The organism is Luteibacter sp. 3190, from assembly GCF_031456385.1.
Taxonomy (GTDB): Bacteria; Pseudomonadota; Gammaproteobacteria; order Xanthomonadales; family Rhodanobacteraceae; genus Luteibacter.
On the sequence record NZ_JAVDUO010000003.1, the window covers coordinates 461374 to 643758 of the forward strand.

Annotated in this window: 156 protein-coding genes, 4 tRNA genes, 3 pseudogenes and 1 riboswitch; of the genes and pseudogenes, 69 read left to right on the forward strand and 94 right to left on the reverse strand. The window is 67.8% G+C overall.

Annotated elements, in window-relative coordinates; all coding sequences use genetic code 11:
* Positions 1–15 precede the first annotated feature (15 nt).
* The 6 genes from cyoA to J2X58_RS14885 all read left to right on the forward strand — a co-directional run bounded on the left by cyoA (position 16) and on the right by J2X58_RS14885 (position 5989).
* On the forward strand, positions 16–1077 hold the full coding sequence (cyoA, locus tag J2X58_RS14860) for a ubiquinol oxidase subunit II (protein WP_217642677.1): 1062 nt from the start codon (positions 16–18) through the stop codon (positions 1075–1077).
* Between the two features lie 73 nt (positions 1078–1150).
* Positions 1151–3124, forward strand: coding sequence for a cytochrome o ubiquinol oxidase subunit I (cyoB, locus tag J2X58_RS14865; RefSeq protein ID WP_217642680.1), 1974 nt, complete (start codon positions 1151–1153; stop codon positions 3122–3124).
* Between the two features lie 52 nt (positions 3125–3176).
* The gene (cyoC, locus tag J2X58_RS14870) at positions 3177–3752 is read left to right on the forward strand and encodes a cytochrome o ubiquinol oxidase subunit III (protein WP_254779459.1); all 576 of its coding nucleotides are present in this window, start codon (positions 3177–3179) and stop codon (positions 3750–3752) included.
* Positions 3749–4159 (forward strand): cytochrome o ubiquinol oxidase subunit IV, encoded by a 411-nt coding sequence (gene cyoD, locus J2X58_RS14875; protein WP_090058831.1) that lies wholly within the window; start codon positions 3749–3751, stop codon positions 4157–4159. The genes cyoC and cyoD overlap by 4 nt, the downstream gene beginning before the upstream one ends.
* Positions 4156–4932 (forward strand): SURF1 family protein, encoded by a 777-nt coding sequence (locus J2X58_RS14880; protein WP_310049082.1) that lies wholly within the window; start codon positions 4156–4158, stop codon positions 4930–4932. Before cyoD ends, J2X58_RS14880 begins: the two co-directional genes overlap by 4 nt.
* Positions 4933–5047: 115 nt before the next feature.
* On the forward strand, positions 5048–5989 hold the full coding sequence (locus J2X58_RS14885) for a DUF535 family protein (protein ID WP_310049083.1): 942 nt from the start codon (positions 5048–5050) through the stop codon (positions 5987–5989).
* A gap of 109 nt (positions 5990–6098) precedes the next feature.
* Here the strand turns inward: J2X58_RS14885 and J2X58_RS14890 are convergent, their stop codons facing one another.
* The 3 genes from J2X58_RS14890 to J2X58_RS14900 are packed head-to-tail and all read right to left on the reverse strand — an operon-like array spanning position 6099 to position 10153.
* Complete coding sequence (locus tag J2X58_RS14890) at positions 6099–8558, reverse strand: TonB-dependent receptor (protein WP_310049085.1); 2460 nt, start codon at positions 8556–8558, stop codon at positions 6099–6101.
* 30 nt (positions 8559–8588) lie between these two features.
* Positions 8589–9614, reverse strand: a complete 1026-nt coding sequence (locus tag J2X58_RS14895) for a FecR domain-containing protein (protein ID WP_310049086.1) — start codon at positions 9612–9614, stop codon at positions 8589–8591.
* Positions 9611–10153, reverse strand: a complete 543-nt coding sequence (locus tag J2X58_RS14900; protein WP_310049088.1) for a sigma-70 family RNA polymerase sigma factor — start codon at positions 10151–10153, stop codon at positions 9611–9613. Before J2X58_RS14900 ends, J2X58_RS14895 begins: the two co-directional genes overlap by 4 nt.
* Positions 10154–10397: 244 nt before the next feature.
* Between J2X58_RS14900 and J2X58_RS14905 the strand changes: the two genes are divergently transcribed.
* The gene (locus tag J2X58_RS14905; protein ID WP_310049089.1) at positions 10398–12089 is read left to right on the forward strand and encodes a glycosyltransferase family 39 protein; all 1692 of its coding nucleotides are present in this window, start codon (positions 10398–10400) and stop codon (positions 12087–12089) included.
* On the opposite strand, the gene J2X58_RS14910 is transcribed toward J2X58_RS14905, so the two are convergent.
* A complete protein-coding gene (locus J2X58_RS14910) occupies positions 12086–12706 on the reverse strand; it encodes a YrbL family protein (protein WP_310049090.1) in 621 nt (206 codons plus the stop codon). The genes J2X58_RS14905 and J2X58_RS14910 overlap by 4 nt on opposite strands.
* A 133-nt stretch (positions 12707–12839) precedes the next feature.
* Here J2X58_RS14910 and J2X58_RS14915 point away from each other — a divergent pair, with 133 nt between their 5' ends.
* Positions 12840–14744, forward strand: coding sequence for an LTA synthase family protein (locus tag J2X58_RS14915; protein ID WP_310049092.1), 1905 nt, complete (start codon positions 12840–12842; stop codon positions 14742–14744).
* Between the two features lie 7 nt (positions 14745–14751).
* Here the strand turns inward: J2X58_RS14915 and J2X58_RS14920 are convergent, their stop codons facing one another.
* The 6 genes from J2X58_RS14920 to J2X58_RS14945 form a co-directional block, all read right to left on the reverse strand.
* Positions 14752–16365, reverse strand: a complete 1614-nt coding sequence (locus tag J2X58_RS14920; RefSeq protein ID WP_310049093.1) for an ABC-F family ATP-binding cassette domain-containing protein — start codon at positions 16363–16365, stop codon at positions 14752–14754.
* Positions 16366–16528: 163 nt separating this feature from the next.
* On the reverse strand, positions 16529–19141 hold the full coding sequence (locus tag J2X58_RS14925; RefSeq protein ID WP_310049094.1) for a response regulator: 2613 nt from the start codon (positions 19139–19141) through the stop codon (positions 16529–16531).
* Positions 19142–19223: 82 nt separating this feature from the next.
* Positions 19224–20093, reverse strand: coding sequence for a cobalamin-binding protein (locus J2X58_RS14930; RefSeq protein WP_310049096.1), 870 nt, complete (start codon positions 20091–20093; stop codon positions 19224–19226).
* Positions 20090–20878 (reverse strand): ABC transporter ATP-binding protein, encoded by a 789-nt coding sequence (locus tag J2X58_RS14935; protein ID WP_310049097.1) that lies wholly within the window; start codon positions 20876–20878, stop codon positions 20090–20092. Before J2X58_RS14935 ends, J2X58_RS14930 begins: the two co-directional genes overlap by 4 nt.
* Positions 20875–21900, reverse strand: coding sequence for an iron ABC transporter permease (locus tag J2X58_RS14940; protein WP_310049098.1), 1026 nt, complete (start codon positions 21898–21900; stop codon positions 20875–20877). Before J2X58_RS14940 ends, J2X58_RS14935 begins: the two co-directional genes overlap by 4 nt.
* A complete protein-coding gene (locus J2X58_RS14945; RefSeq protein WP_310049099.1) occupies positions 21893–23041 on the reverse strand; it encodes a Fic family protein in 1149 nt (382 codons plus the stop codon). The genes J2X58_RS14940 and J2X58_RS14945 overlap by 8 nt, the downstream gene beginning before the upstream one ends.
* Positions 23042–23241: 200 nt before the next feature.
* Between J2X58_RS14945 and mgrA the strand changes: the two genes are divergently transcribed.
* Positions 23242–24273, forward strand: coding sequence for an L-glyceraldehyde 3-phosphate reductase (gene mgrA, locus J2X58_RS14950; protein WP_090175168.1), 1032 nt, complete (start codon positions 23242–23244; stop codon positions 24271–24273).
* Positions 24274–24339: 66 nt separating this feature from the next.
* On the opposite strand, the gene J2X58_RS14955 is transcribed toward mgrA, so the two are convergent.
* The 3 genes from J2X58_RS14955 to J2X58_RS14965 form a co-directional block, all read right to left on the reverse strand.
* Entirely contained in the window at positions 24340–24573 is a 234-nt protein-coding gene (locus J2X58_RS14955) for a 4-oxalocrotonate tautomerase family protein (RefSeq protein WP_310049100.1), read from the reverse strand.
* A 12-nt stretch (positions 24574–24585) separates the two neighbouring features.
* Positions 24586–25299 carry an SDR family oxidoreductase gene (locus J2X58_RS14960; protein ID WP_310049101.1) on the reverse strand — a complete coding sequence of 238 codons (714 nt, stop codon included), beginning with the start codon at positions 25297–25299 and terminating at the stop codon, positions 24586–24588.
* A gap of 78 nt (positions 25300–25377) precedes the next feature.
* Entirely contained in the window at positions 25378–25755 is a 378-nt protein-coding gene (locus tag J2X58_RS14965) for an MliC family protein (RefSeq protein ID WP_310049102.1), read from the reverse strand.
* 123 nt (positions 25756–25878) lie between these two features.
* Here J2X58_RS14965 and J2X58_RS14970 point away from each other — a divergent pair, with 123 nt between their 5' ends.
* The 5 genes from J2X58_RS14970 to J2X58_RS14990 all read left to right on the forward strand — a co-directional run bounded on the left by J2X58_RS14970 (position 25879) and on the right by J2X58_RS14990 (position 32853).
* Complete coding sequence (locus J2X58_RS14970; RefSeq protein ID WP_310049219.1) at positions 25879–26610, forward strand: DUF3348 domain-containing protein; 732 nt, start codon at positions 25879–25881, stop codon at positions 26608–26610.
* A gap of 10 nt (positions 26611–26620) precedes the next feature.
* Complete coding sequence (locus J2X58_RS14975) at positions 26621–28750, forward strand: DUF802 domain-containing protein (protein ID WP_310049103.1); 2130 nt, start codon at positions 26621–26623, stop codon at positions 28748–28750.
* Positions 28747–29397, forward strand: a complete 651-nt coding sequence (locus J2X58_RS14980; protein WP_310049104.1) for an OmpA family protein — start codon at positions 28747–28749, stop codon at positions 29395–29397. The genes J2X58_RS14975 and J2X58_RS14980 overlap by 4 nt, the downstream gene beginning before the upstream one ends.
* A complete protein-coding gene (locus J2X58_RS14985; RefSeq protein ID WP_310049105.1) occupies positions 29387–29830 on the forward strand; it encodes a DUF2894 domain-containing protein in 444 nt (147 codons plus the stop codon). The genes J2X58_RS14980 and J2X58_RS14985 overlap by 11 nt, the downstream gene beginning before the upstream one ends.
* A 131-nt stretch (positions 29831–29961) precedes the next feature.
* Complete coding sequence (locus tag J2X58_RS14990; protein WP_310049106.1) at positions 29962–32853, forward strand: winged helix-turn-helix domain-containing protein; 2892 nt, start codon at positions 29962–29964, stop codon at positions 32851–32853.
* Here the strand turns inward: J2X58_RS14990 and J2X58_RS14995 are convergent.
* The gene (locus J2X58_RS14995; protein ID WP_310049108.1) at positions 32749–33789 is read right to left on the reverse strand and encodes a HAMP domain-containing sensor histidine kinase; all 1041 of its coding nucleotides are present in this window, start codon (positions 33787–33789) and stop codon (positions 32749–32751) included. The genes J2X58_RS14990 and J2X58_RS14995 overlap by 105 nt on opposite strands.
* A 215-nt stretch (positions 33790–34004) precedes the next feature.
* Between J2X58_RS14995 and J2X58_RS15000 the strand changes: the two genes are divergently transcribed.
* Entirely contained in the window at positions 34005–35573 is a 1569-nt protein-coding gene (locus tag J2X58_RS15000; protein WP_310049109.1) for a glycoside hydrolase family 30 beta sandwich domain-containing protein, read from the forward strand.
* Between the two features lie 6 nt (positions 35574–35579).
* Here J2X58_RS15000 and J2X58_RS15005 read toward each other — a convergent pair whose 3' ends face one another.
* From J2X58_RS15005 to J2X58_RS15025, 5 genes are read right to left on the reverse strand one after another with little or no spacing between them, the layout of a single operon-like run.
* Positions 35580–36356, reverse strand: a complete 777-nt coding sequence (locus J2X58_RS15005) for a DUF1080 domain-containing protein (RefSeq protein ID WP_310049110.1) — start codon at positions 36354–36356, stop codon at positions 35580–35582.
* 22 nt (positions 36357–36378) lie between these two features.
* Positions 36379–37290 carry a TIM barrel protein gene (locus tag J2X58_RS15010; RefSeq protein ID WP_310049111.1) on the reverse strand — a complete coding sequence of 304 codons (912 nt, stop codon included), beginning with the start codon at positions 37288–37290 and terminating at the stop codon, positions 36379–36381.
* An 18-nt stretch (positions 37291–37308) separates the two neighbouring features.
* Complete coding sequence (locus J2X58_RS15015; protein WP_310049112.1) at positions 37309–37899, reverse strand: gluconate 2-dehydrogenase subunit 3 family protein; 591 nt, start codon at positions 37897–37899, stop codon at positions 37309–37311.
* 10 nt (positions 37900–37909) lie between these two features.
* The gene (locus J2X58_RS15020; RefSeq protein WP_310049114.1) at positions 37910–39601 is read right to left on the reverse strand and encodes a GMC family oxidoreductase; all 1692 of its coding nucleotides are present in this window, start codon (positions 39599–39601) and stop codon (positions 37910–37912) included.
* A 9-nt stretch (positions 39602–39610) separates the two neighbouring features.
* Entirely contained in the window at positions 39611–40486 is an 876-nt protein-coding gene (locus J2X58_RS15025) for a sugar phosphate isomerase/epimerase (RefSeq protein ID WP_310049115.1), read from the reverse strand.
* Between the two features lie 452 nt (positions 40487–40938).
* Here J2X58_RS15025 and J2X58_RS15030 point away from each other — a divergent pair, with 452 nt between their 5' ends.
* Positions 40939–41946, forward strand: coding sequence for a LacI family DNA-binding transcriptional regulator (locus J2X58_RS15030; RefSeq protein ID WP_310049116.1), 1008 nt, complete (start codon positions 40939–40941; stop codon positions 41944–41946).
* Here the strand turns inward: J2X58_RS15030 and J2X58_RS15035 are convergent.
* The 8 genes from J2X58_RS15035 to J2X58_RS15070 form a co-directional block, all read right to left on the reverse strand.
* Complete coding sequence (locus tag J2X58_RS15035; RefSeq protein ID WP_310049117.1) at positions 41932–43740, reverse strand: sodium:proton antiporter; 1809 nt, start codon at positions 43738–43740, stop codon at positions 41932–41934. The genes J2X58_RS15030 and J2X58_RS15035 overlap by 15 nt on opposite strands.
* A 113-nt stretch (positions 43741–43853) precedes the next feature.
* A complete protein-coding gene (locus J2X58_RS15040; protein WP_310049118.1) occupies positions 43854–45434 on the reverse strand; it encodes a Gfo/Idh/MocA family oxidoreductase in 1581 nt (526 codons plus the stop codon).
* A gap of 273 nt (positions 45435–45707) precedes the next feature.
* On the reverse strand, positions 45708–46892 hold the full coding sequence (locus tag J2X58_RS15045; RefSeq protein ID WP_310049119.1) for a Fic family protein: 1185 nt from the start codon (positions 46890–46892) through the stop codon (positions 45708–45710).
* Positions 46893–46994: 102 nt separating this feature from the next.
* Positions 46995–48902, reverse strand: coding sequence for a CocE/NonD family hydrolase (locus J2X58_RS15050; protein ID WP_310049220.1), 1908 nt, complete (start codon positions 48900–48902; stop codon positions 46995–46997).
* A 55-nt stretch (positions 48903–48957) separates the two neighbouring features.
* Positions 48958–49488 (reverse strand): VOC family protein, encoded by a 531-nt coding sequence (locus tag J2X58_RS15055; protein WP_090175184.1) that lies wholly within the window; start codon positions 49486–49488, stop codon positions 48958–48960.
* 56 nt (positions 49489–49544) lie between these two features.
* A complete protein-coding gene (locus tag J2X58_RS15060; RefSeq protein WP_310049120.1) occupies positions 49545–50393 on the reverse strand; it encodes an alpha/beta hydrolase in 849 nt (282 codons plus the stop codon).
* 32 nt (positions 50394–50425) lie between these two features.
* Positions 50426–51250: an oxidoreductase gene (locus tag J2X58_RS15065; protein WP_310049121.1), complete on the reverse strand. Its 825-nt coding sequence runs from the start codon at positions 51248–51250 to the stop codon at positions 50426–50428.
* Positions 51247–52206, reverse strand: coding sequence for an NAD(P)-dependent oxidoreductase (locus J2X58_RS15070; RefSeq protein ID WP_310049122.1), 960 nt, complete (start codon positions 52204–52206; stop codon positions 51247–51249). Before J2X58_RS15070 ends, J2X58_RS15065 begins: the two co-directional genes overlap by 4 nt.
* Positions 52207–52538: 332 nt before the next feature.
* On the opposite strand from J2X58_RS15070, the gene J2X58_RS15075 reads away from it, so the two are divergent.
* Together J2X58_RS15075 and J2X58_RS15080 are read left to right on the forward strand one after the other, a co-directional pair.
* Complete coding sequence (locus J2X58_RS15075) at positions 52539–53015, forward strand: hypothetical protein (RefSeq protein WP_310049123.1); 477 nt, start codon at positions 52539–52541, stop codon at positions 53013–53015.
* 11 nt (positions 53016–53026) lie between these two features.
* Positions 53027–54457, forward strand: coding sequence for an XVIPCD domain-containing protein (locus J2X58_RS15080; protein ID WP_310049124.1), 1431 nt, complete (start codon positions 53027–53029; stop codon positions 54455–54457).
* 182 nt (positions 54458–54639) lie between these two features.
* On the opposite strand, the gene J2X58_RS15085 is transcribed toward J2X58_RS15080, so the two are convergent.
* The 7 genes and pseudogenes from J2X58_RS15085 to dtd form a co-directional block, all read right to left on the reverse strand.
* Positions 54640–54715: transfer RNA gene (locus J2X58_RS15085), tRNA-Ile, on the reverse strand.
* A gap of 310 nt (positions 54716–55025) precedes the next feature.
* Positions 55026–55553, reverse strand: coding sequence for a hypothetical protein (locus tag J2X58_RS15090; RefSeq protein ID WP_310049125.1), 528 nt, complete (start codon positions 55551–55553; stop codon positions 55026–55028).
* Between the two features lie 32 nt (positions 55554–55585).
* Positions 55586–56176, reverse strand: a pseudogene (locus J2X58_RS15095) (RHS repeat-associated core domain-containing protein); the annotation flags it as partial.
* Positions 56177–56249: 73 nt separating this feature from the next.
* Positions 56250–56325 (reverse strand) — tRNA-Ile (locus tag J2X58_RS15100).
* A gap of 375 nt (positions 56326–56700) precedes the next feature.
* Positions 56701–57087, reverse strand: a complete 387-nt coding sequence (locus tag J2X58_RS15105; RefSeq protein ID WP_310049126.1) for a hypothetical protein — start codon at positions 57085–57087, stop codon at positions 56701–56703.
* Positions 57088–57325: 238 nt separating this feature from the next.
* Positions 57326–59185, reverse strand: a complete 1860-nt coding sequence (rpoD, locus tag J2X58_RS15110) for an RNA polymerase sigma factor RpoD (RefSeq protein WP_090058727.1) — start codon at positions 59183–59185, stop codon at positions 57326–57328.
* 183 nt (positions 59186–59368) lie between these two features.
* Positions 59369–59809 carry a D-aminoacyl-tRNA deacylase gene (dtd, locus tag J2X58_RS15115; protein ID WP_090058723.1) on the reverse strand — a complete coding sequence of 147 codons (441 nt, stop codon included), beginning with the start codon at positions 59807–59809 and terminating at the stop codon, positions 59369–59371.
* A gap of 65 nt (positions 59810–59874) precedes the next feature.
* Between dtd and J2X58_RS15120 the strand changes: the two genes are divergently transcribed.
* Entirely contained in the window at positions 59875–60780 is a 906-nt protein-coding gene (locus J2X58_RS15120) for a lipid A biosynthesis acyltransferase (RefSeq protein WP_310049222.1), read from the forward strand.
* Here J2X58_RS15120 and J2X58_RS15125 read toward each other — a convergent pair.
* From J2X58_RS15125 to J2X58_RS15140, 4 genes are all read right to left on the reverse strand, one after another.
* A complete protein-coding gene (locus J2X58_RS15125; RefSeq protein ID WP_310049127.1) occupies positions 60755–61078 on the reverse strand; it encodes a tetratricopeptide repeat protein in 324 nt (107 codons plus the stop codon). The genes J2X58_RS15120 and J2X58_RS15125 overlap by 26 nt on opposite strands.
* Entirely contained in the window at positions 61075–63015 is a 1941-nt protein-coding gene (locus J2X58_RS15130) for a glycosyltransferase family 39 protein (protein WP_310049129.1), read from the reverse strand. Before J2X58_RS15130 ends, J2X58_RS15125 begins: the two co-directional genes overlap by 4 nt.
* 94 nt (positions 63016–63109) lie before the next feature.
* The gene (locus tag J2X58_RS15135) at positions 63110–64117 is read right to left on the reverse strand and encodes a glycosyltransferase (protein ID WP_310049130.1); all 1008 of its coding nucleotides are present in this window, start codon (positions 64115–64117) and stop codon (positions 63110–63112) included.
* A 4-nt stretch (positions 64118–64121) separates the two neighbouring features.
* Positions 64122–65372 (reverse strand): O-antigen ligase family protein, encoded by a 1251-nt coding sequence (locus J2X58_RS15140; RefSeq protein WP_310049131.1) that lies wholly within the window; start codon positions 65370–65372, stop codon positions 64122–64124.
* 174 nt (positions 65373–65546) lie between these two features.
* Between J2X58_RS15140 and J2X58_RS15145 the strand changes: the two genes are divergently transcribed.
* Positions 65547–66683, forward strand: a complete 1137-nt coding sequence (locus J2X58_RS15145) for a glycosyltransferase (protein ID WP_310049132.1) — start codon at positions 65547–65549, stop codon at positions 66681–66683.
* Here the strand turns inward: J2X58_RS15145 and rsmB are convergent.
* From rsmB to def, 3 genes are read right to left on the reverse strand one after another with little or no spacing between them, the layout of a single operon-like run.
* Positions 66644–67963 (reverse strand): 16S rRNA (cytosine(967)-C(5))-methyltransferase RsmB, encoded by a 1320-nt coding sequence (rsmB, locus tag J2X58_RS15150; RefSeq protein WP_310049133.1) that lies wholly within the window; start codon positions 67961–67963, stop codon positions 66644–66646. The two genes, J2X58_RS15145 and rsmB, sit on opposite strands and share 40 nt — an antisense overlap.
* Positions 67960–68904, reverse strand: a complete 945-nt coding sequence (fmt, locus tag J2X58_RS15155) for a methionyl-tRNA formyltransferase (protein WP_310049134.1) — start codon at positions 68902–68904, stop codon at positions 67960–67962. Before fmt ends, rsmB begins: the two co-directional genes overlap by 4 nt.
* 3 nt (positions 68905–68907) lie before the next feature.
* Positions 68908–69411 carry a peptide deformylase gene (gene def, locus J2X58_RS15160; RefSeq protein WP_090058706.1) on the reverse strand — a complete coding sequence of 168 codons (504 nt, stop codon included), beginning with the start codon at positions 69409–69411 and terminating at the stop codon, positions 68908–68910.
* A 207-nt stretch (positions 69412–69618) separates the two neighbouring features.
* Here def and J2X58_RS15165 point away from each other — a divergent pair, with 207 nt between their 5' ends.
* The 5 genes from J2X58_RS15165 (at position 69619) to J2X58_RS15185 (ending at position 76673) form a co-directional block, all read left to right on the forward strand.
* Positions 69619–70773: a LysM domain-containing protein gene (locus J2X58_RS15165; RefSeq protein ID WP_310049135.1), complete on the forward strand. Its 1155-nt coding sequence runs from the start codon at positions 69619–69621 to the stop codon at positions 70771–70773.
* Between the two features lie 174 nt (positions 70774–70947).
* Positions 70948–72084, forward strand: a complete 1137-nt coding sequence (gene dprA / locus J2X58_RS15170) for a DNA-processing protein DprA (RefSeq protein WP_310049136.1) — start codon at positions 70948–70950, stop codon at positions 72082–72084.
* 98 nt (positions 72085–72182) lie between these two features.
* The gene (locus J2X58_RS15175) at positions 72183–74705 is read left to right on the forward strand and encodes a DNA topoisomerase I (RefSeq protein WP_090175198.1); all 2523 of its coding nucleotides are present in this window, start codon (positions 72183–72185) and stop codon (positions 74703–74705) included.
* Position 74706: 1 nt separating this feature from the next.
* Positions 74707–75276, forward strand: coding sequence for a Sua5/YciO/YrdC/YwlC family protein (locus tag J2X58_RS15180; protein WP_310049137.1), 570 nt, complete (start codon positions 74707–74709; stop codon positions 75274–75276).
* A gap of 38 nt (positions 75277–75314) precedes the next feature.
* The gene (locus tag J2X58_RS15185; RefSeq protein ID WP_310049138.1) at positions 75315–76673 is read left to right on the forward strand and encodes an AMP-binding protein; all 1359 of its coding nucleotides are present in this window, start codon (positions 75315–75317) and stop codon (positions 76671–76673) included.
* Positions 76674–76688: 15 nt separating this feature from the next.
* Here J2X58_RS15185 and blaOXA read toward each other — a convergent pair whose 3' ends face one another.
* On the reverse strand, positions 76689–77534 hold the full coding sequence (gene blaOXA / locus J2X58_RS15190) for a class D beta-lactamase (protein ID WP_310049139.1): 846 nt from the start codon (positions 77532–77534) through the stop codon (positions 76689–76691).
* Positions 77535–77669: 135 nt separating this feature from the next.
* Between blaOXA and purD the strand changes: the two genes are divergently transcribed.
* Together purD and J2X58_RS15200 are read left to right on the forward strand one after the other, a co-directional pair.
* Positions 77670–78953, forward strand: coding sequence for a phosphoribosylamine--glycine ligase (purD, locus tag J2X58_RS15195; RefSeq protein WP_310049140.1), 1284 nt, complete (start codon positions 77670–77672; stop codon positions 78951–78953).
* 81 nt (positions 78954–79034) lie between these two features.
* Entirely contained in the window at positions 79035–80909 is a 1875-nt protein-coding gene (locus J2X58_RS15200; RefSeq protein WP_310049141.1) for an MFS transporter, read from the forward strand.
* A 132-nt stretch (positions 80910–81041) separates the two neighbouring features.
* Here the strand turns inward: J2X58_RS15200 and J2X58_RS15205 are convergent, their stop codons facing one another.
* The 8 genes from J2X58_RS15205 to J2X58_RS15240 all read right to left on the reverse strand — a co-directional run bounded on the left by J2X58_RS15205 (position 81042) and on the right by J2X58_RS15240 (position 86097).
* Positions 81042–81908 (reverse strand): beta-lactamase induction protein, encoded by an 867-nt coding sequence (locus J2X58_RS15205; RefSeq protein WP_310049142.1) that lies wholly within the window; start codon positions 81906–81908, stop codon positions 81042–81044.
* A gap of 118 nt (positions 81909–82026) precedes the next feature.
* Entirely contained in the window at positions 82027–82995 is a 969-nt protein-coding gene (nudC, locus tag J2X58_RS15210) for an NAD(+) diphosphatase (protein ID WP_310049144.1), read from the reverse strand.
* A gap of 13 nt (positions 82996–83008) precedes the next feature.
* A complete protein-coding gene (gene erpA / locus J2X58_RS15215) occupies positions 83009–83392 on the reverse strand; it encodes an iron-sulfur cluster insertion protein ErpA (protein WP_310049145.1) in 384 nt (127 codons plus the stop codon).
* A 31-nt stretch (positions 83393–83423) separates the two neighbouring features.
* The gene (locus J2X58_RS15220; RefSeq protein ID WP_090058681.1) at positions 83424–83858 is read right to left on the reverse strand and encodes a polymer-forming cytoskeletal protein; all 435 of its coding nucleotides are present in this window, start codon (positions 83856–83858) and stop codon (positions 83424–83426) included.
* Complete coding sequence (locus J2X58_RS15225) at positions 83845–84588, reverse strand: DUF6776 family protein (RefSeq protein WP_310049146.1); 744 nt, start codon at positions 84586–84588, stop codon at positions 83845–83847. Before J2X58_RS15225 ends, J2X58_RS15220 begins: the two co-directional genes overlap by 14 nt.
* 116 nt (positions 84589–84704) lie before the next feature.
* Positions 84705–85187 carry a bacterioferritin gene (gene bfr, locus J2X58_RS15230; RefSeq protein ID WP_090058674.1) on the reverse strand — a complete coding sequence of 161 codons (483 nt, stop codon included), beginning with the start codon at positions 85185–85187 and terminating at the stop codon, positions 84705–84707.
* A 103-nt stretch (positions 85188–85290) separates the two neighbouring features.
* A complete protein-coding gene (locus J2X58_RS15235) occupies positions 85291–85494 on the reverse strand; it encodes a (2Fe-2S)-binding protein (RefSeq protein WP_089975646.1) in 204 nt (67 codons plus the stop codon).
* Positions 85495–85551: 57 nt separating this feature from the next.
* Complete coding sequence (locus tag J2X58_RS15240) at positions 85552–86097, reverse strand: RNA pyrophosphohydrolase (protein WP_090058672.1); 546 nt, start codon at positions 86095–86097, stop codon at positions 85552–85554.
* A gap of 170 nt (positions 86098–86267) precedes the next feature.
* Here J2X58_RS15240 and J2X58_RS15245 point away from each other — a divergent pair.
* Positions 86268–86344, forward strand: a tRNA-Met gene (locus tag J2X58_RS15245).
* 55 nt (positions 86345–86399) lie between these two features.
* Here J2X58_RS15245 and J2X58_RS15250 read toward each other — a convergent pair.
* Positions 86400–86999 (reverse strand): LuxR family transcriptional regulator, encoded by a 600-nt coding sequence (locus J2X58_RS15250; RefSeq protein WP_310049147.1) that lies wholly within the window; start codon positions 86997–86999, stop codon positions 86400–86402.
* 208 nt (positions 87000–87207) lie between these two features.
* On the opposite strand from J2X58_RS15250, the gene queD reads away from it, so the two are divergent.
* The 11 genes from queD to J2X58_RS15305 all read left to right on the forward strand — a co-directional run bounded on the left by queD (position 87208) and on the right by J2X58_RS15305 (position 95366).
* Positions 87208–87561 carry a 6-carboxytetrahydropterin synthase QueD gene (gene queD / locus J2X58_RS15255; protein WP_090058666.1) on the forward strand — a complete coding sequence of 118 codons (354 nt, stop codon included), beginning with the start codon at positions 87208–87210 and terminating at the stop codon, positions 87559–87561.
* Between the two features lie 111 nt (positions 87562–87672).
* Complete coding sequence (locus J2X58_RS15260; protein ID WP_139206138.1) at positions 87673–87999, forward strand: phasin family protein; 327 nt, start codon at positions 87673–87675, stop codon at positions 87997–87999.
* 205 nt (positions 88000–88204) lie between these two features.
* Positions 88205–88534 (forward strand): ATP synthase subunit I, encoded by a 330-nt coding sequence (locus tag J2X58_RS15265; RefSeq protein ID WP_310049148.1) that lies wholly within the window; start codon positions 88205–88207, stop codon positions 88532–88534.
* Positions 88535–88536: 2 nt separating this feature from the next.
* Positions 88537–89376, forward strand: a complete 840-nt coding sequence (gene atpB, locus J2X58_RS15270; RefSeq protein WP_090058661.1) for a F0F1 ATP synthase subunit A — start codon at positions 88537–88539, stop codon at positions 89374–89376.
* 79 nt (positions 89377–89455) lie between these two features.
* Positions 89456–89743 carry a F0F1 ATP synthase subunit C gene (gene atpE, locus J2X58_RS15275; protein WP_089975626.1) on the forward strand — a complete coding sequence of 96 codons (288 nt, stop codon included), beginning with the start codon at positions 89456–89458 and terminating at the stop codon, positions 89741–89743.
* 82 nt (positions 89744–89825) lie between these two features.
* Complete coding sequence (locus J2X58_RS15280) at positions 89826–90296, forward strand: F0F1 ATP synthase subunit B (protein WP_089975624.1); 471 nt, start codon at positions 89826–89828, stop codon at positions 90294–90296.
* 2 nt (positions 90297–90298) lie between these two features.
* On the forward strand, positions 90299–90832 hold the full coding sequence (locus J2X58_RS15285) for a F0F1 ATP synthase subunit delta (RefSeq protein ID WP_090058660.1): 534 nt from the start codon (positions 90299–90301) through the stop codon (positions 90830–90832).
* 58 nt (positions 90833–90890) lie between these two features.
* Complete coding sequence (atpA, locus tag J2X58_RS15290; protein ID WP_090058657.1) at positions 90891–92441, forward strand: F0F1 ATP synthase subunit alpha; 1551 nt, start codon at positions 90891–90893, stop codon at positions 92439–92441.
* Positions 92442–92503: 62 nt separating this feature from the next.
* On the forward strand, positions 92504–93412 hold the full coding sequence (gene atpG / locus J2X58_RS15295; protein ID WP_090058655.1) for a F0F1 ATP synthase subunit gamma: 909 nt from the start codon (positions 92504–92506) through the stop codon (positions 93410–93412).
* Between the two features lie 73 nt (positions 93413–93485).
* Entirely contained in the window at positions 93486–94898 is a 1413-nt protein-coding gene (gene atpD, locus J2X58_RS15300; RefSeq protein WP_090058652.1) for a F0F1 ATP synthase subunit beta, read from the forward strand.
* A gap of 42 nt (positions 94899–94940) precedes the next feature.
* The gene (locus J2X58_RS15305; protein ID WP_090058650.1) at positions 94941–95366 is read left to right on the forward strand and encodes a F0F1 ATP synthase subunit epsilon; all 426 of its coding nucleotides are present in this window, start codon (positions 94941–94943) and stop codon (positions 95364–95366) included.
* Positions 95367–95531: 165 nt separating this feature from the next.
* On the opposite strand, the gene J2X58_RS15310 is transcribed toward J2X58_RS15305, so the two are convergent.
* Positions 95532–95690, reverse strand: coding sequence for a hypothetical protein (locus tag J2X58_RS15310; protein ID WP_175472915.1), 159 nt, complete (start codon positions 95688–95690; stop codon positions 95532–95534).
* Positions 95691–95852: 162 nt separating this feature from the next.
* On the opposite strand from J2X58_RS15310, the gene J2X58_RS15315 reads away from it, so the two are divergent.
* The gene (locus tag J2X58_RS15315; RefSeq protein ID WP_310049150.1) at positions 95853–96452 is read left to right on the forward strand and encodes a short chain dehydrogenase; all 600 of its coding nucleotides are present in this window, start codon (positions 95853–95855) and stop codon (positions 96450–96452) included.
* 28 nt (positions 96453–96480) lie between these two features.
* Here J2X58_RS15315 and ilvN read toward each other — a convergent pair whose 3' ends face one another.
* The 13 genes and pseudogenes from ilvN to J2X58_RS15380 form a co-directional block, all read right to left on the reverse strand.
* Complete coding sequence (ilvN, locus tag J2X58_RS15320) at positions 96481–96960, reverse strand: acetolactate synthase small subunit (protein WP_090058646.1); 480 nt, start codon at positions 96958–96960, stop codon at positions 96481–96483.
* 2 nt (positions 96961–96962) lie between these two features.
* The gene (gene ilvB / locus J2X58_RS15325) at positions 96963–98828 is read right to left on the reverse strand and encodes a biosynthetic-type acetolactate synthase large subunit (RefSeq protein WP_310049151.1); all 1866 of its coding nucleotides are present in this window, start codon (positions 98826–98828) and stop codon (positions 96963–96965) included.
* 125 nt (positions 98829–98953) lie between these two features.
* Positions 98954–99970, reverse strand: coding sequence for a ketol-acid reductoisomerase (gene ilvC / locus J2X58_RS15330; protein ID WP_090058643.1), 1017 nt, complete (start codon positions 99968–99970; stop codon positions 98954–98956).
* Positions 99971–100042: 72 nt separating this feature from the next.
* The gene (gene ilvD / locus J2X58_RS15335) at positions 100043–101773 is read right to left on the reverse strand and encodes a dihydroxy-acid dehydratase (protein ID WP_310049223.1); all 1731 of its coding nucleotides are present in this window, start codon (positions 101771–101773) and stop codon (positions 100043–100045) included.
* A 26-nt stretch (positions 101774–101799) separates the two neighbouring features.
* Positions 101800–102864, reverse strand: a complete 1065-nt coding sequence (gene leuB, locus J2X58_RS15340) for a 3-isopropylmalate dehydrogenase (RefSeq protein ID WP_310049153.1) — start codon at positions 102862–102864, stop codon at positions 101800–101802.
* Positions 102861–103457 (reverse strand): 3-isopropylmalate dehydratase small subunit, encoded by a 597-nt coding sequence (gene leuD / locus J2X58_RS15345; RefSeq protein ID WP_090058638.1) that lies wholly within the window; start codon positions 103455–103457, stop codon positions 102861–102863. The genes leuB and leuD overlap by 4 nt, the downstream gene beginning before the upstream one ends.
* The gene (gene leuC / locus J2X58_RS15350; RefSeq protein WP_090058635.1) at positions 103454–104869 is read right to left on the reverse strand and encodes a 3-isopropylmalate dehydratase large subunit; all 1416 of its coding nucleotides are present in this window, start codon (positions 104867–104869) and stop codon (positions 103454–103456) included. Before leuC ends, leuD begins: the two co-directional genes overlap by 4 nt.
* Positions 104866–105813, reverse strand: coding sequence for a branched-chain amino acid transaminase (locus J2X58_RS15355; protein ID WP_310049154.1), 948 nt, complete (start codon positions 105811–105813; stop codon positions 104866–104868). The genes leuC and J2X58_RS15355 overlap by 4 nt, the downstream gene beginning before the upstream one ends.
* A 55-nt stretch (positions 105814–105868) precedes the next feature.
* Positions 105869–107053: pseudogene (locus J2X58_RS15360) on the reverse strand (2-isopropylmalate synthase); the annotation flags it as partial.
* A 360-nt stretch (positions 107054–107413) separates the two neighbouring features.
* Positions 107414–108691 (reverse strand): threonine synthase, encoded by a 1278-nt coding sequence (gene thrC / locus J2X58_RS15365; RefSeq protein WP_310049155.1) that lies wholly within the window; start codon positions 108689–108691, stop codon positions 107414–107416.
* Between the two features lie 2 nt (positions 108692–108693).
* Positions 108694–109644, reverse strand: a complete 951-nt coding sequence (locus tag J2X58_RS15370; RefSeq protein WP_310049157.1) for a homoserine kinase — start codon at positions 109642–109644, stop codon at positions 108694–108696.
* Positions 109638–110726 (reverse strand): homoserine dehydrogenase, encoded by a 1089-nt coding sequence (locus J2X58_RS15375; RefSeq protein ID WP_254779458.1) that lies wholly within the window; start codon positions 110724–110726, stop codon positions 109638–109640. Before J2X58_RS15375 ends, J2X58_RS15370 begins: the two co-directional genes overlap by 7 nt.
* Positions 110727–111172: 446 nt before the next feature.
* Entirely contained in the window at positions 111173–113164 is a 1992-nt protein-coding gene (locus J2X58_RS15380) for a bifunctional 2',3'-cyclic-nucleotide 2'-phosphodiesterase/3'-nucleotidase (protein WP_310049158.1), read from the reverse strand.
* Positions 113165–113407: 243 nt separating this feature from the next.
* Here J2X58_RS15380 and J2X58_RS15385 point away from each other — a divergent pair.
* From J2X58_RS15385 to J2X58_RS15395, 3 genes and pseudogenes are all read left to right on the forward strand, one after another.
* A pseudogene (locus J2X58_RS15385) lies at positions 113408–115609 on the forward strand (TonB-dependent receptor); the annotation flags it as partial.
* 56 nt (positions 115610–115665) lie between these two features.
* On the forward strand, positions 115666–116706 hold the full coding sequence (locus tag J2X58_RS15390) for a glycerophosphodiester phosphodiesterase (protein WP_310049160.1): 1041 nt from the start codon (positions 115666–115668) through the stop codon (positions 116704–116706).
* A gap of 181 nt (positions 116707–116887) precedes the next feature.
* Positions 116888–118399, forward strand: coding sequence for an amino acid permease (locus J2X58_RS15395; RefSeq protein ID WP_090058618.1), 1512 nt, complete (start codon positions 116888–116890; stop codon positions 118397–118399).
* On the opposite strand, the gene J2X58_RS15400 is transcribed toward J2X58_RS15395, so the two are convergent.
* Both J2X58_RS15400 and J2X58_RS15405 read right to left on the reverse strand, forming a co-directional pair.
* Positions 118393–119454 (reverse strand): hypothetical protein, encoded by a 1062-nt coding sequence (locus tag J2X58_RS15400; RefSeq protein ID WP_310049161.1) that lies wholly within the window; start codon positions 119452–119454, stop codon positions 118393–118395. The genes J2X58_RS15395 and J2X58_RS15400 overlap by 7 nt on opposite strands.
* 25 nt (positions 119455–119479) lie before the next feature.
* Entirely contained in the window at positions 119480–120580 is a 1101-nt protein-coding gene (locus tag J2X58_RS15405) for a reprolysin-like metallopeptidase (protein WP_310049162.1), read from the reverse strand.
* A gap of 214 nt (positions 120581–120794) precedes the next feature.
* Here J2X58_RS15405 and J2X58_RS15410 point away from each other — a divergent pair, with 214 nt between their 5' ends.
* On the forward strand, positions 120795–121499 hold the full coding sequence (locus J2X58_RS15410) for a glutathione S-transferase N-terminal domain-containing protein (RefSeq protein WP_310049163.1): 705 nt from the start codon (positions 120795–120797) through the stop codon (positions 121497–121499).
* A gap of 95 nt (positions 121500–121594) precedes the next feature.
* Here J2X58_RS15410 and J2X58_RS15415 read toward each other — a convergent pair whose 3' ends face one another.
* Positions 121595–122278, reverse strand: coding sequence for an outer membrane beta-barrel protein (locus J2X58_RS15415; protein ID WP_175472913.1), 684 nt, complete (start codon positions 122276–122278; stop codon positions 121595–121597).
* A 227-nt stretch (positions 122279–122505) separates the two neighbouring features.
* Here J2X58_RS15415 and J2X58_RS15420 point away from each other — a divergent pair, with 227 nt between their 5' ends.
* The 3 genes from J2X58_RS15420 to J2X58_RS15430 all read left to right on the forward strand — a co-directional run bounded on the left by J2X58_RS15420 (position 122506) and on the right by J2X58_RS15430 (position 125590).
* The gene (locus J2X58_RS15420; protein WP_310049164.1) at positions 122506–124410 is read left to right on the forward strand and encodes a M61 family peptidase; all 1905 of its coding nucleotides are present in this window, start codon (positions 122506–122508) and stop codon (positions 124408–124410) included.
* A gap of 209 nt (positions 124411–124619) precedes the next feature.
* Complete coding sequence (locus J2X58_RS15425) at positions 124620–125471, forward strand: LytTR family DNA-binding domain-containing protein (protein WP_310049165.1); 852 nt, start codon at positions 124620–124622, stop codon at positions 125469–125471.
* Positions 125472–125513: 42 nt separating this feature from the next.
* A tRNA-Arg gene (locus tag J2X58_RS15430) sits at positions 125514–125590 on the forward strand.
* 26 nt (positions 125591–125616) lie between these two features.
* Here J2X58_RS15430 and J2X58_RS15435 read toward each other — a convergent pair.
* Together J2X58_RS15435 and J2X58_RS15440 are read right to left on the reverse strand one after the other, a co-directional pair.
* On the reverse strand, positions 125617–126162 hold the full coding sequence (locus J2X58_RS15435; RefSeq protein WP_310049166.1) for a cytochrome P460 family protein: 546 nt from the start codon (positions 126160–126162) through the stop codon (positions 125617–125619).
* A 242-nt stretch (positions 126163–126404) separates the two neighbouring features.
* On the reverse strand, positions 126405–126836 hold the full coding sequence (locus tag J2X58_RS15440; RefSeq protein WP_090175226.1) for an organic hydroperoxide resistance protein: 432 nt from the start codon (positions 126834–126836) through the stop codon (positions 126405–126407).
* A 295-nt stretch (positions 126837–127131) separates the two neighbouring features.
* Between J2X58_RS15440 and J2X58_RS15445 the strand changes: the two genes are divergently transcribed.
* The 3 genes from J2X58_RS15445 to J2X58_RS15455 are packed head-to-tail and all read left to right on the forward strand — an operon-like array spanning position 127132 to position 129790.
* Entirely contained in the window at positions 127132–127677 is a 546-nt protein-coding gene (locus J2X58_RS15445) for a thioredoxin family protein (protein WP_310049168.1), read from the forward strand.
* 53 nt (positions 127678–127730) lie between these two features.
* The gene (locus tag J2X58_RS15450) at positions 127731–128471 is read left to right on the forward strand and encodes a response regulator (protein WP_310049226.1); all 741 of its coding nucleotides are present in this window, start codon (positions 127731–127733) and stop codon (positions 128469–128471) included.
* Between the two features lie 47 nt (positions 128472–128518).
* The gene (locus J2X58_RS15455; RefSeq protein ID WP_310049171.1) at positions 128519–129790 is read left to right on the forward strand and encodes a HAMP domain-containing sensor histidine kinase; all 1272 of its coding nucleotides are present in this window, start codon (positions 128519–128521) and stop codon (positions 129788–129790) included.
* A gap of 40 nt (positions 129791–129830) precedes the next feature.
* Here J2X58_RS15455 and J2X58_RS15460 read toward each other — a convergent pair whose 3' ends face one another.
* The 10 genes from J2X58_RS15460 to J2X58_RS15505 form a co-directional block, all read right to left on the reverse strand.
* Entirely contained in the window at positions 129831–130856 is a 1026-nt protein-coding gene (locus J2X58_RS15460; RefSeq protein ID WP_310049173.1) for a D-cysteine desulfhydrase family protein, read from the reverse strand.
* 115 nt (positions 130857–130971) lie between these two features.
* Positions 130972–131145, reverse strand: a complete 174-nt coding sequence (locus tag J2X58_RS15465) for a DUF1328 family protein (RefSeq protein ID WP_029213207.1) — start codon at positions 131143–131145, stop codon at positions 130972–130974.
* Positions 131146–131180: 35 nt separating this feature from the next.
* Complete coding sequence (locus J2X58_RS15470; protein WP_090058589.1) at positions 131181–131390, reverse strand: CsbD family protein; 210 nt, start codon at positions 131388–131390, stop codon at positions 131181–131183.
* Between the two features lie 204 nt (positions 131391–131594).
* Complete coding sequence (locus J2X58_RS15475) at positions 131595–132185, reverse strand: hypothetical protein (RefSeq protein ID WP_310049175.1); 591 nt, start codon at positions 132183–132185, stop codon at positions 131595–131597.
* Positions 132186–132320: 135 nt separating this feature from the next.
* The gene (gene queF, locus J2X58_RS15480) at positions 132321–133148 is read right to left on the reverse strand and encodes an NADPH-dependent 7-cyano-7-deazaguanine reductase QueF (protein WP_310049176.1); all 828 of its coding nucleotides are present in this window, start codon (positions 133146–133148) and stop codon (positions 132321–132323) included.
* Positions 133149–133218: 70 nt separating this feature from the next.
* On the reverse strand, positions 133219–134211 hold the full coding sequence (locus J2X58_RS15485) for an aldo/keto reductase (protein WP_310049177.1): 993 nt from the start codon (positions 134209–134211) through the stop codon (positions 133219–133221).
* Positions 134208–134657, reverse strand: coding sequence for a MerR family transcriptional regulator (locus J2X58_RS15490; protein ID WP_310049178.1), 450 nt, complete (start codon positions 134655–134657; stop codon positions 134208–134210). Before J2X58_RS15490 ends, J2X58_RS15485 begins: the two co-directional genes overlap by 4 nt.
* A 63-nt stretch (positions 134658–134720) precedes the next feature.
* Entirely contained in the window at positions 134721–135116 is a 396-nt protein-coding gene (locus J2X58_RS15495; RefSeq protein ID WP_090058578.1) for an acyl-CoA thioesterase, read from the reverse strand.
* 150 nt (positions 135117–135266) lie between these two features.
* A complete protein-coding gene (locus J2X58_RS15500) occupies positions 135267–136295 on the reverse strand; it encodes a ribonucleotide-diphosphate reductase subunit beta (RefSeq protein ID WP_090058575.1) in 1029 nt (342 codons plus the stop codon).
* 167 nt (positions 136296–136462) lie between these two features.
* A complete protein-coding gene (locus J2X58_RS15505; RefSeq protein WP_310049180.1) occupies positions 136463–138970 on the reverse strand; it encodes a ribonucleoside-diphosphate reductase subunit alpha in 2508 nt (835 codons plus the stop codon).
* Positions 138971–139137: 167 nt separating this feature from the next.
* A riboswitch (cobalamin riboswitch) is annotated at positions 139138–139350 on the reverse strand.
* 162 nt (positions 139351–139512) lie between these two features.
* Between J2X58_RS15505 and J2X58_RS15510 the strand changes: the two genes are divergently transcribed.
* Entirely contained in the window at positions 139513–141447 is a 1935-nt protein-coding gene (locus J2X58_RS15510; protein ID WP_310049181.1) for a response regulator, read from the forward strand.
* Between the two features lie 53 nt (positions 141448–141500).
* Here the strand turns inward: J2X58_RS15510 and J2X58_RS15515 are convergent, their stop codons facing one another.
* Together J2X58_RS15515 and J2X58_RS15520 are read right to left on the reverse strand one after the other, a co-directional pair.
* The gene (locus tag J2X58_RS15515; RefSeq protein WP_090058566.1) at positions 141501–142409 is read right to left on the reverse strand and encodes an SDR family oxidoreductase; all 909 of its coding nucleotides are present in this window, start codon (positions 142407–142409) and stop codon (positions 141501–141503) included.
* Between the two features lie 81 nt (positions 142410–142490).
* Positions 142491–143003 carry a DUF2501 domain-containing protein gene (locus tag J2X58_RS15520; protein WP_218143110.1) on the reverse strand — a complete coding sequence of 171 codons (513 nt, stop codon included), beginning with the start codon at positions 143001–143003 and terminating at the stop codon, positions 142491–142493.
* A 120-nt stretch (positions 143004–143123) separates the two neighbouring features.
* On the opposite strand from J2X58_RS15520, the gene J2X58_RS15525 reads away from it, so the two are divergent.
* The 3 genes from J2X58_RS15525 (at position 143124) to J2X58_RS15535 (ending at position 149943) form a co-directional block, all read left to right on the forward strand.
* Complete coding sequence (locus J2X58_RS15525; RefSeq protein WP_310049182.1) at positions 143124–145676, forward strand: family 78 glycoside hydrolase catalytic domain; 2553 nt, start codon at positions 143124–143126, stop codon at positions 145674–145676.
* Between the two features lie 55 nt (positions 145677–145731).
* Entirely contained in the window at positions 145732–147411 is a 1680-nt protein-coding gene (locus J2X58_RS15530) for an AMP-binding protein (RefSeq protein ID WP_310049183.1), read from the forward strand.
* A gap of 108 nt (positions 147412–147519) precedes the next feature.
* Complete coding sequence (locus tag J2X58_RS15535) at positions 147520–149943, forward strand: glucose/quinate/shikimate family membrane-bound PQQ-dependent dehydrogenase (protein WP_310049184.1); 2424 nt, start codon at positions 147520–147522, stop codon at positions 149941–149943.
* Here J2X58_RS15535 and J2X58_RS15540 read toward each other — a convergent pair.
* Complete coding sequence (locus tag J2X58_RS15540) at positions 149909–151114, reverse strand: MFS transporter (RefSeq protein WP_310049185.1); 1206 nt, start codon at positions 151112–151114, stop codon at positions 149909–149911. The two genes, J2X58_RS15535 and J2X58_RS15540, sit on opposite strands and share 35 nt — an antisense overlap.
* Before the next feature lie 167 nt (positions 151115–151281).
* Positions 151282–151794 carry a gluconokinase gene (locus J2X58_RS15545; protein WP_310049186.1) on the reverse strand — a complete coding sequence of 171 codons (513 nt, stop codon included), beginning with the start codon at positions 151792–151794 and terminating at the stop codon, positions 151282–151284.
* Between the two features lie 74 nt (positions 151795–151868).
* On the opposite strand from J2X58_RS15545, the gene ltaE reads away from it, so the two are divergent.
* A complete protein-coding gene (gene ltaE / locus J2X58_RS15550; RefSeq protein ID WP_310049187.1) occupies positions 151869–152882 on the forward strand; it encodes a low-specificity L-threonine aldolase in 1014 nt (337 codons plus the stop codon).
* Here the strand turns inward: ltaE and J2X58_RS15555 are convergent.
* From J2X58_RS15555 to J2X58_RS15570, 4 genes are all read right to left on the reverse strand, one after another.
* Positions 152876–153658, reverse strand: a complete 783-nt coding sequence (locus J2X58_RS15555) for an N-acetylmuramoyl-L-alanine amidase (RefSeq protein WP_310049188.1) — start codon at positions 153656–153658, stop codon at positions 152876–152878. The two genes, ltaE and J2X58_RS15555, sit on opposite strands and share 7 nt — an antisense overlap.
* Entirely contained in the window at positions 153655–154095 is a 441-nt protein-coding gene (locus J2X58_RS15560; protein ID WP_090058544.1) for a hypothetical protein, read from the reverse strand. The genes J2X58_RS15555 and J2X58_RS15560 overlap by 4 nt, the downstream gene beginning before the upstream one ends.
* A gap of 89 nt (positions 154096–154184) precedes the next feature.
* Positions 154185–155297 carry a cell division protein ZapE gene (gene zapE, locus J2X58_RS15565; RefSeq protein WP_310049191.1) on the reverse strand — a complete coding sequence of 371 codons (1113 nt, stop codon included), beginning with the start codon at positions 155295–155297 and terminating at the stop codon, positions 154185–154187.
* Positions 155294–155992 carry an alpha/beta hydrolase gene (locus tag J2X58_RS15570; protein ID WP_310049192.1) on the reverse strand — a complete coding sequence of 233 codons (699 nt, stop codon included), beginning with the start codon at positions 155990–155992 and terminating at the stop codon, positions 155294–155296. Before J2X58_RS15570 ends, zapE begins: the two co-directional genes overlap by 4 nt.
* Positions 155993–156040: 48 nt before the next feature.
* Here J2X58_RS15570 and J2X58_RS15575 point away from each other — a divergent pair, with 48 nt between their 5' ends.
* A complete protein-coding gene (locus J2X58_RS15575; protein WP_310049193.1) occupies positions 156041–156658 on the forward strand; it encodes an ACP phosphodiesterase in 618 nt (205 codons plus the stop codon).
* Here J2X58_RS15575 and J2X58_RS15580 read toward each other — a convergent pair.
* Positions 156630–157127 carry a c-type cytochrome gene (locus tag J2X58_RS15580; protein ID WP_310049228.1) on the reverse strand — a complete coding sequence of 166 codons (498 nt, stop codon included), beginning with the start codon at positions 157125–157127 and terminating at the stop codon, positions 156630–156632. The two genes, J2X58_RS15575 and J2X58_RS15580, sit on opposite strands and share 29 nt — an antisense overlap.
* A 355-nt stretch (positions 157128–157482) precedes the next feature.
* Between J2X58_RS15580 and J2X58_RS15585 the strand changes: the two genes are divergently transcribed.
* From J2X58_RS15585 to J2X58_RS15600, 4 genes are all read left to right on the forward strand, one after another.
* Positions 157483–158730 (forward strand): efflux RND transporter periplasmic adaptor subunit, encoded by a 1248-nt coding sequence (locus tag J2X58_RS15585; protein ID WP_090058536.1) that lies wholly within the window; start codon positions 157483–157485, stop codon positions 158728–158730.
* 70 nt (positions 158731–158800) lie between these two features.
* A complete protein-coding gene (locus J2X58_RS15590; protein ID WP_310049195.1) occupies positions 158801–162043 on the forward strand; it encodes an efflux RND transporter permease subunit in 3243 nt (1080 codons plus the stop codon).
* A gap of 135 nt (positions 162044–162178) precedes the next feature.
* Positions 162179–165301 carry an efflux RND transporter permease subunit gene (locus J2X58_RS15595; protein ID WP_310049196.1) on the forward strand — a complete coding sequence of 1041 codons (3123 nt, stop codon included), beginning with the start codon at positions 162179–162181 and terminating at the stop codon, positions 165299–165301.
* A gap of 269 nt (positions 165302–165570) precedes the next feature.
* Positions 165571–167808 carry an NADP-dependent isocitrate dehydrogenase gene (locus J2X58_RS15600; protein WP_310049197.1) on the forward strand — a complete coding sequence of 746 codons (2238 nt, stop codon included), beginning with the start codon at positions 165571–165573 and terminating at the stop codon, positions 167806–167808.
* A 93-nt stretch (positions 167809–167901) separates the two neighbouring features.
* Here the strand turns inward: J2X58_RS15600 and J2X58_RS15605 are convergent, their stop codons facing one another.
* Complete coding sequence (locus tag J2X58_RS15605) at positions 167902–168849, reverse strand: aldo/keto reductase (RefSeq protein WP_310049198.1); 948 nt, start codon at positions 168847–168849, stop codon at positions 167902–167904.
* A gap of 65 nt (positions 168850–168914) precedes the next feature.
* A complete protein-coding gene (locus tag J2X58_RS15610) occupies positions 168915–169097 on the reverse strand; it encodes a hypothetical protein (RefSeq protein ID WP_310049199.1) in 183 nt (60 codons plus the stop codon).
* 120 nt (positions 169098–169217) lie between these two features.
* On the opposite strand from J2X58_RS15610, the gene J2X58_RS15615 reads away from it, so the two are divergent.
* The 9 genes from J2X58_RS15615 (at position 169218) to J2X58_RS15655 (ending at position 178715) form a co-directional block, all read left to right on the forward strand.
* The gene (locus tag J2X58_RS15615; protein WP_090175246.1) at positions 169218–170135 is read left to right on the forward strand and encodes a LysR substrate-binding domain-containing protein; all 918 of its coding nucleotides are present in this window, start codon (positions 169218–169220) and stop codon (positions 170133–170135) included.
* A gap of 217 nt (positions 170136–170352) precedes the next feature.
* On the forward strand, positions 170353–170826 hold the full coding sequence (locus J2X58_RS15620) for a hypothetical protein (protein WP_310049201.1): 474 nt from the start codon (positions 170353–170355) through the stop codon (positions 170824–170826).
* 48 nt (positions 170827–170874) lie between these two features.
* On the forward strand, positions 170875–171357 hold the full coding sequence (locus tag J2X58_RS15625; protein WP_310049202.1) for a hypothetical protein: 483 nt from the start codon (positions 170875–170877) through the stop codon (positions 171355–171357).
* A gap of 237 nt (positions 171358–171594) precedes the next feature.
* Positions 171595–172077 carry a hypothetical protein gene (locus J2X58_RS15630; RefSeq protein ID WP_310049203.1) on the forward strand — a complete coding sequence of 161 codons (483 nt, stop codon included), beginning with the start codon at positions 171595–171597 and terminating at the stop codon, positions 172075–172077.
* 421 nt (positions 172078–172498) lie between these two features.
* Positions 172499–174283: a hypothetical protein gene (locus J2X58_RS15635; protein ID WP_310049205.1), complete on the forward strand. Its 1785-nt coding sequence runs from the start codon at positions 172499–172501 to the stop codon at positions 174281–174283.
* A gap of 19 nt (positions 174284–174302) precedes the next feature.
* The gene (locus J2X58_RS15640) at positions 174303–174872 is read left to right on the forward strand and encodes a relaxation protein (RefSeq protein ID WP_139206093.1); all 570 of its coding nucleotides are present in this window, start codon (positions 174303–174305) and stop codon (positions 174870–174872) included.
* A 272-nt stretch (positions 174873–175144) separates the two neighbouring features.
* The gene (locus J2X58_RS15645; protein WP_090055963.1) at positions 175145–175324 is read left to right on the forward strand and encodes a hypothetical protein; all 180 of its coding nucleotides are present in this window, start codon (positions 175145–175147) and stop codon (positions 175322–175324) included.
* Positions 175325–175479: 155 nt separating this feature from the next.
* Positions 175480–178107: a magnesium-translocating P-type ATPase gene (mgtA, locus tag J2X58_RS15650; protein WP_310049206.1), complete on the forward strand. Its 2628-nt coding sequence runs from the start codon at positions 175480–175482 to the stop codon at positions 178105–178107.
* A 128-nt stretch (positions 178108–178235) separates the two neighbouring features.
* Positions 178236–178715: a hypothetical protein gene (locus J2X58_RS15655; protein ID WP_090175254.1), complete on the forward strand. Its 480-nt coding sequence runs from the start codon at positions 178236–178238 to the stop codon at positions 178713–178715.
* A 78-nt stretch (positions 178716–178793) separates the two neighbouring features.
* Here J2X58_RS15655 and J2X58_RS15660 read toward each other — a convergent pair whose 3' ends face one another.
* The 3 genes from J2X58_RS15660 to J2X58_RS15670 all read right to left on the reverse strand — a co-directional run bounded on the left by J2X58_RS15660 (position 178794) and on the right by J2X58_RS15670 (position 181786).
* Positions 178794–180623, reverse strand: a complete 1830-nt coding sequence (locus tag J2X58_RS15660) for a GGDEF domain-containing protein (protein WP_310049208.1) — start codon at positions 180621–180623, stop codon at positions 178794–178796.
* A 9-nt stretch (positions 180624–180632) separates the two neighbouring features.
* On the reverse strand, positions 180633–180902 hold the full coding sequence (locus J2X58_RS15665; RefSeq protein ID WP_310049209.1) for a hypothetical protein: 270 nt from the start codon (positions 180900–180902) through the stop codon (positions 180633–180635).
* An 89-nt stretch (positions 180903–180991) separates the two neighbouring features.
* On the reverse strand, positions 180992–181786 hold the full coding sequence (locus tag J2X58_RS15670) for an SAM-dependent methyltransferase (protein ID WP_310049211.1): 795 nt from the start codon (positions 181784–181786) through the stop codon (positions 180992–180994).
* Between the last annotated feature and the right edge of the window lie 599 nt (positions 181787–182385).

A 182385-nucleotide genomic window follows, 5' to 3' on the forward strand; every position in this document is an offset into this window, starting at 1 on the left:
ATCATGCGAATGTCCATGAAGATGTTGCGCGGATTGCTGATCCCCGCCCTCGCCCTGCTCCTTTCGGGCTGCGATGCCGTGCTTTTCTCGCCGTCCGGCGACATCGCCCGGCAGCAGCGCGACCTGATCATCATTTCCGTGGTCCTGATGCTGCTCATCGTGGTCCCCGTGATCGTGATGATCCTGCACTTCGCCTGGAAGTACCGTGAGTCGAACAAGGCCGCCAGCGCCGAGTACGCCCCGGACTGGAACCACTCCACGGTGCTGGAACTGCTGATCTGGGCCGCCCCGCTGCTCATCATCATCGCCCTGGGCGCCATCACCTGGACCAGCACCCACAAGCTCGACCCGTACCGCCCGCTCGACCAGGTGTCGCAGGGCCGTCCGCTGGTCGCCGGCGTGAAGCCGCTGCGCGTCGACGTCGTGGCGCTGGACTGGAAGTGGCTGTTCCTCTACCCGGAGCAGGGCATCGCCACCGTCAACGAGATGGCCGCCCCGGTCGACCGCCCGATCGAATTCCACATCACCGCCTCCACGGTGATGAACGCGTTCTTCGTGCCGTCCCTGGCCGGCATGATCTACGCCATGCCGGGCATGGAGACGCAGCTCAACGCCGTGATGAACAAAACCGGCGATTTCGAAGGCATTTCGGCCAATTACAGCGGTGCCGGCTTCTCGGACATGCGCTTCCGCTTCCACAGCCTGTCCGAAGGCGACTTCGACGCCTGGGTGGCCAAGGCCAAGGCCAGCGCCGATGAGCTCGGCCGCGAGGACTACCTGAAGCTCGAACAGCCGAGCGAGAAGGAGCCGGTCCATTACTACGGCACCGTCGCCCCGGGCCTGTACAACGCCATCCTCAACCGCTGCGTCGAATCCAACCGCATGTGCGCCAACGACATGATGGCGCTGGATGCCCGCGGCGGGCAGGGCGTGGTGGGCGCGTACAACGTCACCTCGCTCGATGCCGCGACCCGCGCGCGCGTCGGCCTGGCGGACGACGACCGTCGCTACGTGGGCGCCCTGTGCGTCGCGAGCAACGGCGGCCAGCCGATGACCCCTGCCGGACGTCCGCTCTAAAGAGCGCGGCGCCTTCCAAGTATTCAAGCCTTTGCCGAGTCCGGTAATGAACATGCCCGATCTAGCCAAACTGATCTTCGGACGCCTCACCATCGAGGCGATTCCGTACCACGAGCCGATCCTCATCGGCACCTTCATCGCGGTGGCGCTCGGCGGTATCGCCCTCCTCACCCTGATCACCCGGGCGAAGCTCTGGGGCTATCTGTGGAGCGAGTGGTTCACCAGCATCGACCACAAGAAGATCGGCATCATGTACATGGTGCTCGGCATCGTGATGCTGCTGCGCGGCTTCTCCGACGCCATCATGATGCGCGCCCAGCAGGCGATCGCCTTCAACGGCAATCCCGGCTTCCTGCCGCCGCATCACTACGACCAGATCTTCACCGCCCACGGCGTGATCATGATCTTCTTCGTGGCGATGCCGCTGGTCACCGGCCTCATGAACTACGTGGTGCCGCTGCAGATCGGCGCGCGCGACGTCGCGTTCCCGTTCCTCAACAACTTCAGCTTCTGGATGACGGTCGCCGGCGCCATGCTGGTGATGGCGTCGCTGTTCGTCGGTGAGTTCGCTCGCACGGGCTGGCTGGCCTATCCGCCGCTCTCGGGCCTGGCGCAGAGTCCGGATGTCGGTGTCGACTACTACATATGGTCGCTACAGGTGGCCGGCGTAGGAACCACGCTTTCCGGCATCAACCTGCTCGCCACCATCGTGAAGATGCGCGCGCCGGGCATGACCATGATGAAGATGCCCGTCTTCACCTGGACCTCGCTGCTGACCAATGTGCTTATCGTCGCGGCCTTCCCGGTGCTGACGGCGGTGCTGGCGCTGCTGGCGCTCGATCGCTACGCGGGCACCAACTTCTTCACGAACGACTTCGGCGGCAACGCCATGATGTACGTGAACCTGATCTGGATCTGGGGCCACCCCGAGGTCTACATCCTTGTGCTGCCGGTGTTCGGCGTGTTCTCCGAGGTCGTGGCGACGTTCAGCCGCAAGCGCCTGTTCGGTTACGCGTCGATGGTCTACGCCACGGTCGTGATCGCGGTGCTGTCGTACCTCGTGTGGCTGCACCACTTCTTCACCATGGGATCCGGCGCGAGCGTCAACTCGTTCTTCGGCATCACCACGATGATCATCTCGATCCCCACGGGCGCGAAGATCTTCAACTGGCTGTTCACGATGTACCGCGGCCGCATCAAGTTCGACGTGCCCATGCTGTGGACCGTCGGCTTCATGGTCACGTTCGTCATCGGCGGCATGACCGGCGTCATGCTCGCGGTGCCGCCGGCCGACTTCCTGCTGCACAACAGCCTGTTCCTGATCGCGCACTTCCATAACGTCATCATCGGCGGCGTGATCTTCGGCCTGTTCGCGGGCATCAACTACTGGTTCCCGAAGGCCTTCGGCTATCGCCTCGACGAGTTCTGGGGCAAGTGCTCCTTCTGGTTCTGGCTGGTCGGTTTCTGGGTGGCCTTCACGCCGCTGTACGTCCTCGGCTTCATGGGCGTCACCCGCCGCATGAACCACTTCGAGGATCCGTCGCTGCAGATCTGGTTCCAGATCGCCGCGTTCGGCGCGTTCCTCGTCGCCCTCGGCATCGGCTCGTTCCTGATCCAGCTGTGGGTCAGCTACAAGCGTCGCGACCAGCTGCGCGACGTCACCGGCGATCCGTGGCACGGCCGCACGCTCGAGTGGTCGACCTCGTCGCCGCCGCCCGCCTACAACTTCGCGTTCACGCCGGTCATCCACGACAACGATGCCTGGTGGGACATGAAGGAACGCAACGCGCGCCGTCGCCTGGAAGGCTACCTGCCGATCCACATGCCGAAGAACACGGGCGCGGGCGTGATCCTCGCCGGTATCTCGTTCGTGTTCGGTTTCGCAATGATCTGGCACATGTTCCTCGTCGCCGGTATCGCCTTCGTGGCGCTCGTCGCCACCGCGATCGGCCACACGTTCAACTACAAGCGCGATTACTACATCCCCGCCGACGTCGTGGCCCGGACCGAGGCCGCCCGCACGGAAGAGCTTGCCGCCCATGTCTGATATGCACGCCACGCCCTCCGCGGCCATTGCGGAACAGGACGTCGAGTTCTGGATGAAGGAAGACCACCACCCGGCCAACGGCACGTTGCTCGGGTTCTGGATCTACCTGATGAGCGACTGCCTCATCTTCGCCTGCCTGTTCGCCACCTACGGCGTGCTCGGCCGAAGCTATGCGGGCGGTCCGTCCGGCGCCGACCTCTTCGACCTGCCCCTGGTGGCGGTCAACACGACCATGCTGCTCCTGTCCTCGATCACGTACGGCTTCGCCGTGCTCGAGATGCAGAAGGACCGCAAGGGCACGATGATGGCCTGGCTCATCATCACCGGCCTCTTCGGCGCCGCGTTCCTCGGCATCGAGCTGTGGGAGTTCTCGCACCTCATCCATGAGGGCGCGGGCCCGCAGCGCAGCGCCTTCCTGTCGTCGTTCTTCACGCTCGTCGGCACGCACGGCCTGCACGTCACCTTCGGCATCATCTGGCTGATCACCCTGCTGTTCCAGGTGGGCCGCCTCGGCCTCACGCCGGCCAACAAGCGTCGCATCATGTGCCTGTCGATGTTCTGGCACTTCCTCGACGTGGTCTGGATCGGTGTCTTCACCTTCGTTTACCTGATGGGATCCCTGCCATGAGCGCGCAGATCGATTCGCACGGCGCCCACGGCGCGCACGACGACCACCACGACGATGGCGTCGGTCACAGCACCCTGAAGGGCTACATGATGGGGTTCTTCCTCGCGGTGGTCCTGACGGCGATCCCGTTCTGGCTCGTGATGGAAAAGGTCATCCCGAACACGCAGACGCTGGCGGTGGTGCTCCTGACCTTCGCCGCGATTCAGATCGTGGTCCACATGATCTACTTCCTGCACATGAACCCGCGGTCGGAAGGCGGCTGGAACATGCTGGCGCTGATCTTCACCCTCGTGATCGTGGTGATCACCCTGGCGGGATCCATCTGGGTCATGTTCCATCTCAACTCGAACATGATGCCCGGCATGTCGCACCAGATGACCGAGCAGCAGGTGAAGAACCTGCCTTGAGCGCGGACGTCGCCACGGAGAAGAAAACGCCGCGTCCTCGCGGCGTTTTCGTTCTGGGAGCGCTGTCGCTGCTTGGCGTGGCGCTGTTCGCGGGCTTCGTCGCGCTCGGTACGTGGCAGGTGCATCGCCGCGCCTGGAAGCACGACCTCGTGGCGCGCGTCGACGCGCGCGTCCATGCCGCGCCGGTCGATGCCCCGGGGCGAGGGCAGTGGCCGCAGATCACGGCGGCGAACGACGCATACCGCCGCGTGAAGCTGACCGGCGAGTTCCTGCAGGACCGCAGCGTGCGCGTTCGGGCCAGTACCGAACTCGGCATGGGCTCGTGGCTGCTGACGCCGATGCGCTTGCGCGACGGCGACGTGGTCATCGTCAACCGCGGCTTCGTGTCGCCCGCCTGGTGTGGCGGCAAGGCCACATGCGCGACGGGGCCCTCGGGTGAGACGACCGTGTCGGGCCTGCTGCGCATCAGCGAGCCGAAGGGCGCCTTCCTCCAGCCGAACGATCCCGCGGCCGACCGCTGGTATTCCCGCGACGTCCCGGCGATCGCGGCGGCCAGGGGGCTGTCCGACGTGGCGCCTTACTTCGTCGATGCGGACGCGGCGTCCTCGCCGGGTCGCGGCGACGGCAACGAGGGTCCCGTCGGCGGCCTCACCGTGATCGCCTTCCCGGACAACCACCTCAGCTACGCCCTGACCTGGTACGGCCTGGCCCTGCTCACCCTGCTGGGCGCCTGGGTCGTCTGGCGCGACGAGCGGCGCAAGCGGAGCGGCTGATCCTCCGGCGTTACGGCGTCCCCGGCCCTGCGCCCGCTTCGCGGGATCGCCGATGCGATCGGCTCCCACCTGCCTTGCTCATTTCAATTTTCCGCACCCTGCACGTCTTAAGGACATGCAGTCCCGTTACCCACACAGTGCGCCGTTCGACGACCTGCCCCACGGCTGGGCGTCGCCCCGCCAGCCGAAGGAGCGCGGCCCGCTGGCCCTCGTGATCGGCCATGCGAGGCGTCGCGCGGCATTGCGCCGGTCGCGTCCCATGCCCGAGCGCCGCCTCGCCTACCTCCTGCGCACGCTCGCGGCGTTCAAACGCCAGGCCGAGTGGCTGCGGCTCGTGGGCACGTCGCGTGTCATGCGGGCCGCGGCCGAGACGAACCCCCGGGTCTACGAACGCTGGCAGTCGCACTACATCTCGCGCTCCTTCGATCTCGACGTCCGCGCGCGCATGATCGAATCGCATTACCGCTTCGTCGCCCGGCAGTTCCCCGAGCGGCTGAGCAACCGCATGCTCCGGGGCCACGACGTGCGGCTCGCGACGCTGCCGCTGGGCAACGGTGAAATCGCCTACCTGCATGCCCGCGCGCCGGAGCACGAGTGCACCGGTGAGCTGGGGCTGTTCCTGCTCAACGGCGACAAGGAAGTGGTGTCGTCGTGCACGGTGACGTTCGCGGGCGATCAGGGTCTGCTGATCGGCGCGATGCGCGGGTCGTGGGCCTACCTCGGCCGCAACGCGATCGCCCGTTTCACGCGCGCGACCGGCGGCCTGCGGCCGCGCGACCTGCTGCTCTCGGTGGTCCGTGCGCTCGCGACGCATTACGGCATCGAGCGGGTCCGGGGCGTCTCACGCGCCGCCCATCCGCTGGACCGCCGTACCGGCGTCACCGCCGCGGCCTATGACCGTTTCTGGAAACGCCACGGCGGCATCATGGGGCCGGACGGCTGCTACGAGATTCCCCGTATCGACACGGCGAGCGGCCGCGCCGAGCGCGACGCGTTCCGCCGCGAAGCGTGCGACGTGGCGCTCAGGGCATTCGCAAGACAACACGCGGTGTTGTAGGAGCGCCGTGGGAGCGGCCCTGGCCGCGACGCCTTTGGGGCCGTGAGCCACAGGACCTAGAGTTGTTCGCGAAAGTCGCCGTCCCCGAAACGCACGAACGCGCCATCGATCAAAAGTCGTAACACCCCGTCAGCAGCACCACGCGCCCCTGCCGTACCGGCACGAACGTCTCGTCGAAGTTCACCGCGTAGAGCGTGCGGTCGAAAAGGTTCTTCACGCCGAGCGTGACGCGCCAGCGCTCGCCGTAGCGGGAGACGTTCGCCTCGACGCTGGCCTGGCCGGGGATGCCGAAATACCGGCCGTCGGCGCTGGTACGGCCGAGGCTTCGGCTCCGCGCGAGCACGCCGGCGGCCACGCCCCACGGCTTCACCTCGCCGCTGCCGAAGCGGTAGCTGCCCCATACGGCGGCCTGGTGCTTCGGCGCGCCTGTCGGACGCGTGTCGTCGTTGTTGTGGATGCGCGCCTCGGTGAGGCTGGCCAGCACGTCGAACCCTGGTGCCACCTCGCCCGCGAACTCCACTTCCAGTCCGCGGTTGGTCTGTCCGGGGCCGGGCGTGGCGAAGAACGGCGGTTCGGGCGAGACGAGGTCGACGCTGTGATCGACGCGGATGCGGTAGACCGCCGCCGTGAGGCGTGCCCGCTGGTCGAAGAGGTCGAACTTTCCGCCGACCTCCACCTGCCGCGACGTCGCCACGGGCAGCGGCTGGCCATCCTTGCCGAGCAGTGGATCGGGCTGGAAGCCGGTGGAGGTGTCCGCGTACAGCGCGACATCGGGCGACAGCTTGTACACGACGCCGAGCTTCGGAATCCAGCGCGACTGGTGCACGCGCCGCGGCGAGCCGTCTTCCCATCGCGTCTCAAGCCGATAGCTGGTGCGGCGAAGCGCGGCGAGCACGTTCCAGTCCTCGCCGATCGCGATCTGGTCCTGCAGGTAGATGCCCGCGTTGGTCTGCCACGAACCGCCGAGATTCTGCACCGTCGTGCTCACGGGCGTGACCATCGCGTTGTACTTCTTCGAGAAGTCGCTCGTCGTGCGCAGGTCGTACGCGATGGGCCGCGTCACGATGACGGACCCGCGATCCGACGTGCCCGCCATGTCGTCGGTCACTTCCACATTGCCGTTGCCGTCGTCGCCGGCGTGCGTGCGTGCGAGATCGACGCCCAGCAGCAGCGTGTGCGCGACGTCGCCGTGCTCGAAGCGCGTGGTGAGGTCGTTCTGCCACGTCCAGTACGTGCCCGAATAACGGAAGCGGCGATCCACCGCGTCGAGCGAACCGGCGAAGCCACCGATCAGGTACGACTGGCTGCGGCCGTCGCTGTGCTGACGCACGTACTGGCCCTGGCTGTGGAACGTCCAGTCGTCGGCGACGTCGTGATCCACCTCGAAGACGGCGCGGCTGGTGCGGAACGTGGAGACGTCCGTCGGATCGTCCGACGAGACATCCGAAAGCGTCGCGGTCGAAAGCGTCGGTCCCAGCAACACCGAGTGGTCGGGCCCCGGCACGCGGTTGTCGACGAATTCCAGCCCCGCCATCACGCGCGTGCGGTCGCCCTGCCACGCGAGCGACGGGGCGAGGTAGGCGCCACGCCCGCCGCCGTAACCCTGCGGCGTCTTCTCGCCGCGTTGTCCCGCGGCGACGAGGCGGTAGGTGAACGCACCGTCCTTCGACGCGGTGCCGGCGAGATCGAGACCCACGCGTGCGCCGTCGTACTCGCCGAGCGAATAGGTCAGCGTGCGCACGGTGCTCGCCTGCGGCCGCTTCATGACGACGTTGATCGAGCCGCCGAAATTGTTGTTCTGCGAGGCGTCGCCGAGGATCGCTTCCGGGCCGCGCAGCACTTCGACGCGTTCGATGCCGATGAGCGGCGGCAGGTCTTCGGTGCGGGCGATGCCGTTCGGCATGCCGTCCGTCATGCCATGCCCGGCATCGAAGCCGCGGATGAGGAAAAGTGGCGATCCGCCGTAACCATCCACGTACTGGACGCCGGCGACGTAACGCGCCACGTCGCCGATGTCGACCGCCTGCTGCGATTCGATGGCCTGCTTGTTGACCACCGTGACCGATTGCGGCACGTCGCTCAGGCGGGTTTCGTTGCGCGTGACCGTGCGGGTCGAATCGGCCCTGAAGCCGGTGTCGGAGACGAGGCCGCGCACGTCGACCGTCGCCAGCGGCACCACGCTGGTCGGATCGAACGTCACGTCGGCATCGACCGGCGCGGGTGTCGCGTTTCCGGCCTTCTGGCGCTGGCGGACGACGACGGTGCGCGTGTCGTAGGACTCGCGTTCGAGATCGGTGCCTTCGAGTAGTTCGTCGAGCGCCTGGTTCGGCGTCAGCACGCCTTTCGCACCGCCGGTGCGCCAGTTCGCGATCGATCCGGAGGCGGTGAGCACCTGCACGTTGGCCTGCTGGCCCCAGGCGAGCAGGGCGGTCGCCAGCGGTTGCGGATCGATGGAGAACGCCTTGGGAGGCAGGTTGCCGTCGGCCGCGGCGTCGGCCGCGCTGGCGCAGCGCATCGCGACGACCAGCGCGAACGCGCCGGTGAGTGCGCGCCGGCGCCCGCGAAGCATGTACGGCAAGACCTGCGGCCCCTTGGGTTTTCAGCGCGGCTGGGCACTCCGCGCCATCGTCGTCTGACGGGCGAGCTCCAGTCGATCGGGGTAGGTGGCGACGCGCACCGGGAAGACCCGCGGCAGGGCCGCCACCCAGCTGTCGATGGTATCGACCTCGACCGTACCGGTAAACGTCAGCTTGCCCAGCGTGGGGTCCGCCAGGCGAATCGGGCGCTTGCTGTAGCGGTTCACGTTCTCCACCACCGACGCCAGCGGCTCGTTGACGAACTCCAGCCGGTGGCCTCGCCAGGCGACGGCGTTGGCCGGATCGACGTCGAGGATGCGCATCGCCTGGGTCTCAGGATCGAACGAGACTTCCCGGCCCGCGCCCAGTTCGACCGTGCCGGCGTCGCTCTGGGCTGCCATCGGCGACACGCGAACGCGGCCTTCCGTCACCGTGACCGTCACCCGCTCGCCCGTGCGGCGGACGTTGAACGCGGTGCCGAGGTCGCGGATCCGCAGAGGCCCGGCGTTGACGATGAAGGGACGCTCCGCGTGCGCGACGCGGAAGAACGCCTCGCCCGCGTCGAGATCGACCATGCGCTCGTCGCGGCCGTAGCGCGCGGTCACCGAACTGGCGCCGCCCAGCTCGATGCTCGAGCCGTCGGGAAGCGCGATGTCGCGATGACCGGCGCGTTCGCTGGCGTAGCTTGCGCTCACGTCCGACGTGCGGGGCTTCAGGGCAAGGAACGCGCCCGCGCCGACGACCGCCAGCGCGACACCGGCGGCGAGCGCCAGGGCGAAGCGCGGACGACGGGCGCGCGCGGGGTGCGGCGCCGTCGCGGGGGCGTACCGGTCCACGAACGCACGGCGCTCGGCGCCCCCCATGGCGGCGATGGACTCGGCGAGGGCGGACGCCTGGTCGAAGGCATCGGCGTGACGCGGATCGGCCTCCAGCCACTCGCTCCAGGCGAGGAGCTCGGCGTCGGGCAGGGAAGGATCGCGCAGCCGCGTCCACCAGTCGGCGGCGGTGTGCTCGAGTGGCCGGTCGAACGGGGAGGTGGTCGTCGTCATCGGGGGTTCTCCGCGCTGTCGCGGCGTTCTCGGCAATGCGCCAGGGCATTGCCGACGTGGTAGCGCACCATGCGCTCGCTCAGATTCATCTCACGCGCGATGGCCGCGAAGTCGCGTCCGTCGATCATGTGCATCACGAAGGCGCGACTCGTTTTCGGCGGCAGCTCGTCCAGCGCGACGCGCAGGTCCCGCCACTGTTCGTGGGCCGACGCGTGCTGCTCGGGAACGGGCGTGACATGCCAGTCGTCGGCATCCGGATCCACCGGCGCCGTCGCCCGCACGTTGCGCATGCGGATCCGGTCCACGGCGAGGTTGGACGCCGCGCGGAAGAGGAACGCGCGCGGCGAGTCGATCACCGTGTCGTCGCTCAGCGAGAGCAGCTTGAGGTAGACCTCCTGCGCCACTTCCTGGGCGTCGGCCAGCGAATTCAGGCGCGTGCGGAGGAAGGCGACGAGCGCCGCGTTGTGCTCACGGAACAGGTCGACGACCTGCCGGGCCCGGTTGCCGCCCGACGAGGCGGCCGCCTCGGATGGATCCATGGTTTGCCTGACCGCGTTCATGGGCTGGAGGGGAATGCTTATGGTCGCACGGTGGGAAATCGGCGCCCGTACGGGCAGGGACGAACGCCGATTTCCGCACCGGCGAACCCTTAAGACGTGCCAGCTCCACGAAATTGAAACGGCTTCGGCGAGAAAATGCGGTCACGTCCACTAAGCCCTTGATAGGGTAGAAAGACTTTTCTTCGGCTAGGATCGCCCCAGCCCGCCAGGACCGCCGGTCGAGATGCCACAGAACGACGAACGCCTCCCCTTACGTGAATTCGCCTGGTTCATGCTGATCGCGCTGGTCGTGCTCGCGGCCGGCATCGGCATGCGGGACCCCTGGCCACCGGACGAACCCCGCTTCGCCCTCGTGGCCCGCCAGATGCTCGAAACCGGCCAATGGCTGTTCCCCCAGCGGGGCGCGGAGCTGTATTCCGACAAGCCGCCCATGCTCATGTGGACGGAAGCCTTCTGGATGTGGATCACCGGCGGCTGGCGCGGCGCGTTCCTGCTGACCTCGCTGCTGTCCGGCATCGGCACCCTGGCGCTGGTCTGGCACCTCGGCCGTCGGTTGTGGAGCCCGCGCGTCGGGCTGGTCGCCGCCGGGCTGGTGCTGGCGACCATGCAGTTCGTGGACGTGATCCGTCACGCCCAGATCGATCCCCTCAATCTCTTCTGGATCACTCTGGGCAACACCGGGATCCTGCTGCACTGCCTGCGCGGCCCGAACTGGCGCATGTACTGGCTGGGCTGCTTCGCGGCCGGCCTGGGCGTCATCACGAAGGGCGTGGGCGTCATCGTCCTGCTGATGCTGCTGCCGTACGTGCTGCTGCGCGTGCGCGCGTGGCCTGGCGTCACGACGACGCGCGGCGATGGCTGGCGATGGGCCGGCGGCGCGGCGGCGTTCCTCGTCGCGGTGTCCCTCTGGCTGGCGCCGATGCTGCTCACGGCGTACGGCCAGCCGACGCCGGAGCACATGGCGTACGTGCGCGACATCCTGTTCCGCCAGACGGCGGAGCGTTACGCGAACTCCTGGCAGCACGAGGAAGCCCCCTGGTACTTCCTGCTGGTCATCCTGACGCACTGGGTGCCCACCTGGCTGCTGATCCCGTTCGTGGCGAAGCCATGGCGCGAGGCGCTGCGCCAGCGGGACGGGCGCGTGTGGATGCCGCTGCTGTGGGTAGTGCTGGTGCTCGTGTTCTTCTCGATCCCGAGCGGCAAGCGCGAGATCTACATCCTCCCGGCCCTGCCGATGCTGGCGCTCGCGATGGCGCCGTACGTGCTGGAGCTGCTCAGGACGCGCTGGCTGCAGCGCGCGGCGTTCGCGATCGGGATCGCCTGCGGCGCGATTTTCGGCGCGGCCGGCCTTTGGGCGCTGATCAAGGCGCCGAAGGCGGCGCGCCGCATCGCCGAGGGCTACGAGTTGAGCGGTCACGGCGAGGCGCTGTGGATCTGCGTCATCCTCGTCGGCGCGGGCTTCTTCCTCGCCGCGGCGATCGCGCGGCCGCGCCGTGGCGTGGCCGCGCTCGCCGGCGGCATGGCGCTCGCATGGATCATCTGGCCCCTCGGCACCTTCCCGCTGCTCGATGCGAACCAGTCGACCCGCCAGCTCATGGAAGAGGCCGATACGACGATCGGCCCCGATGGCCAGCTCGGGCTCGTCCTCTGGCGCGAGGAACTGATGTATCAGGCGCGGCGGCCGGTCGCCGAGTTCGGATTCGCGCGCGACGCGGCCAGCCAGTTGCGCGATGCGCGCGCCTGGCAGGCGGCCGATCCGGCGCATCGGTGGATCCTCATCAACGACCAGGCGCTCGACGCATGCGTCGTGGCGGGCAAGGCGGTGCCGCTCGGGAAGGCGAACCGGGTCAGCTTCTCGCTGCTGCCCGCGGAAGCGACGCGGGCCGGTTGCGAACCCGGCCCAACGCGGCCTTAGACCGCGGGTGCCTCGGCGCGGGTGCGCCGGAGCATCCGCTCGTACTTCTTCTTCGTGCGCGACGCGTTGTGCGCGCGATTCATCGAGCAGTGCGGCACGATGTTCTTCTCGCCGAAGCCGTCGATCATCACGAGCCGCGGGCCGCCGCGGGAATCCTCGCCGTAGACCACGTTCCAGGCGTGGAGGTCGGCGGCGATGGTGTTGTGCGAAAGCAGCCGGGCGTAGAAGCTTTCGAGTTCCTGCTCCGTCCTGCGCGTGAAGCCTTCCGCCTTCACCCAGTCGTGCAGCGTCGGGGCGAGGCGGCCGTCGGGGGTCCGCACCTTTTCCACGATCTGGCCGAGGCCGATGTCGGTCATCTCCAGCCCCACGACGCGTGCGATCGGCGAGCTCTCGTAGCCGCCCACGTAGATGCTCGTGACGTACTCCCGGAACTCGCGCACGAAGTCCTTGTACGGGCCGCTGCGCGCCAGGCGCCGGTACCACGGCGTGTCGTTCCAGCGCTGCTCGATGGACGCGGCGGAGATCACCTTGATCAGGAGGTTCTCGTCGTCGGGATGCTGGTACACCTCGCGGACGTGGCCCGTGGCGATCGGCGTGGCATCGGCCAGTCTGAACATCGTGGATCCTCGCTGGGGCCGTCGGCGAAAGGCGGCCGTAAGTTGCTGACAAGGCGCACAGTGTAAAGTCACGGGCCAGTAACATGCGTTTTCCATGCGCGGCCGTCCGCCGCGCTCGATCCGGGACCTACTCGTGCGCAAGCTTTCCTGGCGTTTCATCGTCGTCGCCCTCGTCTTCCTGACGCTCTCCCGCATCGGCCTGTCGGTCTGGCAGTGGGGCCGCGTGCACGATGCCGGCGGCATCTGGCCCATCCTGCTCGGCGGCTGGCGCATCGACATCTCGCTGGTGGCGATGATCGTCGCCTGGCCGGCGCTGCTGTCGCCATGGCTGGGCCATCGCGCATGGCCGACCCGGCTGGCCGCCTGGTGGCTGCGCTTCTGGTGGCTGGCCTTCGTGCTGCTGGAAGTCTCCACGCCGCAGTTCATCATCGAGTACGACACCCGGCCGAACCGCCTCTGGTTCGAGTACCTGACCAGCCCCAACGAAGTGGCGTCCATGCTCTGGCAGGGCTACAAGCTCTCCGTCGGCGCCGGGCTCGTCGTCTTCGTCCTGCTCGGCTGGCTCGGCTTCCGCCTGCTGCCGACGCGCCGCCCGGATGCGCGACCGATGCGCGGCTGGTTGCGCCCGGTGGCGACGGCGCTGATCTTCGTCGTCCTCTTCCTTGGCGGCCGCGGCACGTTGCAGCATCGCCCGCTCAACGCGTCGCAGGTGGCGTTCACCAGCGACGCGATGGTCAACACGCTGCCGCTCGACTCCCTCTACAACGTGCTCAACGCCGCCATCGCGCTCGGCAACGAGCGTTCCGCGTCGGCCGTGTACGGCAAGATGCCGGAAGACGAGATGCAGTCGATCGTGCGCGCCGCCGCCGGTTTCGACGGCGCGCCGCTCGATCCGACGTACCCGAGCCTGCATCGCCAGCAGGCGACGCGGCAGGGCGACAAGCCGCTGAACCTCGTGATCATCCTCGAGGAAAGCCTCGGTGCGCAGTTCGTCGGCAGCCTCGGCGGCGCCGGCTACACGCCGGAACTCGACAAGCTCTCGAACGACGGCTGGTGGCTGACGCGTGCCTACGCCACCGGCACGCGCAGCGCGCGCGGCCTCGAGGCGGTGACGACGGGCTTCCTGCCCACACCGGCCGAAGCGGTGCTGAAGCTTCCGCGTAGCCAGCGCGACTTCTTCACGCTCGGCGCGCTGCTCGACACGTTCGGCTACCACACGCGCTTCCTTTACGGCGGCGAGGCGCACTTCGACAACATGCGCTCGTTCTTCTTCGGCAACGGCTTCAACGAAGTCGTCGACCGCGCGACGTTCGAAACGAAGCCGTCGTTCGTCGGTTCCTGGGGTGCCTCCGACGAGGACATGTTCAACGAGCTGCATCACCGCCTGATGGACGACGGCGAGAAGCCCACCCTGACCGTCGCGTTCTCCGTCTCGAACCACACGCCGTGGGAATACCCGGCCGGCCGCATCCAGGCCGAGGGCGATCCCGCGAGCAACGCGAACGCCGTGCGCTACGCGGACTGGTCGATCGGCCGGTTCTTCGAGAAGGCGAAGCAGTCGCCGTACTGGAACCACACCGTGTTCCTCGTCGTCGCCGACCACGATGCGCGCGTCTTCGGCGCGAGCCTCGTGCCCGTTCGCCACTTCCACATTCCCGCGCTGATCATCGGTGCCGGCGTGCCGGTGAAGAAGGACGATCACATCGTCAGCCAGGTCGACCTCGCACCGACGTTGCTCTCGCTCATCGGCATCAGCAGCGAGCATCCCATGCTTGGCGCGGACCTGACGCAGCGCTATCCCGATCGCGCGATCATGCAGTACGGCGACAACTACGGTTACCTCAAGGGCGACACGCTGGTCGTGCTGCGCCCGAACCAGGAGGCGACCCAATACCACTATCTCGTGCAGGGCGAGAAGCTCGACCCCGAGGCCGTCGATCCGCAGCTGGAGAAGACGGCCCTCGCGCATGCCCTCTGGCCCAGCTGGGCGTACGGCAACCAGCGATACCGCCTGCCTCCGAAAGGCGAGTCGAAGTAACGGATGCTCAGAGCGGCTGCATCACCCAGCCGCTCGCCGTTACCTCCAGGCGGTGCGTCAGCCCTAGCCGGTCGAGGAAGGCCTCGTCGTGCGATACGACGACGAGCGCGCCGTCGTACTGCGACAGCATGGCCTCCAGCGCCTCGAGCGACGCGAGGTCGAGGTGGTTGCCCGGCTCGTCGAGCAGCAGCAGGCCCGGTGGCGGCTCCGCCACCAGCGCGTGCGCCAGCGCGGCCTTCAGCCGCTCGCCGCCACTGAGGCTGCCGACCTTCGCCGAGATGCCGCCCGCGTCGATGCCGAGCAAGGCGAGCCGCAATCGCAGCGCATCCTCGCCGGCGGCGGGATTCGCCTCGCGCATCTGATCGATCAGCGAACGCGGGGCGTCCAGCGTCGCCAGGCGCTGATCCAGGAAGGCCACGCGCACCGGCACGTCGCGGCGGCCGTCGATCGGGTCGCGGTTCCCCGCGAGCACGTGCAGCAACGTCGACTTGCCACTGCCGTTCGGCCCGACGACGCCAATGCGCTGGCCCGCGCCCACGATCAGATCGACGCGTGCCGCCGCACCGCGCACGAAGGGAAGGGTGACGCCATCGAGCAAGGCCACGCGGCGCGGGCCGCCGGCCGTTCCAGCGGGTACGAGCAGTGCCACCGACGCGTCGTCGTCGACGCGCTTCGACGCATCGGCCACGCGCGCGGACAGCGCATCGCGCGCGTCCTCCTGCCGCCGCCGGAGCCGGCCGGCGCTCGCTTCGCTACGTCCTTTCTGCCCGCCGAGCAGGATCGGTGCCTGGTTCGCGTCGGCGGCATCCTTCCTGCCACGCGACTGCCGTCGCTCCTGACGCTCCCGCTGATCGCGCAGCGCCGCCTCACCGCGCTTCCTTTCCGCCTTGCGCGCGTCCAGTTCGCGCAGGGCGTTCTCACGCTCCCGCTGACGCGCCTCGGCGTAAGCGTCGTAACCGCCGCCGTAACTGCGCAGCCCGGATGGTGTGAGTTCCACGATGCGCTCCATCGCGCGCAGCAGGGTCCGGTCATGGCTGACGACGAGCAGCCCGCCCGGCCACGCGCGGATCCAGTCGAGCAACGCCACGCGCGCCGCGCCATCCAGATGGTTGCTCGGCTCATCGAGGATCAGGTAATCCGCGCCACGCAGGCGCGCGCCGAGCAGGGCGACGCGCATCGCTTCGCCGCCGCTCAGCCGCCGTGCCGGATCGCCCACGCCCACATGCGCGAGGCCGTCGGCGTCCAGCGCATCGCGCAGTCGCTCGCGCGCGTCCCAGCGATCGTCCACCGCGTCGAAGTCGGCCGGATCGCTGCTGCCCGCCTCGATGCGGCCGAGTGCGTCGATCGTCGCGCCGACGCCTGCGAGCGAGGCGACCGTCTCGTCCACGTCGTCGGCGACGCGCTGCGCGAGGTAGTACACCGTTCCATGGCGCACGACGCGCCCGCTCGTCGCTTCGGCCTGCCCGGCGAGCACGCGGGCGAGCACGCTCTTGCCGACACCGTTGCGGCCGACGAGCCCGGTGCGCCGTTCGTCGAAGGTGTCGTGGAGGTCCGAAAAGAGTGTCCTGCCATCCGGCAGGATGAAAGAAGCGCCATCGAGCGCCAGGTACGTCGTCGTCATCTGCGATTCCAATGCATGCCGTCGGCTTCCCCGAAGTCGGGAAGGTCGAGTTCGCCCGGGACGGGCAAAGGGCATCACTGGCGCATCGGACGAATACCTCTATGGGAGAAATCGGACGGTCATCATACCTGCATGGTGCGGCACAGGCATCCCATCCGACGATTCACCCTGCCGCCTGCTCCCTGGCAACCACGGTACGCGCCACGATGTCCGCGAGCGTGGCTTGCGAGTACGGCTTCGCGAGGCGGGGAAGGTCGAGCGTCTGCCCCGGCGGCAGGTCCGCGTAGCCGGTGGCCATGACGATGGGCAGGTCCGGGAGGCGTTCCCTGATCGCCGCGGCGAGCTGGGCTCCGGTCATCTGCGGCATCGCGTGGTCGGTGATCACCAGGTCCACGCATGCTCCTTCCAGCAGGCGCAGGGCCTCCGCGCCGGAGCGCGCCGCGACGACCGAGTACCCGAGGTCCTCGAGCATCTCGACGGTCGTCGCGCGGACGAGATCGTCGTCGTCGACGGTGAGGATCGTGATCGAACCGGCCGATGCGCAGCGGCCGGGTACCGCCTCCGCGCCGACGGCCACCGCGGGATGGACGGCCGGGTCGACAGCCGCCGCGGCGGGCAGCCAGATCTCCGCGGTGGTGCCGATGTCGCGCCGGCTGCTGAGCAGCAGGGCGCCGCCAAGCTGTTCGGCGAGGCCGTGCACCATCGACAGTCCCAGGCCCGTGCCCTTGCCGACGCCCTTGGTCGTGAAGAACGGCTCGGTGGCGCGCTTCAGCGTCGCATCGTCCATGCCCGCACCCGAATCGGAGAGCGACAGGCGAACGTACCGGCCGGGCGCCACCGGGCCATCCGTGTCGTGCACCCAGGCCTCGCTCGTCGCGATGACGATGGTGCCGACGCCGTCCATCGCGTCGCGTGCGTTCACCGCGAGGTTGAGCAACGCCGATTCGAGCTGGTTGGCGTCGGCTTCCACCGGCGACAGATCGGCGGCGAAATGCGTTTCCACCACGATGGTTCCGCCGAGCGAGCGCTGCATCAGCTCGCGCATGCCGTCGACCAGCGCGTGCACGTCGATGCGCTCGGTCTTCAGCTCCTGACGTCGCGCGAAGGCGAGCATGCGGCGTGTCAGCGTGCTCCCGCGATCGGCACCGGCCATCGCGTTGTCGACGAGGCGCAGAAGCAGCGGCTCGTCCGAAAGACGCTCGCGCAGGAGTTCGAGGCTGCCGCGCACGGCCATGAGGAGATTGTTGAAGTCGTGCGCGATGCCACCGGTGAGATTGCCGAGCGCCTCCATCTTCTGCATCTGAAGAAGCGCCTGCTCGGCCTTCACGCGCGCCGTCTTTTCCACTGCTTCGTACACCATGGCCACGACCTTGCCGTCGTCGTTCGTGACGGGGCGCAGCGACAGGTCGAAGGCGCGCGTGCCGGTGGGTAGATCCAGCACCACGCCCAGGTTTTCGGTCGCACCCGCCGCGACACGGCGCGCGGCGGCCTCGATCGTCCGGGGCATGCCGGGTGTCTCGCTGAACCATGGAGTCAGCCACAGCGGCAGGCCGACGACCTCCGCGAGCGTGCGGCCGATGCCGGCCAGCGACGTCGCGTTGGCGAAGCGGACGGTGCCGTCGAGGTCGATCAGGCCCTGGAACAGGTGCGAGGTCTCGAGGATCGTCCGGCTGTTCGCCTCGCTGCGTTCGAGCGCGGCCGTGCGATCCCGTACCTGCGCTTCGAGTTCCTCGCGGAAGCGTCGTTCGCTCTCGCGCGCATCGGCCTCGGCGCGCACGCGCTGGATGTGCGACCAAGAACGCTCCGTGACCTCACGCATCAGCGCGAGCTCGCGAGGCTGCCAGCGCCGCGGCGCCTTGTCGTGGATCGCCATCAGGGCGGTGAGGCGGCCCTCCTTCAGCAGCGGCATGCAGACCGTCGCCGCGAGCCCGATGTCGAGGAACGTCTTCGCTTCCTCGGGAGCCAGTTCGGCCCGGATGTCGTCGATGACCAGCGGCGCGCCCGCGTGCAGGTTCCGTACGGCCCGCGTGCCGAAGGCGGTGAGGCTGTAGTGACCCACGATGCTGGGCGATCCCGGCCGCGACCAGTCGCCACGGATGGTGAAGCCGTCCTCGTCGGGTTCCATGTCGGCATAGGCGCAGACGGCGACGCCGAGGTGCTCGCCCAGCAGCCGCATCGTGGTGGCGAGGATCGCGTCCGCGTCGGTGTGGCGCGCGGTGGCTTCGCGCAGCTCGTCGAGGAACTGCAGGCGCGCCTGGTTCTCCCGCTCGCGCTGATCCGCCAGCACGCGCTCGGTCGTCTCCACGACGATGGCGATCACGCCCGCCGGCTTGCCGTCCTCGCCCAGCACCGGCGAGTAGTCGAGATCCATCCACACCGGCTCGGGCTTGCCATGCCGGACCAGGCTCAGCTGCTGATCCTTGTACGCGAGCGTGCCGCCGGCGAGGCCGACGCGCATCACGTTGTCGTTGAAGTCGGCGATCTCGTCCCAACCCTTGCGCACTTCGGAGCCGAGCAGGGCGGGGTGCCGGTTTCCCGCGAAAACCGAATAGGCATCGTTGTAGATCATGATGCCCTTCTCGCCCCACAGCAGCACGATGGGCACGGGCGAAAGCAGGAGCATGCCCGTGACCGTGCGCAGGCTCTGCGGCCACGATTCGGGCGGACCGAGGCCGGTGGGCGTCCAGTCCATGGAGCGAATGAGCTCACCGACCTCGCCGGCGCCGTCGAGCCAGCTGAGATCGCGGGAGCCTGGCGTCGTCGCGGTCGGGGTCATGCGTTCTCGGTCCGGGCGTTCTCGCCGCAAGTGTAAGCGGGCCATATGTGACGACGACCGCAAGAAGATGCCGTGAAAGCCTTCAGGGCGCGGCGCGACTCCTTGCCGCGTCCAGCGAGACGCAGAGCGTGCGGACACCCGGAAGGATCGATGGCGAGGGCAGGGCGAGCGTCGGCGCGTCGATCGCGAAGACGTTCTGGTGTTTCACGGCGGTCAGGAATCCGGACCGCTTCCAGTCGTCGAGCGACTCGCCCTCGGCGCCGCCGCTGACGATGACGTCGGGGTCGCGTGCCAGCACGGCTTCGCGGCTCACCGTCGGGGCGGCCACCGTGAGGTCGGCGAAGACGTTGTCGCCGCCGCACAGCGTCAACGCGTCGTCGATGATCTGCGCGCGCCCGATGGTCATGAGCGGGCGGTCCCATATCTGATAGAAGACCTTCAGCCGCTTCTTTCCCGCATAGGTCGCGCGCAGCCCGGCGAGCGCCTCCTCGAACGCGGTCGCCTGCCGATCGGCCACGCGGCTGGTGCCGGCCAGCACGCCGAAGCGGCGTGTCGCGGCGGCCACGTCGGCCAGTCGCGTGGTTTCCGCGTAGAACACGGGAATGCCGAGGCGCACGATCTTCTCGACCTGCGCCGCCGCGTTGCCGCTCTTCCACACGACCACGATGTCGGGCTTCAGGGCGACGATCCGCTCCAGGTCGATCATCGTCGCGTCGCCGACCACGGGGACCTTCCTCGCCGCTTCCGGGTAGTCGCTGAACCGCGATGTCCCCACCACGTAGGCGCCGGCGCCGGCGGCGAACAGGGCGTCGGTGATGTTGGGCGCGAGGCTCACGATGCGATGCGCCGGTGCGGGCAGCGTCACCGTGCGGGCCGCGTCGTCCACCACGGTGACGGAGGCGAAAGCCGGCGCCGCGACGAGGCAGGCGAGCAGGAGGACATAGCGGATCATGGGGACGTTCCGTTGAGGCGGCCGGCGCGGAAGAACAGCTCGTCGTCGAGCATCACGCCGTGGATCGGATGGTGGAAAGCGGCGCTCAGGTGCTCGCTCGTGACGACGTCGTCCTTGGGACCGGCAAGCGCGCCGCCCCGGCCATCGAGCAGCACGGCGTGCGTCGCGTGCTGGAAGGCGAGGTTGATGTCGTGGACCGTGTAGACCACCGATCTTCCTTGCTCCGTCGCCACGCGCATCAGCTCGTGCAGGGTCTTCATCTGGTGATGCAGGTCGAGCGACGAGAGCGGTTCGTCGAGCAGGAGCAGCTCGACATCCTGCGCGAACAGCGTGGCGATGTTCACGCGCTGGCGCTCGCCGCCCGAGAGCCTCGTGACGTCGCGCTGCGCGAGGTCCTCGAGTTCGAACGTGTGCAGCGCGTCCACGGCCGGTGCCGTGTCGCTCTCTCCCCACGCCCAGAACGGCAGGCTGGGATGGCGTGCGGACATCACGGCTTCCATCACCGTGAGGCTGAAGGCGTCGACGATGGTCTGCGGCAGGAAGCCGCGCCGGCGGGCGAGTTCGATCGGCCGGAAGCTTTCGACATCGCGGCCACCGAGCAGGACGCGTCCGCCGTCGGCCGGCCGCAGTCCGGCCAGCGTCCGCAACAGCGTGGACTTGCCGGCGCCGTTGGGTCCCAGCACGCACCAGACGTCGCCCGGCGCCACGCGCATGTCGAGGCCGCGCACGAGTTCGCGATCGCGCATCGTCACGCGGAGCGCGTTCGCCGTCAGTTCCAGACTCATCGGCGGCGCACCAGCAGGAACATGAAGGTCGGCACGCCGATGATCGCCATCACGGCGCCCACGGGGAGCTGGATCGGATCGGCGACCACGCGTGAAATCGTATCGGCGATGGTGACCACGATGCCGCCGCCGATCGCGCACGCGGGCAGCAGCACGCGCTGGTCGTTGCCGACGACGCGGCGCAGCGCATGCGGGACGACGAGGCCGACGAAGCCGACGGTGCCGGCCGTCGTCACCGCGACCGCGGTGGCGATCGAGGCGATGACGAAGATCGCCGACTTGACCACGTTGGGCCGCACGCCGAGTGCGCTGGCGGATTCCTCGCCGCGCATCAGCAGGTTCAGCTGCCGCCCCAGCGGGACGACCAGCAACACGCACGCCGCCAGCGTGGCGACGGGCAGCAGCCAGTTCGCGACGCCGCTGAGGTCGCCCATCATCCAGAAAAGCATGCCGCGCAGGTTCTTGTCGGGTGCGAGGACGAGCATCATGCTGACGATGGCGCCGAGACCCGCCGCCAGCATCACGCCGATCAGGATCAGGTCCGTGGAGTCTTCGCGTTGCGCGGCGCGGGCCCGGGCCAGGAGGTCGCGGTGCGCGAGCACGAACACGGCCACGCACGAGACCAGCGCGCCGGCGGCCGCACCCAGCGCCGTCGCGACGGCACCCGCACCCGCGAGCATCGCGCCGAGGGCACCCACGGCGGCGCCGCCGGAAAGGCCAAGCGTGTACGGATCGGCGAGCGGATTGCGCACGAGGATCTGCATGAGGCAGCCGGAGACGGCGAGCAGGCCACCCACGCCGCAGGCGGCGACCGAACGCGGAATGCGCAGCTGCCACACGATCGCGTCCATCGGCGTGCCGGTGGACCCGACCAGCGCCTTCCACGAGGCGGCGACCGACGAATCCGCGCCGCCGATCAGCACCGAGCCGAGCAGCACGGCGACGCCGCACGCCAGCATGCCGGCCCAGAGGCGCAGCGCGGAACCGAACGTCTTCATGCGCGGCAGGTTCGGTTCACGCATCGGAGCCCGCTCCCGTTGTGGCGATCCGATAGCGCGTGCTGCGGCCGCCGCCCTGGAGCCGTTCGACGAGTCCCTTCTCCAGGAGGTCGGAAAGATGGCGCGTGGCGGTCGCCTTCGATACGCGAGCGACAGCCTGGTACTGCGATGCGCTGATGCCGTTAGCGAAGCCGCGCTCGCCGCCGTCGAGCAGGCGGTTGAGCACCTTGACCTGTTCGGCCGACAGCTCCTGCGCGCGATGGCGCTGCCAGAAGCGCGACTTGTCGAGGACGCGATCGATGTCGCCGCGAGCCTTCTCCAGACTGCGCAGCAACGTGCCGAGAAACCACTCGAGCCACGGCGTGATGTCGAGCCCACCCTTCTGGCTCGCTTCCAGGACCGCGTAATAACCGGAGCGATCGTCGAGGATGCTCGACGACATCGTGTAGAACCGGATCGCCTGCCGCTCCGCCTGCGCGAGCGCGAGATCGGTGAGCGCTCGCGTCAGGCGGCCATTGCCGTCGTCGAAAGGGTGCAGCGTCACGAACCAGAAGTGCGCGACGCCCGCGCGTAGCAACGGGTCGAGCGACGTGTCGCGCCGGCTCGCGGCGAACCACGCCAGGAACGCGGCGACGCCTTGTTCGAGGCCCTCGCGGGGTGGGGCTTCGAAATGCACACGAGGGCGATCCAGCCGTCCGGAAACGACCTGCATGGGTTCGTCGCCGCGCAGCGCTCCGACGCGCAGGTTCCGCGTCAGCAGGCCGGCCTCGGGAGGGAAAAGAAGCGCGTGCCAGCGCAACAGCCGGCCCAGGTCGAGCTCGTCGTCGTAACGACGGGTCGCGTCCAGCATCAGCTCTGCGAGCCCTTCGCTTCGTGCGCTGGTGCGGCTGGCGGTTTCTTCGTCGACGCCGAGGCGGCGTGCGAGCGACGAGCGAACGGAGCCGACGTTCAGTGCCTCGCCCTCGATCGCCGACGAGGTCACGATGTTCTGCAGGAGGGCATCGAGCTCCACGCGGGCGTCCGTGTCGGCATCGGCGGCCCCGGCGACACCGAGCAGCCGCCCCTGGGCGAGTTGGCAGGCGCGCAGCAAAGGTGCGAGCACGTCGTCGCGCCAGCGGAACGCTGGCCACCCCTCCTGCTGCCATATCCAGGTTACGTCGCGCATCACCGGTCCCAGCGTTGAGCCGATTAATGGATCTATTCGGCTCATTCAGTGAGCCGAATATACGCCCTATTCGGCTCACGGGCCATTCGGACCGCCTCCGCCATGGCCATGCGCGAGGCAGGGGCACAGGCAAGATCGCCCACGCGGCCATGGCGTACCATCCGGGGCCTGATTTCGTCCCCCGTCCCCCGGAGTTACCCGTGACCTACCAAGCCGCACCGGACCGCTACGACAACCTCATGCCTTACCGCCGCTGCGGTCGCAGCGGCATCGACCTCCCGGCGATCTCGCTGGGCCTGTGGCAGAACTTCGGCGGTGCCGACGTCTTCGAGACCGGCCGCGCCATCCTGCGCCGCGCGTTCGACCGCGGCATCACGCACTTCGACCTCGCGAACAACTACGGACCGCCCTACGGTTCGGCCGAGGAGAACTTCGGTCGCGTCATGGCGACCGACCTCGCCGCCTACCGCGACGAGCTGATCATCTCCACGAAGGCGGGCTGGGACATGTGGCCGGGCCCATACGGCGGCATCGGCGGCAGCCGCAAGTACCTCATCGCCAGCCTCGACCAGTCGCTGAAGCGCATGGGGCTGGATTACGTCGACATCTTCTACTCGCACCGCGTCGATCCGGACACGCCGCTGGAAGAGACGATGGGCGCGCTGGCGCACATCCATCGCCAGGGCAAGGCGCTCTACGTCGGCATCTCGAGCTATTCGCCGGAGCTGACGCGCAAGGCCGCCGCGATCCTCGCCGAGGAGCGCGTGCCGCTGTTCATTCACCAGCCGAACTATTCGATGTTCAACCGCTGGATCGAGGACGGCCTGCTCGACACGCTCGAAGACCTCGGTACGGGGTGCATCGCGTTCTCGCCGCTCGCGCAGGGCCTGCTCACGTCGAAGTACCTCAAGGGCGTCCCCAGCGACGCACGCGTCACGCGCGACGGCTCGCTCGGCAAGAGCCAGCTCAACGAGACGAACCTGGAGCGCGTTCGCGCCCTGAACGCCATCGCCGAGCGTCGCGGCCAGACGCTGGCGCAGATGGCCATCGCGTGGGTGCTTCGCGATCCGCGCGTGACGTCGGCCCTGATCGGCGCGCGCACGGTCGAGCAGCTCGACGATTCGCTCGGCGCGCTGCGCGGCCTCGCCTTCACGGCGGAGGAGCTGGCGGAGATCGATCGCTACGCGAGTGACGGCGGCACCGACCTCTGGCGCGAATCGGCGAAGCTCTGAGACCGTAGGAGCGCACCTGGGCGCGATGGAGGCTGAGGGAGCGCCCGATCGCGCCCAGGTGCGCTCCTACCGGGGCGGGCCGGCTCGCTTGCGCAGTTCGCTGACGGGCAGGCCATGCCAGCCCCAGTTGTCGAGGTCCACTTCCTCGATCACCACGAACGTGCTGTCGAACGGCTTGCCCATCACGTCGAGCAGGAGCTGGCTCACGCCCCGGATCAGGGCCGCCTTCTGCTCGGCCGTCGTGCTCGTCGCACCCGGGGCCGTCCCTTCGCGTGTCACCTGAATCGTCACGATGGGCATCGCACGCACTCCTTACCAGCGGCCGGCATGCTGCCCGCCATCCACGTTGAGGATCTCGCCGGTGACGAACGGGGCCCGTTCCAGGTAGAGGATCGCGTCGACCACGTCGGCGATCTCGCCCAGCCTGCCCACCGGATGCAGGCCGGCGAGGAATTCCAGCGAATCGTTCGCATGCATCGGCGTGCGGATGATGCCCGGCGCGACGGCGTTCACGCGGATGCCCGACCTGGCGTACTCGATGGCAAGGCCCCTCGTGATGGCGGCGAGGCCCCCCTTGGTCAGCGACGCGAGGCCACTGGGTACGCCTGCGATCGGTTGATCGACGATCGTCGTGGTGATCTGCACGATGTGACCCGAGCCCTGTCGCAGCATCTGCTGCGCGACGAACTGCGTGATGTGGAAGAACCCCGCCAGGTTGACGTCGACGGCGTTGCGGAAATCCTCTTCGGTGAAGTCGACGAACGGCTTCGAAAGGAAGATCCCGGCGTTGTTGATCAGCGTGTCGACGCGGCCGAAGCGTTCGATCGCGGTGGTGGCGACCTGTGCCGCCACGTTGCGATCGGCGATGCTGCCGGCGACAGCGACCAGGTCGTCGTCAGTGGACGGACGGATGCCGCGCGAGTTGGCGACCACGGCGAAACCGAGTCGGCGATACGCCTCGACGATTCCCGCGCCGATGCCCTGCGACGCGCCGGTGACCACGGCGACCTTGCGTTGCGATTCCACGGTGGTTGTTCCCGTCAGCCTGCCTCCCGATGCTAGGCCTGGCGTACGTGCGGGGATTGCCGTTTTCTGCGCTGCCGATCACTTCGAGACGCAGCCGCGCAGCAGGGGGCGGTTCGGATCCTTGCGGGTGTCGTAGTAGTCGCCCTGGCGGCCCTTGCTCCACCACGTGACGAAGCCCGACTGGTATCGCACGCCATCGGCGGACGCCGTGGCGACGAGCAGCTGCGGCACGCGGTCCACCGGCAGCAACGCGAAACTCTGGCCGTTGCTGCCGTTGAAGTACGTCACGCGGAAGGATTTGCCGCCGGGACAGCGGTACATCGCCTCGACGGGCGGGCCGACCTGAACCTGGGGCACGTGGAGCGCCGCGGCGAACGCGGGCGGGCACAGCGGCAGGCAGAGCGCCCACAGGCCGGCAAACGGATGGCGGCGGGAACCGGGCTTCTTCGTCGTCACGGCAGGTACCTCGATGGGGTGGGCGTCGGGGACGAGCGGTTCATGGCGTTGTACACCAGCGCGTGCCGCGGCAGGGTCCCCGTCGCCGATAGCGTGTAAAATGGCGGTTTTTCAGCCAGTCTCATCGTGCAAGCAACTCGTCGGACGACCGTCCGCGGGCCGACGTTCATCCGCCTCCTGGCGCGCCTCGCGGACGTCGACGCCCCACAATCGAGCCAGTCGTTGCCGGACCACCTCAGCGGGTGGCTGAACTGGACGCAGGCGATCGCCCTGTCGACGGCGCTCGACGGGCGGTTGCCCGAGCCCGCCGACGAGGCCCCGGCCTTCGAGGACGGCCCGGCGGCCGAATGCGCGCGCCTGCGCGAGGCCCTGGCCGAGACGATCGCCAACGCGCGTGAGCTGGTGCCTTCAGCCCAGCGCGAGCCGGCGCCCGTGCCTCCCGTGGAGGGCTGGGTGCCGCCGCCGCCCGACTATGCGCCCTACCGGCAGCGCTACCTCACGCTGCAACGCGCCATGCAGGGCACCACCGGTCGCCTGCGCGGCGAACTGCGCGACCTCCTCGGCCGGGCGTCCGAGGACATGGCGCGGCTGGCGGAGCTCGATGCCGTGATGGAGCTGGCCCTGAGCCCGCGCGAGCAGCGTCTCCTGGGCACGGTGCCCGGCCTGCTGGAAACTCATTTCGAACGCCTCCGTCGCGCGCACGCGGACGAGGGCTCGCCGGATGCTCCGGCCACGGCCACGCACGATGCGTGGCTCGACATCTTTCGCAAGGACATGCAGAGCGTCCTGCTCGCCGAACTGGACGTTCGTTTTCAACCGGTCGAAGGCCTGCTTGCGGCGCTCCGCGCCCGCTAACCGAGAAATCATGTTCAGGAATCTCCTCTATCTCTTCGTGTTCGTCGTGGGCCTCGCGGTCGTCGCCTGGATCGGCATCGGCTACGTCGGCAGCAATCCGCTCGGCGCGGCGATCGCGGCGTTGATCGGCGTCTGCTACGTCGCGGGCGCGCTCGAACTCTTCCGTTCCCGTCAGGCGACGGGTTCGCTGGGCGCGGCCGTCGGCGAGCTGTCCGGCGAGCCGCCCTCGCTCGCCGCCTGGGTCGGCCGCCTGCATCCCGCGCTGCGCCAGACGGTGCGCCTGCGCGTGGAGGGCGAGCGCGTCGCGCTGCCGCCGCCGGTGCTCACCCCTTACCTCGTGGGCCTGCTGGTGTTGCTGGGCATGCTCGGCACGCTGCTGGGCATGATGGCCACGCTGCACGGCACGGGCCTGGCGCTCGAGAGCGCCACCGACCTGCAGGCGATCCGCAACTCGCTCGCCGCGCCGGTCAAGGGCCTCGGCTTCGCGTTCGGTACCTCCATCGCGGGCGTCGCCAGTTCCGCGATGCTCGGGCTCCTTTCCGCGCTGTGCCGCCGCGAACGCGTCGCCGTGGTGCAGCAGCTCGACGCCGCGATCGCCACCACGCTGCGCGTGCATTCCCGCGCGCATCAGCGCGAGGAATCGTTCCGCCTGCTGCAGCGGCAGAGCGAAGCGATGCCGGCACTGGTCGATCGCCTGCAGGCGATGATCGAAGCGATCGAACGCCAGGGCGCCGTGGCCGGTGAGCGTCAGCTCGCCAGCCAGGAGACGTTCCAGGCGAAGACCGAAGCGATCCACCAGCGCCTCGCCGCGGCCGTGGAGCAGTCGCTTCGCGAGAGCGTCGTCGAGAGCGCCCGTGCGGCGGGTGCCGCGTTCCAGCCCGTGGTCGACACCACCATGGCCGCGCTGGCGCGCGAGACCACCGCGTTGCACGAGGCGATCAACGCGTCCGTGAAGCAACAACTCGAAGGCCTTTCCACCGGTTTCGAAGCGGCCGCGACGCAGGTGTCGTCGATCTGGACCGACGCGTTGGCCGCCCAACGCGCGGCGAACGACGAGCTCGTCCGTCAGCAGCGCGACAGCCACGAAGCCCTGACCCGCGAGCTCGCCGGCACGCTGGAGGCGTTCGGCACGACGTTCGGTCAGCGTTCCGCGACGCTCGTCGACAACGTGACCTCGCGCCTGGACGCCACGGGCGCGGCGATCGCCGAGGGCTGGGGTGCCGCGCTGTCGCAGCAGCAGGCAGCCAATCGCGATGCCGCGGCACGCAACGAACAGGCGCTGGCGCAGGCGGCGGCGACGTTCGAACGACATGCCGCGTCGCTCGTCGAGAAGGTCGACGCGACGCAGCTCGCGTTGCAGGAAACGCTGCAGGCGCGCGACGACGCGCGTCTCGACGCATGGACGGGTGCGTTCACCCGCATGGGCGACACGCTGGGCGAGCAGTGGGCCGCCACGAGCGATGCGACCGTCGCTCGCCAGCAGGCGATCTGCGACGCGTTCGAGTCCACGGCGAAGCAGGTCGCCGCGCAGGCGCAGGCCAGCGCGAGCGAGACCATCGCCGAGATCTCGCGTCTCCTGGACGCGGCCTCGGAGGCGCCGAAGGTGGCGGCCGAGGTCGTCGCCGAGCTGCGCCAGAAACTCTCCGACAGCATGCTGCGCGACACGGCGATGCTCGAGGAGCGCACGCGCCTGCTCGCGACGCTCGAAACCCTCCTCGATGCCGTGAACCACGCCTCCACCGAGCAGCGCACGGCGGTGGATGCACTCGTCGCGCAATCGGCGGAGCTGCTGGAACGCGTCGGCACGCGCTTCACCGATCACATCGAAGCGCAGACCGGCAAGCTCGAAACCGTGGCGGCGCAGGTGAGCGAAGGCGCGTCGGGCATCGCTGGCCTCGGCGAAGCGCTCGGCGCGGCGGTGGCCTCGTTCGGCGAAGCCAACGGCGTGCTCACCGAGCACCTGCAGCAGGTGGCCTCCGCCCTCGACAAATCCATGGCCCGCAGCGACGAGCAGCTGGCGTACTACGTGGCCCAGGCGCGCGAGGTCGTCGACCTCAGCATGCTTTCGCAGAAGCAGATCGTCGAAGACCTGCAACGCCTCGCCAGCCAGCGCGATCGCGCCGGAGCCGGCGCGGCATGAGCGACGAGCTGGAATTCGAGAACGAATCCGGTACGCCGATCTGGGCCGCCTTCGGCGACCTGATGTCCGTGCTGCTCGGCGCGTTCGTGCTGATCCTCGTCGGTGTCATTGGGATGCAGCTCGCGCTGTCGAGCCGTCTCGACGAAGAGGTGAAGCACCGGCAGGCAGAAGAGCAGCGGCGCACGACGCTCGAGCAGGCGCTCGCCGTGCCGCTCGCGGCGGGGCGCGTGACGCTGGTCAACGGACGCATCGGTATCCGCGGCAGCGTGCTTTTCGCGCTCAACTCCGACCAGCTGCAGCCGGAGGGCCGCGAGTTGCTGAAGACGCTCGCGGGGCCGTTGTCGGGTTATCTCGCGTCGCGGGGCGAACTGCTGATGGTCAGCGGCTTCACCGACGACCAGCAGGTGCACGACGGCAACCGCCGGTTCGCCGACAACTGGGAGCTCTCGGCGGAGCGCGCGTTGACGGTCACGCGCACGTTGATCGACGACGGTGTGCCCGCGTCGTCCGTGTTCGCCGCCGCCTTCGGCGCCGAGCAGCCGGTCGGTTCCAACGCGGACGAGGAAGGCCGTGCGAAGAACCGCCGCGTCGAACTCGCGCCGGTGCCGAAGTCCTCCAGCACCGGTCCGGCGGCGCATGGCCCGTAAGCGCCGCGACGACGATGCGAAGCAGGCCGCGGTGGCGACGCCCGCCGCGGGCGGCCTGCGTCAGCTCGTCGACGAACTCTCCGCGCGGGCGGCGGCGCGCGACGCGGCGGCGCCGGTGCCGTATCCCGAGCTCGGTATCCTCGACGCGTTTCGCGCGCTCTGGTCGAGCGTGCGCACCGAAAGCCAGATGCGCGAATCCCTCGCGTATACGGCCGACGACGCCGGCCCGTTGAACTCCAGTGCCCTCGTGCATCGTTCGATCGCGCTGATGCGCGAAACGTCGCCGGGCTACCTTCAGCACTTCCTGTCGTACGTCGACGGACTGGCCTGGATGGAGCGTCTCGGCGCCGCGCGAAGCGACGGTGCGAAGGGCACGCAGCAGCCCGCGACGATCGGCAAACGCACCCGAGCGAAGCCTCGCCCGCGCAAGTGAGCGCACGCGGCGATGCTTTCGTCCAAGCCGCGATGGAATCGTCCCACGACTACCCTTTCGTAGGGTTGCATGGCACGCGCGTTCTTCCGATAGTTCCCCGTCTTCGTTGACGAAAGGCCGGGAAGCGACACATGGGCACCATCTCCGACGACGTGCAGGTGGAGGGTGCCGAGGTGGTCTTCGGCCCGTTCCGGCTGTTGCCGGTCGAGCGACGGCTGCTGCGCGACGGCCAGCCGGTCGACATCGGGGGCCGGGCGCTGGACCTTCTCGTCGCGCTCGTCGAGCGTCCGGGCCGCGTACTGACGAAGCGCGACATCATCCGGCGCGTCTGGCCCGACGTGGTCGTCGAGGAAGGCAGCCTGCGCTTCCACATGACGTCGTTGCGCAAGATCCTTGGTGACGGCGAGGCCGGGGCCCGCTACATCGCCACGCAGGTGGGCGTCGGTTACGCGTTCGTCGCGCCCGTGCAGCGGGTGTTCGCCGAAGCGTCCATGCCCTTGGCCACGCCGGTGCATGGCGGTCTCGTCGCTGGCGCCGGACGGTTGCCGCGTCGCGCGCGGCTGATCGGTCGCGCGAACGACGTCGCGCGCGTGCTCGACCGCCTCGGGACCTCGGTGCTCTACACGATCGCCGGCGCCGGCGGGGTCGGCAAGACGAGCGTCGCCGTCGAAGTGGGCCACCGGCTTGTCGACGAAGGCCGCACCGTGCGCTTCGTGGATCTCGCGCAGGTCGAGGACCCCGCGCTCGTGCCCTTCGCGCTCGCGAGCGCCCTCGAGATACCGGTGCAAACCGACGATCCGGTGAGCGTCCTCATCGCGCACCTGCGCGCCTCGACGCTCCTGATCGTCGTGGACAACTGCGAGCACGTCGTCGACGCCGCATCGGTGACGCTGGAACGCATACGATCGTCGGCGCCCGGCGTCGGCATCCTCGCCACCAGTCGCGAGCCGCTGCGCGCGACCGACGAGCACGTGCACTGGCTCGACCCGCTCGCCTTTCCCGCGGAAGGCGACGGCGTTCCGGACGACCTGCTCGCTTTTCCCGCCATGGAGCTCTTCATCGAGCGCGCGCGGGCGGGCAGCGCGATGCCCGAGCCCAGCGTGGATGACCGGCGCCTGATCGCCGACATCTGCCGGCGACTCGACGGCATGGCGCTACCCATCGAACTGGCGGCGCTGCGTGTGGGCACGCATGGGGTCGCGGCGACGCACGCCATGCTCGGCGAGCGTTTCAGCCTCGGCTGGTCCGGCCGGCGCACGGCGGCACCGCGGCAGCAGACGTTGCGCGCGACCCTGGACTGGAGCTACGAGCTGCTCTCCACCGCCGAGCGGCTCGCCTTCGATCGGCTGTCGGTGTTCGTCGGTCCGTTCTCCTTCGACGCGACCGCGCACGTTCTCGCCGATACGCGCATGGACGCGGACACCGCGATCGCGACCCTCGACGCCCTCGCGGCCAAGGGCCTCGTGGCCGTGGATCGCGGCGTCGCGGCCGGCTCGTTCCGCTTGCTGGAAATGACCCGAGCCTACGCGCGCGAGCGCATGGCACGGCACGGCGACGCGGAGGTGCGCGCACTGCAGCGCCGGCACGCGGCGTACTTCCTGCGTGTGCTCGACTCGCTCGGCGAAACGGGCGAGGAAGCGGTGCGCGAGTCGCTGCGGCTCAGCTGCCAGTTCGGCAACGTGCGCAGCGCGCTGGAGTGGAGCTTCGGCCCGCAGGGCGAGAGCGCCATCGCCATCCCCCTCGCCACCGTCAGCTCGCGGCTTTTCCTGCGCTTCTCGTTCATGGCGGAATGCCGCACGTGGTGCGAGCGCGCCCTGAACCTCCTCGGGATGCCGTATGTGGGCACGGCGGTGGAGTTCGAGTTGCAGGCCGCGCTCGGACTCGTGCGCATGTTCACGCTCGGCAATACCGATGCGACGGGAGTCGCCCTGCGCCGCGCGCTCGAGATCGCCCAGGCACTGGACCGTCCCTGGGACCAGCTGCGCATCCTCGGCCGGCTGCAGATCTACGAGGAACGCCTCGGCGACTTCGCGGCGTCGCTCGCGTGGGCCGAACTCGCCACCGAGGTCGGCCGCGCGATCGACGAACCGGAGGCCATCGCGGTCGCGGCGTCGCTCGCCGGCGTGTCGCAGCACCTGCTGGGCGACCAGGCGGCCGCACGGCGGTCTCTCGAGCTTTCGCTGCGCTACAGCCTGCCCTCCGAACTCAGTCGCACGATCCACTACGGATTCGATCACCGCAATCGCTCGTGCATCGCGCTGGCGCGCACGCTGTGGCTACAGGGGCACGCCGACCAGGCGCGGCACTGGGTACACCGCGCGCTGCGCGAAGCCGTCGCGCTCGATCATCCCGTCACCCACTGCATCGCGTTGATCTGGACGCTTTCGGTGCACATCTGGACGGGCGAGATCGATCGCGTGAAGGAAGCGCTCTCCACGTTCTCGGTCGCCGCGAACGCGAACATCTTCCGCCCGTACATCGCGGCGGCGGACGGTTTCCAAGGCATCGTGCAGGTACTCGGTGGCTGTTCCGGCCGGGCCGTGGACACGATCCGCGACAGCCTCGCGCGACTGAAGGCGATGCGCTACGAACTGCTGACGACCACGTTCGAGATCGCCCTGACCGAGGCGTTGCTCTCCAGCGACAGGCCCCTGGAAGCGCACGAGCTCGTCGAGGCGAGCATCGCCCACTGCGAGCGCACGGGCGAAGCCTTCGCGCTGCCCGAACTGCTTCGCCTCAAGGCCGCGGTGTCCCGGCGGCTCGGCGCTTCCGACAGCACGTTCGAGGAGACCCTCCAGCGCGCGCTCGATCTCGCCACGACGCAGTCGGCATCGGCGTGGGCGCTTCGCTGCGCGATGGACCTCGCGCGTCACTGGCGTTCCACGTCGCGCCACGTCGAGGCGGACGCGCTCCTGGTGTCATGCCGCGATGCCTTCGTCGAAGGTGCCGATACGCGGGACCTGCGTGAGCTCGACGCGTTGATGGTCGACGTCGGCGCAGGGCAGCAGCAGGGTGACGCATAACCCACCGGCGTCGCGGTTGGCGAGGCGCAACCGGCCGCCGAGGTTGAGCGCCAGCCGATGCGCGATCGCGAGACCGAGTCCGGATCCCTCGGTGTCGGGGTCGGTGCCACGGCGCACGCGATAGAGCGGGCGCAGGACGTCGTCCAGCTCGTGTTCGGGGATGCCCGGGCCACGGTCCGACACGTCGATGCCCACGGCACCCGACTCCGTTCTGTGGATGCTGAGTTCCGCGTGCCCGCCGTGCTTCACCGCGTTGTCGACGAGGTTGGCGAGGATGCGCCGGAGGTCGTTGGGGCAGGTGTGGATCACGAGGGAGGGCACCGCCGCGAACGCGACCGGCTTCCCCGCGTCCCTGTAATCGCACGCGAGGCTGTCGACGAAGGCGACGAGGCAAAGCTTCACCGGTGACTCGCTCGGTGCCTCGGCGCAGCGCGCATAGCGGACCCCGTCGCGGACGAGACGCTCCATGCGGTGCAGATCGTCGATCACATACGGCCGCCCCGGCACCTCTTCCATGGCCTCGACGCGAAGACGCATGCGCGCGATGGGCGTCTGCAGGTCGTGCGCGATCGCCGAAAGGAACGCCAGCCGCTCCGCCACGTGATCTCGCACACGCAGATGGATCGCGCGCAGCGCGTGGGTCGTCCGCGCCATGTCGGCCGACGCGCTCGCCGGTGGCGGCGGGAGCACGTACGCCGGATCGAAGCGTTCCAGCAGCTCGGCCGTCTCGTTGAGCGGGCGCACGGCGGCGCCGATCGCATGCCACGTCCACGGCAGCATCGACACGAACGCGACCGCGGCGCCGACGGCGACGGGCGCCCCGGCCAGCACGAGGAGCACGCAGGCCACCTGCGCGAAGAAGATACCCGCGCATTGCAGCAGCATGATGCGGGCGGCGAGCCCATGCGGAAGGGCGCAGCGTAGGGGAAAGGACATCGGGCGGTTCATCGATCCACCTCCTCGGGAGGAATCGACCACAGCCTGCGCGCCGTCCTCCGCGGCGGCCAGTTATATGCTGTTAGACACCGTTAGCGCCCTCTCCTGAACCGAAGGGCCGAGGACATCGGCAAGGGGGCCCGTTCGCCGCTATGATGACCCCATGCGCGCACGGCTTCTTTTCCCGTACGCCGCCTCCGGTGCGGCCGTGATCCATGGATGAGCGACGGACGGAGTCCCGTCGTGCGATCGTCATCGTCGTCGCGCTCGTGTCGCTGCTCAGCCTGGGCGCGGTGCTCGCGCCGTCGTTCCGCCCACCCGCGGCGGCCGCCGTGGACGCCGCCCCCGCGCCGCCGGTCGTCTCCCGCGTGGAGGTATGGCTGAGCACGGCCGATCACCGGCTCAAGCTCGCCCGGCAGTCCGATCTGGTCGTGCGTCCGAACGACGCGTCGCCCGCCGACATCACGATCGACGCCAGCGCGCGCTACCAGACCATGGTCGGTTTCGGCGCGGCGATGACGGATGCCTCCGCGTGGCTTCTTCACACGAAACTGGACGCGCCGCGGCGACGCGAGCTGTTGCGGGAACTGTACGGACCGCCACCGAACCTCAACCTCGACATGATGCGCCTCACGATCGGCGCGTCGGACTTCTCGTTGCGGCTCTACACGCTCGACGACATCCCGTTCGGTCAGACCGACCCGACGCTGCGCCGCTTCGATGTCACGGCCAACGAGGAGGACGTGATCCCCGTCGTCCAGGAAGCGATGGCGATCGAGCCCGATCTGTTCGTGGTCGCCTCGCCGTGGACGGCGCCGGCGTGGATGAAGACGAACGAGAACCTCATCGGCGGCGAGCTCCAGGAGCAATACGAGAGCGTCTACGCCGACTACCTCGTGAAGTACGTCGACACGTATCGCGGCTACGGCATTCCCATCGCCGCGTTGACGCTGCAGAACGAGCCCGCCTTCTCGCCCATCAGCTACCCGGGGATGCTCATGGGCCCCGAGCAGCGCGCCCGCATCATCGCGAAATATCTGGGCCCGAAGCTTGCCGGGCGCCGGCCGCCGACACGCATCCTCGACTGGGATCACAACTGGAGCCATCCCGAGCAACCGCTGGCGGTGCTCGGCGATCCCGCCGCGGCACGGTACGTCGACGGCGTCGCATGGCATTGCTACGAAGGCAGCCAGCACGAGCAGGGGCGCGTGCACCGCGCCCATCCCGACAAGAACACCTACATCACCGAATGTTCCGGTGGCGACTGGGAGCTGAGCGTCAACGGCGAGCTGCTCTGGTTCTCGCGCAACCTCCTCGTCACCGGCATCCGCCAGTGGGCGAAGGGAGCCATCTACTGGAACCTCGCGCTGGACGAAAACCATGGGCCGCACTTCGGCGGCTGCGCGCTCTGCAAGGGCATCGTCACGATCGATTCGCAGACGGGCGCGGTCACGCGCAACGACGAGTACTACGCGATCGCGCACTTCAGCAAGTTCGTGACGCGGGGCGCGGTACGCCTGAAGTCCACGGATACCGACGCCGAGAAGAACATCGCCAACGTCGCCTTCCAGAACGAGAGCGACGACGCCTACGTGCTCGTCCTGGTGAACATCAACAAGAAAGCGCGGCGCGTGTCGATCGCGCAGGGCGCGAACCGGATCGAGTACGACATGCCGGCGGAGAGCGTCGCGACGCTCGTCTGGAATCGTAATCCGGCAGGGGCGTGGATACGCCGGGTGCTGCAATGGCTGGGGCCTTCGCAGGCCCCGGCCATCGCGGAGTGAGCCAGATCAGTTCAGCGGCCGGACCCAGATGTTGCGGAAGCTGATCGGCTGCGAGTGGTCGCCGTGGGCCTGGAGCTTGATTGGCGCGTCGGTGTACGCCTTGTACTTCGGCTTGCCGATGTAGAAGGTTTCGCCGGTGAGTTCGGTGTGGTTCTGCACGAGCACGCCGTTGTGGAACAGCGTGACGTACGCCGGCGACTTCAACGAGCCATCGGCGGCGAAGACGGGCGCCGTCCAGACGATGTCGTAGCTCTGCCACTCGCCCGGTCGGCGCGCGGCGTTCACCAGCGGCGCGGTCTGCTTGTAGATGCTCGCGGCCTGGCCGTTGACGTAGGTCTTGTTCTGGTACGAATCCATGATCTGGACTTCGTACCCCTCGTCGCCCGGACCGGTGGAGGCGAGGAAGATGCCGCTGTTGCCGCGGCCCTGGCCTTCACCCGTGATGTCTTTCGGAATCTGCCATTCCAGGTGCAGCTGGTAGTCGCGGAAGCGCTGCTTGGTCTGGATGTTGCCCGTGGTCTTGTCGACGGTGACGATGCCGTCGTGCACCTTCCAGGCGGCGGGCGACTTGTCCTTCGACATTTCCCAGCCGGCCAGGCTGCGGCCGTCGAAGAGCACGACGGCGTCGGACGGCGGCGCACTGTCCGTCGCACCCGGCGTGACGACCTTCGGTACCGGTTCCCACTGTTCCGTGGCCTTCGGATCGTCCTGCGCCACAGCGGACGTCGCGCCGAGGGTGGCGATGGCGGCGAGGGCGAGGGCCGTCGGATTGAACTGTTTCATGGGGCGTTCCTTGGGGAGGGGGTCAGACAGCGCAGATCCGGAACGCCTCGGCGAACGAGTCGAACGGATCGGCGTGGGTCGGCATGAATTCGTGCGCGATGAAGCCCTGGTACTTGAGGTCCGCGATCGCGGTCGCGACGGCGCGGTAATTCAGCTCCTGCGTGCCGTCGATCTCGTGGCGACCGGGCACGCCGCCGGTATGGAAGTGACCGATCCACTGGATGTTGTCGCGGATCGTGCGGATCACGTCGCCTTCCATGATCTGCATGTGGTAGATGTCGTAGAGCAGCTTGACGTTGGGCGAGTTCAGGCCCTTCGTCACCGCCACGCCGAACGCCGTGTGGTCGCCCTGGTAGCCGTGGTGGTCCACCTTGCTGTTGAGCAGCTCGAGGCACAGCGTGATGCCGTTCTCCGCCGCGTAGGGCGCGATCTTCGACAGGCCCGCGATGCAGTTGTCGATCGCGCGCTGGTCGTCGATGCCGGCCTTGCGGTTGCCGAACATGGTGATGATGTTGGTGACGCCGGCGCGCTTCGCGAGCGGGATCGTGGTTTCGATCTCCTTGATCAGCGTCGCGTGGTTCGCCGGATCGTTGAAGCCCATCTCGATGAAGTTGTCGCGCTTGGCGGGATAGCCCATCGATACGGCCATGCCGTGATCGGTCACCACCGACCACTCGTCCGCGTAGAGCAGGTCGACGCCGGTGAAGCCGATCGTCTTCAGGCGCTTGCACAGATCGGGCAGCGGCGCCTTGGACGTCCAGCGGCTGAGCGACTGCTTGAGGCGTCCACCGCCGGGTGCCGGCGAAGGTGCTTTCCCGGCGACCGCCTGGGCGGAAGCGAGGAGCGGCGCGGCGCCGGCCAGCGCGGCGGCGGTGGCGAGGCGGCCCAGGGCGGAGCGGCGGCCGATGTCGGTCGTGTCGTCAGGCATGCTCATGTGGCGAGTGTCTTCCCGTCAGATCTTCAGTTCCGCCTCGACGGCCCACGCCCGGCCGTTGCCGGCCTCGGACAGCGGGATGTCGGCCTTCCACTGGGCGGGCACGGCGGCGTACTGCAGCACCTGCGTGCAGCCCGGCTGCGAGAGGAAGAAGCCAAGCATCGTGAGCTTCTTGGTCATCAGCACGAAGTCGGCGGCCGGCGGGATCTTGCCGCCCTTGGGCACCGCGAGCGCTTCCTTGTGCAGCCGCTCCACGAGCGCCTTGCGCTGCGCGGGGTCGAGCTGCTGGAACGGCTTGCCACCCGCCTTGTCGAACGCCGCCATGGCGGCGGTGTAGCGCGCCTGGTCGGGCTTCGCGTAGACCGCGAAGAACAGCTGGTCGATGAACAGCGGCACGCCGGCGTCGGTCGCGCCCGGGGTATCGGTGCGCGGAATCACGATGTCGGCGACGGTGCCGACAAGCGTGTACTGCGCGGGATTGAAGAACTGCGGCTTGGCGCCCGGCGCCTTCGCCGCGGCATGCGCGTCGAACACCGCGAGCAACGAGGGGCCCGCGATGGCACCGACGGCCAGCGTGGACATGCTTTTCAACCATTCGCGACGATTCATGGGTCGGTCCTCAGATGTTGCCGCGCTTGAGTTCTTCCACGGCGAAGTTGGCCGCGCGCGCGGTCATCGCCATGTAGGTGAGGGACGGATTCTGGCAGGCGGACGACGCCATGGCCGAGCCGTCCGTCACGAAGACGTTCTTGCAGGCGTGCATCTGGTTCCAGCCATTGAGCACCGACGTCTTCGGATCGCGGCCCATGCGCGCGGTACCCATTTCGTGGATGCCGGCGCCGACGTTGGCCTTCATGGAGAACGAGCCGACGTCGCGGTAACCGGCGCCGGTCAGCATTTCCATCGCGTCCTCGATGATCGCCTTGCTCATCAGGATTTCGTTCTCCTGGTGCGCGGCGTCGAAGTTGAGCACCGGCAGGCCGTACTTGTCCTTGTGGTTGCGGTCGAGCGTGACGAAGTTCTTGTGCGACGGCAGCATCTCGCCGAAGCCCATCATCGAGACGTACCACGGACCGGGCTCCTGCGCGGCGCGCTTGAGGTCTTCACCCAGCGCCTGCTGCTCGACGAGGCGCGTCCAGTCCTGACGACCGGCGCCACCCTGGAAGCCGAAGCCACGCAGGTACTTCTGCTTGTCGGCACCGATGTTGCGGTAGCGGGGAATGTAGAAGCCGGTGGGGCGGCGGCCGGAGTAGTAGCGGTCTTCGTGGCCCTCGACCATGGCGCGCGCGCCGGTGCCGAAGAGGTGGTCCATGATGTTGTGGCCGAGCTCGCCGCTGTCGTTGCCGAAGCCGTTCGGGAAGCGCGTCGAGGTCGAGTTCATCAGGATGTGCGCGGTGCCGAAGGTTGACGCGCACATGAAGATCACCTTGGCGAAGTACTCGGTCTGCTTGCCGGTCTCCGCGTCCAGCACGCGAACGCCCGTCGCCTTGCCCTTGTCGTTGTCGTAGATCAGCTCGTACACGATGGCGTTGGTCACCATCGTCATGTTGCCGGTGCGCTCCGCGGAGGGCAGGGTGGACGAGTTGCTGCTGAAGTAGCCGCCGAAGGGACAACCGCGCATGCACAGGTTGCGGTACTGGCAGGTGCCGCGCTGGGGGCTCTGATCATGCTTGAGCGGCGCGGAGAGGTTGGCCGTGCGGCCGATGATGAGCTTGCGGTTGAACTTCGCGTCGAGCTTGCTCTGGAAGTCCTTCTCGACGCAGTTGAGGTCCATGGGCGGCAGGAAGTCGCCGTCCGGCAGCTGGGCCAGGTGGTCGTTGTTGCCGCTGACGCCGATGAAGTGCTCGACGTGGTCGTACCACGGAGCGAGGTCGTCGTAACGGATGGGCCAGTCCACGCCCACGCCTTCCTTGCCGTTCGCCTCGAAGTCCATCGGGCTGAGGCGATAGCTCTGCCGGCCCCACATCAGCGAGCGGCCGCCGACGTGATAGCCGCGGAACCAGTCGAACGGCTTGGTCTCCTCGTACGGATTGTCGATGTCGTCGACGAACCAGTGCTTCGTGGACTGCGTGATGCCGTAGAACGAGGGGCGCGTGTGCTTCGGCCAGCGCGCTAGGTCTTCCTGCGTCGGCTCGTCGCCGTATGGCAGTTCCCACGGCGCCTTCATGGCCGTCGGGTAGTCGAGGTGCTTCACCATCGGGCCACGATCGAGGACGAGCGTCTTGACGCCCTTCTCCGTGAGTTCCTTGGCGGCCCAACCGCCGCTCACGCCGGTACCGACGACGATGGCGTCGAATGTGTTCTTTTCCATACGGGTTCCTTAGCGCAGCGGACGCAGGTAATCGAAGTCGACGCGCGCGGCGTCGAGCGAGCTCATGCGGGCGAACGGGCCTTCCTGCTCGACGAAGCAATGCTTCAGGCCGGCCGCGTCGGCGGCGGCCATGATGGGCTTGTAGTCGAGCGTGCCGCGACCGAGTTCGGCGCCGGGATAGTCCTTCGCGTTGCCGGGCAGGAAATCCTTCGCGTGCATCAGCGGGATGCGGCCCGGGTTGGCCTTGAAGTAGTCGGCCGGATTCTTGCCGCCAGCGTGGACCCAGCCGCAGTCCAGTTCGAACTGCACGAGCTTCGGATCCGTTTCCGCGAGCAGCACGTCGTAGAACGTCTTGCCGCCTCCCACGTCGGTGAACTCGTCGTGGTGGTTGTGATACGCGTACTGCAGGCCGGCCTTCTTCGCCTTCTCGGCGAGACGATTGGCGTATTCCGCCGTGCGCTTCGCATCGTCGAGCGTATAGGTGAGCTTGCCCTGGCCGCCTTTTTCCTTCTGCATCGTCGCGGGCAGCATGCTGCTGACGATGTACTTCGACCCGAGCACGTGCGCGGCATCGATGCCCTTGTCGAAACCCATGCTGTCGAAATGCATGCTGGGGCAGGCGAGGCCCGCTTCCTTCAGCTGGTCGCGCAGCGTTTCGGCGGTGGTGGTGACGATCGCCTCGATCTCGGCGTAGCCGATCGACTTCAGCGTCTTGAGCGTGCCGACGGGATCCTTCTGGTACGCGTCGAGCACCATGTAGAGCTGGATGCCCATCGTCTTGCCCGCGGACGCGGCGGCGAGAAGTTTCCCGGACGTGCCGAGACCGAGCCCCAACGCCGTGCCGCACAGCGCGGACCGCGCAAGAAACTGCCTGCGAGTCATCATGAGAGAGTTTTCCGAGTCTTTGGGTGCCGACGAGGGGCACGAATCCATGCCGGGCGTCACCGGTCGATTACCCTGGCGCTTGTCGAAATCGACTGGCTTGCCATGCTTCCCCCAACGGCTCACCGCCGTTGAAAATGTATTCGATTACATCCGCATGGCCGGTGGACCCGAAGTCCTTCACCATGAACGGGATGTGTGAGGTTCAACAGGCGGCTTGCGGGTCGCGCGCCATGAACATGCCAAGATATGTATCAGATGGGTGAAGAGCCCTGCAACGGTTTTATGCAAGCCGTTACGTTGCATCGCAACATATAGGGAACGGTGCGAGCGGCGTTTCGCTCGTTCACGTCCACGCAGGAACGGGATGAGATCGGGTGAGCGTCGAGCGACCAGGACCGAAGAAGAAAAGCGGCAAGGGCCGTGGCGCTCATGTTGCGCCGCAGACGGTACGCGTGCGTACGGTCAAGGAGATCGCCGCGATCGCGAAAGTTTCCGTCGCAACGGTGTCGCGCGCGCTGCAGCGTCCGGAAATCGTCAGTGAGGAAACCCGCCAGCGCATCCACGAGATCGTCAAGCGGCTGGGCTACACGCCGAACGCGCTCGCACGCAACCTGCGCACGGCGCGCACCCGCCTGATCGTCGCGCTGCTTCCCGATATCGCCAATCCGTTCTTCTCGGAAGTGATCCGCGGCATCGAGCAGGTCGCTTACGAGAACGGCTATTCCGTGTTGCTCGGTGAAACGCAGAGCAACCTCGTCCGCGAACAGGCGTACGCCGACATGGTGGCCGCGCGACAGGCAGACGGCATCATCACCATGTTCCACCGCATCCCGACGATCCCGGTGGACGGTCGCCTGCCGATCGTCAACGCGTGCGAATACGTGAAGGATCGTTCGATCTCGAGCGTGTACGTGGACAACGTGGCGGCCGCCGCCACCGCCGTCGACTACCTGGTGAGCCTCGGCCATCGCGACATCGCGTTCGTCGCGGGCCCGTCGTCGAGTCCCATCTGCGTCGATCGCGAAGAGGGCTACCAACTGGGACTGAAGCGTGCCGGCATCCGCGCGAAGCCGGCGCTGGCCGCGGTGGGCGACTTCTCCATCGAGGCCGGGGAGCGCGCGGTCGATCACCTGCTTGCGCAGGGCGGTACCTTCACCGCCGTGTTCTGCTCCAACGACGAGATGGCCATCGGCGCGATGCGCGCACTGATCTCGCGTGGGCTGCGCGTGCCGGAGGATGTGTCGGTGGTCGGCTTCGACGACATCCGTTTCTCGCGCTACACCACGCCCGCGCTGACGACGCTGTCGCAGCCCAAGAACGCCCTGGGCCGCGAGGCCATGACGATGCTGATCGAGATCCTCAACGATCCCGAGGTGCCGCCGCGCAAGCGCGTCCTCTCGGCCGAGCTCGTGGTGCGTGGCTCCACGGGACCGTGCCGCCGGGACTCACGCTCCGTCTGAGGCCTCGTTCGTCTGGGGCGGCACGAGCGCGATCACCGTCCAGCCGGGGCGGGGCGCGAGAGGGTGCGGACCCGTGGCGATGCGCAGGTCGCCGCGCGGCTCGACGCCGAAGAGCGGCAGGGCGTCGCTGCCGTACCGGGCCAGGAATGCCGTCCAGTCGAAGGTCTCGCTGAGGCGCGTGGTCTTCACGCGCCAGCCGTCGCGCAGCAGGTCGTCGAAGCGGTCGTGCGTCATGTCCTCGGCGAACAGCGCCGGCGCGAGCAGGCTGCTCGCCAGCGACACGCGGCCATGGCTCTCCTCCGGCGACAGATTGCGCAGACGGAACACCTTGTCGCGACCGAATTCTTCGCGGTAGTGCACGCTCACCAGCGAATTCAGCTCGCGGTGCGTCGACATCGCGAGCAGGTGCCCGATCCCCGCGAGATCGAGGTGACGATCCGCCGCCTGGGACGCGGGATTGCCGAAGAACGTCGGCACGCCTTCCATGCGCACGGTACGGATGCCATGCCAGTCGTCGTCCGCGACGACGACACGCAGGCCCTCGATGGCATGCAGCGCCCGCGCCACCTCGATGGCGACGGCGTTGGCGCCGTACAGCAGCACGCCGCGCGGCTCGGGCTCGGCCACCTTGAACCAGCGCGCGAGTGGACGCGCCGTCGCGCTCTGGAACACCACGGTGCCGATGATCATGAGGAAGACGAGCGGGACGAGCCTGTCCGCGCCGGTCATGCCGGTCTCCTCCATGCGTATGGCGAACAGGGCGGAGACCGAGGCTGCGACGATGCCGCGCGGCGCGATCCAGCCGATGAGCGCGCGCTCGCGCCACGTCAGTTCGCTGCCGAGGGTGGAGACGAAGACCGACAGCGGACGGATCACGACCTGCGCCACCGCGAAGATCGCGAGCCCGGCGACGAGCGCGCCGTCGGGAAGCGGCCAGCCGAGCCGCGCCGCCAGCAGGATGAAGAGTGTGGACACCAGCAGCGTCGTGAGGTGTTCCTTGAAATCCATGATGTCGTCGATGTGTACGTCGCGCATGTTGCCGAGCGCGATGCCCATGATGGTCACGGCGAGCAGGCCCGACTCGTGGGCGATCGCGTTCGACAGGCTGAACGTCATGAGCACGGCGGCCAGCGTGCCGAAGTTCTGCAGGTATTCGGGAATCCAGTGGCGCCGCAAGAGGTTGCCGTGCAGGAACGCGGCGATGCCGCCCGTCACCGCGCCGCACGCGATCGTGCCGAGGAACACCTGCAGCGAATGGCCCTCGCGATGCGACGCGATCGCCTCGTACACCAGCACCGCGAACAGCGCCCCGATGGGATCGATCACAATGCCTTCCCAGCGCAGCACGTTCGCGATGCGCGCGTTCGGACGGACGGTCCGCAGCATGGGCGCGATGACCGTCGGACCCGTCACGCAGGTGAGCGCGCCGAAGAGGAACGAGAGCTCCCAGCTCAGCCCGCCGATGAAGTGCGCCGCCGTGGCGAGCAGCGCCAGCGCCAGCAGCGCGCCGTAGGATACGAGTCCCCGGACGGCGTGGCCGATGCCTTTGAGCTCATGGAAGCGGAGCGTCAGGCTCCCCTCGAAGAGGATCACCGCGACCGCCAGGGACACGACGGGGAACAGCAGATCGCCCATGAGCTTGTCGGGCCGCAGCAGCCCGGTCACCGGCCCGGCGACGATGCCGGCGAGCAGCAGGAACAGGATGGCGGGCAGGCGCACGCGCCACGCCACCCACTGGCAGAAGAACCCGATCACGAGCATCAGGGTCAGCAGCAGGGCGGGTTCGATCGACATGGGATCCTTTGACCGGCATGGACGGGGCCGGCTCGCGGCGCAGCCTACAAAGGATCATGTGAAAACCGGGCGGTGCCCGGACGGCGCGCATCCTTGCGCGCCGGTGGCCGGCCTTAAAGGGTCCAGCCCTTGCGGTACTCGCGGGTCAGGTACTGGTTGGCGTCCGCCAGGTTGGTGATGCGCATGTTGGCCGCGTCGTATTCGATGCGGCCGCCCGCGCGCAGGGCCACGACGCCGAGCAGCATGATCTCCGTGAGCTTGGCAGCATACGGGAACGGCGATGTCGCCTCGCCCTTGCCCTTGCACGCGTCCACCCAGTTCATCTCGTGGGAGGTCTTGATGCGTGCGACGGTCTGCGGCGGCGTGCCGACCGAGTCGTGCAGCGACTTCGGCAGCAGGCGCGGGTTGTCGCCGTAGGTTTCGTGCACGAGCTTGCCCTTCGAGCCGACGTAGAGCGTGCCGCCGTCCGGCATCTGGCCCGCGCCGAGTGCCTCGAGCCCCGGCGGTACCAGGCCGCCGTCGTACCAGGTGAGCTTCACCGGCGGCTTGTCGCCACGCGCCGGGAAGTCGAAGTGCGTCATCGTGGCCATCGGGTACGAGGCCTTGTCGAACGGCGTCGAGACCGTTTCGATGGCGGTCGGCAGGCCGAGGTCGAGTGACCAGAACGGCGAGTCGAGAAGGTGCGCGCCCATGTCGCCGATGGCGCCCACGCCCCAGTCCACCCAGCCGCGCCAGTTGAACGGGTGATAGACCGGGTGATAGCCGACTTCCGGGCCCGGGCCGAGGAAGAGGTCCCACTCCAGGCCCTTCGGCAGCGGGTAGTTGCCGACCATCGCATTGGCGAGGCGGGCCGTCACCGCGTTCATGTCCCAATCCGCGGGACCCGGGGGCGGCACGGCGACCGGGCGGGGAATGCCCTGCGGCCAGTACGCGAGCGGGCGGTTCGTCCACGCGTGGACTTCGCGCACCTCGCCGATCGCGTTGGCGGCGATGTAATCGTTGACCAGGCGCGCGTCGTCGGACGAGTGCCCCTGATTGCCCATCTGCGTGACGATGCGCGGGTTGTCGATGGCCTTCTTCGACAGGAAGCGCGCTTCGTGGATCGACCACGTCAACGGCTTCTGAAGATAGACGTGCTTGCCGTGGCTCATCGCCGCGCTGGCGATCGTCGCGTGCAGGTGGTCCGGCGTGGCGATGACCACCGCGTCGATGTCCTTCTGCTCGTCGAGCATCCGGCGGAAGTCGGTATGGCGCTTGATCGAGCCATATTGGCGCGAGAGCAGGCGAATGTGCTCGATGTCCTCCTGCACCTTCTTGCGCTCGGCGGGCGTCTTCGCCTTGTCGAGCCGCGCCTGCGCCTTGCCCAGACTGTCGAACATCTTGTGGAACGACTTGTCGGTGTAACCCCAGTCGACATCGCACAGCGCCACGATGTTCTGGCTGGCGAGGTTGCGGATGTTGCTCGCGCCCATGCCGCCGACGCCGATGCCGGCGATGTTGAGCTTGTCGCTGGGTGCTGTGTGGCCCACGCCTCCGAGGACGTGGCGTGGGACGATCATCAGTCCGGTGGCGGCAAGGGCCGAACCCGCGATGAAGTTGCGGCGTGAGAAGCTGACGTTGGCCTGAGGGGCTGCGGGCTTCGCCTCTACGCTGGGCCCTGGGATTCTGGACTCGATCTTCGATTCGTCGGTCATGCGCGCTGCGATCTCCGTCTGGGTATCAGAAAGCGTAAGGACTCGGACGGGCGAAGATACGTCTAGACTGCCATTCGAAAGGATGCGAAATCCTCTGCCGCCCACTCCGGCATCATGCGATAGTAGTGAATCTGTGAGATTTCGCTAGCGTTAATCTCGCGGGATGCCTGAAAGGGGACTTGCGTCGCGTTCGTCTGTGCCAGAAGTCATTGCACGGCGAATCGAAACCACGTCACGCCGGCGATTGTTCGATGTGACGCTGTCGGAGCAGGCTCAAGGCTCTGCGGGCCCAAGAGCCGGAACGTCGTCGGTGAACAAGCGCACGTAAGGCTCATAGCGGAACCGGCGATTTCTCGCATAACCCGTCATTTCCGCCAGAATCCCGATCTCCACCAACTTGGTGACAAGGTTGTTGGCTGCGGCATAGGTCGTTCCCGTCAGTCCCGTGACATCGCCGACGGTGACGATCGGACGATCGAAAAGACTCTCGAGTACGCGATGCCCATTTCCTGCGGCGCGGCCCAGATGCTCGGTGATAGCGGTCCGATTCTGCTCGCGCAGCAACTGAATACGCCTTGCGGTTTCCGAAGCCTCGCCAGCGACGTCGATCACGCCTTGAAGAAAGAATCGGAGCCACGACTCCCAATCACCGAAGTCACGAACGCGCTGCAATAGGTCGTAATAGGTCTGGCGATGCTGGCGGAAGTAATGCGAAAGATAGAGCACAGGCTTGTGCAGTACCGCGGATTCCGTCAGCAGAAACGTGATCAACAGACGCCCCACGCGTCCGTTTCCATCAAGAAACGGATGGATGGTTTCAAACTGTACGTGAGTCAAGGCAATCTTGATCAGAGGTGGCAGGCTCTCGTCACGATGGAGAAAGTTCTCCAGATCGGCGAGCGCTCGCGGTACCTCCTCACTGGGCGGCGGTATGAAGGAGGCCGTGGTCAGTGTGCAACCTGCCGGGCCGATCCAGTTCTGGCTTCGACGCAGCTCGCCAGGCTGCAGCCGGCCTCCTCGGACGCCCTTCATCAGGCGTTCGTGGATCTCGCGAATCAGTCGTACGGATACCGGTAACTCGGGAAGCCGCGCCAGGCCATGCTTCATGGCGCTTACATAATTGACCACCTCGTCGACATCTCTCGGCATCCTTTCATCGAACAGATCCGCCTCGGCAGCCAGGAGATCCTGCAAGGAGCTCTGCGTGCCTTCGATCTGGCTGGAAAGCACGGCCTCTTTTCGGACGTACATGAAGACGAAAAGGTCGGGGTTTGGAAGTGTGAGTACCGACCCATCCAGGCGCCCCAACGCGCGGTCCGCCTGCGACAGGAGGCTTTGAAGCTCTCGCGACAGAGTCACTGGCGGATCGGGCGGGAGCGGTGCCGGCATAAACGCCCGGTAGCCGGTCGGCTGTCGGATGTACCGCCCTGCGCGGGTAGAGGCAGCCTGTGTTTCCATAGTCATCGCTCCATTGAATATGGCGCCTCGCGCCATCCATGTCATAGGCAGCGTTTAATATAGGGGCGAACGGGGTCCATGTTCAACGTGGCGTCGAGCAGGCTACGGCGCGATCGCCGTCGACGACGGCACGACCGGAAGAAGGACCGCGCTCGGTCCTTGCCTGCCATGCTCGATCGACACTGTCGCGGGCCGATAGTCATGCGGCTGCGCGAAAAAAATGTTGGGCACATACGTTTGTGGGTTGCGATCGTAGAGCGGGAACAGCGACGACTGCACCTGCACCATGAGCCGATGGCCCGGCTTGAACGTGTAATTGATCGTCGGCAGTCGGAACCTGTATTCCTGCACGACGCCCGGATCGATGGCGGAGGGATGTTCGAAGCTCTTCCGGTAACGCCCACGGAACATCGCGAGGCTCACGGGAAGCTGGTAGCCGGACAGTTCCGGCGCGTCGGCGTTGCTGGCCGGATAGACGTCGACGATCTTCACGACCACATCGGCGTCGCTTCCCGTGGTGCTCATGAAGATGTCGGCGACAGGTGCGCCCTGAACATGCACCGGCGCCTCGAGGATCGGCGTCTGGTAGCTCATCACGTCGGGCCGCGTGGACACGAAGCGCTGATCCTGCACCAGCCAGGTCGACCAGCTCGCGTTATCGCCCATGCGGATCGGCAGTGGCTCGAACGGTACCGGCTTGGCGGGATCGGAGACGTAACTGTCGCGACCCGCGTCGGGGAGCGCGCGAGCGAGGCCGCCCTCCGGTTGCAGGTACATCGGCGTGAGTTCGTCCGGACCGGCACCGGGCCAGTCGGCGAAGCGCTCCCACCGATCCTCCGCCGGGTTGTAGATGATCACGTGCGGCGTAGGCCGCGCCGGCTTGCGATCGCGAAGATAGGTATCGAAGAAGGGCAGCAGTACCTCGCTGCGAAACCAGGCCGCGGTGTCGCCGCTCCAGCGCAAGGGGCCGAGCGCATCGGCGCGGCCGTTCACCTGGCTGTGGTACCAGGGCCCCATGGCGAGGTGGTTGGTCGCCGCCATCCCCTTAGCCTTCAGTGCCTCCCAGCTATGGATGGCACCGTAGATGTCTTCCTGATCCCATAGACCCTGCACCCACATGGTCGGAACCGACGAGGGATGTGCGGCGACGAGTCGGTCGAGCGCCTGGCCCTGCCAGAGCGCGTCGTAGGCGGGATGGCTCGACAGGCGTTGCCACCATGGAAGCCGATCGATGCCGTGCCGCGCGGCGTATGCACCTGCCGAGCCGGCGTCGAGCATTTCCTGGTAATCGTCGCGCCCCGTCCTGGGAACGGCGCGGCCCTTCCCCTTCGCGCTGGTCTGCTCGACGACGTAGTCGAACATCTTCTGACGGAAGGCCCCGTGCTGAAACCAGTCGTCGCCCATCCAGCCGTCGATCATCGGGCTCTCGGGTGCCGCCACCTTCAGTGCCGGGTGCGGATGCAACAACGCCATGACGACCGCCCAGCCGTCGTACGACGAACCGATCATGCCGACGCGACCGTTGCTTTCGGGTACGTGTTTCACCAGCCAGTCGATCGTGTCGTAGGCATCGGTCGTGTCGTCGGTCTTCGTGGGATTGAGCGGACCGATGGGAGGCCGCGTCATGACGTACGTGCCTTGCGAACCGTATTTGCCGCGCACGTCCTGCGCGACGAGGATGTAGCCGTTGTCGGCCCAGACGCGATCGCCCGGGAGCAGGCGATCGCGGAGTCTTGCGCCGCCGTCGGACACGAACGAGCTCGCATCGTACGGTGTGCGTTCGAGCAGCATCGGTGCGCCCGTCGCGCCACGCGGGATGACGATCACCGTATGCAGCTTCACGCCGTCCCGCATCGGGATCATCACCTCGCGTCTGACGAAGTCCTCGTCGCGCGCGGGTTCGTGCCATGCCTTCGGTATGTCACTGCCGCGCTGGACGGGATCGACCGTCGCCACCTGTGCGTGGGCCGTGGAGAGAAGCAGGAGAAGCGCCGCGGCAGCCCGCACCATGGATGGCATTCGTCGATCCTCGTGTGAGCCGTACCGTCGGCGCTTCCGGCTTCAATCAACCCTCGTCCTGCCAGCGACGCAGGTCCGTCTGATCGTGGTAGGGCATGCGATCGGGCGTGGTGATGAATTCCATCGTCGTGCCCCACGGCATCTGACAGTAGCAGACCTTGTTGCCCGGTCCCTTCTCGGTGGCGTACGGAATGGCGCGCGGCGCGGTGAGCGCCTTGCCGCCCGCCTTCTCGAAGCGCGCGACGGAGGCGTCGATGTCGTCGGTGTACAGCGCGAAATGCGTGATGCCGAAGTCGCTGGCGCGGATCGGCTGCGCCTGCTCCGGACCGTGCATCTCGAACAGCTCGATGTCGGGGCCGGTGCCGATCTTCACCATCGCCTGGGCACGCACGACGGTGCCAGGGTAGGCGCCAACCGCGCGTTCGAACTCGGGGCCCTGTCGCGGCGGATCCTGCGGTCCGAACGACTGATAGAGGAGCTGGCCGCCGAAGGCCTCGATGAGGAACGCTTTCGCCGCTTCGATGTCCGGAACGGTGATGCCGACGTGGTTGACGCCGCGGATTTCAGGTGCAGACATGATGGTCTCCGTTTGGGTTAGGGTGTTGACGTGAAGCGTGCCGAGGTCGTCCCGGATCACCGGGCGCCCAGGAAATCGATCAGTGCCGCGGCGACCTCATCGGGCCGTTCGTCCGCGACGTAGTGGCTGCACTGCGCGATAGAGCCGCCCGTGACGTCGCTCGCGAACTCGCGCAGCATGGGTACCATCCGTGGGCCGAAGCGCTGGTCGCCGCCCAGCGCGAGGACGGGTATGTGCAGGGGCTGCTTCTTGTATTCGAGCGACGCGGCGTGGTCCGCGGTGAGCGTCCGGTACCACTCCATGCCGCCGCGTGTGCGGCCGGGTAGCGCCATGGCTTTGGCGAAGATCTCGACATCGGCCGGATCGAAGCGGCTGTGGTCGTGGAATCGCTCGGCCATGAACGCCGAGACGTAGTCGTACTCGCGTCCATGGATCATCCGCTCCGGCAGATCGCGATTCATATGGAACGAGAAGTGCCAGAGCTTCGCGATGGTCTCCTCCCATCCGCTCCATCCCGGAAGCGGAACGTCGAGCACCGCCAGATGCGTGACCGCGTCCCGGAACAGCGCCGCCTGCGGCAGCGCGACCATGCCGCCGATGTCGTGACCGCACACCGCGTAGCGTTCATGACCGAGCGCGCGCATCACCTCGTGCGCGTCGCGCGCCATCGTCGCCTTGTCGTAGCCGTCCAGCGGGCAATCGGAGAAGCCCGCACCGCGAAGGTCGACGGCGACCACGCTGTGATGCCTGGCGAGCAATGGCATCACGTGATGCCACTCCCACCAGGTTTCGGGCCATCCGTGGAGCAGGAGGATGGGCGTGCCTTCGCCGCCCGTGACGGCATTGATCCTGATGCCGTTCACAGGAACGAGTTGCTGGGTGAAGCCGGGTAACGTGGGGAACATGCTTGACTCCATCGCGGGGCGAGCGCCCGTGCTCATGGGTTATCGAAATCGGTGTCGATCGACACGTCGCGCCATGTGTCGACGTCGTGGCGCAACGAGGCCAGCTTTCGCTCGACGATCGCGTGAGCCACGGGGCCGAGCGGAAGATGCAGCGGCGGCTCGTCGGCATCGATGGCTTGCAGGATCACGGCCACGGCCTTATCGGGATCGCCCGCCTGCTTGCCGTCGTTCGTCTCGCGATACCGGCGCCGCGAACTTGCCGCGTATTCAGGCATCTCGTTCGCCGCCATCGTGATCGAGCGACCAAGGAACTCCGTACGGAACGGGCCGGGTTCGGCGAGGATCACCCGCACGCCGAACGGTGCGAGCTCACCCGACAGCGCTTCGGACAGACCTTCGACGGCGAACTTGCTGGCGTTGTAATAGCCACCGCCGCCACTGCCGGCGATGCCCGCGCCCGAGGACATGTTGACGATCGTGCCGCCGTTGCGTCGCAGGGTCGGCAGCACGGCGCGCGTCGCTTCGATCAGGCCGAAGACGTTCACCTCGAACAGTGGGCGATATTCCTCCGGCGTGCCCTCTTCGATCGCGCCGAACAGACCATAGCCGGCGTTGTTGACGAGAACGTCGATGGTCCCGAACGTGTCGAGAGCCGTCGCGACCGCGGCCTCGATCGATTCCACGCGGGTCACGTCGAGGGGCAGGGCGAGCATGCGCCCCTCGAAGGGCAGGGCCATGTCGCGGATCGCGTCGACATTCCGAGCGGTCGCGACCACGCGATCGCCACGCGCCGCGGCAGCGAGCGCGAGTCGCTGGCCGAAGCCACTCGAGCAGCCGGTGATGAGCCAGGTCTTCATGCGTACCCCTCCACGCTGCGTCCGGACGACGACGTTGCCACGTCGCCGGCATGGTCGACCTCGGCCATGATCGACCAGTCCTTCTCGCCGAGGCCGACCGACACGACGCGCGTCAGCCGCTGGCGAACGACGTCGAGCATCGGCAGGGGGCGACCGGATTCCTCGCTCAGCGCGCTCGCGAGGCGCATGTCCTTGAGCGCGAGCTTCGCCTTGAAGCCGGGCTCGAAGTTGCGCTCGGTCATCTGGGCGCTATAGCTCTCGTATGCGCGACCGGCGAACAGCGTGCCGAGGATAAGCTCGAAGAAATCGGCGCGATCGAGGCCGACGCTCTCGGTGAGCGCGACGCCTTCCGCCATCGCCTCGATCGCCATCGCGATCATCATGTTCGCCGCGAGCTTGGCGGCGTTGGCCCGCACCGGGTCGTCCCCCAGCTTCCACACCTTCTTGCTGAGCGGCGCGAGCACGGGCTCGATGGCGGCGATCGTGTCGGGCTTACCGGCGGCGAGGATGTTGAGCTGCCCGCTCGCCGCGACATTCGGCCGACCAAGCACGGGTGCGGACACGTAGCCGAGGCCCGCGGCCTCATGCAGCCCGGCCAGTTCCCGCGCGAACGCGACCGAGATCGTCGAGGTGACGACGTGGATCAACCCTGGCCGCGCATCGCGAAGCAGGCCCGCATCCAGCACGACCTCGCGAATGACCGCGTCATCCGACAACATCGTGAAGACCACCTCCGCACGGAACGCGTCCTGCGGACTGTCGAGAAGCGTCACCCCGGGCACCGCGTCGGGATCGACGCGACTGCGATTCCAGGCACGCACCTCATGACCAGCCTTGACCAGGTTGCGGGCCATGGCGGAGCCCATGCTCCCAAGACCGATGAATCCGATCTGCATATCTATCTCCGTAGCCTGTTGAACCAGTGCGCGAGCGAAGCGAAAGCCGATGGCTTCCAACGCATCGCGCCGATGGATTCAAGCTACCAAGAACAATATTGATCGGGGACTGACAGGGGTGAACAATGGGTGTTCAAATATGTTCATCAGGTGCATCCGCGGGTGCGGCAGGGGCCGTGTTATCGAACGGAGAAACCGTGCCGGAACTGTGGCGGGGCTTTTGGTAGGGTGAAGGTCGCCGCGCTATGGCGGCCATGGAAGGAATCGCGATGTCCCGACGATGCTTGCGCCAGGCCCCTTCGCTCGACCGGTTGGCGCGCCTGGCCCTCGCCACCCTACTGGCCGCCACGGCCCCGTTTACGCACGCTATCGAAGCGAAGGAGACACCACGCATGAACGCGCCCACCGCCCCCGTCAGCGCCGAGCAGGCCATGCGCGGCATGCTGGAACTCATCCGCAGGACGCCATCGGTGGCCGAGATCACGCCGGAGGTTATGGGCGAGCGTCTCGGTCTGCCGATCAAGCGCGTCACTACGGATCATTTTGGTTATGCGCAGCCGCTGGGCGACGGCTGGGCCTTCAGTGTCGAGCGGCACCAGATAGGTGACGTGGGACCCCGCGTCGACCTGATCTTTTCTCCCACGGGTGAAGACCGCCCGGCGCCCACTCCGATCTGCACGCCTAACTTCGGGCAGTTCACGCAGGCACTGGAAGGGATGGGCTTCAAACGCCAGCGCGCGCGCGGCGAACATGGCCGGTGGACATACGATGCCTTTGACCGGCCTGGCCAGCATGTCGAGGTCTATCCCTTGGTTACCGACGGTGCGGACATGGCGGCCGCCTGCGTGCACATGGTCCTGGTGCGATAAGGGGGCCGACCATGCCACTGAATTCGAAGGCTGAAGCAGTCCTCCAGGCGTTCGGGAACGAACCGGGGGTTACAACGGATCACCTGAGGAATCTGACCAGCACGATCAATGCCTCCCCGTTTCTGGTCGATCAGGTCAATCGTGCAGTCACTGCGGGCCACCTGCAGCGCATCGTTGCTTTGAACAACCCGCACGCCGGCGGAGAATTCAACGCCGCTGCGCATGAAATGCGCTTGCCCCTCTCCCGTCTCTCCACGCAGCCAGGCGGCAGGTATGACGGGTCGGAGGCTACGTTCGTCCTTGGTCATGAGTTGCAACACGGGTTCAACGCGACCGATATCGCGAACGCCCATTCGCGCTTCACCCGTGACTTGCAAGCCGTGGCCCAATCTCAGGCCATCACTCACGACTATACGAAGTCCATAGGCGATGTGATCGCCGCAAGTCGCCGTGACGAGGCGGGCGCGGAGATTGCCGGATGGAATGCGACCGTCAGCGCCGCGCGACGTGAGGCGCAGGCGAACCAGGCACCTGCGCCTACGCTTGAAGACATCTACAAGCGCAACCCCGGACGCATGGACGACTTCATCCGGGTGGATCGCAGCCAGATCCCTGCGTCCTACAGGATGCGTTCCAATCTCGTCGTCAATGCCGACCTATCCATGCCCTCCACGCCGACCAATATCGAAGGCATGGGCAAGAACTATTTCGACCGATCGGCGACTCTGGGGCATAACGGTAACTCGTCGTATGCGAACTACTATGGCGCATGGGCGGCGGGAGTGGCCGTGCAATACGAGCGTGGTTATGGACGCGGGCAGGCGCCAATGGCGCTCGATCTCAAGTCGCTCCATCTCGATCCGAACATCATGGCGCAGAACGGAATATCCCTGGGCCCGAACCAAAGCGCGATGCCTTACCTGGACACAAGTACTCAGCCACCGACGCCGCGACACTTCCGCGACTCGGCCGCTTCTCACGTCTATCAACCTGTGTCACCCGGTTCGGCGCCCGTTTCGCTGGATCATGTAAACCACCCCGACCACTCGTTGTTCAGGCAAGCCCAGCACGCCGTCCACCGGCTCGATGCGCAGCATGGAAGGGTGCCCGACCGGCAGAGCGAAAACCTCGCCGGCGCACTGACCGCTGCGGCGCGCGAGCAAGGCCTGAAGTCCGTCGACCACGTAGTACTCAACGCGGATGCGTCGAAGGCCTATGCCGTACAGGGTCAACTGGATTCGCCGCACAAGCGCATCGCGGAGGTTTCAACACAGCAGGCGGTCAACACGCCGATCGAGGAAAGCAGCGTCGCTTGCCAGATGGCATCAGAACGCATGAGCGAAGCCAACCGCCAGCATGGAGCGGACCAAGCCCCATCGCAGCACCACGCGATGGCTCAAACAGCGGCACACTCCCAGACGCCAGCGATGCCGGGTCTCTGAGGGCGCTGCAATGATTCGCCAGCGAGACGAGAGGGCGGCCTCGCTAGCGACGGTATTTCGTAGTTGCGCTGCGGCTACTCCGCGAAAACAACGGATCGGCGTCAGGGGGCAAGCCTCTGATGCTGTCGATCACGACAGTATTTCGTGGTGGCACCACCTGGTGAGTCTGTCCGCGCGAGCTATGGTGGGCCCACCAGGATTCGAACCTGGAACCAAGGGATTATGAGTGCCCTGCGCTAGCTGTAGAGCCATAGGCCCGCGTGCGGCGGTGAAGTGCGGCGAATGCGGGCTGCGGTGTTTGTCGGTGCTGGTGGAGCTGGTTGATGCGGGTGCAGGGGCGTTTGGTGGCCAGTGGCCGCAAATGCGCACAGACCTGTCGGTATTGTCCGTGCGGTGATCGTCAGTGCGTGGGCGTCCGCCTTGCGTCTCCTACGCCCAGTCTTTCTGGTGAGCGCTGGCTCAGCGGCGACGCAACTCAACGGTTTGAAGCTCCACGGCGCAATGCTCGTTTTCGAAGTGAGCTATGTGGGATCGGCACGCTCTACGACGTATTCGCCCCTTTTCCGGATCATCGAGGCGTCGAGGGGTTGAGCCTGAGCCTGAAGCAGGCCATCAGCAATCTCGCGAGCAGAATGTCGAGGCAGATAAGATGTGCAAGTGCAGCGCTGTATTGGGTCGCGGCTTCAACGCCTTGGACCGTCGACACAAGTCCACTGCCTAGATCGGCTATCCATCGATCAAAAGTGGCGATAGGAGCATCTGAGGACGGCTCAGGAACATCGATAAGTCTCAGAAGGCGTTCATCAAGCTGATTTCTCATCTCAAGTGGGCTGGTATGGAAAACCCACGAGTAGTGCACAGCCCACCTTGTTAGATCAAGTCGTCCCGCAGGGCTGAATTCTTGCAAATGGCTCAGATCGAGTTCCAAGTCGTCGGCGAACTGGAAAAAGTCCGGGTAGCTTGAGCTGCGGCTACCGCTTGCAAGCTCGGCGCCGAGGTCTACTGCCTCCTCGATGCGCCTGACTAGCGACGCTCGCGCCGACACGTCGAGCGTCGCGTACTCGTCGCTGGAAGTTATTACATCAGGAAGCTTCATGCCCGTAAGTCCGAGTCAAAATCCTGGAGCGTCTAGTTTGCAGCTCTCTCCCACTCCCCGATTTCCGGGGGCAGGCTAGGGCAATGATATCGGACTCGACTGATGGCCTTTCGGAGCGCTTGCTGCAACTGCAAAACTGAATCGAGGTGGTTCACATCCCGCCCACGAACACCCCCGGACTGGAACTGAGGAATTCGCTTCGACACGAGCTTCCAGTAAATATCTCGCGCATTCTTCTTGGCATTCGCGCATGCGTCGCCGCCGGGACAGCTATTATCATCTGGAGGCGACGGCTGGTCACAACCCCTTGTGGAATTCGGCATGAGCGAGAGCAGAACCACTCCAGCCGGTCCGAGCCTTGCGCATAGGGCTTCCAGAGGCTGTGGCGGAATCGGGTCGTTCGCGCTTGGGCCTAGGTTTGGCACTGCGCCAGAAGGGGGTGGCAGCGGTGGATACGTCGGGATCAGGCCAGGTGCTGGCGCAGCTTGTAGCCCAAGAGCATCGAACGTGTTCAGCGGCGACGAGTTGGCGTACGCGAAGGTGCTGGGACTCGCAAGGAGGCCCGCCGGGTCACTTTGCAGGTACCTCCCGGAAGCCGCGTCGTAATCCCTGTTTAAGTTGTAAGCGAGACCGGTTTACCGACCCGTAACTTGAACCGAGGGGCGTTCCAGGTGGTGTAGAAATCCACTTCATTCATGGTGGGCCCACCAGGATTCGAACCTGGAACCAAGGGATTATGAGTCCCCTGCTCTAACCGTTGAGCTATAGGCCCGCGTGCGGCGGTGAAGTGTAGCGAATGGGGGCGGCGGTGTCTGTCGGTGGGGTGGGGCGGGTTGATGGCGGGGTGGGGCGTTTGGTGCCGGTGGCCGCAAATGCGTACAGAAGTTTTGGGGCTGTCGGGGCGACGCCTGGTTCTAGGGGATCAGTGCGTGGGCGTTCGCTTTTGTTCTGTGGGAGGATCTCGCGAGCACCCTTCGCGCGCGAGCGCGCTCCCACACAAGCCCCGGTCCCAGACAGGCTCGCTCCGTTGATCAGCGGTGCGCCTTTTGTCAGCTGCCGGTCGCGTAGTGCAGGCAGGCGAGGGCGATGCCGATCGGCAGGCCGATGATGAGAATGACCATGCCGAGGCAACCTTTCGAGCCCGGGGTTAGCCTCGGTACACGGGCGGCGGGCACGTGTTTGCCTCGGCTGCGTCGCGGCGGGGTGCCTCATCGGTGCGCCTCGTCGCGGCGCCGCGTGATGGGGGTGCGTCGTCAGAGTGCGGCGCCGCTTGCGAGGGGCGCGGCCCAGAGGGTGATCGGGGCGCCTCGCGCGCCGGTCGCGTGGCCAGCCAGGCGCGGTGACATGCGGCGCAGAAGTAGCTGTCCTTGCCCGCCTGCCATGCGCGAATGGTGCGGTTGTCGTGGCGCGTGGTCTTGCGGCAGCGGCCGCAGCTGAAGAACGCGTTTTTCGGACGGCGCTGGCGGCTGAGGATCGCTTTCAGGAAGAGCACGAGGATCGTGCCGGCGATGAGCAGGACGACGTTCTTGTCCATGAGATTTCCCCTTGGTGGGCGTTGGGGCGCCTGGGGGTATTAGAGCTTGGGTGTGGGGGGGGCGCCACTGTCTGGAGTCGCATCAGGAACGGTGGGTATGTCGCGAGAACCGGGTGCATCGACGTGGATACCGGCGTGCGCCGGTATGACGATGAGGGGCTTGGAGGCGGTCCGCGCGGAGCCAAAAAAAAAACGCCCACTTGCGCGGGCGTTTTCGTTGCGTCGCCTTTCGTCGGTATCAGTCGATATCGAGGAACGAGCGCAGGGTTTCCGAGCGGCTCGGGTGGCGCAGCTTGCGCAGGGCCTTGGCTTCGATCTGGCGGATGCGCTCGCGGGTGACGTCGAACTGCTTGCCGACTTCTTCCAGCGTGTGATCCGTGTTCATGTCGATGCCGAAGCGCATGCGCAGCACCTTGGCTTCACGCGGGGTGAGGCCGGCGAGCACGTCGCGCACGGTTTCCATGAGGCCCGTCTCGGTCGCCGACTCGATGGGCGAGCTGGCGTTGGTGTCTTCGATGAAGTCGCCAAGATGCGAATCTTCGTCGTCGCCGATCGGGGTTTCCATGGAGATCGGTTCCTTCGCGATCTTCAGGACCTTGCGGATCTTGTCTTCCGGCATCTCCATTTCCTTCGCCAGTTCTTCCGGCGTCGGCTCGCGGCCGAACTGCTGGAGCATCTGGCGGGAGATGCGGTTGAGCTTGTTGATCGTTTCGATCATGTGCACCGGGATACGGATGGTGCGGGCCTGATCGGCGATCGAGCGGGTGATGGCCTGGCGGATCCACCACGTCGCGTACGTCGAGAACTTGTAACCGCGGCGGTATTCGAACTTGTCCACCGCCTTCATCAGGCCGATGTTGCCTTCCTGGATGAGGTCGAGGAACTGCAGGCCGCGGTTGGTGTACTTCTTCGCGATGGAGATGACGAGACGCAGGTTGGCCTCGACCATTTCCTTCTTCGCGCGACGGGCCTTCGCCTCGCCGACGGACATGGCGCGGTTGATTTCCTTGATGTCGGTCAGCGGCAGGTACAGCGTGCGCTCGATCTGCGCCAGCTTCTCCTGCTCGCCGTCGATCTGCTCGCGGAAGTTCTTGATGTTCGGCGACCACTTCTGGCGCTTGCGCGACAGCTCGGCGGCCCACTCGAGGTTGCCTTCGTTGGACGGGAAGCTCTTGAGGAACTCGGCGCGCGGCATCTTCACGTGCTTGACGAAGATGTCCATGAGCACGCGCTCGTGGTGACGGATGTCGTTCACCACTTCGCGCAGCTTGCGCACGAAGCTGTCGATCAGTGCCGACGGGAGCTTCAGGTTGAGGAAGGCTTCCGACATCTGCTCGCGGATCTTCGCGACCTTCTTGTCGTTGATCTCCGCCTTCGGCGCGGCCTTCTGGAACTTCTGATGAAGGGCGCGCAGTTCTTCCATGCGGCGCTTCACTTCTTCCGGATCGGGACCGGTCGGGCCTGCCTCTTCTTCCTCACCGGCGCCTTCGACCTCGTCGTCGTCGGTCTCGGCGTCGCTGTCGTCGGCCACGGCGTTGTCGGCCTCGGCCTGGGCGGCGTCCGCGGCTTCTTCCAGGTCGGCGAAGCCGGCCAGGATTTCGGACAGGCGGCGCTTGCCCTCGACGTGCTGGTCGTATTCCTCGAGCAGCAGCTGGATGGTGAGCGGGAAGCTGGCGAGCGCGGTCTGCACCTGGCTCAGGCCTTCCTCGATGCGCTTGGCGATGGCGATCTCGCCTTCGCGGGTCAGCAGCTCGACGGTGCCCATCTCGCGCATGTACATGCGGACGGGGTCGGTGGTGCGGCCCACCTCGGCGTCGACGGCCGACAGGAGCGCCACGGCTTCTTCGGCCGCGGACTCGTCGTCGTTGCTGGTACCCGGCGCGGCGCCGTCGGAGATCGTGTCGGTATCGGGGGCGGAATCGTGGACCTCGATGCCGACGCCCTTGAGCACCGCCATGATGTCTTCGATCTGCTCCGGATCGACGATGTCGTCGGGCAGGTGGTCGTTGATCTCGGCATACGTCAGGTAGCCCTGCTCCAGACCCTTGGAGATGAGCTGTTTGATTTCAGACTGTTGCTCGTGAGCTTTATTAGTCATGCCGACCGCCGCGGGTTACAGGAACCGATCAGTATAGTCATTTGATGATTTTTTGACCAGTTTTCAAGTGGATCGGCCTCGTCGGGCCAACGCAAGAATCGCGCCAGACGGTGCGTCCCGCCGGGCTTCCGGGCGTGGCGACGAGGGGGAGGATCGGGGCGGATTGCCCCGCGCAGTGACGCCTCAGCGCACCTCCAGGCGGAAGGTGACCGGGCCGTCGTTGATCAGATGTACCTTCATATGGGCACCGAAGCGGCCGGTTTCCACCCCCGGCCGGGCTTCGCGCGCCAGGGCCACGAGACGGTCGAACCAGCGCCGGCCTTCCTCGGGTGGCGCGGCCGTGGTGAAGCTGGGCCGCATGCCCTTGCGGGTGTCCGCGGCGAGGGTGAACTGGCTGACCAGCAGCAGGCCGCCGCCGGTATCGGCCAGCGAGAGATTCATCTTTTCCTCGGCATCGGAGAACACGCGATAGCCGAGCAGGCGCTCGAGCATGCGGCGGCACTGGGCCTCGCCGTCGCCGGGTTCCACGGCGACGAGCGCGAGCAGTCCGGCGCCGATGGCACCCACCGTTTCACCCTCGACGTCGACGCGTGCGGATTCGACCCGCTGGATCAGAGCAATCATGGAAGACTTAGCGGCGGATGGCGGCCAAGCTTAATGGCGAACGCGGCCGCGTTACACTCCGGCGGATGCGCCCGGATATCTATCTTCTCTATCTCCTGCTCAGGCTGGTCAGCCTGTTTCCCCTTCGCACGGTCCACGGCGTCGGCGCCTGGATCGGCCGCCGCTCCCTGCGCTCTAACTCGCGCAGCGCGCGCTTCAGCGCCGTGAATCTGCGGCTGACCCGGCCGGAGCTGTCCGAGGCGGAGCGCCATGACCTGCTCGTCCGCACGATGGAGGAGTCCGGCAAGTCGGTGACCGAGGTCGCCGCGATCTGGGGCGGCGGCGCCGAGAAGTCGCTCGGGCTGGTTCGCGAGGTGGTCGGCGGCGAGCTCTTCGATCAGGCGCTGGCGTCGGGCAAGGGCGTGATCATCGCCGCGCCGCACCTGGGCTGCTGGGAGCTCCTGAACTACTGGCTGTGCAGCAGGACGCCCATGGCGATCCTCTACCGTCCGCCGCGCATCCAGGCGATCGAAGCGCTGCTGCGCAAGGTCCGCGGCAAGCTGGCGCCGGAGCAGGTGCGCGCGGAGGGCGCGGGGGTGCGCACGCTGTTCAAGCGACTGGGCGCCGGCGGCACCGTGGGTATCCTGCCCGATCAGAAGCCTCGCGAAGGCGAAGGCGAGTTCGCGCCGTTCTTCGGCGTGGACGCCCTGACGATGGTGCTGCTGCCGCGCCTGGCGGCGCGTACCGGGGCCATCGTGCTCTTCAGCTTCGCCGAGCGCCTGCCGGACGGCCAGGGCTTCCGCATCCACGTGCTGCCGGCACCGGAGGGCATCGACAGCGCCGACCTGCACGTGGCCTGCACCGCGCTCAACCGCGGCGTCGAGGCCTGCGTGACGCGCGCGTTCCCGCAGTACCAGTGGCACTACAAGCGCTACACGGCTCACGACCGGCCGGATCCCTATAAGGTCAGCGCGGCCGCGAAAGCCGGTTGAGGAAGACGGTCATTTCCTTCGCGGCCTGCATGTCGCCGCGGCCGTTGGCGGTCTCGATGCCCGAGGTCCACGCGGCGGCCGCGCCGGCCTCGTCGTCCATGGCGAGCAGGCTCTTGCCCAGCAGTTTCCAGGCCGCGGAATAGGCCGGATCGAACTCGAGCGCGTCGCGGAACGACTGCGCGGCCTCGGCGTACGCGCCCTCGCCGAGCAACGCGTTGCCGAGCGAGAAACGCAGCAATGCCCCGTCGCGGACGCCACCGATCTGCTCGCGCAGGCGTTCGACGAGGGAGGCGGTCATCGGGCCGCCGTCCGGGTGCGCCAGTAATCCTGCGGATAAAGCAGCGTGGGCTGCTTCGGCTCCGGCGGCACGCGACCATCCAGCAGCGCGTCGAGCGTCGCGGCGTCCCAGATCATCAGCCAGCCCGTGCGCGAAGGTTGGATCAGGCGCGCGTAGCGGAACGCGTTGGCCGGCGGATGCTTCGCGTACGACACGATGACGCCGTCCGGATGGTGGCGCGCGAAGTCGTTGAGGCTGTCGCCGTCGCGCACTTCGTCGTCATCGTCGTCCGCCTGCGCGGGCATGCCCGGCACCACGTTGATGCGTGCGATCGGATGCATCAGACGGCCGGCGAAGTGGTACTGGCCGTTGTACGAGACGCCGAGGTTGCCGATCGGGCGGCCGGCCGCATCGGCCTGCGCGAGGAAGAGCGAGGCGGGCGCCAGGTCGTAGCGGTACCAGAGGCCGAGGGTGAACAGCGCATTGAGGGCCACGGTGCCGATCAGGCCCGCGAAGGCGAGGCGGCGCATCTCGCCGCGCCCGCGCAGCAGCAACAGCGCGCCGAGCACGATGAAGATCACGCCGAAGAAGCGGGCGTACGGCGCCATGCCGGTCAGCCAGATGTTGTCCGGGAAACGCGTCGGCACGATCCAGGGCATCACGAAGAGCGTGATCGCCAGCAGGAACGCGCCGAGCGACAGCGGCCACGTGCCCAGCGCGTAGTGCGAGGCGAGGCCCTTGTGGCGTTCGCGCAGGTCGGCGACCGAGGCCGCGACGAGCATGGTCGCGCCGGCCAGCTCCGGCATCACGTAGTACAGCTGCTTGCCCGTGATCAGGGAGAACGTGAGCAGGGTGGGCAGGAGCCACGCGACGAGGAAGCGCAGGCCGGGTTCGAGCGGCTGGCGCAGCAGCGCCACGAAGAGCGGCACCGCGAACAGGACGACGAGCACCTTGTCGACCCAACCGGGGAACGGCGCGCCGGCGGCCGACGCCAGCAGCAGGACGAGCGCGATGACGGCGACGATCAGCGCGGGCCGGGTGATGGCATGCCAGGGCCGGCGGAACAGCGCGGTGGGGACGGCGACGATGCCGCGCAGCCAGCCGCTGAGCGGGAACAGCAACACCGGCAGGAACACGAGGTAGTACCACGCCGGACGGGCGTGGTTCTGCAGGTCGCGCGCATGGGTCTCGACCACGCGGCCGGCGGTCTGCGTGAAGAACAGGCGCTGGCGATAGGCCTCGCCGCCGGCTTCGCCGGCAGGGATCGCCCAGGCGAGCAGGATCGCGAAACCGATCAGGAGACCGAGGACGCCGAAGCCGTACCAGCGCGCCTTGTTCTGCCGCGCCCAGTCGTTCCACAGCGGACCGAGCAGCAGCGGGAACAGCACGTGCACCGCCATCACCGGGCCCTTGGTGAGCAGGCCCGCACCGACCATCAGACCGAACAGCCACCAGCGCGGCGACGCGCGCGTGGCGGTCGGGGTGAGGCAGAGCAGCGCGGCCAGCACCCAGACGCCGAGGAGCACCTCGTACATGATCTGCAGGCCGAACAGGAACGAGTAGGCGAGCGCCATGAACAGCCATGGCGTCGCCTTCGCGACCCAGGGCCGGGCCGGGAACAGACGGCTGGCGAGCGCCGACGCGAGGATGAGCTGCGCCGCGCCGACGATCACCTCGAGCACGCGCGGCCAGACGTCGCTGACGCCGAACACCGCCCAGCCCGCATGGATCATCCAGAAGAGTAGCGGCACCTTCTCGCTGTACGGCTCGCCGTTGATGTGCGGCACGAGCCAGTGGCCATGCGCCCACATTTCCCAGGCGACGGCGAGCGTCCGCGTCGAGAACATCGGCATGGGGCCGTGGGCGAAGATGGCGAGCAGCGCCATCGCGCACCACAGCGGAAGCCATGGCCACAGGGCGCGAAGGTGCTCCGATCGGGTATAGGCGCTGTTGGACAAGGGCGTCGTCACCGTAAGAGGATCAGGAATTCTAAACGCAGGACGGTCGTCCTGGCTGACCGGAGTGGTACAGCTCCCCTCGTCGCGGCCATGTCTAGGGTGTCCGGCGCAGCAGTTCGTCGAGGGCGCGGCCGAGGCGCTCGGGGAAGCCGGCCTGGTTGGCCTCGTACCACGCGCGCGCCGCCTGCCCCAATGCCTCGACCTCGGCGTCGGGCATGCGCACGATCCGTTCGACGCACGCTTCCAGCGCCTCGTCGTCGAAATGCCACAGCGTCGCGGCGTTCATCGTGCCGTTTTCGTGCGCTGCCACCCGGATGCCCCGGTCGTCGGTGACCAGCTCGTTCATCGGCGCGCCGTCCGTCGCCAGCACCACGGCGCCGCAGCTCATCGCCTCGACGATGTAATGCCCCCAGCCCTCGGCCTCGGAAAGACAGAGGTGGAAGCGGTGCGTGTTCTGCAGCCGTCGGATGTCTTCGATGTCCGGGACGAACGTCACCCGGTGATCCAGGTTCGGTGCCGCGGGCGGTCGGTCGGTCGCGGCCACCGACGGCGACTGGTACACGTGCAGCGTCGGCCATTCCGGATGCCGGCGCCAGACGTCGAGCAGCCGCTCGGTTCCCTTCATGCGGCTACCGCCGGCCAGGTGCAGGAAGTCGCGGTCGCGCACGATGCCCTCGCGGCGGCAGTCGTCGCTGATGAAGCCGATCTTCGCCGTTCGCAGGCCCTGCGCGCCGAAAGTGGCCATCGCGCTGTCGGTCTTGCACAGGATCGCGTCGAAACGCTCGAGGTGGCGACGATCGCGGCGGCTGAGCCATTCCGGATTCGGCACGAAGGCGTTGCGCCGCGACATGGCCAGGTAGCCGGGATGGACGTGCTCGATCGTCAGTCCGAGATCGAAGCGCCGCGGGCCCCGGCCGGTCATCCAGCGGAACGCCATGGCGATCCGCGCGCCGTACGCGCGCCACGGCAGACCGTGGGTGCGCCGAGGCGCCTGGGTGACGACGACGTCGTGGCCGAGATCGCGCAGCGCCCGCTCGAACAGCCGGATGTCGTGGGCGAGGCCACGGCCGTTGTTCCATGCGATCAGGTTGATCCAGGCCATGGGCTCAGACCCGCTCCGTCGCCGGTGGACGGAGCGCCAGCATGCGCGCGACGTAGACCGCGAAGCCCAGGGTGAGGAAGAAATAGAGCGAATGCGGCATGGGCCGGTAGAAGACGTTGTCGGTCAGGCCGCAAAGCGCGTACATGCATGCGGTGCTGAGGCCCGCGCAGGCGGGCATGGCGATGGCGTCGTCGCGGTCGAAGGCGTGTTGGCCGAAGAAGCCGATGGCGCCGCCGAAGAGGGCGATCAGGAGAAGCAGGCCGGGGATGCCGCCGGTCACCGCCCACTCGAGGTATTCGCTATGCGGATGATCGTAGCGCTCGACGGTGGCGCTGACCTCGCCTTCGGCGATGCGCGCCCGCGCGTAGCCGCCGAACTGGTTGATGCCGACGCCGGTCAGCGGATGCGTCTCGATCGCCATGCTGGCCGTTCGCCACATCTCCAGGCGTTCGCGCACGGCCCCCTGGGTCTCCTGCTCGCCGTACGTCGCGACCTCGTGCTTCACGGCCTCGAGGCGATCGAGCATCTGCCCCTGCAGGGCCATCACGCCGGCGAGCAACGCGCCGACGACGAGGACGAGCACGCCCTGCCGCCAGCGGCCGCTGCGGCGCGACTGGATCAGCACGACGATCGCGAACACCGGCAGGAAGGCGAGCAACGGGCCGCGGCTCTGCGTGAGCACGGCGCCGTACAGGCCCAGCAGCGCCAGCAGGGCGTGGACGACGCGCTCCCAGCGCGGCAGGCCGGCACGCAGGGCCTGCGCGATGGCGATCAGCGAGAGGACCAGCATGAACATGCCGAACTCGATGGCGCCCCACAGACCGTTGTTGACCCCGTAAACGCGATCGATGCCCTCGACGTAGTGCTGTTCGAGGCAGATCACGCCCAGGATGCCGGCGGAGATGCTGATGCCGAGCCGGAGGACGTCGGTACGCAGCGGCGCGGCGAAACACGCCGCGACGACGAGGAACGCGAGCAGGTGCGACATGACGTCGAACTCGCGCCATGGAATGGCGTGGGTGGCGGTATTGACGAGCCAGAAGACGAACGCGGCCGCCGCGGGAACCGTGACCCACGCGGCGCGGCGCCAGGCCCGGCGCGCTTCCGCATCGCGCGCCAGCATCCATAGCCCGAGCAGGAGCAGGGCGGCGGCGGGCACCGATTTGGCCTTGAGGGGCAGGGCGAACGTCAGGGGAGTGACCGCGATCAGCAGCGATACGATCCACATGCGCCACGGGTTGTTTTTGTCGAGCACTCGGCACCTGGCTAAAACGTCGGGACGGCACGGCGGCCGCATCCCATGACGACCGGTGTCGTCGGGGGAGCATGCGAGGGCATGGTACTTTACCGGACGGCCGATGCCGCCCTCGAGCCCCGGTGCGGGCGGGCGGGAATTCAGCTTCGACGTTCCCCCGACCGGCTCCGCGAGATGAAGCTCCTCTTCACCAATTTCCACGATGGCGACGGCGGCGGCCACACCACCTATATCGTCGGGCTCGCGCGCGGCCTCGCCGGCCGGCACGACGTCCACGTGGCCGCGCCCGCCAGCAGCCGGCTGAACCGGGAGGCGCGCGAGATCCCGGGCGTGACGGTGGTCGACCAGCCATTTCCGAACGGCCTGCGCCGCCTGGCGGCCCGGCGCGAGGCGCGCCGGCGGCTGGCGGCCTACCTTCGGCGCGAGCGTTTCGACGTGGTGCACGTCAACGGCTCGGCGGATCACCGGCTCGCGATGTCCGCCCGACGCGGCATCCGCCCCCGGCCACCCATCGTTCTGACCAAGCACAATTCCAAGCCGATGACAGGCATCGGTCACCGCTGGCGCTCGCGCTTCGGCACGGACCAGGTGATCGCGGTGTGCGAGTTCGTGCGCCGCCAGGTGCTGGCGTCGCCGTATGCCCGGTGCCGCGTGGCGACGGTGTTCAACGGTGTCGACATCCATCGCTTCGCGCCGCGTCCGCCCGATCCGGCGGAACGCGACGCGTGGCTGGCGCCGCCGTCCGACGTGCCGCCTCTGCTGATCGGCAGCAACGCGGGCACCGCGCGCTACAAGGGCTGGATGGATCTCGTCGAGGCGCTCGCCGCGCTGGCGCCCGATGAACGCGAACGTTTCCGCGTGGTGCTGGCCGGCGGCATGCCGGGCAGCGACGACCTGGCGAAGGTCGAGGCATTGGGTGTCGCGGGGCAGGTCCGCTTCACGGGCCGGCTGGCCGATGTGCGGCCCATGGTCGCCGCGCTGGACGCGGGATTCGTGCTGTCGTGGGACGTCGAGACGATCTCGTTCGCCTGCCGGGAGATGATGGCGATGGGCAAGCCGGTGCTGGTCAGCGACTACGCGGGTCTGCCGGAGAACATCCGCCCGGGCGAGGACGGTTGGGTGGTGCGTGCCCGCGACCGCGCGGCGATCGCGGCCGCGTTGCGTGCGTTGCTCGCGGCGCGCGGCACGCTTGCCGGCATGGGCGACGCCGCGCGTCGGCATGCGGAAGCGGAGTTCGGCATGGAACGCTTCGTGGACGCCACCGAAGCGGTTTACGCGGCGCTCGTCGCCGACTTTTCCAGCAAGGCGTAATACATCCCGTCGAGGTCGCCGTCGCCGGGCAGGATCTGCCAGCCGATGGCGGCCGGCTGCCCGACCGGCAGGCTGACGGGAACGACCTTGGCGTCGTCGCGTCCGGCGACGAACGTGCCGACCACACCTTCGTTCTCCCGCCGCAGCAGCGAGCAGGTGACGTAGAGGAGTCGCCCGCCGGGGGCGAGCGTGTCCCAGCAGGCCGCGAGGATGCGGCCCTGCTGCGCGACGAGGGCGTCGATGTCCGCGGCACGCCGATGCAGGCGGACGTCCGGCCGCCGGCGGATGACGCCGGTGGCCGAGCAGGGCGCGTCGATCATCATGCGTTCGAACGGGCGGCCGTCCCACCACGCCGAGGTATCGCCGGCATCGGCCACGACCACGCGGGCATCGAGGCCGAGGCGTTCGAGGTTCTGGCGGATGCGCGGCGCGCGTCGCGCCTCGGACTCCACGGCGAGCAAGGCGACATCGGCGCGCTCGATGGCGTGGCAGGCCTTGCCGCCTGGCGCCGCGCACGCGTCGAGCACGTGCTGCCCGTCGGCGAGGTCGAGCAGGTCCGCCGGCACCTGCGCCGCGCCGTCCTGCACCGCGAACAGGCCTTCCGCGAAGCCGGGCAGCCGCGTCACGTCCGTGCTGTGCGGCAGGACGAGGGCGTCGACCAGCCACGCATGCGGTTCGACCGTCTGGCCCGCGCCGCGCAGGGCCTCGGCGACCGCGTCGCGCGTCGCCCGTCGCCGGTTCACCCGCAGCATGAGCGGGGGCTCGATGTTCGCCGCGGCGAGCACGGCCTCGGCGCGGTCGGGCCAGTCGGCCGCGATCGCGTCGGCAAGCCATGCCGGATGCGCGTGACGTGTGGCCGGCGTCGCGTCGAGCGCGGCGAGGTGCGTGTCGCGTTCGCGCTGCCAGCGGCGGAGCACGGCGTTGGCGAGTCCCACGAGGCGCGGGCGACGCAGCTCGCGCACGGCTTCGACGGTGGCGGCCACCGACGCGTAGGCCGGCATTTCGAGCACCTCGAGCTGCACGAGCGCGGTCACCAGCAACGCGTGGATCACCGGTTCGTTACGCCGGATGGGCTTGTCGAGAAGGCGGTCCAGCGCGGCGTCGAAGCGCGGCCACCAGCGCGCGCCCTCGTTGAGCAGGGCGGTGAGCAGGGCGCGGTCGCGGGAGTCCGGCAGGCGCGACAGGGCGCGATCGGCGACCTCGCGCAGCGAATGCCCGGACAGCGCGATGTCCGCCAGCGCTTCGGCGGCCAGGGCGCGTACCGAGATCGCGCGACTCACGACGCGGCCTGCTTCAGCTCCGGGCGGGCGTTGAGGTAATCGGCGATGCCGATGCGCCGTCCGCCGGCGCGCTGCACGGCCAGCAGGCGCAGCGCCCCTTCGGCGCACGCGACATCGATGCCCTCGCGGGAGGCGGCGACGATGCGGCCCGGCTCGGTACCCGCGACGCCTTCGACGGCGCGCGCGGCCCAGATGCGCAGGCGCTCGCCACCGACCTCGGCCTCGGCGACGGGCCAGGGATCGAACGCGCGGACCTTGCGCTCCAGCGCGATGGCCGCTTCGCCGAAGTCGAGCTTCGCTTCCGCCTTGTCGAGCTTGTGCGCGTACATCACGCCGTCTTCGGACTGCGCACGGGCGGCGAGCGTCTCGCCGGCGAGCGTGCGGCGCAGCCCTTCGGCGAGCGCGTCGGCGCCGAGCGCCGAAAGGCGGTCGTGCAGGCTGCCACCCGTCTCGTCCGCCGCGATCGGGGTGCGGCGCTCGATCAGCACCGGGCCGGTATCGAGGCCGGCCTCCATCTGCATCAGATCGACACCGGATTCGCTGTCGCCGGCCAGGATCGCGCGCTGGATCGGCGCGGCGCCACGCCAGCGCGGCAGCAGCGAGGCATGCACGTTCCAGCAGCCGAGCGTCGGAATCGCCAGCACCTTGCGCGGAAGAATGAGGCCGTAGGCGACGACGACCATCAGGTCGGGCGCGTAGGCGGCGAGCCGCTCGCGGTCGCTTTCGGCCTTGAACGATTCGGGCTGCTCGACGGGAATGCCTGCGGCCAGCGCGGCTTCCTTCACCGGGCTCGCGGCCAGCTTGCGGCCGCGGCCCGCGGGGCGGTCGGGCTGCGTGTAGACGGCGACCACCTCGGCGCCGGAGGCGCGGCAGGCGGCGAGACAGGGCACGGCGAAATCAGGGGTGCCGGCGAACACCACGCGCAAGGGACGGACCGCCATGGGTCAGGCGCTGGCCTTGCGCTGTTTCTCCATCCGCTTGAGCAGCATGCCGCGCTTGAGCGGCGACAGGTAGTCGACGAACACCTTGCCGGCGAGATGGTCCATCTCGTGCTGGATGCAGACGGCGAGCGGGCCTTCGGCCTCGACCACGATCTCGTTGCCCTCGACGTCCCGGGCGCGGACCTTCACGTGCAGCGCGCGGGTCACGTCGGCGTAGATACCGGGGAAGGACAGGCAGCCTTCCTGATAGACCTGCTGGCCGTCCTTCTCGAGGATCTCGGGGTTGATCAGCACCATCGGCTCGTTGCGGTCGTCGCTCATGTCGGCGACGAGCACGCGCTTGTGCACGTTCACCTGGGTGGCGGCGAGACCGACGCCGTTGGCGGCATACATGGTCTCGTACATGTCGGCCACGAACTGCTTGAGCTCGGCGTCGAACTCGGTGACGGGCGCGGCGACGGTGCGCAGGCGCGGATCGGGAAACTCGAGGATGGTGAGGGTGGACACGGTGTCACCTTGAACTGTTCACGGGCCGGTGCGGCGCCTTGTCCGCGGATTTGCGGGCAAATCGGCGAAATCCAAGCAGCGGCGACGATAGGATGGCCTCCTATTCTACGCGCGTGCCGGGGGCCGGGCGAGCGCGGGTCACGTATTGTGCCCATTAACGATTCGGTTACACTCGCGACAGCACCGGGGGAAAGGGGAAAACCCGCCATGATCAAGAAGTTCGCCATGCTGCTTGGCGGCATGTTTTTCACCGTGGCCGTCTATGCCGCGGCGTCGCAGATCCGTCCCGACCACCCGGATACGTACACCGTCCGGAAAGGCGACACGCTGTGGGACATCTCGGCGCGTTTCCTCCGCAAGCCCTGGCTCTGGCCCGAGATCTGGCAGGCGAACCCCCAGGTCCGCAATCCCCACCTGATCTACCCCGGCGACGTGCTCAACCTGTCCATGACGGGCGGCGGCCCGCGCATCGGCCTGCAGCCGCGCATCCGCGAAGGCGGCGACGCCGTGACCGCGATCCCGCTGAGCGAGCTGCGCATGTTCCTCAAGGAAATGCGCGTCATGAACGCGGACGACGTCGAGCAGGCGCCGTACCTGGTCGGTTTCGAGGAAGCCCACCTGCGCGCCACCCCGGGCAACAAGCTCTACGCCCGCGACCTCGATTCGGCCCAGCCGGGCCAGCGCTGGGCGATCGTCCGCCCGACCCATCGCTTCCGCGATCACGGCGGCTCGTCCGGCGGCTTGGACGCGCTGAACAACCCGTCGCACGGCTCGTTCGTCGCCGACGAACTCGACAGCGACGTGTCCATGGCGCCGAGCCCCTGGCGCGAAGACTCGCGCCACGACACGCACGTCGGCAAGGGCGCGGACCGCGGCGTCGAGGTGTCCGTGATCGGCACGGCCGAAGTGATCGCCACCAACGGCGACGTCGCCAGCCTCGTGCTGGTCGATTCCACGCTGGAAGTGCGCAAGGGCGATCGCCTGATGCAGGTCGACGACGCGCCATACGATCCGTATTTCTATCCGCATGCGCCGAAGTCGATGCCCGCCGATCCGCGCGTGCTCGGCTTTGCCGACGCCCAGTACGGCGTCGGCAGCCGCCAGGTCATTTCGATCTCCGCGGGCACCGCCGACGGCGTCGACAACGGCACGACCTTCACGGTGATGAGCCAGGGCGAGACCATCAGCGACGAGGTTTCCGGCAACTACAATCGCCGCGGTACCTCGCCGGACGTGAAGCTTCCCGACGAATACGGCGGCCACATCATGGTCTTCCGCACCTTCGACCACGTCAGCTACGCACTTGTGATGGACGCGCTGCGCCCCCTGAAGAAGGGCGACAAGCTGGTGCTCCCCGAGTAAACCGAGGCTTCCGCAGGAGCGGCCCTGGCCGCGACGGGTGCTCGTGCCAGTCATCCCCGTCGCGCGCCGGCGGGCTTCCCACCGTGGTCCCTCAAGGCCCTGGAGGAAATGTCCCTACGCCGATCGACGACGGCCCCGGACATGATCTTCCCCCGCGCGCCCTAAACTGCGCGGATGACCGATTCCGATGCCCGAGACTGGCTGATCCTCCTGCGCATGCCCGGCCTGGGCGCCCGCCGCATCCGCGAGGGGCTGGTGGCCCGGGGCGGGGCAAGGGAGCTTCTCCGTTGGCTGACGCGCCATCCCGAGGTCCTCTCGTCCGAGGGCCGAGCCTGGCTCGAGCAGCCCGACGAAGCGGCGCTCGAGCACGATCTCGCCCGGCTGGCGGGTGACGACCAGCGCCTTCTGCGCTGCACGGAAGAGGATTTCCCGCCGCAGCTGGAAGCGATCCCGGACCCGCCCGCCGCCCTGTTCGTGAAGGGCGACGCCGCGCTCCTGCTCCGGCCGCAGGTGGCCATCGTCGGCGCGCGCCGGGCACTGGAGCCGGGCCTCGCCAATGCCCGGCGCTTCGCCGCCGAACTCGCCGCCGCTGGCCTGCTCGTCACCAGCGGCCTGGCCGATGGCGTGGACGGCGCGGCTCACGAAGCCGCCCTGGCGGCGGGCGAGCCTACCGTGGCCGTCATCGGCACCGGCCCGGACCGGGTGTACCCGCGCAAGCACCACGCGCTGGCGCGGCGCATCGCGGAGCAGGGCGCCATCGTGAGCGAGTACCCGCCGGGCACCCCTGCCCTGGCGCACCACTTCCCGAACCGGAACCGCATCATCGCGGGCCTCAGTCTCGGCGTCGTGGTGATCGAGGCCGGGCTGCGCTCCGGGTCGCTGATCACGGCGCGCGTGGCGGGGGAGCAGGGGCGCGAGGTCTTCGCGCTGCCGGGGTCCATCCACAATCCGCTGGCCGACGGCTGCCATTCCCTGATCGCGGACGGCGCGCGGCTCGTCCAGCGCGCCGACGAGGTGCTCGCCGCCCTGGCTCCCGCGGCCAGGGAACTGGGGGCGGAGCTGCGGGCCCGGCTGGAGCGCGGCGAGCCCGCCACGGGGGCGCCCCGGCGCAAGACGGCCCCGTTCGACTGGCGCCAGGATGAGGAATATCGCCGCCTGCTGGACGTCATGGGGTACGATCCCGCCTCCCTCGACGCCCTGGTGGACGCGACGGGCCTCTCCCCGGGGGCGCTGTCGTCGATGCTGCTGATTCTGGAACTGGAAGGCGAAACCGCCACCCTCCCGGGAAACCAGTACCAGCGCGTGGTTTGACCGCTGGCGGCTTGACAGTCGTCGGCGCGATGTGTTCCCACTAAATATATACATGAGCTGGGGTCCACTCGCCCCGCGACCCTCGGAATCGGTAACGAATGGCAAAGAACCTCCTCATCGTCGAATCGCCGGCGAAAGCCAAGACGATCAACAAGTACCTGGGAGCCGACTTCCAGGTGTTGGCGTCGTATGGCCACGTCCGCGATCTCCGGCCGAAAGAGGGCGCCGTCGATCCCGAGCACGGTTTCGCCATGGCCTACGAGGTCATCGACCGCAACGAGAAACACGTGGACGCCATCGCCAAGGCGGCGCGGGCGGCCAGCAGCATCTACCTCGCGACCGACTTGGATCGCGAAGGCGAGGCGATCTCCTGGCACATCAGCGAGATCCTCAAGGAGCGCGGCCTGCTCGAAGGCAAGGACGTCCAGCGCGTGGTCTTCAGCGAGATCACGCCGAAGGCCATCAAGGAGGCCGTCGCCAACCCGCGCAAGCTTTCGCACGACCTCGTCGACGCCCAGCAGGCGCGTCGCGCGCTGGACTACCTGGTCGGTTTCAACCTCTCGCCCGTGCTGTGGCGCAAGGTGCAGCGCGGCCTGTCCGCCGGCCGCGTGCAGTCGCCGGCGCTGCGCATGATCGTCGAGCGCGAGCTCGAGATCGAAGCCTTCAAGGCGCGCGAGTACTGGACGATCCAGGCCGGCCTCGCCCACAAGGACGGCGCGTTCGACGCCCGCCTGGTCAAGCTGCACGGCAAGAAGTTCGAACAGTTCGACCTCACCAACGAGCAGGACGCCATGGCGGCGCGCGCCTCGCTCGAAAAGGCGGCCGCGGGCCGCTTCACGGTGGGCGAAGTCACGAGCCGCGAGCGCAAGCGTCGCCCCGCGCCGCCGTTCACCACCTCGACGCTGCAGCAGGAGGCCGCGCGCAAGCTGGGCTTTTCCACCAGCCGCACGATGCGCGTGGCGCAGGGCCTCTATGAAGGCGTGGCGCTCGGTGCCGAGGGTAACGTCGGCCTGATCACCTACATGCGTACCGATTCGGTGGCGCTTTCCGACGACGCCGTGGCCGAACTGCGCGACCTGATCGGGCGCGAATACGGCAAGGGCGCGCTGCCCGATGCCGTGCAGGTCTACAAGTCGAAGTCGAAGAACGCGCAGGAAGCCCACGAAGCCGTGCGCCCGACCTCGGCGATGCGTATTCCGCGCAGCGTGGCCTCGTACCTCAACGACGACCAGCGCAAGCTCTACGAACTGATCTGGAAGCGCACCGTCGCGTGCCAGATGATCCACGCCACCATGAACACGGTGTCGGTGGAATTCCCGGTCGGCGACTCGGCGTTCCGCTCGACGGGCACCACCGTCATCGATCCGGGCTTCCTCGCCGTGTACGAGGAAGGCCGCGACCAGAAGACCGACGATGACGACGACCAGCGCCGCCTGCCGCTGCTGAAGCAGGGCGACGTCGTGCCGGTGTCGCAGATCGCCGCCGACCAGCACTTCACCGAGCCGCCGCCGCGTTATTCGGAAGCGAGCCTCGTCAAGGCGCTCGAGGAATACGGCATCGGCCGTCCGTCGACCTACGCCAGCATCATCCAGGTGCTGCTCAGCCGCGAATACGTCCTGCTCGACAGCCGTCGCTTCAAGCCGACCGATGTCGGCCGCGCGGTCAGCCAGTTCCTCTCCGGTCACTTCACGCAGTACGTCGATTACGACTTCACGGCGCGCCTCGAAGACGAGCTCGACGCGGTGAGCCGTGGCGAGGAGGCGTGGGTGCCGCTGCTGGAGCGCTTCTGGCTTCCGTTCAAGACGCTGGTCGACGACAAGACCGAAACCGTCGACCGCAACGAGGCCACCGGCGCGCGCGAACTCGGTACCGATCCGAAGAGCGGCAAGCCTGTCTCGGTTCGTCTCGGCCGCTACGGCGCCTACGCGCAGATCGGCAGCAAGGACGACGAGGACAAGCCCACCTACGCCAGCCTGCGTCCCGGCCAGAGCATGCACACGATCACGCTCGACGAGGCGATGGAGCTCTTCAAGCTGCCGCGAACGCTGGGGCAGTCGGAAGCCGGCGAAGACGTCACGGTCGGTATCGGCCGCTTCGGCCCGTTCGTGAAGCAGGGCAGCACCTACGCGTCGCTGAAGCCCGAGGACGATCCGTACGTGATCGAGCTTCCGCGTGCGCTGCAGCTCGTGCAGGAAAAACTCGAAGCGATCGCCAACCGGACGATCCTCGACTTCGGCAACGGCACGCAGGTGCTCAATGGCCGCTACGGTCCGTACATCACCGACGGCGAGAAGAACGCGCGCATCCCGAAGGACCGCGATCCGAAGACGCTCACCGAAGCGGAGTGCGCCGAGTTGCTCGCGGCCGCGCCGGTGAAGAAGCCGCGCGGCGGTCGTGCCGCGAAGAAGACCGCGACCAAGAAGGCCGCCGCGAAGAAGACGGCGACGACGAAGGTCGCGGCGAAGAAGGCGCCCGCGAAGAAGGCCGCGGCGAAAAAGGCCACGAAGAAGACCGCGACGAAGAAGGCCGCCGCGAAGAAGACGACGGCCAAGACCACGGCCGTGAAGAAGGCCGCGGCGAAGAAGACCGCGAGCAAGACGGCGTCGTCCGCGGCCGAGTGACATGCGGCGCTTCGACCTTTCGTCCGTCGGTGAGGCCGCCGCGCTCCTGCGCGAGGGCGGCGTCCTGGCCTATCCCACGGAGGCCGTGTTCGGTCTCGGTTGCGATCCCCACGATCGCGAGGCGTTCGAGCGCCTGTTCGCGCTGAAGGGTCGCCCAGCGACGCAGGGCGTCCTGCTGATCGCGTCGGACTTCGCCCAGGTCGAGCGCTACATCGATCGCGCGCAGGTGCCCGACGCCGTGCTGGCGCAGGTGCTCGCCTCGTGGCCCGGCCCGAACACCTGGATCTTCCCGCGCAGCGCCGAGGTCCCCGACTGGGTGGCCGGCGCCCATGCGGGCATCGCGCTGCGGGTGACGGCGCACGAGCCGGCCGCCGCCCTCTGCCGCGCCTTCGGCGCGCCACTGGTCTCCACCAGCGCGAACCCGCATGGCGAGCCGCCGGCGCGCGACGTCGCCACGCTCGAACGCTACTTTGGCGAGCGGCTCGACGCCGCGCTGGACGCCCCCCTCGGTGGCCTGGATAGGCCGACGGTCATCCGCGACGCCCTGAGCGGCGCTATGATCCGCGCCTGATCCGGGGGGAAGAGCCGTTGGCCACGAACGTTCATGAAATGACCGGGCGCCTGCATGGGACGCCCCTGCCGCTGCTCGTCGGGTCGCTGTCCCGCCCGGTGGCGTGGCGCGACGGCAAGGCGGTGAGTGCGGGCGTGTTCCTGGCGCACGTGCGCCGCGTCGCCGCGATGCTGCCCGACGCCGACAGCGCGGTGAACCTGTGCGAGGACCGCTACGCGTTCCTCGTCGCCTTCGCGGCGCTGCTCGTGCGCGGCCAGACGAACCTGCTTCCGCCGTCGCGCGCGCCGCACGCCGTGGACGAGGCGATGGCCGGGCATCCCGGCTCGTACGCGATCGGTGAGCTCGATCTGTCGCCCGCGCCCTCGGGCTACGTGCGCATGCCGGCGCTGGCCGCGGATGAGACGCCCGAATCCATCGTGCCGATGATTCCGGCCGACGCCGTCGTCGCGATCGGATACACCTCCGGCTCGACGGGCCGGCCGAAGCCCAACGTGAAGACCTGGGGCAGCTTCGTCGCCAGCAACGCGGGCAACGCCGCCATGCTCGAGAGGGTCATCGGCGCGTCGTTCGATGTCGTCGCCACCGTGCCGCCGCAGCACATGTACGGCATGGAGATGTCCGTGCTGATGCCGCTGCTGTCGGAAGTGAGCGTGCACGCGGGGCGACCGTTCTTCCCCGCGGATGTCGCGACGGCGCTGGCCAGCATGCCCGAGCCGCGCGTGCTCGTGACGACGCCCGTGCACCTGCGCGCGCTCGTCGAATCCGGTGTCGCGTTGCCGACGCTGGCGGCGTTCGTCTCGGCGACGGCGCCCATGCCCGTCGATCTCGCGACCACCGCCGAGCGGCGCTTCGGCGCGCCGCTGTACGAAGTCTTCGGCTCGACGGAAACCTGCGTGTTCGCGAGCCGCCGTACGTCGACCGACGACGACTGGACGCTGTACGGGAACACGTCGCTGCATCCGCAGCCGGACGGCACCCTCGTGCATGCGCCGCAGCTGGAAGCGCCCATCGCGCTCGCCGACATCGTCTCGCTGCATGACGAGGGGCGCCGCTTCCGCCTGTGCGGACGCAACACCGACCTGCTGGAAATCGCCGGCAAGCGCGCCTCGCTCGGCGATCTCAACCGTCGCCTGCTGTCGATCGACGGAGTGCGCGACGGCGTGCTGTTCCAGCTCGACGAGGCCGATGCCTCCGGCGTCCGTCGTATCGCGGCGCTGGTCGTCGCGCCCGGCATGACCGAGCAGGCAGTGCTCGCGGCGCTGCGCCATGCGATGGATCCGGTGTTCCTGCCGCGTCCATTGCGAATCGTCGCATCGCTGCCCCGCAACGAAACCGGCAAGCTGCCGCGCGAGCACCTGCTGCAGGCGCTGCGCGGCACGGACACGCCCGCCCCGTAACGGGGCGCTCGCGCGTCAGCGGTCGCCGAGCGCGCCCATCGCTTCGAGGATTTCCCGCCCGATGGCGACGCGCTTGCCCGCGTCGTCGGCGGTCACCACGTCCATGTTCAGCGCGAAGAACCAGCGCTTGCCGCCGTGTTCCACCCAGCCCACATACCAGCCGATGCCCGCCTCCTCCGCGGTGCCGTCGAGGCGCGCGTCGAGCTGCGGTCCCCAGCCGGTCTTGGCGTGCAGCACGTAACCCGGCGCGGCTTCGTAGATCGTGATGCGACGGACGATCTCCTGCGCGCGCTCCGAGAACGGCAGCGTGCCGTCCGCCAGGCGGCGCAGGAACGCGACCTGTTGCTCGGCCGAGATCCGCAGCTTGCCGGACAGCCAGAACTGGTCGATGCCGCCGCCGATGTCGCGATTGCCGTAACCGACCTTGTCGATCCACGACTGCATGCGCGCCTGCCCGGCGCGGCGGGCCACCTCCTGGTAGAACCAGACGGTGGAGTAGCGCATGCCGCTGGCGAGGCTGTTCGGCCGGTTCCATTCCTTGTTCGGCTTGCCGGCCATCGTTCGGACCTTGCCGTCCCACGGAATCGTCTCGAACTCGTCCGACACGGCCCCCGTCTCGATGGCGACGAGCGCGTTGAAGACCTTGAACGTGGAGGCGGGAAGGTAAGGGTGGCGGGCGCGCATGGCGTCGTAGACGTGCATGCTGTCGGCGCCCTCGTCGTAGACGAGCATGGTGCCGCGGACGCCGGCGTCCGCGAACGTCTTGCCCCATTCCGGATGCTCCTTCCACGCGGCGGCATGGCTCGTGGCGGAGGCCACGAGGGCGAACAGGGCGGCGAGTAACGTGGGAAGGCGGGCCATGCGGTCGATCTCCTGGGGTCGGGAGCCCGAGCTTCGGCCGGTTACGAGGGGCGGCGGAGGCGGCGATCTGGCCTTTCGCGGGCAGTCGGGGCGAGGTGCCGGGTAGAATGGGCGGTCCTTGGTCCGGAGAATCCCATGAAAGTCCTCGTCATCGGCAGCGGCGGTCGCGAACACGCGCTGGCCTGGAAGCTCGCGCAGTCCCCGCGCGTGGACGAGGTCGTCGTGGCGCCGGGCAACGCCGGCACGGCGCGGGAGCCGAAACTTCGCAACGCGCCGGTCGCCGTCACCGATATCGACGGCCTGGTCGCCCTGGCGAACGCCGAGGGTGTGAGCCTGACCGTCGTCGGCCCCGAGGTCCCGCTGGTGGCGGGCGTCGTGGATCGTTTCGCGCGCGAAGGCCTCCGCTGCTTCGGCCCCACCGCGGCCGCCGCGCAGCTCGAAGGGAGCAAGGCGTTCGCGAAGGATTTCCTCGCGCGCCACGGCATCCCCACCGCGCACTACGCCGTGTTCACCGAGCTGGCACCGGCGCTCGCGCACGTTCGCGAGAAGGGCGCGCCGATCGTCATCAAGGCCGACGGCCTCGCGGCGGGCAAGGGCGTCGTCGTGGCGATGACGCTCGGCGAGGCCGAGGCGGCGCTGGAAGACATGCTGGGCCAGCAGGCGTTCGGCGACGCGTCCTCGCGTGTCGTGATCGAGGAGTTCCTCGACGGCGAGGAGGCGAGCTTCATCGTGATCGCCGATGGCACGCGCGCGTTGCCCATGGCGACGAGCCAGGACCACAAGCGCCGCGACGATGGCGACAAGGGTCCGAACACGGGCGGCATGGGCGCTTACTCGCCGGCGCCGGTCGTGACCGACGAAGTCTCGGCGCGCGTGATGCGCGAGATCATCGAGCCCACGCTCGCCGGCATGATCGCCGATGGTGCGCCGTTCACCGGGTTCCTCTATGCGGGCCTCATGATCGACCGCTCGGGCGCACCGAAGGTCATCGAATTCAACGTGCGCTTCGGCGATCCCGAAACGCAGCCGATCATGCTGCGCCTGCGCTCGGACCTCGTCGAACTGGTCGAAGCGGCGCTCGACGGTGACATCGGCCGCGTCGAGGCCGAATGGGATCCGCGTCCGTCGCTCGGCATCGTGCTCGCGGCCGGCGGCTATCCCGGCAAGGTGCGTGGCGGCGATCCCATCGAGGGCGCGGATGCGGCGTTTGGTGACGACGTGAAGGTTTTCCACGCCGGCACCGCGATCGGAGCGAACGGCGCGCCGGTCAGCGCCGGCGGTCGCGTGCTGACCGTGTGCGCCCTCGGTGCCGATCTGGCGGAAGCGCGGACGAAAGCCTATGCGGCCATCGCCGGTATCGGGCTCGAAGGGTCGTTCTACCGCCACGACATCGCGCATCGGGCGCTCGACCGGCGCTGACGATCGCAGGCGGCCGTCGCGCCGGCCCACCGTGACATGGGCTCCATTACACTTCCGTCGACTTCATCGACGGAACGGCCCATGTCCCAGTTTTCCCTGCTGACCAAGCGGCGTTTCGCCCCGTTTTTCTGGACGCAGGCGCTCGGGGCGTTCAACGACAACGCGTTCCGCAACGCGATGGTCATGCTCGTGGCGTTCCAGATGGCGCTGCCGGACACGCAGGTATCGCTCTACACCAACCTCGCGCCGGCCCTGTTCATCCTTCCGTACTTCCTGTTCTCGGCCACCGCGGGACAGCTCGCCGAGAAGTTCGAGAAGACGCGGATCATCCGTTACGTGAAGCTCTTCGAGATCGCCGCCATGTCGATCGCGGCGATCGGATTCTTCACGCACCACGTGTCGCTGCTGCTCGTCGTGCTGTTCCTGATGGGCGTGCATTCCACGGTGTTCGGGCCGATCAAGTATTCGATCCTCCCGCAGGCGCTGGAGCGCAGTGAGCTCGTTGGCGGCAACGCGCTCGTCGAAACCGGCACGCAGCTGGCGATGCTCATCGGCATGATCGTCGGCAACTCGCTGATGCTGATCGCGGGGTACGGCACGCTGGCCGCGTCGCTGACGACCATCGCGGTCGCCTGCGCGGGCTATCTGGTCTGCCGCGCGATTCCGTCCGCGCCCGCCACGGCTCCCGACCTGCGGTTCAACTGGAATCCGCTGAGCGAGACGTGGCGCGTGCTGAAGATCACGCACGAGGACCGCGCGGTGTTCAACGCGGTGCTCGGCATCTCGTGGTTCTGGTTCTTCGGCACCGTGATGATCGCGCAGCTGCCGAATTACACACGGCACACGCTGGGTGGCGACGGATCGGTCAACACGCTCGTGCTGACGCTGTTCTCGCTCGGCACCGGCATCGGCTCGCTGTTGTGCGAGAAGCTGTCGGGCAAGCGCGTCGAGATCGGGCTCGTGCCCATGGGCGCGTTCGGCCTGACGGTGTTCGCGGTCGATCTCTTCTTCGCGCGTCTTGGCGTCGCGGCGGGCGCGGGTCTCGGCTGGACGGCGTTCGCCGCCGCGCCGGGCGCGTGGCGCGTGATGCTCGACCTGACGATGATCGGCGCGTTCGCGGGCTTCTACGTGGTGCCGCTGTTCGCGTTCGTGCAGAGCCGCGCACCGCGGGAGCGGCTCTCGCGCATCATCGCCGGCAACAACATCGTCAACGCGCTGCTGATCTGCCTCGCATCGGGCTTCGGCATCGGCCTTACGGCGATGGGTATCGACGTGCCGACGATCTTCCTGATCACCGGCATCGTGAACGTCGCGGTCGCGGTGTACATCTTCACGCTCGTGCCCGAATTCCTGATGCGCTTCATCACCTGGGTGCTGGTCAACACGCTTTACCGCGTGCGCGTGGACGGGCTGCGCAACGTTCCCGATGAAGGCGCGGCGCTCGTGGTGTGCAACCACGTGAGTTTCATGGATCCGCTGATCCTGATGGCGAGCGTGCGTCGCCCGATGCGCTTCGTCATGTATTACAAGATCTACGAACTTCCGCTGCTGCGCTTCGTCTTCCGCACGGCGAAGGCGATCCCGATCGCGGGGCGCAACGAGGATCCCGCCTTGATGGAGCGCGCGTTCGAACTCGTGGACGAGGCGCTGGCCAACGGTGAAGTGGTGTGCATCTTTCCGGAAGGCGGCATCACGCGCGACGGCAGCATCCAGAACTTCCGCCCCGGCGTGGACCGTATCCTCGCGCGCCGCCCGGTGCCCGTCGTGCCGCTGGCGCTGCGCGGGATGTGGGGCAGCATCTTCAGCCGCCGCGACAGCGCGCTTCGCCGCGCGCGCCTGCCACGCCGCTTCTGGTCGCGGATCGAGCTGGTGGGAGGAACACCGGTGCCGGCAGGCGAGGCGAGCGCGGCATCGCTGGAAGCGCGCGTGTCGCAGCTACGCGGCGAAAGCGCCTAGTGGGAGCGGACCCGGCCGCGACAGCTTTTCGCCGCGGTTCTGGTCACGCGCCAGCTCGCAGGGTGGGGCGAAAAGCTGTCGCGGCCAGGTCCGCTCCCACAGTGCGGCTTCTGGTTTCAGGTTTTAAGGTTTTCAGGCGAACCAGGCGGCCAGGACGATCACGGCGACGACGGCCAGCCAGACGACCAGCACGCGGCGGATGACGCGGCGGGCGTCTTCCAGTTCGGCGATCGGGTCGCTGACGTCCTGCACGTAGCCGTCGCCGGCCTCGACATCTGCGTCGACGCCCGCGCGCGCCACCGCGCCGAGGAAGTCGGGTTCCAGTCGCGTGCGTGGGCTGCCGGAGGTGCGGTGCCAGGTCTTCCAGGCGCCCATCACGGCGTCGAAGTCGGAGACCAGCGCCATCGCGAACACCATCAGGTGCGCGGGAATCCAGTCGAGCGCGTCGGCCACGCGGCGTGCGGCGGCACGCGTCGCGCTGTCCAGCGCGAGCGCGGCGTCGCGGCCGAGCACCTGCGCGAGCCGGTAGCCCAGCGCGCCGGCGGGACCGAGCAGGAAGAACCACAGCAGCACGCCGAAACGGCGACGCAGCGCGCCGTAGAACGCCGCTTCCACCAGCACGGGCGCGAACCAGCCGAGCGGCGCGTCGTCGTGGCGCAGTGCCGCGACCGCTTCGTCGCGACGCAGCGTGTCGGGTGCGCGCAGGATCGCGTCGATGTCGTTCTCGATCTCGCGGGGACCGAGGGCGTAGACGAGCACCAGCACCGCGAAGGCGAGCCAGGCGAGGTCGAAGAAGGGCAGGGACTGCAGGACGCCGCCGATGATCGCGCATGCGACGACCGGCACGAGCAGGACGATCGCGACACGTCCCGCGCCCGAAGTATCGCCGAGCCGGTTCACGAGTCCACGGAACCAGCGGTCGTCGCGCCAGCGCGACAGCTGCGGCACGCTCCAGGCGACGACGAGGGCGATCAGGACGGCGAGAAGGCGTAGGGCCATGGGCGAGGACTATCCGCGGTTCGTTGGCCCGATTGTAGGCGATGCACGAGATGTAGGAGCGCACCTGGGCGCGATTAGCTCTTCGCCCCAGTCTGAACCTTGCGCGCCGACAAGCCCCCTAAACGAGCGACCCGAGATCCACCCCACGCAACGCCAACCAATGCTCGATGAGCCGGTAGGACACCGACAGCGGCGGCGGCACGGCCAGCGTGCCGGCCTGCATGCCCTGGACGATGTCGTCGACCGTGAACCAGCGCGCGTCCTCGAGCTCCTCGTCGCGCAGGCGGATGTCGCGCGACTTCGCCGTGGCCGTGAAACCCACCATCAGCGACGCGGGCAGCGGCCAGGGCTGCGAGGAGTGGTAGGTGGCGTGCAGTACCTCCACGCCCGATTCCTCGCGCACCTCGCGGCGCACGGCGTCTTCCAGCGATTCGCCCGGTTCGATGAATCCGGCGAGGGTGGAATAGCGCCCGGTGGGCCAGCCGTGCTGGCGTCCGAGCAGGCAGGCATCGCCGTGCTCGACGATCACGATGATCGCGGCGTCGGTACGCGGGAAATGCATGTGCGGGCCGTCGGGATTCGTGCATTGCACGCGATGCCCGGAGGCGACGACCAGCGTGGGGGCGCCGCACTGACTGCAGAACCGGGTCTGCCGCTGCCAGTGCGTGATGCCCTTGGCGTAGGCGAAGAGGCCGGCTTCGAAGGCGGGCAGGATCAGTCCGGCCTCGCGCAGCGACATGCGCCGCGCGCCGCACAGGGAGATGTACAGCGAGGCCTGGGCCTCGTCGACCACCAGCGTGAACCACGCGTTGCCGTTCGCGAGGCCGAGGAACGTCGCGGGGATGTCGCCGAAGCGCTCCGAGCGCATCGTCGGCGACATCCATTGCGGCTGCTCGGCATCGGCCATCACGAAGGCGTTGCCTTCGCTGTCCAGGACGAGGAAGCGGGTGTCGCCGGCGGCCTCGAGCTCCTCGATCCACAGGCGATCCTCGCGGCGCTCGGACATCCGGTCGATGTCGATGCCGGCGAAGACGTTCTCCCGCGCGCGCGTCGCCGCGGCCTTGTCGCGTTCCTGGCCGATGCTCACGCCGTGGCGCCGGTCATGCGCTGAACGACGAACCGCAGCCGCAGGTGGTCTTCGCGTTGGGGTTGCGAATGACGAACTGCGAACCGCTGAACGATTCGGCGTAGTCGATTTCCGCACCCGTCAGGTACTGCAGCGACAGCGGATCCACGACGAGCGTCACGCCCTCGCGCGATACCGCCAGATCGTCTTCGGCCTGTTCTTCGTCGAAGGTGAAGCCGTACTGGAAGCCCGAGCAGCCACCGCCGCTGATGTACACGCGCAGCTTGAGGCCGGGGTTGCCCTCTTCCTCGATCAGCTCGTGCACCTTGCGGGCGGCGGCCTCCGTGAAGATGAGCGGCGCCACGCCGGACCGGTAATCCGGCGCCTGTGTCGGAGCCATGGGGAATGGGTTGTTCATGCCGACCATAATGGCGCCGATCGCGGTCAGGTCAAGCCTCGGTAAGCGCCGGAGCCGCCGCGATGGCGGCCTGGGCCAGCTGGCGTACCGTCTGCGGGGCGCGGTGGACCATCTTCCCGTTCACCTGCGCGCCGGCGGCCATTTCGAGCACCTGGTAGCACACGTCGCCGTCGATCCGCGCGAGCGGCGCGAGCTCCAGCCGCTCGGACACGTCGATGTCGCCCGTGACGCCGCCATTGATCACGGCATGGGGGACCTCGATGCGGCCGATCACCCGCCCGGTCTCACTGATCGTGAGCACGCCGTCGCTGCCCGCGTCGGCGTGGATCGAGCCCTCGACGATGCCGTCGAGGTGCAGGGCGCCGCTGAACAGGATGTCGCCGCGCAGCGTGACGCCACGGGCGATCAGGCTGGCGGCGGCGCTGCCGACGGCCGGTCCCTGGTTCTTCCGGTTATTGCTGAACATTCGTGGCCTCGTCGTTGCGCTGCGTGTCGCCCCAGGACAGGGTGCCGGTGACCGCCGGGTCGCCGGTCACGTCGGCGGTCAGCCGCAGCCGGGTGGGGCGAAACCCCGCCGGCAGGGTGAAGCTGCCCTGGATCTGCTGAAAATACTTGAAGGAGAACGGGAGCCCGTCGGAGGAATCGCCCTGGCCCAGCGCCGCGCCCTCGAGCGTCGTCACCGCGTTGCCCTGGATGCCTTCGACCGCGATCCGGAGCGTGCCCTTCACCACCTCGCCGCGGCGGGCGTTCTGGGTCAGCGTGACCACCACGTTCCAGGCGTTGGCCGCGCCGTTGACGGGGCTGGTGCGGGCCCCCTGGATCTTCAGGCCGTCGCGCTGCGCGCCGCCGCCCACCAGGCGCGAATAGAACGCGAGATCGGTGCGCAGGCCGCTGATCTCCTCGTCGCGCTCGGCCAGGTTCCGCTTGAGTTCTTTCGCGGCGACGTCGGCCACCTGCGCGGAGCGCTGCAGGTTCGCGACCTGCTGGCGCAGGTCCTCGTTGTCGGTCTGCACCTGCCTGACGGAGACGCGCACGCCGCCCGGCGAAGGAACGCGCGAGGCGGCCAGCCACACGCCCGCGCCCACCAGCAGCAGGCTCAGGAGCCAGGCGGCGGCGATGACGAGCCGGCGGCGCCGCTCGTGGGCGGCGTCGTCGAGCGAGCGCACGACGAACCGTGGCGGATGGCGTGGAGCCATGCGGAATTCCGTGGTGAAAGCGTGAAGGCGGCGATGGTATAGCCCCCGCGCTCCGGAATGGTCAAGGAACCGGTCGCCACAACGAAGAAGGCCGCCTCGCGGCGGCCTTCTTCGGATCAGGACTTGTCGAGCGATCCGACCTTGCTGAGCATGTAGCGCTCGGGCCCGATGTCGGAGATCAGGCTGAACTGGGTTTCCAGCCAGTCGATGTGCTCTTCCTCCTGGCCGAGGATGAACTTGAAGAGATCGCGGCTCACGAAGTCGTGGATGCCTTCGCTGTAGGCGATCGCCTCGCGCAGGTCCTTCGTGGCGATCATCTCGAGGTCGAGGTCGCCCTGCAGCGCTTCGACGACGTTCTCGCCGATGCGCAGCTTGCCCAGGTGCTGGAGGTTCGGCAGGCCGTCGAGGAAGAGGATCCGCTCGATGAGCTTGTCCGCGTGCTTCATCTCCTCGATCGACTCCTCGTACTCGTGTTTGGCGAGCTCGTTGTAGCCCCAGTCCTTGAACATCCTGTAATGCAGGAAGTACTGGTTGATCGCGGCCAGCTCGTTGTAGAGGACCTTGTTGAGGTATTCGATGACCTTCGCGTCGCCCTTCATGAGGGATCTCCCTGGTGTGCAGGGCACGACTATACGGCGGGGCGAACCGCCGTGACGAAACGAGAATGAAGATGTTTCGCGTCCGCGACGGGACGCGGGCGCGTCAGGCTGGCGAGGGCAGGAAGGTCAGCGTGGAGCGGACGTCCGACACGGCGTCGCGCAGGCACTGCCGGGCTTCCGGCTCGCAGGCGCCGCAGCAGTCCGAGCAGCCCGTGCGGGCCTGGAGTTCGGCGAAGGTCTCGACGCCCTCGGCCGCGGCGCGGCGGATGGCGTGGTCGGTGACGGCGTTGCACATGCAGATGTACATGGCTGCAGATTCGAACGCGAATGCGAACGATTGTCAACTGCGGAAAACTGAACGGGTTCAGATCCCGGCTTCGCGCGCCTGTCGCTCGGCCTCGGCCTGCTGCGGGCAACGGCCCACCTCGACGCTGCAGACCGTCTCGACGGTAGGGGCGAACTGGCGGAGGGCCCGCTCGTAGACCTGGCGCTTGAAGTTGACCACGTGGTTGGCCGGATACCAGAAATCCACCCAGCGCCAGAGATCGAACTCGGGCTTCTCGCAGGCGTCGAGCCGGAAGGCGTCCTCGCCGCACTTCAGGCGGAGAAGGAACCACACCTGCTTCTGCCCGATGCAGGTCGGGCGCTGGTGGTGGCGGACGAACCGGCTGGGCAAGCGGTATCGCAGCCAGCCGCGGGTCTCGGCGAGCACCTCGACGTGCTGGGCCAGCAGGCCGGTTTCTTCCTCTAGCTCGCGGTACATCGCCTCCAGCGGCGTCTCGTCGCTGCGCATGCCGCCCTGGGGAAACTGCCAGCCGTCGCGATTGACGCGGCGCGCCCAGAACAGGCGGCCGTCTCCATTAAGGAGCACGATCCCCACATTCGGTCGATAGCCATCTGCGTCGATCATTCGCCCTCCGCGGACCGTTTCCGGCGCCTCCGGCCACGTGGCCGGCCCCGCCGTTGCTTCGATTCAACCACAGCGCTCCAAGCGCGGGCAAGGCGCTACTTGAACGGGAGCCCCGGGCCGATTAAACTGCCCGGCCTTCGCGGGTCCGCCTGCGAACGACCAGGTTCCACGGCTAGGTAGCTCAGCTGGTCAGAGCGCGGCACTCATAATGCTGAGGTCGGCGGTTCGAGCCCGCCTCTAGCCACCAGAAAAAAGAAAGGCCGCCTCCGGGCGGCCTTTTTCTTGGGCAGGTCCCAGCGGTGCTATGCCGTGGCCGCCTCGTCCATCCTCGGCGGCATGTCGAGCACCGCCCGCGCAAGTTCCACCGCGTTGTGCACGCGGAGCTTCGCCATCAGGTTGGCCCGGTGCAGCTCCACGGTCTTCGGGCTGATGTGCAGCTCCCCGGCGATGACCTTGTTGAGCTTGCCGCACATGATGCCGTCCAGCACCTGCGACTCGCGGCGGGTGAGTGTCACGCCCGGCGGGAGGCACGCGACCGGCGCGGCGGCCGGCTCGTCGGCGACGCGCGGCGCGTCGGGCAGGGGCATCAGGAACACGGCGTCGAACGCCGTGGGAGGAACGTCGATCACCTGCCTCGTCACCCGGTACCGGCGGGGCGCCGCATGGCGATCGCGGAACAGGAACTCGTCGGCCTCGTCGGTGGGCGCGAGATGCGAGGCCAGCCACGCGGGGCCCGCCCGGCCGCGCGACGTGCCGAACTCGCGCTGGAACGCGGGGTTGACCAGCACGGCCCGACGCCCGTCCCGAGGCCAGACGACGCAGGGCAGGGGGATCGCGGCGAACACTTCTTCAGCCAGTCCGCACACGTGCGGACCGTCGAGCGAATCACGACCGAGACACATCGAGGCCTCCTGGAGGCATGCGCAGGTGGGCCGGCGACACCCCTTCCGCATCGCCGACTGGTTACCACTGCAACCGCTTCGTCATGAAAAGTCCATGTTTCACGGGCCCGGATGCCCCAAAATGCGAACCGCGTCGTGAATACCACTTTCGCCGGAAACGCTTGACCGCGTCCGTTACAATGGGCGATCCCCGCGAATCCGCCTCCCCATGCGCATCTTCAAGACCTTCAACATCGAGGCGGCCCACCGCCTGCCGAACGTGCCGGAAGGGCACAAGTGCTCGCGACTGCACGGACATTCGTTCCGGGTCGAGCTGCACGTCGAGGGGCCCACCGATCCCGTCCTCGGCTGGGTCATGGATTTCGGCGACCTCAAGGCGCGGTTCCAGCCGCTCTACGACCGGCTCGACCATCACTACCTCAACGACATCGAGGGCCTCGAGAACCCCACGAGCGAGAACCTCGCCCGCTGGATCTTCGACAGGCTGCGTCCGGACGTGCCCGGCCTGGCCAAGGTGGTGGTCCACGAGACCTGCACCTCGGGCGCCGAATACGCTCCCTGAGGCCCGGCGCGCTCCCACCGAAGCCGGGCCGGTCGCAAGGTTTCGCGGTTGCTGCGTCGCCGCAGACGGGTCTACACTCCGGCACCTCCCCGTTCCCCGACGGTCGTCCCGATGTCCCATGTAAACGGTTACCCCGATTTTGCACGCTTCGTCGAACAGGCCGCGGCGGCGCAGGCGCTCGCCTGGCGCGGCATGGAGCGCGTCGCCGACCTCCAGCTCCAGGCGATGGAGGGCCACGCGCGCGCCGCGACGGGCCTGATCGCCGATGCGATGGTGGCCCCGGACGCGGAGGCGCTGCGCGCCGTGCTGGCCCGCGGCGGGGAGCTGCAGCGGGAAGGCGTCCAGCGCAACGCGTCGGTCGCCGGCGACATCCTCGACGTGGCCGTGTCGACGGCGACGTCGCTCGGCGCACTGGTCGGTCCGCCCGCCAGGGCCTGACCGACCGCGTCCCCTCGCGAACGACGCGACACAAGGTCGCGCCGGCGGGTGGTTATGGGCTTTCGTAGCTTGTCCCGCCGTTTACGCGGCTGGTATACTTTTCCAGATTAAACCGTGGCCCGTTGAACCAGCAGGTGCCGCCTTCGAGCGAAACCACGGGAGCCTCGCGTTGCTTAACAGTCTTGCCGCCGGTCGTCACCTCGCCTTGCGCATCGTCATCGCGCAGCTGGTGGTGGCCGTCGTAGCGGGACTCGCTTTTTCCCTGCAGGGTCGACCAGCCGCGCTGGCCGCCTTCGGGGGTGCCCTGATCGTCGCCATCGCTACCGCGCTGCTTGCCGCGCGAGCGTTCAGCGCGCTGGGCGGGGCGGGGGCGACGTTCATGAGGTTCCTGGTGGGGATGATCCTTCGCTGGATCGTCCTCATCGGTGGACTGGCGCTCATTCTGGTTCAGTGGAAGCTGCCACCCTTGCCCGCTCTGGTGGGACTGGTGGCCGGCTACGCGGTCAACGTATTTGCATTCAGATTCAAGGGTTGAGCATGGCGAGCGAACCGCAGGGCGGTCTGACCGAATACATCCAGCACCACCTGAACCACATGACGGTGAATTTCAGCGCCGATCATTTCTGGTTCTGGAACCTCCGTGCGGACTCGATCATCATCTCGTTCGTCCTCGGCGCGGCGTTCTGCCTGTGGTTCTGGCTCTACGCGCGCAAGGCGACGTCCGGCGTGCCGTCGAAGGGCCAGGCCCTCGTCGAGCTCGCGATCGAGTTCGTCGACACGCAGGTGAAGGACACCTTCCACGGCGACCGTCGCACGGTCACGCCGCTGGCGCTGTCGATCTTCATGTGGGTGTTCCTCATGAACGCGATGGACCTCCTGCCGGTCGATCTCGCCGGCTGGCTCGTGCACGTGTTCGCGGGTGACGAAGTCGCCCACCACACCTACTTCCGCATGGTTCCCACCGCCGACATCAACACCACCGTGGGCCTCTCGGTCGCCGTGCTGTTCATCGTCATCGGCCACGGCATCAAAGCGAAGGGCGGTTTCGGCTTCGGCAAGGAGCTCCTCACCGCGCCGTTCCACGCGTCCAACCCGATCGCCAAGCTCATCCTGGTGATCCCGAACTTCCTTCTCAACGTCGTCGAAACCCTGTCGAAGCCCGTGTCGCTGGCGATGCGACTCTTCGGCAACATGTACGGCGGCGAACTGGTGTTCATGCTGATTGCCGGTCTGATGGTGAGCTGGATCAGCTTCGTGCCTGGCGTCGTGTTCAACACGGCGTGGGCGATCTTCCACATCCTGATCATCGCCCTCCAGGCGTTCATCTTCATGATGCTGACGATCGTCTACATCGCCACGGCGCGGGAACATCACTAACTCACCGCGACGCTAAACCTTTCAGCTCCACCCTTTTCGTTTCCATCCTTTCGCTATTCGTTTATCCCAGGAGAACACCATGGAACTCGCCTCGCTTCTCGCCCACGTCCAGGGCATGACCGCCATCGCCATCGGCGTGATCATCGGTCTCGGCGCGCTCGGCGCCTGTCTCGGTATCGCCGTCATGGGCTCGAAGTTCCTCGAGTCGGCCGCTCGCCAGCCGGAACTGGTCCCGCTGCTCCAGGGCCGCATGTTCCTGCTCGCCGGCCTGATCGACGCGGCGTTCATCATCGGTCTCGCCGTCGCCCTGCTGTTCGCGTTCTCGAACCCGCTGGTCGGTGTCGTGCGCGCCGCCGTCGGCGGCTAAGCAGCCGTTCGTCTTGTCGCCGTGACCGCACCGGTCACGGCGATCGTCAGTACCCAAGCGTTCGGAGTCTTTCGGAGAGATCATGGAAATCAACATGACCTTCCTGGGCCAGATGATCTCTTTTGCGATCCTGGTCTGGTTCACCACCAAGTTCATCTGGCCCCAGCTCAACGGTGCCATCGAAGAGCGCCAGAAAAAGGTGGCCGAGGGTCTGGCCGCCGCCGAGCGCGCGCGCGCCGAACTCAAGGATGCCGACGCCAAGGTCGCCATCGAGATCAAGCAGGCCCGCCAGCAGTCGACCGAGATCATCGATCGCGCCCAGGCGCAGGCCAACCAGATCATCGAGAAGGCCCGCGCCGAAGCGATCGACGAGATCAACCGCCTGAAGGCTTCGGCCCAGGACGAGATCGCCTCGATGGCCCAGCGTGCGCGCGAACAGCTCCGTGAGCAGGTCGGTGCGCTCGCCGTGAAGGGTGCCGAGAAGATCGTCCAGCGCGAAATCGATCCGGCGGCCCACAAGGCGCTTCTCGACCAGCTCGCTGCCGAGATCTGATCATGGCCCAGGCGCTCACCCTCGCCCGTCCGTACGCGCGTGCCGCCTTCGAGGTGGCACACGCGTCCGGTGCGCTCGCCGACTGGTCGGCGGCGCTGAATTTCTCCGCCGCGGTCGCGGTCGACCCCCGGGTCGCCGGCCTTGGCAACGATCCGCGCGTGCTGCCGACGCAGCTCGTCGCGATCCACCTCCCGCAGGGCATGGCTGCCGATGCGCCGTTCGCACGCTTCCTCGAGGAGCTGGCGGAAAACGGCCGCATGCACCTGTTGCCCGAAATCGCCGCGCTCTACGACCAGTACAAGCTGGAGTCCGAGTCGACCCTGAAGGTCAAGGTCACGAGCGCACTGGATCTCGACACGGCGCAGGCGGAACTGCTGCGCGCGTCGCTGAAGCGTCGCTTCAAGCGCGAGATCGAACTGGATACGCACGTCGATCCGGCGTTGCTCGGCGGTGTCGTCATCGACACGGGCGAGCAGGTGATCGACGGTTCGGCGCGCGGCCGCCTGCAACGGCTGGCCAGCGCGCTGACGCACTGATTACGAGCTTCTCATACCACCGGGTGCCGTGAGAGCGGCGCAACCCAAGGAACCGACCATGTCCAGCACCACTCTGAATCCGTCCGAGATCAGCGAGCTGATCAAGACCCGCATCGAGCAGTTCAAGCTCGGCGCCGAGGCACGCAACGAAGGCACGATCATCAGCGTGTCCGACGGCATCGTGCGCATCCACGGCCTGGCCGACGTGATGCAGGGCGAAATGATCGAACTGCCGAACGACACCTACGCCCTCGCGCTGAACCTCGAGCGCGACTCGGTCGGCGCCGTGGTGCTCGGTGAGTACCAGCACCTGCGCGAAGGCGATGCCGCCAAGACCACCGGCCGCATCCTCGAAGTGCCGGTCGGCCCGGGCCTGCTCGGCCGCGTCGTCGACGCGCTGGGCAACCCGATCGACGGCAAGGGCCCGATCGACGCCGTGGGCACCAGCCCGGTCGAGAAGGTCGCGCCGGGCGTGATCTGGCGCCAGTCGGTCGACCAGCCGATGCAGACGGGCTACAAGTCCATCGACTCGATGATCCCGATCGGCCGCGGCCAGCGCGAGCTGATCATCGGCGACCGCCAGACGGGCAAGACCGCCGTCGCGATCGACGCGATCATCAACCAGAAAGATTCCGGCATTAAGTGCATCTACGTCGCCATCGGCCAGAAGCGCAGCTCGATCGCTAACGTCGTGCGCAAGCTGGAAGAGAACGGCGCGCTCGCCAACACGATCGTCGTCGTCGCTTCCGCGTCCGAAGCCGCCGCCCTGCAGTACGTCGCGCCGTATTCCGGCTGCGCGATGGGCGAGTACTTCCGCGACCGCGGTGAAGACGCCCTGATCGTGTACGACGACCTCTCCAAGCAGGCCGTCGCCTACCGCCAGATCTCGCTGCTGCTGAAGCGTCCCCCGGGCCGCGAGGCGTACCCCGGCGACGTCTTCTACCTGCACTCGCGCCTGCTCGAGCGCGCCTCGCGCGTCAGCGCCGAGTACGTCGAGAAGATGACCAACGGCGAAGTGAAGGGCAAGACCGGCTCGCTCACCGCGCTGCCGATCATCGAGACGCAGGCGGGCGACGTCTCGGCGTTCGTTCCGACCAACGTGATCTCGATCACCGACGGCCAGATCTTCCTCGAGACCGATCTGTTCAACGCCGGTATCCGTCCGCCCGTCAACGCCGGTATCTCGGTGTCGCGCGTCGGTGGTGCCGCCCAGACCAAGATCATCAAGAAGCTCTCCGGCGGCGTGAAGCTCGCGCTCGCGCAGTACCGTGAGCTCGCCGCGTTCGCGCAGTTCGCCTCGGACCTCGACGCCGCCACGCGCGCGCAGCTCGACCGCGGCCAGCGCGTCACGGAACTGATGAAGCAGCCGCAGTACTCGCCGCTGTCGATCGCCGAGCTCGGCGTGTCGGTCTACGCGGCCGAGAAGGGCTACCTCGACGACCTGCCGGTCAACAAGGTGCTGCCGTTCGAGAAGGGCCTGCACGCCTTCATGCGCCAGAACCACGGCGACCTGATGACGAAGATCGACCAGACCGGCGACTGGGACAAGGACATCGAGGCGACCTTCAAGGCCGCCGCCGACGAGTTCAAGAAGACCGGTAGCTGGTAAGCGACACCCACGCGGGGCGGCTCGTCCGCCCCGCTGCGTCACCCTTTACAGACGAGTAAGCCATGGCAAGCGGCCGCGAAATCAAAACCAAGATCAAGAGCACGCAGAACATGCGCAAGGTGACGCGCGCGCTCGAAATGGTCTCTGCGTCGAAGATCCGCAAGGCACAGGACCTGATGAAGGCCTCGCGTCCCTACGCGCGCCTGATGCGCAAGGTCATCGCGCACGTCGCGCAGGCCAGCACGGACTTCACCCATCCGTTCCTCACCGAGCGCGAGAACGTGGCGCGCGTCGGCTTCATCGTCGTGTCGACCGACCGCGGCCTCGCGGGCGGCCTGAACTCGAACCTGTTCCGCCGCACGCTGACCTCGATCCGCGAATGGCAGGGCAAGGGCGCGCAGATCGACGTCGTGGCCGTGGGCCAGAAGGCCGTGCAGTTCTTCCGCCGCATCAAGGGCGTGAACCTGATCGGCACGGCGACGCACCTGGGTGAGAAGCCGAAGGTCGAAGACCTCATCGGCGTCATCAAGGTCGTGCTCGACGCGTACACCGACAACAAGCTCGACCGCGTCTTCCTGGCCTACAACGACTTCGTGAACACCATCGTGCAGAAGCCGCGCATCGAAGCGCTGCTGCCGCTGTCGCTGGTCGCCAACGAGCTCGAGAACGCCGGCGGCGCGGAGTCGGAAGGCGTCAAGGTCGAACAGACGCACGACTGGGACTACATCTACGAACCCGATGCGCGCACGGTGCTCGAGCACCTGATGACGCGTTACATCGAATCGGTGGTGTACCAGGCCGCGCTCGAGAACCTCGCCAGCGAACACGCCGCGCGCATGGTCGCCATGAAGGCCGCGTCGGACAACGCCACGAAGGTGATCGGCGAACTGACGCTGGTCTACAACAAGGCGCGCCAGGCGGCGATCACGCAGGAAATCTCGGAGATCGTCGGCGGCGCCGCGGCGGTCTAATCGAACAAGCGAAGGCGACGCGAGAGCGGCGCCGCTACAGAAAACCTAAAGAAGATTCATCCGGAGCACATCCATGAGCCAGGGTAAAGTTGTTCAGATCATCGGCGCGGTCGTCGACGTCGAATTCCCGCGCGACCAGGTACCGCAGGTCTACGACGCACTGAAGGTCGACGGCACCGAGATCACCCTCGAAGTGCAGCAGCAGCTCGGCGACGGCGTCGTGCGCACCATCGCGCTCGGTTCCACCGACGGCCTGCGCCGCAACCTGATCGCCCGCAACACCGGCGAAGGCATCGCCGTGCCGGTCGGCAAGGCCACGCTCGGCCGCATCATGGACGTGCTCGGCAACCCGATCGACGAAGCCGGTCCGATCGGCGAGCAGGAAAAGTGGGTCATCCATCGCGAAGCCCCGTCGTACGACGACCAGGCCGCCGCGAGCGAGCTGCTGGAAACCGGCATCAAGGTCATCGACCTGATGTGCCCGTTCGCCAAGGGCGGCAAGGTCGGCCTGTTCGGCGGCGCCGGCGTGGGCAAGACCGTCAACATGATGGAGCTCATCAACAACATCGCGAAGGCGCACTCGGGTCTGTCCGTGTTCGCCGGCGTGGGCGAGCGTACCCGCGAGGGCAACGACTTCTACCACGAGATGAAGGACTCCAACGTTCTCGACAAGGTCGCGATGGTCTACGGCCAGATGAACGAGCCGCCGGGCAACCGTCTGCGCGTGGCGCTGACCGGCCTGACGATGGCCGAGTACTTCCGCGACGAGAAGGACGAGTCGGGCAAGGGTAAGGACGTCCTGCTGTTCGTCGACAACATCTACCGCTACACGCTGGCCGGTACGGAAGTGTCCGCGCTGCTCGGCCGCATGCCGTCGGCCGTGGGTTACCAGCCGACGCTCGCCGAGGAAATGGGCGTGCTGCAGGAGCGCATCACGTCGACGAAGACCGGTTCGATCACGTCGATCCAGGCCGTCTACGTTCCCGCGGACGATCTGACCGACCCGTCGCCGGCGACGACCTTCGCGCATCTCGATGCGACCGTCACCCTGAGCCGTAACATCGCGTCGCTGGGCATCTACCCGGCCGTGGATCCGCTGGATTCCACCAGCCGCCAGCTCGACCCGGGCGTGATCGGCCAGGAGCACTACGACACCGCGCGCCGCGTGCAGGTCACGCTGCAGCGCTACAAGGAGCTCAAGGACATCATCGCGATCCTGGGCATGGACGAGCTGTCGCAGGAAGACAAGGAAGCCGTGTCGCGCGCGCGCAAGATCGAGCGCTTCTTCTCGCAGCCGTTCCACGTGGCCGAAGTGTTCACGGGTTCGCCGGGCAAGTACGTCCCGCTGAAGGAAACCATCCGCGGCTTCAAGATGATCGTGGACGGCGACGTGGACTACCTGCCGGAGCAGGCCTTCTACATGGTCGGCGGCATCGACGAAGCCATCAAGAAGGGCGAGGAGATGGGTGCGAAGAAGGCCGCGTAAGCGCCTTCTTCTCCCATCCCCCGACCAACGGAAGACCAGCCCATGACCCATACCATCCGCGTCGACATCGTCAGCGCCGAAGCCGAGATCTTCTCCGGCGAAGCCACGCTCGTGGTCGCCACCGGTGAGCTTGGCGAGCTGGGCATCGCGCCGCGTCACGCTCCGCTGATCACCCGCCTCAAGCCGGGTCACGTGGACGTGGTCGCCACCAACGGCGAACGCCAGCAGTTCTATGTCTCCGGCGGCATCCTCGAGGTGCAGCCGCAGGTCGTGACGATCCTCGCCGACACGGCCGCGCGCGCCGCGGATCTCGACGAGGCCGCCGCCCTGAAGGCGAAGGAAGAAGCCGAGGCCGCCCTGGCGAATCGCGGCGAGCAACTGGACGTCGCGGAGGCGCAGGCCAAACTGGCCGAAGCCCTCGCCCAGCTCCAGGCACTCGAACGCATGCGCAAGACGCTCAAGCACTAAAAGAAAAACCCCGCTCCGGCGGGGTTTTTTTTTGCCCTGTGGGAGCGGACCTGGCCGCGACAGCTCTTCGCGAGGCGCCACAGGATCTCAAGGTTCTTGACCCAATGATCTGCCGGGCCCCGCGAAAACCCGTCGCGGCCAGGTCCGGTCCAACAAGCGGCCGGGTCAGGGCTCCAGCGGCTCGATCGGATCGTCGTTCTGCGGCGGCTCCGGGTCCGCGTCGCGCTCGGGGCGATAGCTCCCCGGCTGGCGGATCTCGTCCTCGGGGCGGTTCTTGCCCGGCTCGGCGAACGGGGGCTGGGGATTGGTCGGTGTGTAGGGCATGGGTGTCCACTCCACGGTCGGGGAAGGGCCCCAACGTAGGCACCCCGAGGTGAATCCCCCGGCTAGGGGCCGTAAAGCCAGGGTGCAAGCGACGACGCGGAGGCGAGACGTCGCGGATCGCTCGCGCTATCGTGCGGGCCGGATTCCGAAAGAGCGAGAGCCATGAAAATCCTTCTGATCGGCGCCGGCGGCACGCTGGGCCAGGCCGTGACGGCCGAACTGGGCGGGCGTCACGAGATCGTCCGCGTGGGACGTTCCAGCGGCGACATCCACGCCGACATCCGGGACGCGGCCAGCGTCACCGCGATGTACCGCCAGGCCGGCGAGGTGGACGCCGTCGTCTGCGCGGCTGGCAGCGTGCCGTTCCTGCCGCTCGCCGAGTTCACCGAAGCGAAATACATCGAGGGCCTGCAGGACAAGCTCCTCGGGCAGGTGCGTCTCGTCCAGGCCGGCACGGCGCATGTCCGCGACGGTGGCTCGTTCACCCTGATCAGCGGCGTCCTCAGCGACCAGCCCATCGTGGCGGGCACCTGCGCGAGCATGGTCAACGGCGCGATCGAGGCGTTCGTTCGCGCCGCCGCGATCGAGCTTCCGCGCGGCATTCGCATCAACGCGGTGAGCCCGACCGTGCTGACGGAGTCGATGGAGAGCTACGGTCCGTTCTTCCGCGGCTTCGAACCCGTTCCGGCCGGCCGCGCCGCCATGGCGATGTCGAAGTCCGTCGAAGGGCGCCAGACGGGGCAGGTGTTCCGCGTCTGGTAAGTCGGCCGAGGGCGCTTCTTCTTCGCCCTCACGCGATCGCCAGCGGCCGCTCGATCGCCGCGATGCCGCTGCGTGCATGGTCGACGATCTCGCCCGCGCGTCGAAGCGCGTCGAGGAAGGTGTCGATGTCCTCGGCGCGACCGGTGTACTCCAGCACCGACTGCGATCCATGCCGCTGAAGCAGGCGCGCACCGAAGCGCGCCACCAGCGCGTCGATCGTGTCGTCTTCGGCATCCACGCGCGCCACGAGCAGCTCGCGTTCGACGTGCTCGCGACGCGTGAGTTCAGCGATTTCGATCACGTCGACGAGCTTCGCGGACTGCTTCACGATCTGCTCGATGACGCCGTCGTCGCCGTACACGACGAGCGTCAGGCGCGACGCGTCGGCGTCCTGCGTGGCGCCCACGGTGAGCGATTCGATGTTGTACCCACGCGACGCGAAGAGACCGGCGACGCGTGCGAGGGCGCCGGCTTCGTTCTGCAGCAACATGGAAACGAGATGGCGCATGGTCAGAACATCCCTGTCGGTTCGGTGGACGAAGCGACCGGCGCCGAACGGCTCGGAATCCAGTCGCCGGTGATCATCTCGGCATAGGTCGCGCCCGGGCCCACCATCGGGTAGACGCCGGCATCGGGATCGATCACCACCTCGAGGAACGCGGGCCCCTCGAACGCGAGGAAGTCGGCGATGGTGTCGTCGATCGCGGCCGGATCGTCGAGGCGCCGCGCCCACTCGAAGCCATCGGCTTGCGCGGCGCGAACGAAATCCTTCTTGTGCAGGCTCTTGTCGGAGGCGGAGAAGCGCCCCTTGAAGAACAGCTTCTGCCACTGCCGCACCATGCCGTCGCCGCTGTTGTTGAGCACGACGACCTTCACCGGCAGGTCGTACGTGGTGACGGTTTCCAGCTCGCCAATGTTCATGCGGATGCTCGCATCACCGTCGATGTCGATCACGACGCGGTCGCGACGCGCGAACTGGGCGCCGATCGCCGCCGGCAGGCCGAAGCCCATCGTCCCCATCGAGCCGGACGTGAGCCAGTGCCTGGGTTCGCGAAAATCGAAATACTGCGCCGCCCACATCTGATGCTGGCCCACGCCCGTGCTGATGATGGCGCGACCGTCGGTGACGCGATTGATCGCTTCGATGATCGCGCAGGGCTGGATGGCATCGCTGTCGCGACAGAAGTTCATGGGATGGCTCGTCTTCAGCGCGGCGACGTGCGCGTGCCACGCCGCGTAATCGGGCCGGAAGCCATGGCGCGCGCCGTACGAGGTCAGTCGCGCGAGCGCGACGTCGAGCGTGCCGACGTGGTGCCAGTCGACCGACTTCACCTTGCCGATCTCGGCGGGATCGATGTCGATCTGCGCGATCGTGCGCGCGCGGGGCGCGAACTTGTCGGGCACACCGACGACGCGATCGTCGAAGCGTGCGCCCAGCGCGAACACGAAGTCGCAATCATCCATCGCGTAGTTCGCGTAAGCGGCACCGTGCATGCCCAGCATGTTGAGGGACAGCGGATCGGTGGTATCGAAGCCGCCGATGCCCATCAGGGTGGTGACGACGGGTATGCCGAACGCATGGGCGAAGTCGCGCAGCGCGTCGGCCGCACCGGCGGAGACGATGCCGCCACCGGCATAGATGAGGGGGCGCTCGGCGCGGTCGAGCGCGGCGAAGAAGCGGGCGCACTCGGCGTCGTCGATACTCGCCGACTCGACGGCACGCAGGCGCGAACGATAACCGCGCACGGGCAGTTCGCGGCTGCCGTCGAACACGAGCGTGGCGTTCTGCACGTCCTTGGGAATGTCGACGACGACCGGTCCGGGCCGGCCGCTGCGCGCGATGTGAAAGGCGGTGCGCAGCGTCGCTTCGAGCGTGGATGCGTCGGTGACGAGGAACACGTGCTTCGCGCACGAGCCCATGATCGTGCTGATCGGTGCTTCCTGGAACGCATCGGTTCCGATGGAGCCGGTCGGCACCTGGCCGCTGATCACCACCATCGGGATCGAATCGGCCATGGAATCGCGCACAGGTGTCACCGCGTTGGTGGCGCCCGGCCCGGAAGTGACCAGCGCGACGCCGACGCGGCCGGAAGCGCGTGCGTAACCCGCGGCCATGAAACACGCGCCCTGTTCGTTGGCGGGAACGATCAGCGGCATCCGGTCGCTGCCGTCCTCGCGCGGATGATCGGCGTTGAAGCGGAAGACGGCGTCGTACACGGGAAGGATGGCACCGCCGGAGTAGCCGAAAAGGACATCGAGGCCTTCGTCGGCAAGTACCTGCACGACGATGTCCGCGCCGGTCAGGGTGGTGCCGGCCAGAGGATGGTTCGAAGGTGGGCGGCGAATGTCGCCGACGGTGTCCGGTTGGGCGTTCACGGTGTGCTTGGTCCTTTGAAGCGCTTGGAGTCGTAACGATCGCTGGGTGGCACTGGGTCGGTGGGAAGCTCGCTTGCTCGCGAGCGAGCTTCCCACCTTGGTTTCCTACCGTCGTGGCGGAACCATCAACCCGCCTTCGCTGGCTCGACGGGCTTCGGCTGGTTCGCCGCGAGCCACGGCATGCGGGCGCGGAGCTGGGCACCGACCTTCTCGATCGGGTGATCGAGGTCCTTCTGCTTGAGCGCCTTGTAGTTCGGCAGGCCGGCCTTGTATTCCGCCGTCCATTCGCGGGCGAACGTGCCGTCCTGGATGTCCTTCAGCACCGCCTTCATCTTTTCCTTCGTGCTGTCGTCGATGACGCGCGGGCCGCGCGTGTAATCGCCGTACTGCGCGGTCTCGGAGATGAACTCGAGCATGCGCGCGATGCCGCCTTCGTAGAACAGGTCCACGATCAGCTTCAGTTCGTGCATGACTTCGTAATAGGCGATTTCCGGGCGGTAGCCCGCCTCGGTGAGCGTCTCGAAGCCCTTGATGACCAGCTCGGTCGCGCCGCCGCAGAGCACCGCCTGTTCGCCGAAGAGATCGGTTTCGGTCTCTTCCTTGAAATCGGTTTCGATGAGCATGGCGCGCGCGCCGCCGATGCCCGCCGCGTACGCGGTGGCACGATCGGTGGCGTTGCCGGTGGCGTCCTGATGCACGGCGTACAGGCAGGGTACGCCGCGGCCAATCTCGTATTCGCGACGGACCAGCGCGCCGGGACCCTTCGGCGCGACGAGCACGACGTCGATGTCCTCGCGCGGCTGGATCTGGCCGAAGTGCACGTTGAAGCCGTGCGCGAACAGCAGCGTCGCGCCGGGCTTCATGTTGGCCTCGATGGCGTCCTTGTAGATGCCCGGCTGCGTCATGTCCGGCGTGAGCACGGCGACCAGGTCGGCGCCGCGCACGGCCTCCGACGGCTCGGCCACTTCGAAGCCGTCGACGTAAGCACGGTTCCAGGACGGACCGCCCGGGCGCAGGCCGACCACGACGTCGAGACCGGAGTCCTTCAGGTTGAGCGCATGCGCGCGACCCTGGCTGCCGTAGCCGAGCACGGCGATACGGGCGTTCTGCAACGGGGCGGTGGTGGCTTGCTTGTCGGTCATGGGTATCTCCTCGGAAAATCGAATGGGTTGGGGCGGCGCGACATCGGTTCGCGCTGGCTGTGGCAGCCCTGGCTAGTTGCCGATCAGTTCCTGCGTAAAGTCCTCGTCTTCGATCTCGCGACGCACGCGCGTGCTGGCGACGGGCGCGTCGTCGAAGGCCTGGGTCACGGCACCTTCGGCGGCCGAGCCCACAAGGCGTGCGTACTTCGCGAGCACGCCGCGCGTCACCTTCGGTGCCGACGGTCGCCACGAGGCGCGGCGGGAGGCGAGATCCGCGTCGGTGCGCAGCTCGCGCGTCGAGGCATCGATGAAGATCGCGTCGCCTTCGCGCAGCAGGCCGATCGGACCGCCGCGCGCCGCCTCCGGCGCGATGTGGCCGACCATGAAGCCGTGCGTCGCACCGCTGAAGCGGCCATCCGTGATCAGCGCCACGTCGTTGCCGAGGCCGCGGCCGACGAGCGCGGCGGTCACGGCGAGCATCTCGCGCATGCCTGGGCCACCGGCCGGACCTTCGTTGCGGATCACCATCACGTCGCCGGCGCGGATGCGTCCCGCCTGCACGGCGGCGAACGCCTCTTCCTCGCTTTCGAACACGCGCGCGGGCCCGGCGTGACTCGTGCGGCCGTGACCGGCGAGCTTCAGGATGCAGCCCTCCGGCGACAGGTTGCCGTAGAGGATGCTGTAGCCGCCGCGTGGCTTGAACGCGTCATCGACGCTGCGCACGACCTGCTGGCCTTCGGTCGCCGGCGGTGCCGTGTCGAGTTCGGCGAACAGCGTGCGCCCCGTGACCGTCGGGGTATCGACGATCATGCCGGCCTTGCGCAGTTCGTTGGCGACCACGGCGGTGCCACCCGCCGCCGTCAGTTCGACGGCGCTGTAGCGGCCGCCGGGCTTCAGGTCGGCGATCACGGGCGTATGCGCCGACGCGGGTTCGAAATCCTCGATCGACAGCGGCACGCGCGCCTCGTTGGCCATCGCCAGCAGGTGCAGCACCGCGTTGGTCGAACCCGCGGTCGCGGCGACCATGCGCGCCGCGTTGTCGAACGCCTGGCGGGTCATCACGTCGCGCGGCCGGCGGTTGGCTTCGAGGCACTGCATCGCCAGCTCACCGCACCGGAAGGCCGCGTCGCGCTTGGCCGCGTGCGTGGCCGGGATGTCGTTGAGGCCCACCGGGGAAAGGCCCAGCGTGGTCAGCACCATCGCCATCGTGTTCGCCGTGAACTGGCCACCGCACGCGCCAGCGCCCGGGCAGGCGTGACGCTCGACGTCTTCCAGTTCCGCGTCGTCGATCTTGCCGGCGCCATGCGCGCCTACCGCCTCGAACACCTCCTGCACCGTGATCGGGCAGCCGTTGCGGCTGCCGTGATCGATGCTGCCGCCGTACAGGGCGACGCCGGGAATGTTCAGGCGGGCCAGCGCCATCGCGGCCGCGGGAATCGTCTTGTCGCAGCCGCACAGGACGACCATGGCGTCGAGGCAGTGGCCGTCGACCGCCAGTTCGATGGAATCGGTGATGATCTCGCGGCTGACCAGCGACGAGCGCATGCCGGTGGTCCCCATCGCGATGCCGTCCGTGACGGCGATCGTGTTGAACTCCACGGGCGTGCCGCCCGCCGCGCGCACGCCGTCGGCCGCCGCGGCGGCGAGGTCGCGCAGGTTGAGGTTGCACGGCGACACGTTCGACCAGCTGTGCACGATCGCGACCATCGGCCGCGCGATGGCCTCGTCGTCGAGCCCCGTGGCGCGCAGCATCGCGCGAGCCGGGGCGCGGTCCGGGCCGGTCTTGATCGCATCGCTGCGCAGCGTGCGGATGGGGATCTTCTTCGTGTTCATGCGGCCTCCGCGTTGGCGGTGCAGGCGTCCAGAACGGCACGGGTGACGGCATCGGTGGAGGCGGTGCCACCGAGGTCGCGCGTCAGGTTGCCGTGCTCGAGCACGTGATCGACGGCCGCCTCGACGGCCGCCGCTTCCTCGGACAGTCCGAGCGAGTGGCGAAGCAGCATCGCCGCCGAGAGGATCGTACCCAGCGGGTTGGCGAGCGACTGGCCGGCGATGTCGGGCGCGGAGCCGTGGATCGGCTCGTACACGCCCGCACCGGGTCCACCCACCGATGCCGACGGCGACAGGCCGAGCGAACCGGCCAGCACCGACGCTTCGTCGGTCAGGATGTCGCCGAACATGTTCTCGGTCACGATGACGTCGTAGTCGGCGGGACGGGTGAGCAGGTGCATCGCCATCGAGTCGACCAGCTGGTGTTCCAGCTCGACGTCGGGATAGTCGGCGGCGACGCGCGTCGCGACGGAGCGCCACAGCCGCGACGTCTCCAGCACGTTCGCCTTGTCCACGGACGTCACCTTCCGGCGCCGCGTGCGCGCCAGCTCGAAGGCGTGGCGAACCACGCGCTCGACTTCGGCGACGCTGTAGCGGCATTCGTCGGTGGCGTCGTCGTCGCTGCGCGTCTTCGCGCCGAAGTAGATGCCGCCGGTGAGTTCACGGATGAAGACGAGATCGACGCCCTTCGTGCGCTCCGGCTTCAGCGGCGACAGCGCCGCGGTGCGCGGATGCAGCTTCAGCGGGCGGACGTTGGCGAACACGCCGAGCAGCTTGCGCATGGCCAGCAACCCCTGTTCCGGGCGCACCGCCGCGTTCGGGTCCGACCACTTCGGCCCACCGACGGCGCCGAGCAGGATGGCGTCGGCGGCGAGCAGGGCTTCGCGCGTGGCGGGCGGCAGCGGATCGCCGAAGCGGTCGATGGCGTCGCCACCGATCGCATGCTCCGTGAACGTGAACTCGTGGCCGAAACGCTCGGCGACCTGGCGCAGCACCGCGACGCCGGCGGCGGCGACTTCCGGGCCGATGCCGTCACCCGGCAGTACGACGATCGAAGCCTTCATGCGGCTTTCTCCTGTTGGTGTTCGAAGGCGGCGATGTCGTCGGCCTGCTGGAGCAGGAAGCCCAGCTGGTCGACGCCGTTGAGCAGGCAGTGGCGCGAGAACGCGTCGAGGTCGAAACGGATCGAGCCACCGTCGGGCAGCCGGATCGTTCCTTCCGCGATGTCGATGCGCAGCTCGGTGCCCGGGTTGTCGAGCAGCCAGCGATGCTCGGCGTCGCTGACGACGATCGCGAGCAGGCCGTTCTTCAGCGCGTTGCCGCGGAAGATGTCCGCGATCTCGTTGGAGATGACGGCCTGGATGCCGTAATCGAGCAGTGCCCACGGCGCGTGCTCGCGCGACGAACCGCAGCCGAAGTTGCGGCCGGCTACCAGGATCGAGCATCCGCGTGCCTGCGGCTGGTTCAGCGGGAACGCCGGGTCGTCGCTGCCGTCCGCGGCATAGCGCCAGTCCTGGAAGCAATGGCGGCCGAGGCCGGTGCGCTCGGTGGTGGTGAGGAAACGGGCGGGAATGATCCGGTCCGTATCGATGTTCTCGTCGCGCAGCACCGCGGTGCGCGAATGCACGTAGGCGAGCGGGCGGGTGGTCTGGCTCATGCGGCGACTTCCTGGTTCATGTATTCGCGGGGGTCGGCGACACGGCCGGCGACGGCCGACGCGGCGGCGACCAGCGGGCTGGCGAGCACGGTGCGTGCGCCCTTGCCCTGGCGTCCCTCGAAGTTGCGATTGCTGGTGGCGACGACGAGCTGGCCCGGCTGGGCGAGATCGCCGTTCATGGCGATGCACATCGAGCAGCCCGGCTCGCGCCACTCGGCGCCCGCCGCGCGGAACACCTCGTGCAGGCCTTCCTGCTCGGCGGCGCGGCGCACCTGTTCGGAACCCGGCACGACGAGCATGCGCACGCCCTCGGCGACCTGACGGCCGCGCAAGATGTCGGCGGCCGCGCGCAGATCGGACAGGCGCCCGTTCGTGCAGCTGCCGATGAAGACGACGTCGACGGCTTCGCCGGCGATCGGCTTGCCCGCGGTGACCTTCATGTAATCGAGCGCGCGCTGCTCGATCGCGTCGGCGGCGGCGGGAACCGGCGCGTGGATCGGCACGACCATGCCGGGATGCGTGCCATAGGTCACCGACGGCTGGATGGCCGAGGCGTCGATGCGCACTTCGCGGTCGTAACGCGCGCCCTCGTCGCTGGGCAGGGTGCGCCAGTACGCCACCGCGCGATCCCACGCGTCGCCCTTCGGCGCGCGCTCGCGACCTTCGAGCCACGCGAAGGTGGTCTCGTCCGGCGCGATCAGGCCCGCGCGCGCCCCCGCTTCGATCGACATGTTGCACACGGTCATGCGCTCTTCCATCGACAGCGCGCGGATCGCCTCGCCCGTGTACTCGAGCACATGGCCCGTGCCGCCGCCGATGCCGATCCGGCCGATGATGTGCAGGATCAGGTCCTTCGCGGTGACGCCGGCCTGCAGCGCCCCATCGACGTGGATGGCGAACGATTTCGGCTTGCGCTGGAGCAGGCACTGCGTGGCCAGCACGTGCCCGACCTCGGTCGTGCCGATGCCGAACGCCAGCGCGCCGAAGGCGCCGTGTGTCGCCGTGTGGCTGTCGCCGCAGACGATGGTCATGCCGGGATGCGTCGCGCCGACTTCGGGACCGGCGACATGCACGATGCCGCGCTGCGGACTGTCCCACCCCATCAGGTCGACGCCGAACTCGCGCACGTTCGCCTCGAGCGTCGCGACCTGCGCTTCGGCTTCCTTCGTGTAGTAGGGACGCTTGCCGTCCGCGCCGGGCGGCAGCGTGGGCGTGGAGTGGTCGAGCGTGGCGAGCGTGCGGTCGGGCCGGCGCACGCGCAGGCCGCGGGAGCGCAGCTCGTCGAACGCCTGCGGCGAGGTGACCTCATGCACCAGGTGCAGGTCGATGTAGAGCACGCCCGGGGTGCTCTCGGTTTCGGCCTTGACCTGGTGGGCGTCCCACAGCTTGTCGAAGAGGGTCCGTGCGCTCATGCCGCGGCCCTCCCCGTGGTCGCTTCCTCGACCGGTGTCAGCCAGCCCCAGCGGTCCTCGGTGCGGCCGTCGAACAGGCCGAAGAACACCTCCTGCAGTTGCCGCGTGACGGGGCCAGGACGGCCGCTGCCGACCGGCTTGCGATCCACGGAACGCACGGCCGTCACTTCGGCCGCCGTGCCCGTCATGAAGACTTCGTCGGCGAAGTACAGCATCTCGCGTGGCAGCGACTGCTCGACGACGTCGAAGCCGCGGTCGCGCGCGAGCGTCAGCACGGCGTCGCGCGTGATGCCGCACAGGATCGAGGAAGCGGCCGGCGGCGTATAGATGACGCCCTTGCGCACGATGAACAGGTTCTCGCCCGCGCCTTCGCTCAGCAGGCCGTCGGTACCCAGTGCGATGCCTTCGGCGTAACCGCCGTTGATGGCTTCGCGCGCGATCAGCTGGCTGTTGAGATAGTTGCCGCCCGCCTTCGCGCCGCTGGGGTAGGTGTTGGGCGCGGCGCGGTTCCACGACGACACGCACACGTCGACGCCTTTCTCGATCGCGTCGGCGCCGTGATACGCACCCCACGGCAGGGCGATGATCGCGACGTCGACGGCGGTATCCAGCGACGGCGCGAGGCTGAAGGTGAAGCCGCTGCGGAACACGATCGGTCGCACGTAGGCCGACTGCAGGCCGTTCGCGACGATCACTTCGCGGCAGGCGCGATTGATCGTCGCCGCGTCGTACGGCATCGACAGGTCGTAGATGCGCGCCGAATGGAACAGTCGCTCGGTGTGCTCCTCGAGGCGGAAGTAGCGCGGGCCGTCCGGCGTGGCGTACACGCGCACGCCTTCGAAGACGGAGGATCCATAGTGCAGCGCATGCGCGCCGACATGCACGGTGGCGTCGGCCCAGGTCTTGATGCGACCGTTGTGCCAGAGATGGGTCGGGGCTTCCATGGATCCTCCTTCAGGACTCGACCGCAACGCGCGCGGCGGTGGTGGTGTCTTCGTACTCGCGCATCAGTGCGACGAGATCGTCGTTGGTGACCGAGCGCTGGCTGTCCGCCAGCACCTTGAATCGCTCGAACACGGCGTCCAGCGTCGCGTCGTCCATCTCGTAATCGAGCTCGACCAGGCGCTGCCGCAGCGCGTGCCGGCCCGAGTGCTTGCCGAGGACGAGCGAGGTCTTCGCGCCGACGTCCTGCGGACGCATGATTTCGTAGGTGCCGCGGTGCTTGAGCATGCCGTGCTGGTGGATGCCGGATTCGTGCGCGAACGCGTTGTCGCCCACGATGGCCTTGTTGCGAGGTACCGGCTGGCCCGTCACCTCCGCCAGCAGGCGCGACGTCGGGAACAGGCGCTGGGTGACGATGCCCGTGTCGACACGGAACAGCGGCGCGCGCGTGTGCAGCGCCATCACCACTTCCTCGAGCGCCGCGTTGCCCGCGCGCTCGCCGATGCCGTTGATCGTGCACTCGACCTGGCGCGCGCCCGCGCTGATGGCGGCCAGGCTATTGGCCACCGCCATGCCCAGGTCGTCGTGGCAATGCGCGGAGAACACGACCTTGTCCGCGCCGCGCACGTGCTGGCGCAGGTAGGTGAACATGGCGGTGATTTCGGAGGGGGTGACGTAACCGACGGTGTCGGGCGCGTTGAGGACGCTGGCGCCGGCTTCGACGGCGACCGAGAAGATCTCGGCGAGGTATTCCGGCTCGGTGCGCAGCGCGTCTTCGGCGGAAAATTCGACTTCGTGTGCGAGGGCCTTGGCCCGCATGATCGCCGCGGCGGCGATGTCGATGACTTCTTGCTTGCTCTTGCCCAGCTTGTGTTCGCGATGCAGCGGCGACGTGGACAGGAACAGGTGGATCCGTGAATGCCTGGCACCTTCCAGTGCCTTGCCCGCGCTATCGATGTCGGCATTCTGACATCGGGCCAGCGCGGCGACCGTGGGTGTCTTCAGCACCCTGGCGATCTCCGCCACGGCGGCGAAATCGTCGGGTGAGGCCTGCGGAAAACCGGCCTCGATGATGTCGACGCCCAGTTCTTCCAGGGCATGCGCCATGCGCAACTTCGCGCGCCGGTCCATCGAGAAGCCGGGGGCTTGCTCGCCGTCGCGCAAGGTCGTGTCGAAGATGCGCACGCGTCCGCCTACGTCGCTGTCGACGGCGTCGGTGCTGCCCTGGTGTGCTGGATTCATGTCTGGCTCCGCTCGTTGATGAGGCGGGCCGGGCAACAAAAAACCCCGCATCCGTTTCCGGGTGCGGGGTTTTTCGGGAGTCTTCAGGTCGTTTTCTTGCTACCTGGACACTTGCCCTCAGCCCGCACCTCCGCAGGTAATAAGTACAAGGCTAATAAGAAGGAGGCCGCTGCCGAGACGCAGCTTGCCGACCACCGACGTAAGTCGGTTCAGGTCAATGCGGCCAAGGGTGTTGCGCTGCGTCATGTGATCGAACGTAAGGCAGGTCGACGACCCGTGTCAACACTTACGAACGAAACTTTTTCTCGCGAGACGTCCAGACGTCCAAATAATGCGACATGCGGCACGCTTCCATATATCTCACCACGACCGGAGCCAATTCGCGAAAATTCGCGGATCGGCCGTCATCGGTTCGGCCTCGGCGTCGCGCGAGAGCATGGCGGCCAACGCCTCCGGTACGTCGACGGGGTGTCCGACGAGCGGCTCGACGATGGATTCGAACTTGGCCGGATGCGCGGTGGCGGCGATCGTCCACGCGCGGCGGTCGCCCGCCATACGCCGGCGTTCGAACACACGTATGGCCGTGGCCGTATGCGGACAGAACACTTCGCCATCCGCGGCCGCATGGCGGTGGATCACGTCGCGGATGGCTGCGTCGTCGACGCTCTCCGCGGCACCGTTCATGCGTGTGGCGCTCTCGTCGCCGAACAGGTGGCGCAGGCGCTCGAAGTTGCTCGGCGCCCCCACATCCATCGCGTTCGCGATCGTGGGAACCGCGTCACGCGGACGGTAAGGCATGCCGCCGAAGAAGTCGGGCAGTGTTTCGTTGGCGTTACAGGCGAACACCACGTCGCCGATCGGCAGGCCCAGCTCGCGCGCCCACAGGCACGCCACGGCGTTGCCGAGGTTGCCGGTCGGCACGATGGCGTTCATCGGGCCATCCGCCTGCAACGTCGCATGGCCGAAATACGCCATCTGCGGCAGCAGGCGGCCCAGGCTGATGCTGTTGGCGGACGAAAGCGGCACGTCGGCCTGCAGGGCGGCGTCGCCCAGCGCGCCTTTGACCAGCCGCTGGCAGTCGTCGAAGCTGCCTTCCACGCGCAGCGCGCGCACGTTGCCGCCGAAGCTCCCCAACTGATGCGCCTGCCTCGGCGACACGCGGTTGTCGGGGTAGAGGATGGCGACCCGGAAACCGGGCAGGCCATGGAATGCGGCACCGACCGCGGCGCCCGTGTCGCCGGACGTGGCGACGAGGATCGTCAGGGGGCCGTCCGCCGCGCGACGCAGGCGCACGAGGCACGCGGCGAGGAAGCGCGCGCCGAAATCCTTGAACGCGGCGGTCGGTCCGTGGAACAGCTCGAGCACGTGCGCGCCATCGATGCGCAGTTCGCGCCGCGGCGCCGGATGCGCGAAGGCCTCGGCGCAGATGGCGGGCAGCTCGTCGGCGAGCGGATCGCCGGCGAAGAATGGCGCGAGCATGTGCATGGCCGTGTCGGGGAGCGAACCCTCGCCGGCGGGGCGTGACACGCGTGGCATCGCCTCGGGCACGTAGAGGCCGCCATCCGGCGCGAGGCCCGCCGCGATGGCGGCCGACAGTCCGACCGGCGCGGCGACGCCGCGCGTGCTGACATAACGCATCGTCACAGCACCCGGGCGGCGGGGCCGTCGATCGGGGCGACGAGCACGTCGCTCGGGTGACCCGCGGCGAGGAAGGCCGCATGCATGTCGCGCGCGGCGGCGGCGGCGGAATCCCTGTCTTCGAACCAGCCGAAGACGCTCGGTCCGGCGCCGGAGATGCTCGCGCCGAGCGCACCGTGGTCGAGCGCCGCCTGTTTCACCTGCGCGAAGCCGGGGATCAACGGCGCGCGTCGCGGTTCGACGAGCACGTCGGAGAGCCCGTCGCGCACCAGCGCCGCGTCGCCGCGATAGCAGCCGGCGAGCACCATGGCGAGGTTGGCGCTCTGCGCCACGAACTCGCCGAGCGCATAGTGCCCGGCCAGCGCGGCACGGGCCTTGCGCGTCTCCAGCACCACGTGCGGATGCACGAGCGCGCAATGCCATTCGGCGGGAACCGGGATGCGCACGAGGCGGTGCTCCGTGGCGAGCACGAGTCCGCCGAGCAGCATGGGGCCGAGGTTGTCGCCGTGACGGCTGCCGCTGGCGACGACTTCGCCGTCGAGGGCGAAGGGGTAGAGCGCTTCGCGCGGCAGCGGTTCGTCGAGCAGTTCGTTCGCGGCGACGACGGCGGCGACACAGGACGCGGCGGAGCCGCCCATGCCGGAGCCCAGCGCGATGCCTTTATGCAGTGTCAGCTCGAAGCCGAACGGCAACGCGAGCCCGTGCATCATGGACAGCAGCGCGGCGCCGGCGGTGTTCTCGGCGGCGGCCATGGGCAGGTCGGTGATCACGCCATCGATGGCCACGATGCGCACCTCGCGTTCGGCGATGCGACGCACGTCGGCGCGATCGCCGGCACCTTCCACGGTATGGCCGAGGATGTCGAAGCCGATGCCGACGTTGCCGACGCTGGCGTACGCCTCGGCGATGGCGACATCCGCACGGACGAGGGGCGAGGATTGTTCTTTCAGCATGCGCACCGTTTTACTCCCATCGCGCCCGCCACGCGCAGCAGGTCGGTGAATACCGCCGCCGCCGTGACCTCGGGCCCGGCACCCGGCCCCTGGACGACCAGCGCATTGTCGCAGTAACGGCGCGTGGCGAAACGCAGGACGTTGTCCGTCAGCTGGGCGTGTGCGAAGGCATGGTCGCGCGGCACCACCTGCACGCCCACCGAACCGTGGCGGCCGTCGAACCGCGCCACGTGGCGCAGTACACCGCCCGCCATGCGTGCTTCGGCCAGCAGCACCGCCATGGGGCCGTCGAGCGCGGCGAGGCCGGCCATGAAGTCGTCGCGCGACGCATCCGCCAGCGGGGCGGGAACGAGGCTGCGCACGGCGATGTCGTCGAGCGAGAGGGCGACCCCCGCCTCGCGCGCCAGGATGACGAGCTTGCGCGCGACGTCCATGCCGGAAAGATCGTCGCGGGGATCGGGCTCGGTGTAACCCATCGCGTGGGCCTCGCGCACCAGCGCCGAGAACGGCACGGACCCGTCGAACCGGTTGAGCAGCCACGCCAGCGTGCCCGAGAGCATGCCCTCCACCGCCATGAGCTCGTCACCGGTGTCGAGCAGGTCGCGCAGCGTCTGCACCACGGGCAGGCCGGCGCCGACCGTGCCCTCGTAATGAATGCTCGCGCCGCTGGCCGCGGCCGCGGCGCCGATCCGCCGCCAGCGCTCCAGCGGCCCGCTGCCGGCCCGCTTGTTGGGCGTGACTACGTGGATGCCCGCGCCGATCCACCCCGCGTAGTGGTCCGCCACGGCATCGCTGGCGCTGCAGTCCGCGAGCACGGCCGGCTCGCCGTGCTCGCCCGCGACATATGCGGCGAACTCGTCGAGTTCCGCCGGTCGCCAGGTCTGCGCGCCGTGGGTGCGTCCGTTGAGGGCGTCGTCGTCGCAGTCCAGCCACATGTGCCGGCTGTCGCAGACGGCGCGCAGCCGGAGGTCGAGGTGGCAGTCGCGCAGCAGGCGCGGCGCGGCGGCGCGCAGCTGGGCGAGCAGGGCGGTGCCGACCTTGCCGGGCCCCACGATGCCGAGGTTCACGACGAGCGGGGCCACGGCCGCGCGCGCGGGTGCGGCACGTAGCGGTGAGCGGTGGGGAGCGATGGCGATGGACACGGGTCAAGCCTCCGGTGGAAGGCCCGTTCGTCGCGTCAGGTGGGATGTCGGCTGTCGAGGTTCCGGCGCCGGTCCCGTCCTGCGGGAGGTCGGGGCCGGCAGCGACAGGGAACTAAGCGCGCGCGGACTCCGATCCTCCGACCGTGGTAGTGGTCGTGGTTGTCGTCGTCGCGGTGGAAAGGAACGCGGGCGCGCCGGCCATGAGGGCCGGGATGGAACGCAGCGCTGGCGCGTGGTTGGACATGGCCCGACGTTATGCCCGGGTCTCGGGGGCTGTCAAGCGGCCGGATGGCCTAGGGGCTGCTCTCACAGGAGCGGACCCGGTCGCGATGGGTGCTTGCTTCGAGTCTCCATCGCGGCCAGGTCCGTTCCTGCAGGTGGCGCGGTCAGCGCTTCGACAGGTCGATCGCGTACACGGCCGTGCCGTCGCCGTTGTCGCGCAGCTGGCGGATGGGCAGGCCGAGCGACTTCGCCACGTCTTCCTTGCCGCTGGCCGAGGTGAACGTGACGGGACCCTTCGTCTTCACCGGCGCGAAACGCCAGGACGCCTTGTCGACATCCTTGCGCGTCAGCGTCTTCTTTTCCTCCACCCAGTGGATGACGACCTCGCGATTGCCGTCCGGTGCGTTGAGCACGACGTTGTCGCCCTTGAGGCCCGGGAACTCGCCGCCGCCGTTCGCGCGGTAGTTGTTCGTCACGACGATGAAGGGTTGCGACGGCTTGACCGGCTTGCCCTTGAATCGCAGGTCGGAGATGCGCTCGCCTTCCGGCTTCGATACGTCGATGACGTAGGTGATGCCACCCTGCATCTGGTCGAAGTTGTAGCCGGCCATCTTGCCGATCAGCGGCTGCTCGCCGTCCTTCGAAGGATCGATGCGGTTGAAGCGCGACGCGGCCTTCTCGAGCCACGCTTTCACACCCGCGCCGTCGATCTTCACCGCGGCGAGCGTGTTCGGATAGAAGTAGAGATCGGACGCGTTGCGGATCGTCATCGGGCCCTTCGGCACGTCCGTGAAGTCGTCCGGGCCGCCGAAGCCCGTGCGGAACGCCGCCGCCGCAGAAATCACCGGCACGTCCTTCCACTCCGGGTTCGTCCGGGCGAGCGCCTCGCGCGCGTAGTCGATCTGCGCCGCGTTGACCACGGCGAGCGCGCTCATGTTGCCCTCGTCCGCGAAGTAGCTGGTCAGCGCGTGATCGGTCGCGCCGATCGGCGTGTTCACGTAGGCGACGGCGGCGTCGTGCGCCTCCTGCACGAGGGGCGCGATCGTCGGATCGGCGGCGACGCACTCGTTCTTCTTCGGGCAGATCGGGCGTACCTGGCTACGGCTCTTGTCCTTGTCGACCACCCAGCGATCGCCCTCGCGCTTCAGCGTCATGTTGATGACGCCCAGGTCCTTGCCGAAGAAGCCGCCCATCACCGCGGGCACGCCGCGCACGATGCCGCGCTTCGCGTCGACGTCTTTCATGTCGGCGTAGCGGGGGCCGGGAAACTCGGTATGCGAATGGCCGAGCAGGAGCGCGTCGATGCCCGGCACACCGGCGAGGTACCAGCCGCCGTTCTCCATCTGCGGCGTGTACGGCGAGGTGTTCAGGCCGCCATGCAGGATGGCGACGACGAGGTCGGGATGCTGCGCCCGCAGCTCGGGCATGAACCGGTTCGCGGCTTCGACGACGCCGTCGACGGTGACCTTGCCGGCGAGGTTGCGCTTGTCCCAGTCGAGGATCGGCGGCGGCGTGAAGCCGATGATGCCGATCTTCAGCGTGGTGGTGACGGGTTTGCCGTCGACACCCTTGGCCGTGACCGTCTTCGTGACGATCGTCCACGGCTTGAAGATCGGCTTGCCGTCGCGCGCGCTGTAGACGTTGGACAACACGATCGGGAATTTCGGTCCCGCGCACTCTCGGGCGTTCACGCCGTCGACGTTCATCGCGGTGTTCGTCACCTGCGCGAGGAACGGCAGACCGTAGTTGAACTCGTGATTTCCCGCGGTGCCGCCGTCGTAACCGATGGCGTCCATTGCCTTGTAGATCGCGAGCTCGCTGTCGCAGCCGATGGGCTTCACAAGCGCCTGGTAGTCGGCCAGCACGCTGCCCTGGATGGTGTCGCCGCTGTCGAACAGCACCGTGTTCGGGAATTCCTTGCGGGCCTGGCGGATCAGCGTCGCGACCCGCTCGTAGCCGAAGCTGGGGTCGTCCTTCTGCTTGTAGTAGTCGTACGACAGAAGATTCGAGTGGACGTCCGTCGTCTCGAGGATCGCGAGGTCGAGCGTCGCGCCATCCTTCACCCCGGCGGGTGCCGCGGTCTTGCCGGAAGGTGCGCCGGCGCAGGCGGCGAGCAGGGCGGCCGAGAGCGCGGCCAGGGCGAGGGGCTTGAACATGCGGAGGTCCGGTGGGGTTTCGGGGCGAAAACTAGCAGATATGCGGCTGGAAGTGCGACGCGCGTCACTCGCATCGGTGTCTTCTTCCCGCGGTAAAAAAACGTACACACACATCGCGCACGCTCGCCGGCTTCCCTGCCACGCGATTCCCCGATGATCTTCGCCCGCCGCACCCTGTTCCTCGCCCTCGCTTCCGCGCTCGCCCTGCCGACCCACGCCGAAGACGCCACGCCGCCGAAGACCCAGGATCTCGAGGCCGTGTCCGTGATCGGCCAGGGCGAGACACGCCAGGTGCAGCGCATCGTGCCCGACGACCAGAAGGTGCTACCGCCGGGCACCAGCCCGCAGAATATCCTCAACCGGCTGCCTGGCGTTTCCGTGCAGTCGAACGACGCGTTCGGTGCCAACGAGGAGTCGCAGTCGATCACGCTGCGCGGCTTCAACACGACGCGCCTCGGCTACACCCTCGACGGGCTGCCGCTGGGCGACAACGCGTACGGCAACTACAACGGCCTGAACATCTCGCGCGCGCTGATCGCCGAGAACATGGCCACGGTGGAGCTCTCCGAAGGTATCGGCGCGCTCGGCACGGCATCCACCAGCAACCTCGGCGGCGCGATCCAGTATTTCTCGGCCGACCCGGCGAAGACGTTCGGCGGCAGGGTCGCGCAGACGTTCGGCAGCGATCACAATCGCCGCACCTACGCACGCATCGACACCGGCGACTACAAGGGCTTCTCGATGTACCTGTCCGGGGTGCACGCGGATGCGGACATGTGGACGCGCCCCGACTCGCCGACGAACACGAAGCAGTTCAACGGCAAGGGCGTGTACGAGTTCGGCGAGGGCAACCGCATCACCGGTTTCGTCGACACCTCGCGCACGAGCCAGGCCGATTACGCGTATCTGTCGAAGAGCGGCCTGCGCCGCGGGCTCGGCTGGGACTGGAACCTCTACGCGCCCGACTGGAACCGCGCCCTGGCGGCGGCGTATTGCGCGCCCGCCTATACGAAGGGCGGCGTGAAGGATCCGCGCTGCGGCTTCTCCGGCGGTGTCGACAACATCGACGACGCCTACTACCAGAGCCGTGCGCTGCGTCGCGACGACCTCTACTACCTCGCGGGCGATTTCGCGGTCGCCGACGCGGCGACGCTGCACACGCAGGTCTACCATCACGAGAACGCGGGGCAGGGGCACTGGTGGTCGCCCGGCCAGAAGTCGTTCCCGGGCACGCCGCAGGAGCTTCCGATCTCCATCCGCAGCACCAACTACACGATCAATCGCAACGGCGCGATCGCATCGCTGTCGTGGGACATCGGGGCCCATCATGTCGAAGGCGGCGTGTGGTACGAGAAGAACGACCACCACGTCGAGCGCAACTTCTACTACATCGATGGCCCGGTCAGCGACGATTACTACCTGAAGAATCCGAATCGCCGCCTCTTCTCGCAGGACTATACGATCACGACGAAACAGGCGTACCTGCAGGACAGCTTCAAGGCGATGGACGACCGGCTCAGCGTCGACATCGGCGTGAAGAGCCCGCACACGACGATGACGGCGCGCGAGCTTCCGGGTGTCGAGAGTCCGTACGCGAACGGCACGCTGAAGGCCGGCAAGTCGCTGCTCCCGCAGGCGGGCCTCGCCTTCCAGCTGGCGCCGGGGCAGGAAGTGTTCCTGTCCTACGCGAAGAACATCGCCGCGTTCCAGGGCGGCGGCGCGGGCGGTCCGCTCTCGGTGTCGCAGGCCGCGTTCGACGGGACGAAGTCCAACCTGAAGCCGGAGGAATCGCGCTCGATCGATGGCGGCTTCCGTAGCGTCGGCGAGGGGTACGAGGCCTCGGTCGCCCTGTACGACGTGAAGTTCGACAACCGCCTGCTTTCCCTCAATCCCTGCCCGAGCATCGAGGTGGGCACGCGACCGGAATGCAACACGGCGTTCGTGAACGTCGGTTCGGTGAGCAGCCGCGGCGCGGAGTTCACCTTCATCTGGAAGCCGGTCCGCGGCTTCGAGTGGTACAACTCGGCCTCGTTCAACCGCTCGACCTACGACGACAATTACGTCGCCAACGGCCAGGTCGTCCCGGTGAAGGACAAGACCACCGTGGACACGCCCAAGCGCATGTTCGCCAGCGAGATCAGCTGGCGCGAGGGACCGTGGTCGGCCAGCCTGCGCGGCAAGTACACCGGCCGCCGCTACTACACCTATACCAACGACCAGGGCGTCGCGGGTGCCACGTCGTTCGATTTCGGGGCAAGCTACGACTTCGGACCCGTCGCGAGCCTGAAGGCCCTGACCCTCGCCCTGAACATCACGAACCTCACCGACCACCGCTACGCGACGAACCTCACGGCGTTCGCCGCGACGGATGCGCAGGGTCGTGCCCTGGCCTTCCATGCGAGCGCGCCGCGGCAGAGCTTCGTCACCCTGACGGCCGATTTCTGATGCGGGGAACTGGTCTATCCTCATGCGCTCTTGCCCTGCTGCTCGGAGCGCTGCCGATGTCCACCCCCGCCGCCACGGCGACGCCCATCGCGTCGAAGGTCCTCGTCATCGGTCATCGCGGCGCGAGCGCGCTGCGTCCCGAGCACACGCTGGCGTCGTACGCGGTGGCGATCGAGGATGGCGCCGACGTCGTGGAGCCCGATCTGGTCTCGACGAAGGACGGCGTCCTGGTGGTGCGCCACGAGAACGAGATCGGGGGCACGACGGATGTCGCGAGCCACCCGGAGTTCGCGGCCCGGCGTACGACGAAGACGGTCGACGGCGTCGCCATCACGGGCTGGTTCACCGAGGACTTCACGCTCGCCGAACTGAAGACGCTGCGCGCTCGCGAGCGCCTGGCGGACATCCGCAAGGCGAACACGGCGTTCGACGGCCAGTTCAGCGTGCCCACGTTCGACGAGATGATCGAATTCGTGGCCGCGGAGGCGTCCGCCCGGCGCCGGATCATCGGCATCATTCCCGAGATCAAGCACTCCACCTATTTCCGCGGCATCGGCCTGCCGATGGAGGACAAGGTACTGGCGACGCTCGCCGCGCACGCTTATACCCGCACGGCGCCCGTCGAGATCCAGTCGTTCGAGGTCGGTAACCTGAAGTACCTCCGTGGCAAGCTGGGCGCGTCGCATCCGAACATCCGGTTGCTGCAGCTCATGGAGGCGGGGGCGGAACATCCCGCCGACGACCCGTCGACGACCTATGCCGCGATGATGAGCCCCGCCGGCCTGAAGGCCATCGCGGCCTACGCGGATGCGATCGGGCCCTCGACGCGCAGCATCATCCCGCTGGGTGCGGATGGCCGGCTCGCCGCGCCGACGACGTTAGTTCGTGATGCCCATACGGCGGGACTCGAGGTGCATCCCTACACGTTCCGTCCCGAGAACCATTTCCTGGCGGCCGACTTCCGCAACGCGGCCAGCGACGCCACGCGCAACGAGGCGGGCTCGGTGGCAGAGATCCGCGCCTACCTCGCCACGGGTATCGATGCGTTCTTCACCGACGATCCGGCGCTGGGGCGCAGGGCCGTCGACGGGCGTTGATCCTTCTCCCGCCCCGTGCCCGCTGCCGCGGGGATCGCCGATGCGATCGGCTCCCACCTTTCGGCTGCCGGCGATTCGGGGCTCCATGAGGCGGACGCCTACACGCTGTGTAAGCGTCCGCCGGGGACAGGGCCAGCCCCTCCCGCTATGATCCCGGGTCAGCCAGCCCAGGGTCATCCTCATGTCGTTAGCCAGGTTCCTCCGCCACAAGTCCGTCGAGCAGTTGCAGGCCGAGGTCGGCCAGCGGAAGGACTTCCGGCGCGTCCTCGGCCTGTGGCAACTGACCGCGATCGGCATCGGCGGCATCATCGGCGTCGGCATCTTCGTGCTGGCCGGACAGCAGGCGGCGCTCAACGCCGGCCCGGCCGTCGCCCTCAGCTTCATCATCGCGGGCTTCGGAAGCGCGTGCGCCGCCCTGTGCTACGCGGAGTTCGCCGGGCTCATCCCGGTAACCGGCAGCGCCTACACCTATGGCTACGCGGTGCTCGGCGAGGGTGCGGCATGGATCATCGGCTGGGATCTGCTGCTGGAGTACGCGCTGGTGGTCGCCGTGGTGGCGATCGGGTGGTCCGGCTACGTGCAGGTGTTGCTCGCCACGGCGGGCGTGCACCTGCCGGAATGGGCGCAGAAGAGCATGAGCGCCGACACCATGAAGTATTACTGGCAGCACGCCATGGGCTCGCTGGGCGTGAGTTACGCGAACCCCGTCGCGGCACCGACCGACGGCCACCGCTTCAACGTCATCGCGGCGGGTATCTCGCTGCTGGTGGCGATCCTGCTCTCAGTCCGCACGGAGTGGGGCGCGCGCCTGAACACGCTCATCGTCGCGATCAAGGTGCTCGGCGTGGCGCTGGTGATCGGCGTGGGCGCGTTCTTCATCAACACGGCGAATTGGCACCCGTTCATCCCGGAACGCATCTTCGACGACAAGGGCGTCGGTCACTTCGGCTGGCATGGCGTGCTCACCGGTGCCAGCGTGGTGTTCTTCGCGGTGTTCGGATACGACACGCTGACCACGGCGGCGGAAGAAGCCCGCAACCCGCAGCGCGACCTTCCGCGCGCCGTGCTGCTCTCGTTGGCGGTCGCGATGGTGCTCTACATCGCCGTCTCGCTCGTGCTGACCGGCATCGTGCCGTATGCGAGCCTGAGCGGCGAGGCGTCCGTTTCGGACGCCTTCAACGCGATCGGCCTGCCGTGGATCAGCAACGTCATCGCCGTCGCCGCCGTGATCGGCGTCATCAGCGTGCTTTTCGCCTTCATGCTCGGCGCTGCACGCATCTGGTTCGCCCTCGCGCGCGACGGCCTGTTGCCCGCGTGGTTCGCCCGCGTGCACCCGCGCTTCGGCACGCCGGCCCGTCCGACGATGATCCTCGGTATCTTCACCGCGATCGTCGCGGGCTTGCTGCCTATCGGCGAAGTGGCCGAGCTGGTCAACATCGGCACGCTTAGCGCCTTCATCCTGATCTGCGCCTCGGTGCTCGTGCTGCGGGTGCGCAAGCCCGGCCTGGAGCGGAAGTTCCGGACGCCGGCGGTGTGGTTCGTCGCGCCGCTCGGCATCCTCTTCTCGCTCGCGCTGATCTGGGGCCTGCCGTGGATCACGTTCGAGCGCTTCGCGATCTGGATGGCTATCGGCCTGATCGTGTACTTCACCTATGGCGTGCGCCACAGCAAGCTCAACGGCGCGAGTCAGTAAACCATTTCGAGACGGCGCTCTCCCTCGTCCGGGAGGGCGCCTGCCATGTACTCGCGCATGCGTCGCTGGTTCTCGGGCGTGTACCGATAGCAGTTCCTCCGCAACGCGTTCGAGTGCGAGTACAGGTTCGTCTCGCACGGCCAGAAGCCGGACCATTCGACGCTGGCGTCCTCGTGCACGCCGCCCAGTGTGTGACCGTATTCGTGCGCGATGACCGTATAGGGTCCATTGAGCGAGGCGACGGCATGGTCGCCGCCGAGCCATGCCCGACCGTAATGGCCCGGCTCGATGGCGTCCGGCGTCAGCAGCATGAACTTGAACCACGAATGGCCCGGGATCGGCATGAGTCCTTCGCGCATCACCAGGCGCTGCGTCGACAGTGTCCAGCGGCCAAGAAGATCCGCATCGTGGCGCGGGATGTCCGTGAGGCCCGGCATGCGGCGCCGGTAGACGGTCTGGACGCGCCTGACCGCCAGGACGCGTCGCATGTCGACGGCCCACCACGCGACGTAGCCGGCGTGGATGTGCTGATCGGAACTGCCTTCGACGTCGTCGTGCACGAACATGTGGAATCCGACCGTCGAAAGTCCCTCGTGCGGGTTCGGCGAGAGTCCGGAGGTCGTCGGCGGCTCGTCGGCGACGGACGCCACCGCTCGCGCCGTCGCCGCGGCGCTTTCGGCGGAACCGTCGCGACGGAGACGATGAGGTCGCTCGGTATCACCTGAGTAACCCGTGATCGACACGCCGGTGGCGTCGGCCACGGTGATGTCCAGGTGGCCGGCCGATCGTACGACGACGGCCGGCTTGCCTTGCCATGTCGCCATGTAATGCGTGCCACGTGTGCCATCGGAAAACGCGGTGTCCAGCCCTTCGACGAGCGAGGTCACCACGAGCTCGCCGCTGCTGGCGTCGCGCGCCTCGGCGTCTCCCGCGGGGAGCGCGACGCGCTGCGGAAGGCCAGCGGCGACGGCCTCGTCGAAAGCGCGGAGCGGACCGGAGGTGCTCGCGAACGCGGGGGCGGCCAGCACCACGGTGCATACCGCGAGGATCTTCAAGGTCGGTGATCCGGACGTGGCCATGTCAGTCCACCAGCGGCAGGCTGAGCGACGACGGGTCGAGAAGCGCCGGACCATCGGCGTGCCGGGAAAGATACGCGCGCATGCGGTCTTCGTTCGCGGCGGTATACCGGTAGCAGTTGGAAAGCACGGCGACGTCGCGAGGGTACAGATTCGTCTCGCAGGGCCAGACATAGGACCACCAGATCGCCGAGTCGTCGTGCACGCCGCCGAGCGTGTGTCCGAACTCGTGCGCGATCACGTTGTATGCGCCGGAAAGCGATGCCATGGCCTGGTCGCCGCCGAGCCACGCGAGGCCGCTCGTGTTCTCCCGCACGGCGTTCTTCGTGACGAGCATGAATTTGTATTCGAACCTGCCCGCCTCGTAGTGCAACTTTCCTCTCGTCGCGTATTCCTGCGCGGCGAGCGTCCATTTCCACATCGACGCCTCGCGTCCATAGGTCAGGTCGGTCATGCCGGGACGGTTCTGAAGGTAGTACGTGCGGAGCCGATAGGCGGGGAGGATGCGCTGCATGTCCGCGATCCACCAGGCGACGTAACGCGCATGGATATGTCGCCGCGACGTGCCGGCCGTGTCGTCGTGGAGGAACATCCAGAACTCCAGCACGGGTGCCGTTCGGGGCTTGCCCGGCGACGTGGCGCTCGTCGCGGTGTCGGCCCGCGCGGTCCGGCCGCTGCCGGATGCGACGGTCGATTCCGGCCCGACCGGTTCGGCGGCCGGGAGCTGGTGTGCCTGTTCGGAATCGTCGCTGTAGCCGACGACGTCGACGCCATCGCCGCGCGGCACGGTGATGTCCACGTGCCCGGTGGAGCGAGTGATCACGGCAGGGTCGCCCTGCCAGGTGCCGACGAACGTCGTCACCGGCTCGCCGTCGGGAAAGCGGACATCGACGTCGAGCGGCGCACGGATGGTAAGGGACGCATCGCCCGCGCGCGCCGTCGCACCTCTCGCGTCGTCGGCGGGTGAGGGCAGGACGACCGTGGCGGGGAAGCCGGCGCGGATCGCGGCGTCGAAGCGATCGAGGACATCGCTCGCCGCCACTGGCGAGCAGGCGAGCGTCGCGATCAGGCAGGCGAGCGAGCTGCGCGAGGGTGTTGCCGTCATGGGGAGATTCCTTTCCCTGCAGGCGTCGTGGCGACGCGGGGCGGGGAAGATAGCTCGCCGCTCACGCGGGAGGGGGCCGGAATCGCGCGCCATGTCGAAACCCTACGCGTCGTGGTGTACCGGCGGAAATCGAGGGCGCGAGGGCCACGACGGCATTGAAACGGCCGACCCCACCACCTACCTTGGAACTTCGATCCGCCAACCAGGCTTTCCCATGACCGACCTTTCGTCGTTTCCCATCGCTTCCCGCTGGCCCGCCAAACATCCGGACCGCCTGCAGCTCTATTCGCTGAACACGCCCAACGGCGTGAAAGTCTCGATCATGCTTGAGGAGCTTGGCCTTCCCTACGAAGCCCATCTCGTCGATATCGGCAAGAACGAAAGCAAGGCGCCCGAGTTCGAATCACTCAACCCGAATGGCAAGATTCCCGCGATCGTCGATCCGGACGGCCCGGGTGGGCAGCCGATCGGCCTGTTCGAATCCGGCGCGATCCTGCTCTACCTCGCGGAGAAGACCGGGCGCTTCCTGCCCAAGGACGAGGCGAAGCGCTGGGAGACCATCCAGTGGCTCTTCTTCCAGATGGCCGGCATCGGTCCGATGTTCGGCCAAGTGGGCTTCTTCCATAAGTTCGCCGGCCGCGAGTACGAAGACAAGCGGCCCCTGCAGCGCTACGTCGACGAATCGAAGCGACTGCTCGGCGTGCTCGACCGGCAGCTGGCAGGGCACGACTGGATCGTCGGCGACGAGTACACCATCGCCGACATCGCCACGCTCGGCTGGGTCAACAACCTGATCACGTTCTACGGCGCGCGGGAACTGGTGGGATTCGACGCCTTCGCCAATGTGGCCGCATGGCTGGAACGCGGCATGTCGCGTCCGGCGGTGCAGCGTGGGCTGAAGATACCGTCGAGGGGCTGAGCGCAGGCCTCGGTTTCGACTCTCCTGCCACATCCTTGCTGGAAAAAAGGGCCGCGTGAGCGGCCCGTCATCGCGCATGAAGTGTCAGGACGCCATCAAAACCGGAATTCGGCACCCGCGGCCCACGCTCCGATGTTCTGGTCGAAGTCGGACGAACGTTCGCTATGGGTGTGGAAGCGGAAGCTGTAGTGCTCGTACCCGAGCGTCACGCCGAAGTTGTCTGTGAAGTCGTAGCCAACGGCGAGCCCGCCGTAAAAGCCGGTGTCGTTCGACGTACTGCGATCGTGCCGGCTATGCTGGCCCGGCAGGACGATCACACCCACGTACTCGTAGCTGGACTTCTGTTCGCTGCGGGTGCGTGCCAGGCCAGTACGTAGCGTCAGCGACCAGCCGTCGCCGATCAGCCACTTCGAGTTCGCGCCCAGCAGGACCGCCTTGTTGGTGAGCTTGGTCCTTATATCGAACGGAAGGATGATGCTGCCGTTCGACCCCCTGTAGTCGGCGCCTCCCAGATCGACGTAGCCCGCTTCGGGTCCGATCGACCAGACCTCGTCGATGGTCCAGCGATAGCCGCCGATCACGCCGAACATCGTGTCCTTCTTGTCGGCGTGGTAACCGGCGCCATGGTCGTCAGGACCGAAGTCGCTGGACTGGCCGTCGATGGAGGTGCGGGATTGCCCGGCCGAGACGGCGATGAACCCGTCGCCACGCGCGCAAACCGGCGCGGCAGCCGCGCCGAAAACGGCGGCCAGCGCCGCCAGACACAATACCTTTTGCATGGGTTTCCCTGTTCCTGATGATGTCCGCCGGCTCCTGCGCCGTGCGGTCCCGCTCGCGCGGGCACCGAATCTTACGACATATCCACCGGGGCCGACCGTGACCTCTGGCATGGGGCGCCCCCCTCCCCGCCGTTTAGGATCGAAGGCTTGCGCAGGGCCCTCGGGGCGGCGCCGATCCGCTCGCAGGGAAGAAAGGGCGACCACCATTTTCCCCAGGGGAGAACGACTTGAAATCCACCATGCTTGCTTCCGCGCTGCTGGCCGCCCTCGCGGGCGTCGGCGCCACCGCCGTTCGCGCGGACGATCTTTCCACCGTGCCGGCGCCGCAGGACGTCGCTTTCGACGGCGTGCTGAAGGTGACGGTCGACGCGACCGATCTCGATCGCCGCATCTTCCGCGTGCATGAGACCGTTCCCGCGAAGCCGGGCCCGCTGACGCTGCTGTTCCCCGAGTGGATCCCCGGTCACCATTCGCCGAGCGGCCCGATCGACCAGTTCGCCGGCCTCATCGTCACGGCTGGCGGCAAGCGCATCGAGTGGAAGCGCGACGAGTACAACGTGTACGCGTTCCACGTGGACGTCCCTGCCGGCGCGACGTCCGTCGACGTCGAATTCCAGACGCTGACACCGCAGGACACCCGTGGCGGCCGCATCGTCATGACGCCCGACATCGTCAACGTGCAGTGGAACCAGGTCTCGCTGTATCCGGCGGGATACCGCGCCGACCGCATCCAGGTCGAGCCGACCGTGAAGTTCCCGGCCGGTTTCCAGTTCGGCACCGCGCTCGAACAGGCCAGCAAGAGCGGCGACACCGTCACGTTCAAGGCGATCGACTACGACAACCTCGTCGACTCGCCGATCTTCGCCGGCCGCTACTTCAAGCGCGTCGACCTCGACCCGAACGGCCGCTCGCCGGTGCACCTGAACATCGTCGCCGACAGCGCCAAGTCGCTCGAGATCAAGCCCGAAGCGCTGGACATCCATCGCAAGCTCGTCCAGCAGATGGACAAGCTCTATGGCGCGCGTCACTACAACCATTACGACTTCCTGCTGGCGCTGACCGACAAGCTCGGCGGCATCGGTCTCGAGCACCATCGTTCGTCCGAGAACAGCGCGTCGCCCAACTACTTCACCGAGTGGGACAAGAGCTGGGTCGGTCGCGACCTGCTCGCGCACGAGTACAACCACTCGTGGGACGGCAAGTACCGCCGCGGCGCCGATCTCGCCACGCCGAACTTCAACGTGCCGATGGGCGACAGCCTCCTTTGGGTCTACGAAGGCCAGACGCAGTTCTGGGGCAACGTGGTCGCCGCCCGCTCGGGCCTGCTCTCGCAGGACCAGGCGCGCGACATGCTCGCGTTCGTCGCCGCCACCTACGACAAGGGCCGTCCGGGTCTCGCCTGGCGCAACATCCAGGACACGACGAACGATCCCACGATCGCCCAGCGTCGCCCGCTCTCGTACCGCAACTACTCGATGAGCGAGGATTACTATTCGGGCGGCCAGATGATCTGGCTCGACGTGGACACCAAGCTGCGCGAGCTGACGAAGAACAAGCGTTCGCTGGACGATTTCGCGAAGGCGTTCTTCGGCATGAAGGACGGTGACTGGAAGGTCAATCCGTACACGTTCGAGGAAGTGGTCTCGACGCTCAACGGCATCGCGCCGTACGACTGGGCGAAGTACCTGCGCGACCGCGTCGACGGCCACAAGGGCGACCTGGAAGGCATCGAGCGCGGCGGCTGGAAGCTCGTCTACAACGACAAGCCGTCGGAAGCGTCGAAGGCCATCGAGGCGCGCCGCCATTACGTCGACCTGACCTACTCGGCCGGCTTCGCCGTGTCGTCGAAGGGCGACATCGCCGACGTGCGCTGGGATGGCCCGGCCTTCAATGCCGGCCTCGCGCCGGGCATGCACATCGTCGCGGTGAACAACAAGGAATTCGACGGCGACGCGCTGAAGGATGCCGTGACCGCCGCGAAGACCGACAAGGCACCGATCGAGCTGCTGGTGAAGAACTTCGACCAGTACAAGACGATCCGCATCGACTACCACGACGGCCTCAAGTACCCGCACCTCGAGCGGGACAAGAGCAAGCCCGACTGGCTGGGCGAACTGTACAAGGCGAAGTAAGCACGACAGGGAAGGGCGCCGGAAGGCGCCCTTCTTCGTTTCAGCGTGCCACGTCACCGTCCATCGGGCCCGTTGCCGCGGGATCGCCGAAGCGATCGGCTCCCACCCTTCGGCACACATCGGCGCACGCTACCATCCCTGCCATGACCTCCCGACCCATGCCTCCAGGAATGGAACTCGATCGCGCCCACGCGCGCCGCCGACGTTTCATGTTCGCCTTCTGGCTACTTGCCTTCGGCAGCGCCGCGATCAGCAACACGCTGACGTTGCGCATCGATGCCGAGCGCCACGGCATCGCGGCGTCGGCATGGGAGATCGCGACCAACGAGTTCACCAGCATGGCCGTGTCGCTGGCGATGCTGCCGTTCCTCCTGCGCGCGTGCGACCGTTGGCCGCTGCACGCCGAGACGTGGCGGCGTCGTCTGCCGTTCTACGTCGCCGGCAGCATCGCCTGGTGCATCGGCCACATCGCCGGCATGGACCTGCTGCGCCTGGCGATCTTCTCCGCGACGGGCATCGGCTACGACCCGGGTTCGCTCTGGCTACAGGTCGTCTACGAATACCTGAAGGACGTCCGTACGTTCTTCATCGTCGTGGCGCTCTGGCACCTGGTCGCGTGGGTAGGGCGGCAGGTGAAAGGCGAGGCGCACCTGCTGGTGGCGCCCGACGACGCGCCAGCGGTCGAACCGGTCGATCGCCCCGATCGCTTCCTCGTGCGCAAGCTCGGCCGCGACTTCCTCGTCGCCACCGCCGACATCGAATGGGCGCAGGCGTCCGGCAACTACGTGAACCTGCGGGTGCGCGGTCGCGACTATCCCCTGCGCAGCACGCTGGCGGCGCTGGAGGCACGGCTGGACCCCGCCGTGTTCGTGCGCGCGCATCGCAGCTACATCGTGCAGCTGTCCCAGGTGACCTCGATCGAGCCGGTGGACTCCGGCGACGCCCGCCTGCACATGGCCGACGGCACGGTGCTGCCGTGCAGCCGCCGCTACAGGGAAAGCCTGCGCGCCGCGGCGGCGGGCGCCGAGCCGGCCCGCGCCCGGGCCGGATCCGGAGGCTAGGCCGCCGGGGTCATACCCGCTACAATGCCCGTCCGCTGTTACGCGCCTGTAGCTCAGCCGGATAGAGTAGTGGCTTCCGAAGCCATTGGTCGGGGGTTCGAATCCCTCCAGGCGCGCCATTCTTCTCCTCCGTGGTTCCCGCGGTTCACTTCGAATACGAAGTGAAGACGAGATCGCTGGCAGCCGGCAGCTTCTTGTGGCATGCGTAGCACGCGTTCACCAGCGCGACGCTCTGGTTGGCCTTGCCGTCGTTTTCGAACTGGGCGTAGCCCCAGCCATCGGTGTCGGGGAAGCGCTTCGAATCCTTCACGCTGATCTGCACGTTGATCGGATCGCCGGCGACGAACGACTGGTCGCGGCCGAAGATCGCGTTGTTGCGCGCGGACGATTCGTACTTCCACGCCAGGCGCGCGATGATCGTGCCGTCGGGATAGGGCAGCGTGCCCGCGCGAAACGCCTTCATGGCGATGTCGTTGCCGAGGATGACGCGGATGTCGTTGTTGTTGCCCGCCTCGTGCGCGACGCTGATGGTCTGCCAGTCGCGGTAACCCTCGGGAAGGGCGACACCGAAGACGGGCGAGCGCGATGTGTCGCCGTGTCTGACCGCCGGTTCGCTGGCGAAGGCGCCGAGGGTGATGATGCCACCCACGATGAGTGCCATGGCGGCGACGAGCAGGAAGCGGTAGGGCATGGTCGTGTACTCGCTTGGGTGGTAACGCGGAGTGGGTACGCCTGGGATCAGGGTGGCAGCGGTAGCGCGATGCGTCTTGGTGAATCGATCAGGGGCATGTCGAGGCTTCTCGTGCCTTGCACGTGATGCAGCGGAATGGGTCTTCGACGTAGGCGACCCACCCCGGGGAGCCTCGGTGCCGCCAGCGAGCGCGTGCCGCAGAGCGTCGGCGTTCGTGGCGGCGGACCGGGGGCGGGGAGGGGTCAGGCGGCGACGTCTTCGACGAGGTGGATCTCGACATCGATGTTTCCGCGCGTCGCCTTCGAGTACGGGCAGGTGCGGTGCGCGGCCTGGATCAGCGCGTTGGCGACGTCGGTGGCCAGGCCGGGCAGCGTCACGTTGAGGCGCGCCTGGAGGTAGTAGCCGCCTTCGCCCGTGCCGAGGTCGATCTCGGCATCGACGGCCGTACCCTTGGGCAAGGCGATCTTGCGTTCGGCCGCGGCCAGGCCCATCGCGCCGATGAAGCAGGCGGACCAGCCGGCGCCCAGCAGCTGCTCGGGGTTGGTGCCCGTGCCATGGCCGCCGGGAGGCGTCAGCCTGACGTCGAGGCGGCCGTCGTCGCTGCGGGCCTGGCCGTCGCGGCCGCCAGTGATGTGGGTCTTGCCGGTGTAGAGGACGTTCGTGATCTGAGCCATGGTCTGTTTCCCTTGGGAAGTGTCGGCTGCGGATCAGCCGGTGTGGCAAGGAGACCGTGGCGGCGTATCCGGGCTGTGTCCCCGCGGCGGCGCAAGCGCATCGAAACGTGTAGCGGATCGGCGCGGATACATTGCGGTACAAATCACGCGCCTCCGGCCCCGGACCGTCGCCCGCGTCTTGTACGTATCGATACAAAAAGCCACCCCGGCGGACACGCCACGGATAACGGCGCGGCGTTGAATGGGCACCCTGCGCAGAACCGATGCGCCCTCCCTGATATCCGAGGTGCTTCCCATGAAATCGTTCCGTCTCCTCGCCGCTTCGCTCGTCGTCGCCATCGCGCTGATCGCCGCGTGGCCGGGCAACTGGCAGACCGCGCGTGCGGGCGAATCGACCGCCGCCACGCCCGCCCCGGAATTCACCGGCATCGACCGCTGGTTCAATTCGCCGCCGCTGACCGTGGCGGGCCTGCGTGGCAAGGTCGTGCTCGTGGAGTTCTGGACGAACGAATGCATCAATTGCATCCACGTGCTGCCGCACACCAGGGCGCTCTACGAGAAGTACAAGGACAAGGGCCTGGTGGTGGTCGGCGTGCATACGCCCGAATACGACGAAGAGCGCGATCCGGCGACGGTGCAGGCCGCCATCCGCCGGTTCGGCATCACCTGGCCCGTGGCCCAGGACAACGAGCTGGCGACCTGGAACGCCTGGGGCAACCAGTTCTGGCCGGCGCTCTACCTGATCGACCAGAACGGAAAGGTGGTGTATCGCCACTTCGGCGAGGGAAACTACGAGCAGACCGAGGACCGCGTGCGCCAGCTCCTGCAGGAGAAGGCATGATGTGGGCCGAGGCCGATCCCGAACGCATCGATACCGTTGGAGAGCTGGCAGGCGTGGAACACATCGATCACATTCTCGTCGTCGACGACGACCATGGCATCCGCACCGGCGTCGTCGACTACCTGCGCAAGAACGGCCTGCGCGCCAGCGCGGCGGCCGACGGCCGCGACATGATGGCCCAGCTCGAAACGTCGGCCTTCGACCTCATCGTGCTGGACATCATGATGCCGGGCGAAGACGGCCTCGCGCTGTGCCGCAACCTTCGCGCCGGCAAGCATCGCGCCGTGCCGGTGCTGCTGCTGACCGCGCGCGACGACGAGACCGATCGCATCATCGGCCTGGAGATGGGCGCGGACGATTACGTCGCCAAGCCCTTCTCACCGCGCGAGTTGCTGGCCCGCATCAAGGCCGTGATCCGCCGCACGCGCATGCTTCCGCCCAACCTGCGCATCACCGAGACCAGCGACACGATCTCGTTCGGACAGTGGCGGCTCGACACGACGGCGCGCCATCTCCTCGACGCCGATGGGACCGTGGTGTCCTTGAGCGGCGCGGAATTCCGGCTCCTGCGCGTGTTCCTCGATCATCCCCAGCGGGTGCTCTCGCGTGACCAGCTGCTCAACCTCACGCAGGGCCGCGACGCCGAGCTGTTCGATCGCTCGATCGACCTGATGGTGAGCCGTCTTCGCCAGCGTCTCCGCGACGATGCCAGGGAGCAGGCGTACATCAAGACCGTCCGCAGCGAGGGCTACGTGTTCTCGATGCCCGTGACCGTGCACGGGGACGCTCCATGAGCGAGGCGGCGCGCCGCGCGTCCGGCTGGCGTCCATGGCCGCGGAGCATGGCCTCGCGGCTGTACCTCATCATCTTCACCGGCCTGCTTCTCGCGCAGGCGCTGTCGGTGGCGCTCGTGCTCTACGAGCGCTTCCAGTCGGCCACCTCGGTCATGCTCAACACCCTGGAGAACGACGTCGGCACCTCCGTGGCCGTGCTGGACCGGGAAGCGCCCGAGGAACGCGCGAGCTGGCTGCCGCGGCTGCGTCGCGACAATTACCGTTTCATCCTCGGGCCGGGCGATCCGGGCGAGCCGTTGACCACGCGCCGCGCCCGCGACGTGACGCAGATGATCGCCAGGGAAGTCGGCGCCGGTTACCACGTGCGTGGCGAAACCGTGTCGCGCTCGCCCGAGCGCTACCAGGTGCATTTCACGTTGCACGACGGCTCGCCGCTGACGCTCGAGATCACGCCGCGTGGCGTGATGCCGGTGGCGGACTGGTTGCCCGCCGTGCTGGTGCTGCAGGTGGCCGTGCTTCTCGCATGCGGCTGGTTCGCCGTGCGCCAGGCGACGCGACCGTTGCTTAGGCTCGCGCGCGCGGCGGATGGCATCACGCCGTCGGTCGACGGCCCACGCATGGCGCAGGACGGGCCGACCGAGGTCGCCCACGCGGCGTCGGCGTTCAACGCGATGCAGGATCGCATCGGCCAGTACCTCAAGGAGCGCCTGCACATCCTCGCGTCGATCTCGCACGACCTGCAGACGCCCATCACGCGCATGCGCCTGCGCGCGGAATCGCTCGACGAGGGCGTGGAGCGCGATCGCCTGCTCGCCGACCTCGCCGAGATGGAACACCTCGTCCGCGAAGGCGTGGCCTACGCGCGCAGCGCGCACGGCGGCGACGAGACGCCGGTACGCATCGACGCGCATGCATTCCTCGAAAGTCTCGTGTTCGACTACCAGGACACCGGCAAGCCCGTCACGTTGACCGGACGCATCGAGGGCGTCGCCACCGTGCGCCCGCGCGCGCTGCGCCGCGTCCTCGGCAACCTCGTCGACAACGCGGTGAAGTACGGCGGCTCGGCCGAAGTCGGCGTGTGCCGTGATGGCGGAGCGCTGTGCATCACCGTATCGGATCGTGGTCCCGGCATTCCCGAGGGCGAGCTCGACGACGTGATGCAGCCGTTCTACCGTCTCGAAGCCTCGCGCAATCGCGACACCGGTGGCGCCGGCTTAGGGCTGGCCATCGCCCTGCAGCTGATGCGTTCGATCGGCGGCAACCTGACGCTGGCCAACCGCGAAGGCGGTGGCCTGGTAGCGACGGTGGTACTGCCCTGAAGCAAGGATGCTGAAGTGCACTTGGCAAGCCGCGATCTCGTCAGCTCGCCAGGTCTTCCCGATACGCGAACAGCCCCGGCACGCCGCCCGTGACGACGAAGAGCACGGTCTCGCCATCGCTCACCGCGCCGGTGCGCAGGTCGTGCAGCAGGCCGGCGAACGCCTTGCCCGAGTACACGGGATCGAGCAGAAGGCCTTCGTGGCTGGCGGCGAGGCGCACGGCTGCCTTCATCCCATCCGTCGGCACGCCGTAACCGGCGCCGAGCTGCGTGTCGTCGATCCGCACGTCGTCGCCGGCCACGGTCGATGACAAGCCGAGCAACACGAGCGTCTCGTTCGCGAGCGACGCCGTCGACGCCCGCGCCTTCGCCGCGTCCGCCAGCACCGAGTAGGCGCGAACGACGGACGGATCGCGTCCCATCGCCGCGTAGCCCGCCACGAGCCCGGCCTGCGTGCCGCTGCTTCCGTTCGGCACGACGACACGATCGAAGCGAAGATCCATCGACGCCTCCTGCTCCGCGATCTCCCGCGCGCAGCGCGCGTACCCGAGAGCGCCGGTCGGTGTCGATCCACCGAGCGGGATCACGAGAGCCTTGCGTCCCACGCGCCCGAGCTCCGCGGTGCGAGCCTCCGCGACAGCAAGGCCGTTCTCGCCACGGGCGAGCAGCACGGGTTTCGCACCGAACAGGTCGTCGAGCAATACATTGCCATTGGCTGCGTAGTCGACGCCGTCCTTCGGCACCATGCGGGACAGGTAGAGCTCGCACGCGAAGCCATGCTTCGCCGCCGCGGCGGCGGTCAGGCGCGCATGATTGGATTGCAGGCCGCCGGTGCTGATGAGCGTGTCCGCTCCGATGGCGCGCGCGTGGCCAAGATGAAACTCCAGCTTGCGCAGCTTGTTGCCGCCGCCGCCAAGCGTCATGGTGTCGTCGCGTTTCGCGAACAGGCGTATGCCACGGCCGGCGAGGTCGAGCGCCTCTTCGATACGCGTCAGGCGCTGGATCGGGGTCGGCCCGTCGAGCAGGTCGACGCGGGCGATGGTGTCGAGGGTGGGCAACAGGATCATGGACGGGCTCTCCCAAACATGACGCGGATCATAGGCCGTACCGGCGCGTTTTTCGTGGCGAAAAAAAGCCCCGGTCTGGGGCCGGGGCTTTCAAAGGCGAAGCGGGTGTCGCGCACTACACCCTGGGACCGCGACGGAAGCCGCCGAAGAGCAGGGAAAGGATGAACAGGATCAGGAAGACCACGAAAAGGATCTTCGCGATGCTGGCAGCGCCCGCGGCGATGCCGGTGAAACCGAAGATCGCGGCGATCAGCGCGATCACGAAAAAGATGACGGCCCAATGCAACATGATGTTCTCCTGGCGAGTGGTGTGGAGGGTGACGCTCAGTAATTCCGATCGATGCGGTCGCGGAAATCCTTGACCTGTCGTTCCGCTTCGTCCCTCGCCACGCCATAGCGCTCCTGGACCTTACCTGCGAGGTACTCGCTGTTGCCTTCGGCCACCTTGAAGTCGTCGTCGGTCAGCTTGCCCCACTGTTCCTTCATCTTGCCCTCCAACTGCTTCCATTTGCCCTTGAGGGTGTCTTCGTTCATGGCGGATCCTCGATCGGTGTCTGCCTGTGCGCGCTTGCCGCGCCAGGTCGGTCGCCATTCGATCATCGGCGGGTTGAACGAGATGTCTCGGAGCGGTGAGGCGCCGTCTCACCGCGTTTATGCATCGCCTACACGAATCTTGCGTCGAAACGAAAAAAGGCGCGGCTTTCGCCGCGCCTTTCGTCGTACCGCCGGTGACGGCGCTTACTTCTTCTTGACCTCGAACGCCTCGTTGCCCTCGGCCTGGCCGTTGAGCGAGACGGTGACCTTGTACTTGCCTTCCGGCCACTCGTTCGGGTTCTGGATCTTGAACGTGGTGACGGCCGGGCCATCGGTGCTGATGGACTGGCTGATGTCGCTCACCGTCGTGACGGTCTCGCCGTCCTGGAACGTCCACTTGGCGTTAAGGGTGGCGCCGGCGGTGGTGCCTTCCGTCGCGACCGACGCGTAGATCGTCTTGTCGGTCGGGGCGAAAGTGCTCTTCGCCTTGGCGACCTTCTTGTCCGCGCCGACGGCGTTGCCGAGCGTGACCGAGCCGACCTTCAGCGATTCGCTGGCGGCGGCGGGAGCGGCCGGGGCGGCGGCCGGCGCCGAGGGCGCCGCGGCGGCGGTGGCGGCGGGCGCCGGAGCCGTCGCGGGCGCGGTGGCGGCAGGTGCCGGGGTCGCAGCCGCCGGAGCGGTGGCCGCCGGGGCCGGGGCGTTCTGCTGTTCGTCCTTCTTGCCGCAGGCGGTGAGGACCAGCAGGCCGGCGACCGTGGCCGTGGCGAGGGCGGACGAACGCATGGAAAGCTTCATGTCTTGGATTCCGTCAAAGAGTGCTTGGATAACAGGATCGGGAGCTGCAGGCGTGCATCCCGTCGCCGCGGCAGGTTACAGGCTATACAACTAAAGGCAAGACCAATGAAGAACGCATGAATGCGCCATTCATCCTTACTGGCGCGCCCCGCGCGGGTTGCCCGGGACGGCGTTCGCGTCGGTGCTGCGGAACGGGTTGATGTCCAGTCCGCCCCGGCGTGTATAACGCGCATACACGGAGAGCTCGCGTGGTGCGCAGCGCTCGCGGATGTCCATGAAAATGCGTTCGACGCACTGCTCGTGGAATTCCGTGTGGCTGCGGAACGAGACGAGGTAGCGGAGCAGCCCCGCGTGATCGATGCGGCGGCCCGCATAGGCGATCTGCACGCTGCCCCAGTCCGGCTGCCCGGTGACCGGGCAGTTCGAACGGAGCAGATGGGACACGACCGTCTCGCTCGCATCGCCGTCCAGCGTGCCGAGGAAATCGGCGCGGGGCGGACCGTAGCTGTCGAAATCGAGGTCCTGGTCGTCGAGGAGCTGGCCCTCCGGCTCCCCGAGCGGGCAGCCGTCCAGCTCGTTCGGAGCGCGCAGCCACACTTCGGCTCGGCCGCCGGCCGCGGCGGACAGGTCGCGCTGCAGGGTGTCGTGGACGATGTCCGGCCCCGCCATGCGCTCCTGCGCGAAGCTGTTCAGATAGAGCTTGAACGACTTGGATTCGACGATGTTGGGCGTCGTCGCCGGGAAACGGAACTCCGCCACGGCCACGACGGGCTTGCCGCGCATGTCGAGCCACGACAGCTCGTAGCCGTTCCAGACGTCCACGCCATGGAAGGGGAGGTCGGCACCGTCGACACCGATCTCGTCGCGCTTGCCCTGGCGGGGGATCGGGAACAGCAGGCCGGCGTCGTAGCGGTCGGCGTAGGTCGTGGTCTTGCCCAGCGGGGAGTGTTCGGGGGACGACATGGCGGTTTGCAGCTGCGTACAAACCGCCATTATAGGCCACCTGCCGGTTCGCCCCTGGATCCGGCGAACGTCAGGCGTTGATCGATCCCATCATGTTCGACGCGTAGCGGTCGCCCACGGCCGAATCGGGCGGGAACACCGCGTCGATCTCCGCGATTTCCCCAGCGCTGAGCACCACGTCCGCCGCGGCGGCGTTCTCCTCGAGGTACTTCACGCGCTTCGTGCCGGGGATCGGCACGACGTCGTCGCCCCGGGCGATCACCCAGGCGAGCGCCAGCTGCCCGGGCGTGCAGCCCTTGTCGGCGGCGAAGGCCTTCACCTTGTCCACGATCGCGAGGTTCTTGGTGAAGTTCTCGCCGGTGAAGCGCGGGTTGACGCGGCGATAGTCGTCCTCGGCGAAATCCTCCGGCTTCGTGATCGCGCCGGTCAGGAAGCCGCGACCCAGCGGGCTGTAGGCGACGAAGGCGATGCCGTTTTCGCGGCAGGCGGCGAGCGTGCCCGTGGTCTCCGGGTCGCGCGTCCACAACGAGTATTCGCTCTGCAAGGCGGCGATGGGGTGCACCTTCGCCGCGCGTGCGATCGACTCGGCCGACGCTTCCGACAGGCCGAGATAGCGCACCTTGCCTTCCTCGACGAGGCGGGCCATCGCGCCGACCGTTTCCTCGATCGGCACCGTGCGATCGACACGATGCTGGTAATACAGGTCGATGTGGTCGGTCTGGAGGCGGCGCAGGCTGCCCTCGACGGAGGCGCGGACGTACTCTGGGCGGCCGCTGATGCCGCGCTTCATCGGGTCGGCGGGGTCGCGGACGATGCCGAACTTGGTGGCGAGGAAGACGGCGTCGCGGCGGCCCTTGAGCGTGCGGCCGATCAGCTCCTCGTTGGTGTGCGGACCGTAGGCGTCGGAGGTGTCCCAGAACGTGATGCCCAGATCGAGCGCGCGTTCCAGCGTGGCGATCGATTCCTTCTCGTCGCCCTGGCCATAGAACTCGCTCATGCCCATGCAGCCGAGTCCCTGGATCGATACGGCCGGTCCGTTCTTGCCGAGTTGGCGGGTCTTCATGCGTGTTTCCTCCGGTTCGAGGGGGTGTCCGCCGTCGACGCCGGCGGGACCGTCGTGTCGGGCGTGGGGAGGGGTTCATCGGGGTAGATCGCGCGGTACAGGGCGATCTTCTCGTCCAGCCGCGCGATCGTCTCGGTGAGGTCGACGAGCTGGCCGCGCAGGTAGGCGGCGTGGCGGGCGAGCAGGTCGCCGCGCAGGCGGATGCTCTCCGGCGTCTCGCCGAGGCGGCGAAGCCCCACGTATTCCTGGATGTCCCGCATGGACATCCCGGTGCCGCGCAGCCGGACCACGAAGCCGATGAGGCGCAGGTCGGTGTCGCCGTAGACGCGCTGGCCGCCGCGCCGGGGCACGGGATCGATCAGGCCGATCTGTTCGTAATAGCGAAGGGTGTACGCCGTGAGGCCGGTCGCGAGCGCGGCCTCGGCGATGGTCATCGAGGTAGGCATTCGACGAGCCTACCCCTTCGAGTGCACTCGAGGTCAAGGCCCCCGTCCGGGGCCCGGTGCCGGTCAGTGGACCGGCGTGGGCTTGTGCTCGGCGTCGAGCGCGATCATCGTGAAGGTGCCGCGCGTGCACAGCTCGCGCTCACCGGTGATGAGGTCCTCGGTGTACATGGCGACGTCCACCTTCATGGACGTGCGGCCCACCGAGACGACCGTGGCGATCAGCTCCACCATCTGGCCCTTGCGCACCGGGACGTGGAAATCGACCTGCTCGGAGCGGGCGGTGACCACGACCTTCCGCGAGTAGCGCGAGGCGGCGAGGAACGCCGCCTTGTCCATCCACGCCAGCGCCTGGCCGCCGAAGAGCGTGCCCAGGTGGTTGGTGTGGTCCGGAAAGACGATCTCGAGGACACGGGCCTCGGTCGGGCGGGCGACGGGAAGGTTGGGGACGTTTTCGGTCATGGCTGTCCTAGTATACCCGTTATGTTGCACCGCCGCATAACGGGTAGGAGCGCGCCTCGCGCGCGACATCTTTTGAGGCGGCGAGCAACAGGCCCCGTTGCTCTTCGCGAAAAGATGTCGCGCGCAGGGCGCGCTCCTACTATCGCGCTGTCAAAACGACTGGTCGAACGCCACCTCGCCCTGCACGCCCACCTGGTAGGAGGAGACGCGCCGCTCGAAGAAATTGGTCAGTTCCTGGACGTCCTGCAGGTCCATGAAGTCGAACGGGTTCTTCGCGCCGTACTTCTTCGGCATGTCGAGCTGGACCAGGCGCTGGTCGGCGCAGTATTCGAGGTACTGGCGCATGTCGTTGACCGAAAGACCGGCCACGCCGCCCGAGAGCACGTCGGCCGCGAACTGCGTTTCGCAGGCGATCGCGTCTTCCAGCATCGCCTCGACCTGCTGGCGCATCTCGTCGTCGAAGAGGTCCGGTTCCTGCTCGCGCACGGTGCGCACGACCTCGAACGCGAACGCCATGTGGCCGGACTCGTCGCGGAACACCCAGTTGGTGCCCGAGGCGAGGCCGTGCAGCAGACCGCGCGAACGCAGGTAGTACACGTAGGCGAACGCGGCGAAGAAGAACAGGCCTTCGATGCACGCGGCGAAGCAGATCAGGTTGAGGAGGAACTGACGGCGATGCTCGCGCGTCTCCAGGCGATTGAGGTCCTGGATCGAGTCGATCCACTTGAAGCAGAACTCGCCCTTCTGGCGGATCGAGGGGATGCTTTCGATCGCCGCGAACGCCTTGTTTCGCTCGGCCGGCTCGGGGATGTAGGTGTCCAGTAGCGTGAGGTAGAACTGCACGTGCAGCGCTTCCTCGTACAGCTGGCGCGAGAGGAACATGCGCGCCTCGGGCGAATTCACGTGCTGGTACAGGTTGAGCACCAGGTTGTTCGACACGATCGTGTCGCCCGTGGCGAAGAACGCCACGAGGCGATGGATCAGGTGACGGTCCGCGTCGGACATCTTCGACTTCAGGTCGGTGACGTCGAGCGAGAAGTCCACCTCCTCCACCGTCCACGTGTTGCGGATCGCGGCACGATACATCTCGTAGAACTGCGGGTATTTCATCGGCCGCAGCGTGAGCTCGAAGCCGGGATCGAGGATGTGGGTGTCGCGGGTGATGGGAGAAGCGGACATGGATGTGGGGCCTCGGAATTCGAAAAAGGTGCTGCTGGGAGATGGGAGAAGGGAAGTGGGGGCGCTGCGCTCGGCAGTCCGACGGGGCCGGTGGCGCTACATGAGCCTCACCGGAACCCTCGGGCGATCGTCCATGCGCCCCCCATTCCCATCCCCCAGCCCCGGCTTTACTGGCAGGCTTCGCAGTACTCGGGGTTCTCGAGCGAGCAGAACACCGCGGCTTCCGCCTGTTCCTGCGCGTCCTTCGACGGCGCGACGGGTGCCGGCGCGGCGGCCGTGGAACTGACCGTCGTCTTCGCGATACGGGTGGCCGGCCGCGAGCGCAGGTAGTAGGTCGTCTTGATGCCGGCCTTCCACGCGTACATGTACATGGACGACAGCTGCCCGATGTTCGGGTTCTCCATGAACAGGTTCAGCGACTGGCTCTGGTCGATGTATGCGCCGCGCGCGGCGGCCAGGTCGATCAGGGCCTTCTGCGGCAGCTCCCACGTGGTGCGATACACCGCGCGCAGCTCGGCCGGGATCGCGGCGATGCCCTGCACGGAGCCTTCGGCCAGCTTGATCTGGTCGCGGATGTCCGCGGTCCACAGGCCGAGCGTCTTGAGCTCCTCGACGAGGTAACGGTTGACGACGAGGAAGTCGCCCGACAGCGTCTCGCGCTTGAAGAGGTTGGACACCTGCGGCTCGATGCATTCGTAGCAGCCGGCGATCGAGGCGATCGTCGCGGTCGGCGCGATGGCGATCAGCAGCGAGTTGCGCAGGCCCTTCGCCTTGATGTTCTCGCGTAGCTTCGCCCAGCGGTCGTCCTTTCCGGTCGGCGTCGCGGCCGGCCAGTAGTCGAACTGCAGCTCGCCGTTGGCGGCGCGGCTCTCGTCGAAGCCCGGGTGGGCGCCGTCGCGTTCGGCGATCTCGTTCGACATCGACAGCGCGTGGAAGTAGATCTCCTCCTGGATGCGCGTCGACAGCGCGCGTGCCTCGTCCGAATCGAACGGCAGGCGCAGCTTGAAGAAGACGTCCTGCAGGCCCATCACGCCGAGGCCGACCGGGCGCCACTTCAGGTTCGCCGTCTTCGCCGTGGCGATCGGATAGAAGTTCAGGTCGATCACGCGGTTGAGCTGGCGCACGGCGGTGCGCACGGTCGCGGCGAGCTTGTCGAAGTCGAACGCGCCGTCGACCACATGGCGGGCGAGATTCACGGAGCCGAGGTTGCACACCGCGGTCTCGTTCTCGTTGGTCACCTCGAGGATCTCGGTGCACAGGTTCGACAGGTGGATGACGTTCTTCGCCAGCGCCGTCTGGTTGCTGGTGGCGTTCGAGCGGTCCTTGAACGTCATCCAGCCGTTACCCGTCTGCGCGAGCGAGCGCAGCATGCGGGCATAGAGTTCGCGTGCCTTGATCGACTTGACGGCGAGGCCATCGGCCTCCGCCTTCTCGTAGGCGGCGTCGAAGGCCGGACCCCAGGTGTCGACGAAGTGCGGCACGATCTTGGGATCGAACAGCGACCAGTCGCCGTCGGTCTCCACGCGGCGCATGAAGAGGTCGGGCACCCAGTTGGCGAGGTTGAGGTTGTGCGTGCGGCGCGCGTCGTCGCCGGTGTTCTCGCGCAGCTCGAGGAATTCCTCGATGTCCGCGTGCCACGATTCGAGGTACACGCAGGCGGCGCCCTTGCGCTTGCCGCCCTGGTTCACCGCGGCGACGGAAGCGTCCAGCGTCTTCAGCCACGGCACGAGGCCGTTCGAATGACCGTTGGTGCCCTTGATCAGGGAACCGCGCGAACGGATGCGCGAGTAGGCGAGGCCGATGCCACCGGCGAACTTGGACAGCTGTGCGACGTCGCCGTACTTGGCGTAGATCGACTCCAGCGCGTCCTGCGGCGAATCGAGCAGGAAGCACGACGAGAGCTGCTCGTGCGCGGTGCCGGCGTTGAACAGCGTCGGCGAGCTGGCGAGGTATTCCAGCGACGACAGCATGCGGTACAGCTCGAGCGTCTCGGCCACGTCGTTGCCGCCGAGCGCGCAGGCGATGCGCATGAAGAAGTACTGCGGCGTCTCGATGACGAACCGCTTCGTCGGGTGGCGCAGCAGGTAGCGGTCGTAGACCGTGCGCAGGCCGAAGTATTCGAAGCGGCGCGAGGCGGAGGTATCGACGGCGTCGTTGAGCTTGCGCGCGTTCACCTGCACGAAATCGCGGAGGCGCTCGTTGAGGATGCCCAGCTCGAAGCCGGTCGAGATCGACTGCGAGAACGAGTGGATGTCCTGGCCCGACACTTCCTTGTCGACGAAGGCGGCGAGCAGGCGCGCGGCGAGCTGGCCGTACTCCGGCTCCTCGGCGGTGAGCGCCGCCGCGGTGCGGATCGAGAGCTGGTCGAGCTCCTGGGTGGTCGCGCCGTCGTAGAGGCCGCCGATCGTCTTCAGCGCCACGCGCATGGGGTCGACCGCGAACAGTCCGTCGGCGCTGCGCGTCACCGCGCGCACGATCTTGTTCACGTCCACGGCTTCCTGGCCGCCGTTGCGCTTGGTCACGCGCATCTGGCCCGGGTTGTGCGGGGGTGTCAGGGCAAAGGCCGGCGGCGCGTCGTTGCGGTAGCCGGCGGCCGGCGCCGTGCCGGCGGCCGTGGTCGAAGTGGTGACGGCGGCGTCGGCCGTCTCGGTGCGCTCGCGCGCGGAGGAATCCATCGTGATCGTCATTGGCGTGCCCCAGGGCCGTGTCCGGACTCCCGTTCCCTCGAACGGGTCTCGACGCGGTTCGGGCCGGGCGGAAAGGGTCGCGACGGAGCGCGCACGAAGGCGCTCCGGTCCGCGACGTGCCTCCCCGCGGAAGCCGTCACCACGAATCGGCGCCGCGCTGGGCACCGACTGTCGGCAGGTCTTCGGACTCGTGGACGAGGGCCTTCGGGCCGACCTAGCCCGTCGCTTCCCAGCCCCCGGAGGGCCAGTGCTGATGACGGGGTCGTTTCCACTTACCGCTGCGGGGCAGTTCCGGATTCGCACCGGATTCCCTTTTAAGTCCGACGGGCAGTCGCGCCTCGCCGGACACCAACGCGACACACGATATAGGCGGACCTGCGGTGGGTCAACACAAGATGTGGGGTCACCTGCTATGTCCCTGATACGCCTCGCCGTGCCTCCCTTCGCGCGATGTGAAGGTCGTCTACACAAAGTTGACCGGGGTCCGACGATAAACTGTGAACTTCTTTTTGCGGACCCATAGAGGCCCGATGCCCCCGTCGCTCGCGCTGCAGGACCACAGCCTCATCTCCCGGTCGCTCGATTCGCTTCCTTATGGATTCGTGGCGCTTTCTCCCGCCGGGGACATCCTGTACGCGAACGCGTGGGCCGCCGGCCGGATGCCCGAAGGGGGCTTCCTGTCGATGTGGAACGCCGAGGGGCGTGAACGCGTCGAAGCGGCTCTGGCCGCGCCCGATGAAGACACCGCGCGCGGCTTCCAGATCGCGACCGCGACCGGTGGCCCGTGGCGGGTCGCTTTCGAAGCCTGGAACGATCAGGCCCTCGGGCCGGTGGTGCTCGGGACCTTCCAGCCCGCGGGCGCGGTCGATGGTGGCTGGACCCAGGGCGACGGCGACATGGCACTGGGGATCACCCACGGCCAGCTCCGCCAGGCCCAGAAGATGGACGCCATCGGCAAACTGACCGGCGGCGTCGCGCACGACTTCAACAATCTGCTGCAGGTCATCAGCGGCAACCTCCAGCTGCTCGGGGCGGACATCGCCGGCAACGCGCGCGCCGAGCGCCGCGTCGCCAACGCCATGGCCGGCGTCACGCGCGGCACGAAGCTCGCCGCCCAGCTGCTCGCCTTCGGCCGACGCCAGCCGCTCGCGCCCAAGGTGGTGAACATCGGCCGTTTCGTCCGCGACATGGACGACCTGCTCCGGCGCGCGCTCGGCGAGGCCATCGAGGTGGAAACCGTGGTCGCGGGCGGCCTGTGGAACACGCTCATCGATCCGGGCAACGTGGAGAACGCGCTGCTCAACCTGGCGATCAATGCCCGCGACGCGATGGAAGGGCAGGGCAAGCTCACGATCGAGGCGGGCAACGCGCTGCTGGACGCGACCTACGCGGACGCCCATGGCGACCTGCGTCCGGGCCAGTACGTGATGATCGCGGTGACCGATACCGGCACCGGCATCCCCCCGGAGATCATCGAGCAGGTCTTCGAACCGTTCTTCACGACCAAGCCCGAAGGACGGGGCACGGGCCTCGGCCTGTCCATGGTGTACGGATTCGTCAAGCAGTCCGGCGGTCACGTGAAGATCTACAGCGAACCCGGCCACGGCACCACCGTGAAGATCTACCTGCCGCGTTCGACGCAGAGCGAGGACCGCGTCGTCGCGGTCGAGGAGGAAGGCGTGCGTGGTGGTGACGAAACCGTGCTGGTCGTGGAAGACGACGACGCCGTGCGCGAGACCGTCGTCGGCATGCTCGGCGACCTCGGCTATCGCGTGCTCAAGGCGCGCGACGCGCAGAGCGCGCTCTCGATCATCGAAAGCGGTATCGCGATCGATCTCCTGTTCACCGACGTCGTCATGCCCGGCACGCTGCGCAGTCCCGAGCTGGCGCGCAAGGCGGTCGAGCGGCAGCCCGGCATCGCCGTGCTCTTCACTTCCGGCTATACCGAGAACGCGATCGTCCACGGCGGCCGTCTCGACGAGGGCGTCGAGCTGCTGAGCAAGCCCTATACGCGCGATCAGCTGGCGCGCCGTGTCCGTCACGTGCTCGCCACGCGGCAGCGCCCGGCGGATCCCATCGCGGCGGTGGCTCCAGCGGAATCGGACCGGGTCGCGCCGCTGCGCGTGCTCGTGGTCGAGGACGACGCATTGATCCGCATGTCGATCAGCGAGATGCTCGAAAGTCGCGGGCACATCGTCTTCGAGGCCGGCGACGGCACCGAGGCCACCCGGCTGCATGCGTCGGAGACGATCGATGTCCTGCTGGCCGACGTCGGGCTTCCCGGTATCAGCGGCGTGGAACTCGCCGCGCGACTTCGGGAATCCCAACCGACGCTTCCGGTGCTCTACGCCACGGGCGATCACCTCGCCAATGGCGTCGTCCGCGACGAGCGCACGGCGATCATCGTGAAGCCGTACGGCGTCGCGGATCTCATGCAGGCGATCGACCGCATCGCGCGTCGTTAAGGCATTCTCATCGCGGTGGGAGCGTGCTCCCACCGCGGCTTAGCCGCTGTTCCTCAGGGCAACATGTGCCCGCCGGTCACGCCATACGTCTCACCCGTGATGAAGCTGGCTTCCTGGCTCGCCAGCAGCACGTAGACGGGCGCGCATTCCACCGGCTGTCCGGGCCGCTTGAGCGGCACGTTCTTGCCGAATTCGACGACTTTCTCCTGCGGCTGACCGCCACTCGGCTGCAGCGGCGTCCACACCGGACCGGGGGCGACCGCGTTCACGCGGATGCCTTTCTCGGCCGCCTGCTTCGCCAATGCCTTGGTGAAGGCCACGATGGACGCCTTGGTCTGCGCGTAGTCGAGCAGGATATCGGACGGCTCATAGGCCTGGATCGACGCGGTGTTCACGATCGCGGCACCGGGCGGCATGTGCGGCATGGCGGCCTTGGTGAGCCAGAACAGCGCGAAGACGTTGGTGCGGAACGTCGACTCGAACGACTCGCTGTCGAGCTCGTCGATCGACTTCGCGAACTGCTGGCGACCCGCCACGTTGGCGAGGATGTCGAGGCCGCCGAGCTCCTTCACGGTGGTCGCGACCAGTTCCTTGCAGAAGGCCTCGTCAGCCAGGTCGCCGGGCACGCCGATGATCGTATGACCCTCGCCGCTCAGCAGCGCGATGACCTCGTCGGCGTCCTTCTGTTCCTCCGGCAGGTAGTTGATGACGACATCCGCGCCTTCGCGCGCGAACGCGATGGCGGCGGCGCGACCGATGCCGGAATCGCCGCCGGTGACCAGCGCCTTCCGGCCCTTCAGGCGTCCGTTGCCTCGGTAACTGGTCTCGCCGTGGTCCGGCTTGGGCACCATTTCCCGCGCGAGGCCGGGTACCGGCTGCGGCTGCTTGGAGAAATCGGGCTGCGGATACTGCGTGCGCGGATCTCGCATTGCGTACGGATCGCTGGCGGCTGCTTTCGACATGAGGGAAGCCTCGGGGTCGTGGGGAGGAGGCCTTCCTGTTTACGTGCCGGGACGTCCATGTCCCGTCCACGTCGTGTCATGTCATTTGCCCATGCCGAGCATGCCCTTGCCCTGCTTGAGGACGGCGTCGCAGACCTTTCGCGTCAGCTGGGCCTTCACATCGCCCGCGCCGCCGGTGGCGCCACCCGCGCTCCCAAGGTCGAGCGTCTTGCCGCCGGACGTCCGCAGCAGGCCCTTCGCGCCATCGAGATACCCCTTGTCCTGGGTAGGCGCCGCCGCGGAGCTGCCCTCGGTGGGCTTGGGCGCACTGCGGTTCTGCACGTCGCCGGTGGGAATGCCGTCGGCACCGTCGCTCCCGGCGTGCGTGCCCAGCTTGCCGAGCAACTGGTCCTTGATGCCCGACGCGCCGCTGTCGCCGCCCAGGTAATTGTTCGTCACGCAGTACTGCAGGATGCCGGCGGCGTTGCCCTTGCTGGCCGAGGTCAGCGAGCCGCCTCCACCCATCATCCCCTTGAGGCTATCGAGTTGCCCGGCGGTCGCGGGCAGGGCGGCGCAGGCGGAGGCGAGGGCGATCCCGGCGATCAGCGTCTTCATGGCGTGCTCCATGGTCGAAGGTGCGGATGGGATACCGCGTCGCGCGTTAGATGGATGTATGGACGGCCACGCCGCCGCGTTATGCTCGACGACGACCGAAGATGAAGAAAGGCCCCCGCCTTGCGCAAACGCCACGTCGCCCTCGCCGGCGCACTGCTCGTCCTGTCGCCCCTCGCCACCGCGGCGGTCACGCTGTCCCTGCCACGCGTCGAGCGCAGCGACACTCCCGGTTACGTCGATGTCTCCACGCCGCGCTTCTCGTGGGTGGTGCGCGACGACCGGGACGGCACCGTGCAGCTGGGCTATCGCATCGTGGTATCGGCCGGAGGCGGCATCGTGTGGGATAGCGGCGAGGTCGACGATCCGCGATCTTTCGACATCGCGTATGCGGGTCCCACGCTCGAACCAGGCACTCGCTACGCATGGCGAGTCACGGTCCGCACGAACCACGGAAAGGCCGATGCGTCGTCCTACTTCGACACCGCGCTGGATGAGCCGGGCTGGCGCGGCGCGCGATGGATCGGCAAGCCCGCCGACACATTGCCCGCGCCGCTGCTGCGCAAGTCGTTCGCGATCGACGGCGTGGTCGAGCGCGCGACGCTGTACGTCGCCGCCGGCGGCTACGCGGACGTCGCGATCGACGCCAAGCCGGTCAGCGACGCCGTGCTGTCGCCGGGGTTCACCGACTATGCGAAGCGTGTCGAGGTGGTCGCGCACGATGTGTCCCTCGCGCCCGGCGACCACACCCTCACCGCAGAGCTCGGGCGGGGTTTCTACGGCCTGACCAACGTCAACGTGTGGCATTGGGAGAAGGCGCCCTGGCACGGCAAGCCGAGGATCCGCGCGTTGCTTCGGGTGCGTTACGCGGACGGCCGCAGCGAAGACGTCGTCACGGACGAAAGCTGGCAGGTGGCGGACGGTCCGACGCGCCTGGACGATCTCTACGGCGGCGAAACGTACGATGCGCGCGCCGTCACGCCACCGCGATGGTCGGCTGCCGCCGCGCTGCCCGCGCCCGCGGGACGCCTCGTCGCGCAGACCGAGCAACCGATCCGCGTGATCGAGACGCTGAAAGCGAGCGAGGTCACGGAGCCCGTGCCAGGCACCTACGTCGTCGCTTTCCCGCGCGTCGTCGCGGGATGGGCGACGTTCGACCTGAGCGGTCCGGCGGGCACGACGGTCGTCGCGCATTACGGGGAAACGCTCGCGCCCGACGGAACCGTGCAATGGCGTGACGAACACCACTACGTGAAAGGCGACTTCCAGACGGACCGGATCACGCTCGCGGGCGGCCCTCTGCGCTGGCATCCGAAGTTCTCGTACAAGGGATTCCGCTACGTGCAGCTTGAAGGCTGGCCGGGTGGCAAGCCGCGACCCGAGGCCATCACGGCGCAAGTCGTCCATACCGACGTCGCGATCACGGGGCGATTCGACAGCTCGAACGCGCTACTGAACTGGATCCATCGCGCCACCGTCGACACGATGCTGAACAACCTCCACGGCATCCCGACCGATACACCGATGTACGAGAAGAACGGCTGGACCGGCGACGGCATGCTCGCGGCGGACATGTTCCTGCGCAACGTCGACGCCGATCGTCTGCTCGCGAAATGGGTGCGCGACATCGCGGACACGCGCAACGCCGAAGGGGCGCCGCTGCTCATCGCACCGAACCCGGGCTGGGGCACGGGCCGGGCACCGACCTGGCACTCGGCCTATGTGTTCGTGCCGTGGTCCTTGTGGATGTTCGCGGGCGATCGTCGGCCGATCGACGAGCACATCGACGGCATCGCACGCTATGTGGCGCTGGAGGATGCGCGTTCGCCGGGCGGCATCGCGGACACCGACCTCGGCGACTGGGTCAGTCCGGAGGGCGATCCGGGCGGCGGCAACGCGCCGGAAGACAAGCGGATCGCCGCCACGGCGTATCTCTACGGCATGGAAAAGACGACCGCCGCGATGCTGAGGCTCACCGGCAACGAAGCCGGGGCCCGCGCGTTCGACGCGAAGGCGGCGCGCGTGCGTGACGCGTTCAACGCGCGCTTCCTCGATCGCGAGGCCGCGCGCTACCGGGGTGAGGGCGACGACGGTTATCGACAGGCGCACAACCTGCTCGCGCTGGCGTTCGGTCTCGTGCCCGACGATCTGCGGGCGCGGGTGGCCGATGGCGTCGCCGCCGATGCGAGAGCGCGCGGCGACCACCTCAGCACCGGTGCGCTCGCGACGAAGGTCATCCTTCCGGTGCTCACCGCCACCGGACACCAGGACGAGGCATGGGCGATCGCCACGCAGGTGACGTTCCCGAGCTGGGGATTCTGGCGAGCGAACGGCGCGACGAGCCTCTGGGAACACTGGAAGCTCGCCTCGCGCTCGCGCGGTCACTACTTCCTCGGCACGATCGACGACTGGCTCTACGGCGACGTCGCCGGCCTGCGTCCGCTCGAACCGGGCTGGCGCCGTTTCGAAGTGCGGCCGCAGTTGACGGCATTCCTCGACCACGCCTCGGCCAGCGTGATGACGCCGCATGGCGAGGCATCGGTCGCGTGGCGCAAGACGCGCGGCAAGGTGGAGGCGGATGTCGTGGTACCGGTCGGCACCGAAGCTACCATCGTGCTGCCCGGGGCGCCGGATCGCGTCGTCGGCGCGGGCAGGCATCACCTCGCCTCGCGTTGATCGCGCGCCGTTACGATCGACCACGCCGGCTCATGATCTGAAGAAGGAACCCAAGATGCTCCACCCTCCGAGCTACGTTCACGGCGCGAGCGACACACCCCTCCTCGGCGAAACCGTCGGCGCGCTGCTCGACCGCATCGTCGCCCGCTGGCCTGAACGCCCCGCACTCGTCGTGCGCGCCCAGGGCATTCGCTGGACTTACGCGCGGTTCGCGGAGGAGGTGGAGCGGGTCGCCGCCGGGTTGCTCGCGCTGGGCCTGGAGCCAGGTGACCGGGTGGGCATATGGGCGCCGAACCGCGCCGAGTGGGTCGTCGCGCAGTTCGCCGCGCCCAAGGCCGGCCTCATCCTCGTCAACATCAATCCCGCCTATCGCTCGCACGAGCTGGCGTATTCGCTCAACAAGGTCGCCTGTCGCGCACTGATCCTTCCGCGCAGCTTCAAGGCGTCGCATTACCTGGAGATCCTGCTCGGCCTCGCGCCCGAACTGGCGAGCGCACCGGCGGGCCGCTGGCGCGCCGCCGCTCTGCCCGACCTGCGCCACGTGATCCTGCTCGACGACGAGGCCGCGCCCGGCACGCTGCGCTGGCAGGACATCGCAGCGGACGCGGCGGCGCGTGAGCGGCTGGCGGTCGTGGAGGCGGCGCTGTCGTTCGACGACCCGGTCAACATCCAGTTCACCTCGGGCACGACGGGCGCCCCGAAGGGGGCGACGCTCACGCACCACAACATCGTCAACAACGGCTTCTTCATCGGCGAAGCGATGCGCCTCACCGAGGAAGATCGCCTGTGCATTCCCGTGCCGTTCTATCACTGCTTCGGCATGGTGCTGGGCAATCTGGCCTGCGTGACGCACGGCGCCTGCATGGTGATCCCGGGAGAAGGTTTCGACGCGCTCGCGACGCTCGAAACCGTCGCCGAGGAGCGCTGCACCGCCCTGCATGGCGTGCCGACGATGTTCATCGCCGAACTGGAACATCCGCGCTTCCGCGAGTTCGACCTCACGAGCCTGCGCACCGGGATCATGGCGGGTTCGCCATGCCCGATCGAAGTGATGCGCCGCGTGGTCCGCGACATGCACATGGCGGACGTGACCATCGCCTACGGCATGACGGAAACCAGCCCCGTCAGCTTCCAGACGGTGGCGGACGACCCGCTGGACCTGCGCGTATCGACGGTCGGCCGCGTCCATCCGCATGTGGAAGTGAAGATCGTGGACGAGGCGGGTCGCGTCGTCCCGCGCGGCACGCCCGGAGAGCTGCTGACGCGCGGCTATTCCGTGATGCGCGGTTACTGGAACGACGACGAGAACACGCGACGCGCGCTGGACGACGCGCGCTGGATGCACACCGGCGACCTGGCCGTGCTCGACGACGACGGCTACTGCAGCATCGTCGGGCGCCTGAAGGACATGATCATCCGTGGCGGCGAGAACATCTATCCACGCGAGATCGAGGAGTTCCTCTACGGACACCCCGACATTCAGGACGTGCAGGTCTTCGGCGTGCCCGACGCGAAGTTCGGCGAACAGGTCTGCGCGTGGATCTGCATGCGCGACGGCGCGCGGCTGACGGTCGCCGCGGTGCAGGATTACTGCCGTCGGCACCTCGCGTACTTCAAGGTGCCGCACTACGTACGGTTCGTCGACACCTTTCCCATGACCGTGACGGGCAAGGTACAGAAGTACCTGATGCGTGAGGCGATGGTGGCGGAACTCGCGCGGACGGCAGCGCCCTAGCCGGGGCAGTGCGATGCGAAAGATGCACCCCCCTCCACCCGGGATTCACGCAATGGCTTCATCACGTGGTGCAACGTAAGGCATCCGGTGTCGGCAGGAGCAACCCAGGTGAGTGCAGCAAGGCGGTTCCACCCCGCGATCATCGTCACGACGGTCGTCTTCGCGGTGCTGGGCGCCGCGGTGCTGATCGGCGGCATTCGCCTCGTCGGTCTTGGCGGCTCGCCCTATTACGCGGTGGCGGGCGCATGGACCCTGCTCGTCGCCCTGCTCGTCGCGTTCCGGTCGCGCCTCGCGCTGCCGACCTACGGTGTCCTCCTCGTCGCGACGGCCGCTTGGTCGGTCTGGGAAGTGCGCTGGGACTTCTGGCAGCTCCTGCCACGCCTCGACGTATGGTTCGTGCTTGGCTTGTGGCTGCTCCTTCCCTGGGTGCGGCGTGGTCTGGGCGACGCGTCCGGCGCGTCGCGCCGAAGCGGATCCGCCGTCCTGCTCGTCGGGCTCGCAGTCGTCGCCGCCGTCGGCGTCGTTGGGGCGGTGCACCGTGACCACGACCTGGCCGGCGAGTTGCCGATGGCGCGGGTCGCCGGCGAGAGCGCGGATGCCGCGATGCGTCCGGATGCCGACTGGACCGACTACGGCGGTTCACCGTTCGGCCAGCGCTACTCGCCGCTGACGCAGATCACGCCGGAGAACGTCTCGGGGCTCGAGGTGGCCTGGAAGATCCAGACCGGCGACACGCCCGGTCCCGACGATCCGACCGAAACCACGTCGGAAAACACGCCCCTGAAGATCGGCGACACCGTCTACCTGTGCACGCCGCACAGCCGGGTGATCGCGGTGGACGCGGCCACGGGCACGACGCGCTGGCGATTCGATCCGCAGATACGCAGCCCGGTCGGCTTCAAGCACTGGGAGCACATGACCTGCCGTGGCGTCTCGTATCACGACGACGCGAAGTACGGGACCGCGGCACCCCGGACGACCTGCTCGCGTCGGCTCTTCCTGCCGACAGCGGATGCTCGACTCATCGCGCTCGATGCGGATTCGGGCAAACCCTGCGCGGACTTCGGCAACGCCGGCAGCGTCGACCTGCGCGCGAACATCGGTCCTTTCACGCCCGGCGGCTACTACTCGACGTCGCCACCGGCGGTGACGAAGGACCTCGTGATCATCGGCGGCCACGTCACCGACAACGAATCCACGAACGAGCCGTCCGGCGTGATCCGTGCGTTCGACGTGCACGACGGCCATCTGGTCTGGAACTGGGATCCGGGCAACCCCGGGGCGACGGCGCCGATCGCGCAAGGCGAAACGTACACGCGCAATTCCCCGAACGTGTGGTCGCTCTTCAGCGTGGATGAAGGCCTCGGCATCGTCTACCTGCCGATGGGCAACCAGACGCCCGACCAGTTCGCGGCCGGGCGCACGCCCACCTCCGAAACCTACGGCGCGGGCATCGTGGCGCTCGACGTCGCGACCGGAAAGGTGCGCTGGAACTATCAGTTCACGCATCACGATCTCTGGGACATGGACATCGGCGGGCAGCCGACGCTGATGGACCTGCAGACCGCCGACGGAGTGAAGCCGGCGCTGCTCGCGTCGACGAAGCAGGGCAGCGTGTACGTGCTGGATCGCCGCGACGGCACGCCCATCGTTCCCATACGCGAAGTGCCGCGGCCGCAGGGTGCTGTGCCCGGGGATCACACGTCGCCCACGCAGCCGATGTCGGACCTGAACTTCGCGCCGCCCGACCTGCGCGAACGCGACATGTGGGGCACGACGCCGCTGGACCAGCTGTGGTGTCGTGTGCGCTTCCGTTCGCTGCGCTACGAAGGCATGTTCACGCCGCCGTCGGAGCAGGGCTCGCTCGTGTTCCCCGGCAACTTCGGCGTGTTCGACTGGGGTGGTATCTCGGTCGATCCGGCACGCCAGCTGATGCTCATCAATCCGAGCTACATGGCTTTCCAGTCGCGGCTGATCCCGAAGGAAAAACTCGAGAAGATGGAAGTCGGCCCCGCGAAGAGCGAAACGGAAGGCGTGAAGCTCGCGAAGGGCATCCCCTATGGCATCGAACTTTCCGCGTTCCTCTCGCCATTGGGCATCCCGTGCCAGGCACCGCCGTGGGGTTATGTCGCGGGCGTGGATCTGCGCACCGGCACCATGGCGTGGCGGCACAAGAACGGCACCATCGTCGACAGCGCACCGTTGCCCATTCCGATGCCCCTCGGTGTCCCGAGCCTCGGCGGCATGGTGACCACCGCGGGTGGCGTGACCTTTCTCACCGGCACGCTGGACTACTACGTGCGCGGCTACGACGTGAGAACCGGACGGAAGCTCTGGCAGGCGCGCTTGCCCGCGGGCGGCCAGGCGACACCGATGACCTACGCGGACGCGTCGGGCCGTCAGTACCTGCTCGTGACCGCGGGCGGCCATGGCTCGCTGGGCACGAAGCAGGGCGACTGGGTCATCGCCTATGCGCTGCCGAAGGGAACCGCGCCGGTCAGTCCTCCGCCGCGTCCGGCAGGAACGCCGTGAGCAGCCCGATCAACGGCAGGAACGCGCAGATGCCGTACACGGCCTCGATACCGATGTGGTCGGCGAGTTCGCCGAGCACGGCGGCGCCGATGCCGCCCATGCCGAACGAGAAGCCGTAGAACAGCCCCGAGATCATGCCGACTTTCCCTGGCACCAGCTCCTGAGCGAACACCACGATCGCGGGAAACGCCGACGCCAGGATGAGTCCGATCGCCACGGTGAGCGGGCCCGTCCAGAACAGGCTCGCGTAGGGCAGCAGCAGCGTGAAGGGCAGGGTGCCGAGGATCGAGAACCAGATCACGCGCTTGCGGCCGATGCGATCGCCCAGCGGCCCGCCGAGCATCGTGCCCACCGCGACGGCGGCGAGGAACGCGAACAGGTGGTACTGCGCGCTTTCGACCGACACGCCGAAGCGATGGATGAGGAAGAGCGTGAAGTAGCTGGTGAGGCTGGCGAGGTACACGTACTTGGAGAAGATCAGCGCGAGAAGCACCGCGATCCCGCGACGCGCGCGGCGGCTCACGGGTGCGGCGTCGCCATGCTTCGCGCCGCCGCGGGCCAGCCGCGGGAGCCCGTAGTGCCGGTACCACTGACCCACGTTCCAGAGGATCGCGGCGGAAAGAAGCGCCAGCAACGCGAAGAACGCGAGGCTCGACTGGCCCCAGCGGACCACCACCAGCGCCGCGGCGAGCGGACCGAGTGCCTGCCCGGCGTTGCCACCCACCTGGAACAGCGACTGCGCGAGGCCATGGCGCCGGCCGGCGGCCATGCGCGCGACACGCGACGATTCCGGATGGAACACCGACGAACCCACGCCCAGCAACGCCGCTCCGGCAAGCAGGAGCGGGTACGCATGCGCCTGCGAGAGCACCAGCAGCCCGGCCAGCGAAAACAACGTGCCGACGGGCAGGGCGAGCGGCGTCGGGCGTCGGTCGGCATAGAGGCCCACCATCGGCTGCAGGATCGACGCGGTGATCTGCCAGGTGAGCGTGATCAGGCCGATCTGCCCGAAATCGAGCGAGAACTCGGATTTGAGTCCCGGATAGATCGCCGGCAGCAGCGATTGCATCATGTCGTTGAGCAGATGGCAGAAACTGATCGCGAAGATCACGCCGTAGACGGTCGTGTCCGCGCGGGGGCCATCCAGCGCCGCTTCGGCGGGGGCTTGCATGGGCGTTCTCGGATTCGGGGAGCGCTTATGAGAACACGGAAACCGCGCGCCGGGGGCAGCTCCGCAAGGCCCGTGGGAGTGGCCCCGGCCGCGACATCGTTTCGCGAGGCGTCACAGGCCCTGTTGGCTCGACGCGAAGAGCGGTCGCGGTCAGGTCCGCTCCAACGTCAGGAGGCCTCGCGGCAGCCGGCCCGGATGATGCACTCGACCACCTCGGCGGGCGCCGGACCGATCGCGACCGCCAGCGCTTCGTCGTCGCCCGGCGGCTCGAGCGTCGCCAGCTGGCTGTCGAGCAGGGCGGGGTCGAAGAAATGCCCGGACCGTGCCCGCAGGCGTTCCGCCAGCAGCTCCCGCGTTCCGTGCAGATAGACGAACGCGACGTCGTCGTGGCCCGAGCGCAGGAAATCGCGATAGCGGCGCTTCAGCGCCGAACAGGCCAGCACCAGGGACGCGCCGCGTGCCCGGTACGCGTCCATCGTCGCCACGATCGCCTCCAGCCACGGCTGGCGGTCCGCATCGTCGAGCGGCACGCCGCGTGCCATCTTCTCGCGGTTCGCGGGCGGATGCAGATCGTCGCCGTCGACGAAATCCTGGCCGAGCCGCGTGGCGAGGGCCTCGCCGATCGTGCTCTTGCCGCTGCCGGAGACACCCATGACGATCGTGATCATGCGCGGCAGCATGCCGCGAGCCAGGCCATGGATTCGTGAACGCCATCACGTACCATCGTCCGGTCATCCCCATCGAAGCCCGGACCATGCGAATCGTCGACCTGCGCAGCGACACCGTCACCCAGCCCACCGACGCCATGCGCGAGGCGATGCTGCGCGCACCGGTCGGCGACGACGTGTACGGCGAGGATCCCACGGTCAACGCGCTGCAGGAGCGGCTCGCCGGCGAGCTCGGCTTCGCCGCCGCGCTGTTCGTGCCCACGGGCACGCAGAGCAACCTGCTCGCCCTCATGAGCCATTGCGAGCGCGGCGACGAATACATCGTCGGTGCCGACGCGCATACCTATCGCTTCGAAGGCGGCGGCGCCGCGGTGCTGGGTTCCATCCAGCCCCAGCCGATCCCCCAGGACGCCGACGGCACGCTGCCGCTCGACCGGATCGAAGCGGCGATCAAGCCGGACGATCCGCACTTCGCCCGCACGCGGCTGATCGCGCTGGAGAACACGTGGCACGGCCGCGCGCTGCCGTTCGGATACCTGGCACAGGCGCGCGAGCTCGCCACGCGGCGCGGGCTCGGTTTCCATCTCGACGGGGCGCGCCTCTACAACGCGGCGATCGCGTACGGTCGCCCGGCGCGCGACGTCGTGGAAGGTTTCGACAGCGTGTCGGTATGCCTGTCGAAAGGCCTCGGCGCACCCGTCGGTTCGGTGCTGCTCGGCAGCCGCGAACTCATCCACCGCGCGCGCCGGTGGCGCAAGGTGACCGGTGGCGGCTGGCGCCAGGCGGGCATGCTCGCCGCGGCGGCGATGCACGCGCTGGACCATCATGTCGAGCGGCTGGCCGACGATCACGCGCGTGCCGCCCGTCTCGCCGATGGCCTGCGCGCGATCGACGGTCTCGACGTGAAGGGTTGCCATACCAACATGGTGTTCGTCGATGTGCCGGCGACGAGGCTGAAGGACCTCGCCGCGCATATGGCGGAGCGAGGTATTCGCCTCAGCATCGGCTATCTGCCGTCGATCCGCCTCGTGACGCACCTGGACGTGGACGACGCGGCGATCGAACACACGATCGCCGCGTTCGCGTCGTTCGCCTACTGACGCGGCGCCATCAGCTTGCGTTGCAGCGAGTAGAGGATCGCGGCGTCCGTGGCGTCGAGCGTGTCGGTCTCCATCGCGCGGTAATGGCGATGGAACGCCGCGATGGCGGTGCGTGGCGTCGAGACGTCGTAGCCCACGAGGCGCAGCGCCGCCAGGCTGTCGAAACCCGGCGGTGCGGGCACGAGCACGGCATCCGGCCAGAGGCCGAAACCATAGCGGGCCAGCGTGGCCCACGGGAATTGCACGCTGGGATCGGTCTTGCGGCCCGGGGCGATGTCGCCGTGGCCGACGACCGCCTGCCGCGGAATGCCGAGTCGCGAGGTGAGATCCGCGAGCAGGCGGATCAGCGCCTGGATCTGCGCGTCGGTGAAGGGCGATTCGCCGTCGTTGTCGATCTCGATACCGATCGACGAGGAGTTGAGGTCCGTCATGTCGCCCCAGCGGGACGCGCCGGCGTGCCATGCGCGATCGCCGTCGTCCACGAGCTGGTCGATGCGGCCGTCGGACTCGACGAGGTAATGCGCGCTGACCTGGCCTTCGCTGTTGCGCGTGCTCAGCACCCGCAGCGCCTCGGTCGCGTTGCCGATCGAGGTGTGGTGCAGCACGATGATCTGCGCCTTGCGCACGTTGTAGTTGGGCGAGGGCGTCCAGTGCGCGATCGGGCTGCGCTGCGGCGCCACGCGCGGCGTGCTGGCGCAGCCGGCCAGCGTCGCCATCGCCAGCACGACCGCCGCCCGGACGGTTCGCCGCGCGACGATGGCGTGGCGCGGCGTCATTCGACGCGAAAATCGCAGCTGGTGATGACCCAGTCGATCTCGTCGCCGACGTCGCCGGTGTCTTCCTTCGACGCGACGACGATCTGCAGGTCGACGCAGTCATGGCCTTCGGAGAGCCATTCGGTTTTCTCGAGCGCCATGCCGCCCTGCTTCAGCGCCGCCCGCAGCGCGGACATGGTGGTGTCGCGCAGCTCGATGCCTTCGTGCATCAGGCGGCCGTGCAGGACCTCGACGTCGCAGAGCTTGTCGTCGAGGAAGCGCAGGCGCAGCCACTCGTGGCCCGCCTCGTCGGTGTATTCGTCCTCGTCGTCCCAGATGTTCTCGCCGGAGGACTTCCAGCCGAGCGCGTCGCGGAGTTTCTTCCGCGGCATGCCGAAGAAGATGTCAATGTTGCCTCGGCGGATGCCGCGGCCGGGAACCAGCTCGCAATGTTCCATGGCGTACCTCGTCAGTGGCGCGGGTGACCCGCCTATCAAGCATGGACGACGACGGGCCCGGCCGCACAGCCGGTTCCGTCCGTGCCGTGTCAGGGTTTATGGTCACGCCCAAGGTAGTCCTCGCTCTGCATTTCGATCAGTCGCGATTCCGTGCGACCGAATTCGGCGCGCAGCTTCGCGCCATCGTACAGCTCGGTGATCGGCGCGGCGGCGGAGAGGATCAGCTTGACGTGACGGTCGTAGAACTCGTCGACCATGAGGACGAAGCGCTTGGCTTCGTTCTCCGTGTAGATGGTGAACTGCGGGACGTTGGAGACGATGACGGCGGGGTAGCCCTTCGCCAGTTCGATGTAGTCGGCGACGGCGCGCGGCCCCTCGCACAGGGCGCTGAAATCGAACCAGAGGATGCCCTCGGCGCGTTTGCGCACGGCGATGTCGCGACCGTTCACCGCGATCGACCCGCCGTCCGTCACGTCGCCCTGCGCCTGGCCGGCGAAGATCTTCGCCAGCGAACGTTCGGCCTCCTGGCCGGGCGGGACGAGGAACACGGACGCCTGGCTCAGCGCGCGCAGGCGCCAGTCGCGGGGCGAGACCATCTCGTGCACCACGCAATGCCGCTCGATCGCCGCGATGGCGGGAAGGAAACGGGCGCGTTGCAGGCCGTCCTTGTAGAGGCCCTTCGGCGGGGTGTTCGACGTGGTGACGAGGGTCACGCCGCGGGCGAACAGGCCGTCGAGCAGGCCCGCGAGGATCATCGCGTCGCCGATGTCCGACACCAGGAACTCGTCGAGGCACAGCACGCGGTGCTTCGCCGCGAGGCGCGCGGCGACCTCGTCCAGCGGGTTCTGCCGCTCGCCGAGCTCGCGCAGCGTGGCGTGCACTTCCAGCATGAAGCGGTGGAAGTGCCGGCGCAGGGCGAGACCGGGCGCGAGGCTGGACACGAAGAGGTCCATCAGGAAGGTCTTGCCGCGTCCGACGCTGCCCCAGAGGTAGAGTCCCGGCACGGGCTGCCGCGGCTCGTTGCCGAGCATGCTGCGCAGGCGCCCGAACAGGCCGCCGCCCGAGGTCTCGGGCGCGCAGAGCGCCGCGTGCAGGCGGTCGAACTCGGTGATCACGGGCAGCTGCGCCGGGTCGGACTCCCAGCGATGGCCCGCGATGCCGTCCCGGTAGCGTTCGCCGGGCGTCGATTCCGTGCAGTTCATGCCTGGCGCGGCTCCGGCGGCCAGTCCTTCACCGCGTGCTTGATGGCGCCACGCAGGTCCATCAGCCGACGGTGGAAGAAATGGCTGGTGTCGTCCATCTTCACGAGCTGCGGGCGCTGGTCCTCGGGAATGCTCTCGACCCAGTCGTACACCGCCTGGGGTTCCACGATCTCGTCGGCGTCGCCCATCACGACCAGCCAGGGTACGCGGGGCAGGTCGATGGGACCGAAATCCCAGCCGCGGCCCGCCGCCGGCGGGGCGATGCTGAGCAGCGCGCGGGCGTCCAGGCGAACGGCGTTGCGCAGCGTGACGTAGCTGCCGAACGAGAATCCGGCGAGCCAGAGGGCGGCGCCCGGCCGGGCCTTGCGGGCCCAGGCCACGACGGTGGCGAGATCCTCGCTTTCGCCATTGCCGTGGTCGAATTCGCCCTCGGAGCGGCCGACGCTGCGGAAATTGAACACGACGGTGTCCGCGCCGGACTCGCGCAGCGCGCGCTCGATCATCGTCACCACCTTGTTGTGCATGCTGCCGCCCTCGGTGGACAGCGGGTGGCAGATCACGGCCACCACGTCGCGGGACACGTCGGCTTCGGCCGGCTTCGCCTCGCATTCCAGCTTGCCTGCGGGACCCGCGAGCGCGAAGCTCAGGGTTTCGGCCGGGAAATGTTCCGGCGCACTCGGTAGAAGATCGCTCATGGCCGCCATGATAACCGCTGCCCGCCGTCCTCGCGGCCAGGCCACCCCGTGAACGTGCTGGCGCACGCCCTGCTGGCGGGCGACGACCCGGCCCTGCGGCTGGGCGGGGTCATGGGCGACTTCGTCCACGGCACCCCCGATCTCGCGCTGCCGGCGCGGGTTCGTGAGGGCATTTACCTGCACCGGGCGATCGACGTATTCACCGACAGTCATCCCGCGGTGCGCGCGGCCCGGGAGCGCATGCAGCCGCCCTTCCGCCGCTACGCGGGCATCCTGCTCGACGTGTGGTTCGATCACCTGCTCGCCGACGACTTCCCGTCGTGGAGCGACACGCCGCTCGACGTGTTCTCGAACGGCCTGCGCGCCGAGCTGCGCGCCGCGGAAGCCATGCTGCCGGATGGACTGAAGCGATTCCTCGCCTACATGGACATGCACGACCTGCCGGCAGGCTATGCGCGACTCGACCGGATCGAAGGCGCCTTCGCCGGCATCTCGCGACGGCTGTCGCGAGCGAACCCCGTGGCGGACGGTGTGCCCGTGCTGCTGGCGGACGCCGAAGCGTTGCGCGGGACGTTCGCCGAATTCTTTCCGGCGTTGCGCCGGTTCGCCGCCGGGTGGGCGGCGGAGCGCATCGCGCTTACTTCGCCTGATCGACCATCCACTTGACCGTGTTGCCGACCTGTTCGTCGGTCAGCGACGGGTTGCCGCCCTTGGCGGGCATGTGGTTGCCGTCGGGGCCGGTGTAGCCCTCGATCGCGTGCTTGGTGAGGGTGGCGAGGCCTTCGGCGATGCGGGCCGTCCAGGCGCCCTTGTCGCCCAGCTTCGGCGCGCCGGCGACGCCGGCGGTGTGGCAGCTGTGGCAGAGGTTGTCGTAGATCGTCTTGCCGTCGGTGCTGCCGCCGTAGGCGACCTGCGAGGCAGCAGCCTTGGCGGCGGCTTCCTGCGCGGCGAGCATGGCCGCGCGGCCGGTGTCGCCGGCATAGGCGGCGCCGACGGGGGCGATCCGGGCCTCGGTGCGCTTCGCGACCGCCGGATCCTGTTCCTTGGGGATGTTGCTGTAGATGGTATAGGCGATCACCATCAGGACGACGGCCAGGACGCTGAGGCCGGCGGTCAGCCACGAGAACTGACGCATGAAGTTCTGGTCGGACTTGCTCGGAGAACCGCTCACGCATTGACTCCACTGGATTGGGGTGTGCCGGCCCCCTCCCCGGGATCCGGCTGCCTTCCGGCCGCTTCGCGGCGTCGAACTTCCCGAGTATAGCGGAACCTCCGGACGATTCAGGAGTCCGTCACGGCCGGGGTCGGGATGCGCCGATACATGCCGTCAGTCATGCTGTACCCCTGTCAACCGGCATTGTTCAATGCCGTTCCCCTAAACCTATATTGGCGCCGTCGAATGTTCACCGGAACCGGGTATAACCCCGGGTGGTGCAAGGCGCCGCGGTCGGAACTGGTAACCCGTCCGGTTATTCATCTGGGAGTTTTACATGTCGCGTTTTTGGAAGATCGCGCTGGGCGTCATCGTGGTTCTGGTGATCGCCGGCATATTCGTCGTTCCCCGCCTGGGCAACCATGGCGACGCGAACGCGCAGGGAGGCAAGGCGAATGGCGACGGTCAGGGGGCCGACCAGCCGCCGGTGCCGGTCACGGTCGTTCCGGTCGTCGCTCAGGACGTCCCGGTGTACCTCACGGCGACCGGTACCGCCCAGGCGCGTAACTCGGTCGTGGTGCGTCCCCAGGTGGGCGGCCAGCTCATGAAGCTGAACTTCCAGGAAGGCCAGGAAGTGAAGGCGGGCGACGTCATCGCCGAGATCGATCCGCGCACCATCCAGTCCCAGTACGACCAGGCCCAGGCCAAGCTGCGCCAGGACCAGGCCCTCGCGGCCACCGCCAAGAACAACCTCGAGCGGTCGCAGAACCTCGTCAGCAAGGGCGGCCAGCAGTACGTCTCCAAGCAGGATCTGGACAACCTCAAGAACACGCTCGACCAGGCCAACGCCACGGTCGTCGCCGACCAGGCGTCGATCCGTGCCTCGCAGGTGCAGCTGGGCTTCACCAAGGTGGTCGCGCCGATCGACGGTCTCGCCGGCATCCGCGCCGTCGACGTGGGCAACATCGTGTCCACCACGGACTCGATCGTCACGCTGACCGAGGTCCACCCGATCTACGTCTCGTTCAACCTGCCCGAGAAGAACCTCGACCTCGTCCGCACGTCGATCCGCGAGGACGTCGGCACGCCGCTGACCGTCGACGCGCTGGACCGCATCGATTCGCACGTGGTATCGACGGGCAAGCTCGAGGTGATCGACAACACCATCGACACCACGACCGGCACGTTCCGCCTGCGCGCGATCTTCGACAACGCGAACACCGAGCTGTGGCCGGGTCAGTTCGTCAACGCCCGCCTGCAGGTGCGCACCGTCAAGGGCGGCCTCGTGGTGCCGGCGCAGGCGGTGCAGCGCGGGCCGGACGGCGATTACGTCTACCTCGTGCAGGGCGACAACACGGTCAAGATGACGCCGGTGGAAACCGCCAGCGAGGTGGGCGACAGCCACGTGATGATCGGCAAGGGCCTGAAGCTCGGCGAGAAGGTGGTCACGGAAGGCCAGTTCCGCCTGAAGCCGGGCTCGAAGGTGCAGCCGCTGGCGCCGGGCCAGGTGCCCGCCGCGCCGACGGCCGAAGAACTGCAGAAGGCCAAGAAGGGCCAGGGTCGCCAGGGCGGACGCCGGGGCTGACAGCGCGCGGCGTGCCCGGTGACGGGCGCGCCGCCCACGGACCGCGAGGTCCAGACACCAGGATCAGACTGTGGGTTTCTCGACACTCTTCATTCGCCGGCCGATCGCCACCTCGTTGTTGATGGTGGCGGTGCTCCTGCTCGGCATCCTCGGCTACCGGCAGCTGCCCGTCTCGGCATTGCCGGAGATCGACGCGCCGAGCCTGGTCGTCACCACGCAATACCCGGGCGCCAGCGCAAGCACGATGGCGGCGCTGATCACCACGCCGCTGGAGCGCAACTTCGGCCAGATCTCGGGCCTCGCCTCGATGAGCTCCGACTCGTCGGCGGGCCTGTCGACGATCATCCTGCAGTTCAACATGGACCGCGACATCGACATCGCGGCGCAGGACGTGCAGGCGGCGATCAACCAGGCGCGCGGCACGCTGCCAAACAACCTGCCGTACCCGCCGGTGTACAACCGCGTGAATCCGGCCGACGCGCCGATCATGACGCTGATGCTCACGTCGGACACCCGTTCGCTGCGTGACGTCAACAACTTCGCCGATTCGATCCTCTCGCAGAAGCTCTCGCAGGTGCAGGGCGTGGGCCTCGTGTCCATCGCCGGCAACGTGCGTCCCGCGGTGCGCATCCAGGTGAATCCGGCTCAGCTCGCGAACCTCGGCCTGACGATGGAGGACGTGCGCAGCGCGCTCACGCAGGCCAACGTGAACGCGCCGAAGGGCACGCTCAACGGCAAGACCCAGTCCTACAGCATCGGCACGAACGACCAGCTCGCCGACGCCGCCGAGTACAAGGGCACGATCATCAGCTACAAGAACGGCGCGCCCGTGCGCCTGTCCGACGTGGCGAACGTGATCGATGGCGTCGAGAACGACCAGCTCGCCGCGTGGGCGAAGGGCAAGCCCGCCGTGCTGCTCGACATCCGCCGACAGCCCGGCGCGAACATCGTGCAGACGGTGCAGCAGATCCGGCAGACGATCCCGGACCTGCAGAAGGTGCTGCCGGCCGACGTGAAGCTCGAGGTCTTCTCCGATCGCACGATCACGATCCGCGCGTCGGTCGAGGACGTCCAGTTCACGCTCATCCTGACGATCTGCCTCGTCGTCGCGGTGATCTTCGTCTTCCTGCGCCGCCTCTGGGCGACGGTGATCCCGTCCGTGGCGGTGCCGCTGTCGCTGATGGGTACCTTCGGCGTGATGGCCTTCGCGGGCATGTCGCTCGACAACCTCTCGCTGATGGCGCTGGCGGTCGCGACGGGTTTCGTCGTCGACGACGCGATCGTGATGATCGAGAACATCGTCCGCTACATCGAGCAGGGCCAGGACGCCAAGACGGCGGCCGAGGTCGGCGCGAAGGAGATCGGCTTCACGGTCCTGTCGCTGACCGTGTCGCTGATCGCCGTGTTCCTGCCGCTGCTGCTGATGCCCGGCGTCACCGGCCGTCTCTTCCACGAGTTCGCGTGGGTGCTGACGATCGCCGTGGCGATCTCGATGCTGGTCTCTCTGACGCTCACCCCGATGATGTGCGCGTACCTGCTGAAGGCCGATGAGCTCCCGGACGCCGAAGACGCCCACGAGCACGCCGCCGCGGCGGGCAAGCACACCACCTGGTCGCGCATCGTCGAGGGCTATGGCCGCAGCCTCGACTGGGTGCTCGACCATCGTCCGCTCACCATGATCGTCGCCGCGCTCACCGTCGCGCTGACCGTCGTGCTGTACATCGTGATCCCGAAGGGCCTGCTGCCCGAGCAGGACACGGGCCTCATCACCGCCGTCGTGCAGGCCGACCAGAACGTCGCGTTCCCGCAGATGGAGCTGCGCACGAAGGCCGTCGCCGATGCGCTCGCGAAGGATCCCGCCGTGTCCGGCGTGGCCGCGTTCATCGGTGCCGGTTCGGTGAACCCGACGCTCAACCAGGGCCAGATCTCGCTGGTGCTGAAGGAGCGTGGCGACCGCGACGGTCTCGACGACGTGCTGCCGCGACTGCAGAAGGCGGTGTCGGGCATCGCCGGCGTCGCGCTGTACCTGAAGCCGGTGCAGGACGTGACGCTCGACAGCCAGGTGTCCGCGACCGAGTACCAGTACTCGCTGTCCGACGTGAACTCGGCGGAGCTGGCCGGGTTCGCGCAGCAGATGACGACGGCGCTGCGCAAGCGTCCCGAACTCGCCGATGTGGACAGCAACCTCGCCGACAAGGGCAACGCGCTCAAGCTCACCATCGATCGCGACAGCGCGAGCCGTCTCGGCGTGCCCGTGCAGACGATCGACGACACCCTCTACGACGCCTACGGCCAGCGGCAGATCTCGACGATCTTCACGCAGCTCAACCAGTACCGCGTCGTGCTGGAGGTGTCGCCGGAATACCGCACCAGCACCGACCTGCTCAACAAGCTCACCGTGCGCGGCAATGGCAACGGCGCCCTGACCGGTTCGAACGCCACCAGCTTCGGCCAGCTCGCATCGAGCAACTCGGCGACGCCAGCGGGCATCGGCAACACCGGCAACGTCGGCTTCCAGGTGGGCGCGGGCGGCACGATCCCGCTCGCGGCGCTCGCCAGCGCGGAAGTCACGAGCGCGCCGCTGGTCGTCAGCCATCTGCAGCAGCTGCCCGCGGTCACCATCTCGTTCAACCTGGCGCCGGGGTACTCGCTCTCGTCGGCGGTGGACGCCATCCACGACGTGGAGAAGGAACTCGCCTTCCCGCCGCAGGTGCGCGGCCAGTTCATCGGCAAGGCGGCGGAGTTCTCGTCGTCGGTCGGCGACGAGGTGCTCCTGCTGCTCGCGTCCATCATCGTGATCTACATCGTGCTGGGCGTGCTCTACGAGAGCTACATCCACCCGCTGACGATCATCTCCACGCTGCCGCCCGCCGGCGTCGGTGCGCTGCTGGCCCTGCTGATGTGCGGCATGAGCCTGTCGGTGGACGGCATCGTCGGCATCGTGCTGCTGATCGGCATCGTGAAGAAGAACGCGATCATGATGATCGACTTCGCCATCGAGGCGAAGCGCACGGGCCTCAACGCGACCGACGCGATCCGCCGCGCCTGCCTGCTGCGCTTCCGCCCGATCATGATGACGACGGCGGCCGCGTTGCTCGGCGCGCTGCCGCTGGCGCTGGGCAACGGCATCGGTTCCGAGCTGCGCAAACCGCTGGGTGTCTCGATCGTCGGCGGCCTGCTGCTCTCCCAGCTGGTCACCCTCTACACCACGCCGGTGATCTATCTCTACATGGAACGGTTCTCCGACTGGCTGGCCGAGCGCAAGCGACGACGCGCGCTGGCCCACGGCGGCGAACCCCACGTCGCGAGCTGATGGGTCCCCGCCGCACAACCGCATCTCCACCCTCATTCGCCGGGCGGCCCACCGCCCGGCGAAACCTTTTTCCGGCTGGCGCGTTAGGGATGGGATGCCCGCGCGCCGCCGCGCTCACCTAAGTCCCCGCATTCGATGAATATCTCCGGTCCGTTCATCCGCCGCCCCATCGGTACGTCGCTGCTGGCGATCGGCATTTTCGTGATCGGCATCATCTGCTACTCGCTGCTCGGCGTGGCCGCGCTGCCGAACATCCAGTTCCCGGCGATCTTCGTGCAGGCCCAGCAGTCGGGCGCGGACGCCAGCACGATGGCCTCCACGGTCGCCGCGCCGCTGGAGCGCCACCTGGGCCAGGTGCCCGGTGTCGAGTCGATGCGTTCGAACAGCTCGGAGGGCAGCACGTTCGTGCTGCTGTTCTTCCAGAATGGCGTGAACATCGACGCCACGGCGCGCGACGTGCAGTCGGCGATCAACGCCGCGCAGCCCGACCTGCCGAGCGGCCTGCTCAGCGCGCCCTCGTACACGAAAGCCAACCCGAACGACGACCCGATCATCGTGCTGGCCCTCACGTCGGACTCGGTGGCGCCCACCACCCTCTACAACATCGCGGATTCGATCCTCGCGCAGCGGCTGCGTCAGCAGGAAGGCATCTCCACCGTGGAGATCGCCGGCAGCGCCACGCCGGCGATCCGCGTCGACGTGAACCTCCGCGCCCTCAATTCGATGGGCCTGTCGCCGGACCAGCTGCGCAACGCGCTGACGGCCGCCAACGTGACCTCGCCGCAGGGCTTCCTCACCGACGGCCAGACGACGATGGCCGTCACCGCCACCGACTCGCTGCACAAGGCGTCCGAGTTCGCGGATCTCATCATCGGCGTGAAGGACGGCGTGCCCATTCGCCTCTCCGACATCGCCAAGGTGTACGACGGTCAGCAGGACGCCTACCAGGCGGCCTGGTTCAACGGCCGGCCCGGCATCCTGATGTACGTCTACAAGAAGGCCGACGCGAACGTCATCGAGACGGTCGACCGGGTCAAGACGCTCATGCCCGTGATGCAGACCTGGCTGCCCGCCGGCGTGCAGCTGCATTCGTTTTTCGACGGCACGCCCACCATCCGCGCCTCGCTGCACGAGGTGCAGGCCACGCTCCTGATCAGCCTCGCCATGGTGATCATGACGATGGCGCTGTTCCTGCGCCGTCTGGCGCCGACGTTGATCGCGGGTCTCGCGGTGCCGATGTCGCTCGCCGGCGCGTTCATGGTGATGTACGCGTTCGGGTACACGCTGAACAACCTCACGCTGCTCGCGCTGGTCATCGCCATCGGCTTCGTCGTCGACGACGCGATCGTGGTGATCGAGAACGTGATCCGGCACATGGACGAGGGTATTCCCCGCTTCGAGGCCGCGCTCCTGGGCGCGCGGGAGATCGGCTTCACCATCGTCTCGATCACCGGCTCGCTGATCGCCGTGTTCGTGCCGCTGCTGCTGGCGCCGGGCATCATCGGCATGTTCTTCAAGGAATTCACGGTGACGCTGGTCGCGGCCATCGTCGTGTCGGCACTCGTGTCGCTCACGCTGACGCCGTCGCTCTGCGCGCACTTCCTCACCGCGCACAAGGACGACAAGCCCGAGTCGCGCCTCGGTCGCGCGCTGGAGCGCGGTCACGAGCGCCTGCTCGGCCTGTACCGCGTCGCGCTCGACTGGACCCTGCGGCACGCGTTGCTCATGGCGCTCACGCCGCTGGTGCTCGTCGCGATCACGTTCGTGCTGTTCGGCATGGTCAAGGGCGGCTTCTTCCCGCCGCAGGACACCGGCCTGATCGGCGCGCGCGCGACGTCCAGCTCCACGGTGTCGTTCGGGGAGATGAAGACGCGCCAGGCGCGCCTCACCGAGATGCTGCTGGCCGATCCCGCGGTGGAAGCCGTCGGCTCGCGCCTCGGCACCAGCCGCACCGGCTCCAGCGGTTTCTTCAACATCGAACTGAAGACGCGCGCCGAGGGACGCAAGGAAACGACGTTCGAAGTGCTGGACCGGCTGTCGGCCAAAGCCAACAAGTATCCCGACCTCAACCTCCGCCTGCGTCCGATCCAGGATCTTCCCACCGGCGGTGGCGGCGGCAACACGCAGGGCGGACAGTACTCGGTGTCGCTCAAGGGCGACGACCTCGCCGAGCTGCAGGCGTGGGTACCGAAGCTGGTCGACGCGCTGAAGAAGAACCCCATGCTGCGCGACGTCGGCAGCGACATCGACGCGCAGGGCCTGCGCCAGAACATCGTCATCGATCGCGATACCGCGGCCCGTCTCGGCGTCGCCGTCGGCGACATCGACGGCGCGCTCTACAACGCCTTCGGTCAGCGCGCCGTGTCCACGATCTACTCGGACATCAATCAGTACCGGGTGATCGTCAACGCGCTGCCGCAGATGGCGGCGACGCCCGAATCGCTCAACCAGCTCTACATCCGTTCGCGCTCCGGCGCGATGGTGCCGATGACTGCGGTGACGCGTCAGGTGCCCGGGCTGGCGCCGAGCCAGATCGTGCACGAGGACCAGTACACGAGCATGGGCATCAGCTTCAACCTCGCCCCGAACGTCAGCATGGGCGAGGCGATGGAGATCATCCAGAAGACGATCAGCGGCATGCGCCTGCCGGGCGACATCCGCCTGGATGCGGGCAGCGACTTCGGACGCTTCCAACAATCGCAGAGCGACATGCCCCTGCTGATCCTCGCCGCGATCGTCACGGTCTACCTCCTGATGGGCATGCTCTACGAGAGCCTGATCCATCCGGTGACGATCCTCTCGACGCTGCCGGCCGCCGGCGTGGGTGCCCTCGCGGCGCTGGTGATCACGAACACGGAGCTTTCCGTCATCGCGATGATCGCGCTGGTGCTGCTGATCGGCATCGTGAAGAAGAACGCCATCATGATGATCGACTTCGCCCTCGTGGCGCAGCGCGAGCATGGCCTCGATTACCGCGGGGCCATCCGCGAGGCGTGCCTCGTCCGCTTCCGGCCGATCATGATGACCACCATGGTGGCCATCCTCGCCGCCGCCCCGCTGGCCATCGGCCTGGGCGAGGGCTCGGAACTGCGCCGTCCGCTGGGTATCGCCATGATCGGCGGCCTGGTGATCTCGCAGAGCCTGACGCTGCTCTCCACGCCGGCCCTGTACGTGATCTTTGCCTGCCTCTCCGAGCGCTGGAAGGCCCGCAAGGCGCGCCGCAAGGAGCGCCGCGCGCTGCGCGCTTCGCGTGCCTGAATCGCCGATACGATCGGCTCCCACCCTCCGGTAGCAGGCGCTGGCCTCACCTTCGCTACCAAAGGGCGGGAGCCGATCGCATCGGCGAAAGGCCGTGCGCCGGTCCCGGTTCGTGCCGGACCGGAAAAAGGTCTGTGCCGGCTGCTCGCTTCCCCCTTCGCCGCGTTCCGCGCCACAATGGGCGGGTTTCCGCTCGCCGGTGCGCCCCACGAGGCCTGCGCCGGCCGGCTCCATGACCTGGCCCACTCAAGCATAAGGCTCGATCGATCATGTCCAGCTCCCCCAAGATCATCTACACGCTCACCGACGAAGCGCCGTTCCTCGCGACCGCCTCCTTCCTGCCGATCGTCGAAGCGTTCGCGGGTACCGCGGGCGTGGCCGTGGAGACGCGCGACATCTCGCTCGCCGGCCGCATCCTCGCGCAGTTCCCCGATCGCCTGACCGACGCCCAGAAGATCGGCGACCACCTGGCGGAACTCGGCGAACTCGCCACCACGCCGGAAGCCAACATCATCAAGCTGCCGAACATCAGCGCCTCCGTGCCGCAGATGAAGGCCGCGATCGCCGAACTGCAGTCGCAGGGCTACGATCTTCCGGATTACGTCGACGCCCCGGCGACCGACGCCGAGAAGGAAACCAACGCCCGCTACGGCAAGGCGATGGGCAGCGCCGTGAACCCGGTGCTGCGCGAAGGCAACTCCGACCGCCGCGCTCCGCTCTCGGTGAAGAACTACGCCCGCAAGCATCCGCACCGCATGGGCAAATGGTCGTCCGATTCCAAGTCGCACGTCGCGCACATGGACGGCGGCGATTTCTACGGTAGCGAGAAGTCCGCCACGATCGAGAAGGCCGGCAGCCTGCGCATCGAGTTCACCGGCAAGGACGGCGCCACGAAGGTGCTCAAGGAAAAGGTCGCCGTGAAGGCGGGCGAGATCGTCGACGCGGCGGTGATGAGCCGCAAGGCACTGGCGACGTTCATCGATGCGCAGATCGCCGACGCGAAGGCGAAGGGCGTGCTGTTCTCGCTGCACCTGAAGGCCACGATGATGAAGGTCTCCGACCCCATCATGTTCGGCATCGTGGTGCGCGAGTTCTACAAGGACGTGCTCGCGAAGCACGCCGATGCGCTCGCGAAGGTCGGTTTCGACGCCAACAACGGCATCGGCGATCTGTACGCGCGCCTGGGCAAGCTTGACGCGGACACGCGTGCCGCCATCGAAGCCGACCTCACCGCGGAATACGCGCAGCGCCCGGCGCTGGCGATGGTCAATTCGGACAAGGGCATCACGAACCTGCACGTGCCGAGCGACGTCATCGTCGACGCCTCGATGCCGGCGATGATCCGCGACTCGGGCGGCATGTGGAACGCCGAAGGCAAGCTGCAGGATGCCAAGGCCGTGATTCCGGATCGCTCGTACGCCGGCGTGTACCAGGCCGTGATCGAGGACTGCATCGCGCACGGCGCTTTCGATCCCGCGACGATGGGCAGCGTGCCGAACGTCGGCCTGATGGCGCAGAAGGCCGAGGAATACGGCTCGCACGACAAGACCTTCCAGATCCCGGCCGACGGCACCGTGCGCGTGCTCGCCGACGACGGTTCCGTGGTGTTCGAGCACGCGGTGGAGCAGGGCGACATCTGGCGCATGTGCCAGACCAAGGACGCGCCGATCCAGGACTGGGTGAAGCTCGCGGTGCAGCGTGCGCGCCTGTCGTCCACGCCGGCCGTGTTCTGGCTCGACGCGAAGCGCGCGCACGACGCGCAGGTGATCGCGAAGGTCGAGCGCTACCTGAAGGACCACGACACCAGCGGCCTCGACATCCGCGTGCTGGCGCCGGTCGATGCGACGAAGTTCTCCCTCGATCGCATCCGCAAGGGTGAGGACACGATCTCGGTCACCGGCAACGTGCTGCGCGACTACCTCACCGACCTGTTCCCGATCATGGAACTCGGCACCTCGGCGAAGATGCTTTCCATCGTGCCGCTGATGGCCGGTGGCGGTCTGTTCGAAACCGGTGCCGGCGGTTCCGCGCCGAAGCACGTGCAGCAGTTCGTGGAAGAGGGTTACCTGCGCTGGGATTCGCTGGGCGAGTTCCTCGCGCTCGCCGCGTCGCTTGAGCACCTCGCCGAGCGCTACGACAACGCCCACGCACGCGTGCTCGCGAAGACGCTCGACCAGGCGAACGGCCGCTTCCTCGACAGCAACAAGTCGCCCGCGCGCAAGGTCGGCGAGATCGACAACCGCGGCAGCCACTACTACCTGGCGCTGTACTGGGCCGAAGCGCTCGCCGCGCAGGACGACGACGCCGAGCTGAAGGCGAAGTTCGCGGGCGTGGCCACGGCGCTCGCGGAGAACGAAGCGACGATCAACGCGGAACTCATCGCCGCGCAGGGCAAGCCGGTCGAGATCAAGGGCTATTACCACCCGGACATGGCGCTGGTCAGCGCGGCCATGCGTCCGAGCCCGACGCTCAACGCAGCGCTCGATACCCTGAACGCCGCTCGCTAAGGCCTGATCTGTGGGAAGCGCGCTCGCGCGCGAAGGGTGCTCGCCGCGAGCGCCCGGTCGTGCACCGGCGCGCTTCCCACGAACCGGCGGGGATCACTCGTCCCCGGCCGCCTTCAGCTTCGCCAGCTCCGCCTCGCCGAGCGACAGCGATGCCGCCTTCGCCAGTTCGTCCAGCTGCGCCACCGTCGTCGCGCTCGCGATGGCCGCCGCGATCGCCGGCTGCGCCATCACCCAGGCGAGGGCGACCTGGGCAGGCGTGGCGCCGTGGGCTTCGGATACCTCGTCGAGGGCCCGCAGCACGCGATAGCCGCGCTCGTTGAGATACGCCTTCACCTTCGCCGCGCGCGCGGAGCTCTTTTCAAGATCGGCCTCACCGCGGTATTTGCCGCTCAAGAAGCCGCTGGCGAGCGAGTAGTAGCTGATCACGCCGACGTCCTCGTCGACGCAGAGCTTCTGCAGGCCGTCCTCGAAGCCCTTGCGGTCCATGAGGTTGTATTCGGGCTGGTTGGTCTCGTAACGCGCGAGGTCCTTCTCACGACTCGTCTTCAGCGCATCGCTCAGGCGTTCCGCCGAATAGTTGGACGAGCCGACCACGCGCACCTTACCCGCCTTCACCAGATCGTCGAACGCGCGGAGCGTTTCTTCGAGCGGTACCTTCGGGTCGTCCTCGTGCGACTGGTAGAGATCGATGTAGTCGGTCTTCAGGCGACGCAGCGAATCGTCCACGGCCTCGTGGATGTTCACCGGCGACAGACCGGGATACCTGGCCCACTTGCCCACCTTGGTCGCGATCACGACCTTGTCGCGCTTGCCGCTGCGCGCCAGCCAGTTGCCGATGATGGTTTCCGATTCACCGCCTTCGTTGCCGGGCACCCAGGCTTCGTAGACGTCGGCGGTGTCGATGAGGTTGAACCCGTGGTCGACGAACGCGTCGAGCAGATCGAACGAACGGGCCTCGTCGACGCTCCAGCCGAACACGTTGCCGCCGAACGCGAGGGGAGCCACCTTCAGCGGCGAACGGCCAAGTGGTCGAAGGGTCATGCGTCATCTCCGATGGGGTGGAAAACATCCATCATGACGCAAACGAAGTTCAGGCCGCGTGTCCGTCAGCAGGTGGCGCAGGCCGTTCGCGAAGGCACCACGGCTGCCGGTTCCTGGACGGGGCGGGGCGCAGCCTGCGGCGATCGTTCGCGCGGGCGCGCCGCCTCGTCGCGGCCAAGGCGGAGAACCAGTTCATGATCGACAATGTGGCCGTGCATGAACGCAAGACCGGTGAAAATCGATGCCATGGCAACCTCCCTCGGGTGACGTGTCGCAAGGGCCTGCGATTCAACGTGGGCTAAAGGGTGCACTTTCCGCGGGGGCGCAGAAAGCGATATGTTTGCAACCCGGCCTTGAGGATTATTCACATGTCCCGCCTGCCACTCGGTCTGCTTCAGGGGTTCGTCCTGGTCGCCCGCACGGGGAAGCTGTCGCGCGCGGCGGAGCAGCTCAACCTCACCGTCAGCGCGCTCAGCCACCAGATCCGCAACCTGGAGGAGCGACTTGGCCGCACGCTCTTCGATCGCGGGCCGCGCGGGGTCACGCTGACCGCGGACGGCGCGCATCTGCTGGAAGCCATCGGGCATCACTTCGAAGGCATCGAGCACGCGCTGGGGCGTTTCGAAGGACGGCACCACGACGCGGTCACGCTGAGCGTGCTCCCTTCCGTCGCATCGAGCTGGCTGGTCCCTCGCCTGCCGCGCCTGGTCGGCAAGCATCCTGAAATCGAACTCAGCCTGCATTCGTCGGTATCGGTGGTCGATTTCGACCGCGAGCCGAATGTCGACGTGGCGTTCCGTTACGGCCTCGGCTCGTGGCCGCGCACGAAGGCCGAGCGTCTGTTCGACGAATACATCGTCCCGATCGCGAGCCCGTCGCTTGTTCGTCGCATGGGCGGCCTGCCCACGACGTCGCTCGACGGGTGGCCGTTGCTCGGCGATCCCTCCGGCCGCTGGAACGACTGGGCCGAAGCGTTCGGCATGCCGTTGCCGTCGCGCTATGTCGCGCGCTTCGACAACACGGAACATCTGCAACGCGCGGTGCTCGAAGGCCTCGGTGTCGCCCTCGGCCGACTGGTCATGGCGCGCTCGCTGATCGAATGCGGCGCGTTGACCGTGTTGTGCAAGGAGCGCCTCCGCGTCGCGGAAGCGTATTACCTCGTCTACCCGAAACGCTCCGAGGCGCACGCCGGCGTGACACGGGTGCGCGACTGGCTGCTGGAGGAAGCGCGCGAGTACGAAGCCGGGCTGGTGGACACCGTGCCGGTACCCGTCGAGGTCGACTGACGCGCAGCCCAAAGTCGCCACCGCTGTCACGGCGTAGTTTGCTGAACGCTGGAAAATGCAAGGGCGATCATTCTCATACGCGCCTCGCGGCGCTCGTGTAGTCTCCGCATCCATGCCGGTGTGGGGAGCACACGGGCACGCGTAGCGAGGCCCGCCGGGCGCGCGACGCCGGTGATTCATGGAAGGGCGCGGGATCGCGCCCAGGCAAGGAGATCGCATGAGCTTCATTCCCATGCCGCGACGCGCGTACGACCCGGCGCGCGACATCCTCGTCCACCGCGGGAGGATCGTGCCCGCCACGAGAGACAGCGCGTCGACCCGCATCGAAGTCCGCGTCACCCGGCGCGCATGCCCCCTCGCCGCGTGGGTCTTCGCGTGCGACGTGTCGGAGACGAGGGGTTCCATCCGACGCCACGTCCATCGCCTCGACCGCGAAAGCCTGCACGCGAACCTGCTGACGCGAGACAACGTCGCGCCCGACCTCGATGCACCGGCGTTCCTGCGCTACCTCGCCACCGGCACCGCCGCCGCATATCGCACGCCCGGCCTCGACCGCGACGCGACCGAGTGCGTCGTCATCGCCACCCGCGACGCTCTCGACCATTGCGGCCTTTCCATGCCGCACGACGACGAATCGAACGGCGGCTACGTGCTGGCACGTGCGGCGAATCCCGGTACGTGGTGGGACTGACGGGGCTGGTCGCTGGATCGATTCATCGGAAGAAGCAAGGAAATACAGATGGGTTTCGTTCTGAAGGGCGGACTGGCACACGATCCGCAACGCAACATCGAGTTCTCCCGCGGACGCATCGAGCCCATGGGCAACGATCGGACGTCGGTGGAGTTTCAGGTCAACGTGTGGCGCGGGGAGGCATTCGTGACGATGCTTGTCCTCGACGGATCGATTACCTTCGAGGAGCCATTCGGCTATCGCCACAAGGCCATCGTGAATCCGGTTGAGCTGGAGTTCCTGATGGACATCAAGAAAGAGATGGCGCCCGACCTGACGCCCTTTGCATACCTGACGTACATCTGCGAAGGGGTGGCGATCACTCTCGGAAACCGTGGCGGAGGAAGGGCCGGAAGCGAATGCACGGTGGCGGTGCGAAAGGATGCGTTCGTAGCGGTTGGTATGGAAGAGCCGACCGGCGCACCAGTATTGGATGACAGCTACGCGTTGGCGGCATTCGTGGACGAGGCCGGGCGTGCGCAGGATGGCTAGTCGGTATTCGGACGCGTTCCGCACGACGTTCCGCTCGGACCCGCCTCCAGTGTCCTCATCGACACTCTCTCTGGATTCGATCGGATTCGACGCTCTTGGCGAACGTGAGGAAAGGGGGTGGCGGGCACGATCCTGCACTCCGCAAGCGGCATCCATCGCAATAGGTCGCTGTGGAGAGCAGGTCGCAGCATTGGAGACCGTTGCAGGTCATTCATCGGATGAAGTGAGGAAGTACAGATGGGTTTCGTTTTGAAGGGCGGATTGGCACACGATCCGCAACGCAACATCGAGTTCTCCCCCGGACGCATCGAGCCCATGGGCAATGATCGGACGTCGGTGGAGCTTCAGGTCAACGTGTGGCGCGGGGAGGCATTCGTGAGGATGCTCATCCTCGACGGATCGATAACCTTCGAGCAGCCATTCGGCTATCGCTACAAGGTCATCGTGACTCCGGTTGAGCTGGAGTACGTGATGGACATCAAGAAAGAGATGGCTCCCGACCTGACACCGTTTGAGTACCTGACGTACATCTGCGAGGGAGTGGCTATCGTTTTCGGAAACCGTGGCGGAGAAAGGACTCGGTTCGAATGTACCGTGGCGGTGCGAAAGGATGCATTCTTAGCGGTCGGTATGGCCGAGCCGACTGCCGCGCCAGTATTGGATGACAGCTACGTGTTGGCGGCATTCATGGACGAGGCCGGGGGTGCGCAAGGTGACTAAGCGGTATTCGGACGCGATCCGCACCACATTTAGCGCGGCGACCGATGTGAACACCGGTGCGGTGCTCGATGAGAACCGCTTCGATGAGCTACTCAGGTATGCACACAGCGATGGGTCGGGCGTCAGGGCTGGCGAGAGCCTCGCGTATTGGGCGCACGAGAAGCTGAAGGCGCATCCCCCGCTCCTGCCATCGGGCACCAGATATGTCGCTTACTCGGGTTTCGATAGGTCGGGGGCATCGAACGGTCGTGTTGCAAGACTTCATGTTGAGAGCTCTGGCGGTCGTGCAGGGTTGATAGGCGATACGCCATGGGGGGAGTTTCTAAACAACGTTGACCGCGACCCCGAGGTATCCACTGCTGTCGATAAACTCAGGCGGTTCCTTGACCATGCGGGTATAAGACCTGCCCACGGGAAGGCCTTGCGGGCCCTCGAAGACACCCTCTGGAACTACGGCAGCGCACCCTTCATGGAGAACGCCATCCGTAGCGGGTTGCCCATCATCGGTTTCGTCGATGGCGCGGATCCGGGGCGGGGGTACGCGCGGCACGAGTTGCCGACGCTGCTGCGGAGTCCGTCGACGGTGTTCAACGGTTACGCGGTGCGGGACATCGTCGGCGATCCGAGTCGGTTCACGGCGGATGCGGCGGCGCAGTTCAAGGCGATGGAGTGGGCCGCGATCCAGGCGGTGACGCTGTACAGCGGCCGGCCGATCCCGGCGGCGGAGTTCCGTCGCATGGTGGACCTCGGGTATGGCTACGACGCCGCGGCGAACACGCTGTTCGGGCGCCCCGTGGACGACGTGATCCGGCGTCCGCTCGACGAGGTGGCGGAGCTCGGGCATCGGTGGTCGCAGTGGCATGCATCGCGTCAGGGACATGGGCATTACCGGTCGCCGCTGGAGGCCTGGCGGCGGATGACTCGCGATGGCGTGTTCGCGGACGACGTGCGCTTCTATCCCCTGGCGACGACGAATGCGCCGACCCAGGGCGATGCCGTGTTCTCGCACGCCGCGGGTCGCGCTCCCATGTCCGGCGGACGGGTGCTGGGCGCGCTAGGGCAATGGGGGCTCGCGCTGGACACGGTCGCGACGGCGCGAGAGGTCGAGGCGCTGGATGCGGGCGCCAATGCCATGGGTGCGGACTCGGCGTTGCTGCACTTTGGCGGCCGTCACCTCGGTGCGTGGGGCGGCGCGGTGCTTGGCGCGAAGACGGCGGCGACGCTCGGCGCGGGTACCGGCCCGGGCGCGTGGGTGGCCGGAGCGGCGGGCGCGGTCGTCGGGGCGGCGTCGGGCGAGGCGGTGGCGCGTGCCATCGACGACGCACGCGCGTTCCATCAGATGGATCGCGAAGGCCACCACTGGCGGATGGATGCGGCGCATCCGGAGCGCGGGTGGACGCGCAGCGTCTCGCGCGTCGATCCCGACGCGCCGCGCCTTGCCGGTGTCGGGCACGGCGCGCCGGCCTACCGCACCGAGACGTTCCGGGCCACGCCGGATCTCGCGAACGAACTCGACTACCGCGCCGCGGGCGTGCAGGTGCAGCTCGCCCTCGCACATCCGGAGCCACCGCGCGATCCGCACACGTTGCCGGCGGACGCCCGCGACACGCCGAGCCTGCGTGAGGCGCCATGGCAACGCAACGCCGTCACGGGCGCGTGGTCACGCGACGTGACCGTGGGATACCTCGAGCACGGGCTGCCACGCATGCACCGCGAAGTGGCGTCGCCGGAACGCGCCGCGTCGCTCGACGCGGCGGCGCAGGCGATCGTGGCGGCGAACGCGTCGCGCACGCCCGAGGCGATCGCCTCGCAGTACATGGCGATGTGGCGGGAGCGGGGGTGGGACCGGTTCGGGCCGCCGGAAGCCGCGGCGATCGACGCCGACCGCGCACCCGTCACCGCGCGCGACTCCATGCGCGACGCGCCGGCGCAGATGGAACCCGCCCGCCCGGTCAGCCCCTTCGAGGCACGGCTGGACCGCATGCTGGATGCGGCGGCACGCGGGGACTGGAGTGCGTTCGGCGACGACGTGCGCGCCATGGCCTCGTCGCCCGTCGCGGAGGCATTCCGCGAGCGCGCGGTGATGCAGGTGGACCACCAGGAACAGCTCGCGGCGCAGGAACGGCAGCTCGCCGAACAGCAGCAGTGGATCGAGGTGATGAGCCAGCAGCAGACCCAGCAGATGTCGCGCGGACGTTCGCGCTGATCACGACAGGAGAGACACCATGGAAGAGCAACGGATGAATGCGCTGGCCGACAAGACGGCCGCGTTGATGGAGCAGTTCCGGCGGCAGGCCGCCGAGACGCAGCAGCGGTTCGAGGCCACGCAGCGCGTGCTGGATGACCTCGCCGGCACGGTGCCCGGCGTGGTGCGGCGCTCGGCGGACGACGTGCTGAGGACGGTGCCCGGTCGCGTCGTCGAGCAGCTCTCGGCGACGGTCGGCGACCTCGCCTCGGGGTACGAGATGCGCCTCGCCGAAGCGTCCTCGGCGGCCGCCGCCGCCGCGAACGGCGTGGCGACGCAGCTGGCCCGGCTCGAGCGCCTGCATCGGCACCTCGTGTGGAAGGTCGTGGGCGTCGCCGGCGCGAGCCTCGTCACGCTCGGCGTGGCGACCTGGATGCTGGGTGCGCACTACGTCGACGAGATCCGCCAGAACCGTGTGCAGGCCGACCTGATGCGGGTGATCAATACCGCCGATGTCATGCTCTGCGAGGGTCGTCTCTGCGCGAACGTCGAGGCCAGGGGCCCGAAGTTCGGCGAGCGTGGCGAGTATCGCCCGGTGCGGCCGCGCTGACCATCCGCGGGCCTTGACCGGCCCGCGTTGCGGCGCGACAATTCCGCGGCTACCCGGCGGCATTTCGCCCGGTGGCACCCTCCTTACCTTATTCAGGCATATGGACGTCTACCCTAGTCGACGCGCCGGCTCCCGCACGCATCGGGTCCCGGCGCTGGCAAAACTCATCGCCCGCGGCGACCGCACCCGGTCGGCCGGCGCTTTCCTCCGCTAGGGAAAGTCCGGCTCTCCTCGTCGGAAGCTGCGAGCTTCCGTTATCCGAGGATCGAGCCATGAATCTCCAGATCGAAAAGACCGGGCCGCGCATGTTCGGCCGCCGTCTCGCCTTCGCACTCGCCCGTCGCCGCGCCACGGCCGCCGTGCCAGCCAAGCGCACGATCACCGTGCCGCGTTCGCTCGAAGGTGCCGAAAGCCCGGCGAAACCGGTCGATGGCAAACTCCAGCAGCCATGAACTGCGACATAGACAGTACGGCGCGGCCCGAGCCGTCCGCCGTCCCTTTGCATAGCGATACCGAACGTCGGCTTCCCGCCGGCGCGCCCGCCTTCGGCAGCTAGCCGCGGGGCGCTCGCGCCTGTCCGGACCGCCGTCCGGAAAGGCAGCGAGCCATGAAGACCCACACCTCGCAGGCGGCCGTCGCCGCCCGTACCTACGCCATCGCCAGCGCGGACGCCTACCGTCCCGCGGACGAACTCCTGCGTGCGCTGGACACGCGTCCGGACGGCCTCGACGAGGCCGCCATCGCCGAGCGCCTGGATCGCGACGGCATCAACGAAGTGGGCCACGAGAAGCCGCCGCACTGGTCGATCCAGCTGCTGCACGCCTTCCGCAACCCCTTCATCATCGTGTTGCTGGTGCTCGCAGTCGTACAGCTGGTCACCGATCCGGACGACCTCACGGGACCGACCATCATCGCGGTGATGGTCGGGATCAGCGTGCTGCTTTCCTTCACCCAGGAATTCCGTTCGTCGCGCGCCGCGGAGAAGCTCAAGGCGATGGTGCGCAACACGGCGACGGTGACGCGCCGCGCCGATGACGGCCATGCCGAGCGCATCGAAGTGCCCGTCGAAGAGCTCGTCGCGGGCGACATCGTCCATCTCGGCGCCGGCGACATGGTGCCCGCCGACCTGCGCCTGCTCGCGGCGAAGGACCTCTTCATCAGCCAGGCCATCCTCACCGGCGAGTCGATTCCGGTGGAGAAGGTCGCGCCGAACGGCGCCGCGAACGCGGACGCGTCGTCGGGCCCGCTCGACCTGCCGACGGTCTGCTACATGGGCACCAACGTGGTGTCGGGCACCGCGACCGCCGTGGTGCTCGCCACCGGCGCGCGCACCTATCTCGGCTCGCTCGCGCACACGTTGTCGGGCGAGCGCGTGCAGACCAGCTTCGATCGCGGCATCTCGTCGGTGAGCTGGCTGTTGATCCGCTTCATGGCGGTGATGGTCCCGATCGTCTTCGTGATCAACGGGTTCGACAAGCATGACTGGCTGCAGGCCTTCATGTTCGGCCTCTCCGTCGCGGTGGGCCTGACGCCCGAGATGCTGCCGCTCATCGTCACCGCCAACCTCGGCAAGGGCGCCATCGCCATGTCGAAGCGCAAGGTGGTGGTGAAGCGCCTGAACGCGATCCAGAACTTCGGCGCGATGGACGTGCTGTGCACCGACAAGACCGGCACGCTGACGCTGGACAAGATCGTGCTCGAGCGGCACGTCGACCTCGCCGGCGGCGACTCGGACGAAGCGCTCGACTACGGCTACCTCAACAGCCGCTTCCAGACCGGCCTGCGCAACCTGATGGACAAGGCCGTGCTCGCGCATCGCGACCTCGAGCCCATGGCGGGGCGCTTTCGCATCGTCGACGAGATCCCGTTCGACTTCCAGCGCCGCCGCATGTCGGTGGTGGTGACCGACGGGCGGGGCGAGCAGCTGCTGGTCTGCAAGGGCGCGGTGGAGGAAATGCTCGCGATCTGCACGGAGGCGCGCACCGGCGATGTCGTCGAGCCGATGACGGACGAGAAGCGCGCGGAGATCCGCGCGATGACCCGTCGCCTCAACGACGACGGCCTGCGCGTGCTGATCGTCGCGATCCGTCGCGACGCGGCGGCCGACCGTGCGTATGGTGTCGCCGACGAGGCGGGCCTCACGGCCGTCGGATGCCTCGCCTTCCTCGACCCGCCGAAGGACTCGGCGGCCACGGCCATCCGCGCGCTCCATCACCACGGCGTCGCGGTGAAGGTCATCACCGGCGACAACGAGGCCGTCACCCGGAAGATCTGCGCCGAAGTGGGCCTCGACGTCGCCTCGTCCGCGCAGGGGCGCGACATCGAACAGCTCGACGACGACGCGCTCGACGCCATGGTCGAGACCACGACCGTCTTCGCGAAGATGTCGCCGGTGCAGAAGGCGCGCGTCGTGAAGTCGCTGCAGCGCCGCGGGCACACCGTCGGCTTCCTCGGCGACGGCATCAACGACGCGCCGGCGCTGCGCGAGGCCGACGTCGGCATTTCGGTCGACACGGCGACGGACATCGCCAAGGAGTCGGCGGACATCATCCTGCTCGAGAAGAACCTGATGGTGCTGGAGGAGGGCGTGGTGGAAGGCCGCGTCACGTTCGGCAACATCATGAAGTACATCAAGATGACGGCCAGCTCGAACTTCGGCAACGTGTTCAGCGTGCTGGTGGCGAGCGCGTTCCTGCCGTTCCTGCCGATGCTTCCGCTGCAGATCCTCGTGCAGAACCTGCTGTACGACCTCTCGCAGCTGTCGATTCCGTTCGATCGCATGGACGAGGAATACCTGCGCGAGCCGCGCAAGTGGGACGCGGGCGACATCGGCCGCTTCATGGTGTGGATCGGCCCGGTGAGTTCGGTGTTCGACATCACCACCTTCTGGTTGATGTGGCACTACTTCGGCGCGACCGACGGCGCGCACCAGTCGGTGTTCCAGTCCGGCTGGTTCATCGAGGGTCTGCTCTCGCAGACGCTCGTCGTGCACATGATCCGCACGCGGCGTGTCCCGTTCCTGCGCAGCATGGCGTCCGCACCGGTGCTCGCGCTGACGGGCGCGATCATGGTGATCGGCGTGCTGATCCCCTATTCGGGCCTGGGCGCGCGTATCGGCATGCATCCGCTGCCGGGCATCTACTTCGCCTGGCTCGCGCTCACGCTGGTCAGCTACTGCGTGCTGACGCAGGTGGTGAAGACGATCTACATCCGTCGCTACGGCACCTGGTTGTAGCGGCGGGGAAGGCGCGCTCCTACGTCTGCCCGGTCGGGTGCGCTACGGATTCGCATGGGCCGCGATGGACATACGTCCATCGCGCGAAAACGTCTCATAGGTGCTCCACCAACGAAGGAGACACCGCGATGTTCCGAAAGACCCTTGCCGCCGTCCTGTTCGTGATTCCCGCCGCCGCGTTCGCGCAGACGGCGCCGACCGCGCCGCGTTACGTCGACGCGATCGACTGGCCGGCCTCCGAAGCGGGCATGGATCGCTTCTTCAACGCCGAGGTCAAGCTCGGTGCCGGCTTCGACAAGATCTGCGGCGACACGTTCTGCGAAGGCGAATACCCCAACGTCCGTCCGATGCAGCTGCGCTGCTCGGTCGACACCACTAAGGGCACCATGAAGCAGTGCCTCTGGCTGTTCTCGGGCAGCACCGCTTCCGTCAATGCCAAATCCGGCGCGGTGCAGACCACGGCGAAGCTCTTCAAGTGCAAGCTCCTCCTGGCAAAGGACACGCCGGTCGAGTCGTTCTACCAGGTCATGGAAGGCGACGATCCGCTCAACGCCAAGCTGCCGATGACCAACCGGTCGGTTTACGACGGCCTGATGGGCTGCCTGTAACGCCTTGAAACCGATCGATCGGGTGTTCCGATGATCGAAGCGCACGCCGTTCGCCGGCGTGCGCTTTTTTTCGCATGCTCAGGGGCTTGCTACCCGGATCGTCGGCACCGGCCGGCCGATCGCAGGCGCGCGTGACGGAACCTGCGTTTCGTTCACGGTCGCCAGGATCACGCGATCGCGCCCCTCGTCCTTGCCGCGATAGAGGGCGTCGTCGGCGACCACCAGGAGGCGATCGAGATCGTGTCCCAGGCGCGCGGTGCACGCGACACCGAAGCTCGCCGTGACGCGCGCGCTCGACGGCGACCCCGCGGGCGGCACGGCGATCGCGGCGCGAATCAGTTCGGCGCGGCGCATGCCCGCCGATTCATCGACCCCGGGCAGGAGGATCGCGAACTCCTCGCCACCCAGACGACCGAAGACGTCGTCGCCCAGGAGATGGTCGCGACATTCGGCGACGACGCGCAAAAGCACCCAGTCGCCTTCGGCGTGGCCGAACGTGTCGTTGATCAGCTTGAAGTGATCGAGATCGAAGAGGATCAGACACGACGGTTTGCCTGCCTTGCGCGCGGATGCGAGGGCCTGCCCCGCGCGTTCGACGAAGTGCTGGCGGTTGCTGATGCCGGTCAGGCTGTCGCGACGGGCGAGCCGCATGAAGCGGACCTGCGCGCGCTTGGTGCGGATGAGCCACAGCGCGATGGCGGCGACGATCGTGAGCAACAGCACGATGTACAGCCGGCTGCTCTCCATCGAGCGGCGATCGACTTCGCGTTGCAGGTGCAGGATCTGGTTCTGCCGGTCGAGGGCGTCGGTCTCCATGCGGCTCGAGGCGACCTGCTGTTTCACCGACTCATAGGCCAGTGCGCGAGCGGTCACGTCGTCGAGATAGCCCTTGTCCGCCTGCATGTAGCGCTCGAGCCATTGAGTCGCCGCTTCGAAATCGCCGCGCTGCTTCGCCACGAGGTAGAGCGTGCGCAGCGCCACGGCAAGTGGCTCGGAGTACTCGCCCGACGACGAACTGGCGACGGCGGCGCGCGCGTATTTCTCGGCGATGTCGGGATGCCCGACCTCGCGATGCGCCTGGCCGAGCAACGATTCGACCTGGGAGGTGAGGATCGAGTACTGGATGCCAAGGATCTGCTGGTAGTGGGGCTCGAGCGTCGCGATCGCGACGCTCGGCCGGCCTCGCGCCAACGCGCTATCGGCGATGTCGGCACGCAGTGCGTTCGCCACGAGCGATTCGCCGACCGCCGTGCATTCGGCGATCCCCTTCGCGAAACGCGGATCGTCGCCATCGACGCGCTTGCCGCGATACAGGGCGTGCATCTTGATGAACGACCGCTTGCAGGCGTTCTCGCCCGACGGCGTTTCCTGGATGGTCCGGTCCGCGTATTCGGCGGCGAGGTCGTACTGCCCCGCGGCGGTGAGCATCTGCGCCGCTTCGGCCAGTCCCTGGTAGCGCGCCTGCGGATCGACGATCTCCGGTAGCGTGTCGATCAGGTCGGTGAGCCGTGAAAACGCCTCACGGTAACGATGGCCATTGCCGAGGATGTTCACCAGCGTCGCCGTCGCACGGAAACGCAGCGTCTTGTCGGGCGATCCACCGATCACGGCTTCGAGCAGGGGTACCGCTTCTTCATAGTTGCCAGCGTACGCGGCCTGCCACGACTGCAGGTATTGCAGGTGCGCACGTTCGGCGGGAGTCAGGCTGGCCGCGCCCCGGCCGAGCCGTTCGATCGTCGCCGCGAAGGCGGCATGTGCCGAGGTCTTCGTGGCGTCCGCGCCGGCGAGCGTCGCCGACGCATCTTCTCCCGGCGCCACCTGCGCCCCCGCCGTACTCACGAGCAACGCGCCCGCCAGCGATACGATCGCAAGCCGGAGGTTGCGCGCGAAACGGAGACGGCGTTTCACAGCGGAAGATCAGGCGGTATGGCGACGCAGGTGCACGGACGCCTCTTCGTCGTCCTCCTGGTCCTGCTGCTCCTCGGGTTCGTCTTCCATCAGGATGGCGTAGAAGACACCCGGTGCGATGCTGTGACGCAGCGCGAGGGCATCGCCGGAAACGATCGCCTGCGCGGCGTCGTCTTCGACGGCCGCATCGGCGAGCTCTCGGGCAAGGTGATCCGGAGTGGCCGTGCGCAGACTCGCGTCCGCGCCCATGCGCTCCAGGAAATCGATGACGTTCGACATGGTATTCCCCTGTGGGTGCGCCGACCGCCCCCTGCGGCCCGCGAGCCTCCCGATCATAGCGCGGCTTGCCGCCGCTCGCAGTGAAGGGGTCACCCGGGCCCGTCGATGGCCGCCAGGCGCGCGCGGATCTCGGGATCGGACGCGAGCTCGCGACACGGCGGGATCGCCAGGGTTTCCGCCATCCCGAGCGGTGTTCCGGGCAGCGCGGAGAGGGAGACGCGCTCGATCCGCGGCCGTTCGAAGGGCAGGGTAGGGGCCCTGTAGACTATCGCCAGGTGGTCCCGCGGGTAGTCGCGCGCGAGCACGTCGACGAGGATACCCAGACGGCGCGGGTCCGTGTCGAAACGCCCCTCGCCCAGATCTCCGGTCAGCCCGACCTGCCAGAGGATCAGCCAGGCGGCCGTGTCGACGACCCGGCGGTGGAGCATGAACTGCGTGGCCCCGTAATGCTGGCACCCGACGCGGCCCGGGTCGAGGCCGAGGTCCGCGTACAGGCAATCCTCCGACGAGACGCCCGGCTCCATCAGTGCATCGAAACCCTCGGCGCGTGCCCGCGCGATCGCATCGTGCGGCGCCTGGGCGAACACCCCGGGATGCCCGTAGAACACCCCGCAGACGCGTCGTCCGGCACGAACCTCCGCGAGCATGACGTCCGCCATCTCACGATAGGTTTCGCCGCGCGGCTTTCCCTCGGCATAGAACGGCTGCAGGCTGCGCACGTCGGCGTGCATCCGCCGCACCCAGGCTTCCAAGACGCCATCGGACACGCCGACGAACACGACGTCGGCCGATGCGATGTGACTCCGGGCCAGCGGCGTCAGATGCGAGCCCAGCGTCATGCCAAGGCCGACGCAGGCCAGCATGCCGCGCTGCGATTCCGTCATTCGTTACCCCCGAGTCCCGTCCGGGCAATGGTAGCGCACGGTTGCGGAAGCCCGTTGGAGCGCACCCGGGCGCGATGCTTTTCGCGGGAGGTGGTCGCGACGTCGATCGCGGCCAGGTCCGCTCCAACGAAGACGGTTGGAGCGCACCTGGGCGCGATGCTTTTCGTGGGAGGTGGTCGCGACGCCGATCGCGGCCAGGTCCGCTCCAACGGAGGCGGGTTGGAGCGCACCCGGGCGCGATGCTTTTCGTGGGAAGTGGTCGCGACGCCGAATCGCGGCCAGGTCCGCTCCAACGGAGGCCGGTTGGAGCGCACCTGGGCGCGATGCTTTTCGCGGGAGGTGGTCGCGACGCCGAATCGCGGCCAGGTCCGCTCCAACGAAGGCGGTTGGAGCGCACCCGGGCGCGATGCTTTTCGTGGGAGGTGGTCGCGACGCCGGATCGCGGCCAAGTCCGCTCCAACGGAGGCGGGTTGGAGCGCACCTGGGCGCGATGCTTTCCGTGGAAGGTGGTCGCGACGCCGATCGCGGCCAGGTCCGCTCCAACGGAGGCGGGTTGGAGCGCACCCGGGCGCGATGCTTTTCGTGGGAAGTGGTCGCGA

What these genes read in the sequence shown, in the direction of transcription:
- cyoA (WP_217642677.1), top strand. Translation starts at nt 16, where the DNA reads ATGAAGATGTTGCGCGGATTGCTGATCCCCGCCCTCGCCCTGCTCCTT.
- cyoC (WP_254779459.1), top strand. Translation starts at nt 3,177, where the DNA reads ATGAAGGAAGACCACCACCCGGCCAACGGCACGTTGCTCGGGTTCTGG.
- cyoD (WP_090058831.1), top strand. Translation starts at nt 3,749, where the DNA reads ATGAGCGCGCAGATCGATTCGCACGGCGCCCACGGCGCGCACGACGAC.
- J2X58_RS14885 (WP_310049083.1), top strand. Translation starts at nt 5,048, where the DNA reads ATGCAGTCCCGTTACCCACACAGTGCGCCGTTCGACGACCTGCCCCAC.
- J2X58_RS14890 (WP_310049085.1), bottom strand. Translation starts at nt 8,558, where the DNA reads ATGCTTCGCGGGCGCCGGCGCGCACTCACCGGCGCGTTCGCGCTGGTC.
- J2X58_RS14895 (WP_310049086.1), bottom strand. Translation starts at nt 9,614, where the DNA reads ATGACGACGACCACCTCCCCGTTCGACCGGCCACTCGAGCACACCGCC.
- J2X58_RS14900 (WP_310049088.1), bottom strand. Translation starts at nt 10,153, where the DNA reads ATGGATCCATCCGAGGCGGCCGCCTCGTCGGGCGGCAACCGGGCCCGG.
- J2X58_RS14905 (WP_310049089.1), top strand. Translation starts at nt 10,398, where the DNA reads ATGCCACAGAACGACGAACGCCTCCCCTTACGTGAATTCGCCTGGTTC.
- J2X58_RS14910 (WP_310049090.1), bottom strand. Translation starts at nt 12,706, where the DNA reads ATGTTCAGACTGGCCGATGCCACGCCGATCGCCACGGGCCACGTCCGC.
- J2X58_RS14920 (WP_310049093.1), bottom strand. Translation starts at nt 16,365, where the DNA reads ATGACGACGACGTACCTGGCGCTCGATGGCGCTTCTTTCATCCTGCCG.
- J2X58_RS14925 (WP_310049094.1), bottom strand. Translation starts at nt 19,141, where the DNA reads ATGACCCCGACCGCGACGACGCCAGGCTCCCGCGATCTCAGCTGGCTC.
- J2X58_RS14930 (WP_310049096.1), bottom strand. Translation starts at nt 20,093, where the DNA reads ATGATCCGCTATGTCCTCCTGCTCGCCTGCCTCGTCGCGGCGCCGGCT.
- J2X58_RS14935 (WP_310049097.1), bottom strand. Translation starts at nt 20,878, where the DNA reads ATGAGTCTGGAACTGACGGCGAACGCGCTCCGCGTGACGATGCGCGAT.
- J2X58_RS14940 (WP_310049098.1), bottom strand. Translation starts at nt 21,900, where the DNA reads ATGCGTGAACCGAACCTGCCGCGCATGAAGACGTTCGGTTCCGCGCTG.
- J2X58_RS14945 (WP_310049099.1), bottom strand. Translation starts at nt 23,041, where the DNA reads ATGCGCGACGTAACCTGGATATGGCAGCAGGAGGGGTGGCCAGCGTTC.
- J2X58_RS14955 (WP_310049100.1), bottom strand. Translation starts at nt 24,573, where the DNA reads ATGCCCATCGTGACGATTCAGGTGACACGCGAAGGGACGGCCCCGGGT.
- J2X58_RS14975 (WP_310049103.1), top strand. Translation starts at nt 26,621, where the DNA reads ATGTTCAGGAATCTCCTCTATCTCTTCGTGTTCGTCGTGGGCCTCGCG.
- J2X58_RS14980 (WP_310049104.1), top strand. Translation starts at nt 28,747, where the DNA reads ATGAGCGACGAGCTGGAATTCGAGAACGAATCCGGTACGCCGATCTGG.
- J2X58_RS14985 (WP_310049105.1), top strand. Translation starts at nt 29,387, where the DNA reads ATGGCCCGTAAGCGCCGCGACGACGATGCGAAGCAGGCCGCGGTGGCG.
- J2X58_RS14990 (WP_310049106.1), top strand. Translation starts at nt 29,962, where the DNA reads ATGGGCACCATCTCCGACGACGTGCAGGTGGAGGGTGCCGAGGTGGTC.
- J2X58_RS14995 (WP_310049108.1), bottom strand. Translation starts at nt 33,789, where the DNA reads ATGTCCTTTCCCCTACGCTGCGCCCTTCCGCATGGGCTCGCCGCCCGC.
- J2X58_RS15000 (WP_310049109.1), top strand. Translation starts at nt 34,005, where the DNA reads ATGGATGAGCGACGGACGGAGTCCCGTCGTGCGATCGTCATCGTCGTC.
- J2X58_RS15005 (WP_310049110.1), bottom strand. Translation starts at nt 36,356, where the DNA reads ATGAAACAGTTCAATCCGACGGCCCTCGCCCTCGCCGCCATCGCCACC.
- J2X58_RS15010 (WP_310049111.1), bottom strand. Translation starts at nt 37,290, where the DNA reads ATGAGCATGCCTGACGACACGACCGACATCGGCCGCCGCTCCGCCCTG.
- J2X58_RS15015 (WP_310049112.1), bottom strand. Translation starts at nt 37,899, where the DNA reads ATGAATCGTCGCGAATGGTTGAAAAGCATGTCCACGCTGGCCGTCGGT.
- J2X58_RS15020 (WP_310049114.1), bottom strand. Translation starts at nt 39,601, where the DNA reads ATGGAAAAGAACACATTCGACGCCATCGTCGTCGGTACCGGCGTGAGC.
- J2X58_RS15025 (WP_310049115.1), bottom strand. Translation starts at nt 40,486, where the DNA reads ATGATGACTCGCAGGCAGTTTCTTGCGCGGTCCGCGCTGTGCGGCACG.
- J2X58_RS15035 (WP_310049117.1), bottom strand. Translation starts at nt 43,740, where the DNA reads ATGTCGATCGAACCCGCCCTGCTGCTGACCCTGATGCTCGTGATCGGG.
- J2X58_RS15040 (WP_310049118.1), bottom strand. Translation starts at nt 45,434, where the DNA reads ATGACCGACGAATCGAAGATCGAGTCCAGAATCCCAGGGCCCAGCGTA.
- J2X58_RS15045 (WP_310049119.1), bottom strand. Translation starts at nt 46,892, where the DNA reads ATGGAAACACAGGCTGCCTCTACCCGCGCAGGGCGGTACATCCGACAG.
- J2X58_RS15050 (WP_310049220.1), bottom strand. Translation starts at nt 48,902, where the DNA reads ATGGTGCGGGCTGCCGCGGCGCTTCTCCTGCTTCTCTCCACGGCCCAC.
- J2X58_RS15055 (WP_090175184.1), bottom strand. Translation starts at nt 49,488, where the DNA reads ATGTCTGCACCTGAAATCCGCGGCGTCAACCACGTCGGCATCACCGTT.
- J2X58_RS15060 (WP_310049120.1), bottom strand. Translation starts at nt 50,393, where the DNA reads ATGTTCCCCACGTTACCCGGCTTCACCCAGCAACTCGTTCCTGTGAAC.
- J2X58_RS15065 (WP_310049121.1), bottom strand. Translation starts at nt 51,250, where the DNA reads ATGAAGACCTGGCTCATCACCGGCTGCTCGAGTGGCTTCGGCCAGCGA.
- J2X58_RS15075 (WP_310049123.1), top strand. Translation starts at nt 52,539, where the DNA reads ATGAACGCGCCCACCGCCCCCGTCAGCGCCGAGCAGGCCATGCGCGGC.
- J2X58_RS15080 (WP_310049124.1), top strand. Translation starts at nt 53,027, where the DNA reads ATGCCACTGAATTCGAAGGCTGAAGCAGTCCTCCAGGCGTTCGGGAAC.
- J2X58_RS15090 (WP_310049125.1), bottom strand. Translation starts at nt 55,553, where the DNA reads ATGAAGCTTCCTGATGTAATAACTTCCAGCGACGAGTACGCGACGCTC.
- J2X58_RS15105 (WP_310049126.1), bottom strand. Translation starts at nt 57,087, where the DNA reads ATGGACAAGAACGTCGTCCTGCTCATCGCCGGCACGATCCTCGTGCTC.
- rpoD (WP_090058727.1), bottom strand. Translation starts at nt 59,185, where the DNA reads ATGACTAATAAAGCTCACGAGCAACAGTCTGAAATCAAACAGCTCATC.
- dtd (WP_090058723.1), bottom strand. Translation starts at nt 59,809, where the DNA reads ATGATTGCTCTGATCCAGCGGGTCGAATCCGCACGCGTCGACGTCGAG.
- J2X58_RS15120 (WP_310049222.1), top strand. Translation starts at nt 59,875, where the DNA reads ATGCGCCCGGATATCTATCTTCTCTATCTCCTGCTCAGGCTGGTCAGC.
- J2X58_RS15125 (WP_310049127.1), bottom strand. Translation starts at nt 61,078, where the DNA reads ATGACCGCCTCCCTCGTCGAACGCCTGCGCGAGCAGATCGGTGGCGTC.
- J2X58_RS15135 (WP_310049130.1), bottom strand. Translation starts at nt 64,117, where the DNA reads ATGGCCTGGATCAACCTGATCGCATGGAACAACGGCCGTGGCCTCGCC.
- J2X58_RS15145 (WP_310049132.1), top strand. Translation starts at nt 65,547, where the DNA reads ATGAAGCTCCTCTTCACCAATTTCCACGATGGCGACGGCGGCGGCCAC.
- fmt (WP_310049134.1), bottom strand. Translation starts at nt 68,904, where the DNA reads ATGGCGGTCCGTCCCTTGCGCGTGGTGTTCGCCGGCACCCCTGATTTC.
- J2X58_RS15165 (WP_310049135.1), top strand. Translation starts at nt 69,619, where the DNA reads ATGATCAAGAAGTTCGCCATGCTGCTTGGCGGCATGTTTTTCACCGTG.
- dprA (WP_310049136.1), top strand. Translation starts at nt 70,948, where the DNA reads ATGACCGATTCCGATGCCCGAGACTGGCTGATCCTCCTGCGCATGCCC.
- J2X58_RS15175 (WP_090175198.1), top strand. Translation starts at nt 72,183, where the DNA reads ATGGCAAAGAACCTCCTCATCGTCGAATCGCCGGCGAAAGCCAAGACG.
- J2X58_RS15180 (WP_310049137.1), top strand. Translation starts at nt 74,707, where the DNA reads ATGCGGCGCTTCGACCTTTCGTCCGTCGGTGAGGCCGCCGCGCTCCTG.
- J2X58_RS15185 (WP_310049138.1), top strand. Translation starts at nt 75,315, where the DNA reads ATGACCGGGCGCCTGCATGGGACGCCCCTGCCGCTGCTCGTCGGGTCG.
- blaOXA (WP_310049139.1), bottom strand. Translation starts at nt 77,534, where the DNA reads ATGGCCCGCCTTCCCACGTTACTCGCCGCCCTGTTCGCCCTCGTGGCC.
- purD (WP_310049140.1), top strand. Translation starts at nt 77,670, where the DNA reads ATGAAAGTCCTCGTCATCGGCAGCGGCGGTCGCGAACACGCGCTGGCC.
- J2X58_RS15200 (WP_310049141.1), top strand. Translation starts at nt 79,035, where the DNA reads ATGTCCCAGTTTTCCCTGCTGACCAAGCGGCGTTTCGCCCCGTTTTTC.
- J2X58_RS15205 (WP_310049142.1), bottom strand. Translation starts at nt 81,908, where the DNA reads ATGGCCCTACGCCTTCTCGCCGTCCTGATCGCCCTCGTCGTCGCCTGG.
- erpA (WP_310049145.1), bottom strand. Translation starts at nt 83,392, where the DNA reads ATGAACAACCCATTCCCCATGGCTCCGACACAGGCGCCGGATTACCGG.
- J2X58_RS15220 (WP_090058681.1), bottom strand. Translation starts at nt 83,858, where the DNA reads ATGTTCAGCAATAACCGGAAGAACCAGGGACCGGCCGTCGGCAGCGCC.
- J2X58_RS15225 (WP_310049146.1), bottom strand. Translation starts at nt 84,588, where the DNA reads ATGGCTCCACGCCATCCGCCACGGTTCGTCGTGCGCTCGCTCGACGAC.
- bfr (WP_090058674.1), bottom strand. Translation starts at nt 85,187, where the DNA reads ATGAAGGGCGACGCGAAGGTCATCGAATACCTCAACAAGGTCCTCTAC.
- J2X58_RS15235 (WP_089975646.1), bottom strand. Translation starts at nt 85,494, where the DNA reads ATGTACATCTGCATGTGCAACGCCGTCACCGACCACGCCATCCGCCGC.
- J2X58_RS15240 (WP_090058672.1), bottom strand. Translation starts at nt 86,097, where the DNA reads ATGATCGACGCAGATGGCTATCGACCGAATGTGGGGATCGTGCTCCTT.
- J2X58_RS15250 (WP_310049147.1), bottom strand. Translation starts at nt 86,999, where the DNA reads ATGTGTCTCGGTCGTGATTCGCTCGACGGTCCGCACGTGTGCGGACTG.
- queD (WP_090058666.1), top strand. Translation starts at nt 87,208, where the DNA reads ATGCGCATCTTCAAGACCTTCAACATCGAGGCGGCCCACCGCCTGCCG.
- J2X58_RS15260 (WP_139206138.1), top strand. Translation starts at nt 87,673, where the DNA reads ATGTCCCATGTAAACGGTTACCCCGATTTTGCACGCTTCGTCGAACAG.
- atpB (WP_090058661.1), top strand. Translation starts at nt 88,537, where the DNA reads ATGGCGAGCGAACCGCAGGGCGGTCTGACCGAATACATCCAGCACCAC.
- atpE (WP_089975626.1), top strand. Translation starts at nt 89,456, where the DNA reads ATGGAACTCGCCTCGCTTCTCGCCCACGTCCAGGGCATGACCGCCATC.
- J2X58_RS15280 (WP_089975624.1), top strand. Translation starts at nt 89,826, where the DNA reads ATGGAAATCAACATGACCTTCCTGGGCCAGATGATCTCTTTTGCGATC.
- J2X58_RS15285 (WP_090058660.1), top strand. Translation starts at nt 90,299, where the DNA reads ATGGCCCAGGCGCTCACCCTCGCCCGTCCGTACGCGCGTGCCGCCTTC.
- atpA (WP_090058657.1), top strand. Translation starts at nt 90,891, where the DNA reads ATGTCCAGCACCACTCTGAATCCGTCCGAGATCAGCGAGCTGATCAAG.
- atpG (WP_090058655.1), top strand. Translation starts at nt 92,504, where the DNA reads ATGGCAAGCGGCCGCGAAATCAAAACCAAGATCAAGAGCACGCAGAAC.
- atpD (WP_090058652.1), top strand. Translation starts at nt 93,486, where the DNA reads ATGAGCCAGGGTAAAGTTGTTCAGATCATCGGCGCGGTCGTCGACGTC.
- J2X58_RS15305 (WP_090058650.1), top strand. Translation starts at nt 94,941, where the DNA reads ATGACCCATACCATCCGCGTCGACATCGTCAGCGCCGAAGCCGAGATC.
- J2X58_RS15310 (WP_175472915.1), bottom strand. Translation starts at nt 95,690, where the DNA reads ATGCCCTACACACCGACCAATCCCCAGCCCCCGTTCGCCGAGCCGGGC.
- J2X58_RS15315 (WP_310049150.1), top strand. Translation starts at nt 95,853, where the DNA reads ATGAAAATCCTTCTGATCGGCGCCGGCGGCACGCTGGGCCAGGCCGTG.
- ilvN (WP_090058646.1), bottom strand. Translation starts at nt 96,960, where the DNA reads ATGCGCCATCTCGTTTCCATGTTGCTGCAGAACGAAGCCGGCGCCCTC.
- ilvC (WP_090058643.1), bottom strand. Translation starts at nt 99,970, where the DNA reads ATGACCGACAAGCAAGCCACCACCGCCCCGTTGCAGAACGCCCGTATC.
- leuB (WP_310049153.1), bottom strand. Translation starts at nt 102,864, where the DNA reads ATGAAGGCTTCGATCGTCGTACTGCCGGGTGACGGCATCGGCCCGGAA.
- leuD (WP_090058638.1), bottom strand. Translation starts at nt 103,457, where the DNA reads ATGAGCCAGACCACCCGCCCGCTCGCCTACGTGCATTCGCGCACCGCG.
- leuC (WP_090058635.1), bottom strand. Translation starts at nt 104,869, where the DNA reads ATGAGCGCACGGACCCTCTTCGACAAGCTGTGGGACGCCCACCAGGTC.
- J2X58_RS15355 (WP_310049154.1), bottom strand. Translation starts at nt 105,813, where the DNA reads ATGGAAGCCCCGACCCATCTCTGGCACAACGGTCGCATCAAGACCTGG.
- thrC (WP_310049155.1), bottom strand. Translation starts at nt 108,691, where the DNA reads ATGCGTTATGTCAGCACGCGCGGCGTCGCCGCGCCGGTCGGACTGTCG.
- J2X58_RS15370 (WP_310049157.1), bottom strand. Translation starts at nt 109,644, where the DNA reads ATGCTGAAAGAACAATCCTCGCCCCTCGTCCGTGCGGATGTCGCCATC.
- J2X58_RS15380 (WP_310049158.1), bottom strand. Translation starts at nt 113,164, where the DNA reads ATGTTCAAGCCCCTCGCCCTGGCCGCGCTCTCGGCCGCCCTGCTCGCC.
- J2X58_RS15390 (WP_310049160.1), top strand. Translation starts at nt 115,666, where the DNA reads ATGTCCACCCCCGCCGCCACGGCGACGCCCATCGCGTCGAAGGTCCTC.
- J2X58_RS15395 (WP_090058618.1), top strand. Translation starts at nt 116,888, where the DNA reads ATGTCGTTAGCCAGGTTCCTCCGCCACAAGTCCGTCGAGCAGTTGCAG.
- J2X58_RS15405 (WP_310049162.1), bottom strand. Translation starts at nt 120,580, where the DNA reads ATGACGGCAACACCCTCGCGCAGCTCGCTCGCCTGCCTGATCGCGACG.
- J2X58_RS15410 (WP_310049163.1), top strand. Translation starts at nt 120,795, where the DNA reads ATGACCGACCTTTCGTCGTTTCCCATCGCTTCCCGCTGGCCCGCCAAA.
- J2X58_RS15415 (WP_175472913.1), bottom strand. Translation starts at nt 122,278, where the DNA reads ATGCAAAAGGTATTGTGTCTGGCGGCGCTGGCCGCCGTTTTCGGCGCG.
- J2X58_RS15425 (WP_310049165.1), top strand. Translation starts at nt 124,620, where the DNA reads ATGTTCGCCTTCTGGCTACTTGCCTTCGGCAGCGCCGCGATCAGCAAC.
- J2X58_RS15435 (WP_310049166.1), bottom strand. Translation starts at nt 126,162, where the DNA reads ATGCCCTACCGCTTCCTGCTCGTCGCCGCCATGGCACTCATCGTGGGT.
- J2X58_RS15440 (WP_090175226.1), bottom strand. Translation starts at nt 126,836, where the DNA reads ATGGCTCAGATCACGAACGTCCTCTACACCGGCAAGACCCACATCACT.
- J2X58_RS15445 (WP_310049168.1), top strand. Translation starts at nt 127,132, where the DNA reads ATGAAATCGTTCCGTCTCCTCGCCGCTTCGCTCGTCGTCGCCATCGCG.
- J2X58_RS15455 (WP_310049171.1), top strand. Translation starts at nt 128,519, where the DNA reads ATGGCCTCGCGGCTGTACCTCATCATCTTCACCGGCCTGCTTCTCGCG.
- J2X58_RS15460 (WP_310049173.1), bottom strand. Translation starts at nt 130,856, where the DNA reads ATGATCCTGTTGCCCACCCTCGACACCATCGCCCGCGTCGACCTGCTC.
- J2X58_RS15465 (WP_029213207.1), bottom strand. Translation starts at nt 131,145, where the DNA reads ATGTTGCATTGGGCCGTCATCTTTTTCGTGATCGCGCTGATCGCCGCG.
- J2X58_RS15470 (WP_090058589.1), bottom strand. Translation starts at nt 131,390, where the DNA reads ATGAACGAAGACACCCTCAAGGGCAAATGGAAGCAGTTGGAGGGCAAG.
- J2X58_RS15475 (WP_310049175.1), bottom strand. Translation starts at nt 132,185, where the DNA reads ATGAAGCTTTCCATGCGTTCGTCCGCCCTCGCCACGGCCACGGTCGCC.
- queF (WP_310049176.1), bottom strand. Translation starts at nt 133,148, where the DNA reads ATGTCGTCCCCCGAACACTCCCCGCTGGGCAAGACCACGACCTACGCC.
- J2X58_RS15485 (WP_310049177.1), bottom strand. Translation starts at nt 134,211, where the DNA reads ATGAAGACCCGCCAACTCGGCAAGAACGGACCGGCCGTATCGATCCAG.
- J2X58_RS15490 (WP_310049178.1), bottom strand. Translation starts at nt 134,657, where the DNA reads ATGCCTACCTCGATGACCATCGCCGAGGCCGCGCTCGCGACCGGCCTC.
- J2X58_RS15495 (WP_090058578.1), bottom strand. Translation starts at nt 135,116, where the DNA reads ATGACCGAAAACGTCCCCAACCTTCCCGTCGCCCGCCCGACCGAGGCC.
- J2X58_RS15500 (WP_090058575.1), bottom strand. Translation starts at nt 136,295, where the DNA reads ATGTCCGCTTCTCCCATCACCCGCGACACCCACATCCTCGATCCCGGC.
- J2X58_RS15505 (WP_310049180.1), bottom strand. Translation starts at nt 138,970, where the DNA reads ATGGATTCCTCCGCGCGCGAGCGCACCGAGACGGCCGACGCCGCCGTC.
- J2X58_RS15510 (WP_310049181.1), top strand. Translation starts at nt 139,513, where the DNA reads ATGCCCCCGTCGCTCGCGCTGCAGGACCACAGCCTCATCTCCCGGTCG.
- J2X58_RS15515 (WP_090058566.1), bottom strand. Translation starts at nt 142,409, where the DNA reads ATGTCGAAAGCAGCCGCCAGCGATCCGTACGCAATGCGAGATCCGCGC.
- J2X58_RS15520 (WP_218143110.1), bottom strand. Translation starts at nt 143,003, where the DNA reads ATGAAGACGCTGATCGCCGGGATCGCCCTCGCCTCCGCCTGCGCCGCC.
- J2X58_RS15530 (WP_310049183.1), top strand. Translation starts at nt 145,732, where the DNA reads ATGCTCCACCCTCCGAGCTACGTTCACGGCGCGAGCGACACACCCCTC.
- J2X58_RS15540 (WP_310049185.1), bottom strand. Translation starts at nt 151,114, where the DNA reads ATGCAAGCCCCCGCCGAAGCGGCGCTGGATGGCCCCCGCGCGGACACG.
- J2X58_RS15545 (WP_310049186.1), bottom strand. Translation starts at nt 151,794, where the DNA reads ATGCTGCCGCGCATGATCACGATCGTCATGGGTGTCTCCGGCAGCGGC.
- ltaE (WP_310049187.1), top strand. Translation starts at nt 151,869, where the DNA reads ATGCGAATCGTCGACCTGCGCAGCGACACCGTCACCCAGCCCACCGAC.
- J2X58_RS15555 (WP_310049188.1), bottom strand. Translation starts at nt 153,658, where the DNA reads ATGACGCCGCGCCACGCCATCGTCGCGCGGCGAACCGTCCGGGCGGCG.
- J2X58_RS15560 (WP_090058544.1), bottom strand. Translation starts at nt 154,095, where the DNA reads ATGGAACATTGCGAGCTGGTTCCCGGCCGCGGCATCCGCCGAGGCAAC.
- zapE (WP_310049191.1), bottom strand. Translation starts at nt 155,297, where the DNA reads ATGAACTGCACGGAATCGACGCCCGGCGAACGCTACCGGGACGGCATC.
- J2X58_RS15570 (WP_310049192.1), bottom strand. Translation starts at nt 155,992, where the DNA reads ATGAGCGATCTTCTACCGAGTGCGCCGGAACATTTCCCGGCCGAAACC.
- J2X58_RS15580 (WP_310049228.1), bottom strand. Translation starts at nt 157,127, where the DNA reads ATGCGTCAGTTCTCGTGGCTGACCGCCGGCCTCAGCGTCCTGGCCGTC.
- J2X58_RS15585 (WP_090058536.1), top strand. Translation starts at nt 157,483, where the DNA reads ATGTCGCGTTTTTGGAAGATCGCGCTGGGCGTCATCGTGGTTCTGGTG.
- J2X58_RS15595 (WP_310049196.1), top strand. Translation starts at nt 162,179, where the DNA reads ATGAATATCTCCGGTCCGTTCATCCGCCGCCCCATCGGTACGTCGCTG.
- J2X58_RS15600 (WP_310049197.1), top strand. Translation starts at nt 165,571, where the DNA reads ATGTCCAGCTCCCCCAAGATCATCTACACGCTCACCGACGAAGCGCCG.
- J2X58_RS15605 (WP_310049198.1), bottom strand. Translation starts at nt 168,849, where the DNA reads ATGACCCTTCGACCACTTGGCCGTTCGCCGCTGAAGGTGGCTCCCCTC.
- J2X58_RS15610 (WP_310049199.1), bottom strand. Translation starts at nt 169,097, where the DNA reads ATGGCATCGATTTTCACCGGTCTTGCGTTCATGCACGGCCACATTGTC.
- J2X58_RS15615 (WP_090175246.1), top strand. Translation starts at nt 169,218, where the DNA reads ATGTCCCGCCTGCCACTCGGTCTGCTTCAGGGGTTCGTCCTGGTCGCC.
- J2X58_RS15620 (WP_310049201.1), top strand. Translation starts at nt 170,353, where the DNA reads ATGAGCTTCATTCCCATGCCGCGACGCGCGTACGACCCGGCGCGCGAC.
- J2X58_RS15625 (WP_310049202.1), top strand. Translation starts at nt 170,875, where the DNA reads ATGGGTTTCGTTCTGAAGGGCGGACTGGCACACGATCCGCAACGCAAC.
- J2X58_RS15630 (WP_310049203.1), top strand. Translation starts at nt 171,595, where the DNA reads ATGGGTTTCGTTTTGAAGGGCGGATTGGCACACGATCCGCAACGCAAC.
- J2X58_RS15640 (WP_139206093.1), top strand. Translation starts at nt 174,303, where the DNA reads ATGGAAGAGCAACGGATGAATGCGCTGGCCGACAAGACGGCCGCGTTG.
- J2X58_RS15645 (WP_090055963.1), top strand. Translation starts at nt 175,145, where the DNA reads ATGAATCTCCAGATCGAAAAGACCGGGCCGCGCATGTTCGGCCGCCGT.
- mgtA (WP_310049206.1), top strand. Translation starts at nt 175,480, where the DNA reads ATGAAGACCCACACCTCGCAGGCGGCCGTCGCCGCCCGTACCTACGCC.
- J2X58_RS15655 (WP_090175254.1), top strand. Translation starts at nt 178,236, where the DNA reads ATGTTCCGAAAGACCCTTGCCGCCGTCCTGTTCGTGATTCCCGCCGCC.
- J2X58_RS15665 (WP_310049209.1), bottom strand. Translation starts at nt 180,902, where the DNA reads ATGTCGAACGTCATCGATTTCCTGGAGCGCATGGGCGCGGACGCGAGT.
- J2X58_RS15670 (WP_310049211.1), bottom strand. Translation starts at nt 181,786, where the DNA reads ATGACGGAATCGCAGCGCGGCATGCTGGCCTGCGTCGGCCTTGGCATG.